The organism is Azoarcus sp. KH32C (assembly GCF_000349945.1).
Classification (GTDB): Bacteria; Pseudomonadota; Gammaproteobacteria; order Burkholderiales; family Rhodocyclaceae; genus Aromatoleum.
Window position 1 is genome coordinate 344,388 of sequence record NC_020548.1, and the last position, 230,686, is coordinate 575,073.

The following is a 230,686-nucleotide window of genomic DNA, read 5'->3' on the forward strand; positions in this document are numbered from 1 at the left end:
GCGTGCGCTGCGCAGAGCGCGTGCAGTAGTGCATTTCGAAATCGGCACCGAAATTCGCCAGACGCTCGGCCATGCACAGGATGGGCGTCACGCCAATGCCGCCAGCGATCAGTAGCGACCGCTCGGCGCCATGCGCGAGTGGGAAGTGGTTTCTGGGTTCGCTGATCTCGAGGATGTCGCCTTCCTGGATGTCGTCATGCAGGGCTGCCGAGCCGCCTCGCGACTCGGCGACGCGCAGTACGCCGATGAGGTAGCGATGCGTTTCGCGCGGATCGTTGCAGAGCGAGTAATGGCGCACCATCCCGTCGCGGATATAGACGTCGATGTGCGAGCCGGCGCTGAAGGCTGGCAGGGGCTTGCCGAGCGGATCGGCCAGCTCGAAGGTGCAGATGTCCGTCGCCTCGACACGCTTGCACACCACCTGTACCGACAGTCGGGCGCTTTCCGGCTTGGGGCGGAGCTTGCGGCGGATGTAGCTGCCGACGCCCGTGTATGCAAGGAAAGGGACGCCCATCGCGCCGACCAGCAGCAGCATCGGGAAGATCAGGCCGCCGGCCTGGCCGCCGACCTGCCCCATGTGCCAGGACAACATCCAGAAATACAGCTTTTGGCCCGGGTTAGCCTTCTCGTACGGGATGAGTTTGGCCACATCGGCGGTGTAGGGGTCGAGATACACCATGGTCCGCGCGAAGGCGTGCGGAGCGCGCCGCTCGACGGTGAAGATATCGAGCGCCTCCTTGGGCTTCTTGGGCGACGGGAAATGGATCAGGGTCTCACCCGCGTCTGGAACCAGCGCCTGCACACGCTGCCAGTAGGTCTCCATCGACAGCGGTTTCGCACCCTCGGCCGGAGTGACGCGCGGCGGCTTCTCCGGCTTCGATCCGGTAATCGCGTAGACGCCGTCACGATACCACTCGAAGGCGAGCGGCAAGCCGGTGAGCGCGCTGGACACCACGATCAGGCTGACGTAAAGGCCGACAATCTTGTGCCGATCGAGCGTGCGCTCGCGGCCAGTGAGGCGCGGGTTGAACGTGGCGGCAGTCGGCAGCGCCCGCAGCCGGCGCGGCCACCAGAGGTAGAGGCCGCCACTGACGAGCACGATCGCGAACAGCAGCGCCGTCGTGCCGGTGATCAGGCTTCCGCCTTCTTCCATGAAGCGGAATCGATGCAACTGCTCGATGGTGGCGAGCCATCCGCCATAGCGATCACGCTGGCCGAGCACGCCGCCCGTGCAGGGATTGACGTACACGTCGTGCTGGAATTCTTCGGGTTCGGCGATTCGCACCTGCAGGGCCGAAATACGTGCGGCGCCTGGTGCAGCCGGCATGATGCGGATGTAATCCATCTTGCCGGCGGGATGTGCCGCACGCGCGTTCGCGGCGACCGTGTCCATCGATACGCGCTCGCTGCATGCGGGTACGGTCAGCAGGTCGCGATTGACGATAGGCTCGAGATACGGTCGGTACGCGATCAGCATGCCAGTGATCGCCACAAAGACCAGCACCAGCCCGAAGGTGAGCCCGGTCCAGCGGTGCCCCAGCAGCATGAAGCTATGCAGTGCACTACGGACCCTTCTGCTCGCCTTCCCTCGCAGCGTGCTCCCTACTGTGGCCTCCGCTCCGCCTGACATCGCGGCGAAATCGGTTGCGACGGTTTCTTTACTCAGCGGCATGGGCGCTCTCCAAAGCAGCATCGACGAAACGATTGGTGTAGGTGTCGGCAGCGCGCACTGCCTTGTACGCGGGATTGAACTCGGACAGCACGCGCCACTCGCTTTCGGCGGCGTCCTTCGGCATGCGCCCGTCCGTCTTGAACATCGGGATCTCCGCCTTCAGTACCTTGAGGTAGGCAGCACGATCCTTGCCGCTGATGTCCTCCGGAATGAGCGCTGCAATCTCCTCCGGGGTATGCGTGTTGATCCACTGCAGTGTGCGGACAAAGGCGGTCGCGAGGTGTTGCCCGATCTCCGGATGGGCCTTCACGCGCTCGCTCGCCATGTAGATGGTCGAACTCGGGAATAGCGTCCCGAATAGCTTGCGGGTGCCATCGACGGTAGTCAGATCGGCGAATGGGCTCGCCACGCCGAGACCTTCGTAATAGTCGCCGTCGGGCGTCGGCGCGACGACGAGATCCGCTTCGCCATTGCGCAGCGCCGCCGCGATCCTATCCTTGGCCTCGTTTCGGATACGGGTGTAGTCGTTGATCTTGTGGCCGCCGGCCAGGACCAACGCGTTCGCGACCGCAGTCTTCGACGAGCCGTCACCGCCAGCGATGATCCGGCTGCCTTTGAGATCGGCCGCGCTCTTGATACGCTCCTTAGCCTGGTTGGCCACCAGCACCTTTGCGCCCGGAGTCACGCCCAACGTGACGATCGCCTCGAAATTCTTGCCTTGGGAGCGGTTGACGATGTTGTGATGGTAGTAGGCCATGACGGCGTCGACGCGGCCGTCGGCCAACATGTCGGCAGTCGGCACCTCGTTGCGGATGTTCATTACGGTGACCACGGTGCTGTCGCTACTGAGGTAACCCAGGCGCTCGGCAACGACCACGGGAAAATTGCGAATTGCCTTGATCTCGTCGACCAGCAGCACGATGCGCGGTGGCTCGGCCGCTGACTTAGGGGCAGCAGTCTGCGCGAGTGCGTTGGCAGTAAATGTGGGCAGCAGGGCTGCAAAGAAGAACGGTAGTTTCACAACGGGTCCCCCAAGGACAAAAAGAGGTCGGTACGGTGGGGAGAAAGCCTAGGCGCGAGCGCTGAAGTGATACTGAAATCGAACTGAATAGTCGTTCAGGTCGAAAGCGATGAGGGATTCGGAGCAGCCGGATCGCGTGGTCAGGTCGCGGCTTAACCGCCACCTGCCAATGCCGCAAGAATTGACGGATGGATCAGGACGCCCCGTGCAATAGCGCAACGAACGTCGTCACCAATCCCGGCTGTGCTGGCGCTTACTGCTACGGCAAGACCCGACAGAAAGGCGGCGACGATGAACAAGGCGCACTCGGGACCTGGCCTTCGAGCCCCTGGCGCGCCTCGCGCTCGGCCATCGGCGAGCCCCGTGATTCAATTCCTCAGCATGCGACGCAGGACATTGTCGTGGAGGATGTAGTGATGCCCCAGCGCTGCCAGCGCGTGCACGGCCGCCAAGATGATGATGATGTTCGCGAAGCTGCCGTGCAGGCCTTCAACCAAGGATTTGAGCTCCTTATCCCCGGGCGCGAATTGGGGAATGGTCAACAGACCGAAAATTGTGTCTCCGCGGACCCATGCGTTGGCGCAGCCAAGGGCGAGCAGGACCCCGAGGAGCAGGTAGAGTAGATGGTGGCCCCCCTTGGCCAGCCGGTCGAGCCATCCATGGCCTGCGGTCGGAAGCCTCGCTCCCTTGCGCACCCGCCAGTAGACGCGGAACGGGAAAAGCAATGTGAGTGCGAGTCCAAACAGGATGTGCAGTGATCGCACGGCGATGCGGGGATCGCCGCGGGGAAATTCGTCGATCACCTGGCCCACTATCCACAGCAGGATAACCAGGCCGGCGATGACCCAGTGCAGCAGGATGGTGACACCGTCGTAGCGCAACGGATCGCGACTTTCATTCATGGGTAAATTTCCTTGCCGGTCGCAGGTCAGTCGTTATCAGGCAGCATCCCCGCCGAGGGGCCCGAACCACTTCTGGAACAACCGGTTATATTCGCCACTCGCCTTCATCGAGCGCAGGAAATCGTCCAGGTACTCGCGCATCTCGGAATCCCCTTTCCTGACGGCGATGTAGTAGGGCTTGTCGGTGAACCGATTCACCACGGTGTAGTTCGGATCCTGGCTCGCGGCGCGATACAGGTGAGTGACGACCTGCGTGAAGACCTCGCCCTTGGCGGCTTTCAACGCGGCGAAAGCCTGCTTGCTGTCGTCGAAGGGGATATAGGTCGCCTCGGGCGCCAGGGCTTTGAGCTTGTCGATGTCCTTGTTCTCCATGACATAGAGCACTCGCGTTCCCTTGCGCAGATCCTTGAGGCCCTTGATCGGGCTCCCCTTCTTCACCAGCAGTCCCGAGCCCGAGCGGAAGATCTCCTCCTCCGTGAAGTCGACGTGCATCAGCTTCTCGGCGCTAGAAGGCGTGATGTCGAGAATTACATCGATTTCGTTGCGCGCGAGCATCTCGAATCGCGTCTCGTCGGTCGTTTGACGGAACTCCACCTTGCTTTCGTCGCCCAGGATTCTCTTTGCCAGCGCGCGCGCAAGATCCGCCATGTAGCCCTCGTTACGGCCGGTGGCATTCTTGTAATTGAAGGTCTGGAAGCCGAATTTGTTGCCCACGAGAATCTTGCCGCGCTCCTTGATGCGGGCCATGGTCGGCGAACTGTCGGACGGCGGCTGCGTGCCGGCCTGCGGCGCGGCGGCCGGCATGTCGGCATGGACGCAGGCGGGGCCGGCGAGGCCCAGGGCGAGTACGGCGATGGCGATGCGGGAAGTGTTCATGTTGTCTGCAGGAGGAAGGATGAGCGTCCAATGTAGGAACGCCACCTGTAGTCAGCCTGTAGTCAGGCTGAATGTGCGTTCAGCCAGGTGCTGGCGAGGCAGGCGACGGCGCTTTGCCGAATTCCCGGCGGATCAGTGCCAGGCAGGAATCAGTTGGCAAACAAGGCGCGCGCGTTCTGCGCCTGATTCATCCGCAAGGGGATGTAGCGGGCATGATCGAGCACCACCTGCTGGCCTTCGCGGCTCAGGATGAAGCGCAGGAATTCCTCGAGCGCATGTGGCAAAGGTTTGCCCGGCGCCTTGTTCACGTTGAGGAAGATGAGGCGGCTCAGCGGATAGGTGGCGAGCGCAACGTTTTCGTAGGTCGGCGCCTGCGGCGGATCACCGGCATTGGCGACCACCGGAATCATCTTCACCGCCGCGTCGATGTAGGCGAGCCCGGAATAGCCGATGCCGTAACGGTCGTCCGCGACATGCTTCGCCATCGGGAAGACGAGTTTCTCCATCGTGATGTCGTCGCGCCATTCCCCACGCCGGCCATCCTTAGACAGGACACGCTGGCGAACGAACTCCTCGAAGCCGTTCCACGGCTTGATGCCGTAGCGCCGTATCGGCTTGTCGGCCCACTCGCCGCCGAGCCCAAGCTCGCCCCATCGGGTGATCGCCTGGCCGCCGCGGTGACGCGTCGTCGAGTACATCGCGTCGATCTGAGCGAAGCTGATTTCTTCGAGTGGATTGTCCTTGTTGACGAAGAAGCCCACCGCGTCGAGTGCGCCGAAGTGTCGGTAGGAGCCGCCTGACACCGGGATGCTCGTCGGCTCATAGCCGAACTTCGCCTTGAAGTCGCCGATATCGGCCGGGCGCAGCTCGCGCGAGACGAACACGAAGTCGAGGTCTCCCTTGATGAGCTCGACGGCACCGAGGCTGCCCGCGTATGGTGGCGCGATGCTGAGGGTGACGCCCGGGTGGTAGGTCTTGAATTTCTCGAACCACTTCTCGACCAGCACCACGAGGACGTCGGACGAAGCGCCGCGGAACGTTCCCGTGATCGCGATATCGCGGCGCGGCTCATAAGCCGGCAAGGCCGGGTCGAGTATGGGCTGCAGCACTTCGGGGGGCGGGAGCTCGCGGCCGAATTTGCGCCCGGCCTCGACCTGTTCGGGTGTCTGCGGCACGTGGGTCTCGGGCGCGGGAATCAGCCATTCGACCATGGGCGGCTTCGCCGCCGACTGCGCCACGGCACCTCCGGCCGATAGTGCCGCGACGACGCCCAACGCAATTCGCCCGACAACAGGAAAGTAGCTCATCGCCTTCCTCCTCGAACGGTTCCTTTCCGTCCACCGCGGACCAAGCGCTGGCCCCGCTGCGCGATCAAAGCAGCAGCTGTAGCGCGAGATAGAAGACGGCCTACTGTTGGTCGTTTTTGTGAGGGCCGAAATTCCTTCCACCGGCGGCGAGCAGCGAGATGTCCTCGCTGAGCTTCCAGTGTAGGCTCAGGTTCACGAATGTCTGCGTGTCGTCCAGCGTCCACGTCTTGCGGACTTCGGCTTCGACCGCTAGGAAGAATTGCCCTCCCGAGTCCGCGATCCCTCTCCTCACCGAAGAGTCGAGGAGGCTCTTGCCGTACACGGTTCGTCGGTCTCAGGACTCTAGGCCGCGATGCTGAAGCGGTTCTGACCCGAGACTGAATTTCCGTTCAGCCACCAAATCGCGAGGCTGGACTAACATAATCTTTATGAAGATCCTGATCGTTGAAGACCAGCAGCGGCTTGGTCACTTCCTCGAACGCGGCCTCAAGGAGCAGGCCTACACCGTCACGTGGCTGCGCAGCTGCGCAGAAGCGCGCGACGCGCTGGCCGAGTCGCCTTATGACGTCATCCTGCTCGACCTGACGCTGCCCGACGGCGACGGCATCGATCTCCTGCATCAGTGGCGCAAGAACGGCTTCAATGAGCCAGTGCTGATCCTGAGTGCCCGCAACGCCGTCGAGGACCGTATCAAGGGACTGGACGTCGGCGCAGACGACTACCTGCCCAAGCCGTTCAGCTTCGAGGAGCTGCTCGCCCGCATCCGCTCGCTCGTTAGGCGCCACTCGGCGGTCAAGCAGGCGGTGCTCGAACACAGGGGCGTGCGGATCGACCTGATGGGACATACTGTCCAGGTCGACGGCAAGGGCCTCGACCTCACCAGTCGCGAGTACGCGCTGCTCGAGTACTTCATGCAGAACCCAGGGCGCATCCTCACGCGCACGCTGATCTCCGAAAAGATCTGGTCATCGAACTACGAGATCGATACCAACCTTCTCGACGTCTATATGAGCCGCCTGCGCGCGAAACTCGAAGGAGCCTCGGGCAAGCAGCTCTTCAAGACGGTTCGCGGCGTCGGGTACCAGCTGCTGTGAAATCGATCGGCGCACGACTGACCGTCTGGTACGCCCTGACTGCGACGGCGACGCTGCTGCTCCTTTTCGTCGGCGGCTACTTCCTGCTGCAAGGCAGCCTGATTCGGGGCCTCGATCTGCTGAACGCCGCCGAGTTCCAGCAGATTCGGTCGCGCCTCGGCGCCGAGCCGGAGCATCTCGATTCCTATTCGATCGACGAGCGCATCCGCGATACGACCGAGTACGCGAAGGTACTCTTCTATATCGACGTCCATTCGCCCGAGGTGGGAACCGTATTTCGTTCACGGAACCTCGCCGATCGGCACATTCCGGACGTCAAGGGCAAGAGGACGTTCAATGTCGACATTCCGGATATCGGCGAATTGCGCGTCGGTGAGTTCATCATCAAACCCTACGAGGTGATGATCGCAACGTCCCTGCAGCAAGCCCGCGAGACGATGTCCTTGTACGTCAATGTCTGCGCCGCGCTGCTGTGCGCGATGCTGGTCGTGAGCACCTTCATCGGCCTGGGCTTGAGCAGACTGATGCTGGAGCCGGTACGCGCGATCCGCAGAACGGCGCTACGCATCGGCTCGAATAATTTCGACGAGCGCATTCCGGTCGCCGAGGTCAAGGACGAGATCGCCGACCTCGCTCGCCTCTTGAACAAGATGTTCGACCGGCTCGCTGCGTCCTTCGATCAGATCCGCCGTTTCAGCGCCGATGCGTCGCACGAACTGAAAACACCGCTTTCACTGGTGCGGCTGCATGCGGAAAAGCTGCTGATGTCCGACACGCTATTGCAGTCGCAGCGCGAATCCGTGCTCGTGCAATTGGACGAGCTGGCGCGGGTGAATCAGATCATAGAGGAACTGCTCTTCCTTGCGCGGGCCGACGCGCACGCGATCAAACTTGCACCCCAAACCCAGGCCCCGGAGATCTTCCTGAATAACTTCGCGCAGGATGCGGCGGTTCTGGCCGAGGACCGCGGCCTGTACTTTTCGTTCACGCACCAGGGCGCGGGCCTTGTCGAAATCGAAGCGAACCGGCTGCGCCAGGTGCTGCTGAACCTCCTGTCGAACGCGCTCAAGATCTCGCCGCCGGGGAGCACCGTGACGCTCGACTCGGTGCTGCGCTCCGACCTGTGGCGCATCAGCGTCACCGATGAAGGTCCGGGCCTTGACAGTGAGCAACGTGACAGGATGTTCGACCGCTTCGTCCGCTTCGCAGTCGATGCCGACGACCGCGGCAGCGGGCTCGGGCTCGCCATCTGCCGTACCATCGTCGAGTTGCATCGCGGCCGCATCCATGCAGAACGCGGACCGCTCGGACGCGGACTTCGGGTCGTCATTGAACTCCCGGTCGTGAAGAACGCTCCGCAGGCGGCGACCGAGGCCGTTGAACAACGAGCCCGAGGATGACCAGCAACACCTTCTTGCGCTGCAGGTCACTACCGCGCCGAGTGTCTCCGCTCTCAGAAATCGATTTTCGCGTTGAACTTGATGCTGCGATCCATGCCTATGCCATAGGTTCCGGTCTGCACCGAGTTCCAGTAGCGCTCGTTCGTCAGGTTGTCGATGTTGAGGCCGAACGATGTACGGTAGCCGCCGATCTTCGTAGCGTAATTGACGCCGACGTCATACAGCGTGTAATCGGGGATGTAGCCCTGGTTCTCGGGATTCACCGGCCGCTTCGAGATCCACTTTGCCCCGGCCTTCAGGGTCAGTCCTGGAACTGCGGCCACGCGATAGCTGACCCCCACGTTGGCATTCCACTTGGGCGTGTTCTCCGGCACCTTGTTGTCGATCAGCGGCTGATCCGGCGAGATCTGTTTCGCGTTCAGCCATAACACCGCAGCGTTGATCTTCCAGTCGCGGGTGATGTCGTAAGCCACCGTCGCCTCGACGCCCTTGTACTTCAGGTCGCCGTTGTAGCCGAAGACCTTGGTCACCGGGTCGGTGACCGCGTTGGCGCGCGTGATGTCGAACCATGAGGCGCTGAGCGACAGGCCCTTCACATAGGAGCTGCGGATGCCGATTTCCTTCTGCTTGGAAATCGCCGGCGCGAGGATTTCATTCTGGTTCGCCGCGTTCGCCGGCGCGGTGCCGCCCGCTTCCAACCCTTCCATATAGCTCGCGAACAGCGTCGTCGTCGGCAGCACGTCGAACAGGATGCCCGCAGCAGGCGAGCTCACGTAGCTCGTACTGGAGATCGCACCACTGCTCTCGTCATCCCGGACGCGACGCAGGCCGACCAAGGCCTTCAACTGGCGCGTGATGCCGATCGTGTCGTAGGCGTAGAGCCCGGTGTCGGTACTGATCTGAGTCGGCTTGCGCGTGCCCCGCTTGGTGATCTGCGGCTCGTCGAGCTCGATCGGGTCGAAGATGCTCTGCCGCTGCGCCAACTTGATGGTTTGCAGGTCGTAGGACACCGAGTGGCGCGAGCTGCGCGACAGGCCGACGGTCAGATCGTGGCTGAGCGACCAGGTCTGGAAGTGCCCGAGGAGCTCCGTCCGGCCGAAGGTGTTGATGTAATCGTTGGTGATCGGCTGCACCGTCACGACGCCGTTTGCACCGGTCTCGAGGTCATAATCGCTGATCCGGACGGTGTTGCGGTGGCGGTGCGACGCCGAGTTCCCGACCTGCATCAGCACCTTCCAGTCGTCGTTCAACTCGTAGTCGGCGCGCGCCTGCGCATTGGTGGTTTTCGGTGTGTAGAGGTTCCACCTGCCGACCAACGCGTTGCGCGGGTCCGGAACGCGCGTGATCGGAATCTCGCCGTTGACGGCTTTCAGCAACGAGATACCGGCCTGCTCCGGGACCCGGCGTTCGTAGTACTCGACGTCGCCCTGCAGGGTCAGCCGCGACGAGGCGCGCAGATCGGCACCCAGACTGGCGAAATAGCCTTCGCCGCTCATGTTGTCCACGCCGTTCTCGAGGTGCGTCCCCGACGCGTTGACGCGCAGACCCAGCTGCTTCTCCGCACCGACGCGCCGGCCGACGTCCACATTCACCCCGTATTGGCCGAAATCGTTGCCCGCTATCCCCACAGTGGTGATATCGCGCGGCCCGGCGCGCTCGGTGACGAGGTTGATGATGCCCGCGGGACTCGCCACACCGAACATCAGCGCGTTGGCGCCCTTCAGCGTCTCGACGCGGTCCTTGTTCTCGGTCGGATTGGTGATGACGCCGGCGATAGGCAGGCCGCCGTCGAGGCGATAGTTCGAGAACAGGTTGAGCTTGATGCCGCGGATCGCGAACGCATCGTTGGAACTGCCCGCCGAGTTCGTCGCCTGCACGCCGGCCTGGTTCTTGATGGCTTCGGAATAACCTTCCTGCGACTGACCCAGCGCCGCGCCGGAGGCGACCTCCTTGGTCATCGGCAGCTCTTGCTTGTTGCCGAGTTCCTGCTTGTTGTATTCCTCGATCGGATTGGTCGATGCGGTCGGTTGCGTGGCGGGATAGGGGTCATCGAGATTTGCGGCACTCGCAATCCGGCTGCGCAGCTCCGCGGCGATCTTTTCGGCTTGCTGCTGCAGATTCTTGTCATCGCGCGGAGCGGAGTACGTAAAGATGACCGCGAGCGCGCCCAGCGTCGCCCCTGACGCGTCCTGCAGCGGCACTTTTGCCTCGAAACGCGCGCCGCGAACATCCGCGCCAGCATGCGGCTTGCCACTGGTGATGACGGCGCGATCGGCCGCATCGGCCGGCTTGCCGAAGCGGCCGATGTTGGAGGCGATGATCGGATAATCCGCACCGGACTTCGGCGTGCGTGCATGCAGCGCGAGCACCTCGACTTCTGGATGTTTCGCGAGCGCATCATCGATCAGGTACTGTGCATAGCTGCGCGTCGGAACGCGCGGGTCGAGCTGGGCCGGGTCGAACAGACTTGTGACGTCAAGGATGCGCCGGCTCATTTCGTCGCGGTACTGCCCAGCCTTCTTGACGAGCGCCGCCTCGTCCGTACCCGGAGGATAGGGAAATGCGAATTTGACCACTCCGATGGCCTGCTTATAGACGTCGAACAGGGGCAGCTCGACCTCGACGTTCTGGTTGCCGCGCCGGTTGATCGCGACGCGCGGCTCGCCGGTTTTAAACACTCCGATATCGTCGGCGTCCGAGGGGCGGCCGACACGCGCCGCGCTCCTCGCCGCGACGATCATGCTCCGGGTTGCGCCCGGAGGCGTCGCGTGGACGTCGATTTCGATCAGCTCGGGGTGCAGCGCGCTCATCGCCTCCACGAGGTGTTGCGCGTACTTCGGTGCCGCGCCAGCCTGCTGCGCCGCCGGCGCATCCGCAGCCTGTGCGACAGGGGCGGCTGCTGCGCCCGTTTGGGCGTGAAGTGCTGTCGGAAGGGTTGCCGCGATAAGCGACACCATTGTGATGCGTCTCATCCTGTCTCCTCCAATTGGAGTTGTTTTGGTCTTCGAGCCGTAGGGTGCGGCTGTGTGATTTATACGGACGGATTCTGATTCGTTGCTGAAACAAGACTGAAATCTCGTTCAGGTCCTGTCGCCGAAGTGACGGGCAGCCGAGGTGGATCGGCTCGGGTCGCGACGTCCTGCCACCACCGATCGGCGGCTTGCCTGAATGCGGTTTTCAGGCTGCCTTCAGCTTGGCTTCATCCGCCGACACGACACTCCGGCATACGGTCCGCGATCGCCAGCCGCGGCGGCGTGCACCGATCCCATCCATCGCCATGCGTCGAAAGGGCAAATATGAAGACGATCCTGAGAATAGCATTGCTTGTCACTGCGGCCGCCTCATCCGTCGGCTGCGCGCAGCTTCAATCCGGCTACCCCGCAAGCTATGCCAAAGTCGTAGCAGCCGCAAAGAACGAAGGAAAGCTTGTCGTCTATAGCGTCACCAGTTCGGTGCCGATGATCTTGCAGGACTTCCGCTCACTCTATCCCGAGATCACGCTCGACTACGTCGTGATGGATACCGGCCCGCTCTACGAACGTGTCATCGCCGAGTCGGCAACCGGTTCGACGGCCGACGTCGTATGGTCCTCGGCGATGGACCTGCAGGTAAAGCTCGTGGCCGACGGCTACGCTGCCGCCTACGCGTCGCCGGAGGCCGCCAAGCTTCCGAGCTGGGCGGTGTGGCGCAATGAAGCTTACGGCACGACCTTCGAGCCAATCGGCTTCGTGTACAACAAAACGCTCATGAATGCTTCGGAGCTGCCCCAGTCCCGCGCCGAACTGGCCGGTCTGCTGACATCGCAAAAAGACCGGTTCAAGGACAAACTCACAGCCTTCGATCCAGAGAAGTCCGGACTCGGTTATTTCATGATGACGCAGGACCGCGATGCCTCGCCCGACGCCTTCTGGAACGTCGCCCAGGCCTTGGGCGCCACGGGCCTGTATCCGGGAAGCGGAAGCGGCGCACAATTCGAGCGTCTCAGCAAAGCTGAAAGCCTCATCGGCTACAACCTGCTGCTCTCCTATGCGACTGGGCGCATCAAGAAGGACCTGCCGCAACTGGGTGTGGTTCTCCCCAGGGATCACACGTTGGTGACGAGCCGCGTGATGTTCATCAGCAACAAGGCAGCTCATCCGAACGCGGCCAAATTGTGGGTGGACTACCTGTTGTCCAAACGCGGGCAGGAAATGCTCGCCAAGTCGGACCTCGGTTCGCTGCGCGCCGATGTCGACGACCCGATGACCCCGAGCGAACTGGTCAAGCTGCTGGGCGACGCAGTGAAGCCGGTCGTCATCGGTCCCGGCCTGCTGACCAATCTCGAAGCGGCCAAGCGCCGCGAATTCCTCGCCCGCTGGAAGGCCTCTGTGGTCGCGCCGACCGGAAAATGATTGGGGGCGAGTGCCGGACTGAGCGTGCTGCCGTCAAGGAAAGGCATTGAACGCGACCTGCGCGACCTCGAAGCCGATCGGGACCCGCGCATAGGTGTAATGCCCGCCGACCATCGACCAGCGCGTGCAGGCAGATGCACAGGTACAAGAGGTTCGTCAGCGGGAGGCGCCGGTAAGTCGCGCATAGAATCGGAACAACGATAAAGATCGGGAACGCCCCCGCCGGCAGCCAGCTAGTGGACCATCGAGAATACGATCGACACCAGTTCCACGTAGCTCTTGCACAGCAGGAAGACCAAGCCGCCGACGAGTGGAGCCGTCAGCAGGGCGGGCCATCCGATCATCGACCACAGCAAGATGCCCATAGCGACGGAAACCAAAGCGGCCAGCACCGCAGCGCCAGCAGTTCCAAATCGCAGGATCAGTCGGATTGCGAAAAATCTGTCACTCATCGCGCGACTCCTTACAGGTTGTTCGGCCGGAACTCGTCAAAAAGACTCCGGCCGATGATCACTTTTTTGATCTAGATCGAACCATCAGCGATTTTCACGATACTCACATCGGCATAGGCGCGTGAAATTTCTCGTATGTATGATTACCTCAGCGGCGTCATCGGAATTCGCCTCAAGTGTGTTTCGCGACGGCAGTGACAAAGCAAGTCATCGGGGACGCTAGCGATACACGAGCACGGGAAATTTCGAATGCGTCAGGACCTTCTGTGTCTGCGAACCGAGCACGACGCCCTTGATGCCGCGACGTCCATGCGAGGCCATGACGATCAGATCACACCTGCGGTTTTCGGCGGCTGCGATGATTGCCTCGTATGGATGATCCGAGATGGCAGACAACACTTCGCTGTTGATGCCAGAACTATTCGCCACGACCTGCGCTTGCATCAGAATGCTGCGCGCCTCTTCATCAGCCGCCTTCTCAAATATTTCCGGATCGGTGGAGCGCAGCAAAGCTGCATCACCGTAGACTGAAGCCTCCACATCAGCCCGCACGAAGAAAAAGGTGATGTGCGCCTTGATCTCCCGCGCGAACACGACGGCCTTTTCGACCGTTTGCTGTGACAGTTCTGACCCATCGATGGGAACTAGCAGGTGACCAAACACGAATCATTCTCCTCAACAAGGAAGCTCGTATTGCAGGCCCCGCCCGTCCCGAGCACGCGAACCTCGTGGGCTCGACCGGAATCGGTGACGGGCGTGGCGGACATTGACGCTCAGGCCGCCGAGATCCCGCCGTTGACGCTGATAACCTGACCGGTGATGCGCGCCCCCTGCGGACTTGCCAGGAACACGATCAGACTTGCGAGATCATCCGGCTGCACAACGCCGAGATGCGCCTGCGCTGCGGCGCGCTCGAAAATTTTCCAGCTGAAGGGGTCGGCACGGATGCGATCGTAGGTGAGCGTGCCTTCGATCAGGGATGGCGTGATAGCGTTCACGCGAATCCCCGTTCGCTTCGCCTCCATCGCGAGCCCCTTGGAGAACATGTTGATTCCGGCCATTGCGGCGCCAATGACGGACTCGCCGGGCGTTGCCACCTTGCCGGCATCGGACGAGATGCTGATGATGACCCCGCCCCTTTTCTCGCGCATCCCCGGCATGACCGCCCGACTCATGATCAGCGGCCCCATCAACTGCTGCGTCACGATTGAAGGAATGTCTTCGATCGGAGTTTCATGGAAAAGCATCGGGCCGAACGGGCCCACCGTAGCGTTGACCAGAACATCGACGCTTCCCAACTGCGCGGTCGCCTCGGCAACCGCCCTGACGGCCTCGTCCGCTCGATTCGCATCGGCCTGGATAAATACGACGCGCACCCCCGGGTACCGCTCCGTGACCGCGCAACGGGCCTTTTCGCCGCGTTCAGCGTTGCGTCCGACCAGCCCAATCCCTCTGACACCAGCAGCGGCAAACTGCTCCGCAGTGGCAAGCCCGACACCAGAAGTTCCCCCGGCAATCAGGACACCGCACTCATTCAGCGCCGGAACCCAGATACTCTGCGTATTAGTCATGACGGTACCTATAAAGATGTATTGCAATTCACGCCGCGCCGGCGCTTCTTTCTGAAAGCCTCATCTGTCGGGCTTTATTTGCTATTATTGAATATAATATTGTTACGTATCGTATTGGTCAACCCCCCACTTCGCGAAGAGCCGAACAATCCGTTACGCCGTGGGCCCAATTCAGCGTGCCTTAAAGGGCATTTTCCGCATTGCATCGACGGTGGAAAATACTGATGTAAAATGGTATCGATGCGAATAGATAAGCACATCCATGGATCCGGACCTCACCCTTGCCCTAAAACAGTCTCTCGCGCAGATGGACGTCGGCGAGGCGTCGGGTGACGAGGAGTGAGGGCCTGAAGCACGCAAACTGGCTTCATTGCGACCTGGCAACCGCCAATGCGGACGGCACCGCTCAGGAGCTGTCTCCGCACATTTTCAGCATCCCGCAGCAAGGACTTTCAACATGGCTACCCCCCCCGTCAGGACGCGCTCTCGACTGGCACCCGACGAACGGATCTCGGAGATCATGGCAGTAACGCGCCAGCTGCTCTCAGAAAAGGGCTATCAAAACGTCGTCACATCCGAAGTCGCCGAACGTTGCGGGATTGCCGAGGGAACGATCTATAAGTACTTCGACAGCAAGCGCGAGCTGCTCGCTCGCGTCGCAGAGGAATGGTTCGAGGAGATTCTCGGCGCCGACGAGAGCCCGCCGCCGGGCGCCGGAATACGCGAGCGCCTTCGCCAGCTCGTCTGGAAAGGCCTGTCCATCATTCGGCAGGAACCGTCTCTAAGCCGCTTTGTGCTCATGGAACTGCGTTCTGACCCGACCTACCGCACGATGCGCATCTACGAGTTGAATCGACGCTTCACCGCAAGGATTGGCGACCTCCTGCAGGAAGCGGTTTCCACAGGGGTTTTTCGCGCGGACGTGTCGGTGCGTTTGCTGCGCGACATGATCTTCGGCTGCATCGAACATCGGACTTGGGCGTACCTCCGCGGAGAAGGCGACTTCTCGGTCGACGAAGCCGCCGACGGCATCACCAATGTAATCTATCGCGGCATGCTGATGCCGGGGGTACAAGACGAGGGCGCGTCGCCACAGCCGAAGAAGAAGCGTTGAATCCTTGTCAGGCAGTCCGTTGCCTGGCACGGCTTACGGCGGAAGACCCGTGACGAGCCTTCCGTCGATCAGTCCTGGTAGACGTATTTGGCGACCAGCAGTCGCTGGATCTGGTTTGTTCCTTCCCAGATCTGTGTGACCTTGGCGTCGCGCATCATGCGTTCGACCGGGTAATCCTTCATGTAACCGTATCCGCCATGAAGCTGGATGGCATCGGTTGTCACCGACATGGCCGTATCGGTGCAGAAGGTCTTCGCCATCGACGCAAAGCACCGCGCCCGATCGTCATTCGCGCCCGCAATGTCCACCGCGCGGTACAGGATCGACCGTGCGGCCTCCACCGCAATGGCCATGTCGGCAACCATTCCTCGCACCATCTGGAAACGCGAAACCTTGCTCTTGAACTGGGTTCGTTCGGACGTGTAACTCACCGCCTCGTCCAGCGCCCCCTGTGCCAACCCGAGCGCCTGCGCCGACACCAGCGGGCGCGTGTAGGTGAGCGTCTGCATCATGTACTCGTATCCCTTGCCGGGGTCGCCGACGACGCGATCGTCCGGAATCAGGCAATCCTCGAGAAGGATGTCGGCGGTCGGGCTGCCGCGCATGCCCATCTTTCGCTCGTGCCTGCCGATCGAGAATCCGGGGTCGTCACGATGCACCATGAAAACGCCGAATTGCTTTTCGGATATGCGCGCGAGAACTGCATACCAGTCGGACCACCCGACATTCGAAATGAAGCGCTTCTGACCGTTGAGCAGCCATCCGTTACTAACACGCTCGGCACGTGTCTTCAATCCCGGCAGGTCCGAGCCGCCACCCGGCTCGGTCAGGCAAAAACTCGCTCCACACTGACCCGCGGCGACAGAAGGCACGATTTTCCGCTTCAAGGCGTCGCTGCCAAACCAGACCAGCGGGGTCAGCGCCGCCCACGGAATAAAGAGCACCAGGGCAGACGACGCGCAAACGCGTGCGATCTCTTCGATTGCAATGACTTGCGAGAGCAAGTCGCCACCTCCACCGCCAAGCGCTTCCGGAAACGGCAGCCCGTTCAGCTCGAGCGCCTTGTAGGCGTCGATCGAAGCCACGGGAAACCGAGCCTCATCATCCACCACGGCAGCGTGAGGCTTGATCGCCTCCTCCGCCAGTCGCCGAACCTGTTCGCGGAATTCTTCGTGAATGCTGGTCATTGTCATATCCTGTCAAAGATGCCTACCGTTGTAATCAAGCGGACAAGTCCTTACGCCTTATTCAGCTTGATGACGCCGGACTCTCCCAACTTGCTGATCTGGTCTGGCGAAAAACCCCAGTCCGCCAGCGCCGGTTCCGTGTCCGCCCCCATGCGCGGCGGTGGACGGCGAAGTTCGGAACATGTGCGGCTGAATCGCGGTGCCGGCGCCGGATTGAGCACGCCGCCCACCTCCACGAATGCCTTGCGCTCGACGTTATGCGGATGTGTCACACACTCGTCCATCGTGAGGACGGGGGCGAAGCAGGTGTCGGTGCCTTCGAGAAGCGAGCACCACTCGTCGCGGGTCCGAGTCTTGAATATCTCGGCGAAGCGCGCATGCATGTGCTCCCAGCTCGCGCGGTCGTTCTGCTCCGGCAGGTCGGCCGCATATCGGCCCTCTTCATCCGGCAGGTCGTCCGAATTCAATCCGACGTGTTCGAGTAGCTCTTCGTAGAACCTCGCCTCGACAGCCGCGATCGACACGTGATGCCCATCCTTTGTCTCATAGACATTGTAGAAAGGCGCTCCGCCGTCGATGATGTTGCTCCCGCGCTCGCCAGGCCACGCGCCCATCTGCTTCAGCGCGTACTGCATCGTCATCAGGCTGGAAACCCCGTCGATGATCGCGGCGTCGACCACCTGGCCCGCACCCGAGGAGCGCGCCTCGATCACCGCTGCAAGGAGCCCCATCGCAAGGTAAAGCGCCCCGCCACCAAAGTCGCCGACGAGGTTCAGCGGAATCGTCGGCGGCGCCCCCTTCTGGCCGATGGCATCGAGTGCGCCGGTGAGCGCAATGAAGTTGAGATCGTGGCCCGCAGCCCGGTTCAGCGGTCCGTCCTGGCCCCATCCGGTCATGCGTCCGAAGACCAGTCGCGGATTGCTACGCAGGCAATCCTCCGGACCGAGCCCGAGCTTCTCCATCACACCGGGCCGGAAGCCTTCGATCAGCATGTCGGCCCCCGAGATCAATTGCCGGACGGTGGCGAGACCTTGCTCGGATTTCAGGTCGATTGCGACTGAACGTTTATTCCGGTTCAGAAGATCGAGCTTCGATGGAAAGTCGATGCCTCTGTCGGTCTCGACAAGGCGGTCGATACGCAGGACGTCGGCGCCCATGTCGGCCAGTAACATGCCGCAAAAGGGTCCCGGCCCGATCCCGGCCATTTCAATAACGCGTATTCCGTGTAGCGGTCCCATGGCAATCGCTCGCTTCGATAAGTATCCTCGCCGGCCAATCGACCGGCGCGCGGTTGTGAATGCGGCCGGCCCGTTCAGGCCTTGAAGGTGACCGGGGTTTCCTTCTTGCCGCAGGCGGGCGTGCAGCGCTGCGGATCGGCAAGCAGTTGTTCGAGCTTTCCCTCGACCGCATCGTCGTCGTCGCGCCTGACCTTGCTTGCGCTGCGCAGATCGTCCAGCGCGAACAACGCCGCGCCCAGCGCGCCCGCAATCTGCGCCCCGGTGGGGATGATGAGACGTGTTTCCAACGCCTTTTCGAGGAAATGCACGGCGGCGATGTTCTGTGCGACGCCCCCCGTCATCACAATGGGGTCGTGTTTGCCGACGCGCCCGACCAGACCGACGGTGCGGCTTGCAATTGACTGATGGACGCCGGCGAGGATGACCTGCTTCGGCCGACCTTCGGCAAGCAGTGAAATCACTTCGGTTTCGGCAAAGGTCGCACACATGCTCGTGATGGCAACCGTGTCCTGGGCCTTGAGCGCCTCGGCGCCCATATCCTCAAGCTCGACATTAACGGCGCGCGCGAGCACTTCGAGAAATTTCCCGGTGCCAGCTGCACAGCGATCGTTCATCGCGAAACGTGCGACCAAACCGCTGCGGTCGAGCGCGATCACCTTGCTGTCCTGCCCGCCGATGTCGATCACCAGCCTCGCCTCAGGAGCAAGCGCTCGGGCGCCCCGCGCATGGCAGGTGATCTCGGTGATGGTTCGGTCGGCAATGTCGAGCATACGGCGACCGTAACCGGTGCTAACGACCCTGACGACGGCGGACAGGTCGATGCCCGCCTGCTCGAACGCTCCCCGCAGAGCGGCCCTCACACCCTCATCGCTCACTGCCCCCTTTTGGGAGACGCAAGAGGCGACGGTATTTCCATCCTCATCGAGGATGACTACCTTGGCCGTCGTGGAGCCAAAGTCGATGCCTAGCACATGGGACTTCATGATCTTTTCCTCTGCAGGGGGATTCGGATCAGCGCATCCGAGCGCGGCTGGCGTCGATCGCCTCCAACATCGCTTCGACGCGGCTGCTGACGACCTCGTCCTTGTAAAAGGTCTCGTCGACCATGTCGCCCTCGAACATCGCGACCGGCAGGCCGAGGCGCTTGCCTACGGCGTCAGCGATCATGTATTGCGGGTAAGAGAAGGCGCGGCAGGTTCGCGCGCCGTGCAGGATCAGACCGTCGATCTCGTAGTACTCGCAGTGCTCGATGATCTTCTCGATCACTTGCGGTGCCGAGATGCTGATGGGGCAAGTGATGTAGTTCTGCGCCATGCCGTCGAGCGGGTCGCGCAAGTCGATGACCTGCGGTTCCTGCCAGAAGCCCATGTGCGTGTAGCGACCAGCGACCATGCAAGCGTCGTAGCCGGCAAACTTGTCGGACAGCCACCCGATCTTGTTCCAGTTCATGATGCCGTCCCACCACAGGCGGTACTTCTCCACTGGCACCGAGCCGATGCCTTGGGCGATGCGCGATTCGATCTCGGCCTTCTTCTGCTCGAAGTAGTGCACGATCTCCGGCCCGCCAGGCAGGAAGTTGACCGGCGCGATGCTGTTGGTCCACTCGAAGAAACTGGCCGGCGACGGCCGGGCCTTGCACAGACGCATGGCCTCCAGGCGCAGCTCGGCGGCCTGCTTGATGTATTTCATGATCTCGGACAGTCGGTCCCAATCGTAGGGCTTGCCGGTGATGCCCTCAATGAATCGCACGCAGTCCTGCAGCTGCTTCTTCAGGAACGCCACTTTTTCGCGGAACTCCGGCCCGCTCATGTACTTCGCCGAGGACTTGTTGCCCCACACCCAGTCCATCGAGATATTGAAGATCGGCACCTTCTTGCCGAATGTGCGGTACAGCTCGTTGTCCCATTGTTGGCCTGTGCTGCAGAAGGGGTAGGCACTGATGATCATGTCCGGCGCCGGAATGCGCGAGCCCAGTGTGCGTGCGTCGACATTCAACAGTGTCTGGGCCTCAACGCTGGAACTTTGATTCATCACACCGCAGCCAATATGCGTGCGAGCATAGGAACAGAGCTCGCGGTCATAGCCGAGCGTTTCCATGTGGGCCTGCGGCGCGGCCGATTCTTTGCGTGCAGCCAGCAGGGCAGCAGCAGCCTCGCCGTGGCACCAGGCGATGTCGGCAGCCTGCAGGATGGGGTTGAGCTGGATGCCTTCGGTCCAGCACACCAGCCGCCCCTCCTCTTTGGCGCGGAAGAGATCTTCCCAGTAGGCATTGACCATCTGGTTGTTCAGCTTGGTCGCCTGCAGGCGGTTTGCCTTCTTGGCGATGGGCGGCTCGGCACCCAGTATTCTCTGTTCGGGGGTAATGATCGCGCTCATGTCTATTTCTCCGGATCTCTCGCTCGTTGTGGGTCAGGCTGCGACGGCTCTTGCAGCGCGCTGTACCTTGATCATCTCGACGAAGGACTCGACCTTCGTCCGCACGTTTTCCATCGCGACGCCATCGTGCTCGGTCTCGATCATGAGGTGCGGCACGTCGTTGCGTTCGAAGGCCGCCTTGATGCGGGGATAGGCGAAGTAATGCGGTTCGCAGAACTTGACCAGCAGGACCACCAGCCCTTGCGCACCGCACCGATCCACGGCGCCAAGCAGCCACTCCTCCCAGTCGACTTCCGGATCGATCCGGGTCGGACACGGGACGTTGTCGTTCTTGCGGATGTAGGCCGTCGCAAGGGCTACGATCGGGTCACCGATCTCCGCGTCGACGTCGGTGGACACGTATCGATAGCCGGTGTAGAGGTCATCGTCGACGATCGCCGCGCCACAGTCCTCGATCAGATCGAGAATCTCGGGTCGCGGGGCGTGGCACAAGTGCCCCGACACGTAGATTGCCACCTTGTCCGAGCGGGGCGCCGTCGACGTCTTGAGTGAAGCGATCAACTCGCGGAGCAGCGCATTGTGCGTCTCCTTATCCATCACCATGCTCGACTTGACGATGTGCTGCATCTGCGACGCGCGGAGCTGAATCTGACCCGTCCTGCGCATCTGGTACAGGTCACGGATCAGGCGACGGTTTTCGTTGAATACGCTGATGCTGTGGCGCAGCGCCTCCTCGGTGACGACGACGCCGAGCATCTCTTCGAGGTCGGCGACGAGCTCGCGCAAAGTCTTGACCGAGCTTTCGAGCGACCAGGGCTGGCGCAGGGAGGCGATCAACTGATGAAAATGGATCGTGGTCTCCGGGCGCGAAATCCGGATCACGTCGGCGGCACTCAGCAACTGGACGCAGTGATCGGTAAACATGATCGCATCAAGAAAACCGAGCTGATCCTCAGTGACCTGGTCCACGATGCTGCGGGTGTAGCCGCAGAAGAATGGGTACATCGCGCCGCCACCGCTCGTGATCGCGTCGGGCATTTCCTGGACGATTACCGGCAAGGCACCCGTGGCGTGAATGATCTCCGCCGGGAAATGCATCGGAAGAGTCCCCACCGCCTTGACGCCACGCTCGTGCTTCCACGCCTTGACGTGTTCGTATGGCCGTTGCGCCGCTTGCGCAAATTTATCCAGAACCGTGTTCATCAGTTTTCTCCTGCTCTCGACAGTCAAACAGGTATCCCCCTCACACCCCGGCGCAGCGTGTTTCGACATCTGGGGCGTTAGTGAGTTACGCTCATTAGGTCCAGCTTAGTGAGCATTACTCACTAAGTCAACGTAGCGCTGCCAAAAGTTTTGTTCAGCAAAAGGCGTCAACATCTCGTAATCCTACATATCACCCAATAAGATGTTTCCGAGTGCAGCGCCCCCAACAGATGGCACGTCCGCGCTGCACGCGTCGCCCGCAGACAGTCAGGGCACAGATTGCTTGACATACATAGTATTCATGCTTACCGTTAGCTATAGAACAGCTTTCGCCTGCGGACAGCGCAGCAGCCCCGGCTATGCGCGACTCACTGCGAAACGACTGACTGCAACCACGAATCAGGCAAAAAGGAGAAGGTGATGGGATACAGGTCCGTGTTCCGTGAAGGCGTGTTCGACGGTCAGGTTGTAATCATCACAGGCGGAGGCAGCGGCATCGGGCGCTGCACCGCTCATGAGCTGAGTGCCCTGGGCGCGACGGTTGCGATCGTAGGTCGCGACCCGGAGAAACTCGCAACGGTGAAGGGTGAAATCGAGGCGGAAGGCGGACGTGTGAGCACGCATGTCTGCGACATCCGCGAGGAGTCGCAAGTCATCGAAACGATCGATGCTGTGCTGGCGACCCACGGCCGCATCGATGCGCTGGTGAACAATGCCGGCGGTCAATACCGAAAGGCCTTGAAGGAGATCAGTACAAAAGGCTTTGAGGCAGTGGTGCGCAATAACCTGACGGGGGGCTTCATCTTCATGCGGGAAACCTACAACCGCTGGATGGAGAACCATGGCGGAGCCATCGTCAACATCATCGCCGACATGTGGAACGGCTGGCCGAACTACGCCCACTCCGGTGCAGCGCGGGCGGGGATGTGGAATCTGACTGAAAGTGCGGCGTCCGAATGGGCCCCTTCTGGTGTGCGTATCAATGCGGTGGCGGTCGGCGGCGTCGCAAGTAGCGGCTTCGATACCTACACGCCCGAAGCGCAAAGGGAAATCCTCAAATTTCCCACCAAGGTCCCGATGCAACGCTACGGGACCGTTTCCGAGATCTCTGCCGCTATTGTCTATCTGCTCTCCCCCGCCGCTGCATTCATTACCGGCAGTTGCATCCGTGTTGACGGCGGAGCACCAAACGCGCGCGTCTGTTACAACGATTTCACGCCTCACCACAAATCCAAACCGTTCAACGGATTCCATCTCGACGCTGAACCGAAGCTGCTTGTCGACGGCCCGAAAACTGAGACGGACACCGACAGGCGCTAGATACGGCCACACAGCGGCATGGGCGCGGGCGCGCGTGCCCGCGCCACAGGACTCGCAATGCCACCTCAAGAAACGAAACAGAAAGGAAGTGAACATGCTCGCTCAGCGCCCCATTTACGATCAGGAACACGATCTCTTTCGCGACACGGTTCGCCGTTTCGCTGCGGAGGAAATTGCGCCCCATTTCGCACGCTGGGAGGAGGCAGGCATCGTCGATCGTTCTTACTGGGCGAAAGGCGCCGAAACCGGACTCCTCTGCCCTCAGGTGCCTGAAACCTATGGCGGTCTCGGCGGTGACTTCCGTTTCAATGCGGTGATCATCGAAGAGCTTTGGTACGCCGGCTTCGCGGGACCGGCTGCCGATTTTTCCGTGCATAACGACGTCTGTTGCGGCTACCTCATGTCCTACGGAACGGAGGAACAGAAGCAAAAGTGGCTACCGCGGATGATCTCCGGCGAGACCGTTTGCGCCATCGCGATGACCGAGCCGGGCACCGGCAGCGATCTGCAAGGCATTCGCACCCGGGCCATGCGTGAGGGCGACGAATATGTCATTTCCGGACAGAAAACCTTCATTTCCAACGGCCAGATGTGTGATCTGGTGATCGTCGTGACCCGTACGAACCGCGAAGGCGGCTCGCGCGGCATGAGCCTGATCCTGGTGGAAACGGACCGTCCCGGCTTCCGTCGCGGCCGCAATCTGGACAAACTCGGGCACCTGTCCGCCGATACGTCGGAATTGTTTTTCGATGACGTCCGCGTCCCGGTCGAGAATCTGCTCGGTGCCGAGGGTGGGGCGATGGCTCAGTTGATGACCGAGTTGCCGCAGGAGCGCCTGACCATCGCGGTCCAGTCCATGGCGGCGGCGCAAAAGGCCTACGACATTACCGTGGATTATGTCCGTCAGCGCACGGCCTTCGGCAAGGCGATCGCCGAAATGCAGAATACGCGCTTCAAGCTCGCCGACATCAAGGCGGAACTCGCCGTCGGCTGGGCTTTCATCGACCAGTGTCTGGCGAAGCACGTGAAGCACGAGCTGACGCAGGTTGATGCATCGATGGCGAAACTGTGGGCGACCGAGATGCAGGGGCGGATCGTTGATCAGTGCGTGCAGTTCTTTGGTGGATATGGCTTCATGCGCGAGTACGAGATCTGCCGGCTCTATGCCGACGCCCGGGTCATGCGGATTTATGGCGGGGCCTCTGAAATCATGCGCGAACTCATCTCGCGCAGCCTGTAAGCAAGGACAAGGAAGCCGTCCGACGCCGCTTCCTTGCCCTCAACACCATCGTCGGATTGTTTCCGATCGCCGAAGCCATGACTCGTCCGCTCTTGACCGGCTCCGACAGCGTTGTCTTCGGCGCTGACACCTTGTTGCGCTGATAGACGATCCGCTGCCCGTACAAACCCTTGGGGCATCCTGGGCAGGCCGATTGCCTTCACCCGATCATGGTCGAGGCTGCGTGATCCGCGCTGGACGATTAGAGCCCGCCCACGGTTTCGCGACATCCCCGCCCCCTTGGCAGCACTCATTCTGCAAAACAGACCTTGGACCCGCTGCCCCTATGCAGCGGAGTCCCAAAACACGAAAGGCGCCATCGACAATGTCACTACCTGACGCACAAGCCCGCACACGCCTCCACACGCGAAAGTTTGTTTACCAGTGCTACCTCCGCGATGACGGGTTATGGGATATCGACGGCGAACTCAGCGACGTCAAGGATTACCCCTATATGCTTCACTCCGGCGAGGTTCCGCCACACCAACCCGTGCACAACATGCACATACGCCTGACTGTTGATGATTCGCTGACGATCAAGGAAATCGTCGCCAGGACAGCACATGCTCCGTTTCCGGACTGCATGCAGACCGCCGATCCGATGCAGGCGATGGTCGGTGTTACGATCGGGCCAGGCTGGCGCAAGGAAATCGAACAACGCATCGGCGGCGTGAAAGGATGCACTCATCTCCGCGACCTGCTGTCCAATGCAGCGACCGCAGCATATCAGTCGGTTTCCGCACATGCGCTGCATGCGCGCCTCAATGACAGGAACTTGACCACGACCCAAGGCGAGAGACCGCATTTTCTCGACAAGTGCATGGTGTGGGCACTCGATGGGCCGGTGGTTAAGGAATACGAGCCGCATTTCTACGTCTCGCCTTCGTCAGAGCAAAGAAAATAGCGCAGGCAGGCGGCCGATCCAGCGCTCGGCAAACCTGCCCGCTTGTCTGAAGCAGCGGCGCGCATCGAAAGGTTCCGATGCGCGTCGGGAGCCTCATCCGCGCTCGCACAAGCCCATCACCCCCGTCATGCCACCAGCCGTTCCGCCTCTCCCTCACGAATCGGCGTCGCTACCGGCTTTGGTGAAAGCAGGAAGTATGAGAGGGCGGGAACCAGTACCAGCGCGCCAAACATGTTCACGATGAACATAAAGGTCAGCAGGATTCCCATGTCGGCTTGGAACTTGATCGGAGACCACGCCCAGGTTACGACCCCTGCGCCGAGCGTGACACCCACCAGTGCGACGATGCGGCCGGTGAATTGCAGCGTCTTCTTGTAGGCCATCGCGAGACCGAGCCCGCTACGCTGATACGCAAGCTGCGCGGAAAGCAGGTAAAGCGCGTAATCGACGCCGATCCCCACCCCCAATGCGATAACGGGCAAGGTCGCAACCTTGATGCCCATGCCCAGAAAAACCATCAGGGCCTCGCAAAGAATCGAGGTGAGGACCAGCGGAATGACCGCAACCAGGACCGCACGCCAGCTGCGGAACGCGATGTAGCACAAGGCCATGACCGCCACATACACGTAGAGCAACATTGTGCGATTGGCCTCCTTCACCGTTATGTTGGTGGCCGCCTCGATGCCGGAATTTCCCGCCGCGAGCAGGAACTGGCGCTCATCGACGCTATGCTCGGCAGCAAATTCGCCCGCCGCCTGCACGACGCGCTCCAGCGTCTCCGCCCGATGGTCCGCCAGATAGGCAACCACCGGCACGATCGAGCACTCCTTGTTTGCCAGATCGGGATTATTGATCAGGGACTGATTGCCGGCGAAATTGGCGGTCTCCTGGTTGCGCGCGACCGTCAGCCACTTGGAACTCCCGTCATAAAGCCCGGCAGTGACAACGCGCACGGAATCGGCCAGCGAGACGGTGGTCTGCACGCCGGGCACCTGGCGCAAGTCCCAGCCGAGACGATCGGCCTCGGTCAGCGCTTTGTAATCGACACAGCCATTGGGTGGCGTCTTCAAGATCACTGCGAACTGGTCGCTGGATAGCGAGTAGTTGCCCGTGATGTAGGCATTGTCGCGGTTATAGCGGGATTCGGGCCTGAGTTCGGGTGCCCCCGCGTCGAGGTCACCGATCTTCAGCTTCAGACTGACGACAAATCCGCCTACCGCAAGCACTGCGGCGACCAGGACCACCTTTGACGCCCAGCGCCGCTCGGTAAAGCGTTCGAGGAACAGCCAGAACTTGCCGAACCCCTTGCCGCGCAACTCCTCGCACTCGAGGCGCAGGCTGCGCTCTGCCGCAGAGTGGCTGACTCCAACATACGAGAGCAACACCGGCAACAAAACCAAGTTGGTCACGATCAGGATGGCCACGCCGATACTGGCCGTGATCGCGAGGTCCTTGATTACCGGAAAATCAATCACCATCAGCACGGCAAAACCCACCGCGTCGGCAAGCAGAGCAGTCAGGCCCGCCAGAAACAGTCGCCGGAATGTATATCGAGCGGCCACCAGCCGGTGCGTCCCCCGCCCCACGTCCTGCAGGATCCCGTTCATCTTCTGTGCGCCGTGGGATACGCCGATGGCGAACACGAGGAAGGGCACGAGTACCGAGAAAGGATCGATTTCGAAGCCGAGAGCCGACACCAGGCCGAGCTGCCACAGCACGGCAATCAGCGAGCAGACCACCACCACAAGCGTACTGCGCACACAACGCGTATAGGCAAAGATGATTGCCGCGGCAATCAGGGCCGAAGCAGCAAAATATGTCGCCATCTGGGCGAGGCCATCCATCAGATCCCCGACCAGTTTCGCGAACCCGATGATATGGATCTTGAGCTTCGGACCATCCTTCGCGTTTTCGTACTTGGCCCGGATGTTCTCTTCCAGCGTGTGCGAAAAGCTGCGGTAATCGAGCCGCGCCGCGGTTTTCGGATCGCGGTCGAGTAGCGGGACTACGATCATGCTCGACTTTTCATTATTCGCGACCAGATTCTGGGCGGTGCTCGAACGGGCGATGTTCTGGCGCAGCTGCGCGATGCTCTGCGGCGATCCATCATAGTCGTCGGCCATCACCGGGTCGCCCTGAAACCCCTCCTCGGTGACTTCAACCCAGCGCACGGCCGGCGTCCACAGGGACTTCACCCCCGCCCGGTCCACACCGGGGGTCAGAATCAGTTCGTCGCTGATCTCGCGCAGCGTCGCGAGGTACTTGGGATCGTAGATATCCCCCTCAGTGTTCTCCACCACCACGCGGATGGCATTACCGAGACCGCGCAGGTCGGCCTGGTTGGCCAAGTAGTTCTTAACGAACGGATGATTCTGCGGAATCATTTTCTCGAAACTGGCGTTCAACACCAATTGGGTAGCGAGAAAGTATCCCAGCACCGCCGTGGCGATCAGGCAAACCAGCATGACCGCCAAGCGGTTGTTGAAGAGGAGTCGTTCCAGCCAGCTCCCCGAGCTCGAATCAAAATCCTTCAAGCTCGGCACAACCGGCATCACGTCAGGGTTATTCATTCCAACGGCCATGGCGGATTCTCTATCTCGTGATCGGGGGACAGCGCCTACTTCTTGAGCGCCTGAATGTTGACCCCGCGGGTTCCAACAAGCACCAATGCATGTGTACCGACCGGGGCCACGGCGCTGGCCGGCAGCGCCTGTGCCATTGGCGAGGGCGTAAAGGACCGACCGTTATCGGCAGACATGAGCACGTCACCGCGCTGACTCACGAGAACGATGCGGCCGTCTTCGGTCAGCGTCGCCCCGGTGATCGTGACGTTCAAACCGGTCGTCACCTTGTGCCACTGAGCACCGCCGTCTTCGCTCCGGAACACATTGCCGCGCAAACCGAACACGACAACCGATTGTTCGCGTCCGGTCAGCCCGAAGAAGGATCCGGGGTAATCGACCGACACCGAACGAAAACGCTGCGCTTCCTTGTCAAACTTGAGCACCATGCCGCGCTCGCCCGCGAGATAGAGGCCCTCGCCGGCACGCTGGATCGAGGAGAAATGAAGTTGCTCCGGATTTTCGGTGCGATCGAACCACGGGGTCCAGGTCTTGCCGCCGTCGCTGGTGTGGAAGATCAGGTTGAACACGCCCACCGCATATCCGTCGGTCTCACTGTCGAACCACACGGACAGGAAGGGCTTGTCGGCCCCCTCCTCGGCAAAACGCTGCGCCGCCGCCCGCAGTTCTTCCAGCTGCCTGGCAGCGATACCCGTGCCCTCGAACCTGGCGTAGTAGTCTTGCATAATTTGTCCGAGCCCTCGTCCGTCGAGTTGCTTGACCCAGCTTTTCCCGCCATCGGTTGTCGCCAGCACCACCCCGTCGTGTCCAACCGCCCACCCCTTTTGCGACGTCGGAAAGTGCACCGCCGTCAGATCCGAACTTACCGGCACCTCGGCCTGCGTCCAGTTTTTGCCCGCATCATCAGAGTAGAGAATGTGACCGCGCTGACCTGCGACGACTAGTCGTTCGCCCGCACGGGCCACCGCATTCAGCAAGCTTCGTGGCGCAAGCGCGCTTTTCGTTGCCGGTCGGTCCAGTGGATCCTGAAACGCCCATGATGGACACGCGACGGTCATCAATAGGAGCACGCTCGACAGCGTCCGGATTCGCTCACGAAATTTCATTACATGCCCTCCGGGCACCGATATCCTCGCCGCCCCGACTCATTCACGCCCCGACGACGAGCTAGACGCCGCCGGGAGCCCCTTCCGGAAGATCAGCGGATTCCGCCACCAGCCAGGGCTTCCGGCGCCCATTCGCGGTCGGGAAGCGGTTGCACCTGACGCATGCCGCTGGTTTCGGCAGTGTAGAAATTCACCGCGTAGATACCTGAGATCAGGTCATAGAAACCGTGCATGTCCGCCGTCGGCGCGGGGATTTCATAGCTCGGCGTCATGTAGGCGAAGCCGGCGCGGTAAAGCTGACCGCGCAAGTCGTATTGATCGCTGGCGAGCGCTACCCACGAGTCCTCGTCGAGGTAGAGCACGCGCTTGCTGTAGATATGACGTTTACCCTCGGCGAGCGTCGCTTCAACGACCCACACTCGGTGCAGTTCCCAGCGAACCTCGTCGGGATTCAGGTGCATCGGCTTGAAGAGTTCGTCCACCTTCGAGTGGTAGGCCATCTTGTAGGTGTTGTAAGGAACGTATATTTCCTTCTTGCCCACGAGCTTGAAGTTGAAACGCTCCATCGAACCGAAGAACAGCCAAGTATCGTCATAAGTGGCGCTACCGCCCATAGAGGGGTTGGGCGTATCGAACGCGAGCGACGGCGCCAGCTTGGTGCGACGCTGCCCCGGCAGGTAGGCCCAGGCCCGCCGCCCCTTCTCCGCAGCATTAATGGCGTCATGAATCATGATGACTTCGCCACTGCGCCGCACAGGCTCCTTGTACTCGCTCTTCACGCGCAGCAGCAGTTCGGACGGCTTGCCGTCATCCCAGTAGGGGTAGTCGGCAGAGTACGTCCCGCCGGATGTCAGCGTGGGTCGGCCCGACGAATCGACGTAGAGTCCCTTGTAGTCGTACACCAAGCTGCGACCGCCGAATCGGGTGAGATGGTTCCACATCGCCTCGAAGCCGTCCTTCGGAATCGGGAACGGAATACCGGCGTGACAGCCTTCGAGCGATAATCCGCCGTTCGTGGTCTTAGCGGTCGTTGCGCATTTCTGAGTGTTATCGGTGATGTATTTCGGAAATGCCGCGGTGCGATGGGTCGGATACACGTCAATGCGGTATGACGGATACTTCTTCATTAGCGCCTTGGTTCCCTCCGTCAATTTATCGGCGAAGCGATCCAAGTTCTTGGCATCGATCGATGCGACCGGCTTTTCATTGGCAAATGGATCGGGGCGGATCCCGCTACCCTTTTGGTAGCCTTGCGGCGCGCTCGTGAGTCCTCCCGTATATGCCGGAATCGTTCCATCCGCGCTACCCCCCTTCTCTGCCCCCACCGGCGTGAGCGTGCTGCCGAGTTTGGCCGCTTCATCCGCCGTCACAGCCGCTGCAACGGCGCCGACATACACGGCTGCCGCGGCACCGATCAGCAAATATTTGATATTCATTTGTCGCCTCCTGCGGAAATCAGAATGTTGTCTTGAAGGTGAAGCTCACCCAACCGCGATCCTTTAGCAGGGTGCTCAGGCCGTTGGCCGAGGTGACTTGGGTCGTACCGGGCACGATGCCCGGCCCTTGTTTCACTTTGCCGAAATAGTCCACGAACTTCAGATCGAAGCGATATTTCGAATAGACGTCCGCTCCAATCCCAATGCTGTAATTGCCATTGCTTTCATTGCCACCGAGCTGCGTAGGCGAGTTTCCTTTCAATCCCCCTGAGACGGATATCGGCAAGGACAGGTCGACGCCCGGTAGCGCCTGGAGCCAAACCGGGGTAAAACTGAGTGCGAGTGCAAACATCTCCCGGGTTGCGCACCCGTCCCATTTGTCCCGGAACCGCGCACGAAGCACCGCTCTGCGGCTCTCGTCACAGACGCCATAGCCTTCACCAAAGAACATGTCGCGGTTGTCGGTAACCTTCTGCAAGCTCACATATGACAATTCCGCCGACCAACTTGCCGTGTCGAACAGCGCCGTCTCCGAAATCACGCCCAATGCGTTGACAACGGCGTGCAACGTCTCGCCACGCGCCTGAAAGGTGTTGCCATTTAGCGTTGGCGCCCCATTCGGGAACAGCACGGGTGCCAATGCGGCAGGCGCCGCTGCCAGCCCCAGAGTCTGCGCAGCCAGCGGCATGTTCTTCCGATAGGAAAGTTCGGCACCCACGCTGACGCCGGCAATCTGTTTCGATAGGCTGACGCCGAACAGGTCGATGTCCTCACCGAAATATTCGTGGTATTGCGACCCGGTGATGAAAATCGATGGGACCTTGTCCGTAAACCGCCGGTAATAGAATCCGAGGCTGCCGTCGAGCCACTCCGGGCTCCAGCGCGCGTTGACGCCCCAATCCCCGCTCCGCTGCGGCTTTTTCACGCCCCCGTTGATCAAGCTGGCACTCGCGCGATCCGATCCGTACATCAGGAAATCCGCCGGTCCCAGATAGGTACCTCCTTCCGGGATACGGGTCGGATCCCAGTCAAGAAAATATTGGGCGGCGATCGCCAAGTCGTCCTTAACCACGAGTTGCCCGGAGACATTGTTTAGTGGCAGGAACAACTCCTTTGCCTCGATGCCGGGTGTCGCGAATGCCTTACGCAAATCGAGGGGCATCTGGGAGTAGGAAACGCCATGCAGCGCGCCACTCAATCCCAGCGATTCACCCCAGAATACAGTGTGCTGGCCAGCCTTCAGCGTAAGCGGCATGTCCCCCAGGTCGAAGCGCCCGAAAACGAACGCGTCGAGCAATTCGCCCGACGGCCCACGATAAAAGCGCTTGGTGAAACTGCTGTATTTATCGTCGACATAGCTGCCGGCGATGGATGACGGGAGATGCGAATTACGCACGGACTCGCCATTCTGATACGCGTTGTCGTACCAGCCTGCCGCGCTTACGCGGAAGCCATAGTTTTTCCGGTAGATGAAGTCGAACTCCGTCAGCAGGTCGATTCGGTTCGTGACGACATCACCTTGGTCGAACTTCGACTCCCCTTCGTCGAAGTTCGGATTGTTGGCGATATTTCCGGCCTTCTCGACACGGACGCCGAGGTTGTACCGCACGGTGTTGTCCCAGCGCATCTGGACGTCGGGATTGTCGGTCTTGATCTCGGCTGCCTCGACGGCCCCGATCAGACTCAACGCCGCAGCAGTGGCAGCCAACTTCGGAAGCCCCTGGCCTGCGGTCCTTGTCTCCTTCCTTTGCTTTCTAGGCATTTTTTTCACCCCTTCGGGCCATATCGTGATTAACAAGCGCCTTCCTCAACTGCCACTACACGAAGACTCTGGCTTGCGCAGTTCGAAGATCATCGCATCGAGCGCGAACTCTTGTACGCAATACGATCGTATTGCTACATACCGTCCGTGTCAACATTAATAACAGCGCTCGCGAGCTTTTCACACTCATGCGATGCGGGCTCATCTCGCGACCAAGCAAGAGCGCCGGTCGCAAAAAGAAAGGAGATCAGGGACGAAGCCGAGAGGGGAGCGCGCACGCCGGGTTGGCGTGCGCGTCTTGTTCGAAGTCTGCGAAGCTCAGGCGCAGCGTTGACGCAGAAGGGAAATATGACTTCAGGAGACCGAGGCGGACGCCCCATTTACGACGTCGACGAACACTTCGAACTCGAATTGCTGGAACGCATGACGCAGGCGCTCCGAGAGCACAGCTGAATCGCCCGAACGCAGCATGACCGTCAGAACTACCCGCGGACGACGACCACTTTCATCCACCTCCACGTCGATCGAGCCGCTCTCACCCACAATGGCGGCAGCCGTGTTCCTCGATACGCGAACCATTGCATCAACGCGCAGCGCTGGCTTGGAGATTTTCCCCACCGCCGTCAGCGGCATTTGTTCGAGGACGATGATCTCGATCGGCACCGCCGCCCGCTCCTGCACCCGCTCGCGACATAGCTGAAGCAGTTCATCGGCGGCTACGGAACAACCGGCCTTCGGTTGTACGTAGGCAATCGGCATTTCCCCCTTTGCCGAGTCAGGTCGCCCGATGGCCGCTGCAGTCTGAACACCGGGATGGCACATCAGGACCTCTTCAATGAGTCTCGGGTCGATGTTGTGACCGCCACGAATAATGAGCTCCTTGGCACGCCCAAATATCCATCCGAAGCCCTGGGCGTCGAATGCACCCAAATCGCCGGTATTTGCCCAACGTGTACCGCCAGGCGCCCCCTGGACGAAGAATTCACCATCGAAATTCGCGTCGACATAGCCAGGCGTGACGCCTGGCCCGGTGACACACAGGACTCCGCGTTCCCCCGGCGCACACTCGCGCAGAAATGTGTTGCTCGCATCCACTTCGAAGGCCTTCACGGTGTGGTACGGCAGGCAGCTTCCGACCGAACCAACCAGCGGTTGCTGGCCGTCATTGCGATTCATCGTGACGACGCCGTGAATCTCCGACATGCCCCAGATCTCCCGCAGCCAGATTCCGAAGCGCTTATGGAAGGCGCGCATCAGTTCGAGCGGTACAGTACTCGCGCCGCAATTGAACGTGACGATGGAGTGACCTTCGGACGACACATCAGGAACCGCCAGTATGGCCGCAGCCGTCGTAGGCGTTGCGAGGACTGAAGTCATCCGGTAGTGCCGGGCAATGTCCCAGAAATTCCGAATCACCCCCTGATTTCGGAACCCGTCCGTGGTCAGGGTCAGCAGGGTCTGTCCGTAAAGCATGGTGCGCAGCGCGATCACGTTCAGGCCGCCGACATGGAAGTTCGGCATCGCGTGACCGACCACGCTATCGCGCTCCGATCCTATCACCGAGCCAACCATCCACGCATTGAGCAACTGGCCACGATGTGTCATGCGCACCAGTTTCGGCGCACCGGTTGTACCGCCGGTCGGCAGGTACATGACTTCCGCGTGAGGATCGTCCGTCGGTTCGAACACAAAGCGGTCGGCAGGGTAGGATTCGAGCGCACGCATGAAGTCGCTGGCCTGGTCGTCCGATTCGACTATCAGCACACGCCGCAAGGTCGGCACCTGGGCGCAGATGGCCTCGAGCTTGTCCCATGCCCCAGGCCCGAATTTCGCGGTGCTGATCACGAGCACCGTTGCCCGCGCCGCATTCATGATCGATGCCACGACCCGCTCTTCCAGGTAGGGATTGATCGGGCATGCGATTCCGGCTGTCTGCGCCGCCCAGGTTGCAATCAGCGCCTCCGGGACCATTGGCAGGATCAGCGCAACCGACGGCCGTTCGCTGCCGGAGACCGCGCTGAATAGGTTGGCCGCCTGCACGATCCGTTGCATCAACTCGGCATAGGTGATGATCCGCGGCGGAACCGCGAGATCCGCCGACCGGAGCAATATCAGCGCGGGCTTCGCCGGTTCGAGCGCGGCCGCTGCTCTGATGCACTCATAAGTCGTCCGACCGGGCAGCAGGTCTTCCGGTTGCACCTGCTCGATTGCCCGCTTGTCAGCATCGCTCCTCAGCCAGGCTCGCGCAATGCGCCCAGCCTGTGGCTCGCCACCCGGCAGCCACGGACCGCGCTCACCTGCGGTAGCATCCCCGGCCGCCATAACCTTGTCTTGTAGCATATCGTCTCCTCAAAATACCATTCGCAAAGCTGCCGGGGCCGTCGGCCTAATACGACGCCGACAGTTCGAGCACCTTTTCCGCAATGAAGCACATGGTCAGTTGCTCGGTGATCGGCGCAATCCGCGTTACCGTGACTTCGCGCAGCAGACGCTCGACGTGACACTCCTTCGCCCGAAGACGTTGCGCTCCTTCGCATAACGCATTCCCCGCCGCAGGGCGTCCTTGCCAATCGCAAATCGCCACGACAGCGATAAGGAAGTCCCGCACCAAGCCTCGGTGTCGCGATAATCGGTGTAGAGTGTGTCGTCCGCCGAGCTCACAATAGTTACGGCCATGACTCCCCCGCGATTGTTCAGCTGATGCAATACGTTGTCGCACAGGCACAACCAGATACGTTTTGATATAGTACTGTGCAATACCGTATATGTCAATAGTCGCTGATGCGGGCTTGCCTCATAGACGCCGGTTGCGAACGACGAAAGTAACGCACGAAACCGCCATTTGGTATTCTTGCATACCAGATTCTTGGGTATTATAGTTACGCAATTAACCGGTCTTGCCTCCATCCGGAGGATTGGCGCACAGGATCGGGTTGACGGCTCCGGCATCTCGCTCGGTCACTCAGTCGGCACAACCGGCGCCATCATCACGGTCAAGGCGATCTTCGAACGGGGCGACTGGTTGCAACCACTGCTATGGGTGCGCCACTGCAGGCTTGCCGGCGAGCTTCATTGAAACGTAAAGGTGAGACCGTGATTGATCGTGAGTATCTGGAGCCGGGGCAGTTCGTCGAAAGCGACACACTGGAAATCATTGCTTTCGCCCAACAGGCCGCCGGCCACGCGCGAGACGACATCAGCCGGTCCGTGTCGCTTTATGAAGCAGTAAGGGATCAGATCACGTACGATCCCTATGACAGGCTGGACCATGCGGAGTCATGTTCGGCGAAGCGGGCGCTCATGCGCAATCGTGGTTATTGCATCCCCAAGGCCGCACTGCTGGTTGCATGTGCCCGCGCTCTTGGCATTCCGGGACGATTGGGGTTCGCAGACGTACGCGATCATCTCGCTTCGCCGCGCCTGATCGAAGCCAACGAAGACGATGTGTTTCGCTGGCATGCCTACGCCGAACTGCATCTGGAAGGGAAATGGGTCAAGGCGACCCCCGCCTTCGATATGTTGCTGTGTAACCGGGTCGGAATTGAGCCTCTTCAGTTCGATGGACGCAACGACTCGATCTTCCATCCCTACGACCGACGCAATCGCAAGCATATGGAATATGTACTTGATCGCGGCCGTTTCGCCGATGTCCCGTTCGAGGCGATACTCGCCACCTGGCGAACTCATAGCCCCCGGCTGCTCGACGAAAGTTATTACTGCAGGGCGAAATCGTTCATCGAAGAGGTTCGACTCCGGTCGTAAGCGGTCACCGACGCGCGGACCTATCGACTCCCCGAGCGTCGAAATTACCTCGCTCAGAATTCGGTGAGCCGCGCCCGCCAGGCGGCGCGGAGCGCCTCGCGGTGATCGGGCGCGGAGATCGCGATGAGGCGTGCAGCCCGCTCGCCCAGGCTCGCGCCGCGCAGATCCGCGACGCCGTGTTCGGTCGCGACGAAATCGGCAACATGCCGCGGCGCACCGACGAGCGATGACGCATCGAGCCGCGGCACGATGCGCGAGACGGCGCCGCGCGAAGCGGTCGAGAGTAGTGCGAACGCAGTCCGCCCCCCTGCGGAAAGCTTGGCCCCGTGCGCAAAGGCCGGCATCCCGCCAGTGCCTGCGACGAGCCGTCCGCCCAGGCTGTCGCAATTGACCTGACCGAGGAGATCCACTTCGATCGCCGCGTTGATCGCAACGAAGTTGTCGATTGCCGCGATGCGCCGAACGTCGTGGGTCTCGGAGACCGGGGCGAAGCGGAAGCGCTCGTCTTCGGCCGCACGGCGGTAGAAGTTTTCGCCGCCGAGCGCGACACCCACGGTGATGCTTGCGGGCTCGTCGATCACGCCGCGCTCCAGCAGCGGCAACACCGCTTCGGTCGCCATCCCGGCATGCAGCGAAAGGCGCCGGTGCGAGGCGAGCGATTCGAGCACCGCGGTCACCATGCGGCCGATACCGAGCTGCAGCGTGTCGCCATCGCGCACGATGCCTGCCACGTGACAGGCGAGCTGCTGCAGCGGCGCGTTGGCGGGCTCGGGCGCGAGCGTGACAAGTGGCCCATCGGCCTCGACGACCACGTCGCACTCGTCCAGCTTCAGCGAGACTCCGCTTCGCGTCCGCGGCATGCGCGCGTTGATGTGCGCGACTTTGCGGTGTGCCCTCGCCCACACTGCCGGCACGAAGTCGTGGCAGATGCCGAGGCTTAGCCGCCCGTCGGCATCGGGCTCACTGACCTGGGCAATGGCGAGGTCGACGTCGAGGTTCGCCAGGTCACGCCAGGCGCCGAGGTAGTCGACCGGTAGCAGCTCAACTCGCCCGTCGAGAAATCCCGGACGGAAGCCGGGCATCATGAAGTAGGCGCGTTGCCGCGCTTCCGGGTGCAGGCCGACGTAGGCGGTGTCGTTGATGCCGGGGAAGAGCACCCCGACGAAGCGCACGCCGGCCGCGGCACCTGGGTCCGCCTTCAGCGCCTCCGCGAATGCCAGCGACTCGCCCGACGTGCCGGGCACGAAGACCGTCATGCCGGGCCGCAGGCCGCGGACGACTTCCGCCATCGACAGGCGCTGCGGCCGCATCGCGGTGGCGCCGATCGTCATGCGCCGAGGCGCCCGATGATGGAGATCGCGCAGACGTTCTGGTGCGGATGCCCGCCCAAGTTCTGCGTCAAGCCGATGTCGGCCTTGGCGAGCTGGCGTTCGCCGGCGCGGCCGAGGATCTGTTGATAGACCTCATAGACCATGCGCAGGCCCGATGCGCCGATCGGATGACCGAAGCATTTCAGGCCGCCGTCCACCTGGCAGGGAATCTGGCCGTTGCGGTCGTAGCGGCCTTCGAGGATGTCAAAGGGCGCGCGGCCCGGATCGCTCAGGCCGAGGTTTTCCATCAGCACGAGTTCGGTGATCGAGAAGCAGTCGTGCACCTCGATCAGGTCGAGCGCTTCGCGCGGATTCGCGATACCCGCTTCCCGGTAGGCCTTGGCCGCGGCGACTTCGGCGGTGCGCACCGAAGCGCCGTCCCAGTTGCTAAACTGCGCCTCTTCGCCGTTGGAGACAGCGAGCTGCAGCGACTTGACCGTCACGATGTCGCGCTTGCCCAGCTCGCGAGCGATCTCGGGCGTGGTCACGATCGCGCAGGCCGCGCCGTCGCTGACACCGCAGCAGTCGTACAGCCCCAGCGGCTCGGCCACCGTCGGCGCCTTCAGCACGTCCTCGATGGTGATCTTGTTGCGCAGGTGCGCCTTGGGGTTGAGCACCGCATTGCCGTGGCTTTTGACCGACACGTGCGCCATCGCCTGCTTGAGGTCGTCGCGGGACACGCCGTACTTCGCCTGGTAGGCCGACGCGAGTTGGGCGAAGGCGCCGGGCGCTGATGCGTTCGGCAGCCACAAGTCGGCCACCACGCCGCGGGTACGGACCGGCAAGCCGCCGTAGCCCGTATCCTTGAGCTTCTCGACGCCGAGCGCGAGTGCGATATCGTAGGCACCGGAGGCCACCGCGTACACCGCGCCGCGCAGGGCCTCGGTGCCGGTCGCACACGCGTTCTCGACGCGCGTCACGGCGATGTACGGCAGGCGCAGGCCCTGCGCCAGGGGGCCGGCCGTCTTGCCGACGTTGTTCTCTTCGAGGCACACGCCCAACCAGGCCGCCTCGATCTTGTTCCTTTCGATGCCGGCATCCGTCAGCGCCTCCGAGAAGGCCTCCAGCATCAGGTCCTCGGCGTTGTCCGACCAGCGCTCGCCGAATCGCGAGCAACCCATCCCGACGATCGCAACGCGATCACGAATCCCATTTGCCATGCTTATTCTCCCGCCTTGCGTTGCGGCTTCGCCTTCCAGAAATAGCGCCGGAATCCGCGCATCGAATCGACTTCCTTGATCCGGAACACCATGTCGAGGGGCACGCCGACCGCGAGGTCGGCCGGATCGCAGTCTGCGAACTCCATCAGTACGCGCGCCGCATTGTCGAATTCGACGTGGCCGAACATGAAGGGCGGACAGGGCTTGTACGACAGCCAGTCGCACGTGAAGCTGCGGATCTTCGCCGGCTCGTCGGCCAGGCGGTAAGGCTGCTGCGTATCGACCGCGCCGCAGTCCGGATTCACGCAGATCCGGCTGGCCGGGAACTGCACCGTTCCGCACTCGCTGCAATGCCCGCCGCTGAAGCCGTGGACGGTTTCCTCGGCGCGCCACGCGGCCGACAGCGCCGTCTTGTTGTCCATCTCGGCGCGCATGCCCCATTCGAGCTCGATCTGGCCGGTAAAGGACAAGTACTTGAGATAGTTCGTCTCGACCTGCCCTTCGTCGAGCCACGCGGGCTCGGCGTCGGCGCCGGTCGCCCTGTCCGTCGTCTCGAGCACCAGCGCATCGCAGCCGCTGCCGAACTGCACGACGAGGATCGTCTGTCCCGGCCCGGCTTTGGCGAGGGTGCGCGCCAGCATCAATAGTGGATGTGCGCTGCCGGTATCGCCGCAGCGGTCGAACAGCGGATCGACGATCGCTTCGGGCCGCACGCCGACCTTCTTCGCGACCATCGGCCCGACCTTGCGCAGTGCCTCGGGCATCACGAAGTGGTCGATCTTGCCCGCCTCGACGCCCGCCGCCTGCAGCGCCTGCTTCACGACGGGCGGCACGAGCTTCGAAAAGCCCTCGTCGCGCACCCAGCGCTCTTCCCAGCCGTAATCCCCGTCACGATCGGTCTCGCGAAAGTGGTCGACGAAGTCGGCGGTCAGGCTGGCCGAGCCGCGAAGCCGCGCGATCGGCTCGCCCTCCCCGACCAGCAATGCCGCAGCACCGTCCCCGGCCATCAGTTCTCCGGTGCTCGCCGGGCGCGGAATGCGCCGTTCGGAGGCGATCAGGAGTTGCTGTCCGCCGGAGCCCTCCAGCGCACGGATCAGCGCGCTGCTGCCCGCGCGCAGGCTGCCGCCGCAGTCGCTCGCGGCGAGCGCCTTCGGCAAGGCCAGCGCGGAGGCGACGACGGCGGCATTGAGCCGGTCGGCGAACGGCAGCGTCGTCGACGCAAGCGTCAGCGCCTCCGGCGCGGGAGTCTGGGCGGCTGCGAGTGTGCGCCGTCCGGCCTCCACCGCCATCGTGATGGCATCTTCGTCCCAGTTCGCCATGCTGCGCACGCCTTGGGCGAGGCCGCGCAAGCCCGGTGCCATCCAGCGGTGGCCCGCCGCGACCGACTTGCGGTCCAGGCGCAGCCGCGGCAGGTAGGCGCCGACTGCAAGGATGCCGCGATTGGTCGCGGCGCCGTCATTGGAATTCATCGTGAAATGCCTGCTCCGGTCGAGTCTTGGGCCGGAGATGTGCGCCGGTCAGCGCGCACCTGCTCTTGTTCGGTCATATACGCTCCTTACTGAGTCGCGTGGGCGGCTCTAACTGATACATATCGTCCTGGTGCATACTATGATTTGTCAAGTGTTTTTGTCTCGTTCAACGCTAACCGTATTCGAGAGCCGTCTTCGGCCGGCAAGCCGCTAGCGCACCGGATGCTCGAATTCCTCAATGAAACCGTCGAGTTTTCACTTGCTACGGCTGTGCCTGCCGATACATTGGCCCCTATGCACGACCGAGCCGATCCGGCTATATTGGAAACCGTATTTAGTCGTACAATATGCCGAATCTGGCAATCGGTACATGAACGACGCAGGCTTGAGGGCCTGCAGCCGCCACCAACAGGAAGGCAAGAAATGCGAGCAAAGGAATCCGGCCCGGCGACCTCAAGGGCCGCCAAAGCAATGTCGAACCCCACTCCGGCCGCCGCCGAACAGGCACCGAAGGCCAAAGCGGGCGACGCCGCCGCCCAGCGGCGCGACATCAAACTCGGCTACCTAATCCACGACGTGTCGCGTATGCGTCGCACGGTCTTCGACCAGTTGATGAAGCCGCTCGGCATCACCCGCGCGCAGTGGTGGGTGCTGGCGCATCTATCCCGCCACGACGGCATGGCCCAGACCCAACTCGCGGACATGCTCGACGTCGGCAAGGCCAGCCTCGGTTCGCTGCTGGACCGCCTCGAAGCGACTGGCTTCATAGAGCGCCGCCCCGACGCGACCGACCGCCGCATGAAGCGGGTCTTCCTGTCGCGGAGCTCGCAGCAACTGCTGGAAAAACTCGTGAAGATCGAGAGCGACTTCAACGAACAGATTCTCGGCAGTCTCAGCGACAACGACCGGAACGAACTCATCCGCATGCTCTCGTCGGTCAAGGAATCGTTGCTCTCGCTCGGGTCGGGCGAAGCGGCGAACATTGAAATCGACGGCGAGTGATCGACTAATCACGGCACGCCAGGCGCGGCCAGTGAATCCACGAGTGATCGCCCTGCAGGGCGCGACCAATTGCCGCGACCTCGGCGACATCCGCACGGCTGACGGGCGTGTCATTCGCCGTGGCCTGCTTTTCCGCTCGGATTCGCTGGCCGAACTGATCGGGGACGACTTCGAGCGGCTCGAGGCACTGGGCCTGCGCACCATTTGCGACCTGCGTCATGAATCGGAACGCATCCGTAAACCGAACCGCCTCCCCGCCGACACGCAGATCCGGCAGCACGCGATCGGCTTCTTCCCGCGCGGCGCCAAGGAGCTGATCCCCTCGCTCGGACCGCACAGCGACGAAATGACCGTGCATTCGGCACTCGCCGGCTATTACCGCAACTTTCCGCTGGACCATTCGAGCGACTACGCGCGGATGTTCGAGGCGCTGCTCGCACCGGACGCGATGCCTGCGCTGATCCATTGCACCAGCGGCAAGGACCGCACGGGCTTCGGCATCGCATTGATCCTGATGGCGCTGGGCGTATCTCGCGAAGACATCGTGGCCGACTACCTCCTGTCGAACCTCGCACCGCGGGACCTGCGCTACATGGTCCCGAAGGGCGTTCCCGATGCCGCGCTGTCGGCCTTGATGAAGGTGCGCGCGGACTATCTCGAAGCCTCCTTCGCCGCGATCGACGAGCATTGGTCGAGCGAACAAGACTTCCTCCACGACGCCGTCGGCCTTAGCGAGCGCGCGATCCGTCGATTGCGCGATCTGTTGCTCGTCTAACCCCACCGACAACACTCCTCGTTCGGATTCCGATTGATGCTTGCGCATCAATATTTGGTTCGCTATCATACGATCACAATACGTACCGTCTGGAGCTCCAATGACTACACGCGAAATCCTCCTCGTCGGTGCCGCCCGTACTGCTATCGGCACGTTTGGCGGCAGCCTGAAGGACGTTCCAATGCGGACGCTGGCGACGACGGCCGTCCGGGCCGCGATCGAGCGCAGCGGCGTCGAACCCGAGCGCATCGGGCATGTGGTCATGGGCAACGTGATCCCGACCGAGCCCGCCGATGCCTACCTGAGCCGAGTCGCCGCGATCGACTCCGGGCTGCCGAAGGAAACGCCCGCGTTCAACGTGAACCGTCTGTGCGGTTCCGGCCTGCAGGCCATCGTCTCGGCGGCGCAGGCGATCGCCATAGGCGACACCGACGTCGCGGTCGGTGGCGGCGCCGAATCGATGAGCCGCGGAATCATGATGATTCCGGCGATGCGCTGGGGCGCGCGCATGGGCAATACGGAAGTCGTCGACTACATGACCGGCATCCTGCACGACCCGTGGGAACGCGTGCACATGGGCATCACCGCCGAGAACGTCGCCGAGCGCTACGGCATCACGCGCGACATGCAGGACCAGCTTGCGCTCGAAAGTCAGCAGCGGGCCGCGCGCGCCATCGCCGAAGGCCGCTTCGCGAGCCAGATCGTCCCGGTCGAGATCGCGAGCCGCAAGGGCACGGTCGTCTTCGATACTGATGAGCACGTGCGCGCCAATGTCACACTCGAACAGCTCGCGGCGATGAAGCCGGTGTTCAAGCGCGACGGCCTCGTGACCGCCGGCAACGCCTCGGGCATCAACGACGGCGCCTCGGCGGTGGTGCTCGCCGAAGCGCGTGCCGCGGAACGCCTCGGGCTGAAACCGCTCGCCCGCCTGGTGAGCTACGCCCACGCCGGCGTCGATCCGCTCTACATGGGCATCGGCCCGGTCCCCGCGTCGCGCAAGGCGCTCGAAAAGGCCGGTCTGACCATCGCCGACATCGACGTGATCGAATCGAATGAAGCTTTCGCCGCGCAGGCCTGCGCCGTCGCGCAGGAACTCGGCTTCGATCCGGCGAAGGTGAACCCGAACGGCTCCGGCATCTCGCTCGGCCATCCGGTCGGCGCGACCGGCGCGATCATCACGACGAAGGCCCTCTACGAACTGCAGCGCACCGGCGGGCGCTACGCGCTGGTGACGATGTGCATCGGCGGCGGCCAGGGCATCGCGGCCATCTACGAACGACTCTAAGCCCTCTGCCCCCTATCCCACGCACACGAGGAGTGGAAACCCATGAAAGTCCTGGTCCCGGTTAAGCGGGTGATCGATTACAACATCAAGGTCCGCGTCAAGGCTGACGGCAGTGGCGTCGATCTCGACAACGTGAAGATGGCGATGAATCCCTTCGACGAAATCGCCGTCGAGGAAGCGGTGCGCCTCAAGGAAGCGGGCAACGTCACCGAGGTCGTTGCGATTTCGTGCGGCGTCTCGGCCTGTCAGGAGACGCTGCGCGCGGCCCTCGCGATCGGCGCCGATCGCGCAGTGCACGTGAATACCGACGTCGAACTGCAGCCACTCGCGGTCGCGAAGCTCCTGAAGGCGCTGTGCGAGCGCGAACAGCCGTCGCTGGTCATCTGCGGCAAGCAGGCGATCGACGACGATTCGAACCAGACTGGCCAGATGCTCGCCGCGCTGCTCGATTGCGGGCAGGCGACTTTCGCGTCGAAGGTCAAGCTCGAAGGCGGCGCGGCGATGGTGACGCGCGAAGTCGACGGCGGCCTGGAGACGCTGTCGCTGGAGCTGCCGGCCGTCATCACGACCGATCTGCGTCTGAACGAGCCGCGCTACGCGACGCTGCCGAACATCATGAAGGCGAAGAAGAAGCCGCTCGACACGGTCTCTCCCACCGACCTCGGCGTCGAGGTCGCGCCGCGCCTGAAGACGCTGAAGGTCATCGAACCGCCGACCAGACAGGCCGGCGAAATCGTCCCGGACATCGCCATGCTGGTGTCCAAACTGAAGAACCAGGCAAAGGTGATCTGACATGGCTATTCTCGTCATTGCCGAACACGACGGTCGCAGCCTCAAAGGGGCGACGCTCAACACAGTCACGGCCGCGGCGCAGATCGGCGGCGACATCCACGTGCTGGTCGCCGGACGCGGCTGCGTAGCCGCTGCCGAGGCGGCGTCGGGCATCCAAGGCGTGACCAGAGTCCTGCTCGCCGACGCGCCGCATCTCGAAGCGCTGCTCGCGGAAGACATCGCCAAGCTTGTCGCCGGTCTCGCCGGTGCCTACAGCCACGTGCTCGCGCCAGCGACCGCCTTCGGCAAGAACTTCCTGCCGCGCGTCGCTGCGCTGCTCGACGTCGCGCAGATTTCCGACGTCGTCGCGGTCGAATCGGCGAACACCTTCGTGCGTCCGATCTACGCGGGTAATGCACTGGCCACGGTGTCGAGCGACGATGCGGTCAAGGTGATCAGCGTGCGTTCGACAGCCTTCGAAAGTGCCGTCGACGGCGGAAGCGCGCCGATTTCGCCGGTCGCCGTCCCGCAAGGCTTCGCCCGCACCCGCTGCATCGGGCGCGAACTCGCGACGAGCGCACGGCCGGAACTTGCCGACGCCAAGGTAATCGTTTCCGGCGGACGCGGCCTCGGCAGCAAGGAGAACTACAACGCCGTCCTGGAACCGCTCGCCGACGCCCTTGGTGCGGCCCTCGGCGCGAGCCGCGCGGCGGTCGATGCCGGCTTTGCCCCGAACGACTACCAGGTGGGCCAGACGGGCAAGATCGTTGCCCCGCAGCTCTATATCGCCGTCGGCATCTCTGGCGCGATCCAACATCTGGCCGGCATGAAGGACTCGAAGGTGATCGTCGCGATCAACAAGGATCCCGAAGCACCGATCTTCCAGATCGCCGATTACGGCGTCGTCGGTGACCTCTTCACGCTGGTGCCGGAGCTCGTCTCCAGCCTCAAATGACATATCCGGGGCAGTTCGCTTTGCCCCGGCGCAGGTTTTGGTAATCCCTCGGCAGGGTTCAGACCCTCTCCCTCCTTTCCTGCCGAGGTTTTTTTTGGGTCCTAAGGAATCTAATGAACAGCCGAGAAACCACATGGTGGAGATGAAATGAACGGCAAATTGCTGGAGGGCAAAGTCGCCCTCGTCACCGGCTCCGGGCGCGGCGTGGGCCGCGGGATCGCACTGGATCTGGCTGCCGCCGGTGCACGGGTGGTGGTCAACGACATCGGCGCTTCAACGACCGGAGAAGGTTCAGACCTCGGCCCGGCGCAGCAGGTCGTCGAAGAGATCCGCGCTGCGGGCGGTCAGGCGGTGGCCGACACCCATTCGGTCGCCGACTGGGACGAAGCGCACGCGATGGTGCAGACTGCGCTCGACGCCTTCGGCCGCATCGACATCGTCGTCAACAACGCCGGCATCCTGCGCGACACGATCTTCCACAAGATGACGCGCGAGGAGTTCGAGGCCGTCATCAACGTGAACCTCAATGGCCCGTTCTACGTCAGCCGCGCCGCCGCGCCGCACTTCAAGGAACAGAACGGCGGAAGCTACGTGCACATCACGTCGAGTTCCGGCCTGATCGGCAACTTCGGCCAGGCCAACTACGCCGCCGCCAAGCTCGGCGTCGCGGCCCTCTCGAAGAGCATCGCGATGGACATGCAGCGCTTTAACGTCCGCTCGAACGCCGTCGCCCCCTGGGCCTGGACGCGCATGGTCAACACCATTCCTGCGGAAACCGAGGAGCAGAAAAAGCGTGTCGAGGGGCTGATGAAGCTGATCCCGGAAAAGATCGCCCCTTTCGTGACGGCGCTGTCCAGCGATGCCGCCGCGGGAGTGACCGGCCAGATCTTCGGCGTGCGCAACAACGAGATCTACCTCTTCTCGCAGTCCCGCCCGATCCGCACCGCCCACACGTCGGACGGCTGGACGCCGGAATCGGTCATCGAGCGCGTGTTCCCGATGTTCGAGAACGACTTCTACCCGCTGCACCGCTCCGGCGACGTGTTCACCTGGGACCCGGTATAGCCGCAGCGATTTCCTCCTCGCCGATTTGAACCCTCCACCTCCTCCTCGGATCGGAGATTCAGCCCGCTCGATGAGCGGGCTTTTTTCGTCATCACTGGAACGCTCGAGCGGTGGCTGGACGACGTCGAAGCCGTGATCAATCAGCTCAAGGTCAGGACATCCGATTTTCGATGACCGTCTCGCAAGCTTCATCTTCTCCGGAAGGGCATGGTCGTCTCGACCTGCTCTTCTCCAGGCACCACTCTCCTGGACGGCGACGATGGCCTCCGACTACATAGGAAACCAGATCAGCCGCTAGAGACCGACTTTCGCGCGACCGCTGACGATTCGCCGACCTTCGTCGGTCAGCATCTCCAGCGCGACTTCGGCATATTCGCCGTTACGCTCGAGGAGGCTCATCGACACACGCGTCGGCTCGCCGACCTTGAGCACGCCTTCGAACCGGGTCGAAAAGCCGAGGATGGCGTCCGATTCGAAGTGATCGGTCAGGAGACGGCCCAGCACGGCCATATTGAGCATCCCGTGCACGACGAGATTGTCGAAGCCCGCCTTGCGTGCGAAGGCTTCGTCGAGGTGCAGCGGGTTCATGTCGCCCGAGGCTTGGGCGTACTGCGCCAGCTCGTCCTTGTTGCGCGCCGGGCAGACGCATTCGGCCAGCACGGCGCCGATTTCGGCGTTGATCAGGTCGATGCCCATTTCAATGGCTCCGGGGAGCGTTGCGGACCAACACGATCTGGCGCGACCGGGCGACGAGCATGCCGGACGGCCCGGTGAAATTCGTCTCGATGACGATGAAATCCATCTCGCCGCCCTTCTTGTCGTACAGGTCGGCGACGCGGCGCTCGACCTTGAGCTCATCGCCGACGCGCACCGGCGCCAGATAATCGAACTGCTGTTCGGCATGCAGCACGCGCGGCAGCGGCACCCCCAGCGCATCGAGGATGCGACGCGAACTGTTGTCCTCGCCTTCGAGCACTTTCAGGAAGGTCGGCGGAGCGATGCCCGCGCGGTACAGCGGGTTGCGCTCGCCGATGGCGTCGGCGAAGCGCGCGATGCGTTCGGGCGTCGCCGTCACCTTGAACGGCGGCAACGCAAAGCCGAGGAACTTGCGGTCGATCGCCATCATCGGCCCCTTCAGCAGGTGGCTTGGGCGAACAGCGACACCACTCCGTCGGGCCAGGCGAACAGCGCCGTGTCGCGCGCCCGTGCTTTCTCCGCCCAAGCGCGCAACGACTCCGGACCGTGCTGCAAGGCGTAGCAGAAGGGGCCGCCGCTGTAGGCCGGCGCAATGCCGGCGACCACTGCCGCGGAATCGGCGAGTTCGATGTCTTCGACGCCCTTGTCGAGCCAGGTCCGGATTGCTGCCAGAGAGACGGCGAGCAATTGCTCCTCTTCGCTGCAGCCGGCGGCGCGGGCCGCTGCGCGGACTTTCGCCAGGGATTCCAGGTAGGACGTCGCGCCACGACTCACGAGCACGGCGTCAGCGCCCAGCCACTGAGCGACAGCCAATGCGGCATCACGGCCTGCCGCATCCTCGCCGTCGACGACAACTTCGACGGCCCGTCCGTATTCGGACTTTGGCGCGGCCCATACGCCAGCTCGTGCGTTCCCGACGGCGACGCCATCGGTAAGCCACGCGACTTCGGTGCCGGCCGGCGCTTGCGTACCGTTCATGCGAACAGCCACGTCACCGGCCCCGAGTTCGTCGGGCCCGACCACCTTCGCACGCCCCAGCAACAGCCGGCTTGCGACCGCTTCGCCGCCCTCCCCGATAACCGCTACCTTGGCCGTGCGCGGATCGAGCGCAATCGGCGCGGCCTTCAGCGAGCGCTGACGGTTGAGGAACAGCGACAGGATCATGTTGCCCGCGACCCGGTTCTGGATCAGGCCGACGAAGATGTCCATTTCGTGATCGAGCGCCGCATCGACCGGAATGGTCCAGCCGTCGATCACGCAGTTCATGATTGCGGTATAGGCCGGGTATTTCTCGATGAGATCGTCCGACAGCCTGAGTCCGGCAGCGATACGCTGGTGCGCGCCGGAGGCGGTGAGATCCAGTTCGCCGTCGTCGAAGCTCGACTCAACACGATCCCATGGCTGCATCGCAATCACCGGTGAATCGGCCATGGCAAGCGCCTTGCGGCGTGCCGCGTCAATCAGCACGTCGGCGCTCACGACTTCATCCACCAGCCCGCACTCCAGCGCCTGCGCCGGCTTCAGCGGGTCGCCCTGCAGCAGCATGCGCAGGCCGAGCGCTGCACCGACGAGGCGCGGCAAACGCTGCGTGCCGCCCGCGCCGGGCAGCAGGCCCAGCTTGATTTCGGGCAGGCCGAGCATCACCCCGGGGCCGTCCGCGGCCACGCGCGCGTGGCAGGCCAGACACAGTTCGAGCCCGCCGCCCAGCGCCAGACCATTCACGGCCGCGACCCACGGCTTGCCGCTCTTTTCGAGACGCCGGAAGATGTGCCCCAGCCGGCCGCACAGTCCTACCAGTTCCGAATGCGAGTCGGTCCGGGCGCGCTCGGTGAACATCTTGACCATCGCCAGATCAGCGCCCGCGATGAAGGCGGACTTGCCGGAGGTCACCACCACTGCCCGCACCGCCGGATCCTCCTCCACGTGGATGACGAGTCGCTCGAGCGAATCCATCAGGTCCATGGAGAAGACGTTCATCGAACGGCCCTGCATGTCGATGCATGCCAACAGGACGCCGTCCTTGCCCAGTTCGATCTTGATGTTCTGATCCATTGCGCGCCCGGATGCTCGGTTAAACGTACTTCTTGAACTCGGGTTTGCGCTTTTCGTTGAACGCGCGCACGCCTTCCTTCGACTCTTCGCTCTGGTAGTAGCCCTTCACCGCCGCCACGCCCATGAAGCTGATACCACGGATGTTCTCGCTGTCGGCGTTGAACGAACGCTTGGCGATCGCGATCGCGGTCGGGCTCAGCTGGTTGATCTCGGCGGCCCAGGATTCGCACTCGGCATCGAGTTCCTCGTGCGGCACGACCTTGTTGACGAGCCCCATCTCCAGCGCCTCCTGCGCCTTGTAACGGCGGCACAGGAACCAGATCTCGCGCGCCTTCTTCTCGCCGACCATGCGGGCGAGGTAGGCCGTGCCGAAGCCGGGGTCGACCGAGCCGACCTTCGGGCCGACCTGGCCGAACTGGGCCTTCTCGGACGCGATGGTCAGGTCGCAGATCGTCGCGAAGACGTTGCCGCCGCCGATCGCAAAGCCCTGCACGCGGGCGATCACGACCTTGCGGCAATCGCGGATCGCGCTCTGCAGTTCCTCGATCGGCAGGCCGACCATGCCGCGCGGGCCATATAGGCCGTCTTCGGAGAGGTGCACCTTCTGGTCGCCGCCGGTGCAGAAGGCCTTGTCGCCGGCGCCGCCGAAGATCACGGCGTTGACCGACTTCTCTTCGTCCGCCATGCGGAAGGCCTGGATCAGCTCTTCCACGGTCTGGGTGCGGAAGGCGTTGAAGACTTCAGGGCGATTGATGGTGATGTAGACGGCGTTCGCGCCGACTTCGTACAGAATGTCTTTGAATTGCGTGCTCATGGTTTCTTGCCCGATGGATGTGAGAGGGGAAATCAGCCGTGCATCGTCAGGCCGCCGGAGATGCTGATGGTCTGGCCGGTCATGAAGGACGCGTCGTCGCTCGCGAGGAAGGCGACGAGGCCCGGGTAGTCGTCCGGCTCGCCGATGCGGCCGAGCGGCACGCCGCGCACCATCGCGTTGCGGATCTTTTCGCCCTGCTCGCCGGTGCCGACGAAGGCGTCCATCGCCGGGGTGTTGGTCGGCCCCGGGCAGACGCAGTTGAGCAGCACGTTATTGCGCGCCACTTCGCGCGCCAGCGCCTTAGCGAAGGAAATCGTCGCGCCCTTGCAGCCGGAATAAACGACTTCACCCGAGGAGCCGACGCGGCCGGCATCCGACGCGATGAAGATCACCCGACCGCCGCCGCGCTGGGCCATGCCCGACACCACCGCGTGGGTCATGTGGATCGGCCCGAGGTAGTTGATGTCGACGATCTTGCGCCAGAAGTCCGGGGTGGTCTTCAGGAAGGCGGTCGGGGTATCCCAGCCGGCGTTGTTCACCAGCGCCCAGGTCGGCCCGAGGCGCGATTCAATCGCCGCCACCGCCTGCGTAACCTTGTCGTAGTCGGTGATGTCGCACACTTCAAAATCGGCCTTGCCGCCGGCCGCGCGGATTTCCTCGACCGCCGCGTGCGCGGCCTGGCCGTTGAGGTCCAGCACGCCGACCGCCATCCCCTCTTCGGCCAGACGCTTGGCGATTGCCAGCCCGATGCCACTTGCCGCGCCCGTTACCAGCGCGACCTTGTCCTTGAGTCCTCGCACAACTGTCTCCTTTCAAGCGGTTAATCAATTCATATTCGATATATAGAACCATGCGCTGAGCCTTGCTTTGCTCGCTGACGGCCTTGGCCTATTCGTTGATGTGGGCCTATTTGTCAGCACACACCCTCGTTCTGCGCCATCCGCAGCTCTTGCCCTTCGGGCGAGTTGCGGTTCCAACGCTCTGCAGCCTTTCAGAATGCTCCGTTGGGCTCCGCTTGCCGACTTTCGTAGGCCGCTTCAGGAGGAACTGCCCACCTCTTGCGCCTTCTTCTCGGCAAACAGGTTTCGCCCGATCAAGTACTTCATGATTTCAATGGAGCCCCCGGCGATTTTTACGATGCGTGCGTCGGCGTAAGCGCGCGCGATCGGGTATTCCCACATGTAGCCCCAGCCGCCGAAGAGCTGCAGACATTCATCGACGACCTTGCAGTGCAGGTTCGACAACCACATTTTGGCCATCGCCGCGTCGATCGCATCGAGCTGGCCGCGCATGAAGAGCTCGATGCAGCGGTCGGTGAAGACGCGGCCGATGACGGCCTCGGTATGCAGTTCGGCGAGCTTGAACTGCGTGTTCTGGAAGTCGCCGATGGTCTTGCCGAAGGCTTGGCGGTTGGCGGTGTAATCGACCGTGTAATCGATCACTTCCTCGGCGACCGCCGCCGAACGGATCGCCTGCGCGAGGCGTTCCTGCGCGAGCTTGGTCATCATGATCGCGAAGCCCTGCCCTTCCTCGCCAAGGATCGCGCTCGCCGGCACGCGCAGGTCTTCGAAGAACAATTCGGACGTGTCCTGCGCCTTGAGGCCGAGCTTCTCGAGGTTCTTGCCGCGCTTGAACCCTGGCAGGCTGGTATCGACGAGGAAGAGCGTGATGCCCTTCGCACCGGCGTCGCGGTCGGTCTTCGCGGCGAGCACCAGCACGTCGCACATCTGGCCGTTGGAGATGAACACCTTCTGACCGTTGATGACGTAGTCGTCGCCGTCGCGCACTGCCCGCGTGCGGATGTTCTTGAGGTCGGAGCCGGCGTGCGGCTCGGTCATGCCCAGCGCGCCGATCGCCTCGCCGCTGACCATCCGCGGCAGCCACTGGCGCTTCTGCTCCTCGTTGCCGAAGGACTTGATATAGGTGGCGACGAGGTCGCAGTGGATCAGGAAACCCGGGCCGGTGTAGCCGCACTTCGCGATCTCTTCGAACACGATCACGTCGAACAGGTACTCCAGCCCGAGGCCGCCGTATTGCTCGTCGACCGTGCAGCACAGCAGCCCGGCCTCGCCTGCCTTGCGCCACACCTCGCGCGAAACGATGCCGTCCTTCTCCCACTGCGCGTGGTAGGGACGGATCTCCTTGTCGATGAACTTACGCACCGTGTCGCGAAACATCTCGTGCTCTTCACTGAACAGGCTGCGCTTGATCATGGTGTGCTCCATGTAGTCGGGTGTTGTCGAGGACGGTTTTACGTATGGTAGCGTACGATAGTTAACGCGACAAGATGATTTTGTAGCGTACTAATTTTTAGTTCTCAAGTCCTACACACTCTGCACACCGTCCGTTTTTCAAAGCGGTTTAGCCTCACGCATTTCATTGCTTTATGATGTTCTTGCATACTAATTGATGATTTTCTGGAACAGCGAACCACGCCCCTCAAAACGCGGGCACTACGCGAAAAGTCTGCCGGGCCGACCGACACTAAGCGCCGGGGGCGCGACGGATGTCTCTTCTCATGGTGCCGCCGTGTTCAGATCGCTAGTTCCGCACGAGCGCGGAAATGCTCCAGCGCTTCGGGATTGGCAAGTGCGCCGGTGTTCTTGACCGCCTCGCCATGCACCACTTGGCGGATCGCCAGCTCGACGATCTTTCCGCTCTTGGTACGCGGGATGTCGGCGACCTGCACGACGCGGGCGGGCACGTGGCGCGGCGTGGTGCTGACGCGGATCTGCTGCTTGATGCGATCACGGAGGTTCTCGTCGAGTGCGAGCCCGTCGCGCAGGCGCACGAAGAGCACGACGCGTACGTCGGTGGGCTTTTCCGGCGGCCAGTTCTGACCGATCACCGCGGACTCGACGACCTCGTCGATCTGGTCGACCTGGCGGTAGATCTCGGCCGTGCCGATGCGGACGCCGCCGGGGTTGAGCGTCGCGTCCGAGCGACCGTAGATGATGTAGCCACCGTGCGCCGTCACTTCACAGAAATCGCCATGGCACCAGATGCCTTCGAAGCGGCTGAAATAGGCCTCGTGGTACTTGTGCCCTTCGGGATCGTTCCAGAAGTAAAGCGGCTGGGTCGGAAATGGCGCAGTGCAGACGAGTTCCCCCTTCTGCCCGCGGACGGGTTTACCGTCCTCGTCGAACACGTCGACGGCCATACCGAGCTGCTTGCACTGGATCTCGCCTCGCCACACGGGAATCGCGGGGCAGCCGCCGACGAAAGCGCCGAGGAGATCGGTGCCGCCGGAGATCGACGCGACATGCACGCCCTGCTTGAAGGCGCGGTAGACGTAGTCGTAGCCCTCTGCCATTAGTGGGCTGCCCGTCGAATAGAGCACTTCAACCGAGCTCGTGTCGTGGGTGCGCCCGGGTTCGAGATTCAGCTTCGCGCAGGCTTCGAGGAACTTTGCGGACGTGCCGAAGTGGGTGAAGCGCTCGGCCTGCATGTAGTCGAAGAGGAGGTGGTTGTCGGCGGCGAAGGGGCTGCCGTCGTAGAGCATCAGTGCCGCGCCAGACGCGAGGCCCGACGCAAGCCAATTCCACATCACCCAGCTGCAGGTCGCGAAGTAGAAGAGCCGGCTGCCGTGGCGGATGTTGCCGTGCAGCTGGTGCTCCTTCAGATGCAGTAGCAAGGCCCCGCCCGCGCGATGGACGATGCATTTCGGCACGCCGGTCGTGCCGGACGAGAAGACGATGTAGAGCGGATGGTCGAAGGGAAGCTGCGCGAAGTCGATGTTGCGCACGGCAGCATGGGGCACGGTGAGCTCGTCGAGCGTGACACCGCCGCGGATGCCTTCTGTCGGGTTGTCGAGTCCGAGGTAAGGGCAGATCACGACGGTGTGCGCGGACGGGAGTTGCTCCGCGATCTCGCGGATCTTGTCGAGGCAGCTGTGCGACTTGCCGTTGTAGTAGTAACCGTCCGTCGCGAACAGCATCACCGGCTCGATCTGGCCGAAGCGGTCGAGAATGCCCTGCGGCCCGAAGTCCGGTGACGCCGAGCTGAAGATCGCGCCGATGCTCGCCGCGGCCAGCATCGCGATCAGCGTGTCAGGCGAATTCGGCATGTAGGCGGCAATGCGGTCGCCGGCCTTAACGCCGCGGGCGCGCATGGCGGAGGCGACGCGGGCGACGGCGGCATACAGGTCGTCGTGCGACAGGCGACGCTTGACGCGGTCCTCGCCCCAGAAGACCACCGCATCCTCGTCGCCTCGATGGCGCAGCAGGTTTTCGGCGAAGTTCAGGCGTGCGTCGGGAAACCAGCGCACCGACTCCATCGTTGCTCCCTGCTCCACGACGCGCTCGCCGCGACGCTCGGCGACGACGCCGCAGAACTCCCACAGGCCGGTCCAGAACTCGTCGATATGGTTCACTGACCAGGTATGCAGATCGTCGTAATGCGTGAAGCTGCGGTCCCAGCGCGCTTCCATCGCGGCGCTGAAGCGGCCGATGTTGCTCGCCGTGATGGTCGGCGCGTCGGGAACCCACGCGGCATCCCGGGTATCGGCGGGACAAGTCAAAGACATGAAAAATCTCCTCGATGGTCAGGGCTTCGCTTACATGGACGCACTTGTGGGTGGCGCCCCTAACCGCCATTACGGCGCCGTCGTGCGAGCGCGACGGCGCCCACTGCCCCTCAATACGACTTGGGCAGATCGAGGACTTTTTCTCCAATGAAGCACAGGATCAGTTGCTCGGTGATCGGTGCGATGCGCGTCACTGTCACTTCGCGCAGCAGGCGCTCGACGTGGTATTCCTTGGCGTAGCCGAAGCCGCCGTGGGTCATCACCGCCTGCAACGCAGCGTCATAGCCGGCGCGTGCTCCCAGGAACTTCGCGGTGTTCGCCTCGGCCCCGCAGCTCTTCTCCGAGTCGTACAGCCAAGCCGCCTTCATCGCCATGAGCCACGCCGCTTCGAGCGCCATCCAGCGTTCGGCGAGCGGGTGCTGGATGCCCTGGTTCTGGCCGATCGGGCGGCCGAAGACGACGCGCTCCTTCGCGTACTGGGTCGCGCGCCGCAGGGCGTCCTGGCCGATGCCGATGGCTTCGACCGCAATCAGGATGCGTTCCGGGTTGAGGCTGTGCAGCACATAGCTGAAGCCCTTGCCTTCCTCGCCGATGCGGTCGCTGTCGGGCACGAAGAGCTCGTCGATGAAGATGGCGTTGGAATCGACCGCCTTGCGCCCCATCTTCGGGATGCGCTGCACTTCGATCTTGCTGCGGTCGAGGTCGGTATAGAAGATCGTGATGCCGTCGGTCGGACGCTTGCAGTCCTCGAGCTTCGTCGTGCGGGTCAGCAGCATGATCTTGTTCGCGACCTGTGCGGTGGAGGTCCACACCTTCTGGCCGCGCACGATGTAGCCACCGTCGACCTTCTCCGCGAAGGTCTTGATCGCGGTCGTGTTGAGGCCGGCGTCCGGTTCCGTGAAACCGAAGCAGCACTGGTCCTCGCCGCTGATCAGCCGCGGAATCCAGCGCGCCTTCTGCTCGGACGTACCGAACACGACGATCGGGTGCGGTCCGAAGAGGTTGATGTGCACCGTCGAAGTCGCGCTCATGCCGCCCCCGTGGGACGCGACCTCGTGCATCATGATCGCCGCCTCGGTCACGCCGAGACCTCCGCCGCCGTATTCGGTCGGCATCGTGATGCCGAGCCAGCCGGCCTCCGCCATTGCGCGGTGGAACTCGCGCGGAAACTCGCCGTCTTCGTCGCGCGCGAGCCAGTACTCGTCGCCGAACTTGCGGGCGACGGCGGCGACGCCTTCACGGATGGCCTGGTGATCGGGATTTAGCGAAAAGTCCATGGTTCGGTTCCTGGTGTTCTGCCCGTGAAGGGACGTTTGCGATCTACTGCACCGAGCTGCCGGCCGTCGTTGCCGGTCCGGCGTTGGCGAGCGTCTTGTGCGCCTGCACGAGATGCGGGCGGTCGTACATGCGGCCGTCGATCCCGACCGTGCCGGCATCCGGCTGCGCGGCGAAGGCGGCGATCACCGCGCGGGCGAGCGCGAGGTCTTCCTCGCTCGGCGAGTAGCAACGGTTGATGATGTCCACCTGGTCCGGGTGGATCGCGATGCGGCCGGTGAAGCCGCGGCGGCGGGATTCGGCGCAGGCCGCTTCCAGCCCCGCCGCGTCGCGGAAGTCCACGTGCAGCGTGTCGATGGCGGACACGCGCGCGGCCGCCGCAGCGATCAGGCACATCGAACGCGCCATCAGGTAGGCATGCGACAGCATCCCGTCCGCCTCGCGGTTGGTGCTCGCGCCAAGCGCGGCGGAGAGATCCTCGGCACCCCAGGTGATGGCCGCGAGGCGCGGATGCGACTGCGCGTAACCGCCCATGTTCAGCATCGCCGCGGCGGTTTCGGTCGCGACCGTCAGGATGCGCGTACGGCCGACCGGGATGCCGCAGCGGGCTTCGAGCACGTCGAGGCAGTACGCCAGCCGCGCGACGTCCTCGATGCCGTTCGCCTTGGGCAGCACCACGCCGTCGAGGCCCTCGCCGACCACCGACGCGAGGTCGAACAGCGCACCGGGTTCGCTCAGCGGATTGATGCGGACGAAGGCCTGCCAGGTCCGCGCGCCGCGCGTCTCGCGCAGATAGCGCGACGCCATCTCGCGGGCGGTTGCCTTGCGCGAGCCGGCGACGGAATCCTCGAGGTCAAGGATCAGCACGTCGGCCGTCGAGGCGCGCGCCTTGTCGAGCTTCTTCTCGTTGTCCGCCGGAACGAAGAGCAGCGAGCGCATCTTCATCACTGCACCGGCTTCTTGTGCATCAGCGCGTGGCGCTGGCAGATCGCCACCAGTTCGCCGCGCTGGTTGTAGCCCTCGTGGCGGAAGGTGACGATGCCCTGCTCCGGACGCGAGTTGCTTTCGCGCAGGTTCATCACGGTCGTCACGGAGCGGATCGTGTCGCCGGCGAACACGGGCGCCGGGAACTTCACGTCCGTCATGCCGAGGTTGGCCACCGTCGTGCCAAGCGTGGTGTCCTGCACCGACAGGCCGATCACCAATCCCAGCGTGAAGACGCTGTTCAACAGCGGCCGCCCGAACTCGGTGTTCGCGCAGTACTCGGCGTCGATATGGATCTGCGCCGGGTTGTAGGTGGCCGCGCAGAACCAGACGTTGTCGGCTTCCGTCACCGTACGGCGGATCTCGTGCCGGAAGACCTGATCCACCGCGAACTCATCGAAATACAAGCCTGCCATCGTCGTCTCCAACCAGCGTTACTTTTTGCCTACTTACTGTCCTGTACAATACGATATGGTTTAGATATTTGCAACTACTTCACATGGATTCGACGAAGGCCTGCGTTCTCTGAGGGTCGGACCGCACTTACCGGGTGCCAGCCCCGGCGAACACGTGCGCCACGGCGTCTTCGTGGCTCAGCGCGCGGATCGAGCCGGGATAGGCGGCGATCAGCGACTCGGGCAGCAGGTTCGCACGCGGGCTCATCCAGCCCGGGATCTCCGCGGACAGGAAGCCCATGTTGAAGGCATAGGAGTTGTACACGCAGCCCTGCTGGATCCAGTCCAGGATATTCGGCGCCGCTGATGTCCGAAGCCGCAGGGCTTCGCGATACGGTAATGCTTGCGTCCATCTGGTGTCCCCATCCAGTCTTGATGGCTGCGAAGCTGTCTTCGCAGCGTCCGCGGGACGTCCTTCCTGATGTCTTTCTTGTGAAGGCGTCCCTTGCGGACGATATTGATCAAGACGGGTTGGGGCTGCACCTGACTAAAGTTGGGTAGGTTCGGGACCTCGCCCGGTGACGAATTGCATCCCGCGCCCCTCCCTCAACCGTGCCGCGAATGCTGGTCGGCGACGATCTGCGCTCCGGAAAACTCGTCGCGCCGTTTGGTTTCGTCCCCGGCCCGCGTCAGTTGCAGCTATGGATCGCGCCGCATCTGGGCTCACGGCCGGAAATCCGCGCGCTCGAAAAGTGGCTGATCAGCAAAGTGCGAGCAAGCCTTCCCGACGTCGTCGGAGAGCCGCCAGTCGCCTCATTTTGAGGCATGGAGGGTTTCTCCAGCGGCGACGGCCGTTTGATGGAGTGTTTTCGGACTTATCCGTCGAGTTATCCACAGTTGCTGTGGATCACGTTCCCGCTCAGCGCAGCCGACGCTGCCAGAACACAATCAGAGCCGAGCCCAGCGCCAGCATTGCGAGCAGTCGGAACAAGTCCTCGCAAGCGAGGAACAGCGCCTGATGGTCGACCAACTCGGTCAACGCCTTGCCGGCACCGACCGTGCGACGAAGCGGCTCGGCCTCGATCGCGGTCACGCGCTGGACCATGATCGCGGCCACCGCCTGGCCGAGCGACACGGCCAATTGGCGCAGCAGGTTCTTGCTTTGGTAGGCATGACCAAAGTGCTCTTCCGCCAATTCCTTGTAGGTCAGCCCGGCGACGGGGATGACGAGCAGCACGCCGAACATGCCCTTGGCGGCGAGCGCAGGGAGCAAGGCGATCGCCGGGGCGTCCGGCGGAAGTGCCGCGAACCAGAGACTGCTTGCCAGCAACGCGACAAGACCGGTGAGCATCAGCGGTTTCTTGCTGGGGAAGCGGCGCGCCAGCACGAAAACATAGACCAGCACAGTGGCAAGACTCACCGTCGCGGTGAATGAGAGCAGCCAGCCGGTCGTCGCCAGCGGCAAGCCCAGCGCGCGCTCGGCGAACACGGGGACCAGGTAGCCGCTGAAGTTGCTCAGGAAGTAGTGCAGGCAGTACAAGCCCAACCCGGTCAGATAGGTGGGATGACGCAACGCCGGCAAATGCAGGAGCGGCGTCGCGCTCGTCCATTGCAGGCGGATGAAGCCGACAGACAGCAGGACGCCGACAGCGGCAAGGCCGAGCAGTGCAAGGGGTTCGGAGAAGAAGTCGAACCGGCTCTCGGTCAGCGCCCACTGCAATGCGATAGCCGCCGCGGCGAACAACAGCAAGGGTTGCCATTCCCACGGCGCGGCCTCGCGTCGCGGCTTGACCGCCGGCAACCATTTCAACGCGCCGATCAGAGCGACAAGCGTCAGGGGCAGGACCCCGAGGAACACGGCCCGCCATTCGTAATGCTCGATCAGCGTCGCGGACAAGACCGGCCCTCCGGCCGACACGCCGAATATCCCGATCATGAAATACCTCAGCGCGCGCGGGCGCTCGACAGCGCCCAACATCAGGTTGATCAGCACGCGGCAGCCGGTGAAAAAGGCGCCCCCGCCCAGCCCTTGGATGAAGCGCGCCGCCATCAATTCGTTGACGCCGCCGCTCGCAGCACAGAGCACTGCGCCGACCAGGAACAACGCCAGCGACGCCGACAGATAGGCCCGGTAACCGAAGTAGCGCGCCAGACGCTCCTGGTTCAGGATCGCGAGCATGCTCGCCACCGCATACGCCCCGGGGATGCGCGCGAACTCATGCGGCGTAGCATGGATGCCGCCCATGATGTGGCTGCTGGAGAACACGAACATCGCGCTTTCGAGAAACTCGATGCCCGTGATCAAAGCGAGCAGCAGCATCAGCGGCCGCTGCGCCGCTCGATGATGGCCGGAACCGCTCATGGCGCGGCTCGGGTCAGCTCCCGGTTCAGGACTCCGAGCTGTGCCGACAGGTCTTGCAGGGCCTCGGGCTCCAGGACGCCCCAGCACTCCCGGTAGGCCTCATGCACGCGCGGGGCGGCCTCCTTGACGAGGTCGGGGCCGGCAGGCGTGAGCGCGAGCTGAAAACTGCGTCGATCCTGCTGCGACAGCGTCCGTATCAGCAGCCCGCGTGCTTCGAGCGAATCGAGCACACGTGTCATCTGGGTCCGCGTGGCATCGATGATGTCCCCGAGTTCGGACGGGCTGCTGGGTTCGCCCTCTTCCGCAAACAACATCGCCAGTACGAGGTATTGGCGCATGGTCAGCTTGAGCGGCTCCAGCTTCTCGTCCACCAGCGCTTCTAGGCGCTGTGCCACGCGAAACAACAGCCGCGAGGCCACGATGGCGTCGCGCGGCGCTTGCGGCAGGAGCGTACAGACTCGATCGATGCGGCTTTCGAAGGACATTTGTTACTTTTGATATAGTTACATATGTAATTATGTTCTCGTGATCCATCGGCCGTCAACGAGAACCGTCGCCCCTCGTCTGTTCGATGGCGCACCCATTTTGGCTCGGGCCGAACGCGCCAAGGCAGTTGTCCCTCTTCGGCGACAAGCACGCTATGTTCGCATCCGTACAGACCGGTTCCCGATAATGCGCGACATTGCGTATCGCTGCGTTCTTGCCGTATTACAGGAGACATCCATGATTGCAATATTGAGAACCGGGTTGGCAGCGATCGGGATATTGGTCGCCACACAAGCGGCCGCGCAGATCACCTTCTACGAACGTGAAGACTTCGAAGGCCGCTCTTTCACCACGGAGGAACAGATCCGCAACTTCGAGCGCATCGGCTTCGATGACCGCGCCTCGTCAGTCATGGTTCTGCGTGACCGGTGGGAGGTTTGCGACGATGCCGGCTTTAGCGGTCGCTGCGTCATCCTGGCCCGGGGAAGGTATCCGACGCTGGCAGCGATGGGCTTGAACAACCGCGTTTCCTCGGCGCGGATGGTAGACACGAATACACGCCCCGACGACGACGAGCGTGCACAGATCACCCTCTACGCACGTGAAGGTTTTCGCGGCGAGTCCTTCAGCACCGACGAACAGATCCGCAACCTCAAGCGCAAGGGCTTCAATGACCGCGCCTCGTCGGTCATCGTTTTCAGCGGCCGATGGGAAGTCTGCGAAGACGCCCGCTTCAGCGGTCGTTGCGTCGTGCTGCGCCGCGGCCGGTATCCATCGCTCGAGGCGATGGGCTTGAACGACAGCGTGACGTCGATACGCGTCGTGACGCGGGATATGCGTATCGATGATCGACCTTATGCACCCGGGCCTGCGGTCTACCAGGACTATCGCAGGCGCGATGACGAGCGCCTATACGAGGCGGACGTCGTGGCCGTGCGCGCGGTCGTCGGACCGCCCGAAGAGCGATGCTGGGTCGAGCGCCAGGAGGTCGTGCAGGATCGAAACGATGCCAGTGCGCCGGGCGCCATTGCCGGTGCCGTGATCGGCGGCATCCTCGGTCACCAGATCGGCGACGGACGCGGCAGGGATTTCGCCACGGCCGGTGGCGCCGTCGCGGGAGCCGTGGTGGGTGCCAACGTCGGTCGCAACTACGGCGGACAGGAAGTACGTACCCAGGACGTCCGGCGCTGCGAGCGCGCGCCCAGGCAGGCCCGACCCGACTACTGGGACGTCACCTACAACTTCCGGGGACAGGATCATCGTGTCCAGATGACGGCTCCCCCCGGACGCACCATCACCGTCAACGAACGTGGCGAACCTCGCGAATGAGGCTTTGACACCTCTATCAGGCCCGGAGCGAGCGTACTGACCGCGCGCGATTACGGGCCTACACTTTTATTACCTCAACGGAAGGAATTGAGTCATGAAGAGCTACAAATACTTCCTCCGGCCGGCCGCATGCGGTGACATCGTGACGGAGCCCCGTGTCGCCGCGCATTCGCCATGACGCTTCTGCGTGACAGCGCCAGCCGGCCCGTTCAGGAGCGGGACCCGGAGCGGGGCATTGTCTCGCCGCTGCGGCAAGCGCGTGATCGGGGTGACACGACGAAGAACACCGCCCCGTCCGCGATCCACACGGTCCAGCCGGATTACGCTTTTGATTCCTCGCCCGGCCGCACCTGCCCGCGATGCAACGGTACGGTGTACCGCGTGCAACGCCGCTTGATTGACCTGCTCTTGAGTGCCTTCGTGCCGGTTCACCGTTACCGCTGCAACACGATGGGCTGCAATTGGGAAGGGAATCAGCGCGTTTCGCGGGATTCCCGGAAGAGTGATCGCAGCGGGGGGCCGTCCAACCGAGTATCCCCATGGATCTCGCGTCGGTAGCACCCGCCGCCATCACTCAGCCGACGCCGCAGGAGTTCGCGCTTTCGGGCGCCTGGACTGCGCGCGGGATCGGCACAATTGCGCGGCAGCTCGACACACTAGCCGCGCCGGCCGATCTGGAGTTGGTCGTCGACGGTGCGCGCATCGAGGCGCTCGATACGGCCGGTGCCTGGGTGCTGCAAAAATTCCTGCAGCGGCTGCGCGATGCCGCCAAGGGCGTGCAATTGCGCGACTTGCGCCCGGAATTCGCCACATTGCTCGAAGCGATGGCGCAGCAGATGACCGAACCGAAACGCCCCGGCCGGCCGCCCGCCCGCGCCTCCGCGTCGATGCTGGCAGGGGTCGGCGAACGCGCCGAAGCCGCCATGGAACAGGGCATCGCACTGCTCAGTTTCGTCGGACAGTGTGCGATGGCATTCGGCGGATGCATTGCGCATCCGGCGCGAATCCGCTGGCGACCGATCCTGTACAACATCCGCAGCGCCGGGTTCGATGCCCTGCCGATCGTCGGGCTGCTGTCGTTCCTGCTCGGCGTCGTCGTCGCCTATCAGGGCGCCGATCAGCTCAGGCAATACGGGGCGAATATCTTCGTCGCCGACCTCGTCGGCTTGTCGATGCTGCGCGAGTTCGCGCCGCTGATCACGGCCATCATCGTCGCCGGCCGCTCCGGGTCGGCCTACGCGGCCCAGATCGGTACGATGGCAGTCACCGAGGAGATCGACGCGATGCGGACGCTCGGCATCGCGCCGCTGGAAATGCTGGTTCTGCCGAAGGTCTTCGCGCTGTTGATCGCCCTGCCGCTGCTGACCGTGTTCGCCGACCTGCTCGGCGTGTTCGGCGGCATGGTCATGGCGCGGCCGCAGCTCGGCGTGGGCGTGGGCGACTTTCTCGATCGGCTCGTCAAGGCGGTCAGCGTCACGTCCTACCTGATCGGCGTCGGCAAGGCGCCGGTGTTCGCCGCCATCATCGTCGTGGTGGGCTGCTTCCAGGGCTTCCGCACGCACGGCGGCGCCGACAGCGTCGGCCGCCAGACCACCCGCAGCGTGGTGCATTCGATCTTCCTCGTGATCGTTGCCGACGCCCTGTTCTCGGTCGCTTTCAGCGCACTGGACCTCTGACATGCCATCCCGGACGCCCACCGACGAAACAGTCATCGAGATCAGCAAGGTCTCGACACGCTTCGGCGACCACGTCGTGCATTCGGAGCTCGACCTCGAAGTGCGGCGCGGCGAGATCTTCGCGCTGATCGGCGGCAGCGGCTCAGGCAAATCGACGCTGCTGCGCGAAATGATCCTGCTGCAGCGCCCGGACTCGGGCTCGATCCGCGTGCTGGGCGTCGATCTGCAGAAGATCGGCAATGGCGATACCGAACCGGAAGCCCTTGCGCTGCGCCAGCGCTGGGGCGTGATGTTCCAGCACGGCGGCCTGTTCGGATCGCTGACGGTGCACGAAAACATCGGCTTGCCCTTGCGTGAGCACACTGAGCTCGATGATGCCCTGGTCGACGAAATCGCAGCCTGGAAACTCGCGATGACGGGGCTCGAGCCGGAAGTCGGCGCGCAATATCCGTCCGAACTCAGCGGCGGCATGATGAAACGCGCATCGCTCGCACGCGCACTGGCGCTCGACCCGGAGCTGCTGTTTCTCGATGAACCGACCGCCGGCCTCGACCCCGAAAGCGCCGGCGAAGTCGACCAACTCGTACGCAAGCTGCGCGACCTCTTCGGCCTGACCATCGTCATGATCACTCACGATCTCGACCTGTTGTGGCAACTGGCCGACCGCGTAGCCGTCCTTGGCGACGGCACGGTGCAAGGCACCGGTTCAATGCCCGAACTCGCGAAATCGGACAAGCCGGCCATCCGTAGATTCTTCGACGGCCCGCGCGGGAGGGCGGCCCAGGAGCAGGACGAACGGCAGGGCGACGGGCAAACCAGCGGGGAAACGGGGACGCCATCATGGAAAGCAAAGTGAACTATGCGGTCGTCGGTGCGTTCGTCCTCGTGCTCGGTGCGGTGCTCGTGGCGTTCACGCTCTGGCTCGCCTCGGGCGGCGCGTTCCAGAAGAAATACGACCCCTATCTGGCGATCGAGGACGAGTCGGTGGCCGGTCTCAATCTGAATGCGCCCGTCAAATACAACGGCGTCGACGTCGGCAAAGTGCGGCAGATCCAGCTCGATTCGCGCAACCCGGACCGGGTCATCCTGACCTTCGCCATCGAACGCGGCACCCCCATCAAGGAGGACACCGTCGCGGTCTTGAAGACGCAGGGCCTGACGGGCATTGCCTATGTCGAGCTCAGCGGTGGCACACCGAATGCGCCGCCCCTTCGTGCTGCCGCCGGAAGCCCATATCCGGTGATCCGCACCAAGCCCTCGCTCGCCGCGCGACTGGAGAATGTGCTGACGTCGGTGCTGGCAAAGCTCGACAGTACCTCGAACAGCATCAACGCCATTCTCAGCGACGAAAACCGGGCCGCGTTCTCCAGCGCGCTTGCCGACATCGCCGCTGTGGCGCGCACGATCGCGGCGCGCAAGGACGCGCTCGACGCGGGCATTGCCCATGCGGCGACCACCTTCGAGAACAGCTCGCGTGCCACGGCGAAGGCGGGCCCGGTCATCGATCGCATCGGGCGCAGCGCCGCAGCGGTCGAGAAGATGGGTGACGAGGTCGCCCGGACAAGCGCCAGTGCCGGAAAGGCGGCCGACGCGGTGGGGAACGACCTGAAGCGCTTCAGCGAAGAAACGCTGCCCGAACTGGAACGCCTGCTCGGAGAACTCAGCGTCCTGTCGAGCTCGCTACGGCGTCTCAGCGAGCAAACCGAGCGCAACCCGGGCGGGATCCTGTTCGGCCGCAAGGCGGTGCCGGAAGGTCCGGGGGAATCGGCCACAACAACACCAACAGGACAACAGCGGCGATGATCCACTTATCCACCCCGCGACCGGGCCGGACCTGCGCGCTCAGTCTCTTGCTAGCGCTCGCTGCCGGATGCGGCGCACTACGCCAGACGGCCACGCCGCCGCCGGGCTTTTATTCCCTCGACGGCGCGCGGCTCGAAGCGCGCGTGCCAACAACCGCCCCAGCGACATTGTCGGTAAGTGACGGCCCCACGCTGATCGTCAATCCACCGCATGCGGCATCGGGATTCGATAGCCAGCGCATCATCTACGTGCGCGAGGCCCACAAACTCGAATATTTCGCGCACAGCGAATGGGTCGATACCCCCGCACGCATGCTCGCTCCGCTGATCGTCTCCGCGGTCGAGACGAGCGGGGCTTTTCGCGCCGTCCTGCTGACACCAAGCGCCGCCACCGGTGACCTTCGTCTCGACGCCGAGATCACGCGCTTGCAGCACGACTTCGGCAGCCAGCCCAGTCGCGTCCGTTTCACGCTGCGAGCCAACATCGTCGACAACAAGACCCGCCGGGTCCTGGCGCTACGCGAATTCGACGAAACCGTTGCCGCCGCGAGCGAGACGCCCTACGGCGGCGTCATTGCGGCCAATCGCGCGGTGCAGGCCGTGCTCGAGCAGCTTGCGGGATTCTGTGCCGAAGCCGCGGCGAACTGGCACCCGCCGGGGGCGCAACTGCCGAAGGCCACCGAAGACGGCGTGCCGGTGCGATGACCGCCCCATTCTCATCACCCATTGCATGTCCAAGGAGCGACGCAAAATGAAAGCCACACTCATTGCCGGAGTCGTATTGATCGTCATGGGCGCAGCCGTTCTGGGTTATGACCATTTCAGCTACACGACGACCGAAAACATCCTTCAGATCGGCCCGATCTCGGCGACCGCCGAAGAGAAGCATACCGTCTCGATTCCGCCGCTCGTGGGCTGGTTGCTGATCGGCGGCGGTGTGGGCGTGATCCTGATCGCCACGCTGTCGAAGAGAAAATGAAAGGGAAAGATGCCGACCGCGAGCCCCCTTTCCGGCATTGCTGACTTATAGTTCAATGAACCCGTTCATTCCGCCGCTTTAGTCCCATGCCTTCCAAAACGCTGCCCGACCACGTCCTCTTCCAAGGCGAAAAACCCTTTCCGATCCTTCCTGCAGTCGACCACTACGCCGGCAGCGAAAGGCTGATGCTCAAGGCCCTCGCGGTCCAACAGGAGCTGGGACCGGTGTTCGACATCACCTGCGACTGCGAGGACGGAGCGCGTGCCGGCGCCGAAGCCGAGCATGCCGCCATGGCAGCCTGCGTCATCATGTCGAACGACAACCGCTTCGGCCGCGTCGGGGCTCGGGTCCATGACGTCACCCACCCCCACTGGGAACAGGACGTGGACATTCTGGTCCGCAAGGCGGGCCCTCGCATCGCCTTCCTGACCCTGCCAAAGCCGCGCAGTGCCGCCGATGCGGCCCAGCAGATCGAAGCAATCCGCCATGCGGAGAACAAGCACGGCATCGACCGGGAGATTCCGGTGCACGTACTGATCGAAACCCACGGCGCGCTGCGCGACGCCTGGGAGATCGCCGCCCTCGACCGGGTGGAATCCCTGGATTTCGGGCTCATGGACTTCGTCAGCGGCCACCACGGCGCGATCCCCGGCTCGGCAATGCGCAGCCCCGGCCAGTTCGAACACCCGCTGATCGTGCGAGCCAAGTGCGACATCGCGGCCGCGGCTCTCGCCAACGGGGTTGTCCCTTCCCACAACGTCACCACCGAACTCAAGGACATCGACTACATCCGCCGGGACGCCGAGCGGGCTCGCCGGGAATTCGGCTACCTGCGCATGTGGAGCATCCACCCGAACCAGATCCAGCCGATTGTCGAAGCGATGCGACCGGATTTCTCGGAAGTGGAGGAAGCCAGCAGCATCCTCACGGCCGCCCAGGACGTCCACTGGGGCCCTATCCAGCATGCAGGCAAACTGCACGACCGCGCCTCCTACCGCTATTACTGGGAACTGCTCAAGCGCGCGGCCAGCACCGGCATGCCGATTCCCGACGAGACACGCGCCCGCCTCTTCGACTGAATCCCGTCATGGTGAGTGTTTTTGTGCTCGTTTCGCGCGCTCGGTATCCGGGCCCGCCCGCGCCAAAATGATTTTTGTCATTCAGGCTTTCCCGCCGATCGCCTAGATTTGTCTCGCGCTACGGACGCACCCCCATTTCCGAACGAGAGACGAATCATGACTTACGTAGTGACTGAAGCCTGCATCAAGTGCAAACACACGGATTGCGTCGATGTCTGCCCTGTCGACGCGTTCCGCGAAGGGCCCAACTTCCTGGCGATCGACCCGCGGGAGTGCATCGACTGCACGCTGTGCGTGGCCGAATGTCCGGTCGATGCGATCTTCTCGGAGGACGACGTGCCGGCCGACCAGCGACAGTTCATCGCGCTCAACGAAGAGCTGGCGAAGGAATGGCAGCCGATCGTCCAGGTCAAGCCGGCGCCGGCCGACGCAGGGCTCTGGGCAACGGTGAAGGACAAGCTCAAGCTGCTCGAACGCTGAGCGCGAAAGCGCGCCGGATCGCGGTCAGGGCTCGATGATCCGGCGCAGCATGTCGATGCGCTGGATCTCGATCCCGCCCGGCCGGGGCGTGATCCAGCCGGCTTTCTGCCAGCGGCTGAGGATGCGGATGACGGTTTCGACGCGAGCGCTGACGAGTTGGGCGATGTCCTCGCGGGCGAGGTGCACGTCGACGAGGATCCCGCCGAGGTCGGTCGTGCGGCCGAAGCGTTCGATCAGGTAATGCATCAGCGCAGCGAGACGCCGCGGCACCGAACCGGCGCTGATGATGTCGATCTTCGCCCGCAGCGCGGCGCTGTGCTGCAGCAGTGCGCGATTCACGGCGAGTCCGACATCAATCGAGCTGCGCAGCGATTCGCGCAAGGTATCGGCACGGATGGCCAACACGTCGACGGGACCGCCGACCGCGATGGCATCGGCCGGGTAGGCGACATCCTCGAGCGCGGCGGCCAGACCGATCGCTTCACCGCTCCGGAACAGGCCGATGACGATGCCCTCCCCCGTCGGCGTCATCCGCCGGATCTGCACGATGCCCGACTCCAGCACCGCGAAATGGCTTGCGCGCTCGCCGGCAAACCACAGGGACTCCCCGGCCGCGAGTCGCCGATGTCGTCCGCCCTGCACGAGGCGGGCGAGATCCGGTTGGCATGATTCCGTGATCGGGGCGGCTGTCTGCGGCAGTGCGAACACGGATTGAACATGACCCATGATGGTATCTTCGAAGGGAGAATATGAGGGGCGACGGGTGACTCTCCGTCCGAATATAGGAAGGCGTTGCAAAAGAGTCAACTTTGATGCATCTTTAGCTCACCTTCTCTTCATGGTGCCGCATGTCAGCGAATAGCGGTCGTCCGGAACCTCGTCAGATCCAGCCGGGACACGTGGTCGAAGCCTTGTCGTGCGGCCTGCGCACTTTCCTGCGGGCCGCTCCGCTCTGCGTCGCGTTCTCGGGGAGCTTCGCCATCCTCGGCATCGGCATCATTTCGCTGCTGTCCGCGGCGGGACTGGCGCCGATGGGATTGCCGCTGGTCGGCGGCTTCCTGTTGGTCGCGCCGGCCTTACTGGCCGGCTTCTTCGGCATTTCGAGGGCCCTGCGCAGCGGGCGCAAACCAGCTTGGCGGGACATCGCCCAAGGCTTTCGGCAATCGCCCCGCGCGCTCTGGGGCCTGCTCCTGGTCTGCCTCTTCCTGTTCGTGATCTGGGTGACGGACGCGGGGATTCTCTACAGTTTCATGCTCGGGCGAAGCTACGCGGGATGGAAGATGATGTTCCCGCTGTCCGGGGAACTGATGCGTTTCCATCTGGGCGCCGCAGTGGCCGGCGGGCTCTTTGCGGTGATCGTCTTCTGCATTACCGCGTACGCGGTCCCGCTTCTCATCGAGCGGCGCGCGAACTTGGTTGTCGCGGTGACGGCGAGCGTTCGCGCCATCTTTCGCAGTATTGTGGCAAATATGGCGTGGAGTTTGATCCTGGGCGGCACGGTGATCGTGTCGATCATCGTGCCGCTGCTGCTCACCGTGACGCTGCCGGTCGTGGCGTTCGCGACCGAATATCTTTATAGGGCGGCGTTTCCGGACGAGTCGGTCTGAGGAAAGCCGCTATCCGGCGTCCGTCACGGCACGTTTCGGGAGGACCCAGCCCGCGCGCGGGTAGTGGCAGGTGTAGCCGTCAGGATAGCGTTCGAGATAATCCTGATGCTCCGGCTCGGCTTCCCAGAAGTCGCCGACTGGCTCGACCTCCGTCACGACCCGGCCCGGCCAGAGCCTGGACGCGCTGACGTCGGCGATCGTGTCGAGCGCGATCTGCCGCTGCCGCTCATCGACGTAGTAGATCGCCGAACGATAGGACGCGCCCATGTCGTTGCCTTGACGATTGCGCGTGGTCGGATCGTGAATCTGGAAGAAATATTCCAGCAGGCGCCGGTAGCTTATCCGGTCGGGATCGAACAGGATTTCGATGCCTTCCGCATGGTTACCGTGATTGCGATAGGTCGCATGGGGCACTTCCCCGCCGGTATAGCCGACACGGGTCGCCAAAACACCGGGCAGGTGCCGGATCAGGCCCTGCATGCCCCAGAAGCATCCGCCTGCGAGTACGGCGCGTTGCGAATTGGTCATCATCGCACCTCCACCTGGTCGATGTATTCCCCATAGCCCTCGGCTTCCATCCGCTCGAGCGGAATGAAGCGCAAGGACGCCGAATTGATGCAGTAACGCAGTCCGCCGCGGTCGCGGGGACCATCCGGGAAGACATGTCCCAGATGGCTATCGCCGTGGGTCGAGCGCACTTCGGTCCGGATCATGCCGTGAGTGGTATCGCGCAATTCGTTCACGAATGCGGGGACGATCGGTTTCGTGAAGCTGGGCCAGCCACAACCCGATTCGAACTTGTCGCTGGATGCGAACAGCGGTTCGCCCGAAACGATGTCCACGTAAATGCCGGGGGCGTCGTTGTGCAGATACTCCCCGGTGCCCGGGCGTTCCGTTCCGCTTTGCTGGGTGACGCGGAATTGCTCGGGCGTCAAAGCGGAGATGGCGGCTTCATTCCTCGTATAGCGTTTCATTGTGTTCTCTCTCCTGTTGCGGTGCCTATTCTTTGTCGTAGCAGAGCCGCTGAATCTTACAGACAGCGGCGACCGGAGATCGTTACCGCACTTCGGAGGTGTTGCCGAGGAGCATCCCGCGCTTGGCGAGCACGACGACCAGTGCCGTCGGAATGAGGATCGCCAGCGCCACGAGGCCCCGTCCGGCGACGACCTGCTGATCGAGCAGATAGCCGTTGCACAGGCGTGTGGAGAGGTCCTGGTAGAGGAGTCCGACGACCGCCGACATCCAGGCCCAGTTGCCGATGAAGAAGGTCTGGACGATGACCCCGGCCGGGCGCCACGACCCTTGCAGTGCGGCCCCGGCCGCGAGCAGCGTTGAGATCTTGGCGAGCTCCACCGGAGGCGACAGCAGCGCCAGATCGAGGGCGCGCGGGATCATCCAGAATGCCGATACCAGTAGGCAGAACAGCAGGCCTGCGAGGCCGTGCGCGTTGATGGCCGCTATGGCCATTCGCATGCGCGGTGGCACCGACGAAGCGAATGCGGCACCGGCGAGGATCAGCAGCGGAAACTGCACGAGCATGTGGCGCGCCATATCGGCTTCGAGCCAAGTCCGCAGCCACGGTGCGGTGCCGGCTGCGAGGAGCGCCGCGCCGAGGAATCCAAATCGTCGCGGGCTCATCGTGAAGCGACCTCTGCGTGGGCGAGCGCCGAGCGCAGCGCGATGCGAGCCTCGCCGAGGTCATCGATGCGGATCAGCCGGCCGTCCGGCATGAGCGTGTGGATCGCAGCGTTATGCACGAAGCCGCCGATGCCGTCGGGCACGACGACGATGCCGAAGGCGTCGAGGAGCGGACGCAGGGCCTGGGGGTCGGCGACGCTGGCGAAGCGCCAGACCGAGGCGTCGGCGTGCATGCGGCTCGCGTAAGCCGCCAATGCGTCGGCATCGTCCTCAGGGTCGAAGCTGATGCTGATCAGGCGCACGCGGTCCTGCAGACCCTGCTTCCGGATGTCCTGCTGCAGCTGCTGGAATTCCGTGCCAAGCACGCTGCACACCGATTCGCAGCGCGTGTAGATGAAGTCCACGAGCGCGATGCGGCCGTCCCGCGCGAGCTCGCTCCGTAGCGAGTAGGCCGTTGCGCCGGCACCGGCACCGGCAAGCATCGCGTCCGGGATCTGCGGTGCGTGTTCGCGCACGTCGAGGCGGCGCGCGGCCTCGCTCGTGACGACCCGGAAGCCGGCACTGACCTCCGAGAATGTCACGAGCCCCAGCAGCAGGATCAGCGCGCAGGTGACGGCAGTACGCATGGGCTGGTGCAGGGCCGGCTATTTCAGCGTCGCCAGTTCGGCGCCGCCGTTCCATGGCGCGCTGCGGTCGGCGGTGCGCTTGCGTTGCTCCTGCACCGCTTCCGCGGTCACCGACCCCCCTTTGTTGCCCCACTGGCTGCGGATGTGGGTCGCGACCGCCGCGATCTCGGCGTCCCCGAGCTTGTCGCCGAAGGCCGGCATCACGCCGTTGTAGGTGTTGCCGGCGACTTCGATGCTGCCGTTGATCCCGTGCAGCAGGATCTGGATCACGACCTGTTCGCCACCATTGACCCAGACCGAACCGGCCAGCGGCGGGAAGACCTGGGGAATGCCGGTGCCTGTGGCCTGGTGGCAGGCCGCGCAATTGGCGCCGAAGATCTGGCCGCCATCGACGGCCTTGCTGGGCACGGCCGCGAGGACCTCGATGTTGCGGCGGTCGCCGAGCTCGGGACGCGTGCTGGGACGTGCCATGTAGATGTAGTACACGACCCATGCGAGCAGCAGCGCGATCAGGCCCAGCACCAGGCGCGGCACGGGGTTGAGGGCTTCATGCGGGTCGTGGTTCTCGCGCCGCTGGGGGTGGTCGTTGCGGGTCTTGGCTTGCATGTCGGGTACGTGGCTCCGGGTCATTTGGAGGCCGGGCCCGCGTCGGCGAGCGGCGCCAGCGCGGGGAAGGTCCGGTCGAGCGAGAGGAGATAGGCCACGAGGTCCTGCGCCGCCTGGGTGGCGACGACGACCCCGCCGGCCGGAGCGAACTGCGGCGGCAAGGCGACGACCTTGTCGCCCGGCGCAGCCTCACTCTTGACCTCGAACAGGAAGGGATAGGCCGGCATGATGCTGCCCGGCGTATAGGCACGCGGCTGGTAGAGGTGGCCGAGTTGCCAGTCCGCACTCGGCTGGCGCGCGCCGATATTGAACAGATCCGGGCCCGTGCGCATCGTGCCGAGCAGATGCGGGCGGTCGTAGTAGTAGTCGCCCGCAACCGAGGGCCGGCCCCAGCCCCGCTGGTCGTCCGGCGCCTGCGAAGGATCGCGCGGCTGCTGCGAATGGCAGTAGACGCAGCCCTGGCGGATGTACTCCTGCCGTCCGCGCAGCTGCACTTCGGTATAGGGCTTCAGGCCAGTCGTGGGCGGCTCATGGCGCAGCTGCAGATAGGGCAGCACGACCAGCGAGGCAGTGGCGATGGCGAGCGTCGTCATGGCGCCGGAGATCAGTTTGACGTGGTTTTCCATGGTTCAGGCGGTCCGGGCGAGAGGACGGAGAATGGCGGCGCCGCTGCGCTTGGGCCCGCGGGCCAGCGCCATCAGCAGGAAGTGGGCGGCGAAGGCGAGATGGCCGAGCGTCATCAAGGCACCGCCGATCGAGCGACCTTCCAGCCAGGGAAGCGTGACGCGCACCGACTCCATGAATGGCTTGCTTGCATCGAGCATCGCAAAGCCCTGCAGCACACCGGCCGTCGTCAACGACACGAAGTAGATCGCAAAGCCGATCGCGACCAGCCAGAAATGCACGGCGATCAGCGTCGGATACGGCCATTCGCGCGACAGGATGCGCGGCATCGCGAAGTAGATCGCGCCGAACATCACCAGCGTGACGAAACCGTACAGGCCGAGGTGGGCGTGCGCGACGGTGAAGTGCGTGAAGTGGGTGATCGTGTTGACGCTGCGCAGCGCTTCGAACGAACCCTGGATCGAGCTCAGCGTGTACATCATCCCGCCCAGCACGATGAAGCGCAGTGTCGGCGAATGCCGCAGGGCGGCGAAATGCCCGCGCATCGTCAGGTGCTGGTTCAGCGAGAACGCCACCACGGGCACGATCATCATCATGCTCTGCACGATCGACAGCGTGACCATCCATTCCGGCACCGGACCACCGACGAGATGGTGACCGCCGACCTGGCCGTAGAAGAACGCCAGACACCAGAAACCGATCAGCGACAGGTTGTAGGACTGGATCGGCCGGCCGATGACCTTGGGCAGGAAGTAATAGACGGCGGCGAGCGAGAGCGGCGTATAGAAGAGCCCCAGCACGTTGTGGCCGAACCACCAGTTCATCGTCGCCTGTTCGACGCCGAAATGCAGGTTGGGCAGTTTCGCGACGATGTACAGCACGGGGAACCAGAAGAGCGCCGCCCCCATGTACCAGACCGACACGTAGAGGTGCTCGACCTTGCGCCGGCGCAGCGTGAAGACCAGCGGCAGGCCGATCATCGCGCCGCCCACCGCGAACAGGACACCGACCTGCCCCGGGATTTCCAGCCACTCCATGCCGTCGTTGATGCCCATGGCGATGCAGCCGATGCCGATCGCGAGGCCGATGTTCCACAGGATCGCGCCCCACACCGCGAAGCGCGCGCCTTCCAACGTCGTCTTCAGCAGGCGCGGCAGCATCCACAAGGCGACGCCAAGCGCCGCCATCGGCGCCCATCCGTAGGCAACCGCGTTCAGGTGGATCGTGCGGATGCGCCCGAAGCTCAGCCAGGCATATTGCGTCAGCCAGTCGGGCTCATGGAGCTTGATCGAGCTAGTGAGGCCCGCAAGCGACGCCACCAGCAGCCAGAAGACCGCGAAGCCGAGCAGGACGAAGGCCGGGCGTGCGGACGAGGCATCCGCCGCGAGGCGCGCCTGCAGTTCCCCGGCGTCCGGTTCGCCGGGCGAAAACACCATTGCCCGCTGAAGCTCCCGTTGCGTCGCGGCCCTCGCAGCGGGTTCCTCGACCCGGCCGATCTCGCCGGGCGAAAAGATGACCTTGGCCCCGGCCGCATCCGGGTCGAGCAGTCCCTTGCGCAGGGACCAGATGAAAAAGAACAAACCTGTGACGGCAATGATGAACGACGAAAGCAACAGCAATGGGATGTCCATGACGAACAGTCACCTCTGAGGGGAGAATATTTCTGAAAATTATTTTTGTGCCAATATATGTTATTGGCGCTTCCCGTCAAAAGCAACATTTTTGATTCATCTTATGGACAAGCCCCTCGATGATCCAGCAGATCGCCGCCGCCGCGCACCGCCCTTAGTCCACTTGTACCGTCAGTCCGGGGTCGAAGCGGGCGTTCTCGGCCACGCCCTTGAGCACGTAACCACGCGGGTTGGCGAGCACCCGCGTCCCACCGACCCGATAGTCGAAGCTGTCGTGGGTGTGGCCGTGTATCCACAGCGCCGCATCGCTGCCCGCGACCAGGGCCTCGAGGTCGGAGACGAAGCACGCATTGAGGGGCGACCCGGCGAAGCGTTCGGCGATGCTGCCACGGGCCGGCGCGAAATGGGTCACGACGACGGTGATGCCGTCGAACCGCTCGGCGAGCCGAGCCTCCAGCCAGGCTGCATGACGCTCGAACAACGCCACACAGTGCGACGGTGTGAAGAGCTCCTTCTGGTCTTCGTCGACCGCGATGCGGCTGAAGTCGCGGCTGAAGCGCACAGCATCGTCCATCGCCTGTTCGCGCACTTCGCCGGCCAGGCGGAAGTCCGTCCACAGCGTCGCGCCGAGGATGCGGACATCGCCGATGCGCTTTTCTTCGCAGTCGAGCACCGTCACCGCAGTATCGCGAGACAGCTCGCTCAGCAAGCGGTTGGTCGCGGGGACGCTCGAACCGTAATACTCGTGGTTGCCCGCCACATAGATCGCCGGTCGCTTCAAGGCAGCAGCCCACTCGATCGCTTCGCGGGGACGGTGGATGTCTCCGGCCAGGATCAACAGGTCGGCGCCGGTGTCGGGAATCTCGCACGGCGCCAGCCCGAGATGAATGTCCGATACGATCTGCAGTTTCATATGTCGCTCCCTCGTGATCCTGCGATTGGAGTGCATGAGCAAGGAAAAGGTTACAGCCGAAGCGACGGAGGCCAAATGGAGCAATGGTTCGCTGCGAATCTGGGTGACGCGATGCTGGCCGGCGAGGCGCTTGATCGCGTTTGCGCGCTTTTCGCGGCGCAAGGCCGCAGCGGGACGACGGCGGTGCTGATGCGGCACGAGAACGTCGGACGCCTGCACTGCGAGCTCGTACTGTACTTTCCGCCCGAGCTCGCCGACCTGGCGGCGGCCGTCGGAGCCCGGCCCTGCGGCAGACCGGCCTTGTCCGGCTTGGGCGTCGCGATCGGCTCACCACGTCGCCTCGAGGACCTGGCGGCCGAGGAGTGATTTCCTCCCCGAGCCCAAAATCTCTCACCTTCAATTCAAGGTGTCCGAGGACCGCGAGGATCTGCAAAACCGCGCCGGCGGTGGGCATTGCGGCCTTCACGGTCTCGGACGGGGCAAGGTGAGTATTTTTGTGGTCAGCCCGCTGGTGCTTTCCGGGCGAGCAAAGGCGTATACGATACGAGCCCCCTCCCCCCAACAAAGAAAGCCCGATGCAAATCGATCCTTCCCGCCATTCGGCGGCCGATAACTACAAGCTTCTCACCAACATCGTCGTCCCTCGGCCCATCGCCTGGGTCACCAGCGTGAACGCGGCCGGTACCGTCAACCTGGCCCCGTTCAGCTTCTTCAACGCCGTCGCCTCGAACCCTCCCTATGTGATGATCAGCGTCGGCAGCAACGACGCCGGACAACTCAAGGACACGGCGGCCAACATCGAGGCGACGGGCGAATTCGTCGTGAACATGGTCACGGAAGACCTGTTCGCCGCGATGAACATTTCCGCCGCGGATTTCCCCCCCGACCAAAGCGAACTCGCCGCCGCCGGGCTCACGACGGCGCCGTCCGTCCACCTCCAGGTGCCCAGGGTGGCCGAAGCGCAAGTGAGCCTCGAATGCCGCCTGCACAGCACCATCCCCCTCGGCACCAACAAGGTGTACGTCGGCGAGGTCGTGATGTTCCACTTGGCCGATCAGCTCGTCGGACCGCGGCTGCATATCGAAGGCTTTGCGCCCCTCGGCCGCCTCGGTTCGCCCTCGGTCTATTGCCGCACCACCGATCGCTTCAACGCGCCGCGCATCTCCTATGCGCAATGGCGCGAACAGAACGACCCGGCCGCCGTTCCGGCGGAAAATTCATAACAAAAAGATATCCCGGGGGCGCCGCAGCCGCGACGCTCCTCCTCCCCCCAACCGCCGAATCACCCCCTTTGAATGCAGACCCCCAGCTTGCGCCGACTCTTCGGCGAACCCCGCTTCGTCAAGTTCTGGATTTCCCGCTTCATCGGCACGATTGCCAACCAGATGCTCATGGTGGCCGTCGGATGGCAGATGTACGACCTCACCGGTAGCGCTTGGGACCTGGGCCTGGTCGGCCTCTTCCAGTTCGTCCCCGCCTTCCTGCTGACGCTCCCGGCAGGCCACGTCGCCGACCGTCTCCGGCGCAATCGGATCTTTGCCACCTGCATACTGCTGCAGGCCGCGGTTGCGCTCCTGTTGCTCGCTGCCACGACGCAGGGCTTTGCGAACCGCGAACTGATCCTGGGCGTCTCGGTCGCCCTGGGCGTCGCCCGCGCCTTCCAGATGCCGGCCCAGCAGGCGCTGATCCCCCTGCTGGTCGGGCCCGAACTCCTCAGCCAGGCCATCGCGTTGGCCGCGAGCGGCATGCAGACCGCGATCATCGCCGGTCCGGCCCTCGGCGGCGCGCTCTACGTTGCCGGGGCTGCGCACGTGTACGCCGCCAGCATGGCACTCCTGATGGTCGCCGGCACGCTGATGGCAGCAGTCCATTACGAGCATCGGCCGGCGGCAGGCGCAATCACGCTGGAGTCGGCCTTCGCCGGCGTCACCTTCCTCTGGCGGAACAGGCCCCTCCTCGGCGCCATCTCGCTCGACCTCTTCGCGGTGCTGCTGGGTGGCGCGACGGCCCTGCTGCCGATATTCGCGCGGGATATCCTGCACACCGGGCCCGAGGGCCTCGGCCTGCTGCGAGCCGCCCCGGCCGTGGGCGCGCTGGCCATTTCGCTCGTGCTGCTGCGCTGGCCGGTGCGCCGCCGGTCCGGCTCGCTGCTGCTCGTTTCCGTGGCAGTCTTCGGCCTGGCGACGGTGGTGTTCGGTCTCTCCAGCCACTTCGGCCTCTCGCTGCTGGCGCTGGCCGTCACGGGTGCGGCGGACAACATCAGCGTCGTCATCCGCCAGTCGCTGGTTCAGCTGGACACCCCCGACGAGATCCGCGGCCGCGTCTCCGCGGTCAATTCGATCTTCATCGGCGCGTCGAACCAGCTCGGCGAATTCGAGTCCGGCGCCACCGCCGCATGGTTCGGTCCCGTCGCCTCGGTGGTCCTGGGCGGCGTCGGCACCCTGCTGGTCGCCGCGGCCTGGATACGGCTCTTCCCGGGCCTCGCCCGGCGTGATCATCTGGTACGGGAGCCGGTTCGGGCCTGAGCACGCAAATGAGGGCGCGACACCGCTAGGCCGTCGCCGGCAACGACTCCCGATCATGCACGACAACGCGGTTACGCCCCCCGCGCTTGGCCTCGTACAAGGCGCGGTCCGCAGCATCGACGAGGATGTATGAGGACTCGGTCCGGTGCGGGACGAGGCAGGTGCCGCCGATGCTGACGCTGATGCGGCCGTCAAGGCCGCAGGCATGCGGCAGTCGCAGGTTCTCGACGTCGTTGCGCACCTTTTCGGCGAGGCGCACCGTGCCTGCGAGGTCGGTGACCGGCAACAGCAACGCAAACTCCTCGCCGCCGAAACGTGCGGCAAGATCGGTGGCTCGGCCGGCGCACTTTTGCACGACCGCGGCGACCTGCCTGAGCACCTCGTCGCCGGCGAGATGGCCGTAGGTGTCGTTGTACTGCTTGAAGTGATCGACGTCGATCATCAGCACCGACAGCGGGCATTGGGCGCGGCCCGCGCGCTTCCATTCGGCGTCCAGCATCTCGTCGAGATAGCGGCGATTGCCGAGGCCGGTGAGCCCGTCGACGCTGGTCAGGCGACTCAGCTCGAAATTCATTTCCATCAGCTGCCGCTGGCTGTCGCGCAGCGCGCGGTAGGCCTCGTCGCGCTGACGCTGGTTGAGGTACGCCTTCGAGTGATAGCGGATGCGCGCGATCAGCTCGATCCGGTCGGGCAGCTTGACGAGGTAGTCGTTGGCCCCCGCGACGAAGGCCTCGCCCTTGACTGCCGGGTCCTCCTCGGTCGACAGCACGATGATCGGGATGTCGCGCGTGTCGGCATTGGCACGGTACTCGCGCACCAGCGTCAGGCCATCCACGCCGGGCATGACGAGATCCTGGAGGATGACTGTCGGCTTGACCTCGCCGGCCGCGGCGATCGCGCGGGCCGGGTCCGGGCAGTAATGGAAATCGATGTTCGGGTCCTCGGCGAGCGCGCGCCGCACCGCCTCGCCCACCATCACCTGGTCGTCGACCAGCAACACCATGACTGTGTACTCGTCCGCGATGGGCGGGCCCGGAGGATTCGAATGGATCATGTCTCCCTTTCTCATGGTGCTTCTCCTTTCGTCATTCTGTGGGCGGCATGGCCACCGTCCTCGCGCCGCCCTGCGGTACCCGGCCGAAGCGCTCGACGAGCCGCCGCGCGATCCGGTCGAGCGCCAGGATCTCGACCGCCGCGCTGACGTCTGCGGCTGCTTTCGGCATGCCATAGACGGCGCTCGTCGTCCGGTCCTGGGCGATGGTGTGCCAGCCGCGGTCGCGCAGGGCCTTGAGACCCAGCGCCCCGTCCCGGCCCATGCCGGTCAGCAGGACACCGATGGTCTCGCCCGGCCAGAAGCGGCAGACACTGTGGAAGAACGCATCGACCGATGGCCGATAGACACAGTCGACGGGCTCCCGGGTGTAGCCCAGCCTGTGGGCGGACGTGAATGCCAGGTGGTCGTTGGTCCCGGCGAGCAGGACACGGCCCGGCTGCGGCCGGTCGCCCTCTTCCGCAACCTGCACCGGCAGCCGCGAATGCTGCCTCAACCATTCGGCCATGCCGACCGCGAACTGGCGGTCGACGTGCTGAACGATGACGACTGCCGCCGGAAAGTCGCCGGGCAGGGCCGAGAGCAGGGCCGAGAGCGCCGCCGGGCCGCCGGCCGACGCGCCGATCGCGACCAGCCGCTCGATCCCGACGGATTGCCGGCGCACCGCGGGCATGGCCACCGGCCGGCCCCCACCGATCAGGCGGCCAATGGCGTCGATCTTGGCCAGCAGCGACGCCGCGCCCGTTCGCGGATCGCCTCCGAGCACGGGCGTATCGACGGCATCGAGCGCACCATGCCCCATTGCGTCGAAGACCCGCCAGGTGTTCGCGCCGACGCTCGAGGTCACGATCAGGATCGCGCACGGCGTCTCGTCCATGATCCGCCGCGTCGCCTCGACCCCGTCCATCCCCGGCATCACGAGATCCATGAGCAGGAGGTCCGGCGTCTCCTGCTTGCACCGCGCCACGGCCTCGGCGCCGTCAGCCGCGGTCCAGACGACCTGGTGCCCAGAATTTCCGGCCAGCGCCCGGCGCAGCGCCTCGACCGCCATCGGGAGGTCGTTCACGATCGCAATCTTCATGGCCCGGCCTCCCGAAGGGCCGCCCCGAGGGGGGCCGACGCCCCCTCGGGGGGCAGCGAGCGAAGCGAGCGTGGGGGTCGTTTCATCTTCCCTCTCCGATCAAGTCCGCCACCGCCTGGAGCAGGCCCTCGTCGTGGAAGCTCCCCTTGGCCAGGTAGTAATCGGCCCCGGCGTCGAGGCCCCGTCGGCGGTCCTCCTCGCGATCCTTGTAGGAGACGACCATCACCGGCAGCGACTTCAGGTGCGGATCCTTGCGGATCAGCGACACGAGCTCGATGCCGTCGAGGCGTGGCATGTCGATGTCGGTGACGACGAGGTCGAAGTGCCCGCTGCGCACCGTGTTCCAGCCATCCATGCCATCGACCGCGGCCTCGACTTCGTAGCCCGCCCGGTCGAGGAGCTTGCGCTCGAGTTCGCGGACGGTGAGCGAATCGTCCACCACCAGCACCCGCCGGCGCCGCGTGCGGGCGCCTTGCGCCTCCTCCGCCAGCCGGCCGACCCGGCCACCGGCGACCAGCTTGTCGAGCGTGCGCAGCAGATCCTCGACATCGACGATCAGCAGCGGCGCGCCGTCCTCCATCAGCGCCCCGGCGGCAATGCCCTCGACCTTGCCGAGGCGGGGATCGAGGGGCTGCACGACGAGTTCGCGCTCGCCGAGGAAACCGTCCGTGACGAGCCCGTACGCATGAGCGCCCTCCCCGACGACGACCACGGACAGGGTCTCGTGAAGCGGACCGGTCTCGCCGCCGAAGAGCTGGCGCGCGGCGACAAGGCCGATGCGGCGCCCGGCGAGGGAAAAATGCTGGCGTCCCTCCAGCTGCTCGACCTGCGCGCTCGAAAGCTTGAGCGTGCAGGCGATATGCGCGAGCGGAAAGGCGTAGGGTTCGCCGCCGATATCGACGAGCAGCGCACGCACCACGGACAAGGTGAGCGGAAGTTCGAGCTGGAAGCGCGTGCCCTCGCCCACGGTCGAGTTGAGGCGCAGATGGCCGCGCAACTCGCGGATCGTGTCGCGCACGGCATCGAGACCGACGCCCCGGCCAGAGACGTCGCTCACCTCCTCCTTGAGGGAGAAGCCGGGCAGGAAAAGGAACTCCAGCAGCTCGGTCTCGCTCAGCTCGGCCGCCATCTCCGCATTGGCCAGGCGGCGTTCGACGACGGTCCGGCGCAGCCTGTCCTGATCGATGCCGCCGCCGTCATCGGCGACGACGATGTGCAGGCGCCCGGCGCTGTGCCGGGCCGCGAGGCGCACCAGTCCTTCCTCCGGCTTGCCGGCGGCACGCCGCGCCGCCGCGGGTTCGATGCCATGGTCGACGGCATTGCGCAGCAGATGGCCGAGCGGCGCATCGAGGCGTTCGAGGATCTCGCGATCGACCGGGGTCGCGCCGCCCTCGATTTCGAGGCGCACCAATTTTCCCAGCGTCCGGCCGAGATCGCGCACCAGCCGAGGGTAGCCCCGCAACCCGTCGGCGAAGGGGCGCATGCGGCACGCCAGCGCGGCATCGTAGAGACGATGCGCGAGCTGCGTGCTGCGGCTGTCGGCGAGCTCCATTTCCGCCAGCCGCTCGGTCAGGAAAGCCTGGCAGACGCCCAGTTGCTCGCGCGCCGCCGCCACCAGGGCGATGCCCGAATCGTCCCGGGCCGTGCCGGCCGCCGCATCGATGAAGCGCTCATGCAGGCTGTCCAGTGCCTTGCAGGCCTCGCCCTGCAAGCGCTTCAGGCGCAGCAGCGCAGTGGAAAAGGGCGCCAGCGCGCGCGATTCGACCAGCGATTCGCTGGCGAGGCCGAGCAGGCGATTGAGGTTGTCGGCACCAACACGCAGCACGCGCGCCGGCGCATCGTGCGCAATCGCGGCGGCGCCCGGCTCCGGCCTCAGAGCAGCCGGCGGCTCCGGCGGCACGGCGGCGATTTCCGCCCCGCCCGCCTCCGTCGCCTCGGCCTCGACCGACTGGACGACCGCTGTTTCGACCCTTGCCACCGCGGCATTGGAACGTCCGGCGACCAGGGTACTCAGCGCCGCGACGAGCTCCGTCACCTCGGCCCGCGCGCCCCCGGACCAGACGTCGATTTCCGCCTCCGGCGTTTGCGTGACGCGCACGATCAGGTCCACGCCGCGCAGGAGGATGTCGATTTCCGGCTGGCCGAGCTGCAGCCCGCCGCGCTGCGCGGCGACGAAGCAGTCCTCCATCGCATTCGCGACAGCGACGCCGGCATCGAGCTCGACCATCCGCGCCGCCCCTTTCAGCGAGTGCGCGGCACGCATGCAAGCTTCGAGCGGGGCGGCAGCGACGGCATCGGCGCCGAGCGCGAGCAGGCCGTCGGTCAGCGCCTGGACCTGCATTTCGGCGTCGAGGCGGAAGAGCTCCAGCATCGACAGCTGGCTGAGATCGCGCTCGCTCGCGGCACTCATGCCAGACTCCGTTCGAAGCTGGCGAAGAGGAGGCGCTCGTCGAGCACCCCGACCGAGCGGCCCTCCCAGGACAGCACTGCCCGAGTGAACGGTGCGGCCGCGCGGGCGACGGTCGCGGGCGGCGGCGACAGCTCGTCCGCGGCGCAGCGCCGCAGTCCGAAGACTTCATCGACCGGACAGACCGCACGCTCGGCAACATCGCGCAAGACCAGCAGGCGAGCCGCGGCGCGGCCCTGTTCCCCATGCGACGGATCGATTCCGAGCAGCCGGATCAGCGAAAAGGCGACGATGAGCTCGCCACGGATGTTGGCAAGACCGAGCAATACGCCGCTACGCCGGTTCGGCAGGGAATGGATCGGCCGCTCCCCGGCGATCTCGTCGAACACCCGCGCCGACAACGCAAGCCATTCGACGCCGATGCGGAAAAGGACGAGCGCCTGGGCCCCTGATGCGGTCGGCTCCACTGCCGTCCCCACATGCTGCGTCCCCGCCTGAAGGACCTCGTCCGACATTTCGGCGTCGAGCAAGCGACGTGCGGCAGCCGCGTACACCGGGCAATTGCGGCAATGGATGCAGGCCTGCAGCTCGGGGCAGGAGCGATCGCCGCGCACACCGATGCGGTTCCAGCAATCGACAATGGCGGCGCTCATCGCCCTTCACCGTTCGGCTCGAGACGCCGCCGCCGCATATGCAGGCGCTGCGCCCCCGACGCGTCGCCCTGCCGCTCGAGGAGAAGGGCGAAGTGAAGCAGGGTATCGGGGTGCTGCGGGTCGAGGTAGAGGGCCTTGCGGTAGTGCGCGGCAGCCGAAGCGAGGTCGCCGGATGCCGCCCGGATCACGCCCAGCAGGTGATGCGCGGGGGCCGAGAATGCGTGGGTCTGCAGATAACGGCCGCAGCACAGCGCCGCTTCCTCCAGGCGCCCCTGATCTGCGAGGCGGCCCGCGTGTTCGAGGTCGCAGGGCTGCGGGCTCGCGGACGGCAAGGGGCTGCGCGCCGCGATCCGCGGATAGCCCGGCCAACGCGGCTTTGCCGCCGGCGCCGATGCTGCCCGCGGCACCGCAAGGCGTTGCGGCATGGCCGGGCGTTCTGCAGCCACGCTGACCGGAGGCAGCGCCGCACTGGGCAAGGCGAAGCCCCGGGGCACCGTGGCCGTTGTGAAGCCGCTCCCCCGCAGCGCAGCGGCTTCCGCCCGGCCGACGAAGAGCACGCCCTCGGGAGCGAGCAGGCGGGCCAGGGCGGCAACCGCGCGCACCTGTGTCGGACGGTCGAAGTAGATCAGCAGGTTGCAGCAGAAGATCGCGTCGTACGTAGTGCCGGAGACGAAATCGGCAGCGAGCAGGTTGCCCTGGCTGAAGCGCACCGCCCACCGCACCGCCTCCTTCAGCTGCTCGCCGGCCGCAGTCCGCTCGAAGTGGCGGTCGCGAAAGCCCAGATCATCGCCGCGGAAGGAGTTCTTGCCATAGACGGCGCGGTTTGCGCGCTCGAGCGAGGCGGCACTGACATCGATGGCATCGATGCTGCAGCGGCCCATCGGAAAACCGGCGTCGATAAGCGCCATCGCCATCGTGTACGGCTCCTCGCCGGTCGCACAGGGCACGCTCAGCAGGCGGAGGACGCCTTCGGGGTGGCGGGGCAGCCAGCGATCGAGCGCAAAGCGGCAGAGCCCGGCAAAGGCTTCGCGATCGCGGAAAAACCAGGTTTCGGGAACGACGACGGCCTCGATCAGCGCCTGCAGTTCCTCACCCGAGGCGCTGACCCGCTGCCGATAGGCATCGAGGTCGTCGAGGGCGCAGGCAGCCAGGCGCTCACGAATGGCGCGGTCGATGAGCGACGGCCCGATCGATTCGGCATCGAGCCCGATCGTCCGCTCGAGGAGGGCGACGATCTCAGCATTCCAGAGCACGGGCCGCCTCCGGTGCGGACAGAAGCCCACGCCATGTCGTCGGCAGCAGATGGCGCAACTCGAAGCGCTGCACGAGCCCTCGCCCGTCGTTGGCAACAGGCCCCAGATACGGTGCCGCGTCGACCGCGGGCCCCGCATCGGTGAAGTCTGCGGGGTCGAGACGCACCGTCTCGGTGACTCCCTCGGCGATCAGGCCCAGCCGCGTTGGCCCGCCCGCTTCCGCGGGATAGTCGACCAGGATCAGACGCGTGCTCAGCCGCCGGCGCGCGGGCCGGCCGAGGATCAGCTGCGCGAGGTCGATCGCGGGCAAGGGCGTGCCCCGCCAGCTGAACACGCCGGCGAGTCCCGGCGGCGCGTGCGGGATCGGCCGCATGCCGACGAGCGGCAGGACTTCCGCGACACTCGCTGTGTCGAGCACGTAGCGCTCCTCGCCAAGCTGAAACAGAAGGAAAAGCACGGCCGCCTCCCCCGCACCGCTTCAGGCCGATTGCGGCAGCAGGCCGTTGCCGCCGCTCGCCTCGGCGTCCGGGGAGCCCACCTTGAAGCGCGAGACGCCGTCGCGCAGCTCGCTGGCCACCCGCCGGAACTCGTCGATCGCCATCCCGGATTCGCGCAGCGAGTCGACCGTCTGCCGCACCGCCTCGCTCAACTGGGCGAGCGCTTCGCTGATCTGCTCGGCCCCGCCGGCCTGCGCCTGCATCCCTTCGTTCACCTCCTCGATGCGAGGCGCCAGGGCCTGCACCTCGGCGATGATCTGCGACAGCTGCCCGCCGACCTCGTCGACCTCGTGCATCCCCCGCCGCACCTCTTCGGAGAACTTGTCCATGCCCATCACACCGGCCGCGACCGCCGACTGGATGTCCTTGACCATCTGCTCGATGTCGTAGGTCGCCACCGCCGTCTGGTCCGCCAGCCGCCGGATCTCGGTCGCCACCACGGCGAAGCCCTTCCCCGCTTCGCCGGCCTTCTCGGCTTCGATCGCCGCGTTCAGCGACAGCAGGTTGGTCTGGTCGGCCACCTTCGCGATCGTGCTCACCACCTGCCCGATGTTCCCCGCCTTTTCGCTCAGCACGCCGAGGCGCGCGCTGATCGACTCGGTCGCTGCCGCCACCGCCTGCATGCCCTGGCCCATCCGCGTCAGGCCGGCCTGCCCTTCCCCGGCGAGCACGGCGGTCTGGTCGGCCACGCCCGACACGTCGCCCATGGTCCGCACCAGCTGCCGCGCCGTCGCCGAAATTTCCTTCGCGGTCGCGCCGATCTCGCTGGTAGTCGCCGCAATTTCGCTCGCCGTCGCCTGCTGCTCGCGCGCCGTCGCGCCGATCTGGTTCACCGAGGCGCCGACCCGGGCGCTCGACGACTGCACCTGCCCGACCAGCCCCGTCAGCTCGTCGGCCATACGGTTGAAGCCCGCGGCCAGGGAGTGGAATTCATCGCGCCGCATGAATTCGACGCGCCGGCGGAAATCGCCGCCACGCATCGTCTCGACGAGCGCGAGAAGCTGGGCCAACGGGTAGTCGATGGCCTTGATCAGGCGGTACGCATACACCAGGGTGAAGACGAAGGTTGCCAGCAGGCTTGCAAGAATCCCGCCGATTGCCCAATCCACGTCCCGGCGGATTTCGGCGAGCCACTTTTCCGTATCGGCCTGATTGAAATCGACGACGACCTGAAGCGCCCCCCGCGCCTTCTCGAACGCCCGATCCAGTTCGGCACGCGTCGCGTCCGCAGCCTGCAGCCCCTTTCGGTCGGCGACGAGCGGAACGATCCGTTGCTGCAGCTGCAGGTAGGTCGCCGCGCTCGCCTTGAAGGCTTCGAAGTTCTCCCGGTCCTTCTGCTGAAAGATCGTTGTCTCGTATTTGCGGATCGCTTCATTAAGACGTTCGGCGCTTGCCCGCATTTCCGACCGGATCTGGCCTTGCACCGCCGCGCCTGGCGATGCAAGGTACTGGGAGGTCAGGGAAAGTTCGGTCACCAGTTCGGCATACAGCTGGGTGCACTGATAGACCCCGGGGGCCGCGTCGGTAGCAAGGGCGACGGCATCCGTGCCGATGCTCGCCAGGCGCGTGTAGGCCACGCCGCCCATCACGACCATCAATCCCAGGATGATGGCGACACCTGCGAGGAGTCGTCTGCGTATTGTCCAGTTCTGCATTTTTCACCCCGCGCGGGCCGGACATCGGACGTTACCAAGAAGCATGCACTACCGGTCCAGCATCAATGACAACATCGCGTACGCGCAGTTCCCCGTCATCCCGGACGAAATATCTTTCGATAATCCTATTTGACTGGCATGGTTATTTTGCCTTGTCCCCTTCCTCAATCCGTATCGAAGCTCTGCCAGGCTTCACCGGGGCTTTGCTAGAGTCCGTTAGCGGAGTACTTCGGCTCCCCGGTACCGCCTCAGAACTTCGAACCATGACGATCCTGACCCGAGCAAACCTCATCGACGGAAGCTTCCTCAGCGGCCTCGACATGCCGGCCCATCTCTCGTGGAGCGACGCCGACCTCGAGCGCTCGCTCGCAAGAACGTGGGATACACGGCCCCACGGCGCCATCTGGGTCTTCGCCTACGGCTCGCTGATGTGGAATCCGCTCTTCGACTTCCAAGAGCGACAGACCGCGAGACTCGACGGCTGGCACCGCAGCTTCTGCCTTCGGTCGGTGTCCGGCCGCGGCAGCCTGGAACGTCCTGGACGCGTCCTGGCACTGGAACCCGGCGGCGAGGTGCGGGGCGTGGCGCTACGCCTGCATGACGATCAGGCCGCTGCCGAGCTGCGCCTGCTCTGGACGCGCGAAATGGCAGGCGGCGACTACCATCCGCTATGGACGCCGGTGATGCTCGAGGATGGCACGAAGGTCACCGCAATGGCCTTCGTCATCAACCCGGACCGCCCCCTCTACGACCCGGATGCGACGGCCCCGACGGTGGCGCGAATCGCTGTGGAGGCCGCCGGAGTCTTTGGCCGCAATGCCGACTACGTCCATGCCCTCCACGACGCACTCGCCGAGCGCGGGCTACAAGACCCGTATGTCGATGCGATCGTAAGAGAGCTCAAGGCCCTTACGCCGGCACCTCCGAAGTCTGCTTGATTTTCTGCATCGGGATTTGGGTCTCATCATACGGCGCTGCGTTTGTCATGACGCCGGAAGTTTCGGAATGCTACCATCGCGTCATAACCCAAGCGCAGCCCGCATCCAGCGACGGTTCCGGCAAATTTTCGGGGGAGTGATGGCAGAAGCAACCTACGATCTCATATTCCAGGGCGGCATCCTTGCCGGCTTCACGCGTGAAGAGGTCATGCAGCGCTTCCGCGACGTCTTCCGCCTGCCGATGGAGGAAGTCGAAAAGATCTTCGGCCATCCGCGGGTCGTATTAAAGCGCAACCTCGACCAGACAGTCGCCGACGATTACCGGCAGCGGCTCGCGGGAATCGGCATGGCGGTGAGCCTGAATGCCGTGCATCCGCCGGCAGCGCTTGCGGCGCCATCGCCCGCAGTGCCCGCTGCACCCGCCGCGCCCGAGCCATCGGCCGCCCAGCCGGCGCAGATCGAGAAGCGGGCCGAAGACAAGACCGAGGAACCGATCTCCACTCCCCCTCGCGCGAACGAGCTGCAAGCCGCCCCCGCGGCGCCCACCGGTCCTTTCGTCCGGGCCGCGGAAGCCACCGGCGTTCCCCGCGAGCTCGACTTCGAATTCACCGGCAACGGTTTCGAATTCTTCCGCATCTGGATCGTCAACCTGGTCCTCGGCATCGTCACCCTGGGCATCTACTCAGCCTGGGCCAAGGTGCGCACGCTGCGCTATTTCTACGGCAACACCCGCTGCGACGGCACCAGCTTCGAATACCTCGCCGATCCGGTGAAGATCCTCAAGGGGCGGCTGATCGGTTTTGCACTGCTGGCGATCTACTCGCTCGCGAACAAGTTCGTCCCTCCGCTCGGGGCGCTGCTGATGCTGGCCTTCCTCGGCATCTTCCCGTGGATCATGGTGCGCGGGCTGGCCTTCCGTAACCAGAACTCCGCGTGGCGCGGCGTGCGCTTCGGCTTCGACGGCAGTCTCGGCGAGGCCTACAAGGTCTTCCTGATGTGGCCGTTCCTCGGTGTGCTCAGTCTCGGCCTGTTGATGCCCTACGCGATGCATCGCCAGCAGCGGTTCGTCCTCGACAACAGCCGCTACGGCGTCGAGCCCTTCGAGTTCCACGCGGGCCCCGGCCCGTTCTACCGGATCGCGCTGGCCTTGATCGGCACCGCGATCGGCGGTTTCCTGCTGTCCATGGTCGTTGCCAAGATCTTCCCGCCGCTTGCTCCGCTGGCGATGGTCGCGACCTATCCGGTGATCTTCGCGGTTTCCAACGTGATGTACACCAACCTGCGCTACAACCACACGACGCTCGGCACGCTCGCGCTGCAAGCAAACTACCGTTTCGGCTCCTACGCGATGCTGATGGTCACCAACACGCTCGCCATCGGCATCACCCTGGGGCTGTTCTACCCCTGGGCCAAGGTGCGCACCGCGCGCTACGCTGCCGCACACATCGGCCTCGTGGCCGACAGCGACCTGAGCGAGTTCGCTGCCGCGCAGCGGGAACAGGTCTCGGCGCTCGGCGGCGAGATCGGCGACCTCTTCGACGTGGATCTGGGCATCTGATGCGACTGGAAGGCCGTTTCTTCGATGGCAAGAGCTCGCGCAGCCACCGCGCGAGCTTGCTCGTCGAAAACGGTCACGCACGCATCGAAGCGCAATCCGGCGAGGACTTGCTGGCGCCGGTCGCACTCAAATGCATCGATATTGCGTCGCGAGTCGGCAACACGCCGCGCTTCCTGCGCTTTCCCGACGGTGCAAGCTTCGAAACGGAGGACAACGACGCCGTGGACCAGCTTGCGGCACATCGCGCCCCGGCAAGCGGGTTGGTCCATCGGCTCGAATCAAAGCTGCGCTATGTCCTCGTCGGTCTGGCGCTCACGGTCGCCTTCGTCTGGGGGAGCGTCCAATGGGGTGTCCCGGCCCTCGCCAAAGTCGCCGCCTTTGCGCTGCCCGCCGAGGTCAACAGCCACGCGGACCGCATGGTGCTGGATATCCTCGACCGCCATGCCTTCAAGGCCAGCCGCCTGCCTGAAGAGGAACAGCAGCGCCTGCTCGCCGCCTTCGCCCCGCTGCTGACAGCGGTCCCGCAAGACCCGCCGGTCCGCATCCTGTTCCGCGACGCGACCGACACGATCGGTGCCAACGCCCTGGCCCTGCCGGCCGGCACCATCGTCGTCACCGATCAGCTCGTGCATCTGGCGCGGCACGACGACGAGATCGTCGCGGTGCTCGCTCACGAAATCGGTCACATCCGGTACCGTCATGCCATGCGCGGCTCGATCCAGGCCTCCTTCATGGGCCTCATCGCGACGCTGGTCGTCGGCGACGTCTCCTCCGTGTCTTCGGCCATCACTGCCCTTCCACTGATGCTCACCGAACTCGGCTACTCGCGCGACTTCGAACGCGAAGCCGACCAGCACGCCGTCGACGTGCTGCATCGCCTGGGTATCGGCCCGCAACGTTTCGCCGACATCCTGCAACGGCTCGATCGGTCGAAGGACGAAAAAGCCGGGTATCTGTCGACGCATCCCTCGACGCCCGAACGCGTGCAGGCGATTCTTTCCGGTTCCAGTGGCATGAACCGGTAACGCGGACGTCTATCCGTTCTTTGCGCAGTACATGCTCGCATCGGCATGGCCCAGCAGCGCTTCCGCATCATGGCCGTCCTCGGGGAACAAGCTGATGCCGATGCTGACCGAGACCGTCGCGGTCTCGGAACTGAGCCGGTAGGGCTCGCACAGGACGCGCTCGATCTTGTCGACGAGTGCCCTGACGTGATGCTCCTGCGCCGGCCCTTCGACGATGATGACGAATTCGTCGCCCCCCAGCCGGGCGATCGTGTCTTCCTCCCGCACCGTGTCGCTGAGGCGCCTCGCCACTTCCACCAGCAACGCATCACCCGCCGCGTGTCCCATCGTGTCGTTGATCTCCTTGAATCGATCCAGATCGAGGAACAACAGCGCAAAGCGCTCCTGTCTGCGCTGCGCGCGGGCGATGGCCTGTTCCAGACGGTTTTGCAGCAAACTGCGGTTGGGCAGCCCGGTCAGCGCGTCGTGGTCGGCGGCGTAAGCCAGTTGTTCCGCCTCCAGTAGCAATTCGGTTACGTCGCGCAAGATCGAGACCGCTCCGACGACCTTGCGATGGCGGCCGTAAAGCGGCGTTGCCAACTCTTCAATGATGCGCTTGTCCCCGCCGTTGAGATACATCACCGTCTGCTTCGTGATCTGACGCGCCGTGTGCACGGTGTCTTCCATGGCCGTGGTGGTGCGTTCGTGCAGATGACGGTCGAAGCTCTCGAACACGGCACTGGCCGGACGGCCCAAGGCCCTGTACGAAGGCCAGCCGCAGATCTTTTCCGCGACGGGATTCAGGTATTCGATACAACCCTTGGCGTCGATCAGCGCCACGCCCTCGCCGATCGAACCCAGCACCGCCTGGAGCCGATCCTTTTCCAGCAAGAGCGCCTGCTCGGCCTGGTCACGCCGCTTGATCTCGTCTTCCAGATCGCGCTTGTCGAAGCGCAGCGTCAAGGACGCACGCACCGACCGATTGAAATTCAAGGCGGACACAACCATCGCGATCAGGAATATCGCGGTCATCAAGGCCATCGCCATGTGCAGCGTCGTGCCCAGCATGAGGTAGTGGGCCATCAGCGGAAGCAGTGTCGGAAACAGGAAGGCGAGGCAGGCCTCCATCCTGAAGGCCAACACGGTAATGCTCCCGGCCGACATGCCGGCCAGCACGAAGGCGACGAACACCTCGTGCGCCACCGATGGACTGGGCACCATGACGAAAGAACTCGCCCCCCAGACGCTGCCGGCGAGTGCCGTCCCTACGACGTACGCGGCATTCCAACGCGCCGCGGTATCGAGATCGGAACCGACGCGGGCATGGCGTCGCGCGAGCAAGGCGCGCAACGCCGTCGCCGATACCAGCGCGCCGTACCATGCGAGCAAGGGGAGAAGCGCAACGTAAGACACCTGGACCAGGGCCAGGATTGCGCCGTTCACGAGGGTGACCGAATAGGCCAAGGGCGCGTTCTTGTAGAGCAGACCCACCTGCTCGGCAAACACCTGGCCAGCGTGCCGACCTTCAACTGCGGCGTATTCCATGGACGTCCCGCGTCGCCGCGCTCCTGGTCGCAGTTCGCAATGACCGGCTCTGCCACGCGTCCGCCGGAGAAACCATGACCGACGCGTGACAGCAAAATTCCCGTCTAATAGTCCAATCTAGGCCATGTTTTGTCCGAAGTTGTTTCAGCCGCGAAAATCGTCACGTTGTTTGACATTCTGGATTTGAATATTGCTACCGGTCGTCGCCGACTCGACGCCTCAGCCCGCGGCCAGCCCCCGACGAACTGGCAGAGATGCGTTACCGCGCGACGACCGCGTCGCGCCGCTCGAACTTCAGCTCAGCCACTTCCTGGAATCCGAGATCAATCCGACGCTCGGCGAACATCAGGGATCGGTCGTGCTCGAAAGCATCGAACACGGAGACACCGCCCTGCTGAAGTTCGGCGGCAGCTGCCACGGCTGCGGCCAGGCCGATCTGACGCTGTCGGAATTCATCGCGGTGAAGATTCAGGAGCGGTTTCCGGTGATCCGCAAGGTCAACGCGCTGGCGACGATGCACCGGTGAGCAAGGCGATTCACGATAGCAGCCGAACCAGTGCGTCCGGGTGGATCGGCAGTTCCAGCAAGCCCGCCAAGCCCATCAGGACGCCAGAGCCGATCGGCACCAGGCCCACCCAGTAAAGCGCCCAAAATCCGGTGAGGGCCGTGACGGCAAGAAGCGCGATGGCAATGGCGAGCAGCGCATCGGAGAGGTCGAACTGGTCGTCGCGGTAGTTCAGATTGTCGTAGGTATGCTGGTCGTGCTCCGCCTGGACCTTGAGCTCGTCGCGTCCGCGCACTTCACGGTCGTGGAGTTCGCGGTAGTCGGCGATGGCTTTGTCGTATTTGGCGACCGCAGCCGGCACCGCGGCGTCTTTCGCGAGCTCCAACTGAACGGCCGTCGCCGCGGCCATGTCAGCGCGTATATTCTTCGCTTGAAAGTAGCTCCAGTGGTCGATCTTGTCGGCCTGCGCCTGTTGCATCGCCTGGACGATGTTGTCGTCCTTGACCTTGCAGATTCCCATGAAGGTGGCAATGATCGCCACCGTCACGGCAACGACGGCGTTGAGTCGCCTCGCCCTGGCGTCCTGGATTTCCAGGGTGGTCGCTGCCCTTTCGATGACTTCGCTGGGATCGATGTCCATGTGGCTTCCTGCAATGACTCCGGGACTGGAATGACGTCGATTCTAGTGGCCGGAGAGCCCTCGCCATGTATCAAAGATTGGCCCGTCCGGCATCGGCACGGCGACATCGTCTGAGGCGGATTCCCGGAAACGCAATATGCAGACGGACCGGCTACGACGCTTACCGAGTCGTACTGCGGTCGACTGCCACCGTCGCAATCGACCGCATTATTTCGGATAGCCACTGGCCTCCGTCAGCGTGCCGCAAATCCAGACTCCATCGCCGATCGTGCTGCGGCTCATGTTGCGGGGTGACGAAGAAGCGGTGGCATGATGGAGGGAAGCGACGCTGAACGCCTCCCGCGTCCTACTTCGGAGCGAAGGAACATCATCGTGACGAGCGCCAAGCGACATGCCGCAGACCAATCCAAGCGCTGGTCCCAGAAGGTGACCGAGACCAGCCATGCGCTGGATCTCGAAAAGGGCGTGTTCGCGCAGGCCGACCCGCGGGAAATTGCCCGCTCACTCAAACGCTCGGCCGACCGCAGCCACCGCCGCAAGACCGACCCCTTTCGCTCGGCGATGTCGATGCTGAACTTCTACATCAACCGCGCCGGAAAAAATCTCACCATCGAGCGGCGCCGCTGCCTCGAAGCAGCCAAGGACGAACTACGGGTGCTGTACGGCAAGCCCCGTGCTCACGCCAGACAGTGAGCGAAGGTACGGGGATTGCTGCCATACGATCATGGAAGCGAGCAACCCAATGCTAAGGATCAGCAGCTCCTCGTGCTGGCCTTGCCGCGCGGTGGCGTGCCGGTCGGCTTCTACTACACCGACTTCACACAGACCACCCGCGACGAAGTGATCCAACTGCTACAACAGAGGTAGGACCGCAGTCTCTCCATATCGGCACAGTTGGCAAGCATGTGCAATTTGTACAGTAGAGAATTGACATGATTCGACAAGCGTCCAACGAGACGATCCGTATTCCTTCCGGGGACATATTTCTCGAGGGCATGCTCCAGTGGCCCTCGCAGCCCGCTTCGGGCATTGTCGTTTTCGCCCACGGCAGCGGGTCGAGCCGTCTGTCGCCGCGGAACAACTTCGTCGCCGCGGAATTGCGCCAATCCGGCTTGGCGACCCTGCTGATGGATCTGCTGACGCTGGAAGAGGATGCCGACTACACCAATCGCTTCGACATCGACATTCTGACCGACCGGCTGCTGGACGCGATGTCGTATCTGGACAAGGAAGCGGTGACCGCCTCGCTCCCGGTCGGAGCCTTCGGCGCAAGTACGGGCGCAGCGGCGGCCTTGCGGCTGTCCGCGGCCCTTCCTGACCGCGTCGCCGCAGTCGTCTCCCGCGGCGGACGCCCCGACCTCGCAGGCAGCGAGATCCTGACCCGGATTCGCACGCCGACACTGCTGATCGTCGGCAGCCTGGACACCCCGGTGATCGAACTGAACGAAGCGGCCTATCGGGACCTCGGTGGCATCAAGGAAATCCGGATCGTGCCTGGAGCGACCCACCTCTTCGAAGAGCCCGGCACCCTCGAACAAGTCGCCAAGCTCGCCGCCGCCTGGTTCAATCGATACCTGTGAATCAGGGCACCGCTCGTCAGCGCGCCGATGCGACGTCCACCTCGCGGTTCTTCTGCTCGAGCGAGCGGATCAGTCCGTCGATGCCGCCCAGCTGGATTTCCCGGGCGAAGCTGCCGCGATAATTGGTGACGAGGCTGACGCCGGCGACGACGACGTCGAACACCTTCCAGCCGTCGGGAGTCTTTTCCAGCGAGTAGTCGATGCCGATCGGCTGGGAACCGGCTTGGCGGACTTCCGTCTGCACGCGCACCGAACTGTCGGTCTCCGCGAATTTCAGCGGCTTGTACTGGATCGTCTGGTCGCGATACTGCGTCAGCGCGTTGGAATAGGTGCGCACGAGCAGGGTTCGGAAGGCATCGACCAGCTTGTCCTGCTGCTCGGGCGTCGCACTGCGCCAGTCCTTGCCGACCGCGAGCATCGTGATGCGGCGGAAGTTGAAGTGCGGCAGTACCTTGTCTTCGACCAGGTTGACGACCTTGCGCGCGTCGCCCGACTGGATCGAACGATCCTTGCGGACGATCGTCAGCACGTCGTCACTGACTTCGCGCACCAGCGCATCGGGCGCCTTCCCGGTGTCGGCCGCATGCACGGCAGGCGCCAGGAAGAACAGCGTGGAAAGCAGCAGGAAAAACCTTTTCATCGTTATCACCTCAAGGAGCGGGCCGGAATGCTCATGGTCGAATTAGGCCCGAAACGCGTGGCGCCTTTAAGACGCTGCGCCGCAAAAGACTGTTGCCGCCAATCCACTAATCGCGCATATTCGCGTAGGAGCAGCCAAGGTGGCATCATTCAAGCCGTACCCCCTTACGACCTTTGGCTTATGAAAATTGACCTCGGAAACTACACGCTCCCGCAACTGAAACAACTCGACGCGCGCATCGAGAAAGAGATTGCGCGGCGTCAGTCCGACGCCAAAGCGTCAATATTGAAGAAACTCACCCGCATGGCCGGCGAGTACGGTTGGTCGCTGGAGGAAGTGCTGGGCGATGCCGCGGCATTGCCGCCCATGAAAGCGGACCCGGGTCGCTCGGCCGAGAAGGCGCCCGTGCCGGTGAAGTACCGCCATCCGTCGAAACAGGATCTCGCCTGGTCCGGGCGCGGGCGCAAGCCGCAATGGGTCGAGGCTTGGCTCGCTCACGGGGGTGCGCTCGACGCACTCGCCATCGCCGCCGAGAAATTTGCGAAGAAGCAGCAGCAGGCGGCCCGCATCACCACTGCCGCCAGTGCTTCGCCGGCGAACAAGAACGCATCGGACGCCGCATTCGTTTCATAACTCATACAAAGTACGAGGGCACCGACGTGAAAGGCGAAGAACTGCGGGAAATCCAGGCCCCGCTGAAGGAGCGCTACCGGCAGGAACCGGAAACCGCCCTGATCACGCTGAAGGCCCAAGGGCGGCTCGGCGACGGGGTCAGCTGTCGCATCGAGACGGGCAAAGCGCTGGTCGAAGCCGGCCTGCATCCGGCGACCGGCGGAACGGGACTCGCCGCCTGCTCCGGCGACATGCTGCTCGAAGCGCTGGTCGCCTGCGCCGGCGTGACACTCAACGCCGTCGCAACCGCACTCGGAATCGTGCTGCGCGACGCGACTCTGAAGGCCGAGGGCGACCTGGACTTCCGCGGCACCCTCGGACTGTCGAAGGAGGTGCCGGTCGGCTTCCAGCAGATCCGCCTCAGCTTCGAACTCGACACCGACGCCAGCAAAGAGCAACTCGAAACGCTGCTACGGCTGACCGAGCGCTATTGCGTCGTCTTCCAGACACTGAAGCACTCCCCTGCGATCGCAGTGAGCCGCCGCGTCAAGGATCAGTAGCAACGATGCACCGTTCGCAATCAGGACGTCCACACCCGCTCCGATCGGCGCCGAGCTGTTATATCCTTCAGAGATGAAATCATCAGCAGACACTCGTGCACTCAGCACTGATAACGTCCATTCCGATCGCCACTTCGGCGTCGAGCATGGCGGAATCCACAAACCGATTCACACCTCGGTGCAGTACGGTTTCGACCGCGTCGAGGATCTGATCGGAGCCTTCCAGGGCACCTACAAGGGCGGCTACCAGTACGCCCGCCAAGGCACGCCGACGACGGCTGCCCTCGAAGCCAAGATCACCGCGCTGGAGGGCGGCGTGGGGACGGTATGCTTCTCGACCGGCATGGGCGCGATCGCAGCGACCTTGCTCACGCTCCTGCGCGCGGGCGACCACCTCGTGGCTAGCCGCTTCGTCTTCGGCAACACCAACAGCCTCTTCGGCACGATCGAGGGACTGGGGATCGCCGTCGACAAGGTAGACGCCTGTTCGGTCGAGGCGGTCGCCGCGGCGATCCGGCCCGAAACACGCATGGTATTCGTCGAGACCATCGCCAATCCGCGCACCCAGGTCGCCGATCTCGCAGCGATCGGCCAATTGTGCCGTGAGCGCGGACTCGTCTACGTGGTCGACAACACGATCACCTCCCCGGCGCTATTCCGGCCACGCGCGGTCGGTGCGAGCCTAGTGATCAACTCGCTGACCAAGACCATCGCCGGCCACGGCGAGGCACTCGGCGGCGCCGTCACGGACACCGGACTCTTCGACTGGAGCCCCTACCCGAACATCTTTCCGTCCTATCGCAAAGGCGATCCCAAAGGCTGGGGCCTGTTGCAGATCCGCAAGAAAGGCCTGCGCGACATGGGCGGCACGCTGTCGTCGGACCAAGCGCATCGCATCAGCATCGGTAGCGAGACCTTGCCGCTGCGCGTGAAGCAGACCAGCAGCACGGCCCTCGCGCTGGCTCAGTGGCTCGAACAACATCCGAAGGTCGATGCGGTTCACTACCCCTTCCTGCCGTCCCACGCCCAACATGAACGGGCCAAGAGCCTCTTCGCCGCCGGTTCATGGCTGCTGAGTTTCGAGCTGCGTGATCCGTCGTCGATGGTCGACGTGCTCAACCGCCTCACGCTGCCAATCAAGGCGACCGGCTTGGGCGACACCCGCACCCTGATCATCCCGGTCGCGCCGACGATCTTCTGGGAGGCGGGCCCGGAGGCACGCGCAGCGATGGGAATCGCCGAGGGCCTGATCCGCGTCTCGGTGGGTCTGGAAGACGAAGCCGACCTGATCGCCGACTTCGAACGCGCTCTCCGGTAAAGACGTTCGCCGGGCACAAAGAAATCGGCCATCCGGGGTAGCAATGGGCCTCCCGTTCGACGTGGGCGGGAGCCGCCCATGCCAATGGTCGACCGGAATTTGTGAGAAAGGTTAAGAATCGCACGAATTCCAGGCGAGCCGAGTACCCTTGTTGCACCGTGTCAATTTCTTCTGGCATCCGCCGGCGGATAGGTTCGCGGCGACACAGTCCGATCCGGGCTCAGCGCATCCTCGAGGACCCCGCCAGTCTCGCCGATTGCGCCATGAACCGACCTTCTCCTTCCGACTTCCCCCCCTTTAGCAATCCCGGTCCCGCAGAGGAACCGACGCAGCGCCGGATCGACCCGAGCCACGACGCCTTGCCGCCCGGCACCCGGTTCGCCGAGTACGAGCTCCTGTCCGTCCTCGGCGAGGGGCGATCCGGCATCGTCTATCAGGCGATGGACCATGGCCTCGGACGCCAGGTCGCGATCAAGGAGTACCTGCCTGCCGCCCTGGCCTCCCGGGGCCGGGACAGGGAGGTGATACTGCGTTCCGACGGGCATGCGGAAAGCTTCGCCGCGGGCCTCGAGTCCTTCGTCGACGAGGCCAGGCTGCTGGCGCGTTTCGACCACCCGGCCCTGGTGCGCGTGTATCGCTTCTGGGAGGCCAACCGCACCGCCTACATGGCGATGCCCCACTACGAAGGGGTCACGGTCGATGTCGCGCGCCAGTCGATGGCGCTCCCGCCTGACGAAGCCTGGCTGCGCGGCCTGTTGTTGCCACTGCTCGACGCACTGGACGTTCTGCACGGCGCCTCCTGCTATCACTGGAACATCTCGCCCGAGCAGATCCTGCTGCAACCCGACGGCCGCCCGGTGCTGTTGGATTCCGGCGCGCTCCGTGTCATCGGCGATGGCAGCCAGGGGGCGACCGTCGTCCTCAACCCGGGCTTCGCCCCCATCGAGCAGTACGCCGAATCGACACAGCTGCGGCAAGGGCCGTGGACCGATCTCTACGCTCTCGCCGCAGTCGCCTACTACTGCGTCAGCGGTTACCCGCCGGTGGCCTCCACGGTGCGTGCGCTGGACGACCAGCTCGAGCCCCTGTCCCAGATCGTGGACCGCCTCGGACGCAACTTCCCCCAGCTCAACTACAGCGTGGCCTTTGTCTCGGCGATCGAGCGGGCCCTCAGCGTCAGGCCGCAGGAGCGGCCGCAGAGCGTCGCCGAGTTCAGGCGTGCCCTGCTCGGCGGCCGCGGCGCCACGGAATCCATCGTGGTGCCGCCCCCAGTCGAGGCGACTGAGTCGCACGAGGCTCCTGCGTTCCAAGTCCCGCACACGGCAGAGCCAAGACCGCAGGCGGAGCCGACGCCGGAAACCCCGCCGGAGTTCGTATCGCCGCACGGGCAAGCTCCGGCCGGCGCCGCAGACGATGCCCACGATCCGGCCTTGTGGGCCGCGTTTGAGTCCGCTCTCGGTGCCGACCCCGACAGATTCGGCGAACCTCGGGCATCACGGCGCGACACGAAAGCGGGCGGCTGGCACCGGACCTTGTTGATGGGTGGCGCCGCGCTGGCGTTCGTCGCCCTCGGGGCCGGCGGCTGGATGATGTGGTCGGAGTACCGACAGGCGAAGGTGATGCAGCGCTTCAGCACGGCGAGCACGGAACCGGACCGGCCCCGCGCGCCGCTGAACCCGCCCGTGCCGCCGACGACCGCCCCCCCCGAGCGGCCGGCAGAATTGCCTGCGCAAGTGCCATCCGGCCCGGCCGCCGAGCCGCAGTCGCCGCCACCCGGCGCCGCTATGCCGGAAGCGGCGCCGCCCGAACCCCCTAGGGAAGCAGCCACGGCGAAAGAAGTCCCGTCCGACCGGTCGCCGCCGCTGACCAGACTCGACAACACGCTGACCAAGTTCGACAAGAACGAGCAGAACAATCCCCGGGTGCTGTGCGGAACGCGCACCCAGTTCTCCCTGTACCGCTGCATGAAAACCGAGTGCGAGCGGCCGAAGTATTACGACCACCCCGAGTGCAAATACCTGCGTGCGAAGGACGAAGTGAGAACACTCCCATAGTCCACAGCACCGACCTTCGACTAAGGTACGAGAAGCGGCGATGACAACAGCCGCAAATCCAACCCCACATGAAAGGAGCGACCATGCCTACCGGTACCGTCCGCCTGCACCGAGTACTACGCGCGAAACCCGAGAAGATCTATCGAGCCTTCCTCGACGCTGAAGCGCTCGCCCGCTGGCTACCGCCCAACGGCTTCACCTGCAAGGTCGACCAGCTGGATGCCAAGGTCGGCGGCACCTTCAGGATGGCCTTCAGGAATTTCAGCACCGGCAACGGCCATTCCTTCGGCGGCACTTACCTGGACCTCATGCCGAACGAGCGCATCCGCTACACGGACAAGTTCGACGACACCAAGCTGCCCGGCGAGATGGTGACGACCGTCACGCTGCGCCCGGTGGCCTGCGGGACGGAAATGAACGTCGTGCAGGAAGGCATTCCGGAGGCGATCCCGACGGAGTTTTGCTACCTCGGCTGGCAGGAGTCGCTCGACCATCTGGCGCGGCTCGTGGAGCCTGAAATTCCGGATTGAAGTCCCCGTTCAAGGAAGGAGGATCATCATGAGCGAAAGCGCTGTCCGAAACCCCGTCGGCTGGTTCGAAATCTACGTGAACGACATGCAGCGGGCCAAGACCTTTTACGAGGCCGTGCTGGGAACGCAGTTTTCGAAACTGGAGGCTCCGGGCCAGCCTCCCGGCATGGAAATGTGGGCGTTTCCGATGCATCAGGACGCCATGGGCATCACCGGGGCGCTGGTGAAGATGCCGGGCCTGGAGGCGGGTGGACACAACGTGCTGGTGTATTTCATGTGCGCGGACTGTGCCGTCGAAGCGGCCAAGGTCACGAAATCAGGCGGTAGCGTCGTCAAGGAAAAGTTTTCGATCGGTCAGTACGGATTCATCGCGCTGGTGACGGATACCGAAGGCAACATGATCGGCCTGCACTCGATGCAGTAGCCGGAAAAGCGCGGGGCGCGCTCGGCACGCCCTGTGCCAGTCACCAGCTGATCGGACTCCGACCGGCCTGCACCAGCGCCTGGTTTGCACGCGAGAACGGCCTGGAGCCGAAGAAGCCCTTGTTGCAGGCCCCGCCGATCGGGGAGGGATGGCTCGACTGGATGACCGTGTGCCCGTTGCCGACAATATGCTCACCCAACGCCTGCGCCGGCTTTCCCCAGAGGACGAAGACGATTCCGGACTGGGTCGTCGACAGCGCCCGCAGCAGTGCCCCGGTGACGAGATCCCAACCCAGCTTGTGATGCGACTTCGGCTTGTCCTTTTCGACCGACAGGATCGTGTTCAACAGCAGAACACCCTGTTGCGCCCAGCCCGTGAGATCCCCCGACGAACGAACTTCCCCACCGAGATCCGCGGCAAGCTCCTTGTAGATGTTCCGCAGCGAGGGCGGAATCCGCACCCCCTGCGGCACCGAAAACGAAAGTCCCATCGCTTCCGCAACCTGCCGGCCATCGGCCACCGTCGAGATCCCGTGATAGGGATCCTGCCCGGCGATACAAACACGCACGTCGGCAGGCGATACGAGATCGAGCGCACGATAGCGATCGATCGACGCCGGCAGCACAACGCTGCCGGCCGCCTCGCGCGCGGCGAGTTCGGCCTCGATCGTCGAGACGCGTTGCGCGACCACGGCGTCGAGACGCAGCTCCGCGAGAATGGACATCCAGGATGAGGGCAAAGACATGGGAAAGGGACTCCAGAAGCCGCGCGGATGCTAACACAGCGGTGTCAGGGTCGATGTACCGATACGGTATTTCCTTGACCAGTGCTCAGTACGGTAAGCTCGATGCGGTCCCGGCGTGATCGGGCAGGCATGCTGCGCGAACCCGACCCGTTTTGCGATTGCCTAAGCGCAATGCCGGAGGAAACTCGGATGGTGGGCAAGGAGTCGATCTTCGTTCTGGGTGCACAGGATCCCGAAATGCGGGAGATCGAACGCTGTCTGCGGCGGGCGGGCCGACAATTCGTGCATGCCGCACGACACGGAGAACGCTGCCTCGCGCGCACGGCTTATGACGCGAATGGTGTCGTGCGGATGTCGCGGACGGGCCAGCCAATGCCGGCGGTGCTGCTCCCCAAGGCTCCGGCGGTGTTCGTCGAGTGCACGGTGCTCGGCCACGAGCCGGTATTGCGAGTCGATCACCATCATCCCGGCGACCCCGGTTACGACAAGGGGCCGGAGGCTTATCTCGAGGGGTCGTCCGTCGGACAGCTGCTGAGGCTGCTGGAGATGGAGCCGGATGTGACCCAGCGCCTGCTCGCCGCAGCTGATCATTGCCTGACCGCCGCCTACCAGGGGGCCTGTCCCGGCGTGGATCCGCATGAACTGCTTTTCCAGCGCGCAGCGTGGCAGGCCAAGATGAGCGGACGCACGCTCGGAGACGTCATGGAAGGCATCCTCGATTCGGCGAAGCGGGTCGAACGCCACTACGATTCGGAGCGCGGCGAAGCGCTCTTTCTCGATCCGACCGAAGTCCCGCCCGATCTCGCCGAGGGCGCGGCGCTGGCCGGCAAGCCGATACGCTACCTGCAGGTGCTTCCGAGCCGAGAGGTCAAGGAAATGCTGAAAGGCGCGAGCCCCGAACACATCCAGCGCTTCATGGCCTCGCACCGTGCCGCCGGCCGGCGGGTCTACGGCAATCCGTACCGTGGCTATGCCGGCACCTATTACTGACGACAGATGCCGCTTGCCGAAGAGATAGGCCAATTGACCCAGGTGCGAACGCGTCGGATACTCCGACGCCGTCGAGGGTCTTTTTTCGTCAACCGGCATCCGAACATTGTCCGAGGTCAACGTGAAGCTCTATTTCCATCCAGCATCGACCACGTCGCGCATCATCCTGCTCTTCGTTAGCGAAGAAGGTATCCCGTTCGAGCCGGAAGTCGTGGACATCCTCTCCGGCGCCCACCTGTCGGGTTCGTTCCCGTCGATCAACCCCAAGCGCCTCGTTCCGGCGCTGGACGACGACGGCTTCATCGTGACGGAAAGTGCGGCCATCCTGCGTTATCTCGCCGCAAAGACCGGGTCCGCCGCCTACCCGACGGATCTCAAGGAGCGTGCGCGCGTCGACGAGATGATCGACTACCTAAACTCGGACTTCTACCGGGATTGGGGCTACAACATGATCTACCCGCAGCTTTTCCCGCACCACAAGCGCGAGTCGGATGCAGCCCATGAGGGAACGGTTCGCTGGGGGCAGGATCGCGTGCGCAACGGCCTCGCCTATCTCGACTCCGTGCTGGCGAAGCAACGCTATCTGGCGGGCGACAAGCTCACGATTGCCGACTACTTCGGTGCCGGCGTGTTTTCTGCGGGCGAACTGATCCGGGTCGATCTGGCCCAATTCCCGAACCTTCAGCGCTGGTACGAGTCCATGCGCTCATTGCCCTCGTGGCCGAAGGTCAGCGAGGCGCTCGAGGGATTCAAGGGGATGCTGAAGGACATGTCCTTCGTCTCCATCCCCTGATCGTTTCAAGAGGCAGCTTATGGCATCGGGCATCCTCATCGACGGCCGCTGGGAAGTGCGCCCCTACAAGGCCGATGCGGCAGGGCGTTTCGAGCGGCAGAAGACCTTGTTCCGCTCCAGGGTCGGCGAAGGGGACTTCCCGCTGGAAGAAGGCCGTTATCGGCTGTACGTGAGCTACGCCTGCCCATGGGCGCACCGGACGATGATCGCCCGCGCGCTGCTGGGCCTCGAATCGGCGATTCCGATGTCGGTGGTCCACCCGCACATGCTGGAGCAGAGCTGGGAGTTCAGGGACGACGATGGCCGGACCTGTCCCGAACCGGTATTCGACGCCGAGGCGCTGTGGCAGGTCTATGCGCGTGCCGAGCCGGGCGTCAGTGGACGGGTGACGGTGCCCGTCCTCCTCGATACGGTCGCGAAGCGCATCGTCAATAACGAGTCGCGCGAAATCGTCCGCATGTTCGGGCGGGCCTTCCGGCCCTATGCCCGGAATTCGGATGTCGATCTTTGCCCTCCGGGGATGCAGGACGAGATCGAGGCCGTGATCGACGCCTTGTACGAGCCCGTCAACAACGGCGTGTATCGTGCGGGCTTTGCGCGATCCCAGGCCGCCTACGAAGAAGCCGCCCGGGGACTCTTCGCAGCGCTGGAACATTGGGACGGCGTGCTCGGACGCCGGCGCTGGCTGTGCGGAGACGTGCTGACCGAAGCGGACATTGCGCTCTTCACGACATTGCTGCGCTTCGATCCGGTCTACTACGTGCATTTCAAGTGCTCGCTGAAGCACATCTGGGACTATCCGAATCTCTGGCGCTTCCTGCGCCGGCTCTACCACCATCCGGCGGTCCAGCCGACGATCCGCCTCGACCACATCGTCCAGCACTACTTCGTCAGCCACCCGCACATCAATCCGTCCGGCCTGGTGCCGATCGGCCCGGTGATCGATTACGGAGAACCTCCCCGTGACTGATCGGACCGCCCGCGGTCTGCCGCGAGTCCTGCTCGTCGACACCGACCCGCAATCGCAGCGCATGGCGGCGCTGTCGAATGCGGGTTTCCTCGTGCAGCGCGTCGACGTGGTACGCCACGCTCGACCCATCGCTGGACCTGGCGGCGCGGATGCAAGGCGCCGCTTCCGTGGAAGTCGCCTCGGCGGTGTTTCACGCCGGCCAACACCAGCGTTCACGGGTGGAACTTCACGCCCGCCGCATTCGAGGGCTCGGCTCGGACAATGAACGCTGGCTGGTGATGATGCGCGACCTGGGGCCTGAAGAACTGGCCGTTCGCCAGCAACTGGAGTCCGAACGCGCGCGCCGGCTCGTGGAGTACGGTGGCGACATCCTCCTCCTGCACGACACCGAGGGACGGATCGTCGACGTGAACCATCAGGCGACGGTCCAGACGGGGGATACGCGCGACGAACTGCTGAACCTGCGGATCTGGGATCTCGACCGCGAGGCGAGACCGGGCGCGGGATCTGGGCGCGGCTCGCCGCGGGTGGCGCGCTGACCGTCGAAGGCAACATCCGGCGCAAAGACAACTCGCTCTTCCCGGTCGAAGTGAAGCTCGGCGCATGGGAAGACCGCGGCGAAAAGCAGATCGTCGCCTGGCTGCGCGACATCACGGAACGTCGGCAAGCCGAGGAGTCGCAGCGGCTCGCGCGCATCGTGTTCGACGCGTCCCTGTCGAAGCCGCAGGCCTGCGGTTAGGGATAAATGGCCGTCCAGGGTGCGGCGTCGTCGACCCGCATATAGCCACGGTACATACCCTCGGTGTTGAAGGGCATGCTGACATTGCCGTGGGCGTCGACGGCGATCAGGCCGCCCTGACCTCCGATCGCGGACAGGGCTTCCATCACGACGTGCTGGGCGGCCGCCTCTAGCGTCAGGCCGCCGTACGCGATTCTCGCGCACAGGTCATGCGCGACGGCGCAGCGGATGAAGTATTCCCCGGTGCCGGTGCAGGAGACGGCAGCGACGCGGTTCGCATAGGTGCCGGCACCGATCAACGGCGAATCGCCGACCCGGCCGGGCAGCTTGTTGGTCACGCCGCCGGTGGAGGTCGCGGCTGCCAGATGGCCTCGGGCGTCGAGGGCGACGGCGCCGACCGTGCCGTGCTTGCGCTTGTCATCCAGCAGTCCCGATTGCGCACGCCTCAACTGCTCGCGGCGAAGCTCGGTCGAGAAGTAGTCCGGCTCGACCAGTTCCAGCCCACACGCCTCGGCAAAGGCCTCCGCGCCCGCGCCCACGAGGAGCACATGCGTGCTACGTTCCATCACCGCGCGCGCCGCCCGCAGCGGCCGGCCCACTCGGCTCACGCACGCGACCGCACCGGCACGGAGCGTCGCCCCGTCCATCACGGCCGCATCGAGCTCATGGGTCTCATCGCGTGTAAATACCGCGCCACGACCGGCGTTGAAAAGAGGGCAGTCCTCCAACAGGTCCACCGCGAGACTGACCGCATCGAGCGCGCTGCCGCCGTCGGCCAACACCTGCCGTCCGGAGCGCAGGACATTCGCCAAGGCATCGCGGTAAGCGGCTTCGATGTCAGGGTCGAACTCTCCGGGGCCGCGTCCGCCCGCCCCGCCATGGATTGCGATGACTGGCATGAGTCCGCTTGTCATTTTGGAGCCTCCGATGTCGCGATCGCGCCCGCCCCCTCCTTGCCGGACCGGCGCATTCCTTCGAGCGGCCGCCAGTATGCGCCGCCCGCCGAGTAGCATTCCCACGCCCACCGCGCCCAGCGCGTGATCGCAACCGCAAGCCAGAGCGCCCATGCGAGCATCGCCAGTCGATAGGCGAATACGGGGATGCTATAGACCTCGACGACGGGGGTCACCGCCTTAAGCCGGTCGAGGTACCAGTTGAGCTGGAAGGCGCTCGAACCGTTTCCGGCGATGAGCATGTCGGGATAGCCGAGCAGGCCTTGCCGCAGGGCGTCGAACAGGGCGCCGGCCGCCATCATCGTCAGGAACAGGATCGCGATCTGCAAGAGGTTGAAGCGCCACGGGGACGCAGGTGGGTAGGTCCGACGAACGACCAACAGCACAAACCAGCTCACCATCAGGAAGGCCGCGGCGACCGAGGCCTGCACCAGTCCGATCCCCAGCAGTACCCAGGCCGCGGCACTCAGCGGTGTCGGCAGCACTCGCGGCAGCACCAGCGCGACCGCCACCACCACCGCCAGAACGCCCCACAGCAGAACCGCCGGCCCGACCAGCGGTCCGCGGGTGAAGAGAACGACGCGGTCCTGCGGCACGGCAAGCGTCACGCTCGCGTTGACCGCGGGCGCCCCCAGGTCGAGCTGCGGCGCGACGTAATGCGCATCCATCGCCGCCCGGTCGCGCCACTCGATCTGTACCGAATGCTCCCCGGGCGTGACCGGCAGCGCCAGCTTGTTTCCGTCCGCGCGCAGGGGTTGCACGGTGCCGTCGATGCGCACCGACGAAAGCTCGGCGCCGTCCGGCAGGCCGATGACGTGGTTTCCCCCGGTGCTGCTCCGCAACCGTAGCGTCGCCGTCACGTCCGTCGACCGCTGCCCGACCCGCGCGCCCAACTGGACATCGTCGATCGTCAGCGTCGCCCCTTCGATGACCGCCGGCCGCGACACCTTCAGCTCGACGCTCTCCCCCGGCCACGGCAGCCAGCGCGGCTGCCACCGTGCGCCGTCGGTCCAGGCGACGGGCATCAGCCCCGAGGATTGAACGTTCCAGAGCGGAGTGGCCGTGACCGACCAGCGTTCGATCTGCCCCGGATACGTGGAAGTGCGCAGGCTCAGGACCTGGGCGGGCGCAAGCACGCTTGCAAAGCTGCGCGTGGCTCCGGGCGCAAGGTCGAACACGGCTTCGCCCGCGTCGGCCGTCACGCCCGGGTCGGTCACGGCTTCGCCTTCCAACAGCGGGACGCGCACGTTCGCCTGCAAGGCACTGCTGCCGTGGCGACGGACGATCGTGCTCAGCGTCCACGTCTGCCCGAGGTCGAGATGACGTTCCACCTCGACCAGCGGCGGCAGCTCCGCGCCGCCGTTGAACTCCCTGGCCCGGCCCGATCCGGCCGCCTCGCGAACGCGGGAAAGCGTCAGCGTATCGGTCGCCAATCCCCGCGCGTCCCGCCCCGCAAGACTCCACAGGTCGAGCTCGGTCGTGAGCCGTCGCGGCGCCATCGGCAGATGCAGAGGAACGTCATCGACACTCGCAGGGATCGTCAGCTCGAGGACGCTGATCCCAGGCTGAACCGAGGTCCAGATCCGCCCGGCTTCATCCCGGAACAGCGGCGGGGTTTTGCCGGCCAGGAGTACGGACGACGGACGCAGGTTTGCGCCGGGGCTTGGCAGTACGACCGGCGTCCGTGCCTGGGCATGGATTTCGAGCCTCAGTGTGATTGCGTTCCCGGAAGCCTTGATGTCCAGCGCGGCGAGGTCTGCACAGGCCGGCGTGCATGGTGGTGCCACCGGCGGGGCGAGCAAGCGCTCGCGCAATTGCTGCAGCAAGGCCTCCGAGGGGAACTGCGACTGCGCTTGCGCCTCGTCCGGAACGGTCCCGAGAAGCGCTCCGACGGCGACAAGCACTGCTGCAGCCCGAGCCCCCAGCGCACCGCGCAATCGCCGCCCCAGTCCACCCAGATCGGTCGGCCAGCATCGCCATAGCGCGATCGCCAACAGAACGATCGCCGCGAGCGACCAGAGCGCTGACGCCGCGGGCGGAAGCAGTGTCAGACGCAGGGCCTGCTCCGGCCCCAGGGGGCCTTGCGCAGACATCGCCACGACAGTCCATTGCCAATCCGGAATCCCAGGCCCCGTCTGCACCTTCACATTCGGGTCGATGCGTCGGTAAGCGCCGTAGTCGGCCGAACTCGAACCCTGGCGCGATGCCGCCGCGTCAACCTCGTCGCGCCGCTTGAGCGTGGACTCGGCCCTGTCTTCCAGTTCCGCGGGTGCCGGAGCGGCAGCGGGTCTGGGCGCTTGCGGAACATACTGACGTTTCGCGGCCGTATAAGCGTAATTCATTTCCAACGCGGGATACATCGCCTGCCGCAGCTGAGTCACGGCAAAAGGCAGCAGCAGGATCGCGATCAAGACGGCACTGGCGAGACTGCCCCGGGTCGCCCAGCCCCGCAGCCTCGCCTGATCCGGCAATGCGCGGGCAACGGCCTGCAGCACGACCAGCGCCAGCCAGGCGAATTTCGGCGCGAGCGGCATATGCCAGCTCAGCACCAGTCCTCCGAGCAGGATGGCCGCAGTCCCCGTACCGACGACCCGGAAGGTCACCGCCGCGATGAGAAGAACCGCGAAGAGGTCCCACAGCGTCCAGGACGCCAGCCATTCGCCCTGCACGGAGTCGGTTCCCGATGCGTGAATCAGGCGCCAACCCGGCGGCAGGTTGAGTTCGGCGGACCAAACACTCGGCGGAATGCTCCACCCGCTCGCCGGCAACTCCCGGTCCGACGATTCGATGCGGCTGTCCGCCTCGAGCGCGAGCGCGGCTTCGCGCAGTTCCACTCCGCGTCCCGCTGCGCTGCGCGTCAGAGGCTGATCGACACCATTGATCGATACCCTGCCCAACGCGAAAGCCTCAGGCAGATCGAGCCGCCAATTGCGACCGACGGTCCCGCTGATCTTGTCCTGGACGGAATAGCCGCCGCCGTCGAAATCCAGCCAAAGCGTCCGTTTGACTGTCAGCCTGTCCGCGGTGCCGCCACTATCGCCACGCTGGCGCTCGGCAATGCGAAGCGCCCCCCCCGGTTTCAACACGAACGCAGGTAACGTCGCCCACGCGGCCGGCACCCCGACCGATTTCGGATCGACCGCTGGCGCCCCCTCGAGCGTCACGACGCGCAATTCGTTGTGGGGAGCAAATGACCAGACTTCCTGCTCAGCGGCAGTCTCCGCCAGGTTCAACTCGGCCGTCGGACTCATCTTGCGCGAACTGACATTAACGGCCCAGGATCCCGCCCTCGCCTGGACTTTCACGCTGCCGTCCGTGTCGATGCGCGCGGGCAGGTCTGCCTCCAAGGACAAGGGCACGAAGCCGTCGAGTATCGCCCGCGGCAGTCGAAGCTCGCGCGGCTGTCCCGAGACAGAGAGCTCGTAGCGCACCGTCGATTGCATCGGCACCTCATCGACAAACTGCCGAAACACCCTGACTGAAACGGCATCGACCGCGCCCTGCCTGTCCTGCCTTTCACGCAACCACAAACGCCCGTCCGCGTCCGGCTGGCCCGGAAACTTCGCCCCCTCCAGCGTCACCGAGAGCCTTGCCACCTGCGGCGGCAGCAACAGATTGAGCGGCACTTGCCGCCACTCGAATCGTCCGCTGATGACCCGATGCCCGGCCCCGACACGTACCGCAGGCTTTCCGTCGACAGGGACCACCGCCGCAGGCTGCGCATCGATCCGCACCTCGCGCGGCCAGCTCTCGCTGTCTCCGGGCAGGATGACCACGCCGTCCGCAAAGGCATCGACCGTCAGGGCAAACGAGCCGGCGCCTGCCGCGAGCTGCAGATCGAGTCCGGAAGGCCAGACGCATTGCGCCTGAGCCGAAGCGCCCGAGATCTGCGGGCACTCGGGCGGCGGGGCGTTGAAGCGGGCCCAATCCACCCAGGGCCGAAGCTGCTGCGGTACTTCTTCCGGCGACAGACGCCCTTCGGCCGCCAGCCCCCCAGCCGAGCTCAACACCAGGCCCGCCACCAACGCAACGAGATCGCGCGTGATTTTCATATCCTGCTGTCACCTTTCGACAAAGCCGCTTCCGGCAGCATGACCTCATCGTGCACGAACTCAGCACGCAGAACATGCCGGCCATTGATGGTATCGGCATACGATACCATGAGCGTCGGCGCCGACTACGCCCGACCGATTCCACGTCGATGAACCTTGTCACAAGTGATGCCGCCGGCGGCCCCGCATTGCCGTCGAATATTCGCTATAGTCGTCGCGCGGAGCGCACATCCGCTCCCGGATCATCCACTGGAGACTCTTGCATGCGCCTCATCGCTGCCACGCTGATCACCCTCGCAGCACTGCCCGTCCTGGCCGCGGGACCCGCCACCGAAACCTTGCCCTCCGGCGTTACCATCGAATGGTCGCGCGATGGCTCGGGCACGTCTCCCGGCCCAACCGACAAGGTACGCGTTCACTACAAGGGCACGCTGGCCGACGGCAAGGAATTCGACAGTTCCTACAACCGCGGCACGCCCACTGAATTTCCGCTCAATCGCGTCATTCCGTGCTGGACCGAAGCGCTACAGCACATGAAACCCGGCAGCGCCGCACGCATCACCTGCCCGGCACAGACGGCGTATGGGGATCGGGGCATTCCTGGCGTGATCCCGCCGAACAGCACGCTGACCTTCGCCGTCGAGTTGCTCGAAGTGAAACGCTGACCTGACCGGCGGCGACAGAACCGATCGGCTTCCAATCCATCTAATTGCTTCCAACAAGCAAGAAGAAGGAGGGTGCCATGGAAAGACGGAGAAACGCCTTCGTCGCCGTAGCCAGCGCATTGCTGCTACTCGGTTCGACGGGCGCTATTGGCGGCGGCAAGGATATGTCGTTCTTCGTAACGAGTGTCGGGATGGGCGACGGCGCCAACCTCGGTGGCCTCGAAGGCGCCGACCGGCATTGCCAGGAACTCGCCTCGACCGTTGGCGCGGGAAAGCACACCTGGCGCGCCTATTTGAGCACGCAGGGCTCGAAACTGGACGACGCGAGCGCGATCCATGCCCGCGACCGGATCGGCAAAGGCCCGTGGTACAACGCTAAAGGCGTGATGATCGCGAGGAACGTGGAGGATCTCCATTCAGCCAAGTCCAAGCTGACCAAGGAAACAGCCTTGGACGAGAAGGGACAGATGGTCAATGGACGAACCGAAAAGCCTAACCGGCACGACATGCTCACGGGCTCTCGGCCGGACGGCACCGCATTTCCGCCGAGTCCCCCATTCCAGGACATGACCTGCGGCAACTGGATGAAGAACGGCGAGGAAGGCTCTGCGATGCTAGGCCATCACGATCATTCGGGCCCGACTCCGCATCCGTGGTCGACGTCATGGAACTCCTCCCATCCCACCCGCGGCGGCTGCAATCAAGCCGCTTTGCAGAGTACAGGCGGCGACGGGTTGTTCTACTGCTTCGCGGAGAAATAGGCGGAGGCCGAGCATCGCTGCAGCCCTTGCCTGAAGTCGCGCCCGATGGCCATTACACAGTTATCCCCAGACATTGGGGACGGCACTGTGGAGACGCCTGTTGATAACCCGGTCGAAGCCAAGCGGGCCTTGAAGTACCCCCGCCTGCCAGAGCTTTGAGCAAACGTCGATGCTGACGCGGCCGACGTCCTCGCAGACATCGTCGACCGGGTGTTTGCCTAACGCCGCGCCGCGCTGACTGCCGACTTGGCCTTGCCGAACATGAACTGCCCGAACGCCGTATTCAGCGCCTCGATTTCCTTCAGCACGTCATAGGTCAGCCCTGTCAGGTCAAGCTTCAACCTTTTCGCGATCATGACGGCCGGCAGCGATTTGGAGAATTCGAGCAGGAGATCCTCCTGGTCATCGACGGACTCCAAAGCAACGAAGGCCTCGTGTCCTGCACGAACTTCTCCCGCCAACTTGGCTGCTGCACGAGCACCGGATTTCGCCAGCGCGTCCGTCTTGGCTTTCTCGGCCTGCTCCTTAGCCGTTGCAGCTGCTAGCGCATCCGCCTCGCGTTGCGCGAGTTGGTCTGCAATCAGCTTGTCCGCGCTCGACACACGAAGATTGTCGCGCAAGGCCTTCATCAGGAAGCCGGCCGGGCTCTTCGTGACCTTGCCTCGCTGCAGGTTGAAGCGAGTGAACTCGATCGCCTGATTGATCCATTCGTCGGTCCACGTCTCCCTGTTCGCCAGGATCTCGTCGAAATGCTTGTCACTCAGGCCGAATTCGTTCTTCAGCGTCGTGTAGAGCTCCTTGGCCCCCATCAACGCCTGCACCACAGGAGGTGCATCGTCCTTGCGCGACAGGCGGAATCGAATGAATTCGATCTTCTTGGAAGACGGCGTTGCCGTTCGAGTCTCGTATGAAATCTCGATGTCGGACTTCTCGCAGATCTGCCTCACTGCCGGCTCGAGAGAGTCGCGCTTGAAGTACTTGAAGGCAGCCGTGCTCGCTGCCGATTTGCCGGGCCAGGCCCGGATGGTATCCACCGAAAACCACTCCGTCACACCCTCCGATACGAAAGGAAGGACGTGATCGTAGATCGCGCGCGCATAGAGCAGCGTGAAGGCCGTCGTGACGCGGAGGCTCAACCAGTGCGAATTGACCGGATCCTTGATGTGCCGTTGCAGCACCGTCGGCACATCGAAGACAATCCGACCGTTGGCAATCGCCACGGTCCCGATCAAATGAACGGATATCCAGCGATCGGATTCTGACGGAAGCGCACCGACCGGGGTATCGGTGACCTGGACAACCGCCTTCTGAGCTTCGGTGAGCACGGACCGGAGATGCTTGTAGTTCGCGCTGTCATACCGCATCAGCCAGCGAAAATAGCTGAGCTCGACGTCGTATAAGGTATGGATCCCCTTCTCCTGGGCGACGACGAAGAAGGCGGCATCAACGGCTCGGCGAGCGGTTACCCCAAGATCTCCGATGTCGACGAAGACGTTGTTGCGCTGAAAGCCGATCTCCGATTTGGAATCCGTGATGGCAAGACCTTTGGCGAACATGTCCTCAAAGATCGACAAGGACATTTGCCGCGGTGTTGCCCGTGCCCCGATTTCGTTCCCCATACTCCCCCCGAGCGTTGGAGTGGACGGTAGCGGCCGCAAGGTGAGACGTCAAATCAAAATCTCTCACCTTAGAGAGATGCCTTAATCGTGCTGCACAAAAAGCCTCACCTTTCGAAGGAGGGAACCATTGCGCTTTTGCAGCGATAGGCCGGGACGCCCCAGGGAGGATCCGCACAAAATCCCTCACCGTGCTTCACCGTGGGAGCCCTTCACAATCTTGCTCACCCTCCCGTTACCTACTTGATGGTGTTGTTGGATGTTTAAGAACTAAAAGAAACCAACTAACTAACTAGGAGCGAGGCTCAGTCGACGAAACAAGGACTTAGGGTCTGCAAAGTGAGTGATGTTGTGGTGTAAGTGAGTAGTTTTGTGTGCCTGGGTGAGGTCTTTTGGTCTTAAGGTGAGCTCTATTGTTGCGGGTTCTCCCGAGAAGGTGAGAAGAATTGTGCCTATCAGCTAAATAACTGTTTTTATGCTGAAAAAAGGCGAATTGGAGGGGCGGTAGGGTGAGGTCTTTTGTGGGAGGTGAGGCAATTTGTGATCGCAAAGGTGAGGAATTTTGTGGTGCCACCCTGTGCCGGCAGATCCCTCTGTGTGTGCGCGCCGAAAACCACTCGAACTTACCCGGGCGGGTTCTGGCTTGTCGGCGGGCGATGGTGAGGTGTTTTGTGCGCGTCTGCAGGTGGATGGGGGCGAATCACCGAGGCCCGAGAGGCTTTAGCCATCAAATTCTTGCCGAGTAGGTCGGATCTATCCGCATTGATCCGCTTGAACATACCACCCACGATCGCATACCGATTCGCGGAAGGTGAGGGGAATTGTGACCCGCAAACGGGATGTGGTGTATCTAAAGGTGAGGGATTTTGTGATCTACGATGCCTAGAGTCACAATTTTTCTCACCTTGAACATCCATAGCGACTGGACTTATCGCATTGAAAATAAACTATTAATGGCCAACAATAATACCATTGGTATGGAGCGTCGAACACTCCTCCGAAATGAGGCATGAGCAAGAAATGTCGACGGGCGCAAGCGGCCACATTCTATGGTCAATAGAAACTTCTGAACCTCAGACGCTTGCGTTTGGGCACTGTCAAGAGCATTGAGGGCCACTCCTATATCTAGCTTTGTGTCAGAGTCTGACAAACCGCCAACGGTTACCGCTAACCAGCATCGACGGTGAGAAGGTTTGTGATGAAATGATCGGTGTCGATCCCGATTTGGACGCGCACGGTGAGGACATTTGTGCCAAGGTGGAACGCCACAAATCTCCTCACCCACCCAACTGCAAGCGGGCATCAGTTCTCAACAGGATCTTCGGTATCGCGACCATAGCTGGTACGAATGTGGTGCTGCAAAGTAGGGTGAGAGCTTTTGTGCAGTTGCTAGAGCGCCTTGCAAGCGAAGTAACCCGGACACGAAGTAACCCGGACGCGAAGGTGAAGGTTTTTGTGCAGCGCTCGCCCTACGCAGTGAGATTTCCTTCAATGCCTGCCTCCGGCATTCGAAGTTGTTCCTCGCGTCCCCGGGGCATTGGCGAGAAGGCGTTGCGCCGATGCAGTCGATCGGCAGGTAGCGGATTTCGTCGATGATCAGCAGTTGCGGCGGGGCATCGAGCCTGAGCTCGTCGCCGAGCGGGCCTTCGGCCAAGGCCTTGCTCAGTGTAGCAATGAGCTGTGCGGCCGACGTGAAGAGCACCCGATCACCGGGCACGCTGCGTCGACGGGGAGCAAGACGGCGAGATGCATCTTGCCGACGCGGAGCGGCCGTAGCACGATCCAGTCGTCGCAGTGCCCAGCGGGGTGGCGGCTCGCCAGCGTCAGCACCTGCCGCTTGTCGGTCGAGGGCTGGTAGGCGAAATCGCGGTCTCGAGCGGCTTGACGAAGGGGAAGCATGCCGTCGCGTACGAATCGACATGTTGTTCGCGGTCGCGGCCGCCACCTCTTACCAAGGACCTAGCCGGACAAATCGACTATGGTGGCTCGTCGGGCAGAGGCCAGATGCAGCATCGCGTTCACTCGGTCGGCGTTCTTCTGCAGTCGTAGCTTATGGAAATATTCGCCGAAGCGGCAAAGCTCAGCGGGAATAGTAACCGCAGTCTCCGTCACCACTGCCGTCGTGTTATTGAATCATCATGCCTCCTCTCGCGGTCCTTCACCGAAGGCCCCGGCCTTGAGCAATGTGTCGTAAATTGCCACATCGCGGACATCGCCCACGAGCGCCCGGGCTCGCCACCGCGGTAATTCAAATTTCCCCACCCGGTTGGGATTCGTCTTCAAATGACCGGACGAGGCCGGCGTTGAGTTTCTCCTTGAGGTGATAGGAATTGCCGTGGATGTTGAGCGTCACCGCGTGGTGCAGGAGGCGGTAGCGATGACGCGGTCGCCGAACACCTCGCCCCACGCACCGAAGTTCTGGTTGCTGGTGAGGATCATCGGGCCCCGCTCATAGCGGCGGCTGATGAGCTGGAAGAACAGGTTCGCGCCGATGCAGTCGATCGGCAGGTAGCCGATCCCGTCGATGATCAGCAGGCGCGGCGTGGTGTAGAGCTTGAGCTTCTCGTCGAGCCGGCCTTCGGCCAAGGCCTTGCTCAGGGTGGCGATCAGCTGCGCGGCCGAGGTGAAGAGCACCCGATAGCCAGCCTCGATGGCCTTGATGCCGAGCGAGACGGCCAGATGCGTCTTGCCGACGCCGGGCGGCCCCAACACGATCACATTGTCGCCGTGCTCGATGTAGTGGCAGCCCGCCAGCGTCAGCACCTGGCGCTTGTCGATCGACGGCTGGTAGGCGAAGTCGAAGGTCTCCAGGGGCTTGACGAAGGGGAAGCGAGCCATGGCCTCCAAGCGCTCGGCGCTCTTCTGCAGCCGCAGCTTGTGCAGGTGCTCGCCCAGACGCTCGAGCTGAGCGGGTGGTGACTGCGCCCGTGGCCGCTGCCGGCGCGTTCTTGGCCATCATGCCACCTCCCGCGCACCGTCACCGAAAGCCCCCGCCTGGAGCAAGATGTCATAGAGTGCCAGGTCTCGGATCTCGACCCTGAGCGCGTCGGGAGCTCGCCATAAGCCATCGGCCGGTTCGCTCGCCGCCGCGGGACCCACGTGGTGCTTGCGTGCATTGCGCATAACTGCGCCGGGGCCGTGCTGCGGGCACACCGATAGCTGGGCGCGGTCAGCCAGCACCGGGAGCTCGGCAACCAGACGCCCACGGTGACGGATCAGCCAGGAGCCGCCGGCGCGGACCACTTCGACCGTCTGGCCGATCAGCCCGAAGGGTACCGAATAGCGGTTGCCGTCGATCGAGACCAGCCAGTCGTCGGCAAAGCGCCCGATCGGCCGCTGGTGAGTTGTGCCGTGGATGCGCTGATCAGCAACCTCCGCCTGCCAGCCGGCCAACTGCTGATTGAAATCGTCCAGGTCGGCAAAGGTCCGGCCGGGCACGAAGTTACGCTTGGCGTACTTCACCCCGGACTCGACCTTGCCTTTGGTCTGGGCGCGATACGGGCGGCACAGGCGCGGCGTGAAGCTCCAGTGATCGGCGAACGTCGAGTTGAGCTTCGGGCGCCGTTTGCCGTCGGCGTCGCTCACCGTGCCCAGAACGACGGTGCGCATGCGGTCGTAAAGCAGGAACTCGCAGCGGCCGCCGAAAATGAGCGAAGGCGCGCCGGCTGTAGCCGAGCGGCATGACGAAGACGGGCACCGTCGCGCGCGCGTCCCCGAAGCGGACGGTGATCTGTCCCCAGTCGACCTGGGCCTGCTCGCCGGGGCCGGTTTCAAAGCGGCATTGGGTCAGTCCGGCCAGGCAGGCTTGGGCGCACGGCGAGCTTCACCGTCTCGTAACTGCCGGTGAAGCCGCAGCCGCTGCCCAGTTCCTGGTAGAGGATGCGTGCCGAGTAATTCACCTGCGGCGCCCGCTCGACGAGCCAGGGGTGATGGGCGTCGAGCACGCTCGCCGCGCTCTTCTCGCGCCGGTAAGGGCGCCAGTCGGCCTGCTTCAGGCAGCTCCGCACTGTCTTCCGATCCAGGTCGAACTCGCGCCCAATCGCCGAGACACTTACGCCGGCCGCCCGCCGCTCATGGATCGCTTTCCATTGTTCGCGTCCGCATCCACATCGGACATCACTGTTTCCCTTTCCATCTCTGACTCGTTCAGGTCGATGGGTGGGGAAAATTCGATTACCATAGGGGAGGTGGGGATTATTGGATTACCGCTGACACCGCTGGTGAGTGCCGAAACAGGCGAAGGCCTGTTCGTGGGTGGCCAGCACATGCAGGAAGTCTTCAACGTAAGCGCGCCGGCTGTAGCTGATCTTCATGACGAATACGTGCACTGTCGTGCGCCCGTTCCCGAAGCCGACGGTGATCTGCCGCCAGTCGACTGTGCTTGGGGACGGAGCCCACGGCGAAAAAGGGAACCGTGGCGAGCTTGACTATTTGGTAACTGAGGTGAAGCGGCGGCTGCCCAGTTCCTGATAGAGGATTCGCACCGGGTAATTCATCGGCGGCGAATGCTCCACGAGCCGAGCGCGATGAGCATCGTGGACCGTCGCCGCACTATTGTCGCGCCGGTAAGGGGGCCGGTCGGAGTGCTTCAGGCAGCTCCAGGTCGAACCCGCGCCCAATCGCCTAGGCACTTGCGCCCGCGGCCCGTCCTTTCATGGATCACTTTCCATCAATCGCGGCCGATCACGTGGAAAGCTGTCTTGTCGAGAGGGCCGCCGGAGTGGGACTGCTTCGAGATCGTTACGACTGAGGCTTTTTCCATCTCTCACTCCATCAGGTTGATGGGCCGCTAATACTCGATTACCTGACCGCATTTGCGTACGACCGTTTCGTCGTTACCCGCCTGCGCTACTTGCGACGTCCGACGGAACAGATCCGCCGTCGGCAAGCGCCCGGTGCTCTTTGCGGAGAAATGCTGCATCATTGCAGCCGAAAGGCGCCGTTCAGCCAACGGTGGAGGTGGTCGCACTTTGCGTCAGGAGAGCAGTGCGGTTGCGAGGATTTGCCGGGCTGCCAAGATACTCATGTCGCTGATGCGACAATATTCGCAGAATGCCTGGGGCGCGAGTCCGCGACTCAACTCCTTTGCGAAGCGGGCAGGGACGCTTATCGAACGTAAACTGCAATTGGGCGGCGCTCAGTCTGGAGGGCATGGTTGCGTGTCAGACTCTGACAGAACCATTTTCACAAGGGATTTCCCACCTCCCCGTGTGGCATTGGTCGCCGGGGATCGAATAGCTGGTGGGGGCGCGCAGTTTTGGGATCGGATGGTTGAGGAGCGTATGGTACATTTGGGTGCCCCCATGGCGTGCGCGTCGAATCCACGATGGTGCCGGACACAGGCCGGATGCGCCGTAAGCGTTGCCGAATGCTAATTCGACGTCGCGCATCGCGCGCCGATGGGCCACCTACTTCAAAGCGTGCGTGACAAGGACGGCCACCGCGGAAGATGCTGACGGCGGATCATGATGCTTCCGACCCTTCAGTTGAGTTGGGCAGGAGCCGACTTGTAGCTGCGGTCCATGAGAGGAGCCTGTCAGAGTCTGACACTACTGTTTGCTACTCCTTTTCGGAAAAGATCTTCATTGAGGCCCGCATTCGACGCTTCTTCTCGGTCGTAACGTAGATAGTTGTAGTGGCGAGCGACGCATGCCCTAAGTTCTGTTGGGCGATTTCGATGGGCATGCCCTGTGCGATGGCGTGTGACGCGTGAGTGTGGCGCATCCAATGCGTGCTCGCCTTCTCAAAGCGTGCGGCGCCTCTGCTGTCGCCGGAGTTCTCCAGGACGATCGCACACTCTTGAAAAAAGCGCTTCAACTGGCGCGCTAATGTAACTGCGGCGATGCCGTCCTTGGGATCGATCGCCCCCCGACCGGCAGCTAGTTGAGGAACCTTTTCCTCCCAATCGTAGGACTTGCCGAGGAGATAGGTACCTCTGTTCGTAGTGGAGGTCAGATCCCCATTCAGTCCCCGCTCGGCGAGGTAACGGGAGATCTCTTCTACAACGTGCACTGGAACCGGAACCTCACGTAAGCGCTGGCCTTTTCCCAAGACCGTCAGCATCCAGCCATCCAGCGGAGCACCGTCATCGCTGTCTGGCGGATACTCAACCCAGCGGAGATCGTCTGTCCGCGCGGCAACAACCTCGGATAGGCGCAGGCCCGTTGCGTAAAGAAGTCGCGCAGCGACGCGCAGGCGATGGGCGTTCGAACTCTCCGGCAGCCCATTGAGCTGTTCCTCGACGAATGCCCATTGCTTCGCGCTAAAGCTCCTGCCGGCGTTGATCTGGGGCATGGGGCTGATGGGTACCGATACGCCCGACCACGGATTGCCCATCAAATAACTCTGACTCACGAGGAAGTTATATAGGTTTCGCAAGATCACGACGGCTTGGCGTTGCGCAGCTGGGGACAGCGGACCCTCGAACGGACGCCATAACGGGGACCAGCGTTCATGGGATCGATGCCCGCACCAGACTTCATGGGGCTGCGGATCTGCGAGGAATTCACGGTAAGCAATGCAATCCTCGAGGCTCATCGAGGAAAGTGCCTTGCCTTGAACAAGAATAGCCCACAGTAGAAAGCGCTCTGCCTCCTTTCTATATGAGCGCTGCGTGTTAGACAGGAAACCGAGGCTCAGTGGATCAACTTCCACGGCAGCAGAAGCACCGCGCTTACGAGCATGCATGGTCACCATCTGCTGGGGCGAAGGCCCTGGCTTGGCTCTAAGCCAGACAAGGATCGCTTCGTAGTCATTATTGGCCTTTAGAAGGCACTTCTCAGGCGGACACCGGTAGGCACCCATGGAGCCATCCAACTCAGGGGGCGGCCGGAATTTCTCAAGGGGGCGAATATCGCTTGCTGTTTCGACGAGCACGCCAAAGGCTTCTGCATTAACGCTGTTGGAGTGATGTTCGAGATGGGCTCCGAGCCGGCAGCCAAGCGTGGCCTCGTGTTCCTTAAGCCATTCAACGATCCGTTCGGCCTTCAAGGTGCCGATGCCGCGAACATGTCTGGCCCAGTGCTTGCCGACGCCGTTGATTCTGGCGATGAGGTCACTAAGGGTATACAGACCAGCAGATTCCAACTTGTCTACGAGCAAAGGGTGCATCCAGGATGCGATCGCGTCGCCTGAACGTGGCGGCTCCGCAACCAATGATTCGAGCCATTGCAAGGCCTTGAGTTGGCGCTCAATAAGTTTCCCGCGTCGGCTTTGTTTGCCTGATGCTGTGCCGTGCTCGGCAGCATATGCAGCAAGCTGGTCCGCCTCGGAGAACTCTCCGAGGCCGCGCGCATAGGCAAATTCTTCCAGACTTGGAGCGTCGCCGTCGTGGTTATCGACCGTAGTTGCGTCAATGAGTACGAGACGCGCGGCGCCGTGACGGCGTTCTCGCCGTGCGGCGGCGGCAAACTCGCCGCGAATCCAGGCGATCGTGGATCGGACTGCCCGCACATCTGTGTGTTCACCTTCAAGTCTGATGTAACGGTCCCAGCTTTCGCGCAGGTCAACACCTTGTACGACGGCGCGCATGAACGCGAAGTGTCCACGATGGAGTTTTCGCTGTCTGATCGCAGAGCGCGACTTGTTTTTCATGTTCTCTCCAGACGGTTTACGAGGACCAAGTGTTTGAAGGAAAGGCTCTTTTTGGCGCTTCAAAAAAATTGGTGACTATTTTACAGCGATTTATAAATAGAATGATAAGTATAGTAATCATGCTATACAGACATGAAATTGCTGGAGGAGGGGAATGGGGAACCTCATTCCGTTTGCGAACAGACTTTCGTTCTCGTATGTGTGCCTTCAGCTCCCCGCCGCACTGAGTGACGGGCCGCAACAAACCGCACGCTTGCAAGAGAATCATCGGCGCCGACGGCATCTTTCGTTGCGCGTGTTGCCGTTGGCTTTCTTCCCAAACTCGGCTTCGCCTGCACATCCTGTGCGAAATTTGTTTCGACGATGAGGCGTGATGCAGTGGTCGTTCTTGGTGATCGCTCAGAATTTCGAGCCGGGCGAAATGATGCTTCGGGTTGGTGTCCGACGAATGAAGCGGCTCGCGGATGCCGCGCCCAATGAGGAGATACGGATCGCGGCACGTAAACAGATGTCGCAGATTCGAGCTCGGACTCTTTCGCGCTGGGCGGTGATTCCGAACGTCTGGATGAAGACGCTGGTGGAAAAGTATGGAGGATGGGGACGAGGATGTCGCCCATCCCCGTCCATCGCCGGTTCAGTTACTAACTACAAGTTGCTCAATGTTTTCACGAAGCAGCGCTTCGATCTTGTCGGCATCCAGACCTTCCCCAACGAGCCTGACCTCGCCGTCCTTGATGGTAAGGCGAAATTCACGTTTGTCGGCAGTCCGCATCTTGACGACGGTCCGTGTGCTCTTTGCCGGTCCGGCGATCTTGTTCTTGATCCACAAGAGCGCGCCGGCTTGGCGGAGTTCTCCGGCACTCAGTCGTCGGATCGCTTCGGTCACCGCGTCCGGGTGCGTCGTCGAGAGCTCCCGCAGCTCGTAAGCGAGCGTCGCGCCGAGGACTTCGCCCCCGACGACCTCCAGCAATTCTTGGGCTGCAGGCGGAAGCGCGCCAAATGCCTCGTAGTTGTAGATTTGAGCGCGACTGCAGCCCAAGACTTCTGCGAGATCGGACACGGTCTTGCACGCACCGGCTTCGCGCAACATCACGATGTGCTTGTAGCGTTCATAGTCGGTTAGTTGGCGATGAACGGCGTTGTCGACGGTGAGCGCACGTGCGGCTTCGACGTCAGTCATCCTCCGAACGTACGCCGGGATCAGTCCCATATCGAGCTGGCGAAACGCTTCAACCCGATGGTGGCCTGCGATCAGTTCGTAGGTGTCAGAGTCTGACGAGCGTACGGTAATGGGAGTGACCAGCCCTCCGTCCAGGATCGTTTGCTTGAGGCTGTCCAGGTATTCTTGGTCGAGGCCGATCCGTCGCTGGAATGGAGACGGCTTGATGCGGGTGACCGAAATTTCCTTCGCCCCTTCGGTGGCAGGCGTAGCCATTTCACCGAAGACGGTCTCTGCGACGTCTGCATCGAGCGCCTTTCTCGGACGCCGATGCCCCATTGCGGCTTCCAGGTCCATCTTAGCCATTCGTCACCTCTTCTTCTTGAGTGCGAGTGACGCCGACGACGTTAATGATCTCCTTCGTCATCTCGCTGATGGCGCGCGAGGCGTTATGGTCGCGGTCGAACTGGAGAATGGTTTGACCCAGCGCCTGCGCCTTCTGGATATCGGTGGTTGCTGGGAGTGCTGAATTCAGCACTGCCTCATAGTATTCGCGCACGGCGTTTGCCGTAATCTTGCACATCTTCTTCCGGGCGTCGTGGCGAGTCAGGATGGCTCCGCCAAGCAGCAATGCCGGGTTCGCACCCTTGGCCTGCCGGATGAAGGCGAGCATGTCGTCCGTGCCCAGAAGTGCCAGTTTGGAGCCCGATTCGACTGGGACGAAGACGGCGTTTGCGGCGGCAAGCGCGTTTGCCGTGAGAAACGACAGGGATGGCGGTGTGTCGATCACGATTACATCGTAGGCGTCGGCGACCGCGGCCAGTTTGCTCGCAAGAACCGACGTGGACGCGAATGGCGTCTGCTGCAGCTGTCGTTCAAGACTTGCGAGCTTGAGTGTTGACCCGATCAGGTGTACGCCGTCGATCTGCGTCTTTTCGACGATTGCGGAGGCAATGGACGCAGTGCCGTCCAGAACTCGCTCGATGGTCACCGACGGCGTCTCTTCGAAGGAATAGACGAGTTGAGTTGCGTTCGATTGGGGATCGAGGTCTACCAGCAGGACGTCGTAGCCCGCTCTGGCCATTGCATCAGAAACGCTGACGGCGAGCGTCGTCTTTGCGACGCCTCCCTTGTGGTTCGCGAACGAGATGATTTTTGCCATGGCGTGGTTTGTATTTATCAATAATGGCGTGGATTGTGACAGATGGATCGGGAAATGCAATACGAAAAGCGGGAGGTATTTCCCGGTCAAGCGCTATTGGTTGGACGAGAAAGCGAGTTTTGGATGGCACGATGCCGAATAATGGGCTCCGGCCCGGTCGGAGGCCTGACAGTAAGCCGACGCGATTGCATCAACCCCGCTCAGTTCCCGGATTCAGGGAGACTGACTGTATCGTGCCGTTGCGCGTAGTTCGGCGTGTCCGAGGAATTGCTGCACCTCTTCCAATGAATACCTTCCGCAGGCGAGTGCATTGCGCCCGAAGGTATTCCTCAGGATGTGTGGCCCGCGCTGCTTTGGCTTGAGGTTTGCCGCGTCGAACCAGGCCGACGTTCGCCGAAAGAGCCCTGACGGTGAGTATGGGCGGCCGCCCAATGTTGCAGGGGTGAGCCAGTTCCCGGGGATATCCAGTCGCCGACGCTCGATGAACCACGACTCATACCACTGTCGCCACTTGCCATCGGGGAGGATCAAGGTGACATGTTCGGCGTGTACGGTCGCGGGAACGACGCGTATCGAATAATCCGGACCTACCTTGTCCGCCGTGAGTCCGACTACTTCGTTCGCGCGAAGTCCTGCTCCTAGGAGTAGTGCGATCAAGGCGCGGTCGCGTGCTCCTTTCCATGAGGGCATGTGTTCGAGTACGGTCAGAAGCGCGCCCTGCTCCTCGTCGGTCAGTCCGGGTGGCAGCGCGATCTCAAGTTCTCTCTCTTTGGCCAGTTCCACCGACAACGGGTTGTCCCGTTCCCAGCCGAGTGTGTGCAGGTGGACGTACACGCGATCGAGCAGTTGCAGGTAACGGCGCCGTGAGACGGGTACTAGGGATTTGTGTTTCGAGAAGAATTCTGTGGCGTCACCGATGCTCGCCTCGAGCAAGTGCATGCGTTTGCTCGTCAGAAAGAGAAGCCAGGTGTGAAACATCGACGTATAGGTTTCACAGGAGGATTCACGCAGCTGACCGGCTAGTACTGCTTGTCGAGCGAGCCAATCCGAGAAGGCGGCCATTGGTTCGGCTTGCCATGCGGACAAACTGTTTGCCGGCCACAAATCAGCAGTGAGCATACGAGATGATGATGATGGATTCACAGGTGCAATGATCGGCTTCGTTGCGGCGGCAATCAAGCCGAGGTAAAAATCAATTTACGGACTCCGGTGGGGCGTTGGGTAGTTGCAGACTGTTTGTTAATTGTTCGAAGTTGCGGTGCCCGTAAATTGATTTCCAGAGTAGCGTCACAATAGGTTATCCAGTCAGATGCGCCGACTCATGGCGGTTGTTGCGGCTTGCGCACGATGTGGATGGCCGTCAGCCGGATTCCGGCGCGAACGCGGCTTAGGACCGGGCTTGTACGCAATTGGGATTCCTCGCTTGTCGGCGTGGGCACCGAAAAACGCACCGCACCCAGCATGGGTAAATGTAATAATTGGCCAAAACGATTCTCGGAATCTGGCCTGATATGACGGAAAAAGACGCTGCAACCCTCGGTAAGCTCGTGGCGGGTTGCCGTGCGCAGATGGAGAACGACCTGTGCGAGTTGTTCGAGGAATTGGAACCGCTGCTGATGCAAGCAGTTATCGAATGCAACAATAACAGCCGCGACCGCGCACGAAGCATCGCCGCCGCCGTGCTCAGGCAGGCCCTTCCGTCAAATTGGAACAAGGTGGCGTCGTCTCTGAAGGTCAATCTCGCCGCGCGCGCGGTGCACGGGAAGAAGTCGGACTATGAGTCGACCGATCTGGTGAACCTGCGGCTCCTGAGCCAGGCAGAGGAGTCCGTCCAACTTGCAATGCGCGAGGTGCTCGATCGCGTAACCCTTGCCTGCCGCGACGAAACCAAGCCGCTGGAGCGGCGAATCAATTTCCTCGTCCTGCGCAGAGTGATGCAGCATGGCGACAAGACCTTCAATGTCGCCGCGCTGTGGTCCTGCATCGAGGCCGCCTGCACCGAAGTGACGACCGACACGGGCTCGCTCATCCTGTTGCTGGAGTTGATCGGCGAGCAGATGGCCGCGGAGATGCCGCACCTTTACCGGGTGGCCAACGAGACGATGATCGAGGCCGGCATCCTGCCGTCGCTCAAGCGCACCTACCGGGATACGACGCCGGTGGACGCCAATGAGGTGGCCGAAGAATCCACGCGCGTGGCAAGCACGCTCGACCGCCTGGTTCAGGCGCGCGCCAAAGAGACGGGCACCAAGGACACGCCCAAGTCAGGGGCGGCCAGCCAGGAGCTGTTCAACTCGCTGAAGACCCTGCAGGCCGCGCCCCAGCCGGCAGCGCCCGGCACGCACACGAACGTCGTGCGCATGGTGCGAGACAGCGGCGCAGCGCGCGACGTCAAGCCACTTGAGGCCGTCACGCTCGATATCGTCGCCGAGGTGTTCGACCTGATCTTCAACGATCCCAACGTTTCGGATGGGATTAAGACCTTGGTAGCCCGCCTGCAGACAACGGTACTGCGGGCCGCCATGCTGAACCAGCGCTTCTTCGCCGACCGCAGCCACCCGGCACGGCGGTTCCTCGACAGCATTTCGGTCGTCGCTGTGCGCTGGGGCAAGGTTGTCAATGCTGAGGACCCCTTCTATCTCAAGCTCTCCGAGCTCGTCGAGACGGTACAGCGCACGTACGACGGAGATATGGCGGTGTTCGATTCCGCCAACACCGAACTGGACGCCTTCCTGACCGAGCGCGAGGAGCTCGACGAGCAGCAGAATCGGGCGCTCGCCGACGCGGTGCACGCGCGAGAGGAGGACATGCGCGTCAGGCGCGAAGCGCAGCTGCGAGTGCAGAAGATGGCAGACGCGTGTATCGCCAGCGTGCTAGTGCCGGAGGCGCCGCTCGAGATTGAGGAATTCCTCCGCACCTACTGGCGCGACGTCGTGCAGAGCCGCATCTCGCAGTCTGGCGAGGACGGCGCCCCGACCGCCGACGCCCTCCAGGTCGCCGCCGACTTGCAGTGGTCGGTAACGCCCAAACATCTCGCAGAGGAGCGGCAAAGGCAGGCCGCCGGCGTGCCGATACTCGTGAGCAAACTCAATGTCGGTTTCGACGAAATCGGTTCCGCGCCCACGGAGCGCAAGGCCTTCCTCGACACGTTGCTTGACCTGCAACTCGCCGCCATGCGCGCCAAGAAGGGCGATTCCGGCAAGGCGCCGGCAGTCGTTAGGTCGCGAACGCGTCGCGCTGCGCCGACCCTGCAGGTCAGCCACGCGACGAACCTCGGGGTCCGGGTTCAGGACATCTCGCTACCCGACAGCGCGGGCCTCGACGGAGAAAGCACTCCAGACCGGGCGGATCTTCGCCGAGTGCGTCAGCTGGTACGAGGTGACTGGCTGGACTTCACGACAGCGGGACAAACGCGCCGTGAGCGCCTGACCTGGATCAACCGGAGCCGCACGCTCTTCCTGTTCAGCAACAGCGCCTCGCCCTTTGCAATATCGATCACACCGGAAGCGCTGGCCGTGCGCCTGAAGAACGGAACGGCGCAAATCGTCAAGCTCGACCGGCCGATCTTCGAGCGAGCCATCCACGGTGCCATCAGGTCGCTCGACCAGCGCGCCTGAGCGGGCCCCCTATTCCGGCAATCCTGCCCTGCGCAATCCCTCCTCCAAAGTCGCGAGATTCTCCGCCCGCTGAATCGGCAACCAATCCGCGAGATTGGAAACACGCAACGTGGGATCAAGCTCGCGCAAATGCTCCATCGCCCGCCGCGCTTCGGCCATCCGCCCCGCCAGCGCATGGCTTGCTGCGAGGATGCCCGCGGCGAGTAAAAGACTCGGCAGGTCCCGCACTGCCTTCTCCGCCCATGACGAGGCAGTGTCGAAGTGCCCCACGAAGAAATGTGCGGCCGCCATGCCCGCCTGCATTCGATAGAGCTCCGGGTCGAGGGGGCTCAGCCGCATGACGTGCGCGAAGTGCTCGATCGCCGCGTCGGCTTCGCCGTGCCAGAGCCTGAGGAACGCGCCGAGGAACCAGGCCGCGGCGAGGTTGGGATTGAGCTCAAGCGCCTTGTCGAGTAATGCAATTCCGCCGGGGAGGTCGCCAGCGAGGTGAGCGAGCACGTGGCCGCATCGGGTGAGCGCGACGGCGTCGCCTTTGCCTAGCTCGACGGCGCGGCGGGCGAGCCCGACGCCCTCGGCCATCTCTCGTGGGCGATCAGTCATCCAGCCATTGATCTTCCGCCAGCAGTGACACCACGCCGCCATCGCATAGGCGGACGCGAAATCCGGATCGACTTCGATGGCCTTCTCGAAGAGCGGCAGCGCCTGGTCGATCGTTTCCCGAGTTCCCTGATGCAGCTTAGCCATTCCACACAGGTAGTAATCGTAGGCGTCGAGGCGGTCGGTCGGCTTGTGCCTCGCACGCTCGATCTCCGCCCGCTCGAGTTGCGGCGCGATTGCACCGACTACGGTCTCCGTAATCTGGTCTTGCAGCTCGAAGATGTCTCCCAGCACGCCCTCGAAACGGCCCGCCCACTGGTGCGCGCCGGTTGTCGCATCGATGAGCTGTCCCGTGATGCGCACGCGATCTCTTGCCTTGCGCCAGCTGCCTTCCAGCACGTAGCGGACTCCCAACTCGCGGCCGACCTGTTTCACGTCTACGGCCCGGCCCTTGTACGTGAAACTCGAGTTGCGCGCGACGACGAACAGCCAGCGATACTGCGACAAAGCCGCGATGATGTCCTCGACGACACCGTCGGCCAGGTAGTCCTGCTCGGGATCTCCGGTCAGATTGACGAAGGGCAGGACGGCGATCGACGGTTTGGCGGGCAGGGCTGGCGCGGATGTCGGGACTTCAACCGATTTCGCGGCCTCTGCGTCCTCCGACGGCACGGCTTCCCTGAGCTCGGCGACGAATCGGAATCCCTTACGGGCAATCGTCCGGATCACACGCTGTTGCTGTCCGTCGTCACCGACGGCTTTGCGCACGGCGTTGATATGACTCGCCAGGGTCGATTCCGAGACGATTCGACCACCCCATACGGCATCGATCAGATCGTCCCTGCTGACGACGCGCTCGCGATGCTCCGCCAGAAAGACCAACAGGTCGAAGACTTTAGGCGCCGTTGCGACGCCCTGCTCCGCCCGGAGGAGTTCGCGCCGGTCCAAGTCGAGCACGCAGTCGTCAAACACCAGTCGCATCTGGGTCCCTTTCGATAGCAAGGCAAGCCAAACTCAATGAAAAACCAAGGTGTCCACAAAGTCTCCAGCCCGTCGCCCCAGCACACTGTCTCCATCGATCGCCGCACTGTTGTGATCGACCTTAATCGAGGAGCAAAGCATGAGAATCGTAGTGATCGGCGGTACCGGCCTTATCGGGTCGAACATTGTAAACAGGCTCCGTCAGCATGGTCATGAGACCGTGGCGGCATCGCCCCGCACGGGCGTCAACACCCTCACCGGGGAAGGGATGGCCGACGCACTCGCAGGCGCCCAGGTCGTGGTCGACGTCACGAACTCGCCCTCGTTCGAAGACCAGGCCGTACTGCAGTTCTTTGAAACGTCGACGCGAAATCTCCTTGCCGCGGAAGCCGCCGCGGGCGTCGAGCACCACGTCGCACTCTCCATCGTCGGCACGGATCGCCTTACCGAAAACGGCTATTTCCGCGCAAAAGTCGCCCAAGAAGCCCTTATCAAGGCGTCGAAGATCCCCTACACGATCCTGCGCGCGACGCAGTTCTTCGAGTTCGTCGAAGGCATCATCAACTCGAGTATCGACCACGGCACGATCCGCCTTTCGCCCGCCATGATCCAGCCCATCGCGGCGGACGACGTGTCGGCTGCACTGGCCGATCTCGCAGTGGGCGCACCGATGAATGGCATCGTCGAGGTGGGCGGACCGGACCGGTTTCCGCTCGACGAACTGGCGCGCAAATTCCTCGCTGCACGCAAGGACGCGCGCGAGGTGGTCGCCGACGTTCATGCGCGTTACTTCGGCAGCGAACTGGACGACCGATCCCTGGTCACGGGCGAGAACGCCCGGATCAGCCCGACGCGCTTTCACAACTGGCTCAGCCAGTCATCGGCGAAAGGATAAGCCTGATCAACAAGGAGCAAACCATGTCCAGACTCACAACTGCCGCCATGCTGCTGCTGGCAGCCGGCACCGCCCACGCCCAGCAGACGCCGCCCGCGGCGCACGTGACACCATTGATGACCAAAGCCCTCGCCGACTACCCCGGCAAGGAAGGCGTGATGATCACGGTCGAATATCCGCCGGGAGGAGAAAGCCAGGTGCATCAGCACAATGCGCACGCCTTCGTCTACGTGCTGGAGGGTTCGATCGTGATGGGCGTGCGCGGCGGCAAGACCGTCACGCTGACGCCCGGCCAGACCTTCTACGAAGGCCCGGACGACATACACACGGTCTCGCGCAACGCCAGCGTCACCAACCCCGCCAAGTTTCTGGTCGTTCTGATGAAGAACAGCGGTGAGCCTATCTCGAAACCGGTGCATTGACTCTTGAAATTGAAACGGCGTGAAACCAGAGCCACAGGGGCAACCCAAGTCGTCCGTGGCACAGCACGCCTCGGACGGCGGCGCTCGTTTTTTTGCCCTGGGCCAGTGCTTTTTTTCCGGTGCTGGTTGAGCTATGGATAAATATCCAATAATCATCGCCACGTCCTAGGGACCGGTTTTCCCCCTCTGCGCGGGCGTCGCGCCATGGATGAACACCATCAAGCCGAACGCTTCAGGGAAGTGGCGCTGCCGACGACGGCTTCCACGTCGTCTTCTGGGCGCGTTCGAAAACCAACTTCTGTGCCATTTCCGATCTCGGCGCCGAAGAGCTGGTGCGCTTCACAAACGCTTACAACGCATCCTGATTCTCCCCCGCGACGTCGGGAATATTTTCCGCTGCTGCTCCATCTAGTGCTCTGCCATGTCAATCCCCATGGCGGCTCTCCCAAGGCTGCAAGTTTCCTCGCGGCCCCAAGAACTACGACGGAGGTGGCACATGAAATCGACCCTGTCTCCCGCCCGGCGCGGCGCGCTGTCCGCGGCACTCATGCTGGGAGTCACGTTGGCAGCGCCCGTGCTGGCTGACGATAACCGCTACGAGCAGCAGAACCTGGTTTCCGATGGCGTCATATCGGCGGCGCACGTTGACGCCAACTTGGTGAATGCCTGGGGTGTGGCGTTCAACCCCAACGCCTTCGTGTGGGTCGCCGACAACGGCACCGGCGTAGCAACGCTTTACGACGGGCAAGGCAATGCTCAGCCGCTCGTGGTCACCATTCCGTCTGCGTCGGGAGCGCAGGGAGAACATGGCAAGCCCACCGGCATCATCTTCAACGGCTCCAACGACTTCGCCGTCGGCAACGGCGCAACCACCGGCCCGAGCCGCTTCATCTTCGCAACCGAGGATGGCCTCATCGCAGGCTGGGCACCCAATGTCGATCCCACACACGCCTTGCAGGCAGCGGCGACAGTCGGTGCGATCTACAAGGGTTTGGCGCTGGCCGCCAACGGCAATGGCAACTTCCTCTATGCCACCGACTTCCCTAACAGCAAGATCGATGTCTTCGACAAGGCTTTCAGTCCCGTGGCCACCCCTGGCGGATTCGTTGATCCGGCCATTCCCAAAGGCTTCGCCCCCTTCGGCATTCAGAACATCAACGGCAACCTGTACGTGACGTATGCCAAGCAGGACGCGGCTGGAGAGGACGACGTGGCCGGCCCAGGTCTGGGCTACGTCAACGTCTTCGATGCTGACGGGCACCTCCTGCGCCATGTAGCCCGTCGCGGTGCGCTCAATGCGCCATGGGGGCTGGCGCTCGCCCCGGCCGACTTCGGCAAGTTCAGCAACCGCCTGCTGGTGGGCAATTTCGGTGACGGCACGATCGCTGCCTACGATATTCGCACTGGAGCATTGGTCGGCCGCCTGCGCAGCGCTGCCGGAGGTCTGCTGAAGATCGATGGCCTGTGGGCCCTTCAGTTCGGCAACGGCATCTTGCAGCAGCCGACCAACACGCTGTTCTTCTCCGCTGGACCGGACGACGAAAACCACGGTCTGTACGGCACCATCCGCGCCGTGGGCGACGACGAGCACGACGACCGGCACGACGACGAGGCCGGGACCCGCTAGCTCGAATCGCTGCGCGCCGTCGGGCCTCGCTCGTACCGCATGAGCGAGGCCCGACGCCCATTTCATCGAGCCCAAACCATGCCCTCCCCGACCGCTTTCCCCGAATCTTCGATATGCACGTGGTGCCGCACCTGCGTCCTGTTCGTCGGTGCTGTCGCCCTGCTGGTGGCGCTGATGCCCCTCGCCCATGCCGTGCCGTCCTTCGCCCGCGGTCCTCTTCGGCACCGGCGACGTCGGGCGTTTGGGCAGGGATACCAGCTACTGGCGCCTGGCGTGGATGCAGGGCATGGAGCAGCAGTCCTTCTCCCGGTCATCAGGTGATGACGAAGTCGCCCGCATTGAGCGTCGGAGCGCCGGTCAATGTTGCGATCTGGACGGCCGAGCCCGCTCCGTTGCCGTCAGCGTCGTAGTACAGGCCGCCCGTGCTCGTGTTGTACAGCACGTAGTCGTTCGCATCGAGCGCGTTCCCCGTCCCGCTCGCGATGAAGTTCGCAGCCGAGAGACTGCCCGCTGCGGCCAGTTTCTTGAAGATCAGGTTCTCCAGCTGGATCGTATCCGTCGTTCCGTCGAAATCGTTCAGCGTGTCGATGTTCGTCGAACCAAGGGTGCTTTCGAAGCGGAAGACATCGGCGCCGGCCCCTCCCGCCAATTCGTCGAACCCCAGACCGCCGACAAGCAAGTCGTTGCCGGCGCCGCCTTGGAGCACGTCATTGCCCGCGAGGCCGGCCAAGGTATCCGCACCGTCGCCGCCCGACAGGAAGTTCGCGAGCGTGTTGCCGGTCCCGGTCAGTCCGGTCGCCCCCGTCAGAACGAGGTTTTCGACATTGGTCCCCAAGGTGTAGCTGATCGTCGAGACCACGGTGTCGACACCCCCAGACGCACTCCCCTCGGCCACCGAGTCCCTGGCGTTATCCACCACGTAGGTATCATCGCCATTTCCGCCGACCAATCTGTCGGCGTCTGCGCCGCCGTCCAGGAGGTCGTTGTAAGCCGTGCCGGTGAGCGTATTTGCGCCCACATTGCCGGTGATACTCACGCCGTTCATCAAGGCCGACGCATCGACGTTCAAGGCGACAGTGCCTGAGGTATTCGCCACGGCTCCAGTGCCCGTCCCAATGACGAGGGTTTCGATACCCGTATCGGCGGCATAGAGTTTCAGGGTGCTGGCGCTGCCTGAGGTAAAGCGAACCTCGTCCGTTCCCGCCGCGCCGTTGTCGGTGATTTCTCCTGCGGCATGGTCCGATGCCAGGTTGAAGATATACAGATCGGAACCCTCTCCGCCCAGCAGCCTGTCCGTTCCTGCTCCCCCATTCAGCATGTCGTTGCCGGCAAGGCCGTACATTGTGTCGTTTCCGCCGAGGCCGGTGAGGCTGTCATTGCCACCATCGCCGTACAGGGTGTCGTTGCCCGCGGATCCCGTCAGAACGAGGTTCGGAATTGGCTGCACGGCAGCTGTCGCGACGCTCGTCACGCTTTCGGCCGAACCAAAGCCATCGACGTAGCTGGCCGTGACGGAAATGCTCTTGCCGACATCACCCTGCGTTAGGGTGTAGCTGCTTTCGGTCGCGCCAACAATGGCTCCGCCGTTGACACTCCACTGATAGTGGATCGCCCCGGGGCCATCGACGTCGGCCAAGCTATTCGACGCAAACAGCGTTTGGCCTTGCATGAGGGTTCCGCTGATTGTCACCGCTCCCGTCGGCAGGTCGTTGACGTTTGCGACCGGAACCGTCGGAGTGCCGGCCACGCTTTCCAGCGTACCAAAGCCGTCGATATAGCTCACGGTGACGGCAACGTTTTTGCCGACGTCCGCCTGCGTAAGGGTGTAGGTGCTCTCGATCGCATTTGCCACCGCTGCGCCGGCCACGCTCCACTGGTAACTGACTGCGCCCATTCCGTCGGCGTCACTGAGGTTATGTGCCGCCGTCAGCACCTGCCCTTGCAGGGCATCGCCGATGGTCGCGACTTGGCCGGTCGGCAGGTCATTGACGTTTGCTACCGGAAGGGTCGGAGTGCTGGCGACGCTTTCCAGCGTACCAAAGCCGTCGACATAGCTCACGGTGACCGCAACGTTCTTGCCGACATCCGCCTGCGTAAGGGTGTAGCTGCTCTCGGTCGCATTTGCCACCGCAGCACCGTCTACGCTCCACTGGTAATGGACTGCGCCCATTCCGTCAGCGTCACTGAGGTTATGTGCCGCCGTCAGCACCTGCCCTTGCAGGGCATCGCCGATGGTCGCGACTTGGCCGGTCGGCAGGTCATTGACGTTTGCTACCGGAAGGGTCGGAGTGCTGGCGACGCTTTCCAGCGTACCAAAGCCGTCGACATAGCTCACGGTGACCGCAACGTTCTTGCCGACATCCGCCTGCGTAAGGGTGTAGCTGCTCTCGGTCGCATTTGCCACCGCAGCACCGTCTACGCTCCACTGGTAATGGACTGCGCCCATTCCGTCAGCGTCACTGAGGTTATGTGCCGCCGTCAGCACCTGCCCTTGCACGGCATCGCCGATGATCGTGACTTGGCCGGTCGGCAGGTCATTGACGTTTGCTACCGGAAGGGTCGGCGTGCTGGCGATGCTTTCCAGCGTACCAAAGCCGTCGGCATAGCTCACAGTGACGGTAACGTTCTTGCCGACATCCGCCTGCGTGAGCGTGTAGATGCTCTCGGTGGCATTTGCCACTGCGGCGCCGTCCACGCTCCACTGATAATGGATTGCGCCCATTCCGTCGACGTCGCCGAGGTTGTTCGCTGCCGTCAGCGTCTGCCCTTGCACGGCATCGCCCAGGACGGTGACCTCGCCGGTCGGCGCGTCGTTGAGGTTCGCCACGGGATACGCCGGCGCGCTAACGACGCTTTCCTTTGCCCCAAACCCATCCACATAACTGGCCGTGACGGTAATCGTCTTGCCGACGTCACTTTGCGAAAGCGTGTAGGTGCTGTCGACCGCTCCATCGATGGCAACCCCATCGGCATTCCACTGGTAATGGATTTGACCGATCCCGTCGGCGTCCGCCAAGGTGTTCGACACGTTGAGTGTTTCACCCTGCACAAAACTGCCGCTGATCGCGACCTCACCCATTGGGGGATCGTTGACGTCCATGACGGCGGTAAGCGAGATCTCCTTGGCATCCCACGTCGTACCGTCGCCGAACTGGATCTCCTGGATCGTGCCCGGGGCAAAGTGCAACTCGTCATTCGAGCCGACCAAACGCAGGACGTACTCCTCAGGTTGCTGCATTCCGGTGTATGAATCGTAGGAGCCCAGCCGATGCAAGAGCACGACTTGGTCGGGGGCGATCGTCGGGCCGGTGACGATGCGGTTCTGTTCCATCCAGTAAGCACCGGAGTCGACGATCGTGTCCGAGCCGCCACCCGCGACGAGCACGTAGGTATCGGCCCCCGCGCCGCCATCGAGATGGTCGTTACCGGCCCCGCCGTCGAGCACGTCCGCACCGCCGTTGCCCATCAGCCAGTCGTTGCCGGCGCCACCCAGCTGCACGTCCGCGCCTTCGGTGCCCCACAGCTGGTCGGTGCCGTCGGTGCCTTGCTGGAGCTGGGTCTGCATGACGGCCTGGTCGATCGCGAGTTGGTCCCACACCGTGCCGTCGCCGAACTGGATCTCCTGGATCGTGCCCGGCATGAAGCGCAGCTCGTCATGCGAGCCGAGCAGGCGCAGCACATATTGGTCGCCGGTCCAGTTGCCGTAGGCGTCGTAGCCGCCCGGCTCACGCACCAGCATCACCTGGTCGGGGGCGATCGTCGGGCCGGTGACGATGCGGTTCTGTTCCATCCAGTAAGCACCGGAGTCGACGATCGTGTCCGAGCCGCCGCCCGCAGTCAGCACGTAGGTGTCGGCCCCGGCGCCGCCGTCGAGGTGGTCGTTGCCGGCCCCGCCGTCGAGCACGTCCGCGCCGCCGTTACCCATCAGCGCGTCGTTGCCGGCGCCGCCCAACAGCACGTCCTTCGCTTCGGTGCCGGCGAGCCAGTCGTTGCTGTCGGTGCCTTGCTGGAGCTGGGTCTGCCACACCGCCTGGTCGATCGCGAGCGGGTCCCACACGGTGCCGTCGCCGAACTGGATCTCCTGGATCGTGCCCGGCATGAAGCGCAGCTCGTCATGCGAGCCGAGCAGGCGCAGCACATATTGGTCGCCGGTCCAGTTGCCGTAGGCGTCGTAGCCGCCCGGCTCACGCACCAGCATCACCTGGTCGGGGGCGATCGTCGGGCCGGTGACAATGCGGTTCTGTTCCATCCAGTAGGCACCGGAGTCGACGATCGTGTCCGAGCCGCCGCCGGCGGCGAGCACGTAGGTGTCCGCGCCCGCGCCGCCGTCCAAGTGGTCGTTGCCGGCGCCGCCGTCGAGCACGTCCGCGCCGCCGTTGCCCATCAGCGAGTCGTTGCCGGCGCCACCCAGCTGCACGTCCGCGCCTTCGGTGCCCCACAGCTGGTCGGTGCCGTCGGTGCCTTGCTGGAGCTGGGTCTGCATGACGGCCTGGTCGATCGCGAGTTGGTCCCACACCGTGCCGTCGCCGAACTGGATCTCCTGGATCGTGCCGGGCGCGAAGCGCAGCTCATCATGCGAGCCGAGCAGGCGCAGCACATATTGGTCGCCGGTCCAGTTGCCGTAGGCGTCGTAGCCGCCCGGCTCGCGCACCAACATCACCTGGTCTGGGGCGATCGTCGGGCCGGTGACGATGCGGTTCTGTTCCATCCAGTACGCACCGGTATCGACGATCGTGTCCGAGCCGCCACCCGCGACGAGCACGTAGGTATCGGCCCCCGCGCCGCCATCGAGATGGTCGTTACCGGCCCCGCCGTCGAGCACGTCCGCACCGCCGTTGCCCATCAGCCAGTCGTTGCCGGCGCCACCCAGCTGCACGTCCGCGCCTTCGGTGCCCCACAGCTGGTCGGTGCCGTCGGTGCCTTGCTGGAGCTGCGTCTGCATGACGGCCTGGTCGATCGCGAGCGGGTCCCACACCGTGCCGTCGCCGAACTGGATCTCCTGGATCGTGCCCGGCATGAAGCGCAGCTCGTCATGCGAGCCGAGCAGGCGCAGCACGTACTGCTCGCCGGTCCAGTTACCGTAGGCGTCGTAGCCGCCCGGCTCGCGCACCAGCATCACCTGGTCGGGGGCGATCGTCGGGCCGGTGACGATGCGGTTCTGTTCCGTCCACGAGAAATAACTGTCGATAATCGTGTCCGAGCCGCCACCGGCGGCGAGCACGTAGGTGTCCGCGCCCGCGCCGCCGTCCAAGTGGTCGTTGCCGGCCTCACCGTCGAGCACGTCCGCGCCGCCGTTGCCCATCAGCCAGTCGTTGCCCGCGCCACCCAGCTGCACGTCCGCGCCTTCGGTGCCCCACAGTTGGTCGGCGCCGTCGGTACCTTGTTGGAGCTGCGTCTGCCACACCGCCTGGTCGATCGCGAGTTGGTCCCACACTGTGCCGTCGCCGAACTGAATCTCCTGGATTGTGCCGGGGAAGAAGCGCAGCTCATCGTGCGAGCCGAGCAGGCGCAGCACGTACTGGTCGCCGCTCCAGTTGCCGTAGGCGTCGTAGCCGCCCGGCTCGCGCACCAGCATCACCTGGTCGGGGGCGATCGTCGGGCCGGTGACGATGCGGTTCTGTTCCATCCAGGAGCCGACATTGTCGACCACGGTATCCGAGCCGCCACCCGCGGCGAGCACGTAGGTGTCCGCGCCCGCGCCGCCGTCCAAGTGGTCGTTGCCGGCCCCGCCGTCGAGCACATCCGCACCGCCGTTGCCCATCAGCCAGTCGTTGCCGGCGCCACCCAGCTGCACGTCCGCGCCTTCGGTGCCCCACAGCTGGTCGGTGCCGTCGGTGCCTTGCTGGAGCTGGGTCTGCATGACGGCCTGGTCGATCGCGAGCGGGTCCCACACCGTGCCGTCGCCGAACTGAATCTCCTGGATCGTGCCGGGCATGAAGCGCAGCTCATCATGCGAGCCGAGCAGGCGCAGCACGTACTGGTCGCCGGTCCAGTTACCGTAGGCGTCGTAGCCGCCCGGCTCGCGCACCAGCATCACCTGGTCGGGGGCGATCGTCGGGCCGGTGACGATGCGGTTCTGTTCCGTCCAGTAAGTACCGGTGTCGACAATCGTGTCCGAGCCGCCGCCGGCGGCCAAGACATAGGTGTCGGCGCCCGCGCCGCCGTCCAAGTGGTCGTTGCCGGCCCCACCATCGAGCACATCCGCACCGCCGTTGCTTACGAGCCAGTCGTCCCCCCGGCCGCCCAGCAGCACGTCCTGGCCTTCCGTTCCCCACATACACTCATTACCGTCGGTGCCTTGCTGGAGCTGGGTCTGCATGACGGCCTGGTCGATCGCGAGCGGATCCCACACCGTGCCGTCGCCGAACTGGATCTCCTGGATCGTGCCGGGCATGAAGCGCAGCTCGTCGTGCGAGCCGAGCAGGCGCAGCACGACTTGGTCGCCGGTCCAGTTGCCGTAGGCGTCGTAGCCACCCGGCTCGCGCACCAGCATCACCTGGTCGGGCACGATCGTCGGACCGGTGACGATGCGGTTCTGTTCCATCCAGGAACCGATGTTGTCGACCACGGTATCGGAGCCGCCACCCGCGGCGAGCACGTAGGTGTCGGCGCCGGCGCCGCCGTCGAGGTGGTCGTTGCCGGCGCCGCCGTCGAGCACGTCCGCGCCGCCGTTACCCATCAGCCAGTCGTTGCCGGCACCGCCGAGTTGCACATCCGCGCCTTCGGTGCCCCACAGCTGGTCAGTGCCGTCGGTGCCTTGCTGGAGCGGGGTCTGCCACACTGCCTGGTCGATGGCGAGCGGGGCCCACACCGTGCCGTCGCCGAACTGGATCTCCTGGATCGTGCCGGGCGCGAAGCGCAGCTCATCATGCGAGCCGAGCAGGCGCAGCACATACTGGTCACCGGTCCAGTTGCCGTAGGCGTCGTAGCCGCCCGGCTCGCGCACCAGCATCACCTGGTCGGGCGCGATCGTCGGGCCGGTGACGATGCGGTTCTGTTCCATCCAGTAAACACCGGTGTCGATGATCGTGTCCGAGCCGCCGCCGGCAGCCAAGACGTAGGTATCCGCGCCCGCCCCGCCGTCGAGATGGTCGTTGCCGGCGCCGCCGTCGAGCACGTCCGCGCCGCCGTTGCCCATCAGCCAGTCGTTGCCGGCGCCGCCGAGCTGCACGTCCGCGCCTTCGGTGCCCCACAGCTGGTCGGTGCCGTCGGTGCCTTGCTGGAGCTGGGTCTGCATGACGGCCTGGTCGATCGCGAGTTGGTCCCACACCGTGCCGTCGCCGAACTGGATCTCCTGGATCGTGCCCGGCATGAAGCGCAGCTCGTCATGCGAGCCGAGCAGGCGCAGCACGTACTGCTCGCCGGTCCAGTTGCCGTAGGCGTCGTAGCCGCCCGGCTCCCGCACCAGCATCACCTGGTCGGGGGCGATCGTCGGGCCGGTGACGATGCGGTTCTGTTCCATCCAGTAAGCACCGGAGTCGACGATCGTGTCCGAGCCGCCACCCACAGTCAGCACGTAGGTGTCGGCCCCGGCGCCGCCGTCGAGGTGGTCGTTGCCGGCCCCACCGTCGAGCACGTCCGTGCCGCCGTTGCCCATCAGCGCGTCGTTGCCGGCGCCACCCAGCTGCACGTCCGCGCCTTCGGTGCCCCACAGCTGGTCGTTGCTGTCGGTGCCTTGCTGGAGCTGGGTCTGCCACACCGCCTGGTCGATCGCGAGCGGGTCCCACACCGTGCCGTCGCCGAACTGGATCTCCTGGATCGTGCCCGGCATGAAGCGCAGCTCGTCATGCGAGCCGAGCAGGCGCAGCACATATTGGTCGCCGGTCCAGTTGCCGTAGGCGTCGTAGCCGCCCGGCTCGCGCACCAGCATCACCTGGTCGGGGGCGATCGTCGGACCGGTGACGATGCGGTTCTGTTCCATCCAGGAACCGACGTTGTCGACCACGGTATCGGAGCCGCCACCCGCGGCGAGCACGTAGGTGTCGGCGCCGGCGCCGCCGTCGAGGTGGTCGTTGCCGGCGCCGCCGTCGAGCACGTCCGCGCCGCCGTTGCCCATCAGCCAGTCGTTGCCGGCGCCACCCAGCTGCACGTCCGCGCCTTCGGTGCCCCACAGCTGGTCGGTGCCGGCGGTGCCTTGCTGGAGCTGGGTCTGCCACACCGCCTGGTCGATCGCGAGTTGGTCCCACACCGTGCCGTCGCCGAACTGGATCTCCTGGATCGTGCCGGGGAAGAAGCGCACTTCGGCGTCGGAACCCAATAGTCGCGCCACACACTCATTTGACTCAGGATCACGGTACAACACCAGCTGTTTCGGACCTATCGACGAAGCCGTGACGATCCGGTTGTTGCCGCTGTCGATGACGATCAGGCTATCAAGCATATTGGATACTCGGAAATGAGCGATTGATATTTGGCCGAAGAAGAGACGGCATGACGGGGTGCATCTGGCCAGTGAGAACCGGGGCTATGCGCGCATGCAAATAACTTGGGCATAATAATTTATGCCAAGCGCGCTGTATGTATTTTTTACACGCTCGGTGCACTATGCCACGCCGCACATCCAATTCGGATGCCACGAGGGTGCGCCGCAGAGCCGCAGCCAGCAATGCTTGGCGTGCACCGCTAACCCGAATCCGGTAACTCGGACACTGCCTTTCTAGGATTGTATGGGGCGCGCTTTGTACTCAGCATATGCATGTCAGGCGGAGCGAATAGCGTCAAGCCGACTAGAGTCGTTGCGCAAGAATACCGGTCTTCGGCCCTGGCACCGTAATCATTTTGTCATATTTACTGGTGAGGAGCCATTGCAATGTCTATCGTTTCGAGGATCATGGGCATGTTCCGGAGCCCGGTGGCAGTATGGAATGACGGCGTGTATTTCCAGATCGAACGCAATTTCAGGACTGGAAAGTCGCTGATGTCGATTTCCGTCACGGCGCCGAGCGAGCATGTCGAGAAACTCGAAGCCTTGCTGAAATCCCATTGCTACACGCTGCTAGCCGATTACGCGGCGTCCGGCGTGGGGGAGCAACCGAGCGGAGTCGTCGTCAACCTGCCCAAAAGACATTCCTGAATCACGGGAAGGTGCTGGTGGTCGAAGTCGCGAAGGTCCTTTCGCGTGGGACCGCACGGGATATGCTTTAATGGTGCTCACGACATTCCAGACGGCCGTCGCAAGCTTGGGGCCGCTTGAACACTTTCCGTGACCCCAGAATGCGCATCACGTTAGTCCATCCTGCAGGCTTCAATTTCGTTCCCGGTCAGCCGGATTTCTCGGTGCTCGCCAATCGCATGGCGCCGATCGGCATCATGCAACTGGCAAGCTGGCTGGAGAAATTCGGCCACAGCGTGCAATTGCATGATTGCCTCGGCCCCTATGCACCGCCGGGCATCGTGGCGAACGCCGAGATCGTGCTGGCGACCGAACCGGAACTGGTGGGCTTCTCTGCGACCACCTCGGGCTTCATGGACGCGGTCGACATGGCGCTCTACATCCGCGCGAAGCGTCCGAACGTCAAGATCGTCTTCGGCAACGTCCATGTGTCGTCGCTGGGCGCCCCGGTCCTCGAACACTTCCCCGAAATCGACTACCTCGTCATCGGCGAAGGCGAAGGGGCGCTGCTCGACTTGGCAGACGGCAAGCCCTTGGCAGGGATTGGCAACCTGGTCTGGCGCGACGGGACCGGGAAGATCGTCGTCAATCCGCGTCGCGACCGCATCACCGATCTCGATGAACTGCCCTTCCCCGCCTACGAGAAACTCGCCGGCTTTCCGCACGCCTATCACCTGCCGCTCTTCGCCTACGAAAAGCGCTACGGGGCGACGATGATCACTTCGCGCGGCTGTCCCTACACCTGCTCGTTCTGCGACCGCACCGTCTTCGAGCGTCTCTATAAGACCAATTCCGCGCAATATACCTACGAGCACATGAAGTACCTGCGGGACCGGTTCGGCGTGCATCACATCAACATGTACGACGACTTGTTCACCGCGAAGAAGCAGCGGGTGATGGACTTGTGCGAGATGTTGATCGAGAAACCGCTCGGCGTGCAGTTCAACTGCGCGATCCGCACCGGCCACACGTCCGACGAGATGTTGCAGAAGCTCAAGCAGGCGGGCGCCTTGATGGTGTCGATGGGGATCGAATCGGCCGATCCGGCGATGATGGAACGCCACAAGGCCGGGGTCACGCTCGACGCGGTACGCGACACGGTGCGCCAGATCCACGCCGCGGGGCTGCGTGCCAAGGGCCTGTTCATCTTCGGGATGCCGGGCGAAACGCCCGAGACGGTCAAGACCACCAGCGATTTCATCCTGTCGCTCGATCTCGACGAGATGAACATGACCAAGTTCAGCCCGTTGCATGGGGCGCCGATCTGGGAGGAATGCACGAGCGGCACGGGTGGCGAGACGATCGAGGATTGGCGGCTGATGAATTGCCTGAACTTCGTCTACCTGCCTGAAGGCTTCTCGTCTCGCGAGGAGATGGACGCGCTCTACAACTGGCACGTCAAGCGCTTCTATGACAGCAAAGGCTACCGTCGCCGCTTTGCCAAACGCCTGTGGCAGCACCGCTGGAGCCTGTGGCATGTGTTGAAGCACCTGCCCGAAACGATCGCTGCTGCGCGCTATTTCAGCTCGAACAAGGAACAGATCGAGCAGGCCAAGCGCGAGTTCAAGCTTCACCCTCGGCAGCCGCAGGGGCTCAAGCCGCAGTTGTCGTCCGAGTTGCAGATCGACAACGTGGTCGCCATGTCGCCCATCAAGCTGACGCGGCGGCAGGCGATACAGACGATGACTCCGGGCTGATCAGAACAATCAGAAGAGCCAGGGGATGAAGCGGCGTGTGCTGCGCATGTAGTTGATATAGGCCTGGCCGAAGTAAGCGACACATTCCTTCTCGTCGGCCAGCGCGGTCAGCAGCAGACAGCCGCTGCCGAACAGCGCAAGGGCGAATCCCAACCAACTCGCCGCGCGGAAGTACATGCCCCAGTCGAGGCCGAGCAGCGCGCTGTACATCGGGTGGCGGATCAGGCCGAATATGCCGCCGGTAATGAGCTCGGTCGTCTTCTCCCAGCTGTAGAGGGCCTCGTCTTCGCGGTGGGCGACGTCGGTCTTGCCCCGACGGCGCAGCGCGATGAAGCCGAGGAGCAGCGGCAGAAGACTCAGCTGCAGCAGAGATTCGGAAAGCAGCTGGTCGCCGGCCGGTTCGCGGTTGAGGACGGTCAGCGCGAGGATCGTCTCCCAGACGAAGAAGCGGTAAAAGCCGTGGCTGCCGGGACTGCGCAGCGGTTTGCGCGACAACCACAGCAAGCCGGTCGAGCCCCCAAGAAACAGCGGCAGATCCGAGATCGGAAGGCTCATGCGCTCTCCGGCGAAATGGATGTGGGGTGTGGCGGACCTTCCTGGCCTTATTGGCGAACGGCGCGGAAGACGAGGACCGCGTTGCTGCCGCCAAAGGCGAATGAGTTCGACAGCGCAGCGCGGGGCATGGTGCCGCGCCGGGCGACGGTCAGATGCTCGACGCCGGCACAGGCAGAATCGAGATTGTCGGCAAGATTGACCGTCGGAGGCAAGATGTCGTCGCGCAGCGCGAGCACGGAGGCGATCGCCTCGATGGCGCCGGCGGCACCGAGCAGGTGGCCGTGCATCGACTTGGTCGCACTGACCGGCACCATCGCCGCGCGCTCGCCGAAGACCGCTTTAAGCGCGGCGATCTCCACCGGGTCGCCCTCGGCCGTGGCCGTGCCGTGGGCGTTGACGTACCCGATGTCATCCGTCGCCAGGCCCGCATCGGCGAGGGCCGCATGCAGCGCGCGGACCTGGCCGGCGGCCTCGGGGCGCACCAGGTGGGTATGGTCGCAGCTGGCGCCATAGCCGACGATCTCACCGTGGATGGTCGCGCCTCGCGCGACTGCGTGCTCCCAGTCCTCGAGGACCAGGGCTGCACCGCCTTCGCCGAGCACCAGGCCGCGCCGATCAGCGGCGAAGGGGCGGCACGCCGCAGGGGAGGTTTCAGCGTCGCCGGGGGCCATCACCCGCAAGGCTTCCCAGGCACGGGCAACGCCATAGGCCTGGGACACGTCGGAACCACCAGTGACCATGACGGTCGCCTCGCCCGAGCGGACGCGTCGAAAGGCCTCGCCGATCGCGACGGCCGAGGAGGCGCAGGCGACCGTGTGACTCGCACTGACGCCGCCCAGGCCCAGCTGGATCGAGATGTGGGCGTTGGCGGCGTTGTTCATGCCAAGCAGCACGGAGAGCGGAGACAAGCGTTCGCGGCCCCGCTGCCACAGCTCGCGGTAGCCCTTCTCGTAGGCCAGCGTGCCGCCGAGCGCGGTGCCCCAGGAGACGCCCCAGTCATCGCGCGACTCGTCGCCGACGGCGCGCGGCAAGCCGGCGTCATCCCATGCGTCAAAGGCAGCCGCCATGCCGAGCTGCGCGAAACGGTCCATCATCGACGCGAGCGGCCTGCCGAGCGAGATATCCGGGTCGAACGCCGGACACGCGACGAAAGGGATCGACAAGGGGCGCGGCTGGTCGTCGGTGAGTAGGTGGCGGATTGCCGATTCGCCTGCGCACAGGCGCGCGAAGAAATCGGCGAGGTCACCGCCGTAGGGACTGACCAAGCCAAGGCCAGTGATCGCAACCCGACGCCCGGCCATGAGTCAGGCGGCCTGGCGAGCCGTGATCAGATCGTCCATCGTCGCCGCCATTTCGCCGACGCTCTGCGGGTTCTTGAGATCGGCCGGCAGCTTGATCCCGAAGCGGTCCTCGAACTCGAACATCAGCTCAAGCATCATCAGCGAGTCGACGCCGAGGCCTTCCAGGGGCGCTTCCGAAACAACCTTTGCCGGCGCAACGCCGAGGCGCTCGCCGAGAAATTCACGAATAAGTTCAATGGAATCCATAGCGCGCGGATTTTAACTGAAAGCAGATGTTTCACATAGATTCGGCGGCGTTCCTGGCAGTCGGCCGATCTTTGATACTATCCTCGCCTCCTATGCCGACACTCTCCGCAATGCCGCCGGATGCGGCCTCCCGCCCTGCCTGGTTCCGCCAACTGGCGGCCCGCTTCGTCGCATACTGGCCGCTGAAAGCCGTCGCGACGATGGTTTTCATGATGGTGTTCTTCTGGGCCTACTTCGCGATTCTCCGCCAGCCGATGCTGGCGCCGACGACGATGCCCCGCCTCGCGATCGACGCGTGGGTCCCCTTCTCGACCGCGGCCTTTCCGGTCTACGTGAGCTTGTGGGTCTATGTATCACTGCCGCCCGCATTCATCGACAGCCTGCGCCCCCTATTGTGGTTCGCGGTATGGATGTCCGGGCTGTGCCTGTTTTGCCTCGGCATCTTTTGGCTCTTCCCGACCGCGGTGCCGGCAACCGGCATCGATTGGTCGCTCTACCCGGAACTCGCGCTGATCAAGCAGGTGGACGCTGCGGGCAACGCCTGTCCGTCGCTGCATGTGGCGTCGTCGGTGTTCGCCGCCCTGTGGCTCGAGCGCATCGCCCGTTCGGTCGCGGCGCCAGTGGCGCTGCGCTGGGGGAACGCGCTGCTCTGCGTGGCGATCCTGTGGTCCACGATGGCCACCCGTCAGCATGTCGCGCTCGATGTCCTAGCCGGGATCGTCGTCGGCCTGGCCTTCGCACTACCTTCCGTGCGGCATGTGTCCCGGATCGCGCCGCGCGTGATCTGACAATCCAGGAATAGGGGACGGTCGGCTACTCGCCGTCAGGCACCGCGACCGGCTGACCGTTCTTGAACGAGTACACCTTGATCGGCGAATCCTTGAGATCCCGCTTTTCGTCGAACCGGTAGCTTCCAGCGAGCCCCTGGTAACTGATCGTCGCAAGCGCCGACCGGAACTGCCTGGGCTCGACGGAGTTCGCCTTTTTCATGGCCTCGACGATGAGAAAGAGGGCGTCATACATCGGGCCGGCATACGTCAGCGGCTCGACCCCGAAGCGCTTCTTGTATTCGGTCTTGAACTGCCTGCCTTCATTACTCTGATCGAGTATCCCACCCCATTGCGGGCAGTACACATTCCCATCGACCGCCTCGCCCCCCACTTTCGCCAGCTCTTCATTGCAGATTGCGTCACCGCCCAGCAGGTAGCCTTCCATCCCCAGCACCTTCATCTGGCGACGCAAGGGACCTGCCTGCGCATGGTAACCCGCGTAGAAAATGCCGTCGGGGCTGACGGCCTTGATCCGGGTCAGAATTACCGCGAAATCCGTTGCCCTGTCCGTCGTGAATTCGCGCGCCACGATCTGAATACCGTTGGCTTTCGCCGCCTTGATGAATTCATCGGCGATGCCCTGACCGTACGCGGTTCTGTCGTCGATCACCGCGAGGCTCCGCACCTTCAGTCTTCTTGCAGCGAAGACTCCCATCCGCGCGCCCGTCGTCAAATCGTTCGGGCCAATCCTGAAAACGAAGGGGTATCCCAGTTGCGTGACCTTCGGGTTGGATGCGACCGTCGCCATCACGATCCCGGCGTCGTTGAGCAGCTTTGAGATCGGAATCGCGACGCCCGAGTTGTATGGGCCGAGAACCGCCTTGACTTCGGCATCCACGAATCGCTGGGCGACTGCCATGCCGGTACGCGGATCTGCCGCATCGTCTTCCGACATCAGCTCGAAATGCAGCTTCTTGCCGGCCACAACCGTCCCTTGGGCATTGAGGCGGTCCATCGCCATCCGCAATGCGTTCTCATTGTCCTTGCCCATGGCCGCTTGCGGCCCGGTGAGGGGACCGGTCAGGCCGATCTTGACGACGGTATCCTCGGCGCCCCACGTAGCGAGTGACGCAAGACCGAGTACGGTCGAAACGAGAAGCCGTGTGAAGAAATGAGCTGCGCTGACCATCGAGCCTCCATGCAATCTGATCGCCTCCTGCGATTTCCGCAATGATGAACGATCCTGAGCCCGATATTGGGGAAAATCGCCTGCGGGGACATGGACTGGAATCTGGAAGCTCATTGCCGGCCTTCGCAGAAGGCTCGTCGATAGGCCGAAGGGTTCGTCCCCATCTGCGCGGCAAAGTGCTGGCGTAGCGACAACGCGGTGCCGAAGCCGACTTCGGCGGCGATGCGCTCGATGGGCAAGTCGGTAGTCTCCAGTAGTTGCTGGGCTCGCGCGAGACGTTGCGCGGCAAGCCACTTTGCGACCGTCGTCCCCGTCGCCTCGCGGAAGCGCCGGGTGAAGGTGCGACGGCTCATGTGGGCCGCGTCGGCCAGCAGGTCGAGCGAAAGCGGATCGCCGAGGCGCTCGCGGGCCCACTCCAGCACGCCGGGCAGGCGGTTCTCGCTCGCCAGCACCGGCACCGGCTGTTCGACGAACTGCGCCTGACCGCCTTGCCGGTGCGGCGGCGTCACCAGCAGGCGGGCGACGCGATTGGCCACGTCGGCGCCATGGCGCTGGCGCACGAGGTTCAGGCAGCAATCGATCGCCGCCACCGTGCCGGCCGAGGTCACGATTTCGCCGTCATCCACGTAAAGCACGTCGGGGCGGAAGTCCGCTTTCGGAAAGCGCCGCGCGAAAAGCTCGCGCCATCCCCAATGGGTCGTCGCGCGCCGGCCGTCGAGCAAACCGGCGTCGCCGAGCACGAAGGCGCCGAGACACAGGCCCACGATCTGCGCGCCCCGGTCATGGGCGCCACGGAGTGCTTCGGTGAGCGCGGCAGGAGCCAGGGTGTCCGGCTCGTTCCACGACGGCACGATGACGAGATCGGCGTCGGACATTGCATCGAGCCCGCCGGGCACGTCGATCTCCACCCCTTGTGAACAGCGCACGCGGCCGGGAGCCGGGGCGCAATAGCGCAATTCGTACGGGGGCAACCCGCAGGACGACCGGACCCCGCTGAACACAAGACCGGGCACCGAAAGATGGAAGAGGCTGATGTCGTCAAAGGCGAGGACGGCGACGCGAACGGGCTGCATATCAGTCTCGGAATGGTGGCCTAGAAGAATGGCCCGATTTTAACGCTTAATGTCGTTCGGGCCACTTTTTGATGAAGCGAGTCGCGCAGACAATGCGCTCGTCAGGCCTTCATTCCGAACATCAAACGCCGACACCCATCATCGGAGACCAACATGACCGCATCCCCTCGCCGCGCCCTGCTTGTCATCGACGTGCAGAACGAATACTTCACGGGCAACCTGAAGATCGAATTCCCGCCGGTTGAAACCTCGCTGCCCAATATCGGCCTGGCGATGGACACCGCGCGTACGGCCGGCATACCGGTGATCGTCGTCCAACATGATGCGCCCGAAAATTCGCCCGTGTTCGCCAAGGGCTCGGAGACGTGGCAACTGCATCCCGTCGTCGGCGAGCGTCCGGCCGACCACCGCATCCACAAGACCATGGCAAGCGCCTTTGCCGGGACGGATCTCGCGGAATGGCTTGCCAGCAACCGCATCGACACGCTGACCGTCGTCGGCTACATGACGCACAACTGTGACGCTTCCACGATCTTCCATGCCTACCACCACGGATTGACGGTCGAATTCCTGGCCGACGCGACGGGCTCCCTCCCCTACGAGAACGCCGCGGGCAAGGCAAGCGCCGAGGAGATCCACCGTGTCTTCAGCACCGTGTTCCATTCGAACTTCGCCGCCGTGACCAGCACGGCAAATTGGGCAGTCGCCGTGCGGGACGGCGCGGCGATCCCGCGCGACAACGTGTATCTGTCGAACCGCCGCGCGAAGGGGCTCGTGTAAGGGTGACGATCCACTAGACCGCCACGCTCCGCGGGCGACGCAACATGTGGGTGGCGGCGTAACCGAACACGAGCCCCCAGAATGCGCTGCCGATACCGAACAAGGTGACGCCCGACGCGGTCACCAGGAAAGTGACCACTGCGGCTTCCCGTTCGTCCTCGTGGGCAAGCGCCGTCGTCAGGCTGCCTGCGATCGTGCCCATCAGCGCAAGCCCCGCGATCGCGACGACCAGGGCGTTCGGGATTGCGGCGAGCAGGCTCGCCACCGTCGCCCCGCCGATGCCGGTGAGCAGATAGATGCCGCCGGCCCAGGTCGACGCGAGATAGCGCTTTGCCGGGTTGGGATCGGCATCGCGGCTCATGCAGATTGCGGCGGTAATCGCCGCGAGGTTGAACGAGAAGCCGCCGAATGGCGCCAGTACGAGGCCAGTGACTCCGGTCCAGCCCAGCAGGGGCGAGGCCGGTGTCGTATAACCGTTGGCGCGCAGCACGGCCAGGCCGGGCACGTTCTGCGAGGCGAGCGTGACCATGAAGAGCGGCAGTCCGACGCCAATCAGGGTCTGGAGCGAAAAGCTGGGCATCACGAATTCCGGAGCAGAGAGTTGCCAGCGGATTTCGCCGATCGCAATGCTGCCACTGGCCCCAGCGACCACCAGGCCGGCAAGGAAAGCCAGCGGGACGGCGTAGCGCGGCCAAAACCGGCGCCCGGCGAAGAAAACGACGATCATCGTCCCGACCAGCGAAAGATTGCCGCCGAGCGACGAAAACGCGCCGAGGCCGAAGCGCAGGAGCACGCCGGCGAGCATCGCGGCGGCGATCGACGGGGGCACGTGGCGCATGATGCGTTCGAAGCCGCCGCTGAAACCGAGCACTGCCATCAGGCCGGAGGCGAAAAGGAAGGCGCCGATCGCCTCGTTCATTGGCACGCCGACGAGCCCGGTCGTCAGGAGCGCCGCACCCGGCGTCGACCAAGCGGTGAGGATCGGTGTTCGGTAGCGCAACGAGAGTCCGATGCAAGTCACGCCCATCCCGAGGCCGAGCGCCCAAAGCCAGGACGCAAGCTGCGACGGCGTGGCCCCGGCGGCGTGGGCGGCTTGGAAGACAATCGCGGCCGAACTGGTGTAGCCGACCAGCACCGCGATAAAGCCCGCCGCGAGGTGCGGAAAATGGCGCGTGATGCCGGATGCGGTGTTTTGCTTGCCCATGTCTCGCCCTTTCTGGCGTAATTGGAAGAGCGTGCGCCATAACGCACAACGGGCAGCATAGCAACGTGCGCTATAGCGCACAAGCACAGGCAAGAGCGTGATCTACATGTCGAAAAAGCAGAATCCACCTTCCACGGCTACTCCCGCGCTCGCCGCTCATCTGGCCGAGACGCTGCGGAGGCTGCGTGCCGAACGCGGCTGGAGCCTGAACCGCGCCGCTGCCGAGACCGGTGTCAGCAAGGCCATGCTGGGCCAGATCGAGCGCGCCGAATCCAGCCCGACCGTGGCGACGCTATGGCGCATCGCCTCCGGCTTCCACACGCCGCTTTCGGCCTTCATCGAACCGCCCGTGCGCCACGAGAAGCCCGCCTTCCGCTCCGCCGCCGCATTGCGTGACCGGCCTGCGAGCGATCCGATGTGGGTTGCACCGCTCTTCCCCTACGATTCGCAGCTCGGTTTCGAACTACTCGAACTGACGCTGGCGCCTCGCTATGAGCGTCACTCGGAACCTCACCTCCCCGGCGTCATCGAACACGTGATCGTCGTCCGCGGCACGATGGAGGTATTGGTCGACGGATCCTGGCACGCTCTGAGCGAAGGCGAGGCCGTGCGCTTCCCGGCCGATCGGCCGCATGGCTACCGCAACCCCGGCGAGGCACCGGCCGTTTGCCACAATCTGATCTGCTACACAGGAACTGCCGCGCCCATCGGGGCCGAGTGAATCGCTACCCCATCCCCAGCCACGCCCCCACCCCCGTTGTCACCGCCATCGCCAACGCTCCCCAGAAAGTCACGCGGCAAGCGCCCTTCACGACCGGTGCGCCCCCCGCCTGTGCCGCGATACTACCGAGCACTGCGAGAAACACTAGCGAGAACAGCGCGACCAACGGCTTCAGCGCATTCGGCGGCCCGAAGGCGGCCACCAACAGCGGCAGCGCCGCCCCACTCGCAAAACTCGCCGCCGACGCCGCTGCAGCCTGAAGGGGACGCGCCCTCAGCTGACTGGAGATGCCCAGCTCGTCGCGGATATGGGCACCCAGGGCGTCACGGGCCATGAGTTGCTCCGCGACCACGTCGGCGAGGGCCGGATCGACGCCGCGGCGCACATAGATCGCCGCCAGCTCACGACGCTCACCGACCGCGTCATGCTTGAGCTCGCGCCGCTCGATGTCGATGTCGGCCTGTTCGGTGTCCGCCTGCGACTGCACCGAGACGTACTCTCCCGCCGCCATGGATAGCGTCCCCGCCACCAAGCCAGCAACGCCTGCGATCAGCACGCTTCCCCGCGCGGCCTCAGCGGCCGCCACACCCAGGATAAGACTACCGGTGGACACGATGCCGTCGTTGGCACCCAGCACCGCGGCCCGCAGCCAACCGATGCGCTTCGTGCGATGGCGCTCGGGGTGCTTCGGCCGAGCGAAAGTCTGCATTCGATTGTCCATGCCTTGAGTCTCCTGCCCCGCCATTCCGAGTCATTATCCACGGCATAGGCGATGCGGATGCGGGGAGCAAGGCCCGCCCGCGGCAGGAACACACCTCTTGCGTGAATCGGACGCGGAGCTAGGCCGATCACCACCCCGCAGACACTCACAGCATTACACTGTCAGCTCAAGCATCCGCCTCATCGAACGACCATGAAGATCGACCTGTTCCCTCTCGGTGCCCGTTTCCAATGGAAAGGCATCACCTACACCAAAGTCGGCCCGATGACGGCCTCCGCGGATCCCGGTGGCGGCACGGTTTTCATTCCGAAGCACGCTGCGCTTCATCCGGTCCCCGGGGAGGCTCCACCGCAGATGGCGCCGTCCCCAAAAACTGAGACGCTGAACACTGCAAGGGTGATCGCTGCATTCGAGACGTATCACCAAACAGCGCTGACACTTGCCGATGAGGCGGCGCGAGAAGCGCTGGAACAAGCTCGGAAGCGCTTTCTTTCCGAACTCGGCTGACGGCGATCCGGAATCAAATCCGGCTAACGGATCATGATGCAGGTTCACACCCCCGACCCGACCTACACCAGCTCCGAGCGCGCCCGCGCGAATTTCCGCCTGGCGTTGCGCATCGCGCTCGGCCTGGTCGCGCTCCTGTGGCTGATCATGATCGTGAACGGAGCACTCGACCTGAGCCTGGAGCGGTTCGGGGTACGTCCGCGAACATGGAGCGGATTGCCGGGCATCCTCCTCGCGCCACTGCTGCATGCAGACATCGCCCACCTCTTCGCCAACTCGGCTCCGCTGCTGGTGCTGATCACGGCGATGCTGCACCTCTATCCAAACTCGGCTCTTAGGGTGGTGCCCGCGATCTACCTGGGCCCGGGCGTCGCGGTGTGGCTGTGGGGCCGCGCGTCGATCCATATCGGTGCGAGCGGGCTGATCTACGGACTGCTCGCGTACGTCTTCGTTGCGGGCACGATCCGACACGACCGCCGCGCGATCGCCGCATCCTTGCTGGTTTGCTTCCTGTACGGAAGCCTCGTCTGGGGCGTACTGCCGATCCAGCCGGCGATGTCCTGGGAAACCCACCTTTCCGCCGCACTGATCGGCGCAGTCCTGGCGGTCGCGCTGCGGCGTCTGGACATTCCGCCTCGTCGCCGATACTCGTGGGAGGACGAAGCGAACAACGTGGACGAAGAGCCCGGCAACAAGTGATCCGGGAACGGTCCGGCCTTGCGCAGCCGGAAGTGTCTTGACTACAGTGCATTTCGGAACCAGCCCCGAAGAACTCCAACAAGGACGACAAATGGACAAACTCAAGCTGACCTATTTCGACTTCGACGGCGGGCGTGCCGAGCCTGCGCGATTGGCCTTGCATATCGGCGGCATCCCTTTCGAGGACTTCCGCTTTGCGCCGGCCGATTTTCCCGAAGTCCGCAAGACCGCCCCGCTCAACCAGGTTCCGACCCTGCAAGTGAATGATCGGGTAGTCACGCAAGGTGACGCGATCACGCGCTACGCCGGCAAATTGGCCGGGCTGTATCCTGAAGATCCGCTGCAGGCCCTGCTCTGCGACGAAATCATGAGCGCCCTCGAAGACGTCAACGCCGCAATCTCCACGACCTTCGGCATGAAGGGCGACGACTTCAAAAAAGCGCGCGAGGCGCTGGCGGCTGAAACACTGCCGCGGTATTTGCGCTGGCTCCAACGTCGGCTCGAAAGCAGCGGTGGAACCTATCTGGCCGACAACCGTCTGACGATCGCCGACCTCAAGGCGCTGGTCGTTCTACGCTGGCTGACCTCGGGCAAGCTCGATCACATCCCGACCGACCTGGTCGCCACGGTCGCCCCCGCGCTCGCCGGGTACATGGACCGGATCGGCAGCACGCCGGCGATCGCGAAATACTACGACAAGCGCGCCCTCACCTGAGGTCGAACTCGACTGCGCCGGCGCCGGCGCCGTCTCAGTGAGTGTCCGTCCCGCATGACGGTGAAGGAGGTTCACGATGCCCGAGCCGATCGCACATGCCCGCGCCTTGGGCTGGCTGGAATCGCTGGACAAGGCGCGCCGATACGCGGGACAGATGCTCGATCGCCTCGAGTTGGGGCCGCAGGAGAGTGCCTTCGAGGTCGTGCTGACCCGGCCCTGCGCGCAGCTGCGTGCCTATTCGCCATCGCGCGGCGGCGGGCCCGCCTTGCTGCTGGTGCCGGCGCCGATCAAACGACCCTACATCTGGGATCTCTCCCCCGAAAGAAGCGTGGTCCGCCGGGCGACGGAGCGCGGCTTCGAGGTCTACCTGATCGACTGGACCGAAGCGCACGGCGACGAAGACGAACTCGGTCTCGAGGCCTACGCGCTGGCCACCCTCGACGACTGTGTGGACGCTATCCGGGCGCGATCGCAGTCGGAGCGGATCGTCCTTGCCGGTCATTCGCTGGGCGGGACATTCGCCGCGCTGTACGCTGCCTGCCGGCCTGCGGCCCCCGCCGCCCTCGTGCTGATCGAGGCACCGGTGCGTTTCGGCGACGCGGCGGGCGCGTTCAAGCGGATGCTCGACAGCGGGATCCCCGCGCGCACCCTCGTCCCCTCCTCGCCTCGAATACCGGGATCGCTGATCGACCTGCTAAGCGTCTGCGCGTCGCCGGCAACCTTCGAGCTTGAGCGCTACGCCGATTTCGTCGCGAGCCTGGCATCGCGCCCGGCATTCGAAACGCATTGCCGCGTGGAGCGCTGGGCTCTCGACGAGTTCGCCTTGCCGCGCCGCCTGTTCGAGGAACTCGTGGAGCACCTCTACCGCGAGGACCGCTTCATGCGGGGCGAGCTCGTGCTGGGCGACCGCGTTCTCCTGCCCGGCGATGTCCGCGCGCCGCTGCTCGCCGTCTACGATCCCGCCAGCCGCATCGTGCCGCCCGCCTCGGTGCTCGACTTCTGCGCGCTGGCCGGCAGCACGGAAAAGGAGGCGATCCCTTATTACGGCGACACCGGTGTCGCGCTGAAACACGTCGGCGCCTTGGTCGGCGAGAACGCCCATCGGCGCATCTGGCCGGCGGTGTTCGACTGGCTGGAGCAGTTGGCTGCGCATTGAGCGCAAGTCAAAGAAGGCGGAACGCAAGTACGGCCGTGATCGTCGGAGGCAAGGCGGCAAGCAGCAGACCCAAAGGATGGACGGTGTTGTCCGGAAATCTCTCGCGCAAGATCGCAACGCCTGCCGGATTCGGCGCGTTGGCGATCACGGTCAATCCGCCTCCGGTGACCGCCCCTGCGACTAAGGCAATCTTGAATCCTTCACTCAAGCCTTCGACCAGTGAGGCAAGGTAGGTCAGCGCCGCGTTATCGGTCGCGGCAGTCAGCGCCGTTGCGCCGAAGAAGACGGCATTCTCGTCCATGCCCATCAGCAGCGGCTCCAGCCACCACTGCTGCAATCCGCCGAGCACGACGAGGCCTGCGAGGAAGAAAGCCACCAGAAAGGCCTCGCGCAGGATCAAGGGGTTCTGGTGCCGGGGATAGGCAGCGGAAAAGCCCAGGAAGAACATGAACACGCCCATGAAGATCTTGGCGTGGTGTGCGAAGAGCACGACGAGCACGAGGAATAGGAGGTGCGCGAGCACCATGGCTGGGGGGATCTCGGCCTCCGACCGTGCGGAGGGGGAGGCAAGCTGACCGAGTTCGCGGCGGAACAGCAGCATGGCGGCGGCGGCGTTGATCACGACGGCGCTGGCCGCCTTCCAGCCCAGGTTCGACATCATGAACCAGATGTCCCAGTTCCACTTGGCAGCCACCATCAGGACCGGCGGCGCCGCGAAGGGCGTGAGGGTTCCGCCGATGGAGATGTTCACGAAGAGCACGCCGACGGTCGCGTACTTCAGCGAGGACGACACCGGCGCGCAGAGGAGCCGGTCGCGCAACATCAAGGCCGCGAGGGTCATTGCAGCGGGTTCGGTGACGAAGGATCCGAGCAGGGGGACGAGCGCGAGCACGACGAAGTACTCCGGCATCGCTCCGGGCAAGGGGAGGTAGCGCGCCACGGAACGCACCAATGTACCGGCAAATTCCAGGATCGGCCGCGAAGCAGCGATCACCATGATCGCAAACACGAACATGGGCTCGGTGAAGTTGCGCGAGTCGAGATAGGCAGTCGCCTCGTCCCTGCCGCCGACGACGAAGATGCAGACCATCAGCACCATCGCCCAGAAACCGAAAACGACTTCGACCTCGCCCAGCAGATGCCAGATGCCTGCGTGACGTGGGTGGGAGTCTGCGAGACGCTCGAAGAGCCGGGTGGAAAAGGTGTGGATCAGCGCCACCGCAAATAGCGCGGTTGCGATCAGCTCGACGATGTGGGAAGACATGGGGTTCATGGGCGCGGAAACTCCGCGAGGCGGCCCGACCATCGCATGAACCTGTCGTCGTGCGAAATGCCGACGACACCCGACTGCCAGTCTAGCGCAGGCGGCTCCTCGAAACCATTGCCGGCAATGGCATTTCCGCACGCCGAAGACGCCTACGACACCTGCTTCGGGGAAGTGCTCGCTGCACCCGCGGACTCACGCGTCGCGCGTCTACCCTCCGGAGACAAGCTCGAGGGTCCGCTGGTAGGCCGGGAGACGTGGTCCGCCAATAAGCACGGCCCGCTCCGCGGCTTGCCGCGCAGCCGCGCCCTGCCCCCGCTCGTGCAGGACTTGGGCGAGGTTGTTCCAGGCGTCGGCGGAATCGGGGTGGTCGGCAGTTGCCTGACGAAAGGCTGCTTCGGCCGCTTTGATGTCGCCGCGCCGGTAGGCAGCGTTGCCGAGTCCGACGCGGGCCACGAGATTGTGGGGCCAAGCGCCCGCGGCAGTGCGGTAGGCGCCCTCGGCGGCAAGGGGGGTCGTCCGCTCCAGCGCTACCGCGGCGGCCACGTAGTCCGCCTCGTTTGCCGTGGCGGGGAGCCGGTCCGGTGGCAGCGCAACGAATGCCCAGCGCCCGGACTTGGCCCAGCTACGATCGAAGGCATCGATGTCCATCACGAGACGCTTCTCGCGCCCGGAACGCAAGACAACCTGCCGCGCAGACAGGTCATATCCGACGGCGACCGCGTAATGCCACTCCGGCGCCCAGTCGAAGCGCAGGTTCTGCAGTACGACCACCGGGTGGCCGGCCGCCAGTTCCTTCAGCAAGGCTCGTGGTTCCGGCTCGAGTCGGTAAGCCACCGCGCCCGACCGACGGGCCGCCGCGAGCATTTCGGGCTGCAGGCTTCCCTGCCGGGCGGGGATATAGACCTCGTCGCGGAGTTCGTCGGGGGCACGCCGGAAGCCGGCGCTCCCCAGCACGGTGGCCAGAGCCGCCGGGCCGCATTGGTAATCCTCCTGCGGGAAGAAAGGTGCATCTTTCCTTTCCGCCCATTGTGGAAACGGATCGGAAGGGGGATTACCCCAGTCTCCCAACGGGAGGCTCTGGCAAGCGGCCAAGCTCAGGGCCGCGGCGGCGCTCAGGCAGAGTGAAAGGACCTTCACATCAGAGGGCGATCGCCACCAGGATGGCGATCAGGACGATGAGTATCCACTCCGTCGTCGTCAGATTGCCGCCGGCCGGCATCGAATCGATGCGCTGGGCGAGAGCGTGGATTTCTTCCTGGTCCAGGGCCGCGACACGATCAGTGGCGGCCACGCCGTCCACCCCCATGGCCTGTAGGCGTTCCTTGACGCTTGCCTGTTCCATGAACTGCAGCACCTTGGCACGCTCGGCATCCGCCGATTGGCGGGTGGCGACATCCGGGGTGGCGACCATTTCGGCGCGCAGGGCAGGCGTTTGGAAGCCAAGAGCCAGCGCAAGCAGCGCAGTCGGGACGACGCGGGCGGAAGTCTTCTTCATGGTGTTCTCCTTCTTTGTCGGTGAACATGCATCCGTTCGACTTCCCGTCGCGGCAAAAAATTCACTCGGCAGCCCGAGTTCTACGGAAATGGCCTCGTATCGAGCATTTTCGGCGACGATTGAAACACATTGAAACCATTGAGCTAGAACTCGCGGGACTTCACGACGCATTGCTCGGAAGACAGCCCCAAGTCGACGAAATGCGCGATCTCGATGCGCGATCTCGATGCGCTACGGCGAACGCGTGCGGCTGCCCGCGGCGCGGAAGGCGGCGGCGGATAGCTTGATCGTCGCAGTCGGCTACAGCTGCCGGGACCAAATCCTGCACGTCACGGGACGTCAGCCCCTGCAACCTTGCCCAGTTGCTGCAACTGGCGATGCAGGGCGGCGAAACGTGCTGAAGGAGGTCCCCATGAAAACGGAACTAGACCTGCCGACCCTCGGGTTGATCGCCGGTACACGCGGCATGCTCGGCGCCGGAATCGGGCTCTTGCTCGCCGATCGTCTCAGCGCCGAACAACGCCGGGCCGTCGGTTGGACGCTGCTGAGGGGGAATGACCGTGGCCCCGAAGCAAGCGGAATTCCCGATTTCGCCCATGGCATTTCGCCGCTATGCCGGCCGACCGCCCCCGTCTTCCGCCACAGCGGCTCTCCGGGCGGACCTGCACGTCTTTGGTCGTATCGCGTGCCATGCTCCGGACACGAGCAATTGAGTCGTCCGAGCGACCGCTCCGTCTATCGCGGAGCAGGTTTTACAGGGCTTGCGGCAAGTCTTACGCGGCGCTGGCCGCCGCGGATGACCGGCAACGCGGCAAACACTTAGTCACAAAGTTGTAACCGTTTAGGGGAATCATACGGGCACGCAACGACCCGCCTTTACCGACTGTCCCAGACGTGCCCCCCTCCTTTTCCCTACGACGCAAAACCTGGCTCAGCCATCTCTTACGCGATGACTGGACCATCCTGGCGCTTGGCAGCGTCGGAATTTCCCTCATCCTGATCGTCCTGATCTGGGTCGCCGCGTGGCAACGGCTTGACGCCGAAAAGGCCTTGCTCCGATACAACGCGACGGTGCATCAGGAGAACCTCGTCGCTGCGGTTTCCGAGAAACTGACCCGGACGCTGGACCGAGGACGGCAGATGGTTCTGGTCTCCGACGGGTCCATCGACGGCACCGCCAGTGGCCTGCAGGAGATCATCACCCCGCCTACCGGCACGGCTTCCGGCTTCGTGACCACGATGGTAATACTGACCGTCATGATCGCGTTGGCGGCCTCCGCCGTCGTCCGGGGAATCGCACGGCAGAAGCGGATCGTCGCCGCGCTCAAGGCCACCGATCACGAGAACCGTGCCCTCATCGCGCGACTTGAGGACGAGAAGCGCCGCGCCTTCGTCATGGCGGCCCACGACCACCTCACCGGCCTGCCCAACCGGCGAATGTTCGGCGAGCTTGTCGGCACGCATCTGTGCCGCGCCAAGCGCAGCCGCAAGCACTACGCGCTGCTCTACCTCGACCTCGACCGGTTCAAGGCGATCAACGACACGCTCGGGCACCACGTCGGCGATCTTCTGCTGCAATCCGTTGCCGGGCGGCTGCGCTCCACATTGAGAGAGTCGGACATCGTTGCGCGCCTGGGCGGCGACGAATTTGCCGTGCTGCTGACAGGGCTCGAAAGCGTCAGCGACGTGGAGATCGTCGCGGCCAAGCTCATCGAACAGATCGGCGTGCCGATGACAAACCTCGCCGAGCACGACATCCACGTCACGCCCAGCATCGGGATTGCGCTCTTTCCGCGCGACGGCCAGGACGTCGATTCCCTGTGTCGTCATGCCGATGCAGCCATGTACGAGTCCAAACGGACGGGCCGCGGCCAGTACACCTATTACGACCCCGGCCTCAATGTCGACAGGGACCGTCTGTTCAGCCTCGAACTGCGCCTGCCGAAGGCCATCGCCGACAACGAGCTGGTATTGCATTTCCAGCCCAAGGTCCGGCTGTCCGACTACCGCATCGTCGGTTTCGAAGCCCTGGTACGCTGGCAGCATCCCGAATTCGGCCTGATCTACCCTGGCGACTTCATCCCCCTCGCCGAGCGAAGCGGACTCATCGTCGAACTCGGCAACTGGGTCGCGGAAGCCTGCTGCCACCAGCTTGCGACCTGGAAGGAGAAAGGGCTCGACACCGTGCCGATCGCGTTCAATGTCTCCGCACGACAGCTGCAGGACGAGGAACTCCCGCAGCGCATCGAATCCATCCTCGCGAAGTACGACGTGTCCGCGAAGGACCTCGAAGTGGAGATCACCGAGACCACCCTCGTCGACTCCATCGAGATCGCCCGCCAGGTGCTCGACCGGCTCGAAAAGCTCGGCTTCGGCATCGCACTCGACGACTTCGGCAGCGGCTTCTCCAGCCTCGGCTACATCCGCACCTTCCCGATCCATCGCCTCAAGATCGACCGCGAGTTCATCAACGACATCCGCAACAGCCCGGACGACGGCGTCATCGTGGCCTCGATCATCGCACTCGCCCACAACCTGAACATGCAGGTGCTCGCCGAAGGCGTCGAGACGATCGACCAACTGATCCACCTTAAGACGGCGGGCTGTGATGAGGTGCAGGGCTACTTCTTCAGCCGGCCGGTTCCCGCCTCCCAGGCGCGCGAACTCCTCGTCCGGTCGATTCTCGCGCCCGCATCGTCATGCACAGCACCAACATAAAAACATAATGTTGGTCTGGTATTAATTCCGCTTCCGGTTCGAAAGAAGGAGTTACCCATGATCCCCAACGCCGAAAAAATCACCCAAACGATCGCCGACGTCCAAGACCGCAATCTCGACACGGCAACGGCCATCGCCAATGCCGCGCTCGACAGCAACGACCACCTGCTGGCCGCGACGCTCGGCACCTGGCGCTCCCTGATCGCCGAATTCGCCAATAACGCCAATACCATCGTCGACGTCAAAGAGGTCGGCGAGCTGATCAAGCTCGAAACCGCCCTCGGCTGGCGCCTGATCGACAAGAGCACCGAGTCCGCGCGCATCGCCTTCGAGATCATCGCCCAGTGCCAGCAGACGACGCTGGATCTGATCGAGCCGCGGATTTCGCACTTCACCCGGGAACTCGTCTCCCGCCTCGAGAGTGCCGCCGAATCCGTCAAGCCGGGCTCGAACCTCGCCTTCGCCGCCGTGATGTCCGCACTGGAAATCGTCAGGAATACGGCACAAAATACGCAGATTGAGACCGACAGCGCGACCGACGCCCCCGCCGAATCGGGCCGCGCCCGGAAGACCGCATAAGCAACAAGAACAAGAAAGAACAAAAAGAGCGCACCCGGCCCTTGCGCCGGAGTCCTCCATCCCCGCCCGGATCAGCGTCCGCGCGGGGATTTTCTTTTGCATTGCCCGATCGGCGTCAGCATCCTGCGGCTTCACATTGCGGATAGGCTCGCCTAGTATTCCAATACGCCATCTGCCCCACGCGCGGTCCCTCCCGCTGAACGAACTGGAGAAACGCTTGGCCGACCTGCCCGCCGACCGGGCCGTCGTCGCTTATTGCCGCGGGCCTTTCTGTCTCATGTCCGAAGAAGCGGTGAAGTTGCTACGTGCCAAGGGTTACACGGCCCACAGGATCACTGACGGGGTCAGCGAATGGGCAGCCGGCGGACTGCCGATCGAAACGTTGGCGAGGGCGCAGGCATGAACGATTCAACGGCTGCCCCCCTCGCCGAACATTGGGAAGGCATCTATCGCAGCAAACCGGCAACGGCCATGAGCTGGTATCGCCCACGACTAGACCGCTCCCTCTAAACGTCAGCGCTACGTCGAACTGGCCGCAGCCAGTCTTGAGCCCGGCGGCCATCTGATCGTCGCCACGTTTGCGAAAGACGGACCGCGCCATTGCAGCAAGCTCGACGTCGCCAATTACGACGCCGCTGCCCTGGCCGCAATTTTCGGCGATGGTTTCGAACTCCTTGGCGATGAAGGCGAGAGCCATGTCATGCCCTCGGGAAAAACCCAGGAGTTTCAGTACGCGATCCTGAAGCGGGTGGCCACGCCCCTCAGCGATACGGCCGCTGCAAACTGACGCTCGTTCATGCATGACCTTGACGCGCAGGTTTCACTTCCGCGTCACGATGTCGTTTTTGGTCTTGCCGACAATTGCAAAGAGTTCCCCTTGCTCGGCCGCCGGGACCTTGAACTTGTCCAGGGACTTCTTGAACTCCTTGGCCATGACGTCCCATTCGTTCTCACTGATGTTCAGGTGAGCGTGGGACTCCTTCATCGGCTTCCCCGTATATTTGCATGGGCCCCCCGTGACCTCGCAGACCATTTGGGAAACCTGGAACTTGAGGTAGGGAGTCGGCGAATTCTTGCGGCCCGCCTTGATGGCCGGATTCTTGTTGAGCGTCCGGTTCGCCACCAGACGATCAAGGAAATCATCGACCACGACGGTGATGCCTTTCAAGCCACCCAGTCGTTCGTACAGGGGCTTCTGAGTATCCGCCTGCTGGGCCGACACCAGTGGCGCGAACGAACTGCCGATCGTGAATGCCGCCGCGAGCAAAGCTATCCGAAATTTCTTCATTTCTTGCTCCTCCGCGCTGTTTTCGGGGCCCGCATTCGACAGTGGGCGCCATCGGCCCTGAAGATGGCAGTCCGGAACGTCCTCGGTACCCGAGGCACAGTTGCATACCTATCCCATGATAGGCACAACGGCGCAAATTTTTATCCGAAAGTCACAAGATGTGTCGGACTCGTGCATTGCTTCCCTGGCCGATTGATCTACGCAATAAACGGTATAAACTGTTCTAATGGTATAAACAGGAACCGGTAGTCCGGAACCGAACCCACAGTTTCAACCCGGCGCAGACACAAAAAGGGAGCGTGTGCTGAGGTAAGTCTGCCGAACGCGTTGGCGCGGTGTTGTCAACGCTCGACCTCCCCGGCCGTAAGGCCGCGGTCTCACACAAGAAAAAAATGTTTACGGTCATCAACGGTGACGGCGCCGAACCCCGGCCCGAGAATCATCATCAGAATCTCCTCGAAACGGTTCACGAAATCGAGCGCCTGGTAGTCGCCGGGCAGCTCCGAACCGGACAGAGCCTCGCCAGTGAATTCACCCCCATCGAACGCGCCTTCGCGACGGAGCAAATGTTCCGCGACGGCTTCGAGGAAGAGATTCTCGTCAAGGTCCTCGTACCCTGAGCGCCTGTTCGGTTACCGCGCCATGAGGCGGCGAACGCCGATCGGCTCCGCCGTCTCCTCGCACCGGCCATCGTCCCCGCTCCCTATTTCGCTCGCCTCGGCTTTGCCTTCCCGGCCGACGTATTGAGGGCGACCGCGGCGCGGATGAGTGCCTTGAACGCCTCCGCGTCGACCTCCTCCCCCTCATGGATGTCGATCGCGCGCCTGACCTTCCCGTCGAGGCTCGAGTTGAAGAGCCTGGCCGGATCCTCCAGGGAAGCCCCCTTGGCAAAGGTCAGCTTCACGATCGATTTGTAGGACTCGCCGGTGCAGAGGATCCCGTCGTGCGACCACACGGGAGTCCCCATCCATTTCCACTCCTCGACGACGTCCGGGTCGGCTTCCTTGATCAGCTTGCGCATCCTGCTCAAGGTCTCGCCGCGCCAATCCCCGAGCTCGGCGATTCTTCTGTCGATCAGTTCCGCTGCCCGCTCGGCATTGCTCGACTCCGACTTTGTCATGCTCAGTCCTCCGTGATCCATCTCGCATTCCTTCCGGAAGCAATACCATATACTGTCCATACCGTAAGAAGAGCCGCCAGCCATCGCGAAAGCACAACCAACCGTTTCAGACAAAATGGAGGGGTGTGGCGGGATCGCTCCGCGGACGATATGTCTGGGCTGGATCGGCGGAAGGGTAGGTACTCGTCTCGCGGAGATTCGAGTTCACACCAGGACAATGTTGACGGTCATAACTGGTGGCCGGACGGATGTTCCCCCGCACGACCATCACAGACATCTCCTGCAAGCCGTTCATGACATCGAACGGCTCGTCGCGACAGGCTTTTTGGGATACAGCCGCACCCTCGCCTATAAGTTCAGCCCGATCGAAAGGGCATACGTGACCGAAAAGATGCTACGTGACGGCTTCGATGTGGCGCTCGTTGCGAAGGTCCTGCTGCCCTAGCGGGACCTCCGTGACAGGTGATGCTTCCTCGGCTGCGGACTCTACTTCAGCCGTTGCAGCAATGCGGCGGCTCCGGGGTAGTCCTCCCGCAATAGCGCGAACTTGCGCGCATGCGCCCCCCAGGCGCCGCCGTGTTTCAGTGCGTCGATGAACCCCTCCCGATCGCAGATCCAGTTCCCGCCGAGCAGCGTCACGCCGCGCTCGAAGAGCGGATCCGGCAGGCAGCTCGCGCCCGGTCCGATCATCGCGAAATACCTTGCCGAACGGCAGTTCGCGAGCACGGCGTCGAGCGTGTCGTTGAGGAGGACGGTGCTCGTCGACAACACCTTGCTGCAGCTTGCGAGTTCGGAGGCGTCGAGCGTCACGCGATAGCCCGCGCCTTCGCCCGCCATCGTCGGGTCGAGTTCGGCGACGGTGAGCCTCGCGCCCGAGGAGACGATCCGGGGCACCAGCGGGCCGAAGAAGCCGATCATGCCGATGTGCTCGCCGGGCTGCGGATCGAGGAGGCCGATCGAATCGGCCGCCGAATCCGGGATGAACCCGGCTCGTTCGAAGAGGCAACGGGTCAGCGCGTTCACGACCGCGAAGCCGATCGTGCGCCTCGCCCCCGATTCGGACACGTACCAGCGCGCGACGGCCAAGCTGTCGCTGCCGGCCAGTGTGGCGATATCCGTGTCCGCAGCGAGCGAGGCGAGCGTGTCGCCAAGCAGCATGTAGCTCAGGCCGATGCTGCCGTCTTCCAGTTCGATGGCGCAGAATTCGGCGCTCTTCGTGCCCGGAATGAATGCCGGCGGCAAGTGAAGCGCGCGAATGCGCGGCAAAGTGGAGCGGGCACCGAAGCGCTCCAGCAGGGCGATGAGTTCGCTGGCGATAGTCATTGTTGAGTTCCTTTATCCCTTGCTGTCCTGTTTTCCCCAGACGACGGTCGCGGCCCGGTTCTCGGGCGAACGCAGCGCCCCGGGGAAATACATGGACGTAAGGCTCTTCGAATGCACGGGCGACTCCACCTGCGATCCGCCGAAGTGGCGCCAGTCGCGCAGCCAATAGATGTCGTCGGCGACTTCGAGGAAGCCGATGGTCTCGCGGTCGCCGATCAGGACGCCCTGCACGCGCAGCCCCTGCTCGCCCTTGGCGCGCTCGACGGCGGCGGCGACCTCCCGTGTCGCGCCGAACTCGCCGTCCGAGGCGATCAGCAGATCGGCGAGCTGCCACTGCGCGTCGGCCAAGCGCCCGATCGCGCGTTCGAGCGGTCCGCAGATGTCGGTGCCGCCGCTGAAGCTTTGTCCGAGAAAGCGCGTCAGCCGCTCGATGCCTTCCGCGTCGCGGCTCAGTTCGAGCTCGACAATCTCCTCCGGTCCCCCAAAGCAGAACACATGGCAGGAGCGCTTCTGGCGGTAGGCCGTGCGCGCCGCCTCCAGCACGATCGCCTTCGCGACCGCCTCCGCCCCACCGCGCATCGAGCCAGAGGTGTCGACGCACACCAGCAAGGGCCCCATCTCCAGCCGCCGCTCGGGCCGACGGTGCAGGCTCGGGCGCAGCGTCGGCTGCTGGCGGTGCACGACCTCCTGCAGACGGTCATTGTCCTCATAGGAAAGCAGCGTGCGCTCGGCGTGACGCGCGTGCCAGACGAGGCGCAGCCGCCGGAGCCGCCGGTTCGTGAGCAGCAGCGTCTCGACCGGCAACATGCGTGCGATGCGTCCCGAGCGATAGACGCCGCAGGTCTCGCCGGGAAGCTCGGGGACCGGCGTGACGCGTTGTTCCGCGCGCGGAGCACTCGCCTCTTCGAGCACTTCAGTGTCCCGCGTACGCGAATCCTCCCGCGCCTCGCTCGGCAACAGCCGCCCGAGACCCCGGATCAGGGCGGCGAGCTCGGGCAGGCGCTCGATCAGACGCCGCGTGCGCACGACCTCCTGCCAGGCGTCGCTCTTCAGCGTGCCTTGCAACTGATCCCAGTTGGCATTCTTGAAGAGGTCGTCGCAGTCGCCGAAGACCTCGGTAAGCTCGTGCATCACTCCGCAGCGCTCGCGCCAGTCGCCGCCGAACTCCTCGAGCATGCGCGCCACCGCCTCCGCCTCCGAGTCCCCGCGGTCCTGGAAATCGACGATGCGGTCGAGGTGCCACAGCAGCGAGCTGACGAGCTGGTCGGCGAGGTCGGGCTTGTCTTCGCAGAAGGCCGGCAGGTCGAGTTCAGCAAACAGCGCGGCCAGCGGGCCACCAAGCGGCGCGTCCGGCCACGCTAGTGCTTCCGGGTCTGGAAGACGTCCCGAGACGAGCGCATTGCGGCACGCAAGGAGACCGGCGAGCCGCGGCTCCAGATGCCCCTGCGAATTGATCAGCGATCCGAGCCACAGCTTGCGCGCAAGCGCGTCGAGCGGCGCCAGCGTCTCCTCGCGACGTGCGAAAAGCAGCGGAGACGGGAGTTCGGTTGTCACGCTTCGAGGGAATCGAATACAACCGGGTCCGGCTCGACGCCAGGATCATCGGGCAAGCGCGGCAAGGCGAGGAAGCCGGTGCGCGCGATACTCGTCCTGTCGCGCAGCGCCGCAAGCGCCTGGGCCGTCTCGGCGAGCCGGGCTGTGGCGTACTCCGCGAACGCCCGGTCGAGCCACAAACTCTGCGCCGCGTAACCATCGAGATCCCGGAGCAGCGCGTCGAGCTCGCCGGCGTAACCGGCCAGCCGCTCGCCCAGTTCGTCGATCTGGCGGATGCGCGCCGCGATGTGGCGCTCGCCGTAGTGACGCCGTCTCCGGCCCGGCATCCTCAACGCCGCTTCGCCATGCTTGCCGTCGCTGAACTCATCCCCGAATCGCAGGCGGCCGCTCTCGTCATAGTCGAGGTCGTCGGCCTCCTGCTCGACCTCAAGCTGGGCCTCGAAGGCCTCGACGACGCGCGTGAGGCGCGCCGGCGACATTGCCTCCCTCACCCCGAGCCGCGCGGAGAGCCAGTCGGCAATCTGCTGTTGTCGGGCGATGTCGGGCGCAACGCACCAGGGCAGCAGCCACAAGTCCCACGTCGAGACTTCGACACGGCCTTCGCTCGCGGCCGCCACGCGCAGCAGCCGGACGAGCTTCACCCATCGCCGGTCAGATACGTAGAGCTCCTCGCCGGCGAGGTAGTCGCGCAATTCGAGGAGCCGCGCCGTCACGGCCTGGGGCACCGCGACGTGCTGAGCAGCCTCATCGAGCGACTGGCGATCCGACGCGTCGAGCGGCGAGAACGGAGGCGGCAGCGTCTGCGCATCGAGACCGAGCAATGCGCGAAACCCCTCGGCGCTCACGGGCGCGACCGGCATGCGGATCAGGAAGCGGTCGAAGAAGGCCTCGCCGACCTCGTCCTCGGGCACCTCGTTCGTCGCACCGATCACGCTGATCAGCGGGCACGGCTCACGGTGGGCGCCGTTGTCGAATTCGCGCTCGTTGAGCAGCGTCAGCAACGCATTGAGAATCGCACTGTTGGCCTTGAACACCTCGTCGATGAACGCGATCGAGGCCTGGGGCAGGAAGCCTGCGGTCTGGCGCTCGTAGCGGTCCTCTTCGAGCGCGCTGATCGACAGCGGGCCGAACAGCTCCTCGGGCACCGAGAAGCGCGTCAGCAGACGCTCGAAGTAGCGGGCATCGGCGAACGCGAGATGCAGGCGCCGCGCGAGTTCGCTTTTCGCGGTGCCGGGCGGGCCGACGAGTAACGTGTGCTCGCCGGCGAGCGCGGCCAGCAAGGCCAGCCGCACTGCACGGCTTCGCTCGATCAGCCCGTGTTCCAGGGCCGCCAGAATCGATGGTAGTTTCACAGTTGCAGACACGAGATAGACCCTTCCAGCCGTGACATCGTCACCCGATACATGATAGCGAAGGCCACGGAGCCCCGTTTCCTTCGCCATCCGGTGATTGTGTTGCACGTCTTCGGGATTGCCCTTGATCCTGCGCATGTTTCGCGCCGAGGACCTCTACCCTGCGGACTGTGAGCGGCGCCTCCGCCGCCCGAAACGCTTACACGTCGAGGATCAGGCGAGCCGGATCTTCCAGCGCTTCCTTCATCGTGACGAGGCCGAGCACCGCTTCGCGGCCGTCGATGATGCGGTGGTCGTAGCTCATCGCGAGGTAGTTGATCGGACGGATCACGATCTGGCCGTTTTCGACCACCGGGCGGTCCTTGGTGGCGTGGATGCCGAGGATCGCCGACTGCGGCGGGTTGATGATCGGCGTCGACAGCATCGAGCCGAACACGCCGCCGTTGGAGATCGAGAAGGTGCCGCCGGAAAGCTCCTCGAGCGAGAGCTTGCCGTCCTTGGCCTTCTGGCCGAACTCGGCGATCTTCTTCTCGATGTCGGCGATCGACATCTGGTCGGCGTCGCGCAGGATCGGCACGACGAGGCCACGGGGGCTGCCCACGGCGATACCGATGTCGATGTAGCCGTGGTAGATGATGTCGGTGCCGTCGACCGAGGCGTTGAGGATCGGGAACTTCTTCAGCGCCGCGACCGCCGCCTTGACGAAGAAGCCCATGAACCCGAGGCGCACGCCGTGGGCCTTCTCGAACTTGTCGCCGTATTGCTTGCGAAGCGCCATGACCGGGGCCATGTTCACTTCGTTGAAGGTGGTCAGGATCGCGTTTTCGTTCTTCGACTGGATCAGGCGCTCGGCGATGCGCTGACGCAGGCGCGTCATCGGCACGCGCTCTTCCGGGCGCTCACCGGTCAGCGCGAGCGCGGCCGGTGCCGGCGCGGGCGTTGCCGGGCGCGCTTGGGCCGCGACGGCGTCTTCCTTCGTGACACGACCGCCGCGGCCGGAGCCCGCAACGTCCGCCGCGGCGACGCCCTTCTCTTCGAGGATCTTGCGCGCCGCGGGGCTCGCGGTGCCGGCGGCCGCGGCAGGCGCCGAGGCGGCAGCAGCCGGAGCGGCAGCAGGCGCCGCAGCGGCAGCCGGAGCACCGGCAGCAGCCTGCGCTTCGGTGTCGATCTGCGCGATCAGCTCGCCCGAGGTGACCGTGTCGCCGTTGGTCTTGATGATCTTCACCAGCACGCCCGCGGCCGGGGCCGGGGTTTCGAGCACGACCTTGTCGGTCTCGATGTCGATCAGGTTCTCGTCGCGGGCGACCATCTCGCCTTCCTGCTTGTGCCACGATACGAGCGTCGCCTCCGACACGGATTCGGACAGTTGCGGCACTTTGACTTCGATCAGCATGTAACTTTCTCCCAGTGTTCTTGAGTTTTTGGTTCGGCGTTCAGTTGGGGGACTGAGGCGTCGTATCCTGGATCGGCCCGAAGGCGTTCTCGATCACCGCCTTCTGCTGCGCGTTGTGCTTGGCGTAGTAGCCGACCGCGGGCGAGGCGGAGGCGGGACGCGCGACCAGCAGCAGGCGGCGCTTGCCGAGCACGTTGACGAGGTGCTGGCGCGAGGCGAGCCAGTACCACGCACCCTGGTTGCGCGGCTCTTCCTGGCACCACACCACTTCCTTGGCGTTCGGGAACTGGTTGATCGCCGCGGCGAAGGCGTCCGACGGGAAGGGGTAGATCTGCTCGATCCGGACCAGCGCCGTATCCTTGATGCCCTGCTCGCGACGGTGCGCGAGGAGTTCGTAGTAGATCTTGCCCTGGCACAGCACGACGCGCTTGACCTTCTTCGCATCGAGCGCCTCGACCTCGGGGATCACGGTCTGGAAGGTGCCCTTGGAGAGCTCTTCCATCGACGAGATCGCTTCCTTGTGACGCAGCAGCGACTTCGGCGTGACGATGATCAGCGGCTTCCTGATCTTGCGCACGATCTGGCGGCGCAGCAGGTGGAAGACCTGCGCCGGGGTCGTCGGCACGCACACCTGCCAGTTGTTCTCGGCGGCGAGGCTGATGAAGCGTTCGGGGCGGCACGAGGAGTGCTCGGGGCCCTGACCTTCGTAGCCGTGCGGCAGCATCATGACGAGACCGGAGAGCCGCCCCCACTTCGCTTCGCCCGAGCTGATGAACTGGTCGATGACGACCTGGGCGCCGTTCACGAAGTCGCCGAACTGCGCCTCCCACACGACGAGGCTATTGGGTTCGGTCGTCGAGTAGCCGTATTCGAAGCCGAGCACCGCTTCTTCGGAGAGCACCGAGTCGAAGCACTGGAAGCCGGCCTGGCCGTCCTGGATGTGGTCGAGCGGCTTGTAGATGCCTTCGTCCCAGCGCTCGCGCTTCTGGTCGTGCAGCACCGCGTGGCGGTGGAAGAAGGTGCCGCGGCCGACGTCTTCACCCGACAGGCGCACCTGGTAGCCTTGCGCCAAGAGGCTCGCGTAGGCGAGGTTCTCGCCCATGCCCCAGTCGAGCGCCGCTTCGCCACGGGCCATCGCCGCCCGGTCGTCGATGATCTTCTTGACGCGCGAGTGCAGCGCGAAGGTCGCGGGGATCGTCGACAGGCGCTCGCCCAGGCGCTGGATCTCCTGCACCGGGATCGCGGTGTCGGCGGCGTCCGTGTAGGGTTGCTTGAGGAACGGGGTCCAGTCGACAGCGAACTGGCGGTTGTGGCCGGAGAGCACCGGGTTCGACAAGAGCTCGCCACGGTCGAGGTGTTCGCGGTACTCGGCGATGATGCGGTCCGGCTCATCACTGGCGCAGGTGCCTTCGGTGACCAGACGGTCAGCGTAGAGCTTGCGCGTGCCCGGATGCTTCTGGATGGTGCGGTACATCAGCGGCTGGGTGACCATCGGCTCGTCCTGCTCGTTGTGGCCGAGCTTGCGGAAGCAGATGATGTCGACGACGACGTCCTTCTTGAATTCCTGGCGGAATTCAACCGCGAGTTGGGTGACGAAGGCGACCGCTTCGGGGTCGTCGCCATTGACGTGGAAGATCGGCGCTTCGACCATCTTGAAGATGTCGGTGCAGTAGAGCGAGCTGCGGTAGTCGCGCGGGTCGGAGGTGGTGAAGCCGATCTGGTTGTTGATGACGATGTGGATCGTGCCGCCCGTGCCGTAGCCGCGGGTCTGGGAGAAGTTGAGCATCTCCTGGTTCACGCCCTGCCCGGCCACGGCCGCGTCGCCGTGGATCAGCACCGGGATGACCTGCTCCTTGGCGTCGTCCTTGCGGCGCACCTGGCGCGCATAGACCGAGCCTTCGACCACCGGGTTGATGATCTCGAGGTGCGAGGGGTTGAAGGCGAGCGTGAGGTGCATCGGGCCGCCCGCGGTCATCACGTCGCTCGAGAAGCCCATGTGGTACTTGACGTCACCTGCGGTGAGGTCCGCCGCGGCCTTGCCTTCGAACTCCGAGAACAGCATCTTGGGCGACTTGCCCAGGGTGTTCACGAGCACATTCAGGCGGCCCCGGTGGGCCATGCCGATGACGATTTCCTGGCCGCCCAGGCGGCCGGCGGTGGCGATGACTTCATCCATCGCGACGATCGCCGATTCGCCGCCTTCGAGCGAGAAACGCTTCTGGCCGACGTAGCGGGTGTGCAGGTAGCGCTCGAGGGTCTCGGCGGCGGTCACGCGCTCGAGGATGCGCTTCTTCTTGGTCGCGTCGTACTTCGGGTTCGCGCGCGCGGCCTCGAGGCGGGCCTGGATCCAGCGCTTTTGCGCGATGTCGGCCATGTACATGTATTCGGAGCCGACCGAGCCGCAGTAGGTCTGGCGCACGGCCTCCAAAATCTCACGCAGCGTCGCGTGATCGGTCGAGAAGCCGTGAAACGACCCGGTGTTGAACGAGCGCGACAGGTCCGCTTCGGTGAAGCCGTAGTACGAGGGCTCCAACTCGGCAATGTGCGGCCGCTCGGTGCGGCGCAGCGGGTCGAGGTTCGCCCAGCGGTTGCCGAGGAAGCGGTAGGCGTTGATCAGTTGCAGCGTGCTGACCTGGCGCTTGTCGTCGCCCTCGCCCGCCGCGACCGTGCGCACCGGGCCGCGCTTGGCCATCTCGGCGAAGGCCGCGATCACCGGGCCGTGCGCGACGTCGCGCACCGCGGCGCCTGCCTGCGCCTGCAGGGCGTCGAAGTACCCGCGCCACTCCGCCGAAACGGACTCGCGATCTTCCAGATAGCTTTCGTAGATTTCTTCGACAAAGGGGGCATTGCCGCCGAACAAATGGGAACTGGCCTGCAGTTTGCGGATCACCTTGGGTCACCTCAGGATCGGACATAAAAAACAAGCCCCGCGGCGGAACCGCGGAGCTTGCGAAAAGGCGGACAGGAAAGGGAGAGCGCTAGGGATCTAGCCCTGCCCGCTGAGGAGGATTCAGCGACGGATGAAGGGATTCGGCACGTCGAGGTCGGTCGAGATCCAGACGCACTTGGTTTCCAGGTATTCCTTGATCGCATCGGCGCCCGACTCGCGGCCGATGCCGGAGCGCTTGTAGCCACCGAACGGGGACGTGTAGCTCGTCGCGCGGTAATTATTGACCCACACGGTGCCGGCCTTCAGCTTGTCGGTGACGTACATCGCGCGATGCAGGCTCTTGGTCCACACGGCGCCGGCGAGGCCGTACAGTACGTCGTTGCCGATGCGGACCGCGTCCTTCTCGTCCTTGAACGGGATCACGCACAGCACCGGGCCGAAGACCTCTTCCTGCGCGATGCGCATCTTGTTGTTCACACCAGTGAAGATCGTCGGCTCAACGAACTGGCCGGCCCCAAGATCCGGACGCGACTTGCCGCCGAGCACGCACTTCGCGCCTTCGTCCTTCGCGATCTGGATGTAGCTCATGATCTTTTCGAACTGCGGGCGGGTCGCGATCGGGCCGACCTGGGTGTCGAGTTGCGAGGGGTCGCCGATCTTGGCGGTGCTGACGAATTCGACGAGACGACGCACCACTTCGTCGTGGATGCTTTCCTGCACCAGCAGGCGCGAACCGGCCTGGCAGGTCTGGCCGGAAGCGGCGAACACGCCCGAGACGATGCCCTTCACGGCCTGGTCGAGGTCGGCGTCGTCGAAGACGATATTGGGCGACTTGCCGCCGAGCTCCAGCGTCACGGTCTTCAGGCCACGCGCGGCCGCTTCGTAGATCTTCTGGCCGGCGATCTCGCCGCCGGTGAAACCGATGTGGGCGGTGTCGGGATGCTCGACGAGCGGCGCGCCGACTTCATGGCCGAAGCCGGTGACGACGTTGACGACGCCCGGCGGGAAACCGGCCTGGGCGAAGAGCTTCGCGAACTCGATCGCGGAGGCCGAGGTGAATTCAGAGGGCTTGATGACGACCGTACAACCGGCGGCGAGCGCCGGCGCGAGCTTCCAGCTCGTGAGCGTCAGCGGCGAGTTCCACGGAGTGATGATCACGACCACACCCTTCGCCTCGTACTTCGTGTAGCAGAACACGCCCTTCTTGTCGGTCGGGATCACGTGGCTCTCGATCTTGTCGGCGAGGCCCGCGTAGTAGTGGAAGTAGTCGCCCATGTACTTCACCTGCGCGACGACTTCAGCGGCGAGCTTGCCGTTGTCGCGGCGCTCGATTTCGGCGAGGTGTTCGGCGTTCGCGACGATCAGGTCGGCGAGCTTGCGCATCAGCTTGCCCCGCTCGCTCGCGGAGAGCGAAGCCCACACGCCTTCCTCGAAGGCAGCGTGCGCAGCGGCGACCGCGGCATCGGCGTCGGCCTTGCCGCCGCGGCCGATCAGCGCCCAGGCTTCGCCGCTATAAGGGTTCTCGGTCGGGAAGTACTCGCCGGACGCAGGCGGAACTTCGGCGCCGTTGATGAACTGGCCGTACTTGGGGAGGGAATCGAGACGCGACATCGTGAGCTCCATCGAGGAATTCGCACTAAGTGGGCGGTGCGCAGCGGGGCTTTCCCCAGCCGCCGGCGCCTCCGCCGGACCAGCTATCGTTGCACCGAACGAAACATGGTTCTATTTTAATCAAAGTTCCGGCGATTTCAAGACTGATTTTTCGAAAGAAAAAAGCCAGGCAGCAGACGCCACCTGGCTCAAGCAATACTGAGGAGAAACTGCGGTAAAGCGCGGGGCACGATGCTCGGCGCCCCGCTTTGCTGCATCAGAACGAGTGACGGATGCCCAGGTTGATCGCGCGGTCGGCGCCCGGAACCATCGCGCCGCTCTGCGGGCTGCCGAGGAAGAAGATGGCGTTGTCCTTGTTGTCCAGACGTGCGTAGGCGGCGTAGAGCGCGGTGCGCTTGCTCAGGTCGTGCGTGTAGCCAACAGCCCACATCGCGGCATCCCTGTCAGTCGCATCGTCATTGTGGCGGACGTAGGACACCATCACCTTATCAGCCTTGCCGATCGGTGCATTGGCGCCGATCAGCCACTGCCTGGACTTTGCGCCGCGCGTCGGCGCAACGCTCGCCGCGTTGTCATCCACGTCGCGGTTGACCTGGCCCAACGCGTAGAGCTTCACGACATTGAAGTCATAGCTCGCGCCGAGCTGGAATTTGCGTGCATAGAAACTGTCGGTTACGTCGCGCTTGCTCGTCGCCGTGGCACCGATCGAGAACGGCCCGCCGTTGTATTGCAGGCCGGCACCGACATAGTTGTTTCCTTCGTTCGACTGCTCTCCGAAGCCGTAGATCACGGTCGCCTGCACGCCGGCGATGACCGGACTGGTGTACTTCACCGAGTTGTCGGCACGGACCAACAGGGCCTTCATCACGTTGCTCGCTTGAGCGCTGAACTGATGGTCGAACGGATCATAGAAGGAGTTGAAGCCGTCCTCGGGCGTGTACTGGCGGCCAAGGCCGAGGGTGCCGTAACTGTCACTCGCCAGCGCGACGAAGGCCTGACGCCCGAAGGCCTTGCCCGCATGCTGCTCGTTGCCGTTGTCGATGCGCACACCGTTCTCGAGCACGAAAGTCGCCTTCAGGCCGTTGCCGAGATCCTCGGTGCCCTTGAAGCCGATGCGGCTCGAGCGCGACATGCCGCTCTGGATGCCGTTGCCATGCGCCCCGGTCTCGGTGTTCCGCTCATTGACGAATGCAGCATCGACGATGCCGTAGATCTGCACGTTGGACGACTGCGCGAACGCCGGCACGGCCGCGCATCCGAGCGCTGCGCAAACAAGGGTCTTTTTCATCTGATCCACTCCTCCACTGGTTTCCAAGTCAGACGGCGATTTCGCTCTGTGTGTCTTCGCCTGTCGTGATCGTTTGGTCTCGTTGCTTACGAATTGCAACATGGGACAACAACCGAATCCTAGAACATACTTTTGTGTGTCGCAACTATTTTTTGGAACCGTAATTCGTCTAATAGAACTTCATCGTCACGACATCCCGCTTTCGCCCCAACAGCCGGGCGCAAAGGAGAAGCCGCGTGGGCCTAACGCGTTCCCATCGAGGCGAAATGCCGCAGCATGCGCTCGGCGTCAGGTTCGAGGCCGGTGAAGTGGCGGAAGGCATCGACCGCCTGGAACACGGCCATTCCGCCACCGTCGAGCGTGCGGCAGCCCTTTTCCCTCGCCACGCGCAACAGTTCGGTTTCGAGCGGGAAATACACGATCTCGGCGACCCAGTGCGAAGGCTTGAGCAGCTCCGCCGGCAGCGGCAGGCCCGGGAATTTCGCCATGCCGGTGGGTGTCGCGTGGATCAGGCCGTCCGCCTCGTCCATCGCCGAGGCGAGATCGGTGCAGACGAAGGCGCGGCCGTCCCCGAAGTCTCGGCACAGGTTGCCGACCAGCGCTTCGGCGCGTGCGGGGTCGGCGTCCCGTACCGTCAGCCGCTTGACGCCCTGGCTGAGGGCAGCGTGCGCGACCGCAGCGCCCGCACCGCCGGCGCCGAGCTGCACGACGCGATCGCGCTTCGCATCCGGCAGGCCGCGACGGAAGCTTTCGCCGAATCCGGAACAATCGGTGTTGTAGCCGTAGCGTTTGCCGTCGCGCAGCACGACGGTATTGACCGCGTTGAGCGCGCGCGCGTCGTCCGACAGTTCATCGAGGAGCGGGATCACCGCCTGCTTGAACGGGAAAGTGATGTTCAGGCCGCAAAAGCCCATCCGCTCGGCGGCCTGCAACAGGTCCGGCAGCTCATCGACCCCGAGCCCGAGAAGCTCGGTGTCGATCTTCTTGTACATATAGCGCACGCCCTGCTCGTCGCCCTCGCGCTCGTGCATCGGCGGGGTCCGCGATGCCTGGATGCCGGACCCGATCAGGCCGCATAGAAAGGATTGCTGTTTGGGGGATGCAGTCATCGTGATGGCTCCGTGCCGCGGTATGTTGAAGAGAGGCTTTAGTTGAGGACCTTGGTCCAGCGTTCGATATCGGCCGCGAGGCGCGACCGCAGCGCGGACGGCGTGGCGCGCTCGGCAGCCACCGGCTTGGCGTTGAGTGCCGGGACGGCGGCATGTCCGCTGAAACGAGCGCGGCGACGACCGCAAGGGCTCGCCTGATGAAAGGGGACATGGACAACTCCTGACTCGACTGTTGAAGGCGTGACGATCGGACGGCGTTCAGGACTCGCGTTCGGAGCCCTGCACCGACAGCGCCGGCTCGGCTTCTTCCGCGTCCGGCCGGTCGGCGAGCAGGCGCCCGATCACGAGCACGCCCAGCGCGCCGACGACGGCTGCGCCATACTTCGCCGTGGCCGGGACGCCGGCCGCGAAGATTCCCGAAAAGGCGGTGTCGGAGATGAACATTTCGCCCGCGATCCACCCGAGCAGACCGCCGCCGACCACGATGAAGGCCGGGAAGCGGTCCATCAGCAGCATGACAAAGCGGCTGCCCCAGACGATGATCGGTACCGACACGAGGATGCCGAACACGACGAGGCCGATCTCGCCGCGCGCTGCGGCGGCAACCGCGAGCACGTTGTCGATGCTCATCACGGCGTCGGCGACGATCACGGTTCGGATGGCGCCGAGCAGACTGTCGCTCGCGCGGACGTCCCCGTGCGCGTCGCCCTCCTCCGGCTGCAGGAGCTTGACGCCGATCCACAGCAGCAGCGCCGCGCCGACAATCTTCAGGTAAGGCAGGCTCAGCAACTGCAGGGCGAAGAAGATCAGCACGATGCGTAGCGCGATCGCGCCGACGACACCCCAGAAGATGCCCTTGTTGCGCAAATCTTCCGGCAGCTTGCGGCAGGCGAGTGCGATCACGACCGCGTTGTCGCCCCCGAGCAGGATGTCGATCGCAATGATCTGGGCGACGGCAAGGAGCCAGCCGCCGTCGAGGAACATTTCCGTCATCGCTTCACCATGCTGTGCTGGTCTGCCACCCGCGTCTTACTTCGCGCCGCGGACCTTGGCGATCTCGGCGTACACGTCCTTGACGAAGGGCTCGCCGATTTCCTTTGTGTACTTCTCGATCACCGGCTTGACCTTCTCGCGCATCTTCGCCATCTCTTCCGGCGGCAGCTCGGTGACCTGCAGCTTCTTCTTCAGGTAGTCGAGGGCCTCGGCGTTCTTCTTCGCCGACACCTGGCGTTCGAAGTCGCGCGCCTCGTTCGCCGATTCCTGGATGATCTTCTGCTCGGCCGGGGTCAGCTTGTCCCAGGCCTTCTTGCTCATGATGATGATCTGCGGGTTGTACTGGTGACGCGTCAGCGTCAGGTACTTCTGCACCTCGTCGAACTTCATCACCGGGATCGTCACGAGGGGGTTCGTCGCGCCATCGACGGCGCCCTGCTCCAGCGCGTTGTAGACCTCGGGGAAGGGCAGCGGCGTCGCGTTCGCGCCCAGCGCATTCATCATGTCGACGTACACCGGGGTCTGGATCACGCGGATCTTCAGGCCGGCGAGGTCCTCGAGCTTCTTGACCGGGCGCTTGTTGTTGGAGATGTGGCGGAAGCCGAGTTCGGGATACGCGAGACCGACGATGCCCTTCTCCGGCAGCTTGTCCATCAGCTTCTTGCCGATCGGGCCATCCATCACCGCGTGGGCTTCCTTCTCGTTGTCGAACAGGAAGGGGAAGTCGAGCACCGAGAATTCCTTGGCGAGCCCGTTGAGCAGGCTCGCGTTCATCTGCGACAGCTCGACCGTGCCGCCCTGCAGCGAGGACACGACCTGAAGGTCGCCGCCCAGCGCGCCGCCGCCGAAGATCTTGACGTTGAGGCTGCCGCCGCTCTTTTCCTTGACCAGCGCGGCGAACTTCTCGACTCCGTCGTACTGCGCGGTGCCGGGGTTGGTCTGCATCGCGAGCTTCAGGTCACGCGCCTGCGCGTCGAGCGACACCGTAGAGCCCAGCGCCATCAGCGCGAACGAACCGACCATGCTTGCGACCAGCTTCTTGATCCCGTTTTTCATCTTGTCTCCTTCTCCTGCGTTTGGATGTTGTGACTTGCTACCCGAGCGTGCGCGACGCTCAACCTGCGAACCAGCGTGCCGGCACCAGTACCAGGGCCGGGAAGAACACCAGCGAGAACAGCACCAGCAACTGCGCGATCATGAACGGCCAGACGCCTTTCATCAGGTCGTCCATGCTGATCTTGCCGACCCCGGCGACGACGTTGAGCACGGTGCCCACCGGCGGCGTGATCAGGCCAATCGCGTTGTTCATGATGAACAGGACGCCGAAATACACCGGGTCGATGCCCGCCTGCTTGATCACCGGCATCAGCACCGGCGTCATGATCAGAATCGTCGGCGTCATGTCCATCGCGGTGCCGACGGCGACGACCAGCAGCTGGATCATGATCATCAGCATCAGCTTGTTGTCCATGAAGGGCTGCAGGATCGCGATCAGGTCGCCCGGCAGGTCGGCGACGGTGATCAGCCACGCCGACACCATCGCCGCGGCGACGAGGAACATCACGATCGCGGTCGTCGTCGCCGAGCTCACGAACACCGCATAGACTTCGCTCGGCTTGAGCTCCTTGTAGACGAACACCGCGACGAACAGCGAATACACCGCCGCGACGACCGCCGCCTCGGTCGGCGTGAATACGCCGAACTTCAGGCCGACGACGATGATCAACGGCAGCACCAGCGCCCACACGCCGTCGGCGGCAATCGCGCCGATTTCCTTCAGCGATTTGCGCGGCAGGGGTTTGACGTTCTCCTGGCGCGCCACGTAGGCCCAGGCCAGGCACAGGCCAACGCCCATCATCAGCCCCGGGAAGATGCCGGCGAGGAAGAGCTTCGAGATCGACACGCCGCTTGCGACGCCGAACAGCACGAAACCGATCGAGGGCGGGATGATCGGCGCGATGATGCCGCCCGAGGCGATCAGGCCGCAGGAACGGGCCTTGTCGTGGCCGGCGGCGGTCATCATCGGCACCAGCAGCGCGGCGAGCGCGGCCGAGTCGGCGACCGCCGAGCCGGAGAGCGACGCGAGCAGGCAGGACGCCATGATCGCGACGTAGCCGAGCCCGCCCTTGAAGTGGCCGACCAGCGCGAGCGCGATATTGACGATGCGCTTCGACAGGCCGCCGACGTTCATCACCTCGCCGGCGAGCAGGAAAAAGGGCACGGCCATCAGCGGGAAGCTGTCAGCGCCGTTGATCAGGTTCTGCGCGACGATCTGCGCGTCGAACATGTCCATGAAGTACATCAGCGCGACGCCACAGACGAGCAGCGCGAAGGCGATCGGCATCCCGAGCGCCATCGCGCCGAGGAGGGAGCCGAGGAAAACGGCAACGGTCATGATGGGTCTCCTTCCTCAGTGCTTCGCGCCGGCGACCGCATGCGCGGGCACTTGGTGTTCGCGGATCGCTTCTTCATCGTGCAGCTCGGCGAGTTCTTCGGACTCCTTGACCATCACGAGTTCGTCCTCACGCAGCTTGCCGAAGAGCGCGCGATACAGGTCGTACAGCACCAGCAGCATCGCAGTCGCACCGAAGACGATGCCGACGCCGTAGAAGAGGCCCATCGACCAGCCGGAGGTTGGCGCCTTGACGTCGATGTTGATGACCGTCTGGTCCCAGCTGCCCGAGAGGAGCAGCCAGCAGCAGTACAGCATCAGCAACTGCGAGAGGATGAAGCACACTTTCTTGCCGGCCGCGGGCAGCCGGCTGACCATCGCATCGACGCCGAGGTGGCCGTGCTCGCGCAGGCCAACCAAGGCGCCGAGGAAGGTCATCCACACGAAGAACCAGCGGGACACCTCCTCGGAGACCGAGATCCCGCTGTTGAAGGCGTAGCGCAGGAACACGTTGCCGAACACGAGCACAACCATGGCGGCGAGGCACGCGGCGATGGCGAACTTCAGGAATCGGAAATATCCATCGACGATCTTCGTCACGATGGGCACGGGGACTTCGGGTGAACTCATGAGCTTCTCCTCCAATGGCATCCTTGGCGCAACGGTTTTCTCCGGCGCGCTTCCTGTTGTCCGCCTGGCCGGCAATGCCGGCATTCGGGCGTTTGTTGTGCGGAGTGCGATCCTGGGTCGGAGACCTGTTGTTACGAACACTATAGAACGTAATTCTGTTGCACGCAACCGCAATTCAGAATCGTGTTGTAGTTATTGAAGGGCTTTATCGTCGTTGGCGAGTTCACGCCATGAGGAGGTGATGGATCGACAGCAGCAGGCAGTGCCTGGCCGTCGTCCATGCGAATCATTTCGATACCTCAGGCTTTACGGAACTGGTCGATGACCGGTGCCATCTCGGACTGCAGCCCGCGCCACAGAAAGAAGGCCTCGGCCGCCTGTGCGACGAGCACCCCCAGCCCGTCGGCAACGCCGGCTGCGCCCTGCCCCGGCGCGTGCGTCATGAACGACGTATTGCCTTCGGGTGTTCGCTAGCGTCCAGCGAGGATTTCGCCGACTTTCGCAAGCTCGTCGGCATGGTGAATGCGTGTCCCGAGATGCGCGCGCAGCTCGCGGTCGAGCCGGTAGCCGACCACCTGCACGCCGGCTGCAAGCCCCGCCTCGCCCCCCGCACGGCTGTCCTCGACCAGCAGACAGCGCGCGGGCTCTACCTGCATCACCTCCGCGGCGTGCCAGACCAGCTGGGGTTCGGGCTTCCATGAGCCGATTTCATAGGCGCTGACGATGCGGTCGGTGAAATGCGGCAACAGGCCCGTGGTCCGCAGGCAGGTTTCGATCTTGTCGCGCGGGCCGTTCGACGCGACGCATTTGTCGAGCCCCAGTCGCTTCGACGAGTTCGACGGCGCCAGGCATTGCCTCAATTTGAATCCGGAGTCACGCGTGGAATCGCCCAGTCCTCATCCACCGAGATCGACACCCGTGTTGTGCCCTGGGAGAGCATATCGAGTTCGCGGGCCGCGCGTGCGGACACATCGATGGTTCGCCCCGGCGCGTAGGGCCCACGATCATTGATCCGCACGACGACGCTCTTCCCGTTGGAAAGATTCGTGACATGCAAGCGCGTCCCGAATGGGTAGGACCGATGCGCGGCGGTGAGCTTGGTCGGGTCATATCGCTCCCCGCTCGCGGTCATCCGCCCGCGAAACTCGTTGCCATAGAACGACGCGGTGCCAATGAAGCTACGCGGCTCCTTCTCGATACGCGGCTCCTTCTCGACAGGCGATTGGCGAAATTCGGCGCAACCCGAAATTCCGACCGACAGCGCCACAGCGAACGCCATCGGCGCGAGCGAGATTCTCATGATCTGATCCGGCAAAGGCGCGGGGTCGCAGCAGGCAGGCCCGCGCCGGGGAGTGTAAACCGCGAGTCGCCCCGAAACACTGTTTTACGCCGGCTTGACGTCTGGGTCAGCGTGCCGACGGCCCCGCCGTCAAGCTGCCTTGACGCAAGACTTGCTCTCGATCATTCCTGAAACTCGGTTCTATTCGACAAAATCGCAAGCCGCGGCCTTGTCCGTCTCCCGCATGTAGAGTCGAAGGCCGTCCCGCGCGACGTGCCGCTGGGCATTTCCGCGTGCTGAAACAAAAGACGCCCGGATTTCTCCGGGCGTCTTCGTCAGGACCGAGGCAGGTGCCGGATCAGGCGGCGTTCTTCATCCGCGCGACACTTTCAGCCCACAGCCGATCGTATTCCTGCTTCTGCACCGGCACGGCATTGGGTTCGCCGAGGTCGTTCAGATGGACGCGGTACGTTTCGCGAGCGCTCCACGCGGCCAGCGCGGCGACCACGGTAACCGCCAGCGTGATCGAGCCGACCATCAGCGGGATGTCGGTCGATCCCGGAGGTGCGACCGAAGCGAAGATTGCCGGCAACATCGCGGTCACCAGGGTTCCGAGGTTCTGCGAAATCGCCATCGCCGAAACGCGGGTGCGCGTCGGGAAGAGTTCGGGGTAGAAGCTGGGGAACACAGCGTTGTAGCCCTGGTAGACCACGCCCCACATCAGCAGCGACATGGCGATCGCTAGCGGCACGTTGTGGATGCTGATCGCGTAGAGGTAGGCGAAGGACAGCAGGCCCGAGCCGAGCGCGCCGACGATGATCGGCGGACGGCGGCCGATCTTGTCCGACAGGTTGCCGACAAACGGGATGACGACCACGGCAACGCAGTTGCCGAGCACCGGGATCCAGAGATAGACGTCCTTGTCGAAGCCGACGCCGTAGCCCGCCTGCACCGCATAGGCGGCACCGAAAATCGTCGTCACGACGGGGATCACGTTCATCAGCGCCATGCACACAACGCGCAGCATGTCGCGCCAGCTCTGCGTGATGGCCTGGATCACGGGCGCCTTCGGCACTTCACGCTGTTCGCCTTCCTCGGCGAAGGCCGGGGTCTCGGCGACCTCGCGGCGGATGTACCAGCCGGCGATGATCACGACGAAGCTCAGCAGGAAGGGAATGCGCCAGCCCCAGGTGTTGAAGTCTTCCTTCGGCAGGTAGTGCGCCAGCGGCAGGAAGACCGCGGCGGCGAGGATCTGCCCCGCCTGCACGCCCTGCAGCGTGAAGCTCGCGAAGAAACCGCGACGGCCGAAGGGCGCGTGCTCGAGGATCATCGAACTCGCGCCGGAGATTTCACCGGCAACGGCGAAGCCCTGGATCAGACGCAGGATCACCAGCAGCACCGGCGCAAGCATGCCGACTTGACTGTAGGTGGGCAGCAGACCCACCGCCATCGTCGAGATACCCATCAGGAACATGCACAGCAGCAGAACGTACTTGCGGCCGTGCGTGTCGCCCCAGTGACCAAGGACGAAGGCGCCGATCGGGCGCGCGACATAGCCGACGCCGTAGGTGGCCAGCGACGCGACGATCGCAACCTTGGGATTCTCCGAGGGGAAGAAGAGCTGCGGGAAGATCAGCGACGCGGCCGTCGCATAGATGAAGAAGTCGTAATACTCGAGCACCGAGCCGATCCAGCCGCTGGCAGTTGCCTTCTTCGTTTGGTGCATGCCGTGCGGCTCGTGTTCTGTAATGCTGGCCATCAGAGGTCTCCGGTGATGATCATCAGGCAGGCGCAGGCATTTGCCTTCTACGCCGACTTTTGGTGAACCAAATACTAGAACTTTATTTCGTCAGGCGCAACTCTGTTGCGAGTACATGCGTTATTGTGCACTGCACACAAAACTGAGGCCTCCGCTTTGGCAGAGGCCTCATGAGCGCGACGTTGTGGACGAGGGACGCAGGGGAAGCCGCCGATCGATGAAACCGGTTGCCAATCTGTCGATGGGCAGGCGCAGGAGGGGGCAGATGCGGGATGCCGCGCGCGACAGCGGAAGACGCGCGCGGAAACAGTGCAGACGGGAGCTTATGCGGGAACGCGCTCGATGACGACGGCGATGCCGTGGCCAACGCCGATGCAGAGGCTGACGACAGCGTAGCGTCCCTGGCGGCGTTCGAGCTCGCGTGCGGCCGTCAGCAGGATACGGGCGCCCGAGGCGCCGAGGGGATGGCCAAGCGCGATCGCGCCGCCGTTCGGATTGACACGGGCATCGTCGAACGGGAGGCCGAGTAGCTTCAGGCATCCGAGGACCTGGGCCGCGAATGCTTCATTGATCTCGATGACGTCCATGTCGGCAAGCGTGAGCCCTGCGCGCGCGAGCGCCTTCGGGATCGCGTGCGCCGGACCGACCCCCATGATGCGCGGTTCGACCCCCGCCACCGCTCCGGCGAGAATGCGCGCCATGGGCTTCCTGCCTGCTTTTTCGCCGATGCGGCGGTTGCCGACCAGCATCGCCGCGGCGCCGTCGTTGATGCCTGAGGCGTTGCCGGCCGTCACCACGCCTTCCGGGGCCAGCGCCTTCAAGGCCGCGAGCGACTCGCGGGTGGTCTGCGGGCGCGGATGCTCGTCGTCGGCGACGATCAGCGACGGGCTCTTGCGACCGGTCGGCACGGCGATGGGCAGGATCTCTCCGGCAAAGAATCCACGCTCCTTTGCCGCGGCGTATTTCGCCTGCGAGGCGGCGGCGAAGCGGTCGGACTCGTCGCGCGTGATGCCAAACTCGGCGGCGACGTTGTCGGCGGTCTCGGGCATGCTGTGGTTGCCATACTGCTCGACGAGACGCGGATTCGGGAAGCGCGCCCCGATCGTCGTGTCGAACACCTTGAACTCGCGGCTGTAGGCCGATTCGGCCTTGCCGACGACGAAGGGCGCGCGGCTCATGCTCTCGACGCCGCCGGCGACATAGAGCGCGCCTTCGCCCACGGTAACCGCACGGGCGCAGTCGAGGACCGCGGCGAGCCCGCTGCCGCACAGGCGATTGACGGTCTGACCCGCGACCGTCGGCGGCAGGCCCGCGAGCAGCGCGGCGTGGCGCGCGACGTTGCGGGCGTCCTCGCCGGCCTGCGCGGCGCAGCCGAGGACGACATCCTCGACGTCGGAGGCGGCAAAGGGCGACAGCGCGATGAGTTCGGCAATCACCGTGGCGGCGAGGTCGTCCGGGCGCACCGCGGCGAGTGCGCCGGCGTGGCGTCCGATCGGCGTGCGCAGACCGGCGTAGATGTAGGCGTCGAGCATCGGAACTCCTTGGGCAAACGGGAAAGGCGTCAGTTTTCTGGGGTCAGCAGCGACACGCCGAGGCGCGCGCGGCGCACGAGCCACGGGCTCGGCCGGTAGCGCGGGTCGCGATAGCAGGCGTGCATCGCGTCGAGGATCGCAAGCACCGTGGCGGCGCCCAACGCGTCGCCGAGCGCGAGCGGGCCTTGCGGGTAACCGAGCCCGATGCGCACCGCGCAGTCGATGTCTTCCGGGGTGGCGATGCGCTGCTGCGCGATGTCGCAGCCGATGTTGACGATCATCGCGACGACCCGCTGGGCGACGAAGCCGGGGCTGTCGTGGATCACCGACACGGCTCTGCCGGTCGACGCCAGCGCGGCCCAGGCCGCGTCGCTGGACGCGAGTGTAGTCAGCGGATTCGTCATCAGCGTCAGGTGCGCGCCGAGGAACAGCGGATCAAGGGCCAGCGTGCGCTTCGGGTCCAGCCCTTCGCTCAGCGCGGCGGTCGTCGTATCGGTACCGATGGGCAGCACAAGGCAGACCGAGTCGTCCGCGGGGCGATCCCCGTGGTCGAGCACCGTTCCCTGCCTGTCGAGCAGCGCGACGACGCGCTCATGCGCGGCCGGATCGGCGCGGCTCACCCACAGCGGCTTCGCGGCAACTTCGGGCACGGCGGGCGCTTCGACGGCTTGCGCGCGGCCGTCCACGTACGCGTAGAAGCCGCGCCCGCTCTTGCGTCCGAGCAGGCCGGCGGCGAGCCGCTGGCGGGTGATCGGCGAAGGGCGATAGCGCGGCTCCTGGTAGTACTGGGTGTAGATCGACTCCATCACCGGATGCGACACGTCGAGCCCGGTCAGGTCGAGCAGCTCGCATGGCCCCATGCGAAAGCCGACGGCGCCGCGCAGGATGCGGTCGACGGTTGCGAAGTCTGTGATGCCTTCGCCAAGCACGCGCAGCGATTCGGTGATGTAGCCGCGGCCGGCATGATTGACGATGAAGCCCGGCGTGTCCTGCGCGCGCACCGGCGCGTGCCCCATGCGGCGCGCGAGCGTTGCCAGTGCCTCGCCGACCCAGGCTGCGGTCAGTGCGCCGTCGACGACCTCGACGAGCTTCATCAAGGGCACCGGACTGAAGAAATGGAAGCCGGCGACGCGCTCGGGGTGGCGGCAGGCCGCGGCGATGGCGGTCACGGACAGCGACGAGGTGTTCGTCGCGAGCACGCAGGCGTCGGACACGACCGCCTCCAGGTCGCGCAAGAGCTGGCGCTTGGCGTCGAGGTCTTCGACGATGGCTTCGACGACGATCGCGCAGTCGCCGAGCTCGGGCAGCGCCGAGGCGACATGCAGACGTGCGCCCGCCTCCTCCGCCTCCTCGAGCGTGAGCTTGCCCTTCGCGGCGAGCGTCGCGAAGGTCTGCACGAGCGCGTCGTGCGCTTCGGCCGCGGCGCCCGGCCGACTGTCGCAGAGCATCACGCGCAGTCCGCCCTGAGCGGCAATCTGCGCAATGCCTCGGCCCATCAGGCCCGCACCGACGACGCCGAGCGCCAGGTCCTTGCGTGTCGCATCGAGCATGGTTCGATGTTCATCCATGAACGTTTCCTTTGCGGTTCGGGTTGCGGGCCGAGGCACGCTAGCCGGCTAGAACTGGTAGATGAAGGTCGCGCCGACGCGGTTGGCGCTGCCTTCGTTGGAAAGTGTCGCGGTCTTCGCGGCGTCGTTCCGCACCTCGCCGCGCACGTATTCGATGCCGACCAGCGCACGCGGCACGGGCTGCCAGAAGAGGTTCAGGAACAGCGCGTCGATGCGGCTGACGGCCGTGCGTGCGATCGCCGGATGCGGGTTGTCGAGGTCGACGCGGCCGAAGACGATGTTCGAGCGCCACGTCGGGCTCCAGTAGTGTTGGTAGCCGAGCGTCGCGCCCCAGGAGCGGACAGTCTTCAGCTCCCCGTCCTCGACGACTCCCGCAGTCGGTATCGGCGAGCCGGTGATATAACGGCCGAGCCCATGCCCCGTTTCGGCGCCGAACTGCAGCGAATCCTTGCCGAAGGTCTTGAGCTTGCCGGCGAGCATCACGCCGCCCGCGGTCACGCTGTCCTTGCCGACGAAGCCGCCGATCGGTGCTGCCCCACGGTTATCGATCGTCAGCTTGCGTGCGAGGGCGCCGACTGCGACACGGCCCCAGTCGCCGGAGAATGCGTAGCGCGCGGTCAGATCGGGATATTCGTCGACGTGGGTGGTCGGCACCGGGCCGACACCGGGGTTGAAGCTCGCGACCGACATGCCGACGAAGTCCGCTTCGGGGTTTTCGATGGCGAGGGCGAACTCGTGGCCGTCCCACTGCTTCGAGAAGCGCAGCTGGGGCTGACGGATTGCCTGCACCATGCCGTGGCCGCCCTGGAAGTCGACGGTTTCGGGGAAGGTCGCGAGGTCGGCGAAGTTCGTCCAGGATTGGCCGGCGAGCACCGGGCCGACTTCGAGGTAGGCGTGGCGCAGGCGGAAGGATGCCGAGTTCGTCACGAGCTCGTTGCCGCTGCCGCCGATGAAGTCGCCCTCGATGTAGGTCGTGACCTTGCCAAAGTCGGTCGGAGTGAGCGTGCGGAAGTTCAGGCGGCTGCGACGCGCCGTCAGGCTGAGCTGACCGTCGCGCTTCGACTGGGCCGATCCGTCGAAGGCGATGGACTGCGGCTGCGCGACCGCGCCCCCCATGCCGCCGCCGCTGAGGTCCTTGACGATGTCGAGCGCGGCAAACCCGCCGATCTTGATCGACGTGTCGGTACCCGGAATTTTGATCGATCCCGGAATGTCGCCGGCGGTAACCACCTCTGCGGCAGGCTTAGCGGGGGCCGGTGCGGACGCCGCTGCGGCGGTCTTGTCGGCGAGAGCTTTCAGTTGGGCCTGCAAGGCCTCGATCTTCGCCGCGAGCTCGCGGATCTGGGCCTTGTCCGCCTCATCCGCGAGCGCAGGCGTTGCGCCGAGGGCCAGCATCAGCGCGAGCGTGCTGCCGGAGCATCCGGCAATCCAATGATCTCTTTTCATGTTGTTCCATCCCTTTGGTGTGGCGGGTCTCTTGTCTCCTCGCTGAATGGACTGGACGTTCATTCAGTGGAGACATTCTGTTTCGAATGCTGAAGACCGCCGATTTCAAATCGGGCTGGAACAGGGACAAATCGTGCATCATGAAGCGAGCGTTTTCCGTACAAGCGGAACGGCACGACGCCCCGAATTAGACTGGGTCTTGTCGGGTAAAAGTCGCGTATCGTGGCAACATATGACCGCACCCGCGGCATCCATCGTTGCCTATGCACGCGGTGAAATACCGGACGTTTCAGGCCGATGTCGGCGGATCGAAGACCCGATCGGAATGCAAGGGAAAAGGATCCGGCTCGCGAAGTGAGGACCTGCGAGCCGGACGAACTCCGGCGGCACGGAGGAGAGGGAGCCTATCGCCGCTGAAGATTGGACAGGGGAGCTGAGCCGGCGGACTTACGCCGCGGCGAGCGAGCGCCCCAGTTCGGGCACCATCTCGAAGAGGTCGCCCACGAGGCCGTAGTCGGCGACCTGGAAGATCGGCGCTTCGGGGTCCTTGTTGATCGCGACGATCACCTTGGAGTCCTTCATGCCGGCCAGATGCTGGATCGCGCCCGAGATGCCGACCGCGATGTAGAGCTGCGGCGCGACGATCTTGCCGGTCTGGCCGACTTGGTAGTCGTTCGGCACGTAGCCGGCGTCGACCGCGGCACGCGAAGCGCCGAGCGCGGCGCCGAGGGCGTCCGCGAGGGGCTCGAGCAGCTGGTGGTAGTTCTCGCCGCTGCCGAGGCCACGGCCGCCGGAGACGATGATCTTCGCCGCGCCGAGTTCGGGGCGCGCGCTCTTCGTGAGCTCGCGGCCCTTCAGCGTTGTCAGGCCCAGGTCGGGGCCGGCAGCGACGGCTTCGACCGCTGCTGCTCCGCCCTGCCCCGCCGCTTCGAAGGCGGTCGTGCGCACCGTCAGCACCTTCACGACGTCGGCGGACTTCACGGTCGCCATCGCATTGCCGGCGTAAATCGGGCGCACGAAGGTATCGGCGCTTTCGACGGCGACGATGTCGGAGATCTGCGCAACATCCAGCAGCGCCGCCACGCGCGGGGCGACGTTCTTGCCGTTCGCGGTGCTCGGGGCGAGGATGTGGCTGTAGCCCGCGGCCTCATTTGCCACCATTGCGACGACCAGCGCCGCAACGTTCTCGGCGGTCTGGCCTTCGTAGTGGGCGGCGTCCGCGACGCGGACCTTCGCCACGCCAGTGACCTTGGCGGCTTGCTCCGCGGCGGCGCCGCAGTTCGCGCCGGCGACCAGCACGTGGATCTCAGTTGCCAACTGCGCACCGATCTTCGCGGCAGCCGAGACGGCGTTGAGGGTTGCGGCCTTCAGGGACGCGTTGTCGTGTTCAGCAATAACCAGGATCGCCATCATGCTCTCCGAAGGGCCGCCCCAAGGAGGGCATGTGCCCCCTTGGGGGGCAGTGCAGCGGCGCCAGCCGCAAACGTGGGGGTAGTCATCTCAGATCACCTTCGCTTCGTTCTTCAGTTTCTCGACGAGTTGCGCGACGTCCGCGACGCGCACGCCGGCGCTGCGCTTCGGGGGCTCAGCCACTTTCAGCGTCGCCACGCGCGGCGCGACATCGACGCCGAGGTCCGCAGGCTTCACGGTGTCGAGCGGCTTCTTCTTCGCCTTCATGATGTTCGGCAGCGTCGCGTAGCGCGGCTCATTCAGACGCAGGTCGGTGGTCACGACTGCCGGCAGCTTGATCTCGAGGGTTTCGAGACCGCCGTCGATCTCGCGCGTCACGGTCGCCGCGCCAGCACCCAGCGTCACCTTCGACGCGAAGGTCGCCTGCGGCCAGCGCATCAGCGCGGCGAGCATCTGGCCGGTCTGGTTGGCGTCGTCGTCGATCGCCTGCTTGCCGCAGATCACGAGCTGGGGTTGCTCCTTCTCGCACAGCACCTTGAGCAGCTTCGCCACCGCCAGCGGCTGAAGTTCCACATCGGTCTCGACCAAAATGCCGCGGTCGGCGCCGATCGCCATCGCTGCGCGCAGCGTCTCCTGGCACGCGCCGACGCCACACGAGACCGCGACGACCTCAGTCGCCACGCCCGCTTCCTTCAGACGCACCGCTTCTTCCACCGCGATCTCGTCGAACGGGTTCATCGCCATCTTCACGTTCGCGATATCGACGCCGGTGCCGTCGGCTTTCACTCGCACCTTGACGTTGTAATCGACCACGCGTTTCACGGGTACCAGGATCTTCATGCCTTCACTCCAGTTCAATTCGACATCAACACCGGCACGATCATGTGCCGCATGATGTGGCGCGTGCCCGCGCCGGCGCTGACGAAGGGGAAGCCCGCCGGGCCGTGGGCACCCATCACCAGCAGATCGGCACCGACGTCCGAGACGCGGCTCAGCAGCACGTCCATGACGCCGACGTCCTCGACGACGAGCACTTCCGTCTTCGCATGCACCCCGTGGCATGCAAGATGTGCCGCGAGCTGCTGGCAGCACGCCTGGGCATGCTCGTGGCGCGCGTCGAGCGACACGACGAAGGCTTCGGCGCAATCCGCGATCAGTGGCAGCGCGTCGCTGACGGCATGCGCGGATTCGCGCGACGCGTTCCATGCGATCAGCGGGCGGCGGCCGAGCTCAGCGAACTCGCCCGCATAGGGGACGATCAGCACCGGCCGCCCGGAGCCAAGCACGACCTCCTCGGCGAGGTCGGGGGGCGTCAGCGGCTTGGCCAGCTCGTCGTGCTGGCCGAGGATCACGAGATCGGCATAGCGCGCGAAATCGGTGATCTGGCGCAGCAGCTCGGCGTCGCTGCCGCGGTTCACGTCGTGCCACGTCGCCCCCAGCAGGCCTTCGGTCGCCTGCGCGAAGAGGCGCCGGCTCGCCGCTGCGGCTTCGGCATACTCCGGGCTCGGCCAGTTCGCGATGACGCCGACGCGATGCGGCTGCGCGCGCTGGCCGAACACTCCGACGAGCCGCGCGCCATGCGAGCGCGCGAGCGACACGGCGATTGCGAGTCGCGTGGCGGTGCGCTCGCCCTGATCGAGATGAACCATCAGTCTTCTCAGTGGCCTCGACGGCATGACGTCTCCCTCCCTTTCACAGTGATCATTGCCCGACGTCTCACAGCGGATAGCGTCCGACCGTCTCGCGCGCGATCACGAGGCGCTGGATCTGGCTCGTGCCTTCGGCGATGTGGTAGCACTTCACGTCGCGGAAGTAGCGTTCGACCGGGAAGTCGCAGTAGTAGCCGTAGCCGCCGTGGATCGCGATCGAGGTGTCGCAGACGCGCAGCGCGGCTTCGGCGGCGAAGTACTTGGCCATCGACGACTCGAGCTTGATCGGCAGCCCCGCGTCATACATGCGCGCGCCGTTGAGGACCAGCAGGCGCGAGGCCTCGATGTCGGTCGCCATTTCGGCGAGCGGGAACTGCACGCCCTGGAAAGCCGCGATCGGCCTGCCGAACTGTTCGCGTTCGCGCGCATAGGCGACGGCCGCTTCATAGGAGGCCTGCGCGATGCCGACGATCAGCGACGCAACGTTTATGCGGCCGCGGTCGAGCGCCTGCGCGAACTTGCGGAAACCCGTGCCCTCGGCGCCGAGCATGTTGGCCTGCGGCACGCGCACTTCGTCGAAGTACAGCGACGAGGTCGGCGAGCCGTGCATCCCCATCTTCTTGTCCGGCGGTCCGGCTTCGAAGCCCGGCATGCCGCGTTCGACGATGAAGGCCGATACGCCATTGGGCGTCTTCGCGGTGACGACGAAGAGGTCGGCGATCGGGCCGTTCGTGATGAAGGCCTTCGAGCCGGAGAGGAGCCAGTCGTTGCCGTCGGGCACGGCGCGCGTCAGCGGTGCGCCGGCGTTCGAACCGCCGGACGGTTCGGTGAGGCCGAACGCGCCGAACTTGCGCCCGGAGATCAGCGCGCCGAGGTACTTGTCCTTCTGCGCTGGCGTGCCGTGCGTGCCGATCAGCTCGGTGACGAGGCTCACGTGCGTGTTGAAGGAGTTTCCGACCGCGCCCGAGGCCTTCGAGATCTCTTCGAGGATCAGGCACAGCGTCACTGCATCGCATCCGGCGCCGCCGAAATCCGGCGATTGTGCCGCGCCGAGATAACCTTGTTCGGCGATCTCGCGGAATAGCTCGCGCGGAAACTCGTTGCTGTCCTCGATCTCCTTCGCGAACGGCGCGATGCGCTCCTGTGCGAAGCGGCGGATGGCGTCCCAGGCGTCGAGCTGGTCGTCGGTCAGATGGTACTTGTTCATGACGGATTCCTTGTCAGTCGTTGAAGGCGGGCTCGGCGAGGACGCCGGCGCGGGAGAGGAAATCGGCGGCGGCGGGGAGCCGCATCGCGCCGTCGAGGCGGATCACTTCGCCGTTGAGCATCGGGTTCGCGACGATCGCGAGCGCGAGTTGGGCGAACTCCGCGGGCGCGCCGAAGCGTTTGGGGAACACGCTGTCGGCGAGGTAGAGCTCGCGCACGTAGTCGGGCAGCCCGGCGATCATCGGGGTGTCGAAGATGCCGGGGGCGATCGCATTGACGCGGACGCCAATGGCGGACAGCTCGCGCGCGGCCGGCAGCGTCAGCGCGGCGATGCCGCCCTTCGACGCCGAATACGCGGCGCTCCCCGCCTGCCCTTCGAAGGCGGCAACCGAGGCGGTATTGACGACGACGCCGCGCTCGCCGTCTTCGAGCGGTGCGAGCCGCCGCATCGCGTCCGCGGCGACGCTCAGCACGTTCAGCGCACCTTCGAGATTGACACGCACCTGTCGCGCGAAAGCGGCGAGCCGCGCGACCGCATCGCCGCCGACCAGCGGCACGCGGCCGATCGAGATCGCGGCGCAGTGGACGACGATGCGCGCCGCACCATGACGTTCGGCCGCCGCCGCGAGCGCATCGGCGACACTTGCCGGGTCGGCGACATCGCACTGGAACGCGACGCCCCCGCACGCCTGCGCGACCGCGTCCGCCGCCTCGACCCTGAGGTCCAGCAGCGCGACTTTCGCGCCGGCCCGGGCGAGCACGGCGGCAGTCGCCGCGCCCAGCCCGGAGCCCGCGCCGGTCACGACCGCGGACATGCCTTCGATCTTCATCGTTCGTCTCCTGCACCGAATCGTTGTCGTTGTGCCCCCGCCGCGGCGGGGGCATGCGCTCAGCGGAATTGCGCGAAGTTCGGCGGACGCTTGTCGACGAAGGCCTGCTTGCCTTCGGCGCTCTCCTCCGTGTTGCCCAGGAGCTCCAGCGCGACCGCGGCCATCTTCACGCCGCCGAAGATCTGCGCGCTGTCCGCGTTGAAGCCGTACTTGAGCGCCTTCAGCGCGGTCGGGCTCATCGCCGCGGCGTCCTTCGCCCAGGCCTTGGCCTCGTCAAGGAGTTGCTCGCCCGGCACGACCTTGTTGACGAGGCCCCATTCGAGCGCCTGCTGCGCGGTGTATTGGCGGCAGAAGAACCAGATCTCGCGGGCGCGCTTCTCGCCGATCGTGCGCGCGAGATAAGCCGCGCCCCAGCCGGCGTCGAAGGACGCGACGCGCGGTCCGGCCTGGCCGAACTTCGCGTGCTCGGCGGCGATCGTCACGTCGCACAGCACGTGGATCACATGGCCGCCACCGATCGCATGGCCGTTGATCGCCGCGATCACCGGCTTCGGGATGTTGCGGATCACGGTATGCAGCTCGTCGATCTCCCACAGGCCGTTCGAGCTCGTGCCGTAGCTGCCGGTCTCGTTGAAGATCTTCTGGTCGCCGCCGACGCAGAACGCGCGGTTGCCGGCGGCGGTCAGGATCACCGCGGCGACGTCGCGCGCCGCCCAGGCGCGCTTGAACGCGTGGATCAGCTCTTCGATGGTGCGGGCGCGGAAGGAATTGAGGCGGTCCGGGCGGTTGATCGTGATGATCGCGGCGGCATCGCTGACTTCGTAGCTGACGTCTTCGTAGTTCATGGTGTGTCTCCGTTTGAAAAAAACAGGTGTGGAACTCAGGAAAGAAGGATTCGGCCGGGGTCGAAGGCACGCACCGCAGCCAGTTCGGCGGCCGACGGCGGGTCGATCCGGCCCAGGTCGGCGGCCACTTCGACCGGCCAACCGCACAGCTCGCGGATCTCGCGCACGGCCTGCATCTCGCCGCCCGCGTCGCTCATCACGGCGGCGATCTGCAGGTCCCCGCCGGGGCTTGCCGGCGCGAACCACGCGCGGTCTGTCGCGACCCCGCGGAGCCGCCCCACGGGGCTCGTCACGAAAGGCAGGCGATCGACCAGGCGCCCCGCGCGCAGCGGCGTCACGACGATGCAGTCGCCGCCGCCGTTCACCAGGTCGTTCGCGCCGCCCGAACCGACGATCAGCTGTCCGTTGGCCGCCCGCGACGAGTTGATGCTGCCGCGGCGATCGATCTGGGCCGCGGCGAGGAAGACCAGCACGCGCTCGGCGCGCGGCCCGGCCAGTGCGCCGAGCATGCGCAAGAAGCTCGAATGCATCAGGCTCGAGCGCGCGTTGGGATAGTTGAAGAGATAGGGATCCCCGCGGTAGGGGCGGAAGCCGTACATGCCCGTTTCGGCGACGAGCTCGACCGGCACACCCGCCGCACGGCAACAGGCCTCCGCCGCCCACGCGGCCAGATGCGACAGGCCGATGCCGGCGAAGAACGCGTCGTGCGAGCCCGACTTCGCCGCTGCGATCGCCTCGCGCACCGCCACCACCGCGGCCCGTTCCTCGGCGGTGACCTCGTCCGCGCGCACGAACTGCGCAGCCGGCGGTCTCATGTCGTGCAAGGCAGCGAGCCGGTCACGTCCGACACGTTCGATGTAGCCCGCGTGATCGAGGCCGAACACCCATTCCTCGACCCACGCCCGCATCGCCTCGGGATCGCGCGACAGGCTGCGCAGTTGCTGGCGCAGCGCGTAGTCCTCAGCGTAGGGCGCCACGCCGTCCGCCTCGTTCCACACGAACTGCGCCTGCGGATGCGCGCCGAAGGGCGCCTCGACCACTGCGCTGACGCAGTGACCGGGCAAGCCCGGACGCGGCCCGAGCGCGCGGAAGGTTTCCGGTGACACCACGCGCTCGGCGGTCACGACCACCCGCCGCGCCGCGAACGCGCCCCACAACTCCTCGGCATCCGGCCCATACACCACCGCGTTGCCGTCGGTGTCGGCGAGCGCGGCATGCACGAAGGCGACATCCGGATTGAGCGGTGCGAGCAGCATCGCCTCACCCTCGCCGAAGGGGTTGTCGATCCTCGCCCGTCCCGCGCCGCGTTCGAGGTCGCTGCCGGCGAGACTCGCGGTCGGCACGAAGGGCCAGCCGAGCGCCCCCGCCATCAGCCGCAGCGTCATCGTCAGGTTCGTCCAGTGCGGATCGCTGTCGGCGTGCTGCTCCAAGTGCCGCACCAGGATCTTCGACGGCGACGGCGACGGATAGGTGTTGCCGGCGAAGGCGCTCTCCAGCGCGCCGACCGCGCCCGCGGCGCACAGCACGGTCGCGTACTCCAGCAGCCCGGTCGCGACCAGGCGCAGATTGCCCTGGTCGCGGAACTGCCGCGCGACCTCCCACACCGCCGCGTGCGAACGGTTGTGCGAGAACACGAAGTGGATCGTGTCACCCGCCCGCACGTTCTCGCGGATCGCGCTCGCGAGGCTGCGTTGTTTGCTGTGCGTCGTCATGGCTGCGGTCCCGGTTCGCGCGCTCAGCCGGCCATCGTCAGGCCGCCGCTGATGCTGATCACCTGGCCGGTGACGTAGCTGCAGCGGTCGCTGGCGAAGAAGGTCACGGCGTCGGCGACTTCCTCGGGCTTGGCGAGACGGCGGAAGGGGATCGCGTTGATCAGGGCCTGCTGCGCCTTCTCGGTGTGGGTGCGGAAGAGCGGCGTGTCGGTCGGGCCGGGGCACACGCAATTGACGTTGATCGAATAGCGCGCCATCTCGCGGGCGAGCGACTTGGTGAAGGCGATCACGCCGCCCTTCGCGCCCGCATACACGCTCTCGCCGCCGCTACCGACACGGCCCGCGTCGCTCGCGATATTGACGATCTTGCCGCCGCCGGCCTCGGTCATCCTGTCGAGGAAGGCCCGCGTGAACTTCACGACGCCCATGAAGTTGATCGCCATGATCTTGTCCCAGTATTCCGGGGTGTTCTTCACGAACGACTCGATGATGTCCCAACCGGCGCCATTGACGACGATGTCGGCCTTGCCGGCGCGCTGATGGACGACGTCGGCGTATTCCTTGATCGCCGAATCCTTCGTGATGTCGAGGAATACGAACTCGGCCGCGCCGCCGGCCGCACGGATCTCGGCCGCGACCGCTTCGCCCTTGACGCCGTCGATGTCGCCGACGAATACGCGTGCGCCCGCCTTCGCGAGTTCGATGCAGGTCGCGCGGCCGATGCCCGAACCGCCGCCGGTGACGACTGCAACCTTGTTGGTGAGCTTCATGATGTGATCTCCGTAATTGAGGGGTGCTGCAAGTGGTGCAGATGGAAAAAGCGCGCGCCTCAGCGCCGCTGTGCGAAGAAAGCTTTCACGCGCGAGCGGGTGTCCTCGAGCGCCATCAGTCCGTGGGTGCCCTGCAGCTCGCCTTCGTAGCCGGCACGCGACAGCGGCGCGACGCGGGCGATGCAGCGCTTGGAAACAAGCAGGGACGCGGCCGACAGGCTGCCGATGCGCTCTGCGATGGCCGCCGCTTCATTGGCGAGCTCTGCGCCGGGCACCGCCCACTGCACCATCCCGAGCCGGCAGGCCTCGGCGCCATCGACGACGTCGCAGGCGAGAATGATTCGGCTCGCGGTGCCAGGCCCGCACAGGCGGGTGAGGCGCTGCGTGCCGCCGGCGCCGGGGATCAGCCCGAGGCGGGCTTCAGGCAAACCGAGCTTCGCCTCGGCCGCCGCGATCCGCAGATCGAACGACAGCGCGAGCTCGAAGCCACCGCCGAAGGCCGTGCCGCCGATCTCGGCGAGCGTCACGCAGGGCAGGTTTTCGATGCGGTCGAAGAGGCGGTGGAAGGCGCGGATGTCGCGCACCATCACGTTCGCGCCGTCGTCCATCGCGAAGCGCGTCTCGACCTGCGCGAGGTCGGCACCGGCGCAGAAGGCCCGCTGGTCGCTACGCACATGCAGCAGCGCGACGTCCGGGCGGCCTTCGATGTCGTCGAGCACGCGGTCCAGGCCGGCGATGAAGTCGTTGTTGAGGGCATTGACCGGCGCGCGCTGCATCGTCACGCGCACGACACGGCCGAGGTTTTCGATCTTGAACATGATCAGGACTCCATGAGGTCTTTAAGTTCTTGGCGCAGCTTGAATTTCTGGATCTTTCCGCTGGGCGTCGTCGGCACCGCCTCGCGCAGCACGAGCTTTTCGGGCAACTTGAAGCGCGCGACGCCGCGGTCGATCAGGAAGCGCTTCATGTCCTCGAAATCGAGCCGCTGCCCGGGCTGGCAGACGACAACCGCGGCGCAGGTCTCGCCGAGGCGGGGATGGGGGATGCCGACGACCGAGACGGTCTGGCAGGCGGGGTGTTCGAGCAGGATGTCCTCGACCTCGCGCGCCGAAATGTTCTGGCCGCCGCGGATGATCATGTCCTTGATGCGGCCGACGATCCGCACCGAACCGTCGGCGCCGACCTGCGCGAGGTCGCCCGAGCGGTACCAGCCCTCGGCGTCGAGCGAACGCGCCGTCAGTTCCGGTTCGTCGAGATAGCCGATGAAGGTGTTCGGGCCGCGCGACCACTGCTCGCCCTCCTCGCCCGGCCCGAGTGCCCGGCCGTTCTCGTCGGCGGCGCGCACCTCGATGCCCGGCAGCGTCCGCCCGTCGGCGAGCCACGCGCATTCAACCGGGTCGTCCGGCCAGGTCACGGTATGCGGCGGGCTCTCGGTCGAGCCGTAGATGCTCAGCACCCGTACGCCGACCGCCAGCGCGCGGCGCACGACGACTTCGGGGATCGGCGCGCCGCCGCACAGGAAGTAGCGCAGATCGGGCAGGCGCCGACCGCTCTTCTCCATCGCCTCGACGACGTCGCCGAGGAAGGGCGTCGCCCCCATCGTCCAGGTCGCGCGGCTCGATGCCATCTGCGCGAGCGCGTCCTCGCCGCTGAAGACGTCGAGCAGCGACACCGTCGAGCCGAGCAGCAGCGTCATCAGGATGCCGTGCATGAAGCCGCTGGTATGCGACACCGGCGACGCCATGAAGCAGATGTCGCGGTCGGTGAGGCGCAGTGTCTGCGCAAGCGCCCGTTCGCCGTAGATCGCGGTGTTGTGGGTATGCACGACGCCTTTCGGCTTCGACTCCGAACCCGACGTGAAGAGCACCAGCGCGGGCTCGTCGGCCGCGGCGTAGTGATCATTCGCAAGCCGCGCCCCGGCGACGGCTTCGGCGAACGGCGTGCCGAGCGCCGCGTTTCCTTCGCCGATCACGACGATCGCCGGCTTCACGACCAGTTCGTCGTGGATGCGGTCGAGGTGCTCGGTGTAGTCCGCGCTGCGGAAGCGCCCCGGCACCACGACGGCCTTCGCGCCGCACTTGTTCATCACGAACGCGAGATCCTTCCAGCCGTAGGTCGGCGGCAGCGGGTTGATCACCGCGCCGAGCTTGAAGCTCGCATACGTGACGACGACCGTCTGCCACCAGTTCGGCAGGTGCATCGTCACGACATCCCCCGCACCGACTCCCTGCGCCGCAAGGAAGCCGGCGAAGCGCGACGCCAGGTCTTCGAGCTCGCGGTAGGTGATGGACTGGCCCGATGCATCCTCGACGGCGAGCTTGTCGGCGTGACGCTCGACGCTCGCGGCGATCAGCTGGCCGAGCGAGTTTTCCTGCCAGTGCCCTGCCGCGTAGTGGCGTGCGAGGGCCTCCCGTGAGGGCTTCATGTGAATCGTCATGGTGTTATCGCTCCGTGGCGGGACGTCCCGGGATCAGGCCCTGCACGGCGTCGAGCAGACCGCCGTCCGCGAGCAGGTTCTGACCGGTCATGTAGGTGGCGGCGTCGCCCAGCAGGAAGGCGACGACGCCGGCGATGTGTTCGGCGGGGTCGCCGATGCGGTGCAGCGGGATCAGCTTCTCGCGCCCCGCGCGCAGGGCCGGATCGGCATACACGCGGGCCGTCAGTGACGTGTGGATCAGGCCCGGCGACACCGCATTGACGCGGATGCCGTCGGCGGCCCATTCCTGGGCGAGCACGCGGATCAGCATCAGCAGCCCGGCCTTGCTGGGGCTGTAGGCGCCCATGCCCGGGTAGGGCTGCACGCCCGACATGGACGCCACCGAGACGAAGCTCCCGCGGCTCTCGCGCAGCGCCGGGTAGGCCGCCTTAGCGAGCAGCCAGGGCGCGCGCAGATTCACGCCGAAGAGGAACTCCCAGTCCGCAAGCTCGAGGTCGGCAAGCGTCGAGGGGCGCGACACGCCGGCGTTGCTGACCACCGCATCAAGCCCGCCAAGCGCGGCCTGCGCTTCGGCCACCAGGCGTGCCGGGGTTGCCGGGTCGGACAGGTCGCCGAGCAGCGGCACGACGCGGCCACCGGCGCGGTCGGCCTCCTCGACCACCGCCGCCAGCTCGTCGCCATGCGCCGAACCGCAGGCCGCGACCGTCGCCCCTTCGGCTGCAAGCCGTAGGCAGATCGCGCGGCCGATCCCCCGGCTCGCACCGGTCAGCAGGACACGCTTGGACATCGCATCGTCCTCCGTCAGAGCTTGCAGGCGCCGGGAGCAGGCGCGACGACCGCCGGGTCGAACGCCGTCTCGATCACCGGCCGCAGCTGGCCGTCGAGACGCTTTACGCGGCCGAAGTAGTTCGGTTTCACGAGCTGGTGGTCCTCGGCGCGCATCGTCGCCTGCCCCCACACGGTGTCGAGCGTTGCGCCCGACAGTGCTGCCGCAACCGCCGTCGGCTTCGAGCTGCCCGCCTTCGCCACACCCTGCAGGATCACCTGGACGCCGTTGTAGCCCGCGACCTCGTTCTCGTTCGGATCGCGGCCGAACTTCTTACGCCAGGCGGCGACGAGCGCCTTATTGCGCGGCGTGTCGATCTCGGGCGCGTAGTTCATCACCCCCCACACGCCGTCGGTCGCGCCCTCGGTCGCCTTGACGACGAAGCTCATGATGTAGGCATGGCCGATGATGCGCTTCGACGTTGTCAAACCGAACTCGGCGGCCTGCTTCGCGAACGCGATCAGATCGCGGCCGACGAGCGCCACCCACACCGCCTCCGCCCCGGAGTTCTTCAGCTGCGCGATATAGGGCGCGAAGTCCTTCGTGCCGGTCGGCGCGTACAGCGTCACGTCCACTTCCTTGCCGAGCTTCTGCACCGCCTTCGTGAAGGACTCGGCCGAATCCCGGCCCCACACGTAGTCGTTCGCGAGGATCGCGAAGCGCTTTTCCTTCGCGTTCTCCTTGAGCCAGGGCTCGACGATCGCGAGGTCCATCGCGTCCGAATGATTCGCCTGGAACATGCGGGCGTTGCAGGCGTCACCGGTGATGCGGTCGGACTTGCTCAGCGTGCTGACATACAGCGCGTCCCAGCGCTGCAGGTTCTGCCCGAGCGCGAGGCTGATCGACGACGCGATCGGGCCGACGAGCAGGTTGTAGCCACCGCGCGCGAACTTCTCCGCCACGCGCCGCCCCGCTTCGGGCGTGCTCTCGTCGTCACCGATCTGGACCTCGATCGCACGGCCGCCGACGCCCCCTGCGGCGTTCGCTTCGTCGACCGCGAACTGCATGCCGCGCAGCGAATCCTCGCCCTGCGCCGTGAAGCCTCCGGACTGCGAAGTCACGATGCCGATCCGCACCGGCTCCTTGGCTTGCGCGAACGCGGTGCCGGACAGGGCCGCGAGCGCCGCGGCGACGAGCAACTTGCCGATTTTCCTTGTTCTCATGATGTCTCCTTGAACTCCTCTTTAAACGACGATGTGTTTGTGCAACTGCTCGATATCGAGGCCTTCGAGTGCGCCTTCTTCGATGATCGAACCCTTCGCCATCACGTACAGGCGGCGCGCGACGCGCGCGATCAGGCTGAGGTTCTGTTCGATGAGCAGCAGCGCGGTGCCGGCGTCCGCGAGCCGGTTGAAGATCACCGCGAGCTGATCGACGATGACCGGGGCGAGGCCCTCGCTCGGCTCGTCGAGCACCAACAGCGAAGGGTTGGCCATCATTGCGCGGCCGATCGCGAGCATCTGCTGCTGCCCGCCGGAGAGCGCCGTGCCCGGCGTGTGTGCGCGTTCGCGCAGGATCGGGAACAGCTCGTAGATGCTCGCGAGGTTCCACGGGCCGGGCCGCTTCACCGCGCCGCCGAGCAGCAGGTTCTCCTCGATCGTCAGGTTCGCGATGATCCGGCGCCCCTGCGGCACGACCGCGATGCCGGCGCGCGCTGCCGTGTAGGTGCGCAGGCCCTGCTGCGGCCGGCCGTTGAACTGCATCACCCCGCCGCGCAGCGACGCGAGGTTGAGGATGGTATTGACCACCGTCGTCTTGCCGACGCCGTTGCGCCCGACCAGCGCGACCCGCTCGCCCGCCTCCACGTGCAGGCTCACGTCATGCAGCACGTGCGCCTGGCCGTAATACGCGTTCACCGCCTCGAAGTTGAGCAGTCTCGTCATGCCGCGCTCCCCAGATAGGCTTCGCGGACCTTCGGATGCGCACGAACCTCGTCCGGCGTCCCTTCCGCGAGCAATTTGCCGGTCTCGAGCACCGTGATGCTGTCCGAGATCCCGAAAACGACTTCCATGTCGTGCTCGACGAGCAGCACCGACACGCCCCAGTTGCGAGCGAGATTGCGCAGATGGCGCGCGAGCTTCATCGACTCCTCGACCGACAGCCCCGCCATCGGCTCGTCGAGCAGCAACACGCGGGGGCGGCCGACGAGCGCCAGCGCGATGTCCAGGCGGCGCTGGTCGCCGTAGCTGATCTCGTCGGCGACGCGGCCTGCGAGGCGGTCCAGCCCCAGCTCGCGCATCACCTCGTCCGGGTCGGCGTCCGGGATCTTCGAGGCCGCCAGTTCCATCTGCACCCCGATGCGCATGCCCGGGAAGATGCTGGTGCGCTGGAAGGAGCGCGACAGCCCAAGGAGCCGCCGCTCGACGACGCCGAGCGTCGTGATGTCGGTACCCGCCAGATGCACGCTTCCCGCCGCTGTCGCGCGCCGGCCGGAGAGTGCGTCGATGAAGGTCGACTTGCCCGCCCCGTTCGGCCCGATCAAGCCGCGGATCTCGCCCTGCGCGAGGTGCATCGACACCCCGTCGTTGGCCGTCACGCCGCCGTAGCGCACAGACAGCCCCTTCGCTTCGAGTGCGTAAGTCGTGCTCATGCGAGCCTCCTTGCGACGAACTGCTTCACGCCAGTGGCGGCACGGCTCGCACCGCCGGCGATGCCCGCCGGCCACAGCACGATCACCGCGATCAGGCTCACGCCGAAGATGCTCATCCAGTGGGTTGTGTGCTCGCCGACGAAGTCGCGGAACAGGTAATAGACGACCGCACCGACCGCCGGCCCCCACAGCGTGCGGCTGCCGCCGAGCACGACCATGATCAGCACCGTCCCGGACACCGACCAATGCAGCGACTCGGGCGACACGAAGCCGGTGTAGAGCGCGGACAGGATGCCGCCCGCCGCCGTCACCATCGCCGAGATCGCGAACACCGCGGCCCGCGGCAGCAGCGTGCGGAAGCCGATGAAGCGCACCCGCTCCTCGTTCTCGCGGATCGCCTCGGTCAGCGGACCGAAGCCGGTGCGCAGCAACAGCGCCAGCAGCAGCACCAGCGCGACAAGCGTGAGCCAGCAGATCAGGAACATGCTCGACGGGTTCTGGAAGCTCGCGAGCTCGACCCCGAACACCTGCGCCGGGAAGTTGATGTTCATGCCGTCCGCGCCACCGGTGAAACCGCGCGACTTCGACACGAGCACGTAGAAGCTCTGCCCGATCGCGAGCGTCAGCATGCCGAAGGCGATGCCGGGCACACGAACGATCACGAGCGCCAGGCCGAACGCGAAGACTCCGATCGCCGCGAGCGTCATCACAATCACGGTGCCGACCGGCCAGCCGGTGAGATTCACCGCCGCGCCGACGAGGTAGCCCGCCAGGCCGAAGAAGAGCGCATGACCGAAGCTCACCATGCCGTTCTGCTTCAGCAGGAAACCGAGACCCAGCGCGAACACCGCGTAGATGGTCGCCTGCGTCAGCAGCGACATCAGCCCGTTCGACGCCACCGACAGGCTCACCGCCAGTCCGACCGCCAGCGCCGCAGCCGCCATCGCACACAGGCGCAGCACGCCGGGATTCGGCTTCACTTGCGTTTCTTCCAACGCAGTTGCAGAGATGATCGCGCTCATACCCGGCTCCCCGAGAGGCCCGACGGACGCCACACCAGGACGGCAGTCATCAGCGCGAAAGGCAGCAGCGCCGCGAGGTCGGGAAGATAGACGGCGCCGAGCGCCTGGACCTGGCCGAGGACCATCGCGGCGGCGAATGCGCCGGCGAAGCTCCCGAGACCGCCGATCACGACGACGACGAAGGAATCGATCAGGATGTCGCTGCCCATCGTCGGCGACAGCGACAGGAAGGGACCGGACACCACCCCGGCGAGCCCCGCCAGCGCCGCCCCGACCGCAACCACGCCGCCCGACAGCCGGTCGGTATTGACCCCCTGCATCGCCGTCGTCACAGGGTCCGTGCTCGCGCCGCGGATGAAGAGGCCGATGCGGCTGAAACGCAGCCACCCGACGAGGCAGGCCGCGACGAGCGCCCCGACCGCGACGATTGCCAGCCGATACACCGGAAACGGCGAGCCTAAGAGCTCGACCGTGCCCTGCAGCGCCTCGGGCGCCGGCAGCGAGTAGCTCTGCTTGCCCCACACCGACTGCACGACATCCTCGAACACCAACAGCAGCCCGAAGGTCACGAGCATCACCGTCAGCGGGTCGCGGTCCTGCAGCAGGCGGAAGCCGAAGCGGTCGAGGCAGAAGCCGACCGCCGCCAGCGCCGCGACGGCCGCCGCGAGTCCGCCACCGAAACCAAACTGAAGCGAGGCCGCATAGGCGATATAGGCGCCGAGCATGAACAGCGAGCCGTGCGCGAAATTGACCACACGGCGCAGGCCGTAGATCAGCACCAGGCCGGACGCCACGATCATCAGCAGCGAGCCGTACACCAGGCCATTGAGAATCTGGATCGCGATCATTTCGTGCCCGTCCTCCGTTCCGGTTGCCGGCAAGCGCCCCATCCGGCGGGCGTCATCAGCGCGTTCAGGAAGAGGTCCAGGCCTTCCTCGATGTATTCGTCGAGCGTCACGATCTCTTGCAGCCGCCACGCCTTCAGCGCCCAGCCGTGCGCGAGCAGCACGATGCGGTAGCTCAGCAGCTCGACATTGACGGGGCGGAAGTAGCCGGCCGCGAGGCATTCCTCGATGCGGTCGATGATCAGCTGGTTGGTCTCCAGCTCCATCTTCTTGATCACCGCCTGGTATTCCGCGTTGAGCGACTTCGTCTCGCGGTATGCGAGCAAGGTCGCGTGCGGCTTGTCGCCGATCACGCGGCAATAGGCCCGCACCGTCGCGCAAAAGCGCTCGACCGGCCCCTCGACGTGCTCCAGCGCGCGCGGGATCTCGCGCAGGTAGGACGTCAGCACGTTCTCCAGCACGAGGAAGAGCACGTCTTCCTTCGAACGCACATATGAATAGATGAGCCCGGTGCTGAGTCCGGCGCCCTGCGTGATCTCGCGGATGGTGGTCTTGTGATAACCCTTGCGCGCAAACAACTCGCCTGCTGCCCTCACGAACTGGCTGCGCCGCATCTCCACCAGGGCCGGATCGTCAACGTTGCTGACTACACTCGGCTGCATTATTGGTCTCCTCCTCGCCCGAAATTTGTCGGCCATTCAACGAAATGGACGTTCATTCAGTGGAGACGATTCTGCGCGGGGGGCCTCATCGAAGAGGTGCGGAATCGGGCGAAAAGCAGGACAATTCGTGCACAAAAATGAGGAGACACTGGTGCGCCGCAACATTCCGAACTACGCGCTCTACGGCGACCAGGCCCAGCCCGGCTGGGTCGATTCGTTCAATATCGAATGGATTCCGCAGCGCTCGAAGCCCTACAACTGGCACATCCGTCCGCACATCCACGACGCATTCCTGCAGATCCTGTATTTGCAGAGCGGATCGATGGAATTGCTGCTAAATGACGTCAAATGGTCGGCCGTCGCACCATGCCTGGCGCTCATCCCGGCACAAACCGTGCACGGCATCGATTTCACGCCGGACACCGACGGTCCGGCCGTCACCGTCGCGCAAAAGCCGCTCGAATCGATCGCGGCCCTGGTGATGCCCGAACTGCTGCAGGTGATCCGCACGCCCGCCGTGATCGCGATGCCCAGCGAAAACTCACATTCGGCTTCGCTGATGACGCTCTTCCGCGAAATCGAGCGCGAATGGCGCATGCACGCCGTGGGGCAAAGCGCGGCCGGGATGTCGCTGCTGACTGCCGTGCTCGTGCAGATCGCGCGCATCGGCAACGCGCTCGGCGCCACCCCCGCCGTCGCGAACCCGCGCAAGGCCGGCCAGATCGAGAAATTCCGCTCGATGGTCGACAAGCACTTCCGCAAGCGGCTGTCGATCGACGCCTACGCGAACGAGCTCGGCGTCACCGCCGGCCAGCTTTCGCGGCTATGCCGCGACGTATTGGGTGTGTCGGCCCTCGATGTGATCAACGCACGGATCGTGCACGAGGCGCAACGCGAACTCGTCTACGGCGGCACCAGCATCAAGCAGATCGCCACCGCCCTCGGCTTTGCCGACGAAGCCTACTTCGGCCGTTTCTTCCGCAAACAGACCGGCATCGGGCCCCGCGCCTTCCGCGAACAGGCGCGCGCCAGGCTCATCGACGGCGACAAGCATTCGCCGGTCGCGAAGCCGCCGGGATTTTAGGGGATCGCGGATGTGCCCTTGAATCCCCCTCCATCAGCCCCATCTGCGCCCTGTGGCTTGGAGCTGGGAAAGGAGAGATGGGCATCATGAAACACTGGCCGACAAAGCAGGAACTGTGGTCCGCCGACGACGACGCGCGGACGACCGGCGGCGGACTGGTGGCAGCGGCGCCAGCCGCCGGCGCCCTCAAGCCGGTGCCCGACGACGCGCTGATCCTCATCCCGCTGCGCAATGCGGTGGTCTTCCCCGGCGTGCTCTCGCCCGTGACGGTGGGCCGCGCGGCCTCGGTGGCGGCGGCCCAGGCCGCCGTGAAGAACGAGCACCGCGTGGGTTTTCTCCTGCAGCGTGACCCGGAAAAGACCGACCTCGAGCCGGCCGACCTGTACTGGGTGGGCACGGCGGGCCCCATCGTCCGCTACGTCACCGGCCCGGAAGGCGCCCATCACCTCGTCGTGCAGGGGCAATCCCGCTTCCGGGTGCTGCAGTTCCTGGAGGGCTGGCCTTTCCTCGTCGCCCGCGTGGCCATGGTCGAGCCGCAACCCGCGGCGGGGCCGGAGATCGAGGCGCGCTTCCTGCAACTGCGGGAGCAGGCGCTGGAGGCGATCGCGCTGCTGCCCGATCTCCCCGACGCGCTGGCCAACGTCGTGCGCGACATCGACTCGCCGGACGCACTGGCCGACCTGGTGGCCAACATCCTCGACGTGAAGAACGAAGAGAAGCAGGACCTGCTGGAAACCTTCGACCTCATGCGACGCCTGGACAAGGTGATTGCCCTGCTGTCCGCCCGGGTCGAGGTGCTCAAGCTGTCCAAGGAGATTGGCGACAAGACGCGCGCCGAGTTCGACGAGCGTCAGCGCGAGAGCGTGCTGCGTGAGCAGTTGCGGCAAATCCAGAAGGAACTCGGCGAGGACCAGGAGAGTGCCGCCGAGGTGGAGGCGCTGCAAAAGGCCATCGCCACCGCCGGCATGCCGGAAGACGTGCTCAAGCACGCCGAGAAGGAGCTCAAGCGCCTGCAGCGCATGGGCGAAGGCGGCGGCGAATACGCCATGCTGCGCACCTACCTGGAATGGCTCACGGAGCTGCCGTGGAAGCTGGAACCCCAGCTGCCCATCGACATCGGCGAGGCGCGCCGCGTGCTCGACGCGGACCACTTCGGCCTCGACAAGGTTAAGCGGCGCATCCTCGAGTACCTCGCGGTGCGCAAACTCAACCCCGAGGGCAAGAGCCCGATCCTGTGTTTCGTCGGCCCTCCCGGCGTCGGCAAGACCTCCCTCGGCCAGTCCATCGCCCGTGCCACCGGACGCGCTTTCCAGCGCGTCGCGCTCGGCGGCGTGCATGACGAGGCGGAGATCCGCGGCCATCGGCGCACCTACATCGGCGCGCTGCCCGGCAACGTCATCCAGGTGCTGCGCCGCGCAGGCACGACCAACACGGTCCTCATGTTCGACGAGATCGACAAGCTGGGGGCCGGCGGTTTCCACGGCGACCCGGCCAGCGCGCTGCTCGAAGTGCTCGATCCGGAGCAGAACAACAAATTCCGCGACAACTACCTGGGGGTGGACTTCGACCTCTCGCGAGTGATGTTCATCTGCACCGCGAACGTCCTCGACTCGATTCCCGGACCGCTGCGCGATCGGATGGAGGTCATCGAACTCCCCGGCTACACGGAAGAAGAGAAGGTCGAGATCGCCCGCCGCTATCTGGTCCAGCGTCAGCGCGAGGCCAACGGCCTGAAGACCGATCAGGCGAGCCTCACGGACGCGGCCCTCGCGGCCATCGTGCGCGATTACACGCGCGAGGCCGGCGTGCGCAATCTGGAGCGCGAAATCGGCGCCACCCTGCGCCACCTCGCCATGCAGATTGCCGAAGGACAGGCGCAGCGCGTAACGGTCGACGCGCCGGACCTGCCGGCAATCCTCGGCGCACGGCGCTTCGAGAGCGAACTCGCGCTGCGTACCAGCGTGCCCGGCGTGGCGACCGGGCTCGCCTGGACGCCTGTGGGCGGCGATATCCTCTTCATCGAAGCGAGCAAGGTGCCGGGCAGCGGCCGGCTGATCCTTACCGGGCAGCTGGGCGACGTCATGAAGGAGTCCGCGCAGGCGGCCCTGACGCTGGCCAAGATCTGGACCGGCGATGCGCTGGACAAGGTCGATCTCCACGTGCACGTGCCGGCCGGGGCGACGCCCAAGGACGGGCCGAGCGCGGGCGTGGCGATGTTCGTCGCCCTGCTCTCGCTCCTCACCGGCAAGCCGGTCCGCTCCGACGTGGCGATGACCGGCGAGATCAGCCTGCGCGGCTTGGTGCTGCCCATCGGCGGGGTCAAGGAAAAGACGCTGGCCGCCCTGCGCGCCGGCATCCGCACCGTGATGCTGCCGCGGCGCAACGAGAAGGACCTGGAGGACGTGCCCGCCGAGGCGCGGGAGAAGCTCGAGTTCGTCTGGCTGGAACGCGTCGAAGATGCGGTGCGCTGCGCCATCGGGGAGCTGGAGCCGGTGGGCGGGCCGGGGAACGCGAACGGGGCGGATTGAGTCCCTTGGGACGCCCGGGAAGATCACCTGTACCTCGTCGCGCCAGCCGCCCGCGAACGGGAAATCATCGAACAACTCAAGCGCCGGATGTTCCGGCGACCGGAGGATTTCAGCCTGGACACATCCTGTTCGAGGGGATCTGGACCGCCACTTCGATTCGCTATGCAAACTCGGGGACGACCACCGGATCTTGGACAAATTGGCATGCCGATGCGAGGTCTGAGGGGGGGCCGTCGGCCAATGCCGCCGGCCAGCTTGCGTCAATTGAGCGGCGGCAGTGTTGCGGAAAGCCGCCGCACGGCGCTCAGCGCGGTCGAACGGCAGGTCTCAGGCCCACGGAATCCGCAGCGAGGGCCATCGCCATCAACGAGCAGGGGGTGATTCTGGCAAAGAAATGCGAGATCTTTGACGGTGGCTGCAGAACAGTTCTGCTAACGCCGCCGGTATACCTCGTCCCCGACAGCTCAGCGCAAGGGTGGGCAACCCACCTTCAGGCGGTCATCGGCGGCTTGGACCCAGAGGGCCAGCAACTCGTCTTGGCGTGCAATCAACGCGGCCTGTTGCTGGGCGCTGTCGGTGTGCCCGCGCGCCTGCTTGAGCTCGGCCACGACCTCGTGAAATGCGCTCTTGTGGTCGTACACCTGTTGCGCTAGCGCCGCGCACTGGTCATCGCGGGCGTTGCCCGGCCGGGCCAGCGGAAACACCCGCTCACGCCCGCCCGCCAGCGCCAACAACTCGTCGGCCAGCGCCAGGTAGCGCGAGCGCAAGTCATGCTCCCGAAAGCCTTCCACTATCGGAAGGTCGTGCCTGAGTTGGGCCAGCTCGTCTTCTGACAGCGCTTGCGCCGCACGCAGATGGGCCAGCATGGCCTCGATGCGGGCCAACGGCTCATGCACCGCCTCGATGATGCGCACGTTGTCGATGTTGTTGCACTCACGCAAGTCTGGGTCCATGCGCTTGCGCTGCCAGACGGCCACGGCGTGGTGGTCGCCCTGCTCAATCATGTCCTGAAACAGCGGGTCGTAATGCGCATGCACGCCAGCGACGCAATTGCGGGTGGTCGGGTGGGTGCGCCAGTTGGCCAGCGGCGGGATGTGCTTTTGGGCGGTCACGTAGCGGTGGCAGCCCAGCGCTCGGAGGCCAGGCCCGAGCGCGGTTCGGCAGGTCTCGTGGCTGTCGACCCGGTTGGCCTCGGCCCAGCGCGTGCCTTCGGCCAGCGCCTCGTCGGCCTCGTTGAACACGGGGGCGGTGGGTAGGCTGGGCACCTCGGCGCTGGGGTGGGTGTCGTAATCCACTTGCGCTAGCCAGCGCATAGCGAAGGCCAGCCCGATGACCCCCACCCCGCCCATCCACGCCCAACGCCACGGCTTGCGCCTACTCATGGCTCGCAACGCCCGGATGGCAAATCGGCCTCGCGGTCGAAGTGGCTGTGCAGGCCGTTGGCCTCGATCAGCTCGAAGTGGCTGCCATCGTTGCTGACAATACGGTTGATGTCCATCTCGGCCACCGGATGCGTGGTGCTGCGCCACAGGATGTACTTGCCTTGCACCGCCCAGTGGCCGTCGTCGGCGGGCACGCTGAGAGTGTTCCCGTTCATGTGGTATCGGCCGTCGGCCTGCAAATCGATGTGGAACTCGCTGTTGCCCCGGCGGGTGACCCAGCTGCCTACAAATGGACATGGAATGCGGGGCGTGGCCAAGGCGCTGCGCTCCGGCACCGCCGGTTGGCTGGCCAGCAAGCCGGTACCAGGGTCGAGGCACGCCGCTGGCCGGGTGCGGCACCCCTCTGCCATATCGGCTGTGCGCAAGCCCCAATAGGCCTTCAGATTCGGGACCGCGACGATCAGCAATGCGCCGTACACCAGCACGCGCACCACCCAGCCTTTCCAGGAGGTCTGGCGTGTGGGGGGCGCGTTTCTTTTGCGTGTCGACCCTCTACCTTGCAAGGGCAAGGTATCTGGAAATGCGGGTTCGCCGCGCTGCTGCCGCCGGCGGCGCAACAACGCCAGCCCCAACAAGCCGGCGGCGAGCCACCCTAGCGTCGCGCGGGCGGCCCACAGGTCCTGCCCGAAGCGCGCGAGCCGCCCGGGCTGGCCCATGGGCTGCGCAGGCGGCGCGGGTGTGGCGGCCGGTGCAGGAGGCGGTTCTTTCCACCACACCAACGGGAAACTGGGCAAGTCCGCCACATCGGCGGGCACTTGACCTGGTTCGCCCGGTTGTGTCCCGGCGGTCCGGACGGCTCCAGGCAGGCGGTACCGGTACACCGCTTGCGAGGAAAATGCCAGCACCTGGCCGGGCATGGCCTCCACCAGCGTGGGCCGGTGCGTCAATGCGCCCGCGCCGCCCGCCTCGGGCACACCCTCGGCACGCCAGGCTGCTTCCGTCGGGTGCCAACTGTGCATCCAAGGCCCTTGCACCGTCGCCGATACCAGCCCCCCGGCCATCAGCACACGCCCATCGGCCAAGCGCAACGCGGTGTGGCCTTGCAGGTGCTCCGGCAGGGGCGCGCCATCGGCCCAGGTGTCGGTGGCAGGGTCGTAAAGCTCGGTGGTGTTGAGCACCTCTTCCTGTGCGTTGATGCCACCGGTCACCAGCACCCGTCCGTCAGCCAGCAGGGTGGCCGTGTGCCCGTAGCGGGGGGTGTGGAGCGCTGCGCGGGGTAGCCACTGGTGTTGGACCGGATCCCACAGCTCCACCTTGGCAATAGCCTGCAGGCCGTTGCCGACGCCGCCGGCCACCAGCACCTGCCCGTCAGGCAGCACCGTGGCGGTATGCTTGGCCCGCGCGGTGCGCAGGGGCGGCAGGCTACGCCATTGGCCGTCGACCAGCATTTCTACAGAATCGAGAGCACGTACTGCTTTTGCAGAAAGCGCAGAAGCCCCATTTTGCTGTGGATCTTCTGGCCCCGCCCCAGCCACCGTCAGCGGGTCATCCAGCCCCCCCGCCAGCATCACGCGCTCCCCATCGAGCACACTGGCGGTATGGTAGATGCGCGGCTGCGTCAGCCTGGGGGATTCGAGCCAGGTGCGCTGGCGGGCATCCCACAGCGCGGTGCGCGTTTGCGGCTCGAAAGTGCCCATGTCGTTGAGCAGGCGGGGAATGTCGCACAGACCGCCCGCAACCAGGACGCGGTCGTCGGCCAAGGCGGTCAGCGTGTGCTGGTGCCATAGACCCGCGCATGCGGGAGGCGTTGGCAGCTGCACCCAGCCTTGGCGGCGGGCATCCCACATGAACGGCGGCGCTGGCACCGAGGCGTTGATGCGCCGCACCTTGTCGGCCCAACGGGGCAAGTCGGCCCCGGCGGGCTGCGACCAGTCTTCGGCATGCGTCTGTCCGTAGCCAAACAGGTTGCCTTGCGACAGGGCCACGATCTGCGGGTTGCTCACAAAGGGCGGATAGCCGCCCACCTGTGGCAGCGTGACCTGCACCACATGCAAGGGACGCGGCTCGATGCGGGTGATGTGCTGATCCACCGCATACACCTTGTACACATTACCCTCGGCAAATACATACAGCCGGGCATCCAGCCCCCGCACCCGCAGGGAAATGACGTGGGTCAGCCCGCCACCGAAGCGGATTTCCTGGCCACACGCTTCAAACCGCTCCTGCGACATCCCCAGTTGCGCGCCCGTCTGCGGCTGCGGGCCGCATTGGGCCACGATGTCGGCATTGAAGGACTCCCGGCGATTGCGCTCGGCCGCCTGGTTTGTCTCGATGGCACGCTCGAAGCGCTGGTCCAGCTCGCGGCGGTAGGCTTCGCGCGTGCGGGGCACGTAGCGGCCATCGCCTTCCGGCTGTGTGGGCTGCGCCTTGGGGCTAGCGGTGGGGCGGCGCCTGGCCCCGATGCGCCCCACTCCCAGCACCAGCTGCTCGTCCAGCCGGTCGTAAATATCGGCCAAGGGATCGGCGGCCCGCGGCAGCTGCGGGCGCTGCGCATTCGGAACTTGATCGGACACGTTCTGGGCGCCATTCTGGGCCCATGCCCCCGCTACACAACAGCTGAGCGTGCCCAATACCACGGCCCGCCGCCCCGCCGCTCTGAGCCAATGGGAGGCGCTACACCTCGCTCGCATTCCGATCGCCCCCGATATATTCCTCACGGATAGAAATTCCAATGTCAATTTCTGAGAGTATCCGGGGCCATTGAATGATGGTCAATCATCGAATTGACGAGCGCGTGTACTGAAAACGACCAATTTCTCTAGGTCGGCGATGAGCGCTCGTCAAGTTAGCCCGGTTTCCAGGCAGTCCGTCTCCGATGGGCCGGGCCCAACCCAAAAGAGACATTCCACGTTTCGGCGGCCCAGTGTCAGATTCCTGAGCTGAGTAGTCGCCCCGAGCAGACGCTGACTGAGAGCTCCTCGGCCATCAATACCGATGACCTTCGCCAAATGACGGAACACATTGCACCTACACCTGCCCTCAGGCGGTTCCGCGGGCGGACGGCAGTTCTTAATCTCCTTGAACTCACCGTCTCAACCGGGAGTCCGCGAATTTTGGAATAGCGGCCTAGATTGCAGGACGTCCCCCAGCACCGGAACGTGCAATTTCACGCGTTACCTCCATGACGGTCCGGCATGCGAGCGTAAGTTCGCCATGGCGTGACATCGCCAGCGCGATAAAGCGATTGACCGTCGGACTCACCACTTTCGACGACTGAAGACGAAAGGTTTTCGATGCTGCGGCGATGGCATAGGGACCAAGCAAGGCGTAGAGACCACCGCTCGCAACAATGTGCGTCTGAAGGATGATCGAATCGGCTTCGAGTACGACATTTAGGGAAACGCCGTGTTCGCCACCCAACTGCTCGAGGTGATTGCGCCAGCTGCTCGGCCGACAGAACTGGACGAGCGGCAAATTGTGAAGGACGGAAAACGGTACCGTCGGCTGTGAAGTCAGCGCATCGTCCGCTGCACCGACCAAGTATGTGGCCGTCTCGACTAGATACGTATCGCCATTCTTCGGGGTCGGGCTGGTGCGATAAAGGATAGCCAGGTCGACGCTGCCGTCTTCCAGCCAGGTTTCGAGTTGGGCGCCCTGGCCTTCGCGCACCATCAACTGGATCAGCGGATAACGCCCCTTGAGCTCGTGGTACAAGGTTGTGACGAGCGGATGGGCCGTCGAGGGCAGACTGCCGATCCGCACTGTGCCGATCGGTGTTCCGGATGATGTCTGGATATCGTTGGTGAGCTGTTCGGTGCTGGCCAGCCAGGCCCGTACCTTGGGCGCGATGCGCTGTCCGAGTTCGGTCAGTACGACCCCGCGGCCGGTGCGCTGGAACAGGCGCCCGCCGCACATCTGTTCGAGTTCGCCGATCAACCGGCTGACGTGGGGCTGGCTGGTGCCGTGGGCGGCAGCGACCTTGCTGAGACTGCCCCGTTCGACGGCGTCGATGAAGAGTTTCCACTTCGCGTAGTCCATTGTTTCCTCGACCTATCCATGCGAATTAAGCATAGCTGAAATGTCGGTTTTGTGTCTTCCAGCATGACTCGTCGGTTCTTAGACTGCCTCCCATGCACGCAGAGATGCGGCATCCGTCGGCAAGCAAACACCACACTAGAGGAACTGACATGAAGAACATCGACATCGATCTCCGCGGCCTCAACCCCGCCCCGGTCACCCCCTTCACTCGCGACGGCGCTGTCGACTACGCGGCCTGCAAGAAGCTCGGTGCCTGGCTCGCCAGCATCGACGGTGTGAAGAGCCTGACTGTGCTGGGCCACGCAGGTGAAGGCACTTTCCTCTCGCAGGCAGAACAGATGAAGGTCATCGAAACCTTTGTCGAAGCGGTGAACGGCCAGATTCCGATCATCGCCGGTATCACGCTAGAAGGCACCGAGGTCGCCGCTGAAGAGGCCAAACGCGCGATCAGCGCCGGCGCGACCGCCGGTCTGCTATATCCGTCGCACGGCTGGCTGCGCTTCGGCTACCAGAAGGGTGCGCCGCAGGACAAGTATCGCCAGGTGTATGAAAAGAGTGGCCTGCCGCTGATCCTGTTCCAGTATCCGGATGCGACCAAGTGCACCTACGATCTGGTAACCCAGCTCGACATCGCCGCGCAGCCTGGTGTCTTCGCGATGAAGAACGGTGTGCGCAATATGCGCCGCTGGGACACCGAAATCCCCGTCATCCGTCGTGAGCGTCCCGACCTGCAAATCCTGAGCTGCCATGACGAATACCTGCTGCACACGATGTTCGACGTCGATGGCCTGCTGGTCGGTTACGGCAACGTTGCGCCGGAACTGCTCGTCGAACTCATCAAGGCCGGCAAGGCGCGCGACTACAAGGCCGCCCGTGCGATCCATGACCGCCTGCTGCCGGTCACCCAGAACGTCTATCACCGTGGCTCGCACATGGAAGGGACCGTTGCGCTCAAGCACGCGCTGGTTGCGCGTGGCATCCTCGAACACGCCACGGTCCGGTCTCCGCTTCTGCCGCTTGCCCCCGGTGCCGACGTCGAAATCGCCGACGCGCTGCGCGCTGCAGGCATCATTGACTGAAGCCTGAATCACCCACTGCGGTGACATAAATAAGGGACGGCGGAGCAGGACGTAGCTCCGCCGCTAAAACCAGAGGAGACAAACGTCATGACAACCATTGTTGCGGACGGCGCCGCGCTGCACAGCGCCGCCAACGCCGAGCTGGTTGCGCGCCTCGAGCGGCTTCCGATCACCCGCCGGCTGATGCTGATCCGCGTCATCGTCGGCATTGCCACCTTTTTCGACGCCTACACCGTGCTGGCCATCGCCTTCGCGATGCCGCAACTCGTCTCCGAATGGAAGCTGACGCCGACCGAGGTCGGCATGATCCTTTCAGCAGGCTATGTCGGCCAGCTGTTCGGTGCGGTCATTTTCGGATCGCTCGCGGAACGGCTCGGGCGCCTGAAGACGCTCTTCATCACCATCGTGCTCTTCGTGTCGATGGACGTCGCCTGCCTATTCGCCTGGAGCGCTGCCTCGATGATGCTGTTCCGCTTCATGCAGGGACTGGGCACTGGCGGAGAAGTCCCGGTCGCGAGCGCCTATATCAACGAGTTCATCGGAGCCGAAAAGCGCGGCCGCTTCTTCCTGCTGTATGAGGTCATCTTCCCGATCGGCTTGACCTTTGCGGGCATGGCGGGATTCTTCCTCGTACCGATTTATGGCTGGAAAGCGATGTTCGTCGTCGGCCTCGTGCCGTCCATCCTGACCATCCCGCTGCGCTGGCTCATGCCAGAGTCGCCGCGTTGGCTGGCCTCGAAGGGGCGTATCGCGGAAGCGGACAAGGTCGTGAAAATGCTGGAAGACGACGCGACCAAGCGCGGCTTCGTGCTGCGCCAGCCCGTCGTGCGTCCGCTGGACCCCAAGGCGACTGCCCGCTCCGACTGGCGCGAGCTCTTCAAGGGGATCTACCGCCGGCGCACCTTCACGATCTGGGGCCTGTGGGTGTGCGTCTACATGGTGATCAACGGCATGATCACGTGGCTGCCGACGCTCTACAAACAGGTGTTCCAGCTGCCGTTGCAGACGAGCCTGGCCTACGGGTGGATCACGTCAGGGATCGGTGTCGTTGCCGCAATCATCTGCGCGCTGTCCATCGACAAGGTTGGCCGCAAGCCCTGGTACGCGACGGCCTTCATGCTCGCAACCGTACCGCTTCTGACGCTCACGTGGTTTGGCGCGACCTCGGCCATGCAGGTGCTGATCTTCGCGACGGCTGCCTATGCGATCCTGCAGACTGTGTCCTTCTCACTCTACCTCTACTCGTCCGAGCTGTATCCCACTCGGCTGCGTGCGGTGGGCACTGGCTTCGGCAGCGCGTGGCTGCGGGCTGGCTCCGCGATCGGTCCGATCCTGGTCGGCTGGATCGTCGGGAATTTCGGCATCCGCTACGTCTTCTCCGCCTTCGCCGCGGTGGCGTTCATCGGCGGCCTGGTGACCCTGCTGTTCGCGATCGAGACCAAGGGCAAGGTGCTCGAAGAACTCTCGCCCTGACATTCCACGAAGCTCAGCGTCGCGAGGTTCTTCTCGCGGCGCACCCAGCGACTCACTGATCGCCGCATCCCCCGGATTACTGCATTTGCGCCCGTTCAGCCAGGACGGTGCGCAGGGATCGTTTTGACTCAACAAATGGTGAAGGAGACAAATATGACCAAGAAGAACTTGGCGTTCGACCCCACTCAGGCCTGCGTCGGAGCGCTAGCGGGCCTAATCGGCGCCGTCTTGCCCGCCATCGCACTCGCGGCGGAAGGGCAGCACGAACTGGAACTGAAGGTCCACGGCGTGTACTGGGCCGACGAGGGCATGGCCTACCCGAGGGGTGCGGGCCCGAATCCGAAGACGCTTTCCTACCAGCAGAGTGCGCTGGGTGGCGAACTCAACTACAAGTCGCCGTACTGGAGCGGACTGATCGGTTTCGACGCGTCCGTCTACGGCGTGTTGAGGATCAGCAACAGCGGCACACCGACGTCCCAACTCACCGAGCTCGGTAACAACGGCCAATTGTCCGACGGCTACATGACGCTTGGCCAGGCCTTCGTCAAGCTCAAATGGGACCAGTTGGCGCTGGTCAAGGTGGGGCGGCAGCTGCACGACAGCCTGTTGTTGAAGAGTACCTACAACCGCGCCGTGCCCGACACGTATTCGGGCGTCAACGCAGTGCTGACACCGGTCGAGGGCCTCAGGATTCAAGGTGCGGTCTACGATCAGTGGCGCGCCCGGACGACGAACGACTTCGAGAAATTCCGCACCGAGGCGGTGGGCAAGAATGCGATCGATTACGTCGCCGTCCTTGGCGCCTCCTACGTGAACGGGCCTTACGCGCTGACGGCCGAATATCTCAACTCCAAGCCCTATCTCAGCAAATACGGATTCGTCGGCGCCTATACCGCGAAGGTCCGGGATACTTTGCTGAAGCTCTCCGGCGGCGCCTTCTGGTCACGCGATGCTGGGTCGCTCTTCGTTTGCGGCGCGGAAAGGGAGATGGATTGCACCGGCCACTCCCGCATCGGCAACGACGGCTTCGGCGCTTACCTCGATGCCGACTGGAAGATCAGCAACCTCACCATCGGAGCCGCCGTCGCGAAATTCAACGGCTTCTGGATCGAGGACAACTTTGCCGTCGACGCGAACAGGAAGGGAGCACTTACGCAGGATCCGGGTACGAACCCCTTCCCGACGTCTTCGACCGTGGGCCCTGACTTCACTAACAAAGGCGAGCGGGTCGGCTCGATTCGGCTCGCGTATGACTGGAAGGACTATGTCGCTGGCCTGAAGACTGCCTTCAAATACATCCATGGAACGGGCGCGCGCAGCAGCAATCTGCACAACTCCGCCGAAGGCTCGGAAAGCTATCGCGAGTTCGACGTTCGTTACGAACTGCCCATTGCCAAAGGACTGAGCGTGCGATACGTGTATTTGAACTACGACTCTCGCATCGACAATCGGACCGCCGCTGCCACGATCAAGGGATTGACCCGGCAAGACTGGGAGCAGCACCGCGTATACGTCGACTACGTGTATCAGTTCTGATTAAACCCCAAGTACACGGAAGAATGAACGTCATTTGTCGATCGCTGCACTCGGGCGTTCTTAGCCGTCCGTCTGACAGAAGCTCATGCCTCCTGGCCCGTACGGTGCTGACTTTGAGCTTCAACCGGTAGCTTCAGTCATGGCCGATCAACAGCCGAGGGTGTGAGGCCGTTGATCGGCTTTATGAAAGGCCCAGCTGCTTCAGTAGGCCGCGGGTCAGGTTCCGGTGCGTACTGTCGGGTGGATACATGCGGCGAGTCGTGCAGCCGGCTTGGGAACAGGAAGTCCTCCGGTTTCAGCTTCGCCTTCTCGATCCAATTTGCCACCGTCGTTCGCGGCGGCTCCGTCAGCTCGAACTGGACCGGCCGCTGGGTCTTTTTCTGGACGACCGCCGTACGGGACAGCACTTGGTTGCCATGCGTGACGTCACGAACCCGCAGGGCGACGAGGTCGCATCCGCGAAGCTTGCTATGTGAACATCGCAAGATCGCGAACATGGTGGGCATTCTGAAGGTGAATGCGGATCGCCCGGATGTCCTTGGGTTTCAGCGGTGCCTTCTGGCCCACCAGCTTTCCCTTGTTCCAGGGTTCCCGATGCTCGTAGGATTCCATTTCAGACTCCATGGCTGTTGATCGGAACCCGATTGTTACCGGGCCGTCCGCGCCAAGCGATCCGAGTGATTCCAACAACGACCTCCGGCAGATGAACTACTCCGAAATTCTGGCGCAACTGAAGGCGGCCTCCGCCTTCGATCTTTATCGGCTTCGTGCAGCGATCGATCGTGCGCTCGACGAGCCGGCCTGGATGGTCGCGGTCCAGGCGCGGCTCCGTGTCGGGCAAACCATCGAGTACTTTGACCCGCAGGCCAACGCTTCGCATGCCGCTCAAGTTCTCGAGCTACGGCGCAAGCAAGCGGTCGTGCTCGACAAGACGACGGGGCAGCGCTGGCTGATTTCCTATGCCGCGATCAATCTTGATGGTGCCGACGTCGAGATCCGCGAAAAGCCGCGGCAGGGGCTCGGTCGCAACGAAGTGGCCATAGGTGATCGTGTGGGCTTTGTCGGCCGCGATCACAAGGAGCGCAGCGGTCGCATCATTCGGCTCAACGATAAGACGGTGCCCCTCGAATGCGAGCACCAGCAATGGCGAGTTTCATACGGTCTCTTGCATAGGGTGGTCGATTCGGACGCGAACGTCGTCGATGGCATGGAGATCCTTGGCCCGGCGGTTGGGCGGGCGAGTTTCGGAAATCGCTGACGGTCCCTCCTGCACGGGCGGCAGCGATCAAACGTCCGCGCACCAGCGGCCGGTTGCGGGCACTATGCCGATTGAGTCGTACCGGCCAAAAGCGGTCGTTCTGAAACGCTCTCCCAAAGCGGCCATTCTTGAATAACAGAATCGTAGAATCAGCGCATCTCCTGCAGACAGTCGTCGTCGGCCTTGCGCGGCAAGTAATCGAGCGCATTGCGCAGAAAGTGGATGCAAGTACATTCGGCGAGCGCCGCCACCCGCGCTTTCCGGCCGAAGGCACTTCCGCACACACTGTGCGTAGCCTTGAAAATTAGGACGTAGCCGAAGTGACTTCGCCGCCGCGTCATTACTCGTCGACGAGCGTTCTTGTACGACAAGGCTCCCGGGCTCACTCGGCAAAGCAGGACGATTAGCGAGGAGCGAGTTCGTAGAGTTCCAGCGGCAGGCCATCGGGTCGGCGAAGAAGGTGAAACGACGGTTCGTGAGTTCGTCGACGCGTACTGGCTCAAGGGTCACGCCGTGACCTGCCGCGCAGCGCTACCGGCGTGGATCGAAATCGTGGTGTGCGCAGGCGTGGGACGGCAGGCGCGGTAGGATGATGCGTCCGCCGTGTTTCATCCACACTGACCGCCATGCCGCCTGCCCGTTCCGCCTCCGCTGCCGAGCCTGTTGACCTACGCACGCTGACGGGCCGCTTCACCCACGCCGGCCGGCTCGAGGCGATCCTGTTGCGCCCGGCGCGACGGGCCGCAGCGCAGCCGGTGGGCGAGGCGCGCGCGCTGGCCGGCCGCGGGCTCGCCGGGGATCACTGCGCCGCCTCCGGCCGCGGCGGCGGCAAGCGCCAGCTGAGCCTAATCCAGGCCGAGCATCTGGTGGCGATCGCGGCGCTGGTGGGCCGCGACGAGGTCGATCCGGCGCTGCTGCGGCGCAACCTAGTGGTCTCCGGCCTGAACCTGCTCGCCGCGCGCACGCTGTTCCGCGACCAGCCGTTGGTGCTGCGCATTGGCGCCGAGGTCGTGCTCGAGCTCACCGGCGTCTGCGAGCCCTGCTCGCGTATGGAGGACGTGCTCGGCCCCGGCGGCTACAACGCGATGCGCGGCCACGGCGGCGTCGTCGCGCGCGTCCTTATTGGCGGCGTGCTGCGCATCGGCGACGCGGTCGTCTGCGAAGCGGCGCCGCCTGCGGCCGCGACGCCCGGCGCCGACGCGCTCCTTACAACCCGCCCGGAGAATCCCGCATGACCGCCCTGATCCTCGGACTGCTGCTGTTCTTCAGCACTCATTCGGCGCGCATCTTCGCCGAGGACAACCGCGCTCAGTACATCGCCCACTATGGCCTGGCGAAGTGGAAGCTGGCCTACTCGCTGGCCTCCGCGATCGGCCTCGGCCTGATTGTATGGGGCTATGGCGCGGCGCGGCTCGACCCGCTCGTGCTGTGGCCGCCGCCGATGTGGACGCGGCAGCTGGCCGCGGTGCTGACGCTGCCTGCCTTCGTTCTGATCGCCGCCGCCTATGTGCCCGGCACGCGACTGCGGGCGAAGCTCGGCCATCCAATGGTGCTCGGCGTGCAGCTGTGGGCGCTCGCGCACCTGCTCGCCAACGGCACCCTCGCCGACCTGCTGTTGTTCGGCTGCTTCCTGGTGTGGGCGATCGCGAGCTTCTTCGCCGCGCGGCGGCGCGACCGGGCGCAGCGGGTGGTGCGGGGGGGCGGAGCGCTGGGTTGGGATGCGGTGGCGGTTGGGGTTGGGGCGGGGGTGTGGTTCGTGTTTGCGCGCCACCTGCACGGGGTGTTGTTCGGGGTGGTGCCATTCGGGTGAGGGGGCGGGGCGGGTTCCGTCTGACGGTCCCGACCGGCGGCGCTCAATGAAGCGTCAGCCGCGGCGAGCCGCTTCAATCGCCGCGAAGGAGATCTTCCCCATCTGCTCCATTGCGTCGAACGCATGCTTGGCCGCCGCGCGGTCCGGATCGGCAATCGCGGCGTGATCAAGCGCTCGTGCCGCGGGTTACCGGGACGGCCACTCCGGCCGCCCCGGCGAACCGCGGCACGACCTGCGTCGTGATTCTTCCGCGGATTTCGGGCTGCGATCAGGCCGCCTTGAGCATGCCGTGCGGGTCGAGGACGAATTTGCGCGGCGCGCCGCCGTCAAACTGGCGATAACCGTTCGGCGCCTCGTCCAGCGAGATCACGTTGACGTTCACGATCTCGGCGATCGGCAGGCGGTCCCACAGGATGGCCTGCATCAGATTGCGGTTGTACTTCATCACCGGGGTCTGGCCGGTATGGAAGGAGTGGGACTTGGCCCAGCCGAGGCCGAAGCGGATCGAAAGGTTGCCTCGCCTGGCTGCAGCGTCGATCGCGCCCGGATCGTCGGTCACGTACAGGCCCGGGATTCCGATGGCGCCGGCCACGCGGGTGACCTCCATCAGCGAATTGAGGACCGTGGCCGGCGCCTCTTCGTGGGAATGGGTACCGTGGCCATGCGCCTCGAAGCCGACGCAGTCGACCGCACAGTCGACTTCCGGGGTCCCGAGAATCGCCGCGATCTGCTCACCCAGCGACGCGTCGAGGGATAGATCGACGGTCTCGAAACCGACTGCACGGGCGTGGGCGAGGCGGTCCGGGTTCATGTCGCCGACAATGGTCACCGCCGCGCCCAGGAGCCTCGCCGCGCCGGCGGCGGCCATGCCGACCGGGCCAGCACCGGCGATGTAGACGGTCGAGCCCGGTTTCACCCCGGCGGTCACCGCGCCATGGTAGCCGGTGGGCAGAATATCGGACAGGCAGGTCAGGTCGCGGATCTTCTCCATCGCCCTGTCCTTGTCCGGAAATTTCAGCAGGTTGAAATCGGCGTACGGCACCATCACGTACTCGGCCTGGCCGCCGATCCAGCCGCCCATGTCGACATAGCCGTAGGCGCCGCCGGCGCGTGACGGGTTCACGTTCAGGCACACCCCGGTGTGCTGCTCCTTACATGTGGTGCAGCGGCCGCAGGCGACGTTGAACGGCACCGACACCAGGTCGCCGATCTTCAGCGTCTCGACATCGCGGCCGATCTCGACTACCTCGCCGGTGATCTCGTGGCCAAGCACCAGGCCCACCTCGGCGGTGGTGCGGCCGCGCACCATGTGCTGGTCGGAGCCGCAAATATTGGTTGTCACTACTTTAAGGATGACACCGTGGCCGATCGCGCGACCGCTCGGATCGACCATCTTTGGATAGTCGATGGATTGCACTTCGACATGTCCTTGCCCCAGATACACAACACCGCGATTTTCGCTCATTGTCTGCCTCCATATTCTCTGTGGGTTGCATGCGTGCCATGGCTAAAGCGTTGGCTGGCGCACTTCGCGACGGTAGACGCTAAGCTCTTCGACAACATGCCCCAACGCGTCATCGACCTGCCAATTCCCGACATGAAATAGCGCGGGTCTGCAGGACTTGTGCCGGGAGCCGGGGAGCACGGAACCGGTAGTCGCACGGGAAGCGGAGGGTCAGGTCTTGCGGCACAACAAGTGCATGATCCCAAGACCCTTACGACTGTGGATCAGATCGCCATCGACTTGCGCCAGCAGGTCGGGGAGCACTTACATGAACCGGCCCCTTGCGCGGGCGCCGGGGAATCTTCACCGCAAGCTGCGCCGCCCGGCGCGACATGCGGGTGTGGTCGGGCGCCGGAAGATGGCCAGCAGTACGCACTGCGGAAGGGACGTCGAAAGCTGCCGCTCGTCATCGCGGCCGCCCTAGCAACGGCGGCTTTGGAGCGACACGGCCGAACTGGCACCATCGGCCAAGAGCAGTCTTCCAGAAAAGTGCCCAACAGCGGCTAATGTGTACGCTTTTGTGTATGCAACTGACCTATACTGAGCAGGCCGCTTTTGACGAGGCGTTGTCCCCGAGTGAGGCTGCGGTCGTGGAACCAGAGGTCCGTCGCAACGCAGCTCAATTCCGAGTGCCGATGCTGGAAGCAGGCGCTGGAGTTATGCAGAAAAACTGTCTCTTGACAACAAGTTAGATTTCATATTGCCAGTACCGTATGTCAAACGATCTTTGGAGCATCTTTCTTAATTTAGTAGCGGCATTCATTTACGCGGGCATCGTCTGGCTGTGGAATCGGCGAGGCAACCGCCCTCCGCCTTCTCCGCCGATACAAACGCCACAACGACACGAAGAGGAGCTCACACCCGATCGTCGCGCCAAGAATCGGCAAGCTGCAGAGCGCGCCGCCTATAAGTTCATTTTTTACTTGGCCACTTTCGGGGCGCTCTATCTGTCAGTTACTATGCCGCCACTGTTCAAGGCGTTATTCGCAAAGACTGACGTAATGCTGAGTGACGCGAGGGTTATTGGTGAATCGCTACCAGCAATACCCGTCGGGAAGAGCTACCTGCAAGTGACGTTCTTTGGCGTCACAGCAGTGCTTTATTGGCCGTTGCTCATGCTCGCCGAACTCATCACCTCCCTGCTGTATCCACTCATCGATGCTTTTCGCCCTGTCAACGAGCGCATATGGTCTGCGACTACGATGCTCGTCTTCTATCTTTTCTGCATTCCGGTCGCTGCAACGTCCGTCTGGTTGTTTTACGAAAAGACTTTCCAAGATTCGTTCTTTACTGTGTTAATGGCTCTATTTGTTACCTTTGCCATTGGACAAGCGCAGGGCGGTCGTAGATGAAATCTAACAAGTCCGAACCGGACGGCCTATCGGCTGCCAATCGCCAGCCTACAGTCGACTGACTAGCCAAGATCTACCGCTCGCGCGCGGTTGGTCGCGTGAGTTGGCCGTTAATCATCGGGGCGATAATAATTCCGTGCCAACGTTGCTTCGCGCGCGGCGACCTAACGGAATGGGAGGTGAATATGAATTTCGAAAGAATGACTTTGAAGGGCTGGCAACAGTTTGCTGATATTGACATTGCTTTCCATCCTCGTGCGACCATCATTACAGGGGCAAACGGCAGCGGCAAGACTACGATCCTCTCCTTCTTAGCGAGGCATCGAGGGTGGCAGCAGTTTTCGCTTGCCACACCTAAAAACGACTTATTCAGCAAGACCCTCAAGTATTTATCCCTGGCGAGACTTTTCGGCAAGAATGAGAATTCAGACCGCTCGATCGGAACGCTGACGTACACAAATAAGTCGACCGCAACGTTTTCGGTGCCTGAGGCGGGAAGTGCTCAATACCAGGTGCAAATTCAGAACCAACAGCCAGCTAGGTTTTTCTATATACCGTCGCATCGCCAGACCTTCTCTTATAGACGTGTTGGGCAAATTAACACTAGCCGCAAAGAGAGACAGACGGCCTTCGACGAGATTCAAAACAATCAGATAAACCGGCATGCAGGTAACGGCGTCGAGCCGAGCAGCTTTCTTATGAAGAGCACACTCTTGGGTTGGATGATCAACGGCTACGGAGTACGCAGTCCAACTAAAACCATCATGCCTCCGGATCCGCAACAAGTGAGGAACTTCGAGGGTTTTCGGGACGTGCTGAGAGTTGTATTGCCGGAATCGCTTGGGTTCGAGGATCTCGAGGTCAGGGACTACGAGATTGTCTTTTGCTGCAACGGCGGTGCGGATGAATTTCTGTTAGAGACAGCCTCGGGTGGAATTTCAGCACTGATTGACATCGCGTGGCAGATCTTCATGTTCGACACTGACGCAAAAGAGCCATTTGCCGTCGTGATTGATGAGGTTGAAAATCACCTACACCCAAGTATGCAGCGGACGTTGCTGCCGAATCTGCTAAAGGCATTTCCGCATGCAAAATTCATCGTCACGACACACAGTCCACTAATCGTGACTTCGGTAGAGGATGCCAATGTTTATGCGCTTCGATACGATCACACCAAAAAGGTGCGCTCGCATCTGTTGGATTTCAAGAGCGAAGTCAAGAACGCAGTCGATGTACTAGACGAGGTACTTGGTGTATCAACGACCATACCTGCATGGGCTGTTGGCAAGCTTTCCAGCATTCTTGCGAGGCATGTGGCAAGTGATCCCACCACCGAGTCGTTAGCGGCATTGCGCACGGAGCTTAGGGACGCCGGCCTTGGGAGACTATTTCCAGATGCTGTGGCAAGAGTCGCGGAGGCACGTAAATGAGGCGGCTCCATCGTCCCCCGTGTCCGAACCCCGACGCCCTGCGAACAAATTACAAGCACCCTGACAACAAAGACGCGTTACTGCGTGCTTCGCACGGAAAATGCATGTACTGCGAGAGCCAAGTCGCACACATTTACTTCGGAGATGTTGAGCACATTCGACCAAAGGCCGAGGGGAAATACCCTCACCTGGAGTTCGAGTGGACCAATCTGGGCTATTGCTGCGCGCGGTGCAACAACGCAAAGAAGGACCAGTTTGACGAAACGTGTCCAGTGGTCGACCCTTACTCGGAAGATCCCGGCACCCATCTTCTCGCTTTCGGGACAACTGTTAGGCACAAAGCAGGAAGCGAACGCGGCGCTATCACAATAGCCACTACGGACCTAAATCGACCCGAACTTATCGAGAGGCGGGCCATTCGCTTGACGCAACTCCAAAACGCTTTGGACGCTTGCTATCGAACTTCGAGTGAGGCTATCCGAGCAACGCTGCTTGCTGCCTTGAAAGAGGAGGGAGCAGCGGATAAAGAGTTTTCCATGTTTGCGGCTGCCTTAATTAACGCCAATCAACCGGACGGAGCGTTGTAGGTGAGTCGCTCAATGCTGGTGAATTTTACTCAGCCAGATGCGAAAGCCTGCTACAACGGCTATTTAAAGATTCACGAGGACTGTCCGTTGCTGGCCAAGTGTGCTAGATCACGAACGGCGGCATTGTATCAACGAAACTCACAGAAGCACAGCACGCCTGAATGGCGGCTTCAGGGAAAACCGGATGGCGGCTTGGGGTCGAAAGTTCGAGTTCATCGCCCGGAGAAGCGGTCACTGACCGTCATCAGCGGCTGAACGGCGGATGACCGGCACATTCCCGCCCGACTCAGGCCATAAGGCCAACGGCCGTTCAGGCCGATTATGCAAAGTCGTCGATTATGGAAACCTGACTGCACGAAATGTGCTGCCAAGGCCGAGCAGGCGAAGGGCGGGCGCATATCATACTTGCCATAATTCCGTAGCTACATGGGGAGCCACCAACGCTTACCGCTGCCGATATCGTTGTGTTCCGGATCGACCGGGCTGTGCCCGCCACTGGGAGAACCAGGCAAATCGAGGTTGAGCGTTGTCTGGCAAACCGGAAAGCGGTTTGCGACTGTCACCTGCGCGACGCGTGTCGGCTCGGTTGGCGCTCGAAATTATGTTGAGCTTTTGCCCCGTCAGCAATCAACAGAGCCGCACTGACCAACGCTTCACATAAAGTTGCTCTCACGACTTGCCATAATCGACGACTTTGCATAATCGGCCTTATGGAAAGCTTTGCATAAGGCCGAAGTGCTGTCCGTGAGGGATCTCGGATTTTCCCGCCCGCGCATGTACGAGTGGCTGGCGCTGTACCGCGAAGGTGGACTTGGGGCACTGCGCGCTAAGCCGGTGCCGGGCGCCAAGCCCAAGCTCGATGGCAAGGCGCTCGACTGGCTGTACCGGACGATCACGCTGTCGAACCCGCAGCAGTTCAAATTCGAGTTCGCGCTGTCGACGCGGGCGACGGTTCGGGAACTGATCCGTACCCAGTTCAAGGTCGCAATGTCGGAGGTGAGCGTCGGGCGCCTGCTGCGCAAGCTGGGGTTGTCGCCGCAACGTCCGCTACCAGCCCCCTTTACGCCAGAATTTGGTCCGCAGACGTATACGTAAGCCCGAGCGCGTTCGCGACCGCTTCGTGTGTTACCAATCCAGCGTGAATATTCAGGCCGGCGCGCAAATGCCTGTCCTCAGCACAAGCCTTTCGCCACCCCTTGTTGGCCAACGCGAGAATGAAAGGCAATGTGGCGTTATTCAGCTCAAAGGTGGATGTCCGGGCAACAGCTCCTGGCATATTGGCCACGCAATAGTGAACGATGCCGTCCACAACGTAAGTCGGTTCAGCGTGAGTTGTCGCTTTCGAAGTCTCGGAACAGCCACCCTGATCGATTGCAACGTCCACGATCACGGCCCCCGGATTCATCTTTGTCAGCATCGAGCGCTTGATCAGTTTCGGCGCCGAAGCCCCCGGAAGTAGCACCGCACCGACAACCAAATCTGCATCCAGCACGGCGTTCTCAATTGCGTCGATGGACGCGTATAGGGTCGTCAAGCGGCCCTGGAATACATCGTCGAGATAACGCAGCCTTGGCAATGAGCGGTCGAGGACAGTCACATTCGCGCCTAGCCCCACTGCCATTTTCGCTGCGTTTGTTCCCACCACGCCGCCGCCGATTATCACTACCTTGCCTGCTTCGACGCCTGGGACTCCCCCTAACAGCACGCCTCGCCCACCGTTTGCCGTTTGCAGCGCCACGGCACCCACTTGAATCGCCATATGGCCCGCGAGCTCGCTCATTGGAGCGAGCAAGGGCAATCCTCCACCGTTATCCGTGATGGTTTCGTATGCGATGGCTGTGCAACCGGATTTCAGGAGCAGGTCCGTCTGCTGCGGATCAGGTGCGAGGTGGAGGTACGTGAAGAGCAATCGGTCCGGCCGCAATTGCATGCACTCTTCGGGCTGCGGTTCCTTGACCTTTACGATCATGTCCGCCATGGCAAAGATCGACCTAGCATCGGGAACGATGTCTGCGCCAGCATCGTGATACGCCACGTTGTCACATCCGATGCCGAGTCCAGCGCCGTCTTGGACAAGCACGTGATGCCCATGAGCCTTGGCCTCACGAACGGCACTTGGCGTCATACCGACACGAGATTCGTTGTTCTTGATCTCTTTAGGGACCCCGATCAGCATTTTTCAATTTCCTTTCGGTTACTGTAATTCGGACAAGCGGGGCCCAACGTCGCTCTGTGACTAGATTTCAGTGAATCGGCTCCGCGACGCGCTGCGCTAGATACTCCTGGTCGTCGGCTAAGATTTACTGCAATGCACCGACTTCACAGACTGGCTCACGCATGCTTCGGGACCTGGTCGCCGCCGGATTTCGCTGCCGTGCATTGCGCTGGACTGAAGCCTGAAGACAACGAGATAAAGTCCGGTAGCGACGATAAAGGCGGTTATCGATAGATAAAATGCGCCGACTGCCTTTCAATTCTTCATGATTTTCAGCGTCTGGATCGACGTGTACTCCTCCAGACCGTAGCGCCCGAACTCGACGCCGAGCCCCGACTGCTTGACGCCGCCGAATGGCGCATCGGGCTGGATCGCACCGTGTTCATTCACCCAAGCAGTGCCGCATTCGAGTTGCAGCGCGAGCGCGGCGGCCTTGGTGCGATCGTTCGACCAGATCGAGCCGCCGAGGCCGTTCTCGTTGGCGTTGGCGCGCGCGATGACTTCGTCGATATCCGAATAGCGGATCACCGGCAGCACCGGGCCGAACTGCTCCTCGTCGACCACTCGCATGCCGTCCTTCGCGTCGGCGATCACGGTCGGTTCGTAGAAATAGCCGTTGCCGGCGCGCGCCTTGCCGCCGGAGAGGATGCGTGCGCCGTTCGCGCGGGCGTCTTCGACGAGTTCGTGTACGAAGTCCATCTGGGTCTTGTTCTGCACCGGGCCGAGCTGGGTGCCTTCGACAAGGCCGTCGCCGACGATGGTATCGCGCGCGATGCGGGCGAGCTCTCCGACGAGCTCCTCGTAGATCGAGTCGTGCACATACAGGCGCTTCAAGCAGGCGCAGGTCTGGCCGTTGTTGTGGAAGCCGACGCCGAAGAGCTTCGGCGCGACCACCTTCGGATCGACGTCCGGCAGCACGATCCCCGCGTCGTTGCCGCCGAGTTCGAGCGTGAGCCGCTTCAGGTTGCCCGCGGCGTTCTGCATGATGTTCTTGCCGGTCGGCGTCGATCCGGTGAAGACGATCTTGTTGATGTCCGGGTGCCTGGCGATCGCCGAGCCAACGCCGCTCTCGCCGGTGACGATGTTGAGCACGCCGGGCGGCAGGATGCGGTTGGCAAGTTCGACGAAGCGGATCGTCGCAGTCGGCGTGAGGCCCGAGGGTTTGATGACGACGGTGTTGCCCGCGCGCAACGCCGGGATTACGTGCCAGATCGCGATCATCAGCGGCCAGTTCCACGGCGTAATCGAGGCGACGACCCCGAGCGGCTTGCGATGCACCTCGATGCGTGCCTCGTCGTTGTCCTGGATCACTTCGACCGGCAGCTCGAGATCGGCCGTGACGTGGGTCCAGGCAATTGCGCCGCCGACCTCCATGCCCGCGCCGATGCCGTTCAAGCCGCCCAGCGGTTTGCCGCTTTCCTTGGTGACGAGTTCCATCAGGGCGGGCATTTCCTCTTCGAGCGCCACGCCCAGCGCATGCAGCAGGTCCTGCCGGTGCTTGTCGGAAGTTCGGCTCCAGCCGGGGAAAGCCGCACGGGCCGCGGCAACCGCCTGATCGACGTGTGCGGGACCACCTGCCTGGACGCGGGCAAACGCTTGCCCGCTTGCCGGATTGATGACGTCGAAAGTGCTCTCGGCCTTCACCGGTAGGCCATCGATGATCATGTCGAATACTTGCATTGCATCTCCTCGCTTCGTTTTGTCGAAGATCTTGTTCAGTCACGTCTCATTGGGGGGCCACAATGCCGGCACGCGAAAAGAACACCACGTGGTTCGGATCGGAGGCGACGGCGGCGGTAAGCGACAGGCGGTCGGCACGCTGGCGCGCCTCGAAGCTGGAACCGGCGTCACGGCTTTCGAGCGTCAGGCCGTCAAGCCCGACCGCAAGTACCCGGTCTGCGAGCGGGACGATCGATGTGATGGAACTCTGCGTGCCGGTGGCGACCTTGTGCCAGCTGTCTCCACCGTCGGTACTGCGATAAAGGCTGCCGCGCAGGCCGGCGATCAGCAGCGTGCCGTCGGACAGGGACGTACCGCTCCAGAAGGAGCCCCGATAGCCGGTCGCCTGGTAGGACCAGGTTTGCCCGTGATCGTTGGAGTGCAGTACCGTGCCGCGTTCGCCGACGACGAAGAGTTCGCCCCGTCGATCCGCGAAGACGTGCATCAGGTTGCGGTCCGCACGGGTGTCATTGGGCGGAGGCGGCAGGCTGACCCTGTCCCAGGTCTTGCCGCCATCCACCGTCCTGAGCAGCAGCGACCAAAGTCCGACCGCGGTGCCATGCTGCGCGTCGGTGAAATGCACCGAGAAGAGCGGCCGGTCCTCGGACGTCTCCACGCGCTGACGGGTCCATGTTTCGCCGCCGTCGTCGGTATGCAGGATCACGCCCCAGTGACCGACCGCCCAGCCGTTGCGCTCGTCGGCAAACGACACGCCGGTCAGCGTCGCATTCACCGGCACTTTGGATGCCTGTCGCCAACTGCCTCCCTGGTCGTCCGACAGCAACACGACACCCCGATCTCCCACTGCCACGAGGCGCTGGCCAGCCTGCGTTGCCGCGAGGATCATTGATCGGCTCGCCGACGCGGACCGTTCGGCCGCGCGCGGCACGACGCCTGCGCCTTCACCTGCAAGCGCCGGCATCGCCATCGACAGTGCCGCGATGATCGCCGCCGACGTTGCACCGAGCATCATTCGATATTTTTTCATCATGAATCTCCGCTCAGTGCGCGAGGATACCGGGCGCACGCACCGCCCCCCGACGGGGAAACAGCCGTTCGAGCCAAACGGCGAGCGCCGGCAGTGCCGTCATCGCCATCACCATGTTGACCATGAACATGAAGGCGAGCAGCTTGCCCATGTCGGCCTGGAACTTGAGCTCCGAGAACATCCACGTCGCAACCCCCACGGCAAGCGTGATCGCCGTGAAGATCGTGGCCGTGCCGACCTCGAGAATCGCGTGTTCGAGCGCCTTCACGATGTTCTGCCCTTGGGCGAGGTGCAGCTGCAGCCGGTTGTAGATGTAGAAGGCGTAATCGACGCCGATCCCGACCGCCAGCACCATCACCGGCAGTGTCGCGACCGTCAGTCCGATCTCCAGCTCCTTCATGAACCAGTAGCCGATGAAGGTGCCCACCGTCAGCGGCAGGCAGCACGCGATCACGGCGCGGAAGTCGCGATACACGAGTGCAACGAGGATGACGATCGCCGCATACACGTAGAGCATCATCGGCAGCTCCGACTTGTGTACTTCCTCGTTCACCGCCGCCTGCACGCCGGCGTTGCCCGACGCGAGACGAATGCGGATGCCCTCCTCGCGATCGCGCTCGCGGAAAGCCTTGACCTCGTGGATCACGCGCTCGATCGTCGTCGCCTTGTGATCGGTCAGGAACAGGTGCACCGCGGTCATGCTGCAGTCCTTGTTCATGAAGCCGCGCACCCGCCCGATCTCGGTCGCGAGCGACGCGTAGTTGCCGGGATCGATCGGCACCACCGACATCTTCGGATTGCCTTCGTTGTAGCCCTGGTTGTAGGTCCGAAGCTGGCCGGAGAACGACAGCGCCGACAGCACTCCCGGCACATACTGCATCGCCGCGACGAAGCGATCCTGGTAGAGGCCGACGGAGACGTTCTCGCAGGACTCGGGCGGCGCTTCGAAGATCACCGACAGCCAGTCGAGCCCGGTGTCGTAGCTGCCCGAGATCGCGACCGCGTCGCGATTGAACCGTGCCTCCGGCCGCAGCTCCGGCGCGCCGGGCTGGACGGTGCCGACGACGCGATCGCTGCTCTGCCAGACGGCCAGGGCGAACACGGCGGCCGTGATCCCGATGACGACTGCCGCGTTGCGCGGCTCCGCGACGCGCGCCAATGCGCGCAGCCAGGTGGAGCGCCGCTCGCGCTTGAGCATTGCCCGGTCGGCGTAGTCCTTCGTGAAGTGGCACAGCGATGCCGCGAGCGGCAGCATCACCAGGTTCGTGACGATCTTGTAGCCCACGCCCAGCGATGCCGTGATCGCGAGCTCCCGCACCATCGGGATCGGGATCAGCACGAGCGTCACGAAGGAGACGAAGGCCGTGACGAGCGCCAGCGTGCCGGGGATCAACAAGCCGGTGAAGCTCGCGCGAGCAGCTTCCTCCGTCGTCCTGCCGTGCGAGAGTTCGCGCACGATGAAGTTGATCTGCTGCACCCCATGCGAGACGCCGATCGCGAACACGAGGAAGGGCACCAGCACGGCCAGGGGATCGAGGCCGTAGCCCAACAGCTTCAGGGTCCCGAACTGCCAGACCAATGAAGTCAGCGAGCAGAGGATCGGCAGCAGCGTGAATCGCACGGACTGGCAGTACCAGTACACCGCGAGCGCGGTCAGGACGAGTGCGATCGCGCAGAACTCCAGCACGGCGGAAGCCCCGTCGGCGATGTCCCCGATCTGCTTCGCGAAGCCGATGATCTGGATCTCGAAGTCCGCGTCCTCGAACTTGCTGCGCAGCTGCTCTTCGAGAATGCGGTTGTACGCAACATAATCGATCCGATGGCCGTCGCGGTCGTGCTCGAGCAGTTCCGCGACGATCATCGCGCTCGTCTGATCGCGCGCAATGAGCGTACCGACAAAGCCGCCCTGGCTCGCCGCCCGCTGGATAGCCGCGATGACGTCGCCAGTCAGGTCCTTCGGCGTGATCGTTCCGGCAATCAGCGGATCGGCCCGAAAGCCTTCCTCGGTGATCTCGTTGACGAAGGAGTTTGGCGTCCATAGCGATTGCACGCCCAGCCGGTCGACGTTCGGCAGGAAGCTCACCGCCTGTGTCACTTCATACAGACGGCCTAGCGCGGCCTGCGTCCAGATCGTGCCTTTGCGCGCCTTCACGACGATGTTCAGTCGGTTGGCGCCCAGCACGTCGTCGCGGTACTGGTTGAAAGTCTGGATGTACTCGTGCCCGACCGGCATCTGTTTTTCGAAGCCGGCGTCCATGCGCAACTGCAGCGCAAACCAGCCCATGAGGGCGGTGAACAGCCCGAGCACGAGGAGAATGCTGCGGCGACGCCGGAAGCAGACCGCCTCCAGCCGCCGCAAGCTGCGCGTGAGAAAGCCGTCGACCTCGTCGACGCTGAGTGGATTCAACATGATCTTGTAGTGCTTCTCTGTGGGGTTTTGGGGCGCCACGCGTCAGAAATTGCGCGAGATGAAGCCGCCGATGAAGTCGCGGTCGCGGAAGGGCGAGCTGACCGGCATGTCGCCGCCCCAGAACTTCGTGTAGTTGATGCCCGCCTGCCAGGTCGCCGGATTGCGGTTGAACAACACATAGAAGTTCGCCGACTTCGCGCCCTCCATCCAGTTCGCCATGAAGTTCGGCGTGTTGCCCTTTACCGCGTGCGAGAAGAAGACGCCCGGAATCACCTGCCAGCCTGGAATCAGCGTGCTGTCGTAGGTCAGGCTGAAATCGAACATGTAGCCCCAGGAGAGCTCGTCGCCAACACCCTTGAACGCGCCGTTCGAATCGAGATAGGTCCACGCGCCCGCCGCCGGCAACTGCTGATAGGTCACGCCGTTGCGTGTGCGGGTAAAGACCTTGTTCGAATTCACGCCGGGATAGGCGATCGCGACCGCCTCACCGAGGAAGGTACCGGTCTGCGCACCGACGAGGTCGAGGAACCAGCCATGGTCGCTCGGTGTGAGGCTGAGAATGCCGGTCAGGTGGAACTGGTAGCGTTCCTTGTCGATCGATCCGTTGCATTGATCGACGGCCGCGAGCCCGCCGGTAGCGGGGTCGAGACAGACGCTCGTCGACACGGCGTCCTTCGGACGGTACGAAAGCTCCGCGCCGACGG

General features: G+C 64.1%; 202 protein-coding genes and 5 pseudogenes (2 of these 207 only partly in view). 77 read left to right on the forward strand and 130 right to left on the reverse strand.

Features of this window, described 5'->3' with window-relative positions; translation table 11 throughout:
* The 6 genes from AZKH_RS27075 to AZKH_RS24405 all read right to left on the reverse strand — a co-directional run.
* Window positions 1-1,672 carry the 5' portion of a PepSY domain-containing protein gene (locus AZKH_RS27075; protein ID WP_231874593.1) on the reverse strand. 518 nt of this gene lie to the left of the window's left edge, so 1,672 of the gene's 2,190 nt are visible here — the first part of the coding sequence; its start codon is at window positions 1,670-1,672; its stop codon lies beyond the left edge, outside the window.
* The gene (locus AZKH_RS24385) at window positions 1,659-2,693 is read right to left on the reverse strand and encodes an ABC transporter substrate-binding protein (RefSeq protein ID WP_015451972.1); all 1,035 of its coding nucleotides are present in this window, start codon (window positions 2,691-2,693) and stop codon (window positions 1,659-1,661) included. Before AZKH_RS24385 ends, AZKH_RS27075 begins: the two co-directional genes overlap by 14 nt.
* A gap of 368 nt (window positions 2,694-3,061) precedes the next feature.
* Window positions 3,062-3,595: a cytochrome b gene (locus tag AZKH_RS24390; protein ID WP_015451973.1), complete on the reverse strand. Its 534-nt coding sequence runs from the start codon at window positions 3,593-3,595 to the stop codon at window positions 3,062-3,064.
* Between the two features lie 36 nt (window positions 3,596-3,631).
* Window positions 3,632-4,471 (reverse strand): transporter substrate-binding domain-containing protein, encoded by an 840-nt coding sequence (locus AZKH_RS24395; RefSeq protein ID WP_015451974.1) that lies wholly within the window; start codon window positions 4,469-4,471, stop codon window positions 3,632-3,634.
* A gap of 149 nt (window positions 4,472-4,620) precedes the next feature.
* Entirely contained in the window at window positions 4,621-5,778 is a 1,158-nt protein-coding gene (locus AZKH_RS24400) for a PstS family phosphate ABC transporter substrate-binding protein (protein WP_015451975.1), read from the reverse strand.
* Window positions 5,779-5,878: 100 nt separating this feature from the next.
* A complete protein-coding gene (locus tag AZKH_RS24405; RefSeq protein ID WP_041657904.1) occupies window positions 5,879-6,100 on the reverse strand; it encodes a hypothetical protein in 222 nt (73 codons plus the stop codon).
* Window positions 6,101-6,206: 106 nt separating this feature from the next.
* Here AZKH_RS24405 and AZKH_RS24410 point away from each other — a divergent pair, with 106 nt between their 5' ends.
* Complete coding sequence (locus tag AZKH_RS24410) at window positions 6,207-6,872, forward strand: response regulator transcription factor (protein WP_015451976.1); 666 nt, start codon at window positions 6,207-6,209, stop codon at window positions 6,870-6,872.
* Window positions 6,869-8,272, forward strand: a complete 1,404-nt coding sequence (locus AZKH_RS24415) for an ATP-binding protein (protein WP_015451977.1) — start codon at window positions 6,869-6,871, stop codon at window positions 8,270-8,272. The genes AZKH_RS24410 and AZKH_RS24415 overlap by 4 nt, the downstream gene beginning before the upstream one ends.
* Window positions 8,273-8,325: 53 nt before the next feature.
* Here AZKH_RS24415 and AZKH_RS24420 read toward each other — a convergent pair whose 3' ends face one another.
* On the reverse strand, window positions 8,326-11,244 hold the full coding sequence (locus AZKH_RS24420; RefSeq protein WP_015451978.1) for a TonB-dependent siderophore receptor: 2,919 nt from the start codon (window positions 11,242-11,244) through the stop codon (window positions 8,326-8,328).
* 324 nt (window positions 11,245-11,568) lie between these two features.
* Between AZKH_RS24420 and AZKH_RS24425 the strand changes: the two genes are divergently transcribed.
* Window positions 11,569-12,663 (forward strand): ABC transporter substrate-binding protein, encoded by a 1,095-nt coding sequence (locus AZKH_RS24425; protein ID WP_015451979.1) that lies wholly within the window; start codon window positions 11,569-11,571, stop codon window positions 12,661-12,663.
* A gap of 57 nt (window positions 12,664-12,720) precedes the next feature.
* Here the strand turns inward: AZKH_RS24425 and AZKH_RS27780 are convergent.
* The 4 genes and pseudogenes from AZKH_RS27780 to AZKH_RS24440 form a co-directional block, all read right to left on the reverse strand.
* Window positions 12,721-12,892 (reverse strand): annotated as a pseudogene (locus AZKH_RS27780) (DUF2238 domain-containing protein); the annotation flags it as partial.
* Window positions 12,893-12,896: 4 nt separating this feature from the next.
* Window positions 12,897-13,115 (reverse strand): hypothetical protein, encoded by a 219-nt coding sequence (locus tag AZKH_RS24430; RefSeq protein WP_015451980.1) that lies wholly within the window; start codon window positions 13,113-13,115, stop codon window positions 12,897-12,899.
* A gap of 219 nt (window positions 13,116-13,334) precedes the next feature.
* Complete coding sequence (locus tag AZKH_RS24435; RefSeq protein WP_015451981.1) at window positions 13,335-13,778, reverse strand: universal stress protein; 444 nt, start codon at window positions 13,776-13,778, stop codon at window positions 13,335-13,337.
* A 110-nt stretch (window positions 13,779-13,888) separates the two neighbouring features.
* The gene (locus AZKH_RS24440; RefSeq protein WP_015451982.1) at window positions 13,889-14,686 is read right to left on the reverse strand and encodes an SDR family NAD(P)-dependent oxidoreductase; all 798 of its coding nucleotides are present in this window, start codon (window positions 14,684-14,686) and stop codon (window positions 13,889-13,891) included.
* 520 nt (window positions 14,687-15,206) lie between these two features.
* Here AZKH_RS24440 and AZKH_RS24445 point away from each other — a divergent pair.
* A complete protein-coding gene (locus AZKH_RS24445) occupies window positions 15,207-15,800 on the forward strand; it encodes a TetR/AcrR family transcriptional regulator (RefSeq protein WP_172642518.1) in 594 nt (197 codons plus the stop codon).
* A gap of 68 nt (window positions 15,801-15,868) precedes the next feature.
* Here the strand turns inward: AZKH_RS24445 and AZKH_RS24450 are convergent, their stop codons facing one another.
* From AZKH_RS24450 to AZKH_RS24470, 5 genes are all read right to left on the reverse strand, one after another.
* Window positions 15,869-16,987 (reverse strand): acyl-CoA dehydrogenase family protein, encoded by a 1,119-nt coding sequence (locus AZKH_RS24450; RefSeq protein WP_015451984.1) that lies wholly within the window; start codon window positions 16,985-16,987, stop codon window positions 15,869-15,871.
* 50 nt (window positions 16,988-17,037) lie between these two features.
* Window positions 17,038-18,225, reverse strand: coding sequence for a CaiB/BaiF CoA-transferase family protein (locus tag AZKH_RS24455; RefSeq protein ID WP_041657910.1), 1,188 nt, complete (start codon window positions 18,223-18,225; stop codon window positions 17,038-17,040).
* 74 nt (window positions 18,226-18,299) lie between these two features.
* The gene (locus tag AZKH_RS24460; protein WP_231874594.1) at window positions 18,300-19,196 is read right to left on the reverse strand and encodes an acyl-CoA dehydratase activase; all 897 of its coding nucleotides are present in this window, start codon (window positions 19,194-19,196) and stop codon (window positions 18,300-18,302) included.
* A gap of 40 nt (window positions 19,197-19,236) precedes the next feature.
* A complete protein-coding gene (locus tag AZKH_RS24465) occupies window positions 19,237-20,601 on the reverse strand; it encodes a 2-hydroxyacyl-CoA dehydratase subunit D (RefSeq protein WP_015451987.1) in 1,365 nt (454 codons plus the stop codon).
* A 33-nt stretch (window positions 20,602-20,634) separates the two neighbouring features.
* The gene (locus AZKH_RS24470; RefSeq protein WP_015451988.1) at window positions 20,635-21,804 is read right to left on the reverse strand and encodes a 2-hydroxyacyl-CoA dehydratase subunit D; all 1,170 of its coding nucleotides are present in this window, start codon (window positions 21,802-21,804) and stop codon (window positions 20,635-20,637) included.
* Window positions 21,805-22,224: 420 nt separating this feature from the next.
* Between AZKH_RS24470 and AZKH_RS24475 the strand changes: the two genes are divergently transcribed.
* From AZKH_RS24475 to AZKH_RS24485, 3 genes are all read left to right on the forward strand, one after another.
* The gene (locus AZKH_RS24475; RefSeq protein WP_015451989.1) at window positions 22,225-23,124 is read left to right on the forward strand and encodes an SDR family oxidoreductase; all 900 of its coding nucleotides are present in this window, start codon (window positions 22,225-22,227) and stop codon (window positions 23,122-23,124) included.
* Window positions 23,125-23,218: 94 nt separating this feature from the next.
* A complete protein-coding gene (locus tag AZKH_RS24480; protein WP_015451990.1) occupies window positions 23,219-24,364 on the forward strand; it encodes an acyl-CoA dehydrogenase family protein in 1,146 nt (381 codons plus the stop codon).
* A gap of 364 nt (window positions 24,365-24,728) precedes the next feature.
* Window positions 24,729-25,307 (forward strand): DUF2889 domain-containing protein, encoded by a 579-nt coding sequence (locus AZKH_RS24485; RefSeq protein ID WP_015451991.1) that lies wholly within the window; start codon window positions 24,729-24,731, stop codon window positions 25,305-25,307.
* Between the two features lie 125 nt (window positions 25,308-25,432).
* On the opposite strand, the gene AZKH_RS24490 is transcribed toward AZKH_RS24485, so the two are convergent.
* The 5 genes from AZKH_RS24490 to AZKH_RS24510 all read right to left on the reverse strand — a co-directional run bounded on the left by AZKH_RS24490 (window position 25,433) and on the right by AZKH_RS24510 (window position 34,533).
* Window positions 25,433-27,889 carry an RND family transporter gene (locus AZKH_RS24490; protein ID WP_015451992.1) on the reverse strand — a complete coding sequence of 819 codons (2,457 nt, stop codon included), beginning with the start codon at window positions 27,887-27,889 and terminating at the stop codon, window positions 25,433-25,435.
* 35 nt (window positions 27,890-27,924) lie between these two features.
* The gene (locus AZKH_RS24495; RefSeq protein ID WP_041657912.1) at window positions 27,925-28,995 is read right to left on the reverse strand and encodes a YCF48-related protein; all 1,071 of its coding nucleotides are present in this window, start codon (window positions 28,993-28,995) and stop codon (window positions 27,925-27,927) included.
* Between the two features lie 92 nt (window positions 28,996-29,087).
* Window positions 29,088-30,431 (reverse strand): DUF1329 domain-containing protein, encoded by a 1,344-nt coding sequence (locus tag AZKH_RS24500; protein ID WP_015451994.1) that lies wholly within the window; start codon window positions 30,429-30,431, stop codon window positions 29,088-29,090.
* 19 nt (window positions 30,432-30,450) lie between these two features.
* A complete protein-coding gene (locus AZKH_RS24505; protein ID WP_015451995.1) occupies window positions 30,451-32,139 on the reverse strand; it encodes a DUF1302 domain-containing protein in 1,689 nt (562 codons plus the stop codon).
* A 408-nt stretch (window positions 32,140-32,547) separates the two neighbouring features.
* Entirely contained in the window at window positions 32,548-34,533 is a 1,986-nt protein-coding gene (locus AZKH_RS24510; RefSeq protein ID WP_015451996.1) for an AMP-binding protein, read from the reverse strand.
* A 732-nt stretch (window positions 34,534-35,265) separates the two neighbouring features.
* Here AZKH_RS24510 and AZKH_RS24525 point away from each other — a divergent pair.
* Window positions 35,266-35,955: a transglutaminase family protein gene (locus AZKH_RS24525; protein WP_231874595.1), complete on the forward strand. Its 690-nt coding sequence runs from the start codon at window positions 35,266-35,268 to the stop codon at window positions 35,953-35,955.
* Between the two features lie 53 nt (window positions 35,956-36,008).
* On the opposite strand, the gene AZKH_RS24530 is transcribed toward AZKH_RS24525, so the two are convergent.
* Genes AZKH_RS24530 through AZKH_RS24540 form a run of 3 tightly spaced genes read right to left on the reverse strand, consistent with a single transcriptional unit; the run spans window position 36,009 to window position 39,954 of the window.
* Entirely contained in the window at window positions 36,009-37,286 is a 1,278-nt protein-coding gene (locus tag AZKH_RS24530; RefSeq protein WP_015451999.1) for an acetyl-CoA hydrolase/transferase family protein, read from the reverse strand.
* Entirely contained in the window at window positions 37,283-38,485 is a 1,203-nt protein-coding gene (locus tag AZKH_RS24535) for an acetyl-CoA acetyltransferase (protein WP_015452000.1), read from the reverse strand. The genes AZKH_RS24530 and AZKH_RS24535 overlap by 4 nt, the downstream gene beginning before the upstream one ends.
* 2 nt (window positions 38,486-38,487) lie before the next feature.
* The gene (locus tag AZKH_RS24540) at window positions 38,488-39,954 is read right to left on the reverse strand and encodes a 3-oxoacyl-[acyl-carrier-protein] synthase III C-terminal domain-containing protein (RefSeq protein WP_015452001.1); all 1,467 of its coding nucleotides are present in this window, start codon (window positions 39,952-39,954) and stop codon (window positions 38,488-38,490) included.
* A 423-nt stretch (window positions 39,955-40,377) separates the two neighbouring features.
* Between AZKH_RS24540 and AZKH_RS24545 the strand changes: the two genes are divergently transcribed.
* From AZKH_RS24545 to AZKH_RS24570, 6 genes are all read left to right on the forward strand, one after another.
* Window positions 40,378-40,956, forward strand: coding sequence for a MarR family winged helix-turn-helix transcriptional regulator (locus AZKH_RS24545; RefSeq protein ID WP_015452002.1), 579 nt, complete (start codon window positions 40,378-40,380; stop codon window positions 40,954-40,956).
* A 31-nt stretch (window positions 40,957-40,987) separates the two neighbouring features.
* Window positions 40,988-41,731 carry a tyrosine-protein phosphatase gene (locus tag AZKH_RS24550; protein WP_015452003.1) on the forward strand — a complete coding sequence of 248 codons (744 nt, stop codon included), beginning with the start codon at window positions 40,988-40,990 and terminating at the stop codon, window positions 41,729-41,731.
* Between the two features lie 100 nt (window positions 41,732-41,831).
* The gene (locus tag AZKH_RS24555) at window positions 41,832-43,016 is read left to right on the forward strand and encodes an acetyl-CoA C-acyltransferase family protein (protein ID WP_015452004.1); all 1,185 of its coding nucleotides are present in this window, start codon (window positions 41,832-41,834) and stop codon (window positions 43,014-43,016) included.
* A gap of 42 nt (window positions 43,017-43,058) precedes the next feature.
* Window positions 43,059-43,808: an electron transfer flavoprotein subunit beta/FixA family protein gene (locus AZKH_RS24560; RefSeq protein ID WP_015452005.1), complete on the forward strand. Its 750-nt coding sequence runs from the start codon at window positions 43,059-43,061 to the stop codon at window positions 43,806-43,808.
* A gap of 1 nt (window position 43,809) precedes the next feature.
* Entirely contained in the window at window positions 43,810-44,742 is a 933-nt protein-coding gene (locus AZKH_RS24565; protein WP_015452006.1) for an electron transfer flavoprotein subunit alpha/FixB family protein, read from the forward strand.
* A gap of 147 nt (window positions 44,743-44,889) precedes the next feature.
* The gene (locus AZKH_RS24570) at window positions 44,890-45,807 is read left to right on the forward strand and encodes an SDR family NAD(P)-dependent oxidoreductase (RefSeq protein WP_015452007.1); all 918 of its coding nucleotides are present in this window, start codon (window positions 44,890-44,892) and stop codon (window positions 45,805-45,807) included.
* A gap of 294 nt (window positions 45,808-46,101) precedes the next feature.
* On the opposite strand, the gene AZKH_RS24575 is transcribed toward AZKH_RS24570, so the two are convergent.
* From AZKH_RS24575 to AZKH_RS27380, 11 genes are all read right to left on the reverse strand, one after another.
* The gene (locus tag AZKH_RS24575) at window positions 46,102-46,503 is read right to left on the reverse strand and encodes a MaoC/PaaZ C-terminal domain-containing protein (protein ID WP_015452008.1); all 402 of its coding nucleotides are present in this window, start codon (window positions 46,501-46,503) and stop codon (window positions 46,102-46,104) included.
* Between the two features lies 1 nt (window position 46,504).
* Window positions 46,505-46,933 (reverse strand): MaoC family dehydratase N-terminal domain-containing protein, encoded by a 429-nt coding sequence (locus AZKH_RS24580; RefSeq protein WP_051071811.1) that lies wholly within the window; start codon window positions 46,931-46,933, stop codon window positions 46,505-46,507.
* Between the two features lie 8 nt (window positions 46,934-46,941).
* Window positions 46,942-48,555 (reverse strand): enoyl-CoA hydratase-related protein, encoded by a 1,614-nt coding sequence (locus tag AZKH_RS24585; RefSeq protein WP_015452010.1) that lies wholly within the window; start codon window positions 48,553-48,555, stop codon window positions 46,942-46,944.
* 19 nt (window positions 48,556-48,574) lie between these two features.
* Window positions 48,575-49,369: an enoyl-CoA hydratase-related protein gene (locus AZKH_RS24590; protein WP_015452011.1), complete on the reverse strand. Its 795-nt coding sequence runs from the start codon at window positions 49,367-49,369 to the stop codon at window positions 48,575-48,577.
* A 32-nt stretch (window positions 49,370-49,401) separates the two neighbouring features.
* Window positions 49,402-50,169, reverse strand: coding sequence for a glucose 1-dehydrogenase (locus AZKH_RS24595; protein WP_015452012.1), 768 nt, complete (start codon window positions 50,167-50,169; stop codon window positions 49,402-49,404).
* A gap of 237 nt (window positions 50,170-50,406) precedes the next feature.
* Complete coding sequence (locus AZKH_RS24600) at window positions 50,407-51,582, reverse strand: acyl-CoA dehydrogenase family protein (RefSeq protein ID WP_015452013.1); 1,176 nt, start codon at window positions 51,580-51,582, stop codon at window positions 50,407-50,409.
* Between the two features lie 320 nt (window positions 51,583-51,902).
* Window positions 51,903-53,894, reverse strand: a complete 1,992-nt coding sequence (locus AZKH_RS24605; RefSeq protein ID WP_015452014.1) for an acetoacetate--CoA ligase — start codon at window positions 53,892-53,894, stop codon at window positions 51,903-51,905.
* Between the two features lie 110 nt (window positions 53,895-54,004).
* Window positions 54,005-55,171: an acyl-CoA dehydrogenase family protein gene (locus tag AZKH_RS24610; protein ID WP_015452015.1), complete on the reverse strand. Its 1,167-nt coding sequence runs from the start codon at window positions 55,169-55,171 to the stop codon at window positions 54,005-54,007.
* Window positions 55,172-55,214: 43 nt separating this feature from the next.
* Window positions 55,215-56,114: a CoA ester lyase gene (locus AZKH_RS24615; protein ID WP_041657916.1), complete on the reverse strand. Its 900-nt coding sequence runs from the start codon at window positions 56,112-56,114 to the stop codon at window positions 55,215-55,217.
* Window positions 56,114-56,569 carry a MaoC family dehydratase gene (locus tag AZKH_RS24620; protein ID WP_015452017.1) on the reverse strand — a complete coding sequence of 152 codons (456 nt, stop codon included), beginning with the start codon at window positions 56,567-56,569 and terminating at the stop codon, window positions 56,114-56,116. The genes AZKH_RS24615 and AZKH_RS24620 overlap by 1 nt, the downstream gene beginning before the upstream one ends.
* Before the next feature lie 127 nt (window positions 56,570-56,696).
* Window positions 56,697-56,873: a hypothetical protein gene (locus tag AZKH_RS27380; protein ID WP_015452018.1), complete on the reverse strand. Its 177-nt coding sequence runs from the start codon at window positions 56,871-56,873 to the stop codon at window positions 56,697-56,699.
* Between the two features lie 296 nt (window positions 56,874-57,169).
* Here AZKH_RS27380 and AZKH_RS24630 point away from each other — a divergent pair, with 296 nt between their 5' ends.
* Entirely contained in the window at window positions 57,170-57,370 is a 201-nt protein-coding gene (locus AZKH_RS24630; RefSeq protein ID WP_015452019.1) for a hypothetical protein, read from the forward strand.
* Between the two features lie 97 nt (window positions 57,371-57,467).
* Here the strand turns inward: AZKH_RS24630 and AZKH_RS24635 are convergent, their stop codons facing one another.
* Both AZKH_RS24635 and AZKH_RS24640 read right to left on the reverse strand, forming a co-directional pair.
* The gene (locus AZKH_RS24635) at window positions 57,468-58,910 is read right to left on the reverse strand and encodes an MFS transporter (protein WP_015452020.1); all 1,443 of its coding nucleotides are present in this window, start codon (window positions 58,908-58,910) and stop codon (window positions 57,468-57,470) included.
* Window positions 58,907-59,395: a MarR family winged helix-turn-helix transcriptional regulator gene (locus AZKH_RS24640; RefSeq protein ID WP_015452021.1), complete on the reverse strand. Its 489-nt coding sequence runs from the start codon at window positions 59,393-59,395 to the stop codon at window positions 58,907-58,909. Before AZKH_RS24640 ends, AZKH_RS24635 begins: the two co-directional genes overlap by 4 nt.
* 238 nt (window positions 59,396-59,633) lie before the next feature.
* On the opposite strand from AZKH_RS24640, the gene AZKH_RS24645 reads away from it, so the two are divergent.
* The 8 genes from AZKH_RS24645 to fdxA all read left to right on the forward strand — a co-directional run bounded on the left by AZKH_RS24645 (window position 59,634) and on the right by fdxA (window position 66,741).
* Window positions 59,634-60,725: a beta/gamma crystallin-related protein gene (locus AZKH_RS24645; protein ID WP_015452022.1), complete on the forward strand. Its 1,092-nt coding sequence runs from the start codon at window positions 59,634-59,636 to the stop codon at window positions 60,723-60,725.
* Window positions 60,726-61,264: 539 nt separating this feature from the next.
* Entirely contained in the window at window positions 61,265-62,401 is a 1,137-nt protein-coding gene (locus AZKH_RS24650) for an MlaE family lipid ABC transporter permease subunit (protein WP_015452024.1), read from the forward strand.
* A 1-nt stretch (window position 62,402) separates the two neighbouring features.
* Window positions 62,403-63,257, forward strand: coding sequence for an ABC transporter ATP-binding protein (locus AZKH_RS24655; RefSeq protein ID WP_015452025.1), 855 nt, complete (start codon window positions 62,403-62,405; stop codon window positions 63,255-63,257).
* Window positions 63,242-64,204, forward strand: coding sequence for an MlaD family protein (locus tag AZKH_RS24660; RefSeq protein ID WP_015452026.1), 963 nt, complete (start codon window positions 63,242-63,244; stop codon window positions 64,202-64,204). The genes AZKH_RS24655 and AZKH_RS24660 overlap by 16 nt, the downstream gene beginning before the upstream one ends.
* Window positions 64,201-64,908, forward strand: a complete 708-nt coding sequence (locus AZKH_RS24665) for an ABC-type transport auxiliary lipoprotein family protein (RefSeq protein WP_015452027.1) — start codon at window positions 64,201-64,203, stop codon at window positions 64,906-64,908. Before AZKH_RS24660 ends, AZKH_RS24665 begins: the two co-directional genes overlap by 4 nt.
* A gap of 46 nt (window positions 64,909-64,954) precedes the next feature.
* Window positions 64,955-65,182, forward strand: coding sequence for a hypothetical protein (locus tag AZKH_RS24670; RefSeq protein WP_015452028.1), 228 nt, complete (start codon window positions 64,955-64,957; stop codon window positions 65,180-65,182).
* Window positions 65,183-65,268: 86 nt separating this feature from the next.
* On the forward strand, window positions 65,269-66,261 hold the full coding sequence (locus AZKH_RS24675; protein WP_015452029.1) for a CoA ester lyase: 993 nt from the start codon (window positions 65,269-65,271) through the stop codon (window positions 66,259-66,261).
* Between the two features lie 156 nt (window positions 66,262-66,417).
* Window positions 66,418-66,741 (forward strand): ferredoxin FdxA, encoded by a 324-nt coding sequence (gene fdxA, locus AZKH_RS24680; protein WP_015452030.1) that lies wholly within the window; start codon window positions 66,418-66,420, stop codon window positions 66,739-66,741.
* 24 nt (window positions 66,742-66,765) lie between these two features.
* On the opposite strand, the gene AZKH_RS24685 is transcribed toward fdxA, so the two are convergent.
* Complete coding sequence (locus AZKH_RS24685; protein WP_015452031.1) at window positions 66,766-67,467, reverse strand: Crp/Fnr family transcriptional regulator; 702 nt, start codon at window positions 67,465-67,467, stop codon at window positions 66,766-66,768.
* A gap of 173 nt (window positions 67,468-67,640) precedes the next feature.
* Between AZKH_RS24685 and AZKH_RS24690 the strand changes: the two genes are divergently transcribed.
* Complete coding sequence (locus AZKH_RS24690; RefSeq protein ID WP_015452032.1) at window positions 67,641-68,348, forward strand: DUF2189 domain-containing protein; 708 nt, start codon at window positions 67,641-67,643, stop codon at window positions 68,346-68,348.
* Window positions 68,349-68,357: 9 nt separating this feature from the next.
* On the opposite strand, the gene msrA is transcribed toward AZKH_RS24690, so the two are convergent.
* The 8 genes from msrA to AZKH_RS24730 form a co-directional block, all read right to left on the reverse strand.
* Window positions 68,358-68,879 carry a peptide-methionine (S)-S-oxide reductase MsrA gene (gene msrA / locus AZKH_RS24695; protein ID WP_015452033.1) on the reverse strand — a complete coding sequence of 174 codons (522 nt, stop codon included), beginning with the start codon at window positions 68,877-68,879 and terminating at the stop codon, window positions 68,358-68,360.
* Window positions 68,876-69,322: a peptide-methionine (R)-S-oxide reductase MsrB gene (msrB, locus tag AZKH_RS24700; RefSeq protein ID WP_015452034.1), complete on the reverse strand. Its 447-nt coding sequence runs from the start codon at window positions 69,320-69,322 to the stop codon at window positions 68,876-68,878. Before msrB ends, msrA begins: the two co-directional genes overlap by 4 nt.
* A gap of 82 nt (window positions 69,323-69,404) precedes the next feature.
* Window positions 69,405-69,986, reverse strand: a complete 582-nt coding sequence (locus tag AZKH_RS24705) for a hypothetical protein (RefSeq protein ID WP_015452035.1) — start codon at window positions 69,984-69,986, stop codon at window positions 69,405-69,407.
* Window positions 69,983-70,612, reverse strand: coding sequence for an SCO family protein (locus AZKH_RS24710; protein ID WP_015452036.1), 630 nt, complete (start codon window positions 70,610-70,612; stop codon window positions 69,983-69,985). The genes AZKH_RS24705 and AZKH_RS24710 overlap by 4 nt, the downstream gene beginning before the upstream one ends.
* 18 nt (window positions 70,613-70,630) lie before the next feature.
* Entirely contained in the window at window positions 70,631-71,218 is a 588-nt protein-coding gene (locus tag AZKH_RS24715) for a cytochrome c (protein WP_041657921.1), read from the reverse strand.
* A gap of 20 nt (window positions 71,219-71,238) precedes the next feature.
* On the reverse strand, window positions 71,239-71,844 hold the full coding sequence (locus tag AZKH_RS24720; protein ID WP_015452038.1) for a cbb3-type cytochrome c oxidase subunit II: 606 nt from the start codon (window positions 71,842-71,844) through the stop codon (window positions 71,239-71,241).
* Window positions 71,845-71,847: 3 nt separating this feature from the next.
* A complete protein-coding gene (locus AZKH_RS24725; RefSeq protein ID WP_015452039.1) occupies window positions 71,848-73,473 on the reverse strand; it encodes a cbb3-type cytochrome c oxidase subunit I in 1,626 nt (541 codons plus the stop codon).
* Window positions 73,474-73,627: 154 nt separating this feature from the next.
* Window positions 73,628-74,386 (reverse strand): metallophosphoesterase family protein, encoded by a 759-nt coding sequence (locus tag AZKH_RS24730; RefSeq protein ID WP_015452040.1) that lies wholly within the window; start codon window positions 74,384-74,386, stop codon window positions 73,628-73,630.
* Between the two features lie 75 nt (window positions 74,387-74,461).
* Here AZKH_RS24730 and AZKH_RS24735 point away from each other — a divergent pair, with 75 nt between their 5' ends.
* From AZKH_RS24735 to AZKH_RS24745, 3 genes are all read left to right on the forward strand, one after another.
* On the forward strand, window positions 74,462-74,752 hold the full coding sequence (locus AZKH_RS24735) for a hypothetical protein (RefSeq protein WP_015452041.1): 291 nt from the start codon (window positions 74,462-74,464) through the stop codon (window positions 74,750-74,752).
* A 209-nt stretch (window positions 74,753-74,961) separates the two neighbouring features.
* Window positions 74,962-75,609 carry a flavin reductase family protein gene (locus AZKH_RS24740; RefSeq protein WP_015452042.1) on the forward strand — a complete coding sequence of 216 codons (648 nt, stop codon included), beginning with the start codon at window positions 74,962-74,964 and terminating at the stop codon, window positions 75,607-75,609.
* Between the two features lie 72 nt (window positions 75,610-75,681).
* Window positions 75,682-76,911: an MFS transporter gene (locus tag AZKH_RS24745; RefSeq protein WP_015452043.1), complete on the forward strand. Its 1,230-nt coding sequence runs from the start codon at window positions 75,682-75,684 to the stop codon at window positions 76,909-76,911.
* A gap of 25 nt (window positions 76,912-76,936) precedes the next feature.
* Here AZKH_RS24745 and AZKH_RS24750 read toward each other — a convergent pair whose 3' ends face one another.
* The 7 genes from AZKH_RS24750 to AZKH_RS24780 form a co-directional block, all read right to left on the reverse strand.
* Window positions 76,937-77,980, reverse strand: coding sequence for a diguanylate cyclase (locus AZKH_RS24750; RefSeq protein ID WP_015452044.1), 1,044 nt, complete (start codon window positions 77,978-77,980; stop codon window positions 76,937-76,939).
* A 16-nt stretch (window positions 77,981-77,996) separates the two neighbouring features.
* Window positions 77,997-79,043 (reverse strand): chemotaxis response regulator protein-glutamate methylesterase, encoded by a 1,047-nt coding sequence (locus AZKH_RS24755; RefSeq protein ID WP_015452045.1) that lies wholly within the window; start codon window positions 79,041-79,043, stop codon window positions 77,997-77,999.
* 82 nt (window positions 79,044-79,125) lie between these two features.
* Window positions 79,126-81,453, reverse strand: coding sequence for a hybrid sensor histidine kinase/response regulator (locus AZKH_RS24760; RefSeq protein ID WP_015452046.1), 2,328 nt, complete (start codon window positions 81,451-81,453; stop codon window positions 79,126-79,128).
* A complete protein-coding gene (locus AZKH_RS24765; protein WP_015452047.1) occupies window positions 81,450-82,103 on the reverse strand; it encodes a chemotaxis protein CheW in 654 nt (217 codons plus the stop codon). Before AZKH_RS24765 ends, AZKH_RS24760 begins: the two co-directional genes overlap by 4 nt.
* A complete protein-coding gene (locus AZKH_RS24770; protein WP_015452048.1) occupies window positions 82,100-83,356 on the reverse strand; it encodes a CheR family methyltransferase in 1,257 nt (418 codons plus the stop codon). Before AZKH_RS24770 ends, AZKH_RS24765 begins: the two co-directional genes overlap by 4 nt.
* Window positions 83,340-83,813, reverse strand: coding sequence for a chemotaxis protein CheW (locus AZKH_RS24775; protein WP_015452049.1), 474 nt, complete (start codon window positions 83,811-83,813; stop codon window positions 83,340-83,342). The genes AZKH_RS24770 and AZKH_RS24775 overlap by 17 nt, the downstream gene beginning before the upstream one ends.
* A 21-nt stretch (window positions 83,814-83,834) precedes the next feature.
* Window positions 83,835-85,508 (reverse strand): methyl-accepting chemotaxis protein, encoded by a 1,674-nt coding sequence (locus tag AZKH_RS24780; protein ID WP_051071814.1) that lies wholly within the window; start codon window positions 85,506-85,508, stop codon window positions 83,835-83,837.
* 263 nt (window positions 85,509-85,771) lie between these two features.
* Between AZKH_RS24780 and AZKH_RS24785 the strand changes: the two genes are divergently transcribed.
* The 3 genes from AZKH_RS24785 (at window position 85,772) to AZKH_RS24795 (ending at window position 89,029) form a co-directional block, all read left to right on the forward strand.
* A complete protein-coding gene (locus tag AZKH_RS24785; RefSeq protein WP_015452051.1) occupies window positions 85,772-86,446 on the forward strand; it encodes a gamma-glutamylcyclotransferase in 675 nt (224 codons plus the stop codon).
* Window positions 86,447-86,585: 139 nt separating this feature from the next.
* Window positions 86,586-88,004, forward strand: coding sequence for a YjgN family protein (locus AZKH_RS24790; protein WP_041657925.1), 1,419 nt, complete (start codon window positions 86,586-86,588; stop codon window positions 88,002-88,004).
* Window positions 88,004-89,029: a M48 family metallopeptidase gene (locus AZKH_RS24795; protein ID WP_015452054.1), complete on the forward strand. Its 1,026-nt coding sequence runs from the start codon at window positions 88,004-88,006 to the stop codon at window positions 89,027-89,029. The genes AZKH_RS24790 and AZKH_RS24795 overlap by 1 nt, the downstream gene beginning before the upstream one ends.
* Window positions 89,030-89,038: 9 nt before the next feature.
* On the opposite strand, the gene AZKH_RS27940 is transcribed toward AZKH_RS24795, so the two are convergent.
* Entirely contained in the window at window positions 89,039-90,553 is a 1,515-nt protein-coding gene (locus AZKH_RS27940; RefSeq protein WP_015452055.1) for a diguanylate cyclase domain-containing protein, read from the reverse strand.
* 190 nt (window positions 90,554-90,743) lie between these two features.
* On the opposite strand from AZKH_RS27940, the gene AZKH_RS24805 reads away from it, so the two are divergent.
* Window positions 90,744-91,079 (forward strand): NifU family protein, encoded by a 336-nt coding sequence (locus AZKH_RS24805; protein WP_015452056.1) that lies wholly within the window; start codon window positions 90,744-90,746, stop codon window positions 91,077-91,079.
* Window positions 91,080-91,089: 10 nt separating this feature from the next.
* Here the strand turns inward: AZKH_RS24805 and AZKH_RS24810 are convergent, their stop codons facing one another.
* A complete protein-coding gene (locus tag AZKH_RS24810; protein ID WP_015452057.1) occupies window positions 91,090-91,698 on the reverse strand; it encodes a DUF4337 domain-containing protein in 609 nt (202 codons plus the stop codon).
* Between the two features lie 372 nt (window positions 91,699-92,070).
* Here AZKH_RS24810 and AZKH_RS24815 point away from each other — a divergent pair, with 372 nt between their 5' ends.
* Window positions 92,071-92,391 carry a DUF3175 domain-containing protein gene (locus AZKH_RS24815; RefSeq protein WP_231874596.1) on the forward strand — a complete coding sequence of 107 codons (321 nt, stop codon included), beginning with the start codon at window positions 92,071-92,073 and terminating at the stop codon, window positions 92,389-92,391.
* Between the two features lie 239 nt (window positions 92,392-92,630).
* Complete coding sequence (locus tag AZKH_RS24820) at window positions 92,631-93,278, forward strand: dienelactone hydrolase family protein (RefSeq protein WP_015452060.1); 648 nt, start codon at window positions 92,631-92,633, stop codon at window positions 93,276-93,278.
* A gap of 16 nt (window positions 93,279-93,294) precedes the next feature.
* Here the strand turns inward: AZKH_RS24820 and AZKH_RS24825 are convergent, their stop codons facing one another.
* Window positions 93,295-93,918: a phospholipid-binding protein MlaC gene (locus AZKH_RS24825; RefSeq protein WP_015452061.1), complete on the reverse strand. Its 624-nt coding sequence runs from the start codon at window positions 93,916-93,918 to the stop codon at window positions 93,295-93,297.
* Window positions 93,919-93,945: 27 nt separating this feature from the next.
* Between AZKH_RS24825 and AZKH_RS24830 the strand changes: the two genes are divergently transcribed.
* From AZKH_RS24830 to AZKH_RS24855, 6 genes are all read left to right on the forward strand, one after another.
* Window positions 93,946-94,551: an H-NS family nucleoid-associated regulatory protein gene (locus AZKH_RS24830; protein WP_015452062.1), complete on the forward strand. Its 606-nt coding sequence runs from the start codon at window positions 93,946-93,948 to the stop codon at window positions 94,549-94,551.
* Between the two features lie 26 nt (window positions 94,552-94,577).
* Window positions 94,578-95,090, forward strand: a complete 513-nt coding sequence (locus AZKH_RS24835; RefSeq protein WP_041657927.1) for an OsmC family protein — start codon at window positions 94,578-94,580, stop codon at window positions 95,088-95,090.
* A gap of 73 nt (window positions 95,091-95,163) precedes the next feature.
* The gene (locus AZKH_RS24840) at window positions 95,164-96,408 is read left to right on the forward strand and encodes a cystathionine gamma-synthase family protein (protein WP_015452064.1); all 1,245 of its coding nucleotides are present in this window, start codon (window positions 95,164-95,166) and stop codon (window positions 96,406-96,408) included.
* A 263-nt stretch (window positions 96,409-96,671) separates the two neighbouring features.
* Window positions 96,672-98,462, forward strand: coding sequence for a serine/threonine protein kinase (locus AZKH_RS26495; protein ID WP_015452065.1), 1,791 nt, complete (start codon window positions 96,672-96,674; stop codon window positions 98,460-98,462).
* Between the two features lie 83 nt (window positions 98,463-98,545).
* Window positions 98,546-98,992, forward strand: coding sequence for an SRPBCC family protein (locus AZKH_RS24850; protein WP_015452066.1), 447 nt, complete (start codon window positions 98,546-98,548; stop codon window positions 98,990-98,992).
* Window positions 98,993-99,020: 28 nt separating this feature from the next.
* Entirely contained in the window at window positions 99,021-99,416 is a 396-nt protein-coding gene (locus AZKH_RS24855) for a VOC family protein (protein ID WP_015452067.1), read from the forward strand.
* A gap of 40 nt (window positions 99,417-99,456) precedes the next feature.
* On the opposite strand, the gene ung is transcribed toward AZKH_RS24855, so the two are convergent.
* Window positions 99,457-100,161 (reverse strand): uracil-DNA glycosylase, encoded by a 705-nt coding sequence (gene ung / locus AZKH_RS24860; RefSeq protein WP_015452068.1) that lies wholly within the window; start codon window positions 100,159-100,161, stop codon window positions 99,457-99,459.
* Window positions 100,162-100,350: 189 nt separating this feature from the next.
* Between ung and AZKH_RS24865 the strand changes: the two genes are divergently transcribed.
* The 5 genes from AZKH_RS24865 to AZKH_RS27890 all read left to right on the forward strand — a co-directional run bounded on the left by AZKH_RS24865 (window position 100,351) and on the right by AZKH_RS27890 (window position 103,653).
* Complete coding sequence (locus tag AZKH_RS24865) at window positions 100,351-101,151, forward strand: hypothetical protein (RefSeq protein WP_015452069.1); 801 nt, start codon at window positions 100,351-100,353, stop codon at window positions 101,149-101,151.
* Between the two features lie 121 nt (window positions 101,152-101,272).
* Entirely contained in the window at window positions 101,273-101,944 is a 672-nt protein-coding gene (locus AZKH_RS24870; RefSeq protein WP_041658134.1) for a glutathione S-transferase family protein, read from the forward strand.
* 19 nt (window positions 101,945-101,963) lie between these two features.
* On the forward strand, window positions 101,964-102,914 hold the full coding sequence (locus AZKH_RS24875) for a glutathione S-transferase family protein (RefSeq protein WP_015452071.1): 951 nt from the start codon (window positions 101,964-101,966) through the stop codon (window positions 102,912-102,914).
* Window positions 102,915-102,991: 77 nt separating this feature from the next.
* Entirely contained in the window at window positions 102,992-103,453 is a 462-nt protein-coding gene (locus tag AZKH_RS27885; RefSeq protein WP_015452072.1) for a PAS domain S-box protein, read from the forward strand.
* 14 nt (window positions 103,454-103,467) lie between these two features.
* Entirely contained in the window at window positions 103,468-103,653 is a 186-nt protein-coding gene (locus tag AZKH_RS27890; RefSeq protein WP_083903219.1) for a PAS domain S-box protein, read from the forward strand.
* Here AZKH_RS27890 and AZKH_RS24885 read toward each other — a convergent pair.
* The gene (locus AZKH_RS24885) at window positions 103,650-104,567 is read right to left on the reverse strand and encodes an isoaspartyl peptidase/L-asparaginase family protein (RefSeq protein ID WP_041657929.1); all 918 of its coding nucleotides are present in this window, start codon (window positions 104,565-104,567) and stop codon (window positions 103,650-103,652) included. The two genes, AZKH_RS27890 and AZKH_RS24885, sit on opposite strands and share 4 nt — an antisense overlap.
* Complete coding sequence (locus tag AZKH_RS24890) at window positions 104,564-108,658, reverse strand: hypothetical protein (RefSeq protein ID WP_015452075.1); 4,095 nt, start codon at window positions 108,656-108,658, stop codon at window positions 104,564-104,566. Before AZKH_RS24890 ends, AZKH_RS24885 begins: the two co-directional genes overlap by 4 nt.
* A gap of 263 nt (window positions 108,659-108,921) precedes the next feature.
* On the opposite strand from AZKH_RS24890, the gene AZKH_RS24895 reads away from it, so the two are divergent.
* Together AZKH_RS24895 and AZKH_RS24900 are read left to right on the forward strand one after the other, a co-directional pair.
* On the forward strand, window positions 108,922-109,323 hold the full coding sequence (locus tag AZKH_RS24895; RefSeq protein WP_015452076.1) for an FKBP-type peptidyl-prolyl cis-trans isomerase: 402 nt from the start codon (window positions 108,922-108,924) through the stop codon (window positions 109,321-109,323).
* A gap of 77 nt (window positions 109,324-109,400) precedes the next feature.
* Complete coding sequence (locus tag AZKH_RS24900; protein ID WP_015452077.1) at window positions 109,401-110,084, forward strand: hypothetical protein; 684 nt, start codon at window positions 109,401-109,403, stop codon at window positions 110,082-110,084.
* A gap of 218 nt (window positions 110,085-110,302) precedes the next feature.
* Here AZKH_RS24900 and AZKH_RS24905 read toward each other — a convergent pair whose 3' ends face one another.
* The 10 genes and pseudogenes from AZKH_RS24905 to AZKH_RS27105 form a co-directional block, all read right to left on the reverse strand.
* A complete protein-coding gene (locus tag AZKH_RS24905) occupies window positions 110,303-111,703 on the reverse strand; it encodes a replication initiation protein (RefSeq protein WP_041657931.1) in 1,401 nt (466 codons plus the stop codon).
* 1,306 nt (window positions 111,704-113,009) lie between these two features.
* On the reverse strand, window positions 113,010-113,417 hold the full coding sequence (locus AZKH_RS28055) for an ATP-binding protein (protein ID WP_369795129.1): 408 nt from the start codon (window positions 113,415-113,417) through the stop codon (window positions 113,010-113,012).
* Window positions 113,363-113,617 (reverse strand): annotated as a pseudogene (locus AZKH_RS27095) (ATP-binding protein); the annotation flags it as partial. The pseudogene AZKH_RS27095 and the gene AZKH_RS28055, both read right to left, overlap by 55 nt.
* Window positions 113,618-114,049: 432 nt before the next feature.
* Window positions 114,050-114,595: an IS21-like element helper ATPase IstB gene (gene istB, locus AZKH_RS24915; RefSeq protein ID WP_369795136.1), complete on the reverse strand. Its 546-nt coding sequence runs from the start codon at window positions 114,593-114,595 to the stop codon at window positions 114,050-114,052.
* A 60-nt stretch (window positions 114,596-114,655) separates the two neighbouring features.
* A complete protein-coding gene (locus tag AZKH_RS26500; protein WP_015452081.1) occupies window positions 114,656-115,309 on the reverse strand; it encodes a transposase in 654 nt (217 codons plus the stop codon).
* A 161-nt stretch (window positions 115,310-115,470) separates the two neighbouring features.
* Window positions 115,471-115,707: a hypothetical protein gene (locus AZKH_RS26505; protein ID WP_015452082.1), complete on the reverse strand. Its 237-nt coding sequence runs from the start codon at window positions 115,705-115,707 to the stop codon at window positions 115,471-115,473.
* Window positions 115,708-117,259: 1,552 nt separating this feature from the next.
* Window positions 117,260-119,293: a site-specific integrase gene (locus AZKH_RS24925; RefSeq protein ID WP_015452084.1), complete on the reverse strand. Its 2,034-nt coding sequence runs from the start codon at window positions 119,291-119,293 to the stop codon at window positions 117,260-117,262.
* A 634-nt stretch (window positions 119,294-119,927) separates the two neighbouring features.
* Window positions 119,928-120,818 carry a ParB/RepB/Spo0J family partition protein gene (locus AZKH_RS26510; RefSeq protein WP_015452085.1) on the reverse strand — a complete coding sequence of 297 codons (891 nt, stop codon included), beginning with the start codon at window positions 120,816-120,818 and terminating at the stop codon, window positions 119,928-119,930.
* Window positions 120,811-121,614, reverse strand: a complete 804-nt coding sequence (locus tag AZKH_RS24935; protein WP_015452086.1) for a ParA family protein — start codon at window positions 121,612-121,614, stop codon at window positions 120,811-120,813. Before AZKH_RS24935 ends, AZKH_RS26510 begins: the two co-directional genes overlap by 8 nt.
* Window positions 121,615-121,827: 213 nt before the next feature.
* Window positions 121,828-122,793 (reverse strand): site-specific integrase, encoded by a 966-nt coding sequence (locus AZKH_RS27105; protein WP_156822311.1) that lies wholly within the window; start codon window positions 122,791-122,793, stop codon window positions 121,828-121,830.
* A 332-nt stretch (window positions 122,794-123,125) separates the two neighbouring features.
* Here AZKH_RS27105 and AZKH_RS24940 point away from each other — a divergent pair, with 332 nt between their 5' ends.
* A complete protein-coding gene (locus AZKH_RS24940) occupies window positions 123,126-125,231 on the forward strand; it encodes a DUF1631 family protein (RefSeq protein ID WP_051071819.1) in 2,106 nt (701 codons plus the stop codon).
* Window positions 125,232-125,240: 9 nt separating this feature from the next.
* On the opposite strand, the gene AZKH_RS24945 is transcribed toward AZKH_RS24940, so the two are convergent.
* Window positions 125,241-126,809 carry a winged helix-turn-helix domain-containing protein gene (locus AZKH_RS24945; protein WP_015452089.1) on the reverse strand — a complete coding sequence of 523 codons (1,569 nt, stop codon included), beginning with the start codon at window positions 126,807-126,809 and terminating at the stop codon, window positions 125,241-125,243.
* Between the two features lie 139 nt (window positions 126,810-126,948).
* On the opposite strand from AZKH_RS24945, the gene AZKH_RS24950 reads away from it, so the two are divergent.
* The 3 genes from AZKH_RS24950 (at window position 126,949) to AZKH_RS24960 (ending at window position 129,753) form a co-directional block, all read left to right on the forward strand.
* Window positions 126,949-127,704, forward strand: coding sequence for an SDR family oxidoreductase (locus AZKH_RS24950; RefSeq protein ID WP_015452090.1), 756 nt, complete (start codon window positions 126,949-126,951; stop codon window positions 127,702-127,704).
* 23 nt (window positions 127,705-127,727) lie between these two features.
* Window positions 127,728-128,126, forward strand: coding sequence for a cupin domain-containing protein (locus AZKH_RS24955; RefSeq protein ID WP_015452091.1), 399 nt, complete (start codon window positions 127,728-127,730; stop codon window positions 128,124-128,126).
* A gap of 496 nt (window positions 128,127-128,622) precedes the next feature.
* Entirely contained in the window at window positions 128,623-129,753 is a 1,131-nt protein-coding gene (locus AZKH_RS24960; RefSeq protein WP_015452092.1) for a TIGR03118 family protein, read from the forward strand.
* A 313-nt stretch (window positions 129,754-130,066) separates the two neighbouring features.
* Here AZKH_RS24960 and AZKH_RS24965 read toward each other — a convergent pair whose 3' ends face one another.
* On the reverse strand, window positions 130,067-138,133 hold the full coding sequence (locus tag AZKH_RS24965) for a calcium binding hemolysin protein, putative (RefSeq protein ID WP_015452093.1): 8,067 nt from the start codon (window positions 138,131-138,133) through the stop codon (window positions 130,067-130,069).
* Between the two features lie 429 nt (window positions 138,134-138,562).
* Between AZKH_RS24965 and AZKH_RS24970 the strand changes: the two genes are divergently transcribed.
* Both AZKH_RS24970 and AZKH_RS24975 read left to right on the forward strand, forming a co-directional pair.
* Window positions 138,563-138,826 (forward strand): hypothetical protein, encoded by a 264-nt coding sequence (locus AZKH_RS24970; RefSeq protein ID WP_156822312.1) that lies wholly within the window; start codon window positions 138,563-138,565, stop codon window positions 138,824-138,826.
* Window positions 138,827-138,966: 140 nt separating this feature from the next.
* A complete protein-coding gene (locus AZKH_RS24975; protein WP_015452094.1) occupies window positions 138,967-140,562 on the forward strand; it encodes a radical SAM protein in 1,596 nt (531 codons plus the stop codon).
* A gap of 9 nt (window positions 140,563-140,571) precedes the next feature.
* Here the strand turns inward: AZKH_RS24975 and AZKH_RS24980 are convergent, their stop codons facing one another.
* Genes AZKH_RS24980 through AZKH_RS24990 form a run of 3 tightly spaced genes read right to left on the reverse strand, consistent with a single transcriptional unit; the run spans window position 140,572 to window position 142,664 of the window.
* Window positions 140,572-141,117, reverse strand: coding sequence for an isoprenylcysteine carboxylmethyltransferase family protein (locus AZKH_RS24980; protein ID WP_015452095.1), 546 nt, complete (start codon window positions 141,115-141,117; stop codon window positions 140,572-140,574).
* A 47-nt stretch (window positions 141,118-141,164) separates the two neighbouring features.
* Window positions 141,165-142,418 carry a beta-ketoacyl synthase gene (locus AZKH_RS24985; RefSeq protein ID WP_015452096.1) on the reverse strand — a complete coding sequence of 418 codons (1,254 nt, stop codon included), beginning with the start codon at window positions 142,416-142,418 and terminating at the stop codon, window positions 141,165-141,167.
* A gap of 3 nt (window positions 142,419-142,421) precedes the next feature.
* Window positions 142,422-142,664 (reverse strand): acyl carrier protein, encoded by a 243-nt coding sequence (locus AZKH_RS24990; protein ID WP_015452097.1) that lies wholly within the window; start codon window positions 142,662-142,664, stop codon window positions 142,422-142,424.
* Between the two features lie 110 nt (window positions 142,665-142,774).
* Between AZKH_RS24990 and AZKH_RS24995 the strand changes: the two genes are divergently transcribed.
* The gene (locus tag AZKH_RS24995; RefSeq protein WP_041658140.1) at window positions 142,775-143,452 is read left to right on the forward strand and encodes a phosphatase PAP2 family protein; all 678 of its coding nucleotides are present in this window, start codon (window positions 142,775-142,777) and stop codon (window positions 143,450-143,452) included.
* A 25-nt stretch (window positions 143,453-143,477) separates the two neighbouring features.
* Here the strand turns inward: AZKH_RS24995 and AZKH_RS25000 are convergent, their stop codons facing one another.
* Together AZKH_RS25000 and AZKH_RS25005 are read right to left on the reverse strand one after the other, a co-directional pair.
* Window positions 143,478-144,623 (reverse strand): branched-chain amino acid ABC transporter substrate-binding protein, encoded by a 1,146-nt coding sequence (locus tag AZKH_RS25000; protein WP_015452100.1) that lies wholly within the window; start codon window positions 144,621-144,623, stop codon window positions 143,478-143,480.
* A gap of 110 nt (window positions 144,624-144,733) precedes the next feature.
* Window positions 144,734-145,696, reverse strand: a complete 963-nt coding sequence (locus AZKH_RS25005) for a GlxA family transcriptional regulator (RefSeq protein WP_015452101.1) — start codon at window positions 145,694-145,696, stop codon at window positions 144,734-144,736.
* Between the two features lie 153 nt (window positions 145,697-145,849).
* On the opposite strand from AZKH_RS25005, the gene AZKH_RS25010 reads away from it, so the two are divergent.
* Complete coding sequence (locus AZKH_RS25010; RefSeq protein WP_015452102.1) at window positions 145,850-146,476, forward strand: cysteine hydrolase family protein; 627 nt, start codon at window positions 145,850-145,852, stop codon at window positions 146,474-146,476.
* Window positions 146,477-146,489: 13 nt separating this feature from the next.
* Here AZKH_RS25010 and AZKH_RS25015 read toward each other — a convergent pair whose 3' ends face one another.
* Window positions 146,490-147,680, reverse strand: a complete 1,191-nt coding sequence (locus tag AZKH_RS25015; RefSeq protein ID WP_015452103.1) for a benzoate/H(+) symporter BenE family transporter — start codon at window positions 147,678-147,680, stop codon at window positions 146,490-146,492.
* A 106-nt stretch (window positions 147,681-147,786) separates the two neighbouring features.
* Here AZKH_RS25015 and AZKH_RS25020 point away from each other — a divergent pair, with 106 nt between their 5' ends.
* Window positions 147,787-148,401, forward strand: coding sequence for a helix-turn-helix domain-containing protein (locus tag AZKH_RS25020; protein ID WP_051071829.1), 615 nt, complete (start codon window positions 147,787-147,789; stop codon window positions 148,399-148,401).
* 4 nt (window positions 148,402-148,405) lie between these two features.
* On the opposite strand, the gene AZKH_RS25025 is transcribed toward AZKH_RS25020, so the two are convergent.
* Window positions 148,406-149,122 carry a VIT family protein gene (locus tag AZKH_RS25025; protein WP_015452105.1) on the reverse strand — a complete coding sequence of 239 codons (717 nt, stop codon included), beginning with the start codon at window positions 149,120-149,122 and terminating at the stop codon, window positions 148,406-148,408.
* Window positions 149,123-149,314: 192 nt separating this feature from the next.
* Here AZKH_RS25025 and AZKH_RS25030 point away from each other — a divergent pair, with 192 nt between their 5' ends.
* From AZKH_RS25030 to AZKH_RS25045, 4 genes are all read left to right on the forward strand, one after another.
* Window positions 149,315-149,629 carry a hypothetical protein gene (locus tag AZKH_RS25030; RefSeq protein ID WP_015452106.1) on the forward strand — a complete coding sequence of 105 codons (315 nt, stop codon included), beginning with the start codon at window positions 149,315-149,317 and terminating at the stop codon, window positions 149,627-149,629.
* 33 nt (window positions 149,630-149,662) lie between these two features.
* The gene (locus tag AZKH_RS25035) at window positions 149,663-150,328 is read left to right on the forward strand and encodes a rhomboid family intramembrane serine protease (protein WP_015452107.1); all 666 of its coding nucleotides are present in this window, start codon (window positions 149,663-149,665) and stop codon (window positions 150,326-150,328) included.
* A 91-nt stretch (window positions 150,329-150,419) separates the two neighbouring features.
* Window positions 150,420-151,043, forward strand: a complete 624-nt coding sequence (locus AZKH_RS25040; RefSeq protein WP_015452108.1) for a glutathione S-transferase family protein — start codon at window positions 150,420-150,422, stop codon at window positions 151,041-151,043.
* A gap of 76 nt (window positions 151,044-151,119) precedes the next feature.
* On the forward strand, window positions 151,120-152,199 hold the full coding sequence (locus tag AZKH_RS25045) for an alpha/beta fold hydrolase (RefSeq protein WP_015452109.1): 1,080 nt from the start codon (window positions 151,120-151,122) through the stop codon (window positions 152,197-152,199).
* 7 nt (window positions 152,200-152,206) lie between these two features.
* Here AZKH_RS25045 and AZKH_RS25050 read toward each other — a convergent pair whose 3' ends face one another.
* The 3 genes from AZKH_RS25050 to AZKH_RS25060 all read right to left on the reverse strand — a co-directional run bounded on the left by AZKH_RS25050 (window position 152,207) and on the right by AZKH_RS25060 (window position 154,961).
* Entirely contained in the window at window positions 152,207-153,472 is a 1,266-nt protein-coding gene (locus AZKH_RS25050; protein ID WP_015452110.1) for a putative Na+/H+ antiporter, read from the reverse strand.
* Between the two features lie 201 nt (window positions 153,473-153,673).
* On the reverse strand, window positions 153,674-154,420 hold the full coding sequence (locus tag AZKH_RS25055; RefSeq protein ID WP_231874598.1) for a PA2778 family cysteine peptidase: 747 nt from the start codon (window positions 154,418-154,420) through the stop codon (window positions 153,674-153,676).
* Between the two features lie 184 nt (window positions 154,421-154,604).
* Window positions 154,605-154,961, reverse strand: coding sequence for a PA2779 family protein (locus AZKH_RS25060; RefSeq protein ID WP_015452112.1), 357 nt, complete (start codon window positions 154,959-154,961; stop codon window positions 154,605-154,607).
* Between the two features lie 894 nt (window positions 154,962-155,855).
* Here AZKH_RS25060 and AZKH_RS25065 point away from each other — a divergent pair.
* The 3 genes and pseudogenes from AZKH_RS25065 to AZKH_RS25075 all read left to right on the forward strand — a co-directional run.
* Window positions 155,856-157,679, forward strand: coding sequence for a bifunctional diguanylate cyclase/phosphodiesterase (locus AZKH_RS25065; RefSeq protein ID WP_015452114.1), 1,824 nt, complete (start codon window positions 155,856-155,858; stop codon window positions 157,677-157,679).
* Between the two features lie 57 nt (window positions 157,680-157,736).
* Window positions 157,737-158,258, forward strand: a complete 522-nt coding sequence (locus AZKH_RS25070) for a phasin family protein (RefSeq protein ID WP_015452115.1) — start codon at window positions 157,737-157,739, stop codon at window positions 158,256-158,258.
* A gap of 169 nt (window positions 158,259-158,427) precedes the next feature.
* Window positions 158,428-158,661, forward strand: a pseudogene (locus AZKH_RS25075) (rhodanese-like domain-containing protein); the annotation flags it as partial.
* Window positions 158,662-159,078: 417 nt separating this feature from the next.
* Here the strand turns inward: AZKH_RS25075 and AZKH_RS25080 are convergent.
* Window positions 159,079-159,546 (reverse strand): group 1 truncated hemoglobin, encoded by a 468-nt coding sequence (locus AZKH_RS25080; RefSeq protein WP_015452117.1) that lies wholly within the window; start codon window positions 159,544-159,546, stop codon window positions 159,079-159,081.
* Window positions 159,547-159,881: 335 nt separating this feature from the next.
* Here AZKH_RS25080 and AZKH_RS25085 point away from each other — a divergent pair, with 335 nt between their 5' ends.
* The gene (locus AZKH_RS25085; RefSeq protein WP_015452118.1) at window positions 159,882-160,166 is read left to right on the forward strand and encodes a hypothetical protein; all 285 of its coding nucleotides are present in this window, start codon (window positions 159,882-159,884) and stop codon (window positions 160,164-160,166) included.
* Window positions 160,167-160,249: 83 nt separating this feature from the next.
* On the opposite strand, the gene AZKH_RS25090 is transcribed toward AZKH_RS25085, so the two are convergent.
* The gene (locus AZKH_RS25090) at window positions 160,250-160,666 is read right to left on the reverse strand and encodes a DUF1801 domain-containing protein (protein ID WP_015452119.1); all 417 of its coding nucleotides are present in this window, start codon (window positions 160,664-160,666) and stop codon (window positions 160,250-160,252) included.
* 217 nt (window positions 160,667-160,883) lie between these two features.
* Here AZKH_RS25090 and AZKH_RS27805 point away from each other — a divergent pair, with 217 nt between their 5' ends.
* On the forward strand, window positions 160,884-161,111 hold the full coding sequence (locus AZKH_RS27805; protein ID WP_041657948.1) for a hypothetical protein: 228 nt from the start codon (window positions 160,884-160,886) through the stop codon (window positions 161,109-161,111).
* A 41-nt stretch (window positions 161,112-161,152) separates the two neighbouring features.
* Here the strand turns inward: AZKH_RS27805 and AZKH_RS25100 are convergent, their stop codons facing one another.
* From AZKH_RS25100 to AZKH_RS25125, 6 genes are all read right to left on the reverse strand, one after another.
* Entirely contained in the window at window positions 161,153-161,989 is an 837-nt protein-coding gene (locus AZKH_RS25100; RefSeq protein ID WP_015452121.1) for a Rossmann-like domain-containing protein, read from the reverse strand.
* Between the two features lie 12 nt (window positions 161,990-162,001).
* A complete protein-coding gene (locus AZKH_RS25105) occupies window positions 162,002-163,543 on the reverse strand; it encodes a VWA domain-containing protein (protein WP_015452122.1) in 1,542 nt (513 codons plus the stop codon).
* Window positions 163,540-164,895 (reverse strand): AAA family ATPase, encoded by a 1,356-nt coding sequence (locus AZKH_RS25110; RefSeq protein WP_015452123.1) that lies wholly within the window; start codon window positions 164,893-164,895, stop codon window positions 163,540-163,542. The genes AZKH_RS25105 and AZKH_RS25110 overlap by 4 nt, the downstream gene beginning before the upstream one ends.
* 199 nt (window positions 164,896-165,094) lie before the next feature.
* Window positions 165,095-166,288 carry a 2-oxoglutarate dehydrogenase complex dihydrolipoyllysine-residue succinyltransferase gene (odhB, locus tag AZKH_RS25115; protein WP_015435443.1) on the reverse strand — a complete coding sequence of 398 codons (1,194 nt, stop codon included), beginning with the start codon at window positions 166,286-166,288 and terminating at the stop codon, window positions 165,095-165,097.
* A 40-nt stretch (window positions 166,289-166,328) separates the two neighbouring features.
* A complete protein-coding gene (locus AZKH_RS25120) occupies window positions 166,329-169,178 on the reverse strand; it encodes a 2-oxoglutarate dehydrogenase E1 component (protein WP_015452124.1) in 2,850 nt (949 codons plus the stop codon).
* Between the two features lie 120 nt (window positions 169,179-169,298).
* Window positions 169,299-170,789 (reverse strand): aldehyde dehydrogenase, encoded by a 1,491-nt coding sequence (locus AZKH_RS25125; RefSeq protein WP_015452125.1) that lies wholly within the window; start codon window positions 170,787-170,789, stop codon window positions 169,299-169,301.
* Window position 170,790: 1 nt separating this feature from the next.
* On the opposite strand from AZKH_RS25125, the gene AZKH_RS27385 reads away from it, so the two are divergent.
* Window positions 170,791-170,991, forward strand: coding sequence for a hypothetical protein (locus AZKH_RS27385; protein ID WP_156822316.1), 201 nt, complete (start codon window positions 170,791-170,793; stop codon window positions 170,989-170,991).
* A 54-nt stretch (window positions 170,992-171,045) separates the two neighbouring features.
* On the opposite strand, the gene AZKH_RS25130 is transcribed toward AZKH_RS27385, so the two are convergent.
* The 30 genes from AZKH_RS25130 to AZKH_RS25270 all read right to left on the reverse strand — a co-directional run bounded on the left by AZKH_RS25130 (window position 171,046) and on the right by AZKH_RS25270 (window position 201,589).
* A complete protein-coding gene (locus AZKH_RS25130) occupies window positions 171,046-172,077 on the reverse strand; it encodes a porin (protein WP_015452126.1) in 1,032 nt (343 codons plus the stop codon).
* A 242-nt stretch (window positions 172,078-172,319) separates the two neighbouring features.
* Window positions 172,320-173,186: a shikimate dehydrogenase gene (locus tag AZKH_RS25135; protein ID WP_015452127.1), complete on the reverse strand. Its 867-nt coding sequence runs from the start codon at window positions 173,184-173,186 to the stop codon at window positions 172,320-172,322.
* Between the two features lie 258 nt (window positions 173,187-173,444).
* Complete coding sequence (locus AZKH_RS25140) at window positions 173,445-174,179, reverse strand: TerC family protein (RefSeq protein ID WP_015452128.1); 735 nt, start codon at window positions 174,177-174,179, stop codon at window positions 173,445-173,447.
* 36 nt (window positions 174,180-174,215) lie between these two features.
* A complete protein-coding gene (locus tag AZKH_RS25145) occupies window positions 174,216-175,235 on the reverse strand; it encodes a TRAP transporter substrate-binding protein (RefSeq protein ID WP_015452129.1) in 1,020 nt (339 codons plus the stop codon).
* 58 nt (window positions 175,236-175,293) lie between these two features.
* Window positions 175,294-176,574: a TRAP transporter large permease subunit gene (locus AZKH_RS25150; protein ID WP_015452130.1), complete on the reverse strand. Its 1,281-nt coding sequence runs from the start codon at window positions 176,572-176,574 to the stop codon at window positions 175,294-175,296.
* 15 nt (window positions 176,575-176,589) lie between these two features.
* The gene (locus AZKH_RS25155) at window positions 176,590-177,171 is read right to left on the reverse strand and encodes a TRAP transporter small permease (protein ID WP_051071830.1); all 582 of its coding nucleotides are present in this window, start codon (window positions 177,169-177,171) and stop codon (window positions 176,590-176,592) included.
* A gap of 329 nt (window positions 177,172-177,500) precedes the next feature.
* Window positions 177,501-177,644 (reverse strand): hypothetical protein, encoded by a 144-nt coding sequence (locus AZKH_RS27390; protein ID WP_015452132.1) that lies wholly within the window; start codon window positions 177,642-177,644, stop codon window positions 177,501-177,503.
* 27 nt (window positions 177,645-177,671) lie between these two features.
* Window positions 177,672-178,061 carry an HAD-IA family hydrolase gene (locus tag AZKH_RS26515; RefSeq protein ID WP_015452133.1) on the reverse strand — a complete coding sequence of 130 codons (390 nt, stop codon included), beginning with the start codon at window positions 178,059-178,061 and terminating at the stop codon, window positions 177,672-177,674.
* Window positions 178,058-178,501: a septal ring lytic transglycosylase RlpA family protein gene (locus tag AZKH_RS25165; protein ID WP_015452134.1), complete on the reverse strand. Its 444-nt coding sequence runs from the start codon at window positions 178,499-178,501 to the stop codon at window positions 178,058-178,060. Before AZKH_RS25165 ends, AZKH_RS26515 begins: the two co-directional genes overlap by 4 nt.
* 337 nt (window positions 178,502-178,838) lie before the next feature.
* Complete coding sequence (locus tag AZKH_RS25170; protein ID WP_015452135.1) at window positions 178,839-180,239, reverse strand: MFS transporter; 1,401 nt, start codon at window positions 180,237-180,239, stop codon at window positions 178,839-178,841.
* Window positions 180,240-180,562: 323 nt separating this feature from the next.
* Window positions 180,563-181,771 carry a 3-oxoadipyl-CoA thiolase gene (locus AZKH_RS25175; protein ID WP_015452136.1) on the reverse strand — a complete coding sequence of 403 codons (1,209 nt, stop codon included), beginning with the start codon at window positions 181,769-181,771 and terminating at the stop codon, window positions 180,563-180,565.
* A gap of 29 nt (window positions 181,772-181,800) precedes the next feature.
* Window positions 181,801-183,321, reverse strand: coding sequence for a 3-hydroxyacyl-CoA dehydrogenase (locus AZKH_RS25180; protein WP_015452137.1), 1,521 nt, complete (start codon window positions 183,319-183,321; stop codon window positions 181,801-181,803).
* Window positions 183,322-183,387: 66 nt separating this feature from the next.
* On the reverse strand, window positions 183,388-184,785 hold the full coding sequence (locus AZKH_RS25185; RefSeq protein WP_015452138.1) for a DcaP family trimeric outer membrane transporter: 1,398 nt from the start codon (window positions 184,783-184,785) through the stop codon (window positions 183,388-183,390).
* 447 nt (window positions 184,786-185,232) lie between these two features.
* Window positions 185,233-186,195 carry an electron transfer flavoprotein subunit alpha/FixB family protein gene (locus AZKH_RS25190; protein WP_015452139.1) on the reverse strand — a complete coding sequence of 321 codons (963 nt, stop codon included), beginning with the start codon at window positions 186,193-186,195 and terminating at the stop codon, window positions 185,233-185,235.
* A 90-nt stretch (window positions 186,196-186,285) separates the two neighbouring features.
* Complete coding sequence (locus AZKH_RS25195) at window positions 186,286-187,035, reverse strand: electron transfer flavoprotein subunit beta/FixA family protein (protein ID WP_015452140.1); 750 nt, start codon at window positions 187,033-187,035, stop codon at window positions 186,286-186,288.
* Between the two features lie 14 nt (window positions 187,036-187,049).
* Entirely contained in the window at window positions 187,050-187,844 is a 795-nt protein-coding gene (locus tag AZKH_RS25200) for a universal stress protein (protein WP_015452141.1), read from the reverse strand.
* 67 nt (window positions 187,845-187,911) lie between these two features.
* Window positions 187,912-189,051, reverse strand: a complete 1,140-nt coding sequence (locus AZKH_RS25205) for an acyl-CoA dehydrogenase family protein (protein WP_015452142.1) — start codon at window positions 189,049-189,051, stop codon at window positions 187,912-187,914.
* A gap of 13 nt (window positions 189,052-189,064) precedes the next feature.
* Entirely contained in the window at window positions 189,065-189,880 is an 816-nt protein-coding gene (locus AZKH_RS25210) for an SDR family NAD(P)-dependent oxidoreductase (RefSeq protein ID WP_015452143.1), read from the reverse strand.
* Between the two features lie 59 nt (window positions 189,881-189,939).
* Window positions 189,940-190,725, reverse strand: a complete 786-nt coding sequence (locus tag AZKH_RS25215; RefSeq protein ID WP_015452144.1) for an enoyl-CoA hydratase-related protein — start codon at window positions 190,723-190,725, stop codon at window positions 189,940-189,942.
* 35 nt (window positions 190,726-190,760) lie between these two features.
* Entirely contained in the window at window positions 190,761-192,437 is a 1,677-nt protein-coding gene (locus AZKH_RS25220) for a CoA-transferase (RefSeq protein ID WP_015452145.1), read from the reverse strand.
* Window positions 192,438-192,460: 23 nt separating this feature from the next.
* Window positions 192,461-193,207, reverse strand: coding sequence for an SDR family NAD(P)-dependent oxidoreductase (locus AZKH_RS25225; RefSeq protein ID WP_015452146.1), 747 nt, complete (start codon window positions 193,205-193,207; stop codon window positions 192,461-192,463).
* Between the two features lie 59 nt (window positions 193,208-193,266).
* Window positions 193,267-194,025 carry an enoyl-CoA hydratase/isomerase family protein gene (locus AZKH_RS25230; RefSeq protein WP_015452147.1) on the reverse strand — a complete coding sequence of 253 codons (759 nt, stop codon included), beginning with the start codon at window positions 194,023-194,025 and terminating at the stop codon, window positions 193,267-193,269.
* A gap of 2 nt (window positions 194,026-194,027) precedes the next feature.
* Window positions 194,028-195,644, reverse strand: a complete 1,617-nt coding sequence (locus AZKH_RS25235) for an AMP-binding protein (protein ID WP_015452148.1) — start codon at window positions 195,642-195,644, stop codon at window positions 194,028-194,030.
* A gap of 4 nt (window positions 195,645-195,648) precedes the next feature.
* On the reverse strand, window positions 195,649-196,431 hold the full coding sequence (locus AZKH_RS25240; RefSeq protein WP_015452149.1) for an SDR family NAD(P)-dependent oxidoreductase: 783 nt from the start codon (window positions 196,429-196,431) through the stop codon (window positions 195,649-195,651).
* 14 nt (window positions 196,432-196,445) lie between these two features.
* On the reverse strand, window positions 196,446-197,633 hold the full coding sequence (locus tag AZKH_RS25245) for an ABC transporter substrate-binding protein (RefSeq protein WP_015452150.1): 1,188 nt from the start codon (window positions 197,631-197,633) through the stop codon (window positions 196,446-196,448).
* A gap of 21 nt (window positions 197,634-197,654) precedes the next feature.
* Window positions 197,655-198,353, reverse strand: coding sequence for an ABC transporter ATP-binding protein (locus AZKH_RS25250; RefSeq protein WP_015452151.1), 699 nt, complete (start codon window positions 198,351-198,353; stop codon window positions 197,655-197,657).
* Entirely contained in the window at window positions 198,350-199,060 is a 711-nt protein-coding gene (locus AZKH_RS25255) for an ABC transporter ATP-binding protein (RefSeq protein ID WP_015452152.1), read from the reverse strand. The genes AZKH_RS25250 and AZKH_RS25255 overlap by 4 nt, the downstream gene beginning before the upstream one ends.
* Entirely contained in the window at window positions 199,057-200,082 is a 1,026-nt protein-coding gene (locus tag AZKH_RS25260; RefSeq protein WP_015452153.1) for a branched-chain amino acid ABC transporter permease, read from the reverse strand. The genes AZKH_RS25255 and AZKH_RS25260 overlap by 4 nt, the downstream gene beginning before the upstream one ends.
* Entirely contained in the window at window positions 200,079-200,930 is an 852-nt protein-coding gene (locus tag AZKH_RS25265) for a branched-chain amino acid ABC transporter permease (RefSeq protein ID WP_015452154.1), read from the reverse strand. The genes AZKH_RS25260 and AZKH_RS25265 overlap by 4 nt, the downstream gene beginning before the upstream one ends.
* Entirely contained in the window at window positions 200,927-201,589 is a 663-nt protein-coding gene (locus tag AZKH_RS25270) for a TetR/AcrR family transcriptional regulator (protein WP_015452155.1), read from the reverse strand. Before AZKH_RS25270 ends, AZKH_RS25265 begins: the two co-directional genes overlap by 4 nt.
* 151 nt (window positions 201,590-201,740) lie before the next feature.
* Here AZKH_RS25270 and AZKH_RS25275 point away from each other — a divergent pair, with 151 nt between their 5' ends.
* Together AZKH_RS25275 and lon are read left to right on the forward strand one after the other, a co-directional pair.
* On the forward strand, window positions 201,741-202,673 hold the full coding sequence (locus AZKH_RS25275) for a helix-turn-helix domain-containing protein (RefSeq protein WP_015452156.1): 933 nt from the start codon (window positions 201,741-201,743) through the stop codon (window positions 202,671-202,673).
* Between the two features lie 77 nt (window positions 202,674-202,750).
* Window positions 202,751-205,201, forward strand: coding sequence for an endopeptidase La (gene lon, locus AZKH_RS25280; protein ID WP_015452157.1), 2,451 nt, complete (start codon window positions 202,751-202,753; stop codon window positions 205,199-205,201).
* Window positions 205,202-205,665: 464 nt separating this feature from the next.
* On the opposite strand, the gene AZKH_RS25285 is transcribed toward lon, so the two are convergent.
* From AZKH_RS25285 to AZKH_RS25295, 3 genes are all read right to left on the reverse strand, one after another.
* Window positions 205,666-206,496 (reverse strand): hypothetical protein, encoded by an 831-nt coding sequence (locus tag AZKH_RS25285; RefSeq protein WP_156822320.1) that lies wholly within the window; start codon window positions 206,494-206,496, stop codon window positions 205,666-205,668.
* An 83-nt stretch (window positions 206,497-206,579) separates the two neighbouring features.
* Window positions 206,580-209,156: a kelch repeat-containing protein gene (locus tag AZKH_RS25290; RefSeq protein WP_172642519.1), complete on the reverse strand. Its 2,577-nt coding sequence runs from the start codon at window positions 209,154-209,156 to the stop codon at window positions 206,580-206,582.
* A gap of 553 nt (window positions 209,157-209,709) precedes the next feature.
* Window positions 209,710-210,621 (reverse strand): LysR family transcriptional regulator, encoded by a 912-nt coding sequence (locus tag AZKH_RS25295; protein WP_015452160.1) that lies wholly within the window; start codon window positions 210,619-210,621, stop codon window positions 209,710-209,712.
* Window positions 210,622-210,779: 158 nt separating this feature from the next.
* On the opposite strand from AZKH_RS25295, the gene AZKH_RS25300 reads away from it, so the two are divergent.
* The 3 genes from AZKH_RS25300 (at window position 210,780) to AZKH_RS25310 (ending at window position 214,709) form a co-directional block, all read left to right on the forward strand.
* Window positions 210,780-211,700, forward strand: a complete 921-nt coding sequence (locus AZKH_RS25300; RefSeq protein WP_041658164.1) for a dihydrodipicolinate synthase family protein — start codon at window positions 210,780-210,782, stop codon at window positions 211,698-211,700.
* Between the two features lie 87 nt (window positions 211,701-211,787).
* Window positions 211,788-213,173 (forward strand): MFS transporter, encoded by a 1,386-nt coding sequence (locus AZKH_RS25305; protein ID WP_015452162.1) that lies wholly within the window; start codon window positions 211,788-211,790, stop codon window positions 213,171-213,173.
* Between the two features lie 153 nt (window positions 213,174-213,326).
* Entirely contained in the window at window positions 213,327-214,709 is a 1,383-nt protein-coding gene (locus tag AZKH_RS25310; protein WP_015452163.1) for an OprD family outer membrane porin, read from the forward strand.
* Between the two features lie 227 nt (window positions 214,710-214,936).
* Here the strand turns inward: AZKH_RS25310 and AZKH_RS27125 are convergent.
* Window positions 214,937-215,321: pseudogene (locus tag AZKH_RS27125) on the reverse strand (integrase); the annotation flags it as partial.
* A 10-nt stretch (window positions 215,322-215,331) separates the two neighbouring features.
* Between AZKH_RS27125 and AZKH_RS25320 the strand changes: the two are divergent.
* The 3 genes from AZKH_RS25320 to AZKH_RS25330 all read left to right on the forward strand — a co-directional run bounded on the left by AZKH_RS25320 (window position 215,332) and on the right by AZKH_RS25330 (window position 217,777).
* The gene (locus AZKH_RS25320) at window positions 215,332-215,967 is read left to right on the forward strand and encodes a hypothetical protein (RefSeq protein ID WP_231874600.1); all 636 of its coding nucleotides are present in this window, start codon (window positions 215,332-215,334) and stop codon (window positions 215,965-215,967) included.
* 626 nt (window positions 215,968-216,593) lie between these two features.
* Window positions 216,594-217,202, forward strand: a complete 609-nt coding sequence (locus AZKH_RS25325; RefSeq protein WP_015452166.1) for an MOSC domain-containing protein — start codon at window positions 216,594-216,596, stop codon at window positions 217,200-217,202.
* Window positions 217,199-217,777: an NnrU family protein gene (locus AZKH_RS25330; RefSeq protein ID WP_015452167.1), complete on the forward strand. Its 579-nt coding sequence runs from the start codon at window positions 217,199-217,201 to the stop codon at window positions 217,775-217,777. The genes AZKH_RS25325 and AZKH_RS25330 overlap by 4 nt, the downstream gene beginning before the upstream one ends.
* A gap of 54 nt (window positions 217,778-217,831) precedes the next feature.
* Here AZKH_RS25330 and AZKH_RS28060 read toward each other — a convergent pair.
* Together AZKH_RS28060 and fdhA are read right to left on the reverse strand one after the other, a co-directional pair.
* A pseudogene (locus AZKH_RS28060) lies at window positions 217,832-217,939 on the reverse strand (VOC family protein); the annotation flags it as partial.
* Between the two features lie 106 nt (window positions 217,940-218,045).
* Entirely contained in the window at window positions 218,046-219,242 is a 1,197-nt protein-coding gene (fdhA, locus tag AZKH_RS25335; protein ID WP_015452168.1) for a formaldehyde dehydrogenase, glutathione-independent, read from the reverse strand.
* Between the two features lie 752 nt (window positions 219,243-219,994).
* Between fdhA and AZKH_RS25340 the strand changes: the two genes are divergently transcribed.
* From AZKH_RS25340 to AZKH_RS25355, 4 genes are all read left to right on the forward strand, one after another.
* Window positions 219,995-220,633 carry a hypothetical protein gene (locus tag AZKH_RS25340; RefSeq protein WP_041657959.1) on the forward strand — a complete coding sequence of 213 codons (639 nt, stop codon included), beginning with the start codon at window positions 219,995-219,997 and terminating at the stop codon, window positions 220,631-220,633.
* Between the two features lie 185 nt (window positions 220,634-220,818).
* The gene (locus AZKH_RS25345; RefSeq protein WP_041657961.1) at window positions 220,819-222,063 is read left to right on the forward strand and encodes an AAA family ATPase; all 1,245 of its coding nucleotides are present in this window, start codon (window positions 220,819-220,821) and stop codon (window positions 222,061-222,063) included.
* Between the two features lie 104 nt (window positions 222,064-222,167).
* On the forward strand, window positions 222,168-222,650 hold the full coding sequence (locus AZKH_RS25350) for an HNH endonuclease (protein WP_231874601.1): 483 nt from the start codon (window positions 222,168-222,170) through the stop codon (window positions 222,648-222,650).
* A 720-nt stretch (window positions 222,651-223,370) separates the two neighbouring features.
* On the forward strand, window positions 223,371-223,745 hold the full coding sequence (locus AZKH_RS25355; RefSeq protein ID WP_015452171.1) for a winged helix-turn-helix domain-containing protein: 375 nt from the start codon (window positions 223,371-223,373) through the stop codon (window positions 223,743-223,745).
* On the opposite strand, the gene ald is transcribed toward AZKH_RS25355, so the two are convergent.
* The 5 genes from ald to AZKH_RS25380 all read right to left on the reverse strand — a co-directional run.
* Window positions 223,711-224,826 carry an alanine dehydrogenase gene (ald, locus tag AZKH_RS25360; RefSeq protein WP_015452172.1) on the reverse strand — a complete coding sequence of 372 codons (1,116 nt, stop codon included), beginning with the start codon at window positions 224,824-224,826 and terminating at the stop codon, window positions 223,711-223,713. The genes AZKH_RS25355 and ald overlap by 35 nt on opposite strands.
* A gap of 294 nt (window positions 224,827-225,120) precedes the next feature.
* Window positions 225,121-226,545, reverse strand: a complete 1,425-nt coding sequence (locus tag AZKH_RS25365; protein WP_015452173.1) for an aldehyde dehydrogenase family protein — start codon at window positions 226,543-226,545, stop codon at window positions 225,121-225,123.
* A gap of 46 nt (window positions 226,546-226,591) precedes the next feature.
* On the reverse strand, window positions 226,592-227,572 hold the full coding sequence (locus AZKH_RS25370; protein ID WP_041658174.1) for a YCF48-related protein: 981 nt from the start codon (window positions 227,570-227,572) through the stop codon (window positions 226,592-226,594).
* 13 nt (window positions 227,573-227,585) lie between these two features.
* A complete protein-coding gene (locus tag AZKH_RS25375; RefSeq protein WP_041657963.1) occupies window positions 227,586-229,982 on the reverse strand; it encodes an RND family transporter in 2,397 nt (798 codons plus the stop codon).
* A 42-nt stretch (window positions 229,983-230,024) separates the two neighbouring features.
* A protein-coding gene (locus AZKH_RS25380) for a DUF1302 domain-containing protein (RefSeq protein WP_015452176.1) crosses the window boundary here: on the reverse strand, window positions 230,025-230,686 show its 3' portion. 1,090 nt of this gene lie beyond the right edge of the window; the window shows 662 of its 1,752 coding nt (coding positions 1,091-1,752); the start codon falls outside the window, past its right edge; the stop codon is at window positions 230,025-230,027.

Bases quoted from the DNA above. Each gene is read 5' to 3' on its own strand.
- AZKH_RS24530 (WP_015451999.1), bottom strand. From the start codon at position 37,286: ATGACGATCGGCGCCACCGCGATGCGGCCGCAGCGCCTGTCGATGGCG.
- AZKH_RS25145 (WP_015452129.1), bottom strand. From the start codon at position 175,235: ATGAAAAACGGGATCAAGAAGCTGGTCGCAAGCATGGTCGGTTCGTTC.
- AZKH_RS24780 (WP_051071814.1), bottom strand. From the start codon at position 85,508: ATGCAGAACTGGACAATACGCAGACGACTCCTCGCAGGTGTCGCCATC.
- AZKH_RS25190 (WP_015452139.1), bottom strand. From the start codon at position 186,195: ATGGCGATCCTGGTTATTGCTGAACACGACAACGCGTCCCTGAAGGCC.
- AZKH_RS24905 (WP_041657931.1), bottom strand. From the start codon at position 111,703: ATGGGGAACGAAATCGGGGCACGGGCAACACCGCGGCAAATGTCCTTG.
- AZKH_RS25195 (WP_015452140.1), bottom strand. From the start codon at position 187,035: ATGAAGATCCTGGTACCCGTGAAACGCGTGGTCGATTACAACGTCAAG.
- AZKH_RS24685 (WP_015452031.1), bottom strand. From the start codon at position 67,467: ATGGGTCATGTTCAATCCGTGTTCGCACTGCCGCAGACAGCCGCCCCG.
- AZKH_RS25165 (WP_015452134.1), bottom strand. From the start codon at position 178,501: ATGAGAATCTCGCTCGCGCCGATGGCGTTCGCTGTGGCGCTGTCGGTC.
- AZKH_RS24970 (WP_156822312.1), top strand. From the start codon at position 138,563: ATGTCTATCGTTTCGAGGATCATGGGCATGTTCCGGAGCCCGGTGGCA.
- AZKH_RS25310 (WP_015452163.1), top strand. From the start codon at position 213,327: ATGACCAAGAAGAACTTGGCGTTCGACCCCACTCAGGCCTGCGTCGGA.
- AZKH_RS25340 (WP_041657959.1), top strand. From the start codon at position 219,995: ATGTCAAACGATCTTTGGAGCATCTTTCTTAATTTAGTAGCGGCATTC.
- AZKH_RS24885 (WP_041657929.1), bottom strand. From the start codon at position 104,567: ATGACAAGCGGACTCATGCCAGTCATCGCAATCCATGGCGGGGCGGGC.
- AZKH_RS24760 (WP_015452046.1), bottom strand. From the start codon at position 81,453: ATGAGTGCCGCGAGCGAGCGCGATCTCAGCCAGCTGTCGATGCTGGAG.
- AZKH_RS24610 (WP_015452015.1), bottom strand. From the start codon at position 55,171: ATGGACTTTTCGCTAAATCCCGATCACCAGGCCATCCGTGAAGGCGTC.
- AZKH_RS24455 (WP_041657910.1), bottom strand. From the start codon at position 18,225: ATGGGACCGCTACACGGAATACGCGTTATTGAAATGGCCGGGATCGGG.
- AZKH_RS24640 (WP_015452021.1), bottom strand. From the start codon at position 59,395: ATGTCCTTCGAAAGCCGCATCGATCGAGTCTGTACGCTCCTGCCGCAA.
- AZKH_RS24590 (WP_015452011.1), bottom strand. From the start codon at position 49,369: ATGAGCACGCAATTCAAAGACATTCTGTACGAAGTCGGCGCGAACGCC.
- AZKH_RS24895 (WP_015452076.1), top strand. From the start codon at position 108,922: ATGCGCCTCATCGCTGCCACGCTGATCACCCTCGCAGCACTGCCCGTC.
- fdxA (WP_015452030.1), top strand. From the start codon at position 66,418: ATGACTTACGTAGTGACTGAAGCCTGCATCAAGTGCAAACACACGGAT.
- AZKH_RS26500 (WP_015452081.1), bottom strand. From the start codon at position 115,309: ATGCGCACCGTCGTTCTGGGCACGGTGAGCGACGCCGACGGCAAACGG.
- AZKH_RS25130 (WP_015452126.1), bottom strand. From the start codon at position 172,077: ATGAAAAAGACCCTTGTTTGCGCAGCGCTCGGATGCGCGGCCGTGCCG.
- AZKH_RS24705 (WP_015452035.1), bottom strand. From the start codon at position 69,986: ATGAGCCCGCGACGATTTGGATTCCTCGGCGCGGCGCTCCTCGCAGCC.
- AZKH_RS27940 (WP_015452055.1), bottom strand. From the start codon at position 90,553: ATGGAATACGCCGCAGTTGAAGGTCGGCACGCTGGCCAGGTGTTTGCC.
- AZKH_RS27390 (WP_015452132.1), bottom strand. From the start codon at position 177,644: ATGACGCACGCGCCGGGGCAGGGCGCAGCCGGCGTTGCCGACGGGCTG.
- AZKH_RS24940 (WP_051071819.1), top strand. From the start codon at position 123,126: ATGACGGAAAAAGACGCTGCAACCCTCGGTAAGCTCGTGGCGGGTTGC.
- AZKH_RS24675 (WP_015452029.1), top strand. From the start codon at position 65,269: ATGCCTTCCAAAACGCTGCCCGACCACGTCCTCTTCCAAGGCGAAAAA.
- AZKH_RS25225 (WP_015452146.1), bottom strand. From the start codon at position 193,207: ATGAAGCTCACCAACAAGGTTGCAGTCGTCACCGGCGGCGGTTCGGGC.
- AZKH_RS25070 (WP_015452115.1), top strand. From the start codon at position 157,737: ATGATCCCCAACGCCGAAAAAATCACCCAAACGATCGCCGACGTCCAA.
- AZKH_RS26495 (WP_015452065.1), top strand. From the start codon at position 96,672: ATGAACCGACCTTCTCCTTCCGACTTCCCCCCCTTTAGCAATCCCGGT.
- AZKH_RS24485 (WP_015451991.1), top strand. From the start codon at position 24,729: ATGTCACTACCTGACGCACAAGCCCGCACACGCCTCCACACGCGAAAG.
- AZKH_RS25325 (WP_015452166.1), top strand. From the start codon at position 216,594: ATGCCGCCTGCCCGTTCCGCCTCCGCTGCCGAGCCTGTTGACCTACGC.
- ung (WP_015452068.1), bottom strand. From the start codon at position 100,161: ATGTCTTTGCCCTCATCCTGGATGTCCATTCTCGCGGAGCTGCGTCTC.
- AZKH_RS24990 (WP_015452097.1), bottom strand. From the start codon at position 142,664: ATGGATTCCATTGAACTTATTCGTGAATTTCTCGGCGAGCGCCTCGGC.
- AZKH_RS25240 (WP_015452149.1), bottom strand. From the start codon at position 196,431: ATGTCCAAGCGTGTCCTGCTGACCGGTGCGAGCCGGGGGATCGGCCGC.
- AZKH_RS25210 (WP_015452143.1), bottom strand. From the start codon at position 189,880: ATGAAGATCGAAGGCATGTCCGCGGTCGTGACCGGCGCGGGCTCCGGG.
- AZKH_RS24765 (WP_015452047.1), bottom strand. From the start codon at position 82,103: ATGAGCGCCGCCATTGTCGATTGCTGGAACCGCATCGGTGTGCGCGGC.
- AZKH_RS24660 (WP_015452026.1), top strand. From the start codon at position 63,242: ATGGAAAGCAAAGTGAACTATGCGGTCGTCGGTGCGTTCGTCCTCGTG.
- AZKH_RS25020 (WP_051071829.1), top strand. From the start codon at position 147,787: ATGTCGAAAAAGCAGAATCCACCTTCCACGGCTACTCCCGCGCTCGCC.
- AZKH_RS25235 (WP_015452148.1), bottom strand. From the start codon at position 195,644: ATGACGATTCACATGAAGCCCTCACGGGAGGCCCTCGCACGCCACTAC.
- AZKH_RS25080 (WP_015452117.1), bottom strand. From the start codon at position 159,546: ATGAAGAAATTTCGGATAGCTTTGCTCGCGGCGGCATTCACGATCGGC.
- AZKH_RS24400 (WP_015451975.1), bottom strand. From the start codon at position 5,778: ATGAGCTACTTTCCTGTTGTCGGGCGAATTGCGTTGGGCGTCGTCGCG.
- AZKH_RS24955 (WP_015452091.1), top strand. From the start codon at position 127,728: ATGTCCAGACTCACAACTGCCGCCATGCTGCTGCTGGCAGCCGGCACC.
- AZKH_RS24565 (WP_015452006.1), top strand. From the start codon at position 43,810: ATGGCTATTCTCGTCATTGCCGAACACGACGGTCGCAGCCTCAAAGGG.
- odhB (WP_015435443.1), bottom strand. From the start codon at position 166,288: ATGCTGATCGAAGTCAAAGTGCCGCAACTGTCCGAATCCGTGTCGGAG.
- AZKH_RS24480 (WP_015451990.1), top strand. From the start codon at position 23,219: ATGCTCGCTCAGCGCCCCATTTACGATCAGGAACACGATCTCTTTCGC.
- AZKH_RS24580 (WP_051071811.1), bottom strand. From the start codon at position 46,933: ATGATGGCGATCGACCGCAAGTTCCTCGGCTTTGCGTTGCCGCCGTTC.
- AZKH_RS24790 (WP_041657925.1), top strand. From the start codon at position 86,586: ATGGCAGAAGCAACCTACGATCTCATATTCCAGGGCGGCATCCTTGCC.
- AZKH_RS24450 (WP_015451984.1), bottom strand. From the start codon at position 16,987: ATGACCAGCATTCACGAAGAATTCCGCGAACAGGTTCGGCGACTGGCG.
- AZKH_RS24650 (WP_015452024.1), top strand. From the start codon at position 61,265: ATGGATCTCGCGTCGGTAGCACCCGCCGCCATCACTCAGCCGACGCCG.
- AZKH_RS25015 (WP_015452103.1), bottom strand. From the start codon at position 147,680: ATGGGCAAGCAAAACACCGCATCCGGCATCACGCGCCATTTTCCGCAC.
- AZKH_RS24710 (WP_015452036.1), bottom strand. From the start codon at position 70,612: ATGCGTACTGCCGTCACCTGCGCGCTGATCCTGCTGCTGGGGCTCGTG.
- AZKH_RS24585 (WP_015452010.1), bottom strand. From the start codon at position 48,555: ATGGATCAGAACATCAAGATCGAACTGGGCAAGGACGGCGTCCTGTTG.
- AZKH_RS24745 (WP_015452043.1), top strand. From the start codon at position 75,682: ATGCAGACCCCCAGCTTGCGCCGACTCTTCGGCGAACCCCGCTTCGTC.
- AZKH_RS24665 (WP_015452027.1), top strand. From the start codon at position 64,201: ATGATCCACTTATCCACCCCGCGACCGGGCCGGACCTGCGCGCTCAGT.
- AZKH_RS24730 (WP_015452040.1), bottom strand. From the start codon at position 74,386: ATGAAACTGCAGATCGTATCGGACATTCATCTCGGGCTGGCGCCGTGC.
- AZKH_RS24490 (WP_015451992.1), bottom strand. From the start codon at position 27,889: ATGGCCGTTGGAATGAATAACCCTGACGTGATGCCGGTTGTGCCGAGC.
- AZKH_RS24960 (WP_015452092.1), top strand. From the start codon at position 128,623: ATGAAATCGACCCTGTCTCCCGCCCGGCGCGGCGCGCTGTCCGCGGCA.
- AZKH_RS24950 (WP_015452090.1), top strand. From the start codon at position 126,949: ATGAGAATCGTAGTGATCGGCGGTACCGGCCTTATCGGGTCGAACATT.
- AZKH_RS24875 (WP_015452071.1), top strand. From the start codon at position 101,964: ATGGCATCGGGCATCCTCATCGACGGCCGCTGGGAAGTGCGCCCCTAC.
- AZKH_RS24830 (WP_015452062.1), top strand. From the start codon at position 93,946: ATGCTCATGGTCGAATTAGGCCCGAAACGCGTGGCGCCTTTAAGACGC.
- AZKH_RS24570 (WP_015452007.1), top strand. From the start codon at position 44,890: ATGAACGGCAAATTGCTGGAGGGCAAAGTCGCCCTCGTCACCGGCTCC.
- AZKH_RS24720 (WP_015452038.1), bottom strand. From the start codon at position 71,844: ATGGAAAACCACGTCAAACTGATCTCCGGCGCCATGACGACGCTCGCC.
- AZKH_RS24855 (WP_015452067.1), top strand. From the start codon at position 99,021: ATGAGCGAAAGCGCTGTCCGAAACCCCGTCGGCTGGTTCGAAATCTAC.
- AZKH_RS24810 (WP_015452057.1), bottom strand. From the start codon at position 91,698: ATGGACATCGATCCCAGCGAAGTCATCGAAAGGGCAGCGACCACCCTG.
- AZKH_RS24535 (WP_015452000.1), bottom strand. From the start codon at position 38,485: ATGGCAAATGGGATTCGTGATCGCGTTGCGATCGTCGGGATGGGTTGC.
- AZKH_RS25050 (WP_015452110.1), bottom strand. From the start codon at position 153,472: ATGAACCCCATGTCTTCCCACATCGTCGAGCTGATCGCAACCGCGCTA.
- AZKH_RS25100 (WP_015452121.1), bottom strand. From the start codon at position 161,989: ATGACTATCGCCAGCGAACTCATCGCCCTGCTGGAGCGCTTCGGTGCC.
- AZKH_RS24540 (WP_015452001.1), bottom strand. From the start codon at position 39,954: ATGAATTCCAATGACGGCGCCGCGACCAATCGCGGCATCCTTGCAGTC.
- AZKH_RS24795 (WP_015452054.1), top strand. From the start codon at position 88,004: ATGCGACTGGAAGGCCGTTTCTTCGATGGCAAGAGCTCGCGCAGCCAC.
- AZKH_RS25000 (WP_015452100.1), bottom strand. From the start codon at position 144,623: ATGGTCAGCGCAGCTCATTTCTTCACACGGCTTCTCGTTTCGACCGTA.
- fdhA (WP_015452168.1), bottom strand. From the start codon at position 219,242: ATGAGCGAAAATCGCGGTGTTGTGTATCTGGGGCAAGGACATGTCGAA.
- AZKH_RS25140 (WP_015452128.1), bottom strand. From the start codon at position 174,179: ATGACGGAAATGTTCCTCGACGGCGGCTGGCTCCTTGCCGTCGCCCAG.
- AZKH_RS24445 (WP_172642518.1), top strand. From the start codon at position 15,207: ATGGCAGTAACGCGCCAGCTGCTCTCAGAAAAGGGCTATCAAAACGTC.
- AZKH_RS24390 (WP_015451973.1), bottom strand. From the start codon at position 3,595: ATGAATGAAAGTCGCGATCCGTTGCGCTACGACGGTGTCACCATCCTG.
- AZKH_RS24600 (WP_015452013.1), bottom strand. From the start codon at position 51,582: ATGATCAAGCGCAGCCTGTTCAGTGAAGAGCACGAGATGTTTCGCGAC.
- AZKH_RS24740 (WP_015452042.1), top strand. From the start codon at position 74,962: ATGCAAATCGATCCTTCCCGCCATTCGGCGGCCGATAACTACAAGCTT.
- AZKH_RS24925 (WP_015452084.1), bottom strand. From the start codon at position 119,293: ATGAAAAACAAGTCGCGCTCTGCGATCAGACAGCGAAAACTCCATCGT.
- AZKH_RS24620 (WP_015452017.1), bottom strand. From the start codon at position 56,569: ATGGCAGGCTTGTATTTCGATGAGTTCGCGGTGGATCAGGTCTTCCGG.
- AZKH_RS24495 (WP_041657912.1), bottom strand. From the start codon at position 28,995: ATGAAATTTCGTGAGCGAATCCGGACGCTGTCGAGCGTGCTCCTATTG.
- AZKH_RS26510 (WP_015452085.1), bottom strand. From the start codon at position 120,818: ATGGCTAAGATGGACCTGGAAGCCGCAATGGGGCATCGGCGTCCGAGA.
- AZKH_RS25370 (WP_041658174.1), bottom strand. From the start codon at position 227,572: ATGAAAAAATATCGAATGATGCTCGGTGCAACGTCGGCGGCGATCATC.
- AZKH_RS25045 (WP_015452109.1), top strand. From the start codon at position 151,120: ATGCCCGAGCCGATCGCACATGCCCGCGCCTTGGGCTGGCTGGAATCG.
- AZKH_RS24985 (WP_015452096.1), bottom strand. From the start codon at position 142,418: ATGGCCGGGCGTCGGGTTGCGATCACTGGCCTTGGCTTGGTCAGTCCC.
- AZKH_RS24575 (WP_015452008.1), bottom strand. From the start codon at position 46,503: ATGGGCATCGACCTGATCAACGCCGAAATCGGCGCCGTGCTGGCCGAA.
- msrB (WP_015452034.1), bottom strand. From the start codon at position 69,322: ATGAAACGCTATACGAGGAATGAAGCCGCCATCTCCGCTTTGACGCCC.
- AZKH_RS24750 (WP_015452044.1), bottom strand. From the start codon at position 77,980: ATGAGAAAGGGAGACATGATCCATTCGAATCCTCCGGGCCCGCCCATC.
- AZKH_RS24945 (WP_015452089.1), bottom strand. From the start codon at position 126,809: ATGCGACTGGTGTTTGACGACTGCGTGCTCGACTTGGACCGGCGCGAA.
- AZKH_RS25330 (WP_015452167.1), top strand. From the start codon at position 217,199: ATGACCGCCCTGATCCTCGGACTGCTGCTGTTCTTCAGCACTCATTCG.
- AZKH_RS25295 (WP_015452160.1), bottom strand. From the start codon at position 210,621: ATGGACTACGCGAAGTGGAAACTCTTCATCGACGCCGTCGAACGGGGC.
- AZKH_RS25345 (WP_041657961.1), top strand. From the start codon at position 220,819: ATGAATTTCGAAAGAATGACTTTGAAGGGCTGGCAACAGTTTGCTGAT.
- AZKH_RS24900 (WP_015452077.1), top strand. From the start codon at position 109,401: ATGGAAAGACGGAGAAACGCCTTCGTCGCCGTAGCCAGCGCATTGCTG.
- AZKH_RS25035 (WP_015452107.1), top strand. From the start codon at position 149,663: ATGATGCAGGTTCACACCCCCGACCCGACCTACACCAGCTCCGAGCGC.
- AZKH_RS24465 (WP_015451987.1), bottom strand. From the start codon at position 20,601: ATGAGCGCGATCATTACCCCCGAACAGAGAATACTGGGTGCCGAGCCG.
- AZKH_RS25265 (WP_015452154.1), bottom strand. From the start codon at position 200,930: ATGATCGCGATCCAGATTCTCAATGGCCTGGTGTACGGCTCGCTGCTG.
- AZKH_RS24440 (WP_015451982.1), bottom strand. From the start codon at position 14,686: ATGACTAATACGCAGAGTATCTGGGTTCCGGCGCTGAATGAGTGCGGT.
- AZKH_RS25250 (WP_015452151.1), bottom strand. From the start codon at position 198,353: ATGACGAGACTGCTCAACTTCGAGGCGGTGAACGCGTATTACGGCCAG.
- AZKH_RS25230 (WP_015452147.1), bottom strand. From the start codon at position 194,025: ATGTTCAAGATCGAAAACCTCGGCCGTGTCGTGCGCGTGACGATGCAG.
- AZKH_RS24605 (WP_015452014.1), bottom strand. From the start codon at position 53,894: ATGTCTTTGACTTGTCCCGCCGATACCCGGGATGCCGCGTGGGTTCCC.
- AZKH_RS24410 (WP_015451976.1), top strand. From the start codon at position 6,207: ATGAAGATCCTGATCGTTGAAGACCAGCAGCGGCTTGGTCACTTCCTC.
- AZKH_RS24820 (WP_015452060.1), top strand. From the start codon at position 92,631: ATGATTCGACAAGCGTCCAACGAGACGATCCGTATTCCTTCCGGGGAC.
- AZKH_RS24715 (WP_041657921.1), bottom strand. From the start codon at position 71,218: ATGCAAGCCAAGACCCGCAACGACCACCCCCAGCGGCGCGAGAACCAC.
- AZKH_RS25025 (WP_015452105.1), bottom strand. From the start codon at position 149,122: ATGGACAATCGAATGCAGACTTTCGCTCGGCCGAAGCACCCCGAGCGC.
- AZKH_RS24975 (WP_015452094.1), top strand. From the start codon at position 138,967: ATGCGCATCACGTTAGTCCATCCTGCAGGCTTCAATTTCGTTCCCGGT.
- AZKH_RS24420 (WP_015451978.1), bottom strand. From the start codon at position 11,244: ATGAGACGCATCACAATGGTGTCGCTTATCGCGGCAACCCTTCCGACA.
- AZKH_RS24425 (WP_015451979.1), top strand. From the start codon at position 11,569: ATGAAGACGATCCTGAGAATAGCATTGCTTGTCACTGCGGCCGCCTCA.
- AZKH_RS25060 (WP_015452112.1), bottom strand. From the start codon at position 154,961: ATGAAGAAGACTTCCGCCCGCGTCGTCCCGACTGCGCTGCTTGCGCTG.
- AZKH_RS25205 (WP_015452142.1), bottom strand. From the start codon at position 189,051: ATGAACAAGTACCATCTGACCGACGACCAGCTCGACGCCTGGGACGCC.
- AZKH_RS25150 (WP_015452130.1), bottom strand. From the start codon at position 176,574: ATGACCGTTGCCGTTTTCCTCGGCTCCCTCCTCGGCGCGATGGCGCTC.
- AZKH_RS24935 (WP_015452086.1), bottom strand. From the start codon at position 121,614: ATGGCAAAAATCATCTCGTTCGCGAACCACAAGGGAGGCGTCGCAAAG.
- AZKH_RS25005 (WP_015452101.1), bottom strand. From the start codon at position 145,696: ATGCAGCCCGTTCGCGTCGCCGTCCTCGCCTTTGACGACATCAGCCTC.
- AZKH_RS24555 (WP_015452004.1), top strand. From the start codon at position 41,832: ATGACTACACGCGAAATCCTCCTCGTCGGTGCCGCCCGTACTGCTATC.
- AZKH_RS25305 (WP_015452162.1), top strand. From the start codon at position 211,788: ATGACAACCATTGTTGCGGACGGCGCCGCGCTGCACAGCGCCGCCAAC.
- AZKH_RS25135 (WP_015452127.1), bottom strand. From the start codon at position 173,186: ATGACTGCATCCCCCAAACAGCAATCCTTTCTATGCGGCCTGATCGGG.
- AZKH_RS24840 (WP_015452064.1), top strand. From the start codon at position 95,164: ATGAAATCATCAGCAGACACTCGTGCACTCAGCACTGATAACGTCCAT.
- AZKH_RS25350 (WP_231874601.1), top strand. From the start codon at position 222,168: ATGTACTGCGAGAGCCAAGTCGCACACATTTACTTCGGAGATGTTGAG.
- AZKH_RS25365 (WP_015452173.1), bottom strand. From the start codon at position 226,545: ATGCAAGTATTCGACATGATCATCGATGGCCTACCGGTGAAGGCCGAG.
- AZKH_RS24545 (WP_015452002.1), top strand. From the start codon at position 40,378: ATGCGAGCAAAGGAATCCGGCCCGGCGACCTCAAGGGCCGCCAAAGCA.
- AZKH_RS25125 (WP_015452125.1), bottom strand. From the start codon at position 170,789: ATGTCGCGTCTCGATTCCCTCCCCAAGTACGGCCAGTTCATCAACGGC.
- AZKH_RS24785 (WP_015452051.1), top strand. From the start codon at position 85,772: ATGACGATCCTGACCCGAGCAAACCTCATCGACGGAAGCTTCCTCAGC.
- AZKH_RS25040 (WP_015452108.1), top strand. From the start codon at position 150,420: ATGGACAAACTCAAGCTGACCTATTTCGACTTCGACGGCGGGCGTGCC.
- AZKH_RS25220 (WP_015452145.1), bottom strand. From the start codon at position 192,437: ATGACGACGCACAGCAAACAACGCAGCCTCGCGAGCGCGATCCGCGAG.
- AZKH_RS25270 (WP_015452155.1), bottom strand. From the start codon at position 201,589: ATGCAGCCGAGTGTAGTCAGCAACGTTGACGATCCGGCCCTGGTGGAG.
- AZKH_RS24755 (WP_015452045.1), bottom strand. From the start codon at position 79,043: ATGAAGATTGCGATCGTGAACGACCTCCCGATGGCGGTCGAGGCGCTG.
- AZKH_RS24500 (WP_015451994.1), bottom strand. From the start codon at position 30,431: ATGAATATCAAATATTTGCTGATCGGTGCCGCGGCAGCCGTGTATGTC.
- AZKH_RS25320 (WP_231874600.1), top strand. From the start codon at position 215,332: ATGGCTGTTGATCGGAACCCGATTGTTACCGGGCCGTCCGCGCCAAGC.
- ald (WP_015452172.1), bottom strand. From the start codon at position 224,826: ATGCTGATCGGGGTCCCTAAAGAGATCAAGAACAACGAATCTCGTGTC.
- AZKH_RS24850 (WP_015452066.1), top strand. From the start codon at position 98,546: ATGCCTACCGGTACCGTCCGCCTGCACCGAGTACTACGCGCGAAACCC.
- AZKH_RS25260 (WP_015452153.1), bottom strand. From the start codon at position 200,082: ATGAGCGCGATCATCTCTGCAACTGCGTTGGAAGAAACGCAAGTGAAG.
- AZKH_RS25010 (WP_015452102.1), top strand. From the start codon at position 145,850: ATGACCGCATCCCCTCGCCGCGCCCTGCTTGTCATCGACGTGCAGAAC.
- AZKH_RS24615 (WP_041657916.1), bottom strand. From the start codon at position 56,114: ATGAAGATGCGCTCGCTGCTCTTCGTTCCGGCGGACAACGAGAAGAAG.
- AZKH_RS24980 (WP_015452095.1), bottom strand. From the start codon at position 141,117: ATGAGCCTTCCGATCTCGGATCTGCCGCTGTTTCTTGGGGGCTCGACC.
- AZKH_RS24735 (WP_015452041.1), top strand. From the start codon at position 74,462: ATGGAGCAATGGTTCGCTGCGAATCTGGGTGACGCGATGCTGGCCGGC.
- AZKH_RS25180 (WP_015452137.1), bottom strand. From the start codon at position 183,321: ATGCTCGATGCGACACGCAAGGACCTGGCGCTCGGCGTCGTCGGTGCG.
- AZKH_RS24470 (WP_015451988.1), bottom strand. From the start codon at position 21,804: ATGAACACGGTTCTGGATAAATTTGCGCAAGCGGCGCAACGGCCATAC.
- AZKH_RS25255 (WP_015452152.1), bottom strand. From the start codon at position 199,060: ATGAGCACGACTTACGCACTCGAAGCGAAGGGGCTGTCTGTGCGCTAC.
- AZKH_RS24655 (WP_015452025.1), top strand. From the start codon at position 62,403: ATGCCATCCCGGACGCCCACCGACGAAACAGTCATCGAGATCAGCAAG.
- AZKH_RS24395 (WP_015451974.1), bottom strand. From the start codon at position 4,471: ATGAACACTTCCCGCATCGCCATCGCCGTACTCGCCCTGGGCCTCGCC.
- AZKH_RS24560 (WP_015452005.1), top strand. From the start codon at position 43,059: ATGAAAGTCCTGGTCCCGGTTAAGCGGGTGATCGATTACAACATCAAG.
- AZKH_RS24725 (WP_015452039.1), bottom strand. From the start codon at position 73,473: ATGGACATCCCATTGCTGTTGCTTTCGTCGTTCATCATTGCCGTCACA.
- AZKH_RS24475 (WP_015451989.1), top strand. From the start codon at position 22,225: ATGGGATACAGGTCCGTGTTCCGTGAAGGCGTGTTCGACGGTCAGGTT.
- AZKH_RS25030 (WP_015452106.1), top strand. From the start codon at position 149,315: ATGAAGATCGACCTGTTCCCTCTCGGTGCCCGTTTCCAATGGAAAGGC.
- AZKH_RS25200 (WP_015452141.1), bottom strand. From the start codon at position 187,844: ATGGTTCATCTCGATCAGGGCGAGCGCACCGCCACGCGACTCGCAATC.
- AZKH_RS24635 (WP_015452020.1), bottom strand. From the start codon at position 58,910: ATGAGCGGTTCCGGCCATCATCGAGCGGCGCAGCGGCCGCTGATGCTG.
- AZKH_RS25090 (WP_015452119.1), bottom strand. From the start codon at position 160,666: ATGACAAAGTCGGAGTCGAGCAATGCCGAGCGGGCAGCGGAACTGATC.
- AZKH_RS24645 (WP_015452022.1), top strand. From the start codon at position 59,634: ATGATTGCAATATTGAGAACCGGGTTGGCAGCGATCGGGATATTGGTC.
- AZKH_RS25245 (WP_015452150.1), bottom strand. From the start codon at position 197,633: ATGAGAACAAGGAAAATCGGCAAGTTGCTCGTCGCCGCGGCGCTCGCG.
- AZKH_RS24995 (WP_041658140.1), top strand. From the start codon at position 142,775: ATGCCGCCGGATGCGGCCTCCCGCCCTGCCTGGTTCCGCCAACTGGCG.
- AZKH_RS24965 (WP_015452093.1), bottom strand. From the start codon at position 138,133: ATGCTTGATAGCCTGATCGTCATCGACAGCGGCAACAACCGGATCGTC.
- AZKH_RS24510 (WP_015451996.1), bottom strand. From the start codon at position 34,533: ATGCTACAAGACAAGGTTATGGCGGCCGGGGATGCTACCGCAGGTGAG.
- AZKH_RS24865 (WP_015452069.1), top strand. From the start codon at position 100,351: ATGGTGGGCAAGGAGTCGATCTTCGTTCTGGGTGCACAGGATCCCGAA.
- AZKH_RS24890 (WP_015452075.1), bottom strand. From the start codon at position 108,658: ATGAAAATCACGCGCGATCTCGTTGCGTTGGTGGCGGGCCTGGTGTTG.
- AZKH_RS24825 (WP_015452061.1), bottom strand. From the start codon at position 93,918: ATGAAAAGGTTTTTCCTGCTGCTTTCCACGCTGTTCTTCCTGGCGCCT.
- AZKH_RS25215 (WP_015452144.1), bottom strand. From the start codon at position 190,725: ATGAACTACGAAGACGTCAGCTACGAAGTCAGCGATGCCGCCGCGATC.
- AZKH_RS25170 (WP_015452135.1), bottom strand. From the start codon at position 180,239: ATGGCCAGCATTACAGAACACGAGCCGCACGGCATGCACCAAACGAAG.
- AZKH_RS24630 (WP_015452019.1), top strand. From the start codon at position 57,170: ATGCTGGTCGGCGACGATCTGCGCTCCGGAAAACTCGTCGCGCCGTTT.
- AZKH_RS24430 (WP_015451980.1), bottom strand. From the start codon at position 13,115: ATGAGTGACAGATTTTTCGCAATCCGACTGATCCTGCGATTTGGAACT.
- AZKH_RS25185 (WP_015452138.1), bottom strand. From the start codon at position 184,785: ATGAAAAGAGATCATTGGATTGCCGGATGCTCCGGCAGCACGCTCGCG.
- AZKH_RS24670 (WP_015452028.1), top strand. From the start codon at position 64,955: ATGAAAGCCACACTCATTGCCGGAGTCGTATTGATCGTCATGGGCGCA.
- AZKH_RS25375 (WP_041657963.1), bottom strand. From the start codon at position 229,982: ATGTTGAATCCACTCAGCGTCGACGAGGTCGACGGCTTTCTCACGCGC.
- lon (WP_015452157.1), top strand. From the start codon at position 202,751: ATGGGCATCATGAAACACTGGCCGACAAAGCAGGAACTGTGGTCCGCC.
- msrA (WP_015452033.1), bottom strand. From the start codon at position 68,879: ATGATGACCAATTCGCAACGCGCCGTACTCGCAGGCGGATGCTTCTGG.
- AZKH_RS27805 (WP_041657948.1), top strand. From the start codon at position 160,884: ATGTTGACGGTCATAACTGGTGGCCGGACGGATGTTCCCCCGCACGAC.
- AZKH_RS27885 (WP_015452072.1), top strand. From the start codon at position 102,992: ATGCGGGTTTCCTCGTGCAGCGCGTCGACGTGGTACGCCACGCTCGAC.
- AZKH_RS25175 (WP_015452136.1), bottom strand. From the start codon at position 181,771: ATGCTCGACGCCTACATCTACGCCGGTCTGCGCACGCCGATCGGACGC.